The 163,688-nt window shown below is 42.2% G+C and carries 159 protein-coding genes, 1 tRNA gene, 1 other RNA gene, 1 pseudogene, 1 riboswitch and 1 other annotated feature (1 of these 164 running past the window's edge); of the genes and pseudogenes, 37 read left to right on the top strand and 125 right to left on the bottom strand.

Annotated features, from left to right (window positions below; translation table 11 throughout):
- Positions 1-23: 23 nt before the first annotated feature.
- The 10 genes from IEE86_RS06785 to IEE86_RS06740 all read right to left on the bottom strand — a co-directional run bounded on the left by IEE86_RS06785 (position 24) and on the right by IEE86_RS06740 (position 12,668).
- On the bottom strand, positions 24-1,415 hold the full coding sequence (locus IEE86_RS06785; RefSeq protein ID WP_191096518.1) for a glycoside hydrolase family 28 protein: 1,392 nt from the start codon (positions 1,413-1,415) through the stop codon (positions 24-26).
- A 21-nt stretch (positions 1,416-1,436) separates the two neighbouring features.
- Positions 1,437-2,930, bottom strand: a complete 1,494-nt coding sequence (locus IEE86_RS06780) for a UxaA family hydrolase (protein WP_191096517.1) — start codon at positions 2,928-2,930, stop codon at positions 1,437-1,439.
- Positions 2,927-4,384, bottom strand: a complete 1,458-nt coding sequence (locus IEE86_RS06775) for a tagaturonate reductase (RefSeq protein ID WP_191096516.1) — start codon at positions 4,382-4,384, stop codon at positions 2,927-2,929. Before IEE86_RS06775 ends, IEE86_RS06780 begins: the two co-directional genes overlap by 4 nt.
- Positions 4,385-4,444: 60 nt before the next feature.
- The gene (locus tag IEE86_RS06770; protein WP_191096515.1) at positions 4,445-5,455 is read right to left on the bottom strand and encodes a LacI family DNA-binding transcriptional regulator; all 1,011 of its coding nucleotides are present in this window, start codon (positions 5,453-5,455) and stop codon (positions 4,445-4,447) included.
- A 68-nt stretch (positions 5,456-5,523) separates the two neighbouring features.
- A complete protein-coding gene (uxaC, locus tag IEE86_RS06765) occupies positions 5,524-6,960 on the bottom strand; it encodes a glucuronate isomerase (protein ID WP_191096514.1) in 1,437 nt (478 codons plus the stop codon).
- A 149-nt stretch (positions 6,961-7,109) separates the two neighbouring features.
- On the bottom strand, positions 7,110-8,852 hold the full coding sequence (locus tag IEE86_RS06760; protein WP_191096513.1) for a HAMP domain-containing sensor histidine kinase: 1,743 nt from the start codon (positions 8,850-8,852) through the stop codon (positions 7,110-7,112).
- Positions 8,853-8,855: 3 nt separating this feature from the next.
- Positions 8,856-9,578, bottom strand: coding sequence for a response regulator transcription factor (locus IEE86_RS06755; RefSeq protein WP_191096512.1), 723 nt, complete (start codon positions 9,576-9,578; stop codon positions 8,856-8,858).
- 177 nt (positions 9,579-9,755) lie between these two features.
- Entirely contained in the window at positions 9,756-10,571 is an 816-nt protein-coding gene (locus tag IEE86_RS06750; protein WP_191096511.1) for an ABC transporter ATP-binding protein, read from the bottom strand.
- 21 nt (positions 10,572-10,592) lie between these two features.
- Entirely contained in the window at positions 10,593-11,615 is a 1,023-nt protein-coding gene (locus IEE86_RS06745; RefSeq protein WP_191096510.1) for a FecCD family ABC transporter permease, read from the bottom strand.
- Positions 11,616-12,668, bottom strand: coding sequence for a FecCD family ABC transporter permease (locus tag IEE86_RS06740; protein ID WP_191096509.1), 1,053 nt, complete (start codon positions 12,666-12,668; stop codon positions 11,616-11,618).
- Positions 12,669-12,928: 260 nt separating this feature from the next.
- Here IEE86_RS06740 and IEE86_RS06735 point away from each other — a divergent pair, with 260 nt between their 5' ends.
- Positions 12,929-13,867, top strand: a complete 939-nt coding sequence (locus IEE86_RS06735) for an iron-hydroxamate ABC transporter substrate-binding protein (RefSeq protein WP_191096508.1) — start codon at positions 12,929-12,931, stop codon at positions 13,865-13,867.
- A 35-nt stretch (positions 13,868-13,902) separates the two neighbouring features.
- Here IEE86_RS06735 and IEE86_RS06730 read toward each other — a convergent pair whose 3' ends face one another.
- The 3 genes from IEE86_RS06730 to IEE86_RS06720 all read right to left on the bottom strand — a co-directional run bounded on the left by IEE86_RS06730 (position 13,903) and on the right by IEE86_RS06720 (position 16,459).
- Positions 13,903-15,309 (bottom strand): amino acid permease, encoded by a 1,407-nt coding sequence (locus IEE86_RS06730; RefSeq protein ID WP_191096507.1) that lies wholly within the window; start codon positions 15,307-15,309, stop codon positions 13,903-13,905.
- Between the two features lie 196 nt (positions 15,310-15,505).
- Positions 15,506-15,683: riboswitch (Lysine riboswitch) on the bottom strand.
- Between the two features lie 121 nt (positions 15,684-15,804).
- Positions 15,805-15,948: a small acid-soluble spore protein SspJ gene (gene sspJ, locus IEE86_RS06725; RefSeq protein ID WP_191096506.1), complete on the bottom strand. Its 144-nt coding sequence runs from the start codon at positions 15,946-15,948 to the stop codon at positions 15,805-15,807.
- Positions 15,949-16,030: 82 nt separating this feature from the next.
- Positions 16,031-16,459 carry a MarR family winged helix-turn-helix transcriptional regulator gene (locus IEE86_RS06720; RefSeq protein WP_191096505.1) on the bottom strand — a complete coding sequence of 143 codons (429 nt, stop codon included), beginning with the start codon at positions 16,457-16,459 and terminating at the stop codon, positions 16,031-16,033.
- Positions 16,460-16,630: 171 nt separating this feature from the next.
- Here IEE86_RS06720 and IEE86_RS06715 point away from each other — a divergent pair, with 171 nt between their 5' ends.
- The 4 genes from IEE86_RS06715 (at position 16,631) to modB (ending at position 20,646) form a co-directional block, all read left to right on the top strand.
- Positions 16,631-17,122, top strand: coding sequence for a metal-dependent hydrolase (locus IEE86_RS06715; protein ID WP_191096504.1), 492 nt, complete (start codon positions 16,631-16,633; stop codon positions 17,120-17,122).
- 125 nt (positions 17,123-17,247) lie between these two features.
- Positions 17,248-19,098, top strand: a complete 1,851-nt coding sequence (locus tag IEE86_RS06710) for an LTA synthase family protein (protein WP_191096503.1) — start codon at positions 17,248-17,250, stop codon at positions 19,096-19,098.
- Positions 19,099-19,213: 115 nt separating this feature from the next.
- Entirely contained in the window at positions 19,214-19,981 is a 768-nt protein-coding gene (modA, locus tag IEE86_RS06705) for a molybdate ABC transporter substrate-binding protein (protein ID WP_191096502.1), read from the top strand.
- Positions 19,981-20,646, top strand: a complete 666-nt coding sequence (gene modB / locus IEE86_RS06700; RefSeq protein WP_191096501.1) for a molybdate ABC transporter permease subunit — start codon at positions 19,981-19,983, stop codon at positions 20,644-20,646. The genes modA and modB overlap by 1 nt, the downstream gene beginning before the upstream one ends.
- A gap of 30 nt (positions 20,647-20,676) precedes the next feature.
- On the opposite strand, the gene IEE86_RS06695 is transcribed toward modB, so the two are convergent.
- The 10 genes from IEE86_RS06695 to IEE86_RS06650 all read right to left on the bottom strand — a co-directional run bounded on the left by IEE86_RS06695 (position 20,677) and on the right by IEE86_RS06650 (position 31,404).
- Positions 20,677-21,639: an ABC-2 transporter permease gene (locus tag IEE86_RS06695; RefSeq protein WP_191096500.1), complete on the bottom strand. Its 963-nt coding sequence runs from the start codon at positions 21,637-21,639 to the stop codon at positions 20,677-20,679.
- Entirely contained in the window at positions 21,614-22,276 is a 663-nt protein-coding gene (locus IEE86_RS06690; protein WP_191096499.1) for an ATP-binding cassette domain-containing protein, read from the bottom strand. The genes IEE86_RS06695 and IEE86_RS06690 overlap by 26 nt, the downstream gene beginning before the upstream one ends.
- A gap of 108 nt (positions 22,277-22,384) precedes the next feature.
- Positions 22,385-22,888 (bottom strand): hypothetical protein, encoded by a 504-nt coding sequence (locus tag IEE86_RS06685; RefSeq protein WP_191096498.1) that lies wholly within the window; start codon positions 22,886-22,888, stop codon positions 22,385-22,387.
- A 223-nt stretch (positions 22,889-23,111) separates the two neighbouring features.
- Positions 23,112-23,957, bottom strand: coding sequence for an aldo/keto reductase (locus IEE86_RS06680; RefSeq protein ID WP_191096497.1), 846 nt, complete (start codon positions 23,955-23,957; stop codon positions 23,112-23,114).
- Positions 23,958-24,026: 69 nt separating this feature from the next.
- Positions 24,027-24,896 carry an ROK family protein gene (locus tag IEE86_RS06675; RefSeq protein WP_191096496.1) on the bottom strand — a complete coding sequence of 290 codons (870 nt, stop codon included), beginning with the start codon at positions 24,894-24,896 and terminating at the stop codon, positions 24,027-24,029.
- Positions 24,897-24,959: 63 nt separating this feature from the next.
- Entirely contained in the window at positions 24,960-26,975 is a 2,016-nt protein-coding gene (locus IEE86_RS06670) for a Na+/H+ antiporter (protein ID WP_191096495.1), read from the bottom strand.
- Positions 26,976-27,305: 330 nt separating this feature from the next.
- Positions 27,306-27,917 (bottom strand): trimeric intracellular cation channel family protein, encoded by a 612-nt coding sequence (locus IEE86_RS06665; RefSeq protein ID WP_191096494.1) that lies wholly within the window; start codon positions 27,915-27,917, stop codon positions 27,306-27,308.
- A gap of 148 nt (positions 27,918-28,065) precedes the next feature.
- The gene (locus IEE86_RS06660) at positions 28,066-28,479 is read right to left on the bottom strand and encodes a disulfide oxidoreductase (protein ID WP_099681985.1); all 414 of its coding nucleotides are present in this window, start codon (positions 28,477-28,479) and stop codon (positions 28,066-28,068) included.
- Positions 28,476-29,162 (bottom strand): DsbA family protein, encoded by a 687-nt coding sequence (locus tag IEE86_RS06655; RefSeq protein WP_191096493.1) that lies wholly within the window; start codon positions 29,160-29,162, stop codon positions 28,476-28,478. Before IEE86_RS06655 ends, IEE86_RS06660 begins: the two co-directional genes overlap by 4 nt.
- 142 nt (positions 29,163-29,304) lie before the next feature.
- A complete protein-coding gene (locus IEE86_RS06650) occupies positions 29,305-31,404 on the bottom strand; it encodes a heavy metal translocating P-type ATPase (RefSeq protein WP_191096492.1) in 2,100 nt (699 codons plus the stop codon).
- A 428-nt stretch (positions 31,405-31,832) separates the two neighbouring features.
- On the opposite strand from IEE86_RS06650, the gene IEE86_RS06645 reads away from it, so the two are divergent.
- Genes IEE86_RS06645 through IEE86_RS06635 form a run of 3 tightly spaced genes read left to right on the top strand, consistent with a single transcriptional unit; the run spans position 31,833 to position 34,400 of the window.
- Complete coding sequence (locus IEE86_RS06645; protein WP_191096491.1) at positions 31,833-32,576, top strand: metal ABC transporter ATP-binding protein; 744 nt, start codon at positions 31,833-31,835, stop codon at positions 32,574-32,576.
- The gene (locus IEE86_RS06640) at positions 32,576-33,448 is read left to right on the top strand and encodes a metal ABC transporter permease (RefSeq protein ID WP_099728513.1); all 873 of its coding nucleotides are present in this window, start codon (positions 32,576-32,578) and stop codon (positions 33,446-33,448) included. Before IEE86_RS06645 ends, IEE86_RS06640 begins: the two co-directional genes overlap by 1 nt.
- A 13-nt stretch (positions 33,449-33,461) precedes the next feature.
- Positions 33,462-34,400 carry a metal ABC transporter substrate-binding protein gene (locus IEE86_RS06635; protein ID WP_191096490.1) on the top strand — a complete coding sequence of 313 codons (939 nt, stop codon included), beginning with the start codon at positions 33,462-33,464 and terminating at the stop codon, positions 34,398-34,400.
- A gap of 35 nt (positions 34,401-34,435) precedes the next feature.
- Here the strand turns inward: IEE86_RS06635 and IEE86_RS06630 are convergent, their stop codons facing one another.
- The gene (locus tag IEE86_RS06630; RefSeq protein WP_191096489.1) at positions 34,436-34,984 is read right to left on the bottom strand and encodes a hypothetical protein; all 549 of its coding nucleotides are present in this window, start codon (positions 34,982-34,984) and stop codon (positions 34,436-34,438) included.
- 88 nt (positions 34,985-35,072) lie between these two features.
- Here IEE86_RS06630 and IEE86_RS06625 point away from each other — a divergent pair, with 88 nt between their 5' ends.
- Positions 35,073-35,678 carry a TetR/AcrR family transcriptional regulator gene (locus tag IEE86_RS06625; RefSeq protein WP_191096488.1) on the top strand — a complete coding sequence of 202 codons (606 nt, stop codon included), beginning with the start codon at positions 35,073-35,075 and terminating at the stop codon, positions 35,676-35,678.
- Positions 35,679-35,696: 18 nt separating this feature from the next.
- Here IEE86_RS06625 and IEE86_RS06620 read toward each other — a convergent pair whose 3' ends face one another.
- The 10 genes from IEE86_RS06620 to IEE86_RS06580 form a co-directional block, all read right to left on the bottom strand.
- On the bottom strand, positions 35,697-36,629 hold the full coding sequence (locus IEE86_RS06620) for a response regulator (RefSeq protein WP_191096487.1): 933 nt from the start codon (positions 36,627-36,629) through the stop codon (positions 35,697-35,699).
- On the bottom strand, positions 36,626-37,942 hold the full coding sequence (locus IEE86_RS06615) for a sensor histidine kinase (RefSeq protein WP_191096486.1): 1,317 nt from the start codon (positions 37,940-37,942) through the stop codon (positions 36,626-36,628). The genes IEE86_RS06620 and IEE86_RS06615 overlap by 4 nt, the downstream gene beginning before the upstream one ends.
- A gap of 117 nt (positions 37,943-38,059) precedes the next feature.
- A complete protein-coding gene (aspA, locus tag IEE86_RS06610) occupies positions 38,060-39,505 on the bottom strand; it encodes an aspartate ammonia-lyase (RefSeq protein WP_191096485.1) in 1,446 nt (481 codons plus the stop codon).
- A gap of 17 nt (positions 39,506-39,522) precedes the next feature.
- Positions 39,523-40,800, bottom strand: a complete 1,278-nt coding sequence (locus IEE86_RS06605) for a cation:dicarboxylate symporter family transporter (protein WP_191096484.1) — start codon at positions 40,798-40,800, stop codon at positions 39,523-39,525.
- A gap of 373 nt (positions 40,801-41,173) precedes the next feature.
- Complete coding sequence (locus tag IEE86_RS19535; protein WP_263479569.1) at positions 41,174-41,308, bottom strand: hypothetical protein; 135 nt, start codon at positions 41,306-41,308, stop codon at positions 41,174-41,176.
- A complete protein-coding gene (locus tag IEE86_RS06600; protein WP_191096483.1) occupies positions 41,305-43,740 on the bottom strand; it encodes a heavy metal translocating P-type ATPase in 2,436 nt (811 codons plus the stop codon). The genes IEE86_RS19535 and IEE86_RS06600 overlap by 4 nt, the downstream gene beginning before the upstream one ends.
- Before the next feature lie 82 nt (positions 43,741-43,822).
- Positions 43,823-44,029, bottom strand: a complete 207-nt coding sequence (gene copZ / locus IEE86_RS06595; protein WP_142156001.1) for a copper chaperone CopZ — start codon at positions 44,027-44,029, stop codon at positions 43,823-43,825.
- An 83-nt stretch (positions 44,030-44,112) separates the two neighbouring features.
- A complete protein-coding gene (locus tag IEE86_RS06590; RefSeq protein WP_191096482.1) occupies positions 44,113-44,418 on the bottom strand; it encodes a metal-sensing transcriptional repressor in 306 nt (101 codons plus the stop codon).
- Between the two features lie 106 nt (positions 44,419-44,524).
- Positions 44,525-44,980 (bottom strand): DUF6376 family protein, encoded by a 456-nt coding sequence (locus IEE86_RS06585; protein ID WP_191096481.1) that lies wholly within the window; start codon positions 44,978-44,980, stop codon positions 44,525-44,527.
- Positions 44,981-45,236: 256 nt separating this feature from the next.
- On the bottom strand, positions 45,237-46,847 hold the full coding sequence (locus IEE86_RS06580; protein ID WP_191096480.1) for a histidine kinase N-terminal 7TM domain-containing diguanylate cyclase: 1,611 nt from the start codon (positions 46,845-46,847) through the stop codon (positions 45,237-45,239).
- A gap of 240 nt (positions 46,848-47,087) precedes the next feature.
- On the opposite strand from IEE86_RS06580, the gene IEE86_RS06575 reads away from it, so the two are divergent.
- Complete coding sequence (locus tag IEE86_RS06575) at positions 47,088-47,327, top strand: hypothetical protein (protein WP_191096479.1); 240 nt, start codon at positions 47,088-47,090, stop codon at positions 47,325-47,327.
- 120 nt (positions 47,328-47,447) lie between these two features.
- Here the strand turns inward: IEE86_RS06575 and ssrA are convergent.
- The 7 genes from ssrA to IEE86_RS06540 form a co-directional block, all read right to left on the bottom strand.
- Positions 47,448-47,810: a transfer-messenger RNA gene (gene ssrA / locus IEE86_RS06570) on the bottom strand.
- A gap of 177 nt (positions 47,811-47,987) precedes the next feature.
- Positions 47,988-48,458 carry an SsrA-binding protein SmpB gene (gene smpB, locus IEE86_RS06565; RefSeq protein ID WP_041507778.1) on the bottom strand — a complete coding sequence of 157 codons (471 nt, stop codon included), beginning with the start codon at positions 48,456-48,458 and terminating at the stop codon, positions 47,988-47,990.
- Positions 48,459-48,598: 140 nt separating this feature from the next.
- Positions 48,599-50,938 (bottom strand): ribonuclease R, encoded by a 2,340-nt coding sequence (gene rnr / locus IEE86_RS06560; RefSeq protein ID WP_191096478.1) that lies wholly within the window; start codon positions 50,936-50,938, stop codon positions 48,599-48,601.
- A 19-nt stretch (positions 50,939-50,957) separates the two neighbouring features.
- Positions 50,958-51,704: an alpha/beta hydrolase gene (locus IEE86_RS06555; protein WP_191096477.1), complete on the bottom strand. Its 747-nt coding sequence runs from the start codon at positions 51,702-51,704 to the stop codon at positions 50,958-50,960.
- 125 nt (positions 51,705-51,829) lie between these two features.
- Complete coding sequence (secG, locus tag IEE86_RS06550) at positions 51,830-52,063, bottom strand: preprotein translocase subunit SecG (protein ID WP_003212746.1); 234 nt, start codon at positions 52,061-52,063, stop codon at positions 51,830-51,832.
- Positions 52,064-52,249: 186 nt separating this feature from the next.
- Entirely contained in the window at positions 52,250-52,540 is a 291-nt protein-coding gene (locus tag IEE86_RS06545) for an AbrB/MazE/SpoVT family DNA-binding domain-containing protein (protein WP_191096476.1), read from the bottom strand.
- A 37-nt stretch (positions 52,541-52,577) separates the two neighbouring features.
- Positions 52,578-52,811 carry a helix-turn-helix domain-containing protein gene (locus IEE86_RS06540; RefSeq protein WP_008347669.1) on the bottom strand — a complete coding sequence of 78 codons (234 nt, stop codon included), beginning with the start codon at positions 52,809-52,811 and terminating at the stop codon, positions 52,578-52,580.
- Between the two features lie 153 nt (positions 52,812-52,964).
- Between IEE86_RS06540 and IEE86_RS06535 the strand changes: the two genes are divergently transcribed.
- The 3 genes from IEE86_RS06535 (at position 52,965) to IEE86_RS06525 (ending at position 54,303) form a co-directional block, all read left to right on the top strand.
- Positions 52,965-53,369, top strand: a complete 405-nt coding sequence (locus tag IEE86_RS06535) for a helix-turn-helix domain-containing protein (protein ID WP_191096475.1) — start codon at positions 52,965-52,967, stop codon at positions 53,367-53,369.
- Positions 53,370-53,498: 129 nt separating this feature from the next.
- Positions 53,499-53,900: a helix-turn-helix domain-containing protein gene (locus tag IEE86_RS06530; protein ID WP_318010260.1), complete on the top strand. Its 402-nt coding sequence runs from the start codon at positions 53,499-53,501 to the stop codon at positions 53,898-53,900.
- Between the two features lie 82 nt (positions 53,901-53,982).
- Positions 53,983-54,303 carry a winged helix-turn-helix transcriptional regulator gene (locus tag IEE86_RS06525; RefSeq protein ID WP_024423485.1) on the top strand — a complete coding sequence of 107 codons (321 nt, stop codon included), beginning with the start codon at positions 53,983-53,985 and terminating at the stop codon, positions 54,301-54,303.
- An 80-nt stretch (positions 54,304-54,383) separates the two neighbouring features.
- On the opposite strand, the gene IEE86_RS06520 is transcribed toward IEE86_RS06525, so the two are convergent.
- From IEE86_RS06520 to IEE86_RS06505, 4 genes are read right to left on the bottom strand one after another with little or no spacing between them, the layout of a single operon-like run.
- On the bottom strand, positions 54,384-55,073 hold the full coding sequence (locus tag IEE86_RS06520; protein WP_191096473.1) for an ABC transporter permease: 690 nt from the start codon (positions 55,071-55,073) through the stop codon (positions 54,384-54,386).
- Positions 55,074-55,094: 21 nt separating this feature from the next.
- Entirely contained in the window at positions 55,095-56,012 is a 918-nt protein-coding gene (locus tag IEE86_RS06515; protein ID WP_318010259.1) for an osmoprotectant ABC transporter substrate-binding protein, read from the bottom strand.
- Between the two features lie 13 nt (positions 56,013-56,025).
- The gene (locus tag IEE86_RS06510) at positions 56,026-56,679 is read right to left on the bottom strand and encodes an ABC transporter permease (protein WP_191096472.1); all 654 of its coding nucleotides are present in this window, start codon (positions 56,677-56,679) and stop codon (positions 56,026-56,028) included.
- A gap of 13 nt (positions 56,680-56,692) precedes the next feature.
- A complete protein-coding gene (locus tag IEE86_RS06505) occupies positions 56,693-57,838 on the bottom strand; it encodes a betaine/proline/choline family ABC transporter ATP-binding protein (RefSeq protein WP_191096471.1) in 1,146 nt (381 codons plus the stop codon).
- 269 nt (positions 57,839-58,107) lie between these two features.
- Here IEE86_RS06505 and IEE86_RS06500 point away from each other — a divergent pair, with 269 nt between their 5' ends.
- A complete protein-coding gene (locus IEE86_RS06500; RefSeq protein WP_191096470.1) occupies positions 58,108-58,644 on the top strand; it encodes a GbsR/MarR family transcriptional regulator in 537 nt (178 codons plus the stop codon).
- Positions 58,645-58,704: 60 nt separating this feature from the next.
- On the opposite strand, the gene IEE86_RS06495 is transcribed toward IEE86_RS06500, so the two are convergent.
- Positions 58,705-59,337 carry a MarC family protein gene (locus IEE86_RS06495; protein WP_191096469.1) on the bottom strand — a complete coding sequence of 211 codons (633 nt, stop codon included), beginning with the start codon at positions 59,335-59,337 and terminating at the stop codon, positions 58,705-58,707.
- A 151-nt stretch (positions 59,338-59,488) separates the two neighbouring features.
- Between IEE86_RS06495 and IEE86_RS06490 the strand changes: the two genes are divergently transcribed.
- A complete protein-coding gene (locus IEE86_RS06490) occupies positions 59,489-59,953 on the top strand; it encodes a GNAT family N-acetyltransferase (protein WP_191096468.1) in 465 nt (154 codons plus the stop codon).
- 22 nt (positions 59,954-59,975) lie between these two features.
- Here IEE86_RS06490 and IEE86_RS06485 read toward each other — a convergent pair whose 3' ends face one another.
- The 13 genes from IEE86_RS06485 to IEE86_RS06425 form a co-directional block, all read right to left on the bottom strand.
- On the bottom strand, positions 59,976-60,257 hold the full coding sequence (locus tag IEE86_RS06485; RefSeq protein ID WP_191096467.1) for a hypothetical protein: 282 nt from the start codon (positions 60,255-60,257) through the stop codon (positions 59,976-59,978).
- Positions 60,258-60,623 carry a hypothetical protein gene (locus IEE86_RS06480; RefSeq protein WP_191096466.1) on the bottom strand — a complete coding sequence of 122 codons (366 nt, stop codon included), beginning with the start codon at positions 60,621-60,623 and terminating at the stop codon, positions 60,258-60,260.
- A complete protein-coding gene (locus tag IEE86_RS06475; protein WP_191096465.1) occupies positions 60,620-62,017 on the bottom strand; it encodes a hypothetical protein in 1,398 nt (465 codons plus the stop codon). The genes IEE86_RS06480 and IEE86_RS06475 overlap by 4 nt, the downstream gene beginning before the upstream one ends.
- Positions 61,989-62,756, bottom strand: a complete 768-nt coding sequence (locus tag IEE86_RS06470; RefSeq protein ID WP_191096464.1) for an ATP-binding cassette domain-containing protein — start codon at positions 62,754-62,756, stop codon at positions 61,989-61,991. Before IEE86_RS06470 ends, IEE86_RS06475 begins: the two co-directional genes overlap by 29 nt.
- Positions 62,757-62,838: 82 nt before the next feature.
- On the bottom strand, positions 62,839-63,105 hold the full coding sequence (locus IEE86_RS06465) for a hypothetical protein (RefSeq protein ID WP_191096463.1): 267 nt from the start codon (positions 63,103-63,105) through the stop codon (positions 62,839-62,841).
- Between the two features lie 250 nt (positions 63,106-63,355).
- Positions 63,356-64,648: a phosphopyruvate hydratase gene (gene eno / locus IEE86_RS06460; RefSeq protein ID WP_003212752.1), complete on the bottom strand. Its 1,293-nt coding sequence runs from the start codon at positions 64,646-64,648 to the stop codon at positions 63,356-63,358.
- 30 nt (positions 64,649-64,678) lie between these two features.
- On the bottom strand, positions 64,679-66,214 hold the full coding sequence (gene gpmI, locus IEE86_RS06455; RefSeq protein WP_191096462.1) for a 2,3-bisphosphoglycerate-independent phosphoglycerate mutase: 1,536 nt from the start codon (positions 66,212-66,214) through the stop codon (positions 64,679-64,681).
- Positions 66,207-66,968, bottom strand: a complete 762-nt coding sequence (gene tpiA, locus IEE86_RS06450; RefSeq protein WP_017359213.1) for a triose-phosphate isomerase — start codon at positions 66,966-66,968, stop codon at positions 66,207-66,209. Before tpiA ends, gpmI begins: the two co-directional genes overlap by 8 nt.
- A 30-nt stretch (positions 66,969-66,998) precedes the next feature.
- Positions 66,999-68,183, bottom strand: a complete 1,185-nt coding sequence (locus IEE86_RS06445; RefSeq protein WP_017359212.1) for a phosphoglycerate kinase — start codon at positions 68,181-68,183, stop codon at positions 66,999-67,001.
- Positions 68,184-68,396: 213 nt separating this feature from the next.
- A complete protein-coding gene (gene gap, locus IEE86_RS06440; protein WP_007500174.1) occupies positions 68,397-69,404 on the bottom strand; it encodes a type I glyceraldehyde-3-phosphate dehydrogenase in 1,008 nt (335 codons plus the stop codon).
- A 31-nt stretch (positions 69,405-69,435) separates the two neighbouring features.
- Positions 69,436-70,473: a sugar-binding transcriptional regulator gene (locus IEE86_RS06435; protein ID WP_008347711.1), complete on the bottom strand. Its 1,038-nt coding sequence runs from the start codon at positions 70,471-70,473 to the stop codon at positions 69,436-69,438.
- 345 nt (positions 70,474-70,818) lie between these two features.
- Positions 70,819-72,204 (bottom strand): amino acid permease, encoded by a 1,386-nt coding sequence (locus IEE86_RS06430; RefSeq protein ID WP_224740851.1) that lies wholly within the window; start codon positions 72,202-72,204, stop codon positions 70,819-70,821.
- Positions 72,205-72,341: 137 nt separating this feature from the next.
- The gene (locus IEE86_RS06425; RefSeq protein ID WP_191096460.1) at positions 72,342-73,535 is read right to left on the bottom strand and encodes an ornithine--oxo-acid transaminase; all 1,194 of its coding nucleotides are present in this window, start codon (positions 73,533-73,535) and stop codon (positions 72,342-72,344) included.
- Between the two features lie 208 nt (positions 73,536-73,743).
- Here IEE86_RS06425 and IEE86_RS06420 point away from each other — a divergent pair, with 208 nt between their 5' ends.
- A complete protein-coding gene (locus tag IEE86_RS06420; protein WP_318010258.1) occupies positions 73,744-75,180 on the top strand; it encodes a sigma-54 interaction domain-containing protein in 1,437 nt (478 codons plus the stop codon).
- Positions 75,181-75,421: 241 nt separating this feature from the next.
- Here IEE86_RS06420 and IEE86_RS06415 read toward each other — a convergent pair whose 3' ends face one another.
- Together IEE86_RS06415 and rpoN are read right to left on the bottom strand one after the other, a co-directional pair.
- Positions 75,422-76,144, bottom strand: a complete 723-nt coding sequence (locus IEE86_RS06415; RefSeq protein ID WP_191096459.1) for a FadR/GntR family transcriptional regulator — start codon at positions 76,142-76,144, stop codon at positions 75,422-75,424.
- Positions 76,145-76,314: 170 nt separating this feature from the next.
- Positions 76,315-77,613 carry an RNA polymerase factor sigma-54 gene (gene rpoN / locus IEE86_RS06410; protein ID WP_191096458.1) on the bottom strand — a complete coding sequence of 433 codons (1,299 nt, stop codon included), beginning with the start codon at positions 77,611-77,613 and terminating at the stop codon, positions 76,315-76,317.
- 70 nt (positions 77,614-77,683) lie between these two features.
- Between rpoN and yvfG the strand changes: the two genes are divergently transcribed.
- Positions 77,684-77,899 (top strand): protein YvfG, encoded by a 216-nt coding sequence (gene yvfG / locus IEE86_RS06405; protein WP_024423509.1) that lies wholly within the window; start codon positions 77,684-77,686, stop codon positions 77,897-77,899.
- 24 nt (positions 77,900-77,923) lie between these two features.
- Here yvfG and IEE86_RS19310 read toward each other — a convergent pair.
- The 14 genes and pseudogenes from IEE86_RS19310 to IEE86_RS06340 all read right to left on the bottom strand — a co-directional run.
- Positions 77,924-78,058 (bottom strand): annotated as a pseudogene (locus tag IEE86_RS19310) (MATE family efflux transporter); the annotation flags it as partial.
- Positions 78,059-78,161: 103 nt separating this feature from the next.
- Positions 78,162-79,340: a DegT/DnrJ/EryC1/StrS family aminotransferase gene (locus tag IEE86_RS06400; RefSeq protein WP_191096457.1), complete on the bottom strand. Its 1,179-nt coding sequence runs from the start codon at positions 79,338-79,340 to the stop codon at positions 78,162-78,164.
- Positions 79,337-80,026, bottom strand: coding sequence for an acetyltransferase (locus tag IEE86_RS06395; RefSeq protein ID WP_191096456.1), 690 nt, complete (start codon positions 80,024-80,026; stop codon positions 79,337-79,339). Before IEE86_RS06395 ends, IEE86_RS06400 begins: the two co-directional genes overlap by 4 nt.
- On the bottom strand, positions 79,989-80,582 hold the full coding sequence (locus tag IEE86_RS06390; protein ID WP_318010257.1) for a sugar transferase: 594 nt from the start codon (positions 80,580-80,582) through the stop codon (positions 79,989-79,991). The genes IEE86_RS06395 and IEE86_RS06390 overlap by 38 nt, the downstream gene beginning before the upstream one ends.
- A gap of 20 nt (positions 80,583-80,602) precedes the next feature.
- Positions 80,603-82,132 carry an MATE family efflux transporter gene (locus IEE86_RS06385; protein WP_191096454.1) on the bottom strand — a complete coding sequence of 510 codons (1,530 nt, stop codon included), beginning with the start codon at positions 82,130-82,132 and terminating at the stop codon, positions 80,603-80,605.
- Between the two features lie 28 nt (positions 82,133-82,160).
- Positions 82,161-83,189 (bottom strand): polysaccharide pyruvyl transferase family protein, encoded by a 1,029-nt coding sequence (locus IEE86_RS06380; RefSeq protein ID WP_191096453.1) that lies wholly within the window; start codon positions 83,187-83,189, stop codon positions 82,161-82,163.
- Positions 83,190-83,194: 5 nt separating this feature from the next.
- Positions 83,195-84,217: a glycosyltransferase family 2 protein gene (locus IEE86_RS06375; RefSeq protein ID WP_191096452.1), complete on the bottom strand. Its 1,023-nt coding sequence runs from the start codon at positions 84,215-84,217 to the stop codon at positions 83,195-83,197.
- 27 nt (positions 84,218-84,244) lie between these two features.
- Positions 84,245-85,348, bottom strand: coding sequence for an EpsG family protein (locus IEE86_RS06370; protein WP_191096451.1), 1,104 nt, complete (start codon positions 85,346-85,348; stop codon positions 84,245-84,247).
- Between the two features lie 14 nt (positions 85,349-85,362).
- Entirely contained in the window at positions 85,363-86,493 is a 1,131-nt protein-coding gene (locus tag IEE86_RS06365) for a glycosyltransferase family 1 protein (protein ID WP_191096450.1), read from the bottom strand.
- Positions 86,486-87,325 carry a glycosyltransferase EpsE gene (locus IEE86_RS06360; protein ID WP_191096449.1) on the bottom strand — a complete coding sequence of 280 codons (840 nt, stop codon included), beginning with the start codon at positions 87,323-87,325 and terminating at the stop codon, positions 86,486-86,488. Before IEE86_RS06360 ends, IEE86_RS06365 begins: the two co-directional genes overlap by 8 nt.
- Positions 87,326-87,327: 2 nt before the next feature.
- On the bottom strand, positions 87,328-88,467 hold the full coding sequence (locus IEE86_RS06355; RefSeq protein WP_191096448.1) for a glycosyltransferase family 4 protein: 1,140 nt from the start codon (positions 88,465-88,467) through the stop codon (positions 87,328-87,330).
- Complete coding sequence (locus tag IEE86_RS06350) at positions 88,433-90,307, bottom strand: polysaccharide biosynthesis protein (RefSeq protein ID WP_191096447.1); 1,875 nt, start codon at positions 90,305-90,307, stop codon at positions 88,433-88,435. The genes IEE86_RS06355 and IEE86_RS06350 overlap by 35 nt, the downstream gene beginning before the upstream one ends.
- Positions 90,308-90,471: 164 nt before the next feature.
- Entirely contained in the window at positions 90,472-91,155 is a 684-nt protein-coding gene (locus IEE86_RS06345; RefSeq protein ID WP_191096446.1) for a CpsD/CapB family tyrosine-protein kinase, read from the bottom strand.
- Positions 91,145-91,876 carry a YveK family protein gene (locus tag IEE86_RS06340; protein ID WP_191096445.1) on the bottom strand — a complete coding sequence of 244 codons (732 nt, stop codon included), beginning with the start codon at positions 91,874-91,876 and terminating at the stop codon, positions 91,145-91,147. Before IEE86_RS06340 ends, IEE86_RS06345 begins: the two co-directional genes overlap by 11 nt.
- A gap of 257 nt (positions 91,877-92,133) precedes the next feature.
- Between IEE86_RS06340 and slrR the strand changes: the two genes are divergently transcribed.
- Positions 92,134-92,601: an HTH-type transcriptional regulator SlrR gene (gene slrR / locus IEE86_RS06335; RefSeq protein WP_191096444.1), complete on the top strand. Its 468-nt coding sequence runs from the start codon at positions 92,134-92,136 to the stop codon at positions 92,599-92,601.
- An 84-nt stretch (positions 92,602-92,685) separates the two neighbouring features.
- Here the strand turns inward: slrR and IEE86_RS06330 are convergent, their stop codons facing one another.
- From IEE86_RS06330 to IEE86_RS06315, 4 genes are all read right to left on the bottom strand, one after another.
- Positions 92,686-92,910 carry a phage holin gene (locus IEE86_RS06330; RefSeq protein ID WP_191096443.1) on the bottom strand — a complete coding sequence of 75 codons (225 nt, stop codon included), beginning with the start codon at positions 92,908-92,910 and terminating at the stop codon, positions 92,686-92,688.
- 143 nt (positions 92,911-93,053) lie between these two features.
- The gene (locus tag IEE86_RS06325; RefSeq protein ID WP_411955683.1) at positions 93,054-93,953 is read right to left on the bottom strand and encodes an iron-hydroxamate ABC transporter substrate-binding protein; all 900 of its coding nucleotides are present in this window, start codon (positions 93,951-93,953) and stop codon (positions 93,054-93,056) included.
- An 18-nt stretch (positions 93,954-93,971) separates the two neighbouring features.
- Positions 93,972-94,973 (bottom strand): FecCD family ABC transporter permease, encoded by a 1,002-nt coding sequence (locus tag IEE86_RS06320; RefSeq protein ID WP_191096441.1) that lies wholly within the window; start codon positions 94,971-94,973, stop codon positions 93,972-93,974.
- A complete protein-coding gene (locus tag IEE86_RS06315; protein ID WP_411955682.1) occupies positions 94,970-96,022 on the bottom strand; it encodes a FecCD family ABC transporter permease in 1,053 nt (350 codons plus the stop codon). The genes IEE86_RS06320 and IEE86_RS06315 overlap by 4 nt, the downstream gene beginning before the upstream one ends.
- 310 nt (positions 96,023-96,332) lie before the next feature.
- Between IEE86_RS06315 and IEE86_RS06310 the strand changes: the two genes are divergently transcribed.
- On the top strand, positions 96,333-97,742 hold the full coding sequence (locus IEE86_RS06310; protein ID WP_318010256.1) for a polysaccharide deacetylase family protein: 1,410 nt from the start codon (positions 96,333-96,335) through the stop codon (positions 97,740-97,742).
- 15 nt (positions 97,743-97,757) lie between these two features.
- Here the strand turns inward: IEE86_RS06310 and abc-f are convergent, their stop codons facing one another.
- The 5 genes from abc-f to IEE86_RS06285 form a co-directional block, all read right to left on the bottom strand.
- Positions 97,758-99,320, bottom strand: a complete 1,563-nt coding sequence (gene abc-f / locus IEE86_RS06305; protein WP_224740850.1) for a ribosomal protection-like ABC-F family protein — start codon at positions 99,318-99,320, stop codon at positions 97,758-97,760.
- A 384-nt stretch (positions 99,321-99,704) separates the two neighbouring features.
- Complete coding sequence (locus tag IEE86_RS06300) at positions 99,705-100,871, bottom strand: macrolide family glycosyltransferase (protein ID WP_191096437.1); 1,167 nt, start codon at positions 100,869-100,871, stop codon at positions 99,705-99,707.
- 164 nt (positions 100,872-101,035) lie between these two features.
- Positions 101,036-101,275 carry a hypothetical protein gene (locus tag IEE86_RS06295; RefSeq protein ID WP_224740817.1) on the bottom strand — a complete coding sequence of 80 codons (240 nt, stop codon included), beginning with the start codon at positions 101,273-101,275 and terminating at the stop codon, positions 101,036-101,038.
- Between the two features lie 41 nt (positions 101,276-101,316).
- On the bottom strand, positions 101,317-101,868 hold the full coding sequence (locus IEE86_RS06290; protein ID WP_191096436.1) for a hypothetical protein: 552 nt from the start codon (positions 101,866-101,868) through the stop codon (positions 101,317-101,319).
- A gap of 498 nt (positions 101,869-102,366) precedes the next feature.
- Positions 102,367-102,442 (bottom strand) — tRNA-Arg (locus IEE86_RS06285).
- A 274-nt stretch (positions 102,443-102,716) separates the two neighbouring features.
- Here IEE86_RS06285 and clpP point away from each other — a divergent pair.
- Entirely contained in the window at positions 102,717-103,313 is a 597-nt protein-coding gene (gene clpP, locus IEE86_RS06280) for an ATP-dependent Clp endopeptidase proteolytic subunit ClpP (RefSeq protein ID WP_024719872.1), read from the top strand.
- Positions 103,314-103,372: 59 nt separating this feature from the next.
- On the opposite strand, the gene IEE86_RS06275 is transcribed toward clpP, so the two are convergent.
- Positions 103,373-103,951 (bottom strand): LOG family protein, encoded by a 579-nt coding sequence (locus IEE86_RS06275; protein WP_191096435.1) that lies wholly within the window; start codon positions 103,949-103,951, stop codon positions 103,373-103,375.
- Positions 103,952-104,087: 136 nt separating this feature from the next.
- Here IEE86_RS06275 and IEE86_RS06270 point away from each other — a divergent pair, with 136 nt between their 5' ends.
- On the top strand, positions 104,088-104,429 hold the full coding sequence (locus IEE86_RS06270; RefSeq protein ID WP_191096434.1) for a MazG nucleotide pyrophosphohydrolase domain-containing protein: 342 nt from the start codon (positions 104,088-104,090) through the stop codon (positions 104,427-104,429).
- A 30-nt stretch (positions 104,430-104,459) separates the two neighbouring features.
- Here IEE86_RS06270 and IEE86_RS06265 read toward each other — a convergent pair whose 3' ends face one another.
- Entirely contained in the window at positions 104,460-106,079 is a 1,620-nt protein-coding gene (locus tag IEE86_RS06265; protein ID WP_191096433.1) for a SulP family inorganic anion transporter, read from the bottom strand.
- Between the two features lie 37 nt (positions 106,080-106,116).
- Positions 106,117-106,698 (bottom strand): beta-class carbonic anhydrase, encoded by a 582-nt coding sequence (locus IEE86_RS06260; RefSeq protein ID WP_191096432.1) that lies wholly within the window; start codon positions 106,696-106,698, stop codon positions 106,117-106,119.
- A 551-nt stretch (positions 106,699-107,249) separates the two neighbouring features.
- On the opposite strand from IEE86_RS06260, the gene IEE86_RS06255 reads away from it, so the two are divergent.
- Both IEE86_RS06255 and IEE86_RS06250 read left to right on the top strand, forming a co-directional pair.
- Positions 107,250-108,227, top strand: coding sequence for a 2-hydroxyacid dehydrogenase (locus IEE86_RS06255; RefSeq protein WP_224740816.1), 978 nt, complete (start codon positions 107,250-107,252; stop codon positions 108,225-108,227).
- A 179-nt stretch (positions 108,228-108,406) separates the two neighbouring features.
- Positions 108,407-108,895: a ribonuclease gene (locus IEE86_RS06250; RefSeq protein ID WP_191096430.1), complete on the top strand. Its 489-nt coding sequence runs from the start codon at positions 108,407-108,409 to the stop codon at positions 108,893-108,895.
- Positions 108,896-108,946: 51 nt separating this feature from the next.
- On the opposite strand, the gene IEE86_RS06245 is transcribed toward IEE86_RS06250, so the two are convergent.
- The 17 genes from IEE86_RS06245 to IEE86_RS06165 all read right to left on the bottom strand — a co-directional run bounded on the left by IEE86_RS06245 (position 108,947) and on the right by IEE86_RS06165 (position 124,638).
- Positions 108,947-109,690 carry an arylamine N-acetyltransferase family protein gene (locus tag IEE86_RS06245; protein WP_191096429.1) on the bottom strand — a complete coding sequence of 248 codons (744 nt, stop codon included), beginning with the start codon at positions 109,688-109,690 and terminating at the stop codon, positions 108,947-108,949.
- 39 nt (positions 109,691-109,729) lie between these two features.
- Positions 109,730-109,987, bottom strand: a complete 258-nt coding sequence (locus IEE86_RS06240) for an HPr family phosphocarrier protein (protein WP_191096428.1) — start codon at positions 109,985-109,987, stop codon at positions 109,730-109,732.
- 26 nt (positions 109,988-110,013) lie between these two features.
- Positions 110,014-110,964: a DNA-binding protein WhiA gene (gene whiA, locus IEE86_RS06235; protein ID WP_191096427.1), complete on the bottom strand. Its 951-nt coding sequence runs from the start codon at positions 110,962-110,964 to the stop codon at positions 110,014-110,016.
- 17 nt (positions 110,965-110,981) lie between these two features.
- A complete protein-coding gene (locus tag IEE86_RS06230) occupies positions 110,982-111,941 on the bottom strand; it encodes a gluconeogenesis factor YvcK family protein (protein ID WP_191096426.1) in 960 nt (319 codons plus the stop codon).
- Positions 111,942-112,829: an RNase adapter RapZ gene (rapZ, locus tag IEE86_RS06225; protein ID WP_191096537.1), complete on the bottom strand. Its 888-nt coding sequence runs from the start codon at positions 112,827-112,829 to the stop codon at positions 111,942-111,944. It abuts the gene before it with no gap.
- A 39-nt stretch (positions 112,830-112,868) separates the two neighbouring features.
- Positions 112,869-113,333, bottom strand: a complete 465-nt coding sequence (locus IEE86_RS06220; RefSeq protein WP_191096425.1) for an 8-oxo-dGTP diphosphatase — start codon at positions 113,331-113,333, stop codon at positions 112,869-112,871.
- A gap of 357 nt (positions 113,334-113,690) precedes the next feature.
- Positions 113,691-114,641: a thioredoxin-disulfide reductase gene (gene trxB, locus IEE86_RS06215; RefSeq protein WP_191096424.1), complete on the bottom strand. Its 951-nt coding sequence runs from the start codon at positions 114,639-114,641 to the stop codon at positions 113,691-113,693.
- A gap of 234 nt (positions 114,642-114,875) precedes the next feature.
- Positions 114,876-116,249: a C40 family peptidase gene (locus tag IEE86_RS06210; RefSeq protein ID WP_318010255.1), complete on the bottom strand. Its 1,374-nt coding sequence runs from the start codon at positions 116,247-116,249 to the stop codon at positions 114,876-114,878.
- Positions 116,250-116,612: 363 nt separating this feature from the next.
- Positions 116,613-118,073 carry a tetratricopeptide repeat protein gene (locus IEE86_RS06205; protein ID WP_191096422.1) on the bottom strand — a complete coding sequence of 487 codons (1,461 nt, stop codon included), beginning with the start codon at positions 118,071-118,073 and terminating at the stop codon, positions 116,613-116,615.
- Between the two features lie 129 nt (positions 118,074-118,202).
- The gene (gene hisIE, locus IEE86_RS06200; protein ID WP_191096421.1) at positions 118,203-118,832 is read right to left on the bottom strand and encodes a bifunctional phosphoribosyl-AMP cyclohydrolase/phosphoribosyl-ATP diphosphatase HisIE; all 630 of its coding nucleotides are present in this window, start codon (positions 118,830-118,832) and stop codon (positions 118,203-118,205) included.
- Positions 118,829-119,587 carry an imidazole glycerol phosphate synthase subunit HisF gene (gene hisF, locus IEE86_RS06195; protein ID WP_191096420.1) on the bottom strand — a complete coding sequence of 253 codons (759 nt, stop codon included), beginning with the start codon at positions 119,585-119,587 and terminating at the stop codon, positions 118,829-118,831. Before hisF ends, hisIE begins: the two co-directional genes overlap by 4 nt.
- Positions 119,584-120,321 (bottom strand): 1-(5-phosphoribosyl)-5-[(5-phosphoribosylamino)methylideneamino]imidazole-4-carboxamide isomerase, encoded by a 738-nt coding sequence (gene hisA, locus IEE86_RS06190; RefSeq protein WP_191096419.1) that lies wholly within the window; start codon positions 120,319-120,321, stop codon positions 119,584-119,586. The genes hisF and hisA overlap by 4 nt, the downstream gene beginning before the upstream one ends.
- On the bottom strand, positions 120,318-120,956 hold the full coding sequence (gene hisH, locus IEE86_RS06185) for an imidazole glycerol phosphate synthase subunit HisH (protein ID WP_191096418.1): 639 nt from the start codon (positions 120,954-120,956) through the stop codon (positions 120,318-120,320). The genes hisA and hisH overlap by 4 nt, the downstream gene beginning before the upstream one ends.
- Positions 120,956-121,540 carry an imidazoleglycerol-phosphate dehydratase HisB gene (gene hisB, locus IEE86_RS06180; RefSeq protein ID WP_191096417.1) on the bottom strand — a complete coding sequence of 195 codons (585 nt, stop codon included), beginning with the start codon at positions 121,538-121,540 and terminating at the stop codon, positions 120,956-120,958. Before hisB ends, hisH begins: the two co-directional genes overlap by 1 nt.
- Positions 121,537-122,826 carry a histidinol dehydrogenase gene (gene hisD / locus IEE86_RS06175; RefSeq protein ID WP_191096416.1) on the bottom strand — a complete coding sequence of 430 codons (1,290 nt, stop codon included), beginning with the start codon at positions 122,824-122,826 and terminating at the stop codon, positions 121,537-121,539. The genes hisB and hisD overlap by 4 nt, the downstream gene beginning before the upstream one ends.
- On the bottom strand, positions 122,823-123,470 hold the full coding sequence (gene hisG, locus IEE86_RS06170; RefSeq protein ID WP_059376603.1) for an ATP phosphoribosyltransferase: 648 nt from the start codon (positions 123,468-123,470) through the stop codon (positions 122,823-122,825). Before hisG ends, hisD begins: the two co-directional genes overlap by 4 nt.
- Entirely contained in the window at positions 123,463-124,638 is a 1,176-nt protein-coding gene (locus IEE86_RS06165; RefSeq protein WP_191096415.1) for an ATP phosphoribosyltransferase regulatory subunit, read from the bottom strand. Before IEE86_RS06165 ends, hisG begins: the two co-directional genes overlap by 8 nt.
- A gap of 233 nt (positions 124,639-124,871) precedes the next feature.
- On the opposite strand from IEE86_RS06165, the gene IEE86_RS06160 reads away from it, so the two are divergent.
- The gene (locus tag IEE86_RS06160) at positions 124,872-125,660 is read left to right on the top strand and encodes a C39 family peptidase (RefSeq protein ID WP_191096414.1); all 789 of its coding nucleotides are present in this window, start codon (positions 124,872-124,874) and stop codon (positions 125,658-125,660) included.
- A gap of 76 nt (positions 125,661-125,736) precedes the next feature.
- Here IEE86_RS06160 and IEE86_RS06155 read toward each other — a convergent pair whose 3' ends face one another.
- The 8 genes from IEE86_RS06155 to hprK all read right to left on the bottom strand — a co-directional run bounded on the left by IEE86_RS06155 (position 125,737) and on the right by hprK (position 131,553).
- On the bottom strand, positions 125,737-126,369 hold the full coding sequence (locus IEE86_RS06155; protein WP_191096413.1) for a DsbA family protein: 633 nt from the start codon (positions 126,367-126,369) through the stop codon (positions 125,737-125,739).
- Positions 126,370-126,425: 56 nt separating this feature from the next.
- Positions 126,426-127,067: an NAD(P)-dependent oxidoreductase gene (locus IEE86_RS06150; protein ID WP_191096412.1), complete on the bottom strand. Its 642-nt coding sequence runs from the start codon at positions 127,065-127,067 to the stop codon at positions 126,426-126,428.
- Positions 127,068-127,155: 88 nt separating this feature from the next.
- Entirely contained in the window at positions 127,156-127,584 is a 429-nt protein-coding gene (locus IEE86_RS06145; protein WP_003213266.1) for an Rrf2 family transcriptional regulator, read from the bottom strand.
- A 68-nt stretch (positions 127,585-127,652) separates the two neighbouring features.
- Positions 127,653-128,171, bottom strand: coding sequence for an acyltransferase (locus IEE86_RS06140; RefSeq protein WP_191096411.1), 519 nt, complete (start codon positions 128,169-128,171; stop codon positions 127,653-127,655).
- Between the two features lies 1 nt (position 128,172).
- Complete coding sequence (gene ppaX / locus IEE86_RS06135; protein ID WP_191096410.1) at positions 128,173-128,823, bottom strand: pyrophosphatase PpaX; 651 nt, start codon at positions 128,821-128,823, stop codon at positions 128,173-128,175.
- Positions 128,820-129,764, bottom strand: coding sequence for a nucleoside recognition domain-containing protein (locus tag IEE86_RS06130; RefSeq protein ID WP_191096409.1), 945 nt, complete (start codon positions 129,762-129,764; stop codon positions 128,820-128,822). The genes ppaX and IEE86_RS06130 overlap by 4 nt, the downstream gene beginning before the upstream one ends.
- A 20-nt stretch (positions 129,765-129,784) precedes the next feature.
- Entirely contained in the window at positions 129,785-130,609 is an 825-nt protein-coding gene (lgt, locus tag IEE86_RS06125) for a prolipoprotein diacylglyceryl transferase (protein WP_191096408.1), read from the bottom strand.
- A gap of 11 nt (positions 130,610-130,620) precedes the next feature.
- Positions 130,621-131,553 (bottom strand): HPr(Ser) kinase/phosphatase, encoded by a 933-nt coding sequence (hprK, locus tag IEE86_RS06120; RefSeq protein ID WP_191096407.1) that lies wholly within the window; start codon positions 131,551-131,553, stop codon positions 130,621-130,623.
- 177 nt (positions 131,554-131,730) lie between these two features.
- On the opposite strand from hprK, the gene nagA reads away from it, so the two are divergent.
- Genes nagA through IEE86_RS06105 form a run of 3 tightly spaced genes read left to right on the top strand, consistent with a single transcriptional unit; the run spans position 131,731 to position 134,389 of the window.
- Entirely contained in the window at positions 131,731-132,939 is a 1,209-nt protein-coding gene (gene nagA / locus IEE86_RS06115; protein ID WP_191096406.1) for an N-acetylglucosamine-6-phosphate deacetylase, read from the top strand.
- Positions 132,920-133,645, top strand: a complete 726-nt coding sequence (gene nagB, locus IEE86_RS06110) for a glucosamine-6-phosphate deaminase (RefSeq protein ID WP_191096405.1) — start codon at positions 132,920-132,922, stop codon at positions 133,643-133,645. Before nagA ends, nagB begins: the two co-directional genes overlap by 20 nt.
- A gap of 18 nt (positions 133,646-133,663) precedes the next feature.
- Complete coding sequence (locus IEE86_RS06105; protein WP_191096404.1) at positions 133,664-134,389, top strand: GntR family transcriptional regulator; 726 nt, start codon at positions 133,664-133,666, stop codon at positions 134,387-134,389.
- A 30-nt stretch (positions 134,390-134,419) separates the two neighbouring features.
- On the opposite strand, the gene IEE86_RS06100 is transcribed toward IEE86_RS06105, so the two are convergent.
- The 5 genes from IEE86_RS06100 to IEE86_RS06080 all read right to left on the bottom strand — a co-directional run bounded on the left by IEE86_RS06100 (position 134,420) and on the right by IEE86_RS06080 (position 140,392).
- Positions 134,420-138,271 carry a lamin tail domain-containing metallophosphoesterase family protein gene (locus IEE86_RS06100; protein ID WP_191096403.1) on the bottom strand — a complete coding sequence of 1,284 codons (3,852 nt, stop codon included), beginning with the start codon at positions 138,269-138,271 and terminating at the stop codon, positions 134,420-134,422.
- Positions 138,272-138,365: 94 nt separating this feature from the next.
- Complete coding sequence (locus IEE86_RS06095; RefSeq protein WP_191096402.1) at positions 138,366-138,752, bottom strand: phage holin family protein; 387 nt, start codon at positions 138,750-138,752, stop codon at positions 138,366-138,368.
- Entirely contained in the window at positions 138,753-138,947 is a 195-nt protein-coding gene (locus tag IEE86_RS06090) for a PspC domain-containing protein (RefSeq protein ID WP_060698416.1), read from the bottom strand. It abuts the gene before it with no gap.
- A gap of 6 nt (positions 138,948-138,953) precedes the next feature.
- On the bottom strand, positions 138,954-140,045 hold the full coding sequence (locus tag IEE86_RS06085) for a DUF4097 family beta strand repeat-containing protein (protein ID WP_191096401.1): 1,092 nt from the start codon (positions 140,043-140,045) through the stop codon (positions 138,954-138,956).
- Between the two features lie 11 nt (positions 140,046-140,056).
- Entirely contained in the window at positions 140,057-140,392 is a 336-nt protein-coding gene (locus IEE86_RS06080; protein ID WP_191096400.1) for a magnetosome magnetite crystal formation protein family, read from the bottom strand.
- Between the two features lie 195 nt (positions 140,393-140,587).
- On the opposite strand from IEE86_RS06080, the gene IEE86_RS06075 reads away from it, so the two are divergent.
- Positions 140,588-140,818, top strand: coding sequence for a hypothetical protein (locus IEE86_RS06075; RefSeq protein WP_191096399.1), 231 nt, complete (start codon positions 140,588-140,590; stop codon positions 140,816-140,818).
- A gap of 201 nt (positions 140,819-141,019) precedes the next feature.
- On the opposite strand, the gene uvrA is transcribed toward IEE86_RS06075, so the two are convergent.
- The 3 genes from uvrA to IEE86_RS06060 form a co-directional block, all read right to left on the bottom strand.
- Entirely contained in the window at positions 141,020-143,896 is a 2,877-nt protein-coding gene (uvrA, locus tag IEE86_RS06070; RefSeq protein ID WP_191096398.1) for an excinuclease ABC subunit UvrA, read from the bottom strand.
- A gap of 7 nt (positions 143,897-143,903) precedes the next feature.
- The gene (uvrB, locus tag IEE86_RS06065) at positions 143,904-145,889 is read right to left on the bottom strand and encodes an excinuclease ABC subunit UvrB (protein ID WP_191096397.1); all 1,986 of its coding nucleotides are present in this window, start codon (positions 145,887-145,889) and stop codon (positions 143,904-143,906) included.
- 301 nt (positions 145,890-146,190) lie between these two features.
- Entirely contained in the window at positions 146,191-146,436 is a 246-nt protein-coding gene (locus tag IEE86_RS06060) for a CsbA family protein (RefSeq protein WP_008348197.1), read from the bottom strand.
- A 281-nt stretch (positions 146,437-146,717) separates the two neighbouring features.
- Here IEE86_RS06060 and IEE86_RS06055 point away from each other — a divergent pair, with 281 nt between their 5' ends.
- The 8 genes from IEE86_RS06055 to IEE86_RS06020 all read left to right on the top strand — a co-directional run bounded on the left by IEE86_RS06055 (position 146,718) and on the right by IEE86_RS06020 (position 157,995).
- The gene (locus IEE86_RS06055) at positions 146,718-149,249 is read left to right on the top strand and encodes a PEP/pyruvate-binding domain-containing protein (protein ID WP_191096396.1); all 2,532 of its coding nucleotides are present in this window, start codon (positions 146,718-146,720) and stop codon (positions 149,247-149,249) included.
- Positions 149,250-149,338: 89 nt separating this feature from the next.
- On the top strand, positions 149,339-149,911 hold the full coding sequence (locus tag IEE86_RS06050; protein ID WP_191096395.1) for a TetR/AcrR family transcriptional regulator: 573 nt from the start codon (positions 149,339-149,341) through the stop codon (positions 149,909-149,911).
- Positions 149,912-149,951: 40 nt separating this feature from the next.
- Complete coding sequence (locus tag IEE86_RS06045; protein WP_191096394.1) at positions 149,952-151,286, top strand: MFS transporter; 1,335 nt, start codon at positions 149,952-149,954, stop codon at positions 151,284-151,286.
- A gap of 272 nt (positions 151,287-151,558) precedes the next feature.
- Positions 151,559-152,542, top strand: coding sequence for a YncE family protein (locus IEE86_RS06040; protein WP_191096393.1), 984 nt, complete (start codon positions 151,559-151,561; stop codon positions 152,540-152,542).
- Complete coding sequence (locus tag IEE86_RS06035; RefSeq protein WP_191096392.1) at positions 152,539-153,228, top strand: response regulator transcription factor; 690 nt, start codon at positions 152,539-152,541, stop codon at positions 153,226-153,228. The genes IEE86_RS06040 and IEE86_RS06035 overlap by 4 nt, the downstream gene beginning before the upstream one ends.
- A complete protein-coding gene (locus IEE86_RS06030; RefSeq protein WP_191096391.1) occupies positions 153,225-154,640 on the top strand; it encodes a HAMP domain-containing sensor histidine kinase in 1,416 nt (471 codons plus the stop codon). The genes IEE86_RS06035 and IEE86_RS06030 overlap by 4 nt, the downstream gene beginning before the upstream one ends.
- Before the next feature lie 206 nt (positions 154,641-154,846).
- Positions 154,847-156,979 (top strand): ArnT family glycosyltransferase, encoded by a 2,133-nt coding sequence (locus tag IEE86_RS06025; RefSeq protein WP_191096390.1) that lies wholly within the window; start codon positions 154,847-154,849, stop codon positions 156,977-156,979.
- 23 nt (positions 156,980-157,002) lie between these two features.
- The gene (locus IEE86_RS06020; RefSeq protein WP_191096389.1) at positions 157,003-157,995 is read left to right on the top strand and encodes a glycosyltransferase family 2 protein; all 993 of its coding nucleotides are present in this window, start codon (positions 157,003-157,005) and stop codon (positions 157,993-157,995) included.
- Positions 157,996-158,042: 47 nt separating this feature from the next.
- Here the strand turns inward: IEE86_RS06020 and IEE86_RS06015 are convergent, their stop codons facing one another.
- On the bottom strand, positions 158,043-159,392 hold the full coding sequence (locus tag IEE86_RS06015; RefSeq protein WP_191096388.1) for an amino acid permease: 1,350 nt from the start codon (positions 159,390-159,392) through the stop codon (positions 158,043-158,045).
- A gap of 75 nt (positions 159,393-159,467) precedes the next feature.
- Positions 159,468-159,692: a binding site (T-box leader), on the bottom strand.
- 89 nt (positions 159,693-159,781) lie between these two features.
- Positions 159,782-160,456 (bottom strand): NAD(P)H-dependent oxidoreductase, encoded by a 675-nt coding sequence (locus IEE86_RS06010; RefSeq protein WP_191096387.1) that lies wholly within the window; start codon positions 160,454-160,456, stop codon positions 159,782-159,784.
- A 229-nt stretch (positions 160,457-160,685) separates the two neighbouring features.
- On the opposite strand from IEE86_RS06010, the gene IEE86_RS06005 reads away from it, so the two are divergent.
- Positions 160,686-161,051: a winged helix-turn-helix transcriptional regulator gene (locus tag IEE86_RS06005; RefSeq protein WP_041107978.1), complete on the top strand. Its 366-nt coding sequence runs from the start codon at positions 160,686-160,688 to the stop codon at positions 161,049-161,051.
- A gap of 8 nt (positions 161,052-161,059) precedes the next feature.
- Here the strand turns inward: IEE86_RS06005 and IEE86_RS06000 are convergent, their stop codons facing one another.
- The 3 genes from IEE86_RS06000 to ctpB all read right to left on the bottom strand — a co-directional run.
- Positions 161,060-162,247 (bottom strand): PDZ domain-containing protein, encoded by a 1,188-nt coding sequence (locus tag IEE86_RS06000; protein ID WP_224740814.1) that lies wholly within the window; start codon positions 162,245-162,247, stop codon positions 161,060-161,062.
- 68 nt (positions 162,248-162,315) lie between these two features.
- Positions 162,316-162,669 (bottom strand): swarming motility protein SwrAA, encoded by a 354-nt coding sequence (locus IEE86_RS05995; protein WP_003212923.1) that lies wholly within the window; start codon positions 162,667-162,669, stop codon positions 162,316-162,318.
- A gap of 344 nt (positions 162,670-163,013) precedes the next feature.
- Positions 163,014-163,688, bottom strand: the end of a protein-coding gene (ctpB, locus tag IEE86_RS05990) for a carboxy-terminal processing protease CtpB (RefSeq protein ID WP_191096386.1). 774 nt of this gene lie beyond the right edge of the window; the window shows 675 of its 1,449 coding nt (coding positions 775-1,449); the start codon falls outside the window, past its right edge; it ends in the stop codon at positions 163,014-163,016.

Below are 163,688 nucleotides of genomic sequence, written 5' to 3'. Positions count from 1 at the left end.
TGACGTGGCTGTTTTCACTTCCGCTATTGGTTCATATGTTCACCATTAATGACAACTTTCTGAAATGAAGGAGATACTGCATGTTCTAATGAAAGAGGGTACGTGACATCGTCAATGACACAGTCTTTCATTTTAAAGTGTGTGACTGGGGAATGTGAGTATGCGGCGATCTTGACTCCATATCGCCCTCCGCTGCTTTTGAGCCCTTCTACTTCAATATGACGGACTACAGGCCTATGCGGACCGGCATCTCCTTCCTCATACATCATGTCGATACAGACCACCTCATGCTTTAAGCTTTTCACTATATTGTTTTTAAAATAAATGTGTTCAATGGTACCACCCCTGACAGAGTTGGTCTTAATGCGCAATGCCCTGTCGAGGTTTGGACTGTCCATGATATTATCCTCTGCATATACATACTTGACGCCTCCAGAGATTTCACTCCCGATCGTTACTCCGCCATGACCATCACGCATGGTATTTCTACGAATGACGATGTTTTCAGATGGAACACCGATTCTCCGGCCGTCCTCATTTCTGCCCGATTTAATGGCAATACAATCATCGCCATTATCAAAATAACAATCTTCAATGAGCACATTTCGGCACGACTCTGGATTCACACCATCTGTATTTGGTCCATGACCGATGATATTCACCCCGCGAACGATGACATTTTCACTTAACACCGGATGAATTTGCCACATCGGTGAATCCTTTACTGTTACTCCTTCAATAAGAATGTTTTGGCAATTGTATGGCTGGATAAAGCTTGATCTTAAATAATGTCCTTCGCCAAACACTCTTTCTTCCACTGGTATTCTTTTTTCAGCCATCTCAAAAAGAAGCTGACGATCAAGGTCTTGAGAGGGCTGACCATTCGTCCCATATTTCCAAGGCCACCAGTGGTGTTCATCCCCTCTCCCATCAAGCGTTCCAGCTCCTGTAATGGCCATGTTTTCTGCATGGTGTGCATAAATGAGAGGTGAATAATTATAAAGCTCAATTCCTTCATATCTTGTTAGGACAAGCGGTAGATAATCTCGTGTATCTTGGCTGAAGGTCACATAGGCATTTTCATGAAGATGAAGCTCTACATTGCTTTTCATTTCAAGAGCTCCTGTCAAAAATGTCCCTTCAGGAATCAGCACACGTCCTCCTTTCAAACGATGTGCATCATCGATGGCAGACTGAATAGCATTTGTCGAAAGCTCTATCCCTTTGTTATCCGCACCATAATGAATCACATTAAATTCACGCCCTGGGAACTTTGGCGCTTTTATCTGTTTTAACACATGATCTATGCCATTTGTTTCTTTGTCTTTTCTCCCTTGCTTTGCTAAACGAGCGAGTCCGATTCCTGTTAGTACCGTTCCTGCTGTGATATACAGCAAATCCCGTTTTTTAGACACGTTTCTCATCCCCCAGTCGCCTTAAAGTGTGACACCTGTTTTAAAAATAGCCAGCTCTCTAAAATTGTTTTTTTCATGATTTAATAGCTTTCCACTCGCCACATCAATGACAGTTGAAATGAATTTTTCTAGCACAACATCTTCTGGTACATCCTCAAGCAGTTCTCCTGCATTGAAGTCAATCCAGTGTTTTTTTGTTTCATATAAAGCTGTATTGGTCGATACCTTCATTGTTGGGACAAACGTGCCGAATGGTGTCCCTCTTCCTGTTGTAAAGAGAACGAGCTGACACCCAGAGGCGGCAAGGGCAGAGGAAGCAACCAAATCATTACCAGGCGCACTTAATAAATTCAGGCCTTTTCGTTTCAGCAGCTCCCCGTATTTCAATACATCTTTGATGCAAGAAGTACCTGCTTTTTGTGTACAGCCTAGAGATTTATCCTCCAATGTCGAAATTCCTCCTGCTTTATTTCCCGGGGAAGGATTTTCATATACTGGCTGTTGATGATCCAGAAAATATTGTTTAAAATCATTGATCATTTGCACAATATTGTCGAAAGTCGCTTCCGATTCAGCTCTTTCCATTAAAATCGTTTCAGCTCCAAACATTTCAGGCACTTCTGTTAAGACGGTGGTCCCGCCTTGGGCCACAATAAAATCAGACAGCCTGCCCAAAAGCGGATTTGCCGTAATACCAGAGAATCCATCTGATCCTCCGCACTTCAATCCGATTTTCAGCTCAGATAACGGAATCTCTTCACGCTGATCTTCTTTCGCCGCATCATAAATTTCCTTGAGTAAAGCGACTCCCGTTTCAATTTCATCCCCTACTTCTTGGCTTCTTAAAAATTTCACCCGCGCACGGTCATACTCACCCAATGTCGATTGAAAATCTTCAATATCATTGTTTTCACAACCAAGACCAAGAACGAGTACCCCACCAGCGTTTGGATGCTTTACGGCATTTTGCAAAATGGTTTTTGTATTTTCATGATCGTCACCAAGCTGTGAGCACCCATAATTGTGCTTTAATACAAGAGCCGTTTCAAAAGGGTGAATGTTTCCGCCCATTTCAGCAGTGAATATTTGGATGATTTGATCAGCAATCCCATTCACACAGCCGACGGTTGGAACGATCCAAAGCTCATTGCGTATACCACTTTCTCCATTTTTTCGTTTATAGCCTTTAAATGTAAGATTCGTTTTTTCATAGGGATTTTCAGTGAATGAAGGCCTGTATTCGTAATCGAGCTTGCCTGATAGATTGGTTTTGATATTATGCGTATGCACCCATTCTCCGGCAGAAATTGCAGTCGTTGCATGACCAATGGGGTAACCATATTTGATGATATTCTCTCGTTGTTTGATATGAGCCAATGCAAATTTATGACCTTTGGCGACGGTTTCCTTTAAGACGACTGTATGTCCTTGATGCTGTAGCTCCTCACCTTGTTCAAGTACTTTTAAAGCGATACCTACATTATCTGAAGGGTGAATCACAATATAGTCTTTCATGCCTTCTCCCCCTGATTTTCATATTGATGATGCAGTATTCGGTGTAAAGCCGCTCTCATCCCGTGCTCCTGTATGAGGGTAAGCTGATCAGCTACTGCGTGGCACAATCCTTCTATATTGGTTAAATTTCTTCCCCATAATGACTCGCATGAAAGAATCCTAGCTGCCATCGCTTCATTGGAACGACCCTCTCCTTCCCAGGCTTCCTTCATCATTGTCATTACAGTCTCATCATCCTTTACCTTATCAGCATTTGCTCTGTAAAAATAAATGAGACTGCTAAGTGAAAAGACGAGTTTCGTTGGCAGCTGTTTCTTTCGCTCGACATAATCAAGCAAGGACGGGAGAATACGCGTTTGGAATTTGGATACACCATTCAAAGCAATATCTAGTAATTGATGCTTCACAAATGGATTGCAAAAGCGGTCCCAAACAGATTGTGTATAAACAAGCAGCTCCTCTTCAGGTAGCTTCAGTCCTGGCAGTACTTCCTTCTCCAGCATACGGCGAATAAACGGACCAACATGCTCATCATCCACAGCTTCTTTTACGGTTTCTATACCGCATGAGTAGGCAATCGGCACCATCGCTGTATGTGCTCCGTTTAGAATTCGCACCTTGCTCATGCGATAAGGCGCAATATCCTCTACAAAAAGGACATTTAATCCTGCTTTTTGAAAGGGAAGCTCTTTTTGAACAAAGGCTGGTGCTTCAATGACAAACAGATGATAATATTCTGCCGTAACAAGCAATTCGTCGATATAGCCTTCTTCCTTTTGTACGGCTTCAGCCGCTTCTTTAGAAAATCCAGGGACAATCCGGTCCACAAGCGTATTACAGAACGTGTTGGCTTCCTTTATCCAAGTGATAAACTGAGGCGGAAGATCCCACTCCTCTGCCATGCCAATCACATATTCCTTCAAGCGATCACCGTTGTGCTCGACCAATTCGCATGGCAGGATGATCAACCCCTTTTGTTCATCTCCAGAAAATGCTTTGAAACGGTGATATAGGAACGCCGCCAGCTTTCCTGGAAAACTTGCCTGCGGCCGATCCTCCAAGCGATCCTCTTTTCTGAGCACAAGTCCTGCCTCTGTCGTATTTGAGAAAACAAAACGCAGAACCGGACTTTCAGCAATGTGTAAAAACGCGTCGTAATCCGTATACGTACTAATTCCTCTGCTAATCGATTGGATGATCATGCGTTCATTCATTTCTTTTTGATCATGAAAGCCCTGAATACATAAGGTGTACATACCGTCTTGTTCATTTAAAGCCGCCACTGACCCTTTTCTCGGAGGAACAACAACGGCTCTTCCTTTAAAATCTGTACAGTCGTTCAGCTTCTGTATTTGCCAATTGATAAACCCTCGCATAAAATTCCCTTCACCGATCTGCAAAATGGTTTCCGGATACTCAGGCACCGGAAAAATGGTTTTGGATAATCGTTTCAAATGATTTCCCCTCCCTGCACGTTGTGCACACGTGAACATTTTTCTTTAAAAAGATGCTAATCACTGCATCTTTTTGACTGAATCTCTGATCATTAGCTCTGTGTGGACATACACTTTTTCCATATGATCTTCTTCTTGCTCTTCACCGTTTATGACTGAAAGGATGGCTTCTGCTCCAAGTGCACACATTTTTTCGATTGGCTTTTTCACCGTTGTCAGTGCGGGCGTGGTATAGGATGAAAATGCAATATCATCAAAGCCGATAATAGAGATATCACCTGGACACGTTTTGCCTTTTGCATATAACGCATTCATTGCACCAATAGCCATGTCATCATTTGAGCAAAAAAGCGCTGTTGGTGGATCCTCTAAAGTCAGCAGGGATTCCATTGATTCATAGCCGCTTTTCATGTGATAGTCACCTGTGATCATATATTCCTTCTTCATGGGTACATGATGATCAATTAACGCTTGCAAAAAACCAGCTTTTCTTTCCTGAGTCGATTTAAAGCCTTCTTTTCCTTCAATGATGGCGATTTGTTCATGACCTTGCTGAATGAAATAGTGTGCTGCCTGGTATGCCCCTTGACTATCATCTGCTAGTATATTCATCACTTCATTACTTTCCACACGGCGATTCAGCACAATGATCGGAATGCCCTGTTTTTTGACATGATGGATAAACGCTTCATCGTGCTCGCTTTGGCTCATAAGCAAAATGCCATCGTAGCGTTGTTTATGAATGGTTGTGTAATCGTGAAAGTCGTCAATACCTCTTACAAAGAGATTATAATGCTCTGTCATGACGCTATTGACACCTTTTAACGCATCGACAAAGAAGCTTGAGGATGTGCCTTCTGTTAAACTCGTAAAAAACAGACCGATTGTAAATGATTTCTGTGATACAAGGCCTCTGGCATGGACATTTGGTGAATAATTCAGCTGTTTTGCAATCGACAAAATCTTTTGTTTCGTTTTCTCTTTAATAAAAGGGCTGTTATTCAAAGCCCTTGATACCGTGGTATGAGAGACATTTGCCAATTTTGCTATGTCTTTAATTGTGACTGTCATGCGATTCCGCCTTTTATGATTTTTTTCCATCTTATCATAAAACCGCTCTCATTTTCTCGCCTTTTTCTTCATGTGATCTTGCTTTGATGCTGGGGCTGGTTTGCTCGCTCAAATTGAAAATACTGCTTGGCATTTTCATAGCTGATTCCTTTGACAATTCCTCCTAGCAGCTCGAGATCATATGGTGCTTCTCCTTTTTCTACCCAACCTCCAATGATATCACAAAGCAGTCTTCGGAAATATTCATGTCTTGTATACGACAAAAAGCTTCGTGAATCTGTCAGCATGCCAATAAAACGGCTGATCAGCCCAATACTGGAAAGAGCCATCATCTGCTCTGTCATTCCTTGCTTCGTATCATTAAACCACCAGGCTGTGCCGTGCTGGATCTTCCCAGGTGTCTTCCCATCTTGAAAGCTTCCAGCCAATGTTGAAATCACCACATTATCCCTCGGGTTCAAGGAATAGAGGATGGTTTTCGGCAGTGCCTGTTCCTGTTCTAATCGATCTAATATTCGGCAAAGCGGCTTTGCAATGTCTTCATCGTTCATCGCATCATACCCTGTATCTGGTCCGAGCCGCTCAAACATTTTTGTATTGTTGTTTCTAAGCGCATTAATATGAAGCTGCATCGCCCAGCCCCGCTCATAGTAAGCCTGACCTAGCATCATGAATGTGTGTGTTTTAAATTTAATTTTCTCTTCTTCCGTCAATAGATGCCCAGACAGCCTTTTACGAAAGATGGTTTCCACTTCTTCCTCTGTCGTTTCTTCATACGTCATTTCATTGATCGCATGATCTGAGATCAAACAGCCCTGTTCATGGAAGAAATCCATTCTCACACGAAGCGCTTTTAAAAAGTCTTGATAGGATTGTATGGTGATAGCTGAAGCCTCAGCCAGCTGATGAATATACTCGACAAACAGTTCATTCGTTATATCGAGTGCCTTATCAGGCCGAAAACCTGGCAGCACTTGCACAGAGAATCCTTCTTCCCGCAGCCTTTGGTGATAGTGAAGCGAATCGACTGGATCATCTGTTGTCACAACCGTTTCAACATTCGATTTCACAATGAAGTCTCTCGCACCAAAACCCTCTCCCTGAAGCTTTTCATTTACTTTCTGCCAGATGATGTCTGCGTTCTTCTCATTCAAAAGTTCCTCTACATCAAAATATCGCCTCAGCTCTAGGTGAGTCCAGTGATAGAGCGGATTTCCTATGGTCATTGGAACAGTCTTCGCCCACGCCAAAAATTTCTCGCGGTCTGATGCATCCCCCGTGACGTGCGTTTCAGGTATGCCATTTGCTCTCATGGCACGCCATTTGTAATGATCACCATAAAGCCATGCTTCGGTGATATTTTGGAAGGTTTTATTTTCATAGATTTCTTTTGGACTTAAATGACAATGGTAATCTATAATCGGAAGGTCTTTTGCAAACTCGTGGTATAGCTTTTCCGCCGTTTGACTGTTGAGTAAGAACTGCTCATCTAAAAATGCTTTCATGAAGCTCCCCCATCTCTTTTATAGAATGAAAATTAATTTGTTCACGTTAACAATTTTATTGTAATCGTTCACAAAGTTGATTTCAATCCTCAAACAGGAAAAAACGATCTTCTTTTGAAAAGAAAATCGTTTTTTGATTATTTTACAGATCATGATTTTTTTAGGATAATCGCAATAGTTGTTCCTGCTCCTAGTTCACTTTCAACTTGAATATCACCGTCATGAAGCAAGACGAGCTCTTTTGCAATCGCTAGCCCGAGTCCTGTCCCATTCGTTGGATCGTTCGTATTTGTCCCTCTGTAGTAGCGGTTAAATAAGTGATCCACTGTTTCTTGCGCCATCCCGCATCCGTTGTCTTTCAATTCGATCCGAACTTCTTCATTGGTTTCAGATAAAACAGCTGTAATATGAGTACCCTTTTGGTTATGCTTCACTGCATTCGCTAGCAGGTTTTCAATCACTCGTCTGAACCAGGCTTTGTCGATCTCAAACATGACACCATCCGTTCGATTTTCAAAGGAGGATGGATAATCCTCTGAAAACGAGCTTCTCGAAAACTCGTCCATAATGGATGCTAAGAATTCACCGAGCTCGACAGGTTTTCGGTTAATAGGCAATGCGCCATTTTTCAGTCGATATGTGAGGTTTAAATCTTCAATCAAGGTCGACATGTACTCTGATTTCTCACGGATGACCTGTCCCATTTCCATGACTTCTTCCTTAGACCATTGATATTGATCGGATTCAAGCATCAGTCCATAACCGTAAATCGTACTAAGGGGTGTTTTTAAATCATGAGACAATCCTGCAATCCATTCTTCCCTTGTCGTTTGAATTTTTTTGCGGTTTGCTTCATTCTCTTTTAAGGTATTCGTGAGCTGATCCATTGTTTTGAGGATATCCTCAAACAACCGGTATTCCCGCTTAATACGACCCTTTTTATTTTTACTAACTGGAATTCCTTTTCTATTTGTTGGTTCCTGCAATTTATTTCTTGATAAAAAAATCAGCCAGCGGATAATGTGATAGATTGGCAGCCCATAGCGATACGAGTACCATAATGTCATGACAATAATAATCGTAAGTGCAAGACCTGCAATCAGGATGGTTGTATATTGATTTAAAGCATCTGTCTCTTTATCATAAAGTTCGTCCGGGCTGTATACTTTGTTTGGTACCGAAACGATCAAATATAGTTTTTTATTCACTTTTATATAAGACAGGTCGCTTCTAAACTCCCAAGGCTTCGATTGGTACTTGAGCAATTCAACATCCGTTACGTTATGTTTCAAATCGTTTTTGGCTCGAATGCCTTTTAAATATTTTCCTTCTTCATTAAAAAGGTGTACCGATCCATTCATTCTTTTCAAGAATTCTTTCGTTTCAACCGAATATTGAGAAAGTGCAGCCAGATTTTTTTCATGCTGCTTAAGATAACTGGCTACCTTTGTGCTGTTCGTTTTGAACCCATACAACACGATAAAGCTTTCTTGGTCAATCTCAATTGGCCAGAAGTACATCTTGTAATCTTTGAATTGTCTTTTTTCAAAGATCTTGATCATTTCATCCTTTTCATAGGATGTTGGAATATTTTTAGGAAGGTGATAGCTATATACGTTATGTTTTTTTGAATCGATCACTTGCAGCCAGCCGTCACGTTTTTCCACTGCTTGTTTGAGCTGATCTTCGGCTTCCATTTTGCCATCTTCGTTAAAATAAAGCCAGCTCATGAGTGTATCTCCATCAGCTTTTGTTAAACCGGTTTCAGCCATATTCTCATAGTGTTTTTTAAAATATAAATTCTCAGAGAACGTATTTCCGATCATCAAAATGGCAATGACAATAAACATTTGCCCGACAAAGTGAAAGAAAAGTTTTGTTCGTAAATTCATGAATTAACTATGGACCTTTACAGGGTGCGGAATAAATTTATATCCCATACCACGGATCGTTACAATATATTCAGGCTGACTCGGATCTAATTCTATTTTTTCTCTCAGCTTACGAATATGAACCATGACGGTGTTGTTATCACCATATGACGGGACGCCCCATACTTTCTCGTAGATTTGATCTTTCGAAAGAACCACATTCGGATGATCACAAAAGTACTTCAGCAGAGACAGAAGCTGAGCTGAGCATGCCGTCACCTCTCCTCTCACTTTCAGTTCGGCTGCATGAGGATGATAGGAAAAATGGGCATATTCATATTGTCTTTGAGCCTCTTCTTGCTCCTCCTGTAAGGAGATATATGTTCGGTTTAAGTGGGCCTTAATTCTAGCCACTAGCTCTAACGGGTTAAATGGTTTTGTGATGTAATCGTCTGCACCTTGTGCAAAGCCTGTCAGCTTATCTACATCAGACGTTCTTGCAGTTAAATAGAAAATGGGTGCTTTCGTATATTTTCTCATTTCAGGAAGAACGTCAAAGCCAGACTTACCAGGCATCATCACATCTAGAAGTAAGAGGTGGATGTCCTCGTTTTTGACAACATCTAATGCTTCATCTGCATGGTAAGCTTTATAAATATGTTGAAATCCTTCTTTTTTTAATACGCGTTCAACCATTTTTACAATTGCTTCTTCGTCATCTGCAATCAATATTTTTGCTGTTTCCACGCATCTCTGTCCTTTCCAGCTATGATCTCTAACCGTATATTACCATTGTCTAAAGTAAAAAAGTACCTCTTTTGCGCATAAAAGCGAAAAAATATCAACTGGATAAACTGGAATTACTAGGTAATTTCAGAGAACGCAAAAAAACCCGGTGGCTACACCGAGTTCCTTTGACATCTATTATCCATTCACAGCTTCTAGCTTTCTTTCATGATTCATTAAGTCATATGTTAAACAGATCGGCTTATTCGTTCTAGGATCAAGAACAATTTCTGCATCAATGTGGAACACCTGACCAAGTACTTCTTTGGTCATGACCTCATGAGGCGTACCATCTTTTATGACTTTTCCTTGATTGAGGGCTATCATGTAATGTGAAAAGCGCGCTGCATGATTCAAATCATGGATGACCATCAGCACCGTTCGTCCCTGCTCTCTATTTAAGCGTTCTAATAGCTGAAGAATCTCAAGCTGATGCGCCAGATCTAGATACGTTGTAGGTTCATCTAATAGGAGCAGCTCAGTTTCCTGGGCAAGTGCCATCGCAATCCATACACGCTGACGCTGTCCACCTGAAAGTGCTTCAATTGGCCGGTCATGAAAAGCGATCATCCCAGTTTCCTCAAGCGCCCATCTAATGATTCGTTTATCTTCATTTGATAAGCGTCCAAATCCATTTTGATGTGGGAAACGTCCATATGAGACAAGCTCATACACTGTCAGCCCGCTTGGTGCTTCTGGCGTCTGCGGTAAGATCGCCATTTGTTTTGAAATTTCTTTTGTTGGCGTTTGATGGATCGCCTGTCCATTTAAGTAAACGGCTCCTTGATTAGACTTCATGATACGGGACATTGTTTTTAAAATCGTTGATTTCCCGCACCCATTCGGTCCAATCAGTGTCGTCACCTTACCTTTTGGGATACTGATATTTAAATCGTCTACAATCAAACGGTCTTGATAGCCTATACATAGCTTTTCTGTTTCGAGCGATTTCATATGTTTTACTCTCCTTCCTCATTAGTTCGTTTTCATCAATAAGTAAATGAAGTAAGGTGCGCCTAAAGCAGAAACGACAAGACCAACAGGCACCTCTGATGGTGCAAGTATGACGCGTCCAAGTGTATCTGCCAGTAATAATAACAGCGCGCCAATCAACGCGGAGGCTGGTATCATTCCTTGATGCTTTGGCCCAACAAGCTTTCTCGCCAAATGCGGTGCGGCTAATCCTAGGAAAGAGATACTACCTGCAACAGCGACACTCGCACCTGCTAATGCAACAGCAATCAGCATGAGAAAGCTTCTTTCTTTATGAACTGAAATTCCCAAGCCATAGGACAGCTGATCACCCAAATTCATGATATTTAAGTAGCGTGCTCTGACAAGCGCTAATACAAGGAAAATCAGCATCCATGGCAGGACAGAGAAGACGTACGTCCAGCTTGAGCCCCAAATGCTTCCGGACAGCCACACAATCGCTTGATTAAAATCATTTGGGCTCATTTTTAATTGAATCACAACAATCGCTGCTGAAAATGCAGCATTGACGCCAATACCAGTTAAGATTAAACGAACAGGTGTGATACCCTTTTTCCACGCTAACACATAGATAAGAAATGCAGCAAAGCCCGCACCTACAAAAGCAAAGAGCGGCAGTATAAAAATCGTAAAATCACCTAAGTTCGACATAGAGCCTTGGAATGCAAAGATAAACAAAACAACTGCAAAACCTGCGCCCGCATTGACACCAAGAATACCGGGGTCGGCTAAACCGTTTTGAGAAACACCTTGCCAAATCGCTCCTGATACAGCGATAGAAGCGCCAACAAGTAAAGCGATGATCATTCTTGGAAGTCTGAACTCGAATAACACAAGCTCATCCATTTCACTTCCGAATCCAAAAAATGTTTTCAATGTATCCATCGGAGAAATACGAATTTCTCCGGTATTTAAACTAATAAGAAACACAGCTATGATCGCTAAAAAGATCATGAGCATCGTTCGTTTGTATTTCTTTTTCTTTGCCTGCTGCACCATTTCCATTTAAATTCCGCTCCTTTCACGTCTAGCTAAATATAAGAAGAAAGGAACGCCTATAATTGCAGTAATGGCTCCAACTGGCGTTTCAAATGGGGCATTGACCAGCCTTGCAGCAATGTCTGCATAAATTAACAGAACTGCCCCTAAAATAGCTGAGCATGGGATAATCCATCGATAGTCAACTCCGACCAAGAAACGAGTGACATGAGGAATCACAAGCCCGATAAAACCAATAGAACCTGCCACCGACACAGCAGCGCCTGTTAAAAGAATGACGACCAATATTCCAAGTACCTTGACAGTTTTCGTGTACTGCCCAAGTCCTTTTGCCAGTTCATCACCTAAGCTGAGAACAGTGATTGAGCGGGCAAGAACCATCGCAATGATGAGCCCTGCAATGGCAACCGGAATGATGATGTGAATATTGTTCCAATTCACACCTGCCACGCCGCCAGCATACCAAAAGCTCATATCTTGAGCGACGTCAAACCGGATGGCAATTGCTGAGGAGATCGAACTTAATAGTGCCCCAACAGCAGTACCAGCTAATGCGAGCTTCACTGGCGTCAATCCACCTTTTGAAAGAGTACCGACACCAAACACAATAGAGGCTCCGAGTGCTGCTCCAACAAATGACCAAAGAATTAATGTAAAAGAAGATTGACCTGGGAAAAAAGCAAACGCAATGGCAATCGCAAATGCAGAGCCATTTGTCACACCCATAATTTCAGGTGACGCAAGCGCATTTCTTGTCATGCCTTGCATAATAGCCCCTGATACGGCTAAAAAGGCACCAACAAGTGCTGCTCCAACTGTTCGCGGCAACCTTAATTCCCGGATGATTTGATGTGAAGTTTGTTGTGGATCAAAATGAAAAACGGCTTGCCATACAGTGTGCAAATGAATGTTCGCCGCTCCTAATGATACCGATAAAAAAAGTCCAAATGCTAAAGCGATGATTCCTATGATGACAACAGCTGCTGTTCCAAGGGGCTTTGTGACAATATCAATCGCATCGTCCTTGGCTGGCAGCTGTTTATTCGATTGTGAGCCCAAAACCAGTCTCTTCCTTTCCGTTCATGTCTATTCCTCGTTAGTGATAATGATTATCAATCTCGAAGTCTAGTATATCACTTTCTTTTCTTTTTGAAATCACTGTTTTAGATAATTTTCTTTATTTTCATCAAAAATCCGGGAGAATTTCACCATTTTTATTTAGGTTCTAAAATAGCCGATGCATTTTTATTCCCGTCATGTTACGATATAAATGAAATTGAGAATCATTATCATATGTGGTCGAATAGGAGAGAACTTTATTGAATAAACGAATTGGATTTCTTTTGATTTCCTTTGTCATCCTTATGCTTTTTACAGCTGCTTGCGGCGGCAATTCAGATAAAGAATCCGGTGCCAAAAAGGCTGACACAATCACCTATCAAGATACAAAAGGTGAGGTCCAACTTCCAAAAGACCCGAAACGCATTGTGCTTCTTGCCGAAAGCTACTACGGTGATCTCGTGACACTTGGCAAGACTCCGATAGCTGCAACTGCGCCCATCTTCAAAAACCCTTTCTATCAAGGAAAAACGGATGGAGTTAAACATCTTGGAACGACTCCCTCTGTCGAAAAAGTAGCCGCTTTAAAGCCTGATCTGATTGTTGCTTGGGGAGAAGACGAGAAATTTGATCAATACAAAAAGATCGCTCCAACCGTTGCGATTCAATACAATCAATATTCTTTTAAAGATCAACTAAAAGAATTCGGTAAAATGACAGGCACATCGAAAAAAGCAGCAGATTGGATCACAAAATGGGATGCCAAAATCGCTGAAGTGAAACCAAAAGTAACAAAGGCTGTCGGCAACAAAACCGTCTCTATCGTATCACCATTTGATAAGGGCATTTATATTTTCGGAAACACCTTTGCACGTGGTGGAGAAATTATTTATGACGAGCTAAAATTAAAAGCACCAAAGGCAGTAAAAAAAGAAGCCATCGACAGCGGGGTCGGTTATGCCAACATTTCTCTTGAGAAACTTCCAGAGTATGCAGGCGACTATATTTTCACCAGCCCGTGGAGCGGCTCTAAAAGTAATGGAGAGCAAGTGTATCAAAGCAGCATCTGGACATCACTTCCTGCTGTTCAAAATAAACGTGTATTTGAAATAGACCGGGTCGGTTACTTCTTTAATGACCCAGTATCATTAGAAGGCCAGCTCGAGTTTATTGTGGATCGACTAACATCTGCATCATAAAAAAACGTTTCTCCATTTCTGGAGAAACGTCTTCCTTACACTGTTTCCTTAGCAAATCTTTTTGACATGAATGGATAAAGCAGAATGCCAACTAAGAACAGACCAATTCCAAGTCCAAATGTTTTTAAATCAGCTGTTCCTGAAATAATGACCCAAGCGGAATACCCCATCGCAACAAGCGCGATGATCCCGTCTCTTGTTCGGTTTCCTTTTTGAAGCTCATACGTGTCGCCTTGCATAATGACCTTAAAGCTGTAGATCGACGACACGATATATGGAATGAGATATGCAAGTGTCGCTGATGTGGTTAAAAAGGTAAAGGCTTCATTAATCGTACGAGACATGACTGAGAAAATAAACAGCTGTGACATGATATTTGTGACAGTCAAAGCGAAGGCAGGACTGCCCTTTTTATTTGTTTTTGCAAATACTGCTGGGAAATCACCAGCCTTTGCTGCTTGATAAGGCACTTCTGAACCGAGTAAGATCCAGCCAAGCATTGAACCAAATAAACAAATAATCGCAAGCAGTGCCATGACAATTCCGCCAGCTGGCCCAATAATGAGCTGAAGCACGTCTACGAATGGTTTGTCTGAGCCCTGCAATTGATCGTGCGGCAGAACGCCCATTGTAATCAGTGTGATAATCATGTAGATCGAAAGTGCGATTAAAAGACCTGTGATCGTCGCACGTTTCACATCGCGCTGTGAAGACGCTCTTCCTGATAAAATCACAGCAGATTCAATTCCAATGAATGCCCATAGTGTGGAAATGGCCGCATGATGAATTTGTCCGCCAAGTCCAAGCACTCCTTCGCCACCTGATGCAACTGGGAAGTAATAATGTTCAAATAATGCCGTTTGGAATGCAAATAATCCCGCGACAATAAACAGGACGAATCCGAGCACCTTTGAAAAGGTCGTAATAAAGTTTAATTTACTTGCAGCACTTAAGCTTGTGATTAAAATCGTATGTGTTCCCCATAAAAGGATGGTACATACGATAAAGGTCATGAGCTGACCAAGTGTGATCGTTTCTTTTCCAAAGGTAAAAATCACCGTCTTTACGGTTAAAATAGGGAAAAAGGTTGTTAAATAACCGGCAAGGCTCGTAATAATCGCGACATTACTGATCCAGCTTGCCACCCAATATCCCCAAACCATTGTAAAACCGGCTGCTTTTCCCTTTTTCGGATCTTTAAAAAGCGCCCTTGCATAACTTTGTGGTCCTGCCGTCAGCTGCGGCTTATGAATGGATAAATGCCCAAATACAAGCGCAATCATCAGCACACCGCCACCTGTGACGAGCCATGCCATCGTCACACCTAAAGGACTTGCGTGCTGGGCAAGCGTACTTGGCAGCATAAAGATGCCTGAACCTACCATGTTTCCGACGACAAAAGCCGTCAATAACCAAAAACCCCATTTTTTTGTCTGTTCCATTTCCGTACCTCCGTTATATTCACTTTGGACCAGACCCGGCAGTATCTTCATTGATATATTTGTGAAGCAATGATTTGCATTCTTTATGTTCATCATGGGTCATTTTCTTTCTTAACAGCATACCCTTATCTTTATCACTCAGAACATAAAAAAAAGCCTGAACAAAAGTCCATGCTTTTCAAAACATACACCTTGATCTCCGGATAGCCCTCCACGCTTCAAAGACGTGGCAGTCCTGCATTTATTCAATGCAGACCCAGCATAAAGAAAGGTGGAGCTCTCTTTACACTTCGGCGCTGATGCCTTTTTCCCATGATCAACGATTCCATCTCTCCCATGAGTGACTCATCATCCGCGCAACCTCTACCTCACTGAGACATAGCGTGAGGATTTCTATTCATTTTTACTACACGAAGGTTATCAAACATTCTCCTATCTGTCAAAGGGAAAAACATAGAAAAAGGACAGAGAACCGTTTCTCTGTCCTATACCTGTTTATTGATGATTGTTTTTTTTCTTTTGTACAGCTTCTTGAAGCGGATCGCCTGCTAGTTCTTTACTTGCTTCTTCTAACAGCTGATCTACCTGCTGATGGTCTTTTTCACTTTTCACCTTTTTATCCTTTTTGAAAAATGACATCGCTGCTTCCCCCCTTTTCATAAAATGCGGTTGCCTGTTTAATTTGTGCTACAGCGCTCCGCATTATACAAGGAGAAGGTGCTCATTCATCATGAAAGGTCTGTCTCATTTTTTGCAAATAAGTTAAAAAGGTCTTTAAATCTTCCTCTGTGAAGTCTGACATCATATGCTGAATCACCTTTCCAAAAAGGCGTGTGTGCTTTTCGTAAATCGCCAACCCTTTTTCCGTGGCTTCTAACCTGACAATTGAATGATCGTCCTTGTCCCGTTCTCTCTGAATATAACCCTGCTCACACAATTTATTGAGTGCAATTGAGGCAGCACCTGGGTTTAGAGAAAGTCTTTGTTTTAGCTCTTCGGCATGTGAGACTTTGCCTTGTATTAAAATAGAAAGAGCATATATCTGCGGAGGCGTGATGTCTTTTTCTAACTCAAGTAACTTGCGGTTTAATTTACGGCTGACTTCATAATGTACAAGAACAATTTCTTTTAAAATGTCTGCATTACTCATCCGAATCGCATCCTTATCGTTAGTATCAACATGACTTCCCTCTTATTATAGAATGTTTTTCCAATCAGCCAACCATTTTATTCTTTTTTTCTTTAGAAATAAGCCTTGCTGAATGAATTCACCCTTGATATAGTGAATACTTGAACTAAAGATAGAACAGGAGTACGCATCATGACAGGAAAAACACATATCATGGGCGGAATTGCCGCCTCCGCTGCCGTCGCCTACTACTATGGACTCGACCCAGTTACTATGGCTGCTGCTGGATCAGTAGGTGCCCTGATCCCTGATCTTTGTCATACGAAAAGTAAAATCGGCAGGAAATTTCCGCTTCTCTCAACACTGATTAGTAGCGTTTTCGGTCATCGCACCTTTACACACAGTTTATTATTTCTGCTGATCATTTATTTTATTGCGACCACATACATTCCAAATGACAGTCTAAGTATCGGTTTACTAGTTGGGATGGCAAGCCACCTCATCCTTGACGCAGGAACGGTGAACGGCATTAAATTTTTATTTCCAGCTACCATTAAAGTGCGTCTTCCCTTCTATGTCAAAACCGGTAGCACAGGAGAACAAGTTGTACTAGCTGCTCTCACCGTCGTGACCTGCTATTACATCGCCATCATTTGCGGAATACCCATCCCATTCCACTTCTAAGAGAATGAAAAAAGAGTTTTGCTAAAAAGACAGGATATGAATTGATCATTCTTCATTTTTTTAGTAGGTTTAAGATAAGTGTTTTTGCCTTACAGCTGAATACAGAATGGTGAGGAGCTACATAAATGAAAGCGTTTTTCAAAGATCACTGGTTTTTAGTGTACTCCATCCTCTTCATGTGGATGAAAACATACATCATTTATCAATTCGGATTTCATATACGAACGGCCAATCTGTTTCACGAATGGCTGCTTTTGATCAATCCACTTAGCTTTTTGCTCCCTTTGTTTGGGATTGCTCTTTTTTTAAATGAAACGAAACAAAAGGTTTTTTTATTGACCGCAAATTTGATCCTGACGGCGATTCTTATATCAAATACGATCTTTTACGGATTTTATATTGATTTCATTACGATTCCTGTGTTATTTCAAGCGAAGAACATGGGAGATATGGGCAGTAGTATGACTGAATTGTTCCACCCGCTGTTTGTGCTGATGCTCATTGATTTCATCGTGCTGGCATGGCTGTTAAAGCGTAAACCATTAGCACCAAAAGCGTCATTTAAGACGATCAAAACATATTATGCGGTCTGCTGCAGCTTTCTATTGTTTCATGTCAGCTCAGCCATGCTGGACCATCCTCGATTTCTGACAAGCTCTTATGATCGAGAAGTCATCGTACGAAACCTTGGTCTGTTTCAATTCCATCTGTATGACGGCGCTGCCCAAACGGCTCGTATTGGACAAAAAGCCTTTGCAGATGAAGATACACTTTCAACCGTAGCAAACTACACAAAGGCTGATTACAGTGCACCAAGCGAAGACTATTTTGGACTTGCTAAGGGGAAGAACGTCGTGTTCATTTCACTCGAATCAACGCAGCAATTTGTCATTGATCAAAAGGTGAATGGACAATACATCACCCCCTTTTTAAATCAACTGGCCAAAAAGAGTTTTTATTTTGATGAATTTTATCAGCAGACAGAGCAAGGAAAGACATCGGATTCAGAGTTTATTGTCGCCAATTCCCTTTACCCATCTAGCAGCGGCGCTGTCTTTTTCACAGCGAGTGACAACGAATATGACACGTTATACAAGCAATTGAAAAAAGAGAATTATCAATCCGTCCAATTTCATGCGAATAATAAAACGTTTTGGAATCGTGATGTGATGTATGAATCGCTTGGAATTGATCGTTTTTATGATGTCGATTCATACGATGTCAATGAACAAAATTCAACTGGCTGGGGCTTAAAGGATATCGACTTTTTTGATCAATCTATTGATTATTTAAAGAAGCTAAAGGCGCCTTATTACAGCACATTCATTACATTGACTAATCACTTTCCATTTGAAATCGAGCCAAAGGATCAGTTTATCGATGAATTTGATTCATCCAGCACCATTTTAAACCGCTATGTGACGACCGTCCGCTATCAAGACGAAGCCATTAAGACATTTTTTGACCGTATGAAAGAAGAAGGGCTGTATGACAATACGATGTTCGTCCTCATGGGTGATCACTATGGCATCTCAGAGGCACATCATGAGGCCATGGCGAAGCTTCTCAACAAGGATGAAATCACGCCGTTTGATGCTGTCAAATTACAGCGGGTACCATTTTTCATTTACATTCCTGGTGTCACGGATCAAGCACCTCAGACAATATCTGAAACAGCCGGTCAAATGGACGTGAAGCCAACACTTCTTCACTTACTCGGAATAGAATCAAGGGATTCCATTCAATTCGGAAATGACTTATTTTCAAACGAACGGACGCCTTTCGCTGTGCTAAGAAACGGGAACTTTATTACAGATGATTATCTCTATACAAAGAACACGTGCTATGATCAAAAAACAAAAGAGCCTGTTGAGCAGGATGAAGTATGTCAGCCTTATATAGAAAAAGCCAATAAGGAGCTCTCCTTATCCGACAAAGTCATCAATGGGAATTTACTTCGTTTTTATCAGCACTAAAAGTCGCCATCTGGCGGCTTTTTCTTTTCTACTTTTACTGAAAGTCTATGAATGGTCAAATAAATTTGCTTATAATAAAGGGTACACATGATATTGAATGATAAGAGGTGTGAACATGAAGTATACATTTTTAGCCTTCATCACCTTATGTTTGCTCCTGACTGGATGTCAAACAGAATCTGATGCGAGCAAAAAAACGGAGCTAGTGATTTCAGCAGCTGCAAGCCTTCAGGATGCGCTAAAGGAAATTGAATCCACCTTTAACGAGCAGTATCCGAATGTGACTTTAACGAATAACTTCGGGTCATCCGGCGCATTGAAGCAGCAAATCGCACAAGGAGCAAAGGCGGATCTCTTTTTCTCTGCAGCTGAAGAGCCCTTTCATGACCTTGTTCAATCAGGCGACATTGATCAGGATCACACAAAGGATGCCATACAAAATGAGCTTGTCCTCATCGTGCCAAAAGAGGGTTCATCTTCTATCAAAACCTTTCGCGACGTTCAGCACGTAAAAGGAACGATTGCTCTTGGTACACCTGAATCAGTTCCTGCCGGTACATATGCAAAAGAGGTTTTCACAAGGCTGAACATATGGGATCAAGTGAAAAAGAACGCTGTCTACGGCAAGGATGTGCGTCAAGTTCTAAGCTATGTAGAAACAGGGAATGTCGAAGCAGGCGTAGTGTATAAGACAGACGCCCTCGTTTCCAAAAAGGTAAAGATTGTGGATGAGGCAAATGAGGACATGCATTCGCCGATCATTTATCCAGTAGGGATTGTAAAAGGAACAGAACATGTAGAGGAAGCCAAAACTTTTTTTCAATTTCTTCAATCTGATACAGCCGCATCGATTTTTAAAAAGTACGGCTTTCAAGTGAAATAATGCCTATGCTGACTGAAGATTTTCTCTCTCCTATTTGGCTGTCGGTGCAAGTTGCTGTCGTCAGCGGGCTTTTGGCTACTGTTTTTGGAACAACGATTGGCTTTTGGATGGCGCGAACCTCTTTTAAGGGGAAAATGATCGTGGAAACGCTCCTCATGATGCCGCTTGTCCTTCCGCCAACAGTCGTAGGGTTTTTATTGCTTGTCCTATTCGGAAAGCATAGCGTGATTGGAAACACCATTGAATGGATTTTCCACCAGCCCGTCATCTTCACATGGTGGGCAGCGGTCATCGCATCGACGGTTGTGGCATTCCCGCTCATGTATCAATCAGCCAAAGCCGGGTTTTCTACAATTGAGTCAGACATTGAAGGTGCGGCAAAAGTAGATGGTGCTCATTCATTTCAAGTCTTTGCCTATATCACCGTACCGCTCGCCCTGCCTTCTCTGCTGTCAGGCAGCATCCTCAGCTTCGCCAGGGCCCTTGGAGAATTTGGGGCGACCTTAATGTTCGCCGGGAACATCCCTGGGAAAACCCAAACACTCCCAACTGCTATTTATGTGGCCATTGATTCTGGACGAATGGAGCTTGCTTGGGCCTGGACGATTTGTATTGTGATCTTATCTTTTATCATGCTGCTGGCTGTGCGTAGAAGTAGTACGTAAAAAATCCCCCCTATGTAAGAATGGGGGGATCTATACTACATATTTACTTTGTCGTTTTACCACAGTATAAGTCAGGAGAGAAAACAAGAGGATAAACAGTGAAATGCAGATCAGAATTGCGGTTACACTAATCGGAATAGGCACAAATAATTGGTAATTTCCTTTAAAAGAGAACAAATGCAAAGCTAAGTTGGCGATCATATTTTTCAAATCAAAAACACCTAAGTTTGGAATCAATAAAAAATAGACCATATAAATAACCACAGATAAAATAAAACTTCGACATAAACTACCTAAATAAAAAACAATTGTACTAAATAACCAGCTTGTACATACAACAAACAACAATTGAATCAATATAGAATATTCAGTACTGTCTTTATAAGTAAACAATTGAACAGATATATCATGTGAGATGACGGAATAAAAGATATGACTAGCCATATATGAAATGAGACAGACAATAGGAATAAAGAATAGAATGACCACATATAGAGACAGTTGCTTTGAAAATAAAACATCGTTCCACTGATATCGAACCGCTTTCAACTTCATCGTTTTATATTTCACATCATATGTCGTTAAATAAATCGCATATAAACCAAATATAAGTGGATAAAAGATAAAACCCATCCATTCTAAGTTAGTTGAAATGGCTTGAGTTGGTTCCATCAAATGAAGTGATTGAATAAACTGCTCATAATCATATTTCAATACATTTTCTACGACTTCTCCTTCAGCTCCGGCTAGTTCTCCTTCTTCTATATTAACTGGCATCGTCAAAGCCTTTTTGATATCAATGCCAAGCTCTTTATATTCGGTTTCTGTTTTCACATATTGAGCATAGTTTGATTTTGTCGTTTCATATTGAGCATACACATTCCATAATGAAATCAGCACTAACGGAATAAACAAGATGAGTAAAGTTTTAGCATAATATTGATATAAGAGCTCGTTTTTCGTTATCTTAAAGATATGCTTGATAAATGTCACCCAATTCCTCCCCTTTTTCCTGAAAGTCATGGATTTGAATCATCGATTTATCCTTTAAAATAAACAATTCATCGACAATAGATGAGTAAAATTCAAATTGATGACCTGTAGCAATAATGGTCATGTCTTCTGACCACTTCTTAATCATTGCTTTTAATTCCATCATTGTGCCATAATCTAAACCATTTGATATTTCATCTAAGAACAAATAAGTTGGTTTTGTTAATGCAATGAATATAAAACTTAGCTTCTTCTTTTGGCCATATGAGTAATGTTTGACCTTTTTCTTTAGAATCTCGTGTGGGAGATATTCACGTGCCAGCATCTCACACTTTTTTTGGTCAACGGGGGCATTTAATAATAAACGTATATTTTGGTAACCGTTTAAATTTAAATAGAGCGGTGTATCATCATACATCACTTGAATTTCATGTCTTACTTGATCAATTGGTTGATCGTTATACAAAATCTCCCCATCATATTGTTCTAACTGGAGTAGACATTTCATAAAAGTTGTTTTTCCAGATCCATTCTTTCCCATGATGAAATTTATCTTTTGATGTTTCATTTGAATATGTAAATTTTCAAAAATAGGCTGATGTCGATATGTTTTTGTCAGTCCCTTTATATGGATCATTTCCAAAACCTCTCTTGGTATTTATTGAGATTATCTATAATATTTAAACAGCGCCACTATCATTTGTAAATGGTTCATAAGTAGCGCCTTTTCAATTAAACTATGAAGTTAATCCCAACCATGTTTCCCTTTTCCGTTTACCCACACTCGATCTGTATAAGAGTTACTTACAAAAGTAACATCTCCCCATGGAGTAGGTGCCCCAAATTTAAGTGTCGTTTTATGTGCCCATTTATGAATTTTAGATCCCTTGTAGTATCTTTTCGAACCGTTTTTTTCAACTTTGTTAGGAAAGACATAGCCGGCATCTTGAGAACCTGAACTCGACTTGACTTTACCTGAGGAATATCTCCAATCAACATATGATTTAGACCAAGCTAGAAAGCTTCCTCGCGACGTGGTGAGCCTTTTTGCATAAACTTTCGAAGCACTTGTAGACATCTCACCTTTATCCGTTTCTTTAATTGTTTGTACATACATGGTACGACTAGAGTAATCCTCTTGAACTTCTTTTTGCTCCTTGCTGACATCAACATTTGTTGCTTCAGTAAATGTTGTAGGTATGATCGTAACACCTAAAGTTAACGACAAGCTAAGAATGACCTTTTTCATCTAATCCCCTCCTTTTATTTACAATCAATAAATTACCATAAAGTATTTTTATTTTCCAATAAATTCAATAAAATTAAGCTCGTTTTAAGAAATTGTTCATAATTTCCAAATAAGCTTGCATTTTAAGATGTATAGAAACAAAAAACACCTTTGCAATAGTCTTAGAAGTCTATCACTCCCAAGTCCTATCGAAAGGTGTTCTTAACATCACTCTATTTTGTTATTATTCAAACCCAACCGTCATCGTCTCTGGATTTGAGCCGACGCGCTCGTTATTGTTTAATGCATTGATTTTTTCCATGTGTTCTTGAGAAAGCTCGAAGTCAAAAATGTCTGCATTTTGTTTAATGCGTTCTTCATTGATTGATTTTGGAATCGTTACGACGCCGCTTTGCAGATCCCAGCGCAGGATGACCTGAGCAACAGATTTGTTGTAGCGTGTAGCAATGTCCTTCAATACGTCATGATCTAGCAGCTTCCCTTGCATAAGAGGCGACCACGCTTCAATTTGAATGCCTTTTTCCTTTGCGTATTGACGCAGTTCGACAAGCGTCAGTTTTGGATGAAACTCGACTTGGTTCACAGCTGGGACAACCTCGGCATCTTTTAACAGCTCTTCTAAATGCTGAATGTAGAAATTGCTGACACCAATCGCTCTGACCTTTCCATCTTTATAAAGCTTCTCAAGCGCACGCCATGTGTCTTTAAATGTATCTGCATTTGGACCAGGCCAATGAATTAAATAGAGGTCTAAGTAATCAAGACCTAGCCGATTTAAGCTTGCGTCGAATGCAGCGAGCGCCTTGTCATAGCCTTGATCTGTGTTCCATACTTTAGACGTAATGAACAATTCTTCTCGTTTCACACCAGATTCTTTAATGGCTTTCCCTACGCCTGTCTCATTTTTATAAACGGCAGCCGTATCAATACTGCGATATCCGTTACGTATGGCTGCTTTTACGGCATCTACGACTTGATTGCCGTCCTCCACTTTGAATACACCTAAACCAAACCAAGGCATTTCCACTCCGTTATTCAGTGTTACGGTATCATTCAAGCTTTTGACCATTTTAACAACCACCTTTTTTATAGATTCCATCTTTTTCATTATCTCATGTTGCGCTGCAAAACTCTATTATCAGGCGTTTCTCTTAACTTCGATGGCTAAAAATAAAGCGCCTGTCATGCCAGCCTTGTCCTCAAGTCCCGGGGAGACAATGTATGTATCAAGCGGCGGCAGGTCTACATAATCATTTACATAGGCAGCAAGCTTCTTTCGAATCAGCGGAAATAGCTGCTTTTGCTTCATGACGCCTCCGCCCATAATGATGCGCTCTGGGCTTAATATGAGCGTGTATTGCATCAATGCCTGTGCCAAATAATCCGCTTCAAGTGCCCAAACCGATTCTTCCTGGGTAAGCTCTTTGGCTGGTTTTCCCCATCGTTTCTCAATCGCTGGTCCAGCGGCCAGTCCTTCTAAACAAGAACCGTGCGCCGGGCAGACACCTGCAAACGGGTCTGATTCATGCTGCCTGACAAGAATATGTCCCATCTCTGGATGTGAATACCCATGAAGAAGCTCATTTTTCACAACAGCTCCGGCACCAATCCCCGTTCCGACCGTCATATACATACAGCTGCTGAGCCCTTTGGCTGCCCCTTTTGTTAATTCACCTAGTGCTGCCGCATTCACATCTGTTGTAAAGGGCACAGGGACACCTAATTGCTTTTCAAGTTCTGGGATGAACGGGTAATGCTTCCACTCCACTTTCGGCGTGTTCATGATATAACCGTAAGAAGGATCGTCCTTTTGGACACAAATCGGTCCAAAGGAGCCGACTCCTAATGCTTCAATTTCATGTTGTTGAAAAAAAGGAATGAGCTTTTGTAATGTTTTTTCCGGATGCTCTGTAGGAATCGTCCATTCCTCTACAATTTCCCCATGCTCATTGCCAATCGCACAACAAAACTTTGTACCACCAGCTTCAATTGCTCCATAATACGCCATCATTGATCTCCCCCTGCTCGTTCTCTTTCTTCATCATAAAACATGGGGGAGGAGATGACAACATCACGTATTGGTTAGCAAGACTGCTTCCATATCATTGATATACTCCCTTAAATGATGGGCAATATCACGATTGATTTCACCATTTTCATATAAGGTTTGAATTTCATTTCGAATCGTTTGTACAGCTTGGAAGTTGAGCTCCTTTTTCTTTCTGTCAAAGGCAATATCCTTTTGCTGAAAGAAAGATGGACTGTGCTCACAGCGGAAAATCACTTGATTGTAAAAACCAATGACTTGATGACAGGTCTGTTTATTTTCATCTGTCATATGCTGTTTGATCGAATCCACTGCAGCTTCGGCGGTTTTCTTACGGATTTGTTTGTACGATTCCTCGTTTCCTAAAATGCCCTTTGAACCGCGCTCATCCGGCCGCCATAATTGGAGCCATTGGAGCAAGCGCAGAAACTTCACTTTTGAAAAACGAATTTTGAAGGAGTTTGAATAGAGCATTTCCAGCTCATGAAATCTCTCTTGCAGCTCATACGCTTCTTCTTTGTCAATTTTCTCTTCCTCAATGAGCTGCTGAAGTTTCATCTGCTCGGCTTTAATGCCGTGCAGCCTGATTTTTCTCTCTTGTTTTCTCATCCCGAACTGGTACGGTTCACGCTGGATATTCCTTAGCTTCATTCGGTAATCATTGATGAGTGCAAGGGACACTTCCCTGTTCTCCTCATTCATTCCTTCTTTTAAGGTTTTAATGGCACTTCTCAGCAGCTTCCGTTTGGCATGCTGAATCTTTGTATCCAAGTCCACGTCGATCTGCTTGTCTTTTTTCTCAGATAAAATAGGGAGTAACACACTAGCTAAAATGAGTGTACATAAGATGACGCCTGCTGCCAGAAAAATAATCAAATGCCGCTCTGGAAAGGGTGAACCGTCCGCAAGTGTAAATGGGATGGAGAAGGCACCGGCTAATGTGACAGCCCCACGAACACCAGAGAATGTCATCAGCATCGAGGCGCGAAGCTTCGGTTTTTTCACATTCTGCTTTTTCGTCACACTCCAGTTACCTGCCCAGAACAGCCATACCCATAAGAACCTGAGCACCATCAGACACGACGTAATGATTAAGATATAACTGATGACCTGCATATTGTTAAATGCTTCATCCTGGAAAATGACTTTGGACACATCCGGAATCTGCAATCCAAGTAAAACGAATACAAGGCCGTTTAAAATAAATAAAATAATATTCCATGTGTTTGAAGAAGCAATTTGTAGTTTGGCTAAATTCGCTTCCATTCGATCTTGCTCAATGGCATGCGTCACACCACCAGCAACAACCGCTAAAATGCCGGAAACACCAATTTCTTCAGCTGCTAAATAGATGACAAATGGCGTGAGGATTTGCAGGATGATGTGCATCGTGACATCGTCCATTCCTAAACGGCGGAGAAAATAGCGAAAACGAATGATAAAAAAGGATAGAATAAATCCGGTCAATAAACCACCAGCGGCAATCAGAACAAAGCTAAAGGATGCCTCAGCAATCGAAAAGGCCCCAGTAACCGTTGCGGCAATGGCAAATTTAAAGGCGACAAGTCCTGACGCATCGTTCATCAGCCCTTCGCCTTCCAGCAGCCTCATGATGCCTTTTGGCATATTGACACGGCTGGATAAGGCACTCACTGCGACCACATCTGTCGGTGATAGTATCGCTGCAAGCGCAAATGCGGCTGGAAGCGGTATACTTGGAATCATCCAATGAATGGTATATCCCGCTACGATGACTGTCGCAAACACTAAGCCAAGCGCTAAAAGGAGAATCGGTGCTCTTAATTTCCATAGCTCATCCCTTGGGGTACGCTTCCCGTCATTAAATAATAACGGCGCAATGAATAACACGAAAAACAGCTCAGGATTTAAAGAAATATGTAAACCTGAAGGAAAAGCGGCCACCAAAATGCCTAAGCCCACTTGAATTAATGGGACCGGAATAAAGGGTACAAAACGATTGATAATATTAGATGATGCAATAAGTGCCAGTAATACGAGCACTGCCAAAAAAATCTCCACTAGTACATGTCCCTCCTAATTTCATTTTTTCGTCAAGTTTTGCTTACATGCAAAGATGTGTTCATTTCATATTGATTCATCCGTCCGATCATAAGTGCTTTTTTAGTATTCCGCAAAAAATAAAACCAAACACATAACAATCCATCTAGGCAAAAAAAGGCTGAATCTAGATATTCAGCCAGCTGACAAAATTTTCATCACATGTATTGTTCCAATGATGAACAAAAGACCCTGCTTTTATTTTACACGAAAACTCCATCATCTGCTGACATCCAGCTCGTAGCAAACAAAATGAGCGCAAAAAAAAGAGCGGAATCGCCCTTTTTCGCTTTACCCTTTATTTAAAAAATAAGACCTAGCGGGAAGCCGCCATTTGAATAAGTAGGAGCAAACCCTGCATACGACAAGGATGAGAAACAGCAGATACAAAGCAAGCTCTCCCTGGGCTAAACCAAGACCTACAAATAAGCCGCCAAGTGCTGCCCATACGGCGTAAATCTCTGCTTTTAGCACAAGTGGCTTTCGCCCTGCCAATAAATCACGCACAATTCCGCCGCCGCTTCCAGTCAAAATGGCTGCCACAATGACCGCACTGAGCGGAAGCTCTCTTTGCACAGCAAATAATGCGCCTTGAATCGCAAACGCTGCTAATCCGATCGCATCCGAGAAATTCCCCCATGTACTCCAATGCTTGAGCAAGAGCTTTGGAAATAGAAACACAATCGTAATGGACACGAGTGCAATCGTAAACATCTTCCCCTGTGACCATAAAGCAGACACCGGGAGACCGATTAATAGATTACGAATCGCTCCACCGCCAAATGCGGTCACAATCCCTAAAATGTACACACCAAGAATATCGTACTCTTCCTCCATTGCCACAATCGCACCACTAATGGCGAATGCGATAATGCCAATGATACTTAAGACTTCCCATGCCATTTTCCGCTTATCTCCTTACCATGATCTGATCATCTAACACTCTCCCCTTAATGTATATCTGACACAGGCGAAAAGCAATACAAATTTTCTTTAAATTTTATCTTTTTGCAAAAATAAAAAATAGCCCGCTTGAACGCAGGCTACCCTCTCAATCTTCTTTTGCATTTAACAGCAACATACTGATGATGATGAGAATAAATGCAATAAGTGCTAAGAGTGGAATGGTGATAAAACCAAACCAATTTAGATAATCAAAGGAACAAGGAATGCCGCTCAGGCAAGGGCGAATTGATGCAAAGCCTGGTATCTTTTGTTCCATATAATGATAGATGGAAAAACAAGCACCAATCACAGCCAAAGGCAGGACGTAATATTTCACTTTGACATCACCGCGGAATGTAGCGATTCCAAGTAAAAGCACGAGCGGGTACATGAAAATGCGCTGAAACCAGCACAGGTCGCATGGAATAAACTTCTTTACTTCACTTAAATACAGGCTGCTCATCGTCGCAACGATAGAGACAATCCAAGCACTGTATAAGTAAACTAACTTATTTTTCATGATTTTTTCCCTTTAAGCTCTTGATCAATTAATTCTTTGATTTCATCATAGTCATAGAAGTTTTGGACTTGTTTATTGTTAATGAAGATCGTTGGTGTTGCATTGACTTTGAATTCATTCACAAGCTGATCGTCTGTGTTCAGCTGAGATTGATACGTTTTCTTGGAAAGGTTGTCTTTCAGCTTGTCCGTATCAATTTTTGTTGTCTTCTTCGCTAGTTCCGTCAGCTTAGCAGGTGTCACCCATTCAGCTTCACTATCTGGCTGTGCTTGATAGACCGCTTCATGAAATGCCCAGAAGTTTTTTGGATCCTCTTTCCACACTTCTTCAGAAGCTAGTGCTGCTAACACTGCGCCATCTCCATGAACAGGCAGTGGTAAGTTAATAAATGAAAAGGATACATCGCCTTTATCTATGTAGTCTGCTTTCAGTTTTGGGAAAATGTCTGTTTCAAATGATTTACATGATGGACATTTGTAGTCCCCAAACTCGACGATTTGCACCGCTGCGTTTTTGTCTCCCATGACAGGCTGCCCTTTAATAGAAGGCTTACTGTCCACTGTTTGTGCTTCTTTGCTGTTATTGCCTCCAATCACAACGAAAATACCGATGAGAAGAGCTGCAATGATGGTTAAAATGACAGCAAATTTAATGGATGAAGATTGATTATTTTTTTTACTCACAAAAGCACCTACCTTATCTTTTTCATTCCTTAAAAAAGAAAAAGGATAATAGCTTAGAAAAATGCCATTATCCAACTTCTTCTATTTTAACAAGAGGGGGTCCATTATGAAAGATGGTATTCATGAATTTTTCCTTACAATTTTATTTCATGACCCTCATCGCATTTAAAACAGCGAGTACCGTTACACCGACATCCGAGAAAACGGCTTCCCACATGGTCGCAATACCGAAGGCACCAAGTAATAGGAACACGCCTTTGACCCCAAGAGCAAACGCAATATTTTGCCATACAATCCTTCTTGTTCGTTTAGCAACAGCAATGGCTTCTGCAACTTTTGACGGCTGGTCTGTCATGATGACGACATCAGCCGCTTCTACAGCTGCATCTGATCCAAGTCCGCCCATCGCAATCCCTATGTCTGCTCTTGCTAATACCGGTGTATCATTAATGCCGTCCCCAACAAACAATAATTTTTCGTGAGGGGCTTTTTTCTGATCAATGTCTTCTAATTTCGTTACTTTGTCCTGCGGCAATAATTCTGCATGCACTTCATCAATGCCAATTTGCTGTGCGACCGCTGTTCCAACTTGCTTAGAATCACCAGTGAGCATCACTGTTTGAATCCCAGATGCTTTTAAAGCAGAGATCGCTTCAATTGCATCATCCTTTAATTCATCTGCAATCAAAATAGATCCGGCAAACTCACCATTAATGGCCATGTATACAACGGTTCCGCTTCGTTTTTCTTTTTCATACGTAATGCCTTCTCGTTCCATCAGGCGATGATTTCCCGCTAAAACATGGGAACCGCTGATTGTGGCTTTAATGCCATGTCCTGCAATGTCCTCATATGCTTCAATCTGGCTCTCATCAAGCGGCGAGCCGTATGCAGCCTTAATCGATTCAGCAATAGGATGAGAGGAATGCGCTTCTGCTAAAGCCGCAAAAGAAAGCAGCTGCTCTTCTGACCATTTGTCGCTAGTTGTCACGATATTGGTCACCGTGAAATTCCCTTTTGTGAGGGTGCCTGTTTTATCAAACACAGCATAGCGTACAGAGTTCAGCGCTTCAAGATAGTTACTGCCTTTCACTAAGATGCCTCGTTTAGAAGCTGCACCGATTCCACCGAAGAAACCTAACGGGATAGAGACAACCAGTGCACAAGGACAAGAGATCACGAGAAAGACAAGCGCCCGGTACACCCAGTCAGACAATTGTGCTGATGGAATGAAAAGCGGCGGCACAAAAGCAAGCAATAATGCTAATACAACGACAGCCGGTGTGTAGTATTTTGCAAACTTTGTGATAAAGTTTTCTGTCTGTGCTTTTCGGCTACTCGCATTCTCAACCAAATCTAAAATCTTCGACACCGCTGATTCGCTTAGCTCTTTTTGTACTTCAATGTCAAGAATTCCATTTTGATTCACAAATCCTGCGAGAACCTCATTCCCTGCTTCTACATCTCGAGGAACAGATTCCCCTGTTAATGCAGAGGTATCCACAAGTGAATAACCTTCAATAACAAGTCCGTCCAGCGGAATTTTCTCACCTGGCTTAACAACGATGCGGTCACCCGCCTTTACTTCCTCCGGCTTCACTTTTTTCGTTTCATGTCCTACTTTGAGATTCGCATATTCAGGGCGAATATTCATTAATTCACTAATTGATCGTCTTGAACGGTTCACTGCCGCCCCTTGGAAAAGCTCTCCAATTTGGTAAAACAGCATGACAGCCAGTGCCTCTGGATATTGCTGAATAACAAATGCCCCAACCGTTGCAATGGTCATTAAGAAATTCTCATCAAATACTTGACCGCGTACAATATTTTTCAGCGCTTTAAAGACGACATCACCGCCGACTAGTAAATACGCTGCGAAAAACATGATGAATTTCAATAAACCATCTTCAGGTATAAAATAAGCTGCTGTTCCAATGACGGCACCGCCAATTAATTTCAGCACAATCGTTTTTAAATTCTTCGTCCCATGATCATGATCGTGGTGATGTCCTTCTTCTTTTGGTGATACACTCACATGAGGTTCAATGGATTGAACGGTTTTTTCAATACGCTTTGACATCGTTTCTTGCTTATCTGCATGTGTGACCGTCAATGTGCCTGTCGCAAAGTTAACGGAGCAAGCTTCAACGCCATCCATTTTACTGACACCTGTTTCGATTTTACGTGCACAGTTTCCACAATCAAGACCGCTTAATACGTATTCATCCTTCATCTTTTTCATGTTCTCACCTTTTTCTATATAAGTAGCCTTCCCTGATTCAATCAAACCTATCAGCCGCTGTAGATATTATATATGAGCATATATTCATATATTGAATTACCCTTATTATATGCGGAGTTCTGATCAACTGTCAATGATTTATAAACAAATGGTTTGTTTTTTTGTGCCTGTTCGGGTCACTTGGATTTTCAATAAACCAAGCTCATGTCCCCCGCTCCTTGCATAACATAAAAACAATCGTTTGTGCTTTGATGAGATGAGTTCATCATTTCTCTTTACAAATGAGGGACATACGCTTAAAATAAAATAAAATTTTCCCTAAGGAAACAAAATGGCATTAGCGAATCATTTCATCCTTTAGTCAAAATTATTTAGTTTATGCATATATCTTTAGGAAACGCAATGATGATTGAAAGGGGCCGCAAGAGATGTCAAATGCTTTAACAATCGACCGTCTTCATGTCTCATATCACGGACAGGATGCATTAGAGAACATCTCTCTTTCCATACAGAAAGGGACGATGACAGGAATCATTGGTCCAAATGGTGCCGGTAAATCGACTTTACTCAAGGCATGTTTGGATTTAATTGAAAAAGATCAAGGGGATATTCACTTTTTTGAACAGCCCTTTAAACAAGTCAGAAAACAGATTGCCTACGTACCGCAGAGAAATGACCTAGACTGGACATTTCCTATTCATGTGCTGGATACCGTTCTACTGGGAACATATCCGAAGCTCGGCCTAATGAAACGACCGAAAAAAGAAGACCGGGCCTATGCATACCATTGCTTAGAAAAGGTCGGGATGCAGGACTTTGCCAAAAGACAGATCGGTGAATTATCCGGCGGCCAGCAGCAGCGTGTCTTTCTTGCAAGAGCACTTGCGCAAAACGCACAGCTCTTTTGTTTAGATGAACCATTTGTCGGAATTGATATGGCAAGTGAAGAAACGATGATTCGCATTTTGAAGGAATTACGAGATGAAGGGAAAACCATTCTAGTCGTCCACCACGATTTAAGTAAAGCTGATGATTACTTCAGCCACCTCGTTCTTTTAAATAAAAAACTGATCAAAGCAGGACCTGTACACGACATCCTGCGTCCAGAGGTGATGCTAAAGGCGTATGAAACGCAGCTACCATTCTTAAAAACAGCAGGAGGAGACGTGTAATGGAATTCTTAACCGGACTCTTTGAGTATGCGTTTTTACAAAAAGCGTTATTTACATCCGTCATGGTAGGCATCATTTGCGGCGTCATCGGCTGCTTTATCATTTTACGCGGCATGGCTCTAATGGGAGATGCTATTTCACACGCCGTGCTGCCTGGTGTTGCCATCTCTTATATGCTAGGGATTAACTTTTTCTTCGGGGCCGTCTTAACGGGTGTGCTAACAGCGATAGGCATCGGATACGTGAGTCAAAACAGCCGCATTAAAAATGACTCTGCCATTGGCATTGTCTTCACCGCCTTTTTTTCAATCGGGATCATTTTAATTACATTTTTGAAAAGTTCCAGTGATTTATATCATATCTTGTTTGGAAACGTACTAGCTGTTCGTTCATCTGATATGTGGATTACGCTTGGAATCGGCATTTTTATTTTACTGGCCGTCATCGTGTTCTATAAAGAACTGCTCATTAGTTCATTTGATCCGGTCATTTCTTCTGTTTACGGTTTACCCAATCGAATGATCCATTATTTTCTCATGACCTTATTGACCCTTGTGACCGTTGCGTCGCTGCAAACCGTAGGGATTATTCTTGTCGTGGCCATGCTAATCACACCGGCTGCTACCGCTTATCTCTTGACAGACCGGCTATGGATCATGATTTATTTATCTGCTTTTTTCGGTGCTGTTTCTGCCATCGTGGGACTTGGGCTAAGTTTTACGTATAACTTGTCGTCTGGTGCTTCCATCGTGCTGGTTGCGACCATTTTATTCGGCAGTGCCTTTATCTTTTCACCAAAGCAAGGCATTTTATGGAGATCATTAAAATCAAAACGAAAACGAACGCAGTTAAAAAAGGAAGCGTCGATGTAAAAGGAGGACCTATATGAAGAAGGTATTTGCAATCCGTTTGACCGCAGTATTCATTGCCCTTATGGTGATCGCAGGCTGTTCTACTAAGCAAAATCATTCAGGCAAAGAGGATGGCAAATTGAAAGTTGTCACGACCTATTCCATTCTTTATGACATTGTGAAGGAAATAGGCAGGCAGCATGTCTCTATTCACAGCATTGTTCCTATTGGTACAGACCCACATGAATTTGACCCACTGCCAAAGGATGTTCAGCACACGACGGATGCAGACCTTGTTCTATATAATGGTTTAAATCTTGAAACAGGGAACGGCTGGTTTCAAAAGCTACTTGAATCAAGCGGCAAGGATGGAGATAAGGCACCGGTAGCTGAGCTGAGCAAGGGTGTGAAAGTGAAACATTTATCGTCTAAAGGGCTGGAAAGCCAGCAGGACCCCCACGCATGGCTGAATGTCGAAAATGGGATTCTTTATGCCCAAAATGCCCGAGATGCGCTCATTGAAGCAGACCCCGAGCATAAAGAAGATTACGAAAAAAATGCAGCCGCCTACATCAAGAAGCTTCAAGCTCTTCATGATGAGGCAAAAGACAAGTTTGATCAGCTTCCAAAGGACAAAAAGCTCCTTGTCACAAGTGAGGGGGCATTCAAGTATTTTGCAGATGCGTATGGACTGAAAGCGGGCTACATTTGGGAGATCAATACAGAAAGCGAAGGAACACCTGGGCAAATGAAGCGTATCATTCATTTTGTTAAAGATCATCAAGTGCCTGCTCTCTTCCTTGAAACAAGTGTAGATAAACGCAGCCTTGAAAGCCTTTCTGAAGAAACTGGGGTTCCGATTAAAGGAAAAGTATTCACTGACTCCATTGGAAAGAAAGGTGAAGATGGAGACAGCTACTATCAAATGATGAAGTGGAATATTGACACCATTTACAAGGGATTGTCATCATAAGAAAAGACAGGCGGAGTGAGCGCCTGTCTTTTCTGTTAGCCTGCTATATTTTGCGGATGTTTTTTCGGCCAAATCACATAGCTGATGCTAATGACAAAATCAATAGCTAAAACCATCCCCCACACACCGGCGAGCTGCATCAGTGATTCTGTTCGTTCTGGTGCTTGGATGAGATAGGTGAGCCCCACTAGTAAACCAGCTCCGATGACATAAGAGACGAAATGCCTCGCCCAGCCAACCATTTCATACACAGACCGCTCTTTCCCATACTTTGGTTTTCCCTTTGGCTTCGGTCCTCCTGCAAATCGATAAGCGAAGCGAGCATCTGCCCATTTCACCATTTGATGCCCAAAGGCGAGACTCACACCAATATAAACAGCCGCAAGTCCATGGATGACACTCGCCACCGCCCCTTGCCTTAAATCCATATAAGTAGCCGCAAGAAGGACTACATCCAAAATCGGCGTACAGATCAGGAAGAATGCTCCCCACTTTTTCTGTCTAAACACATAACGCAGCGTTAAACCCATTAGAATAAACAGCCAAAAGCCAATTTCACAAGCCACAATCAATAACCCGATCAATATTCCCACACCCTTTTTAGCACAATTGTATTAAATAAAACTTAACACAGTCGTATTAAAAAAACAATAGCTATGCTAAAATCAATGTATGCCAAAAATCGTCGATCACCAAAAACAAAAACAAAAGGTCGCTCAAGCTGCGATGAGAGTCATTAAACAAGAGGGATTAGAGAATGCGTCTGTACGGAAAATAGCGGTTGAAGCTGGGATTTCTGCCGGCTCTATGCGTCATTACTTTTCCACACAGCAGGAGTTATTTCTGTTCTCTATGAATCTGATTCAGGAAAGAGTGAAGGAGCGAATGACAGAACTTTCATTAAACGGTTCAACTAAAGAAAATGTCCTTACTTTATTGGAGCAGGTCCTTCCACTTGATGAAGAACGAAGATTTGAAATGGAGGTGTGGCAGGCTTTTACGGTCAAATCGCTGACTGAACCCGATTTACAGCAGCTCAATGCAGAAATGTATGACGAGCTTTTCCAAACGGTTCAATTTTGTTTAATGAAATTGAAAGAGGATGGGCTTCTGCTAGATCATATCGATCCTTCACTAGAAACTGAGCGGCTTTATGCGGTCATCAATGGGCTCGCGCTAAATGGCATCTTGCAGCCTCATCGCCTACCGCCTCAGCTCATCCGCTCCGTCCTGCAGATGCACCTGCAATCCATCACAAAAAAAGACATGTCTCCCTAATTGGAGAGCATGTCTTTTTTAATCTTCCATAAAAATACGTTTTGCTTCGTAGTAGAGCACCTGCACAAATTTCTTCACATTGATGCGGGTATGCTCCTCTCTTCCGCTTGACTCTTTTGTCAATTCACTCATTTTCTTTCGCACAATGGTGAAATCGAAAAATTTAGATGCATAGTTTTCAAAGGTTGGATGGGAATAATCTGTTAACCCGAGCGATGCAATGTGTTTCAATGATTGGTTGATCGCACGCCTTACCCGCTGTTCCGCTGCCTTCGCTTCTCTTGCGATGTCTGCTGATGTGTAAGGCTCATTTAATTTATCCTCCGTGATTCCAGTGAAAATAACCTTTAAAGATGGAAAGGAATCGTGCTGATCAGCATGTATCGCTAGATGCTGATCTGTAAAGAGAATCATATCTAATAAATCTTTAGACCCCTTCTCACCGACAATTCCAAGCTCCGCCAGTAAAAATTGACCTGCCTCAGCAAGACTTTTCCCCCGCTGCTTCGTTTTCGTCTGGCCTCGCTGCTGGAACTGCATCACCGATTTGAGCGAATGCTGAATATTTTCAATTGAATGCTCTAAATGAAGACGTTCAATCATAAGGTGGAGCACACTTAATACCTCTACACGATTGATCGGCTTTGTCACATAATACTCGACGCCAAGCGTATAGGCCTGTCCGATTAATTCCTTTGTTTCTACCTGTGACAGCATTAAGTATTTCCCATGAAATTCATCCTTAATGGCTCGAATCGTTTCAAGACCATCTCTTTCCGGCATCAGAAGGTCAATACATAAGATATCAATATGTAAATCGTTTAAGTAGCTGGCTGTTAATTCCGCGCCATCCTCTGCTTCCCCAGCCACAATGCCAAGCTCTTCATCTTCAATGAGCTGAGCCAGTGAAGAACGAACAGCTTCATCATCATCGACAATAAAAAATCTCATCTCCCAATCCCCTCTTTTCGACTGACTTGATCAACTGGTATCGTTAATGTAAACATCGTTTGTTGATTTGGAACACTCTTCATCTCAACATTTCCGCCAAGCTTCTCCGCTGTGTCCTTCACATAGGAAAGACCAATGCCGCTTGATGGATTCCCAGCCTGGTCGTATTTTAAAGTGAAACCTGGTTTAAAAATGACATGATGATTGCGCTCTTTAATGCCAGGCCCGTTGTCACTAATTTGAAAGATGACATCTTTCCCTTCCCGCGAAATGAATAGTGACACATCTCCATTAACTGGAATGGCTTCAACGGCATTGGATACAATGTTATTTAACAAAGATAGAATGGTATACACATGATAGGCGGGATGCTGCCCATCTTCATCATAATGAAAGACAATGTTTTTTTTAAGTGATTCTGCATAATTTTCATGGATGCGAATCACAAGCCCAGCGATATGGGCAGGACTGGCATAATCCTGAAAATTTTCCTCATGAATCAGCTTTGATAGAGCAGAAAAAATCCGCTGGTTATCCTTTTTGATTTCATGCACCTCTCCTGCAATTTGCAGGGCTGTTTTTCCGAGCTTTTTCAAATCTAATGTTTCTGCATCCTTTGCGTGGTGAAGGGATTGATACAATTGATAGGATGTCGCTGTAATGTGCTCAGCATGTGCAAGTGTCTTATGAAAGTATGTAGATTCCGTGTAGAGATTTGACAGCAGCATGAGCAGATGTTCCTTTTCCTTTTTCATCTGACGCTCTCTCGCCTGCTCTTCGTACAGCCGAATCATTGTATAACAAGCCAATACGAAAAAGCTTCTGAAAATCGCCAAAACAAATAGCTGAAATAGCGTCCGAATGGTTAAAATTTCATCAATGGTCCCCCGAAGCGCAACCATCTCAACAATGCTCGCACACAGTTCCATGATGATGCCTGTCGCTCCAATCAGCCAAGGCCTATCGCGGAAACGTCTGACCTGTAATAAATAAAAAAGTGTACCATAGACGATATAATAAAGCAGGGAAGGAAACCTTAATGAAACCGCCTCTTCCAGCGGCAGATGGCCTGTTACTGCTGTATCAAGCAGCACACGAAACGCAAAAACAGATCCCCCTGCAATAATGCCGCTTACCCATGCCGGGAACTTTTTCATTTGAAGCAGGATAAAGAAAAAGACAACGGTTCCAAAGCTGACGCGGAAGCTGTCCTCAAACGGATAAAATTTCAGCTCTCCGCCAATCGGTGTCAGTACAATGAGCATCACAATTAAATAAGGCTCTGTATTCAGCCATTTTTTCAGTAGATTCAAACGCAGTCACATCCCTAATAATTGACGATAGTATACTATGTGAGCTTGAGAAAAACAAACAGTCCATGAAAAAGCGCACACCGACAAAGTTTCGGTGTGCGCTTCTCATGATGCCGCTTAATCTTCTAAACGATCCTTTTCTAAAAGTGATGCGCCAGCAATACCTGGTTTCGTCATTTCAAAAGGATTTAAGATGATATCAAGCTCTTCCTCTGATAACACATCATTTTGCAGACAAAGCTCACGTACAGATACGCCTGTAAGAATCGCTTCTCTGGCAATTCGTGCAGCAGCTTCATAACCAATATGCGGATTGACCGCCGTCATGACACCAGCACTCTTTTCTACATATTCTTTTAATCTAGATTCATCTGCTTTTAGGTCACGCAAGCAGTTGTCTACGAAGGACTCAAATACATTCTTCATAATGCTGAGAGATTGAAGCAGGTTGAACACAAGGACTGGTTCCATCACGTTCAGCTCAAGCTGACCAGCCTCTGATGCAAGGCAGATCGTGTGATCATTCCCGATGACTTGGAACGCCACTTGGTTCATCACCTCCGGCATAACTGGGTTGACTTTCCCAGGCATGATGGAAGAACCTGGCTGTCTCGGCTGCAAATGAAGCTCACCAAAGCCTGCTCTTGGACCTGAAGCCATTAAACGAATATCGTTCGCCATTTTAGACATATTCATCATACATACTTTAAGGGCAGCTGACACTTCTGTATAAGCATCCGTGTTTTGCGTTGCATCAACTAAGTCTTCAGCTCCAACTAATGGCAATCCACTGATATCAGCTAGATAGCCGACCACCTGGCGAATGTATTTAGGATCTGCATTTAGTCCAGTTCCGACTGCTGTTGCACCCATATTGACTTCATATAAATGCTGTCTCGACTGCTTGATGCGTTTAATATCACGAGCAAGAACCTTTGCATAGGCACTAAACTCTTGACCAAGTCTGATTGGAACAGCGTCCTGCAGATGCGTACGTCCCATTTTGATGACGTGATCAAATTCCTGTGCTTTTTCAGTCATGACTTGATGCATGTTTTCCATCGTATAAAGTAACTTTTCAATCATATTCAATGTCGAAATATGAATCGCTGTTGGGAAAACGTCGTTTGTTGACTGCGACATGTTCACATGCGTATTTGGACTAAGCTCAGTATAAGCGCCTTTTTCCTTTCCTAGTAATTCAAGCGCTCTGTTTGCAATGACTTCATTGGCATTCATATTCATTGAAGTGCCAGCCCCGCCTTGAATTGGATCGACAATAAATTGGTTGTTCCATTTTCCTTCGATGACCTCATCTGCGGCTTGAACAATTTTTTCTCCAAGTCCAGCATAAAGTCGCTGTGTATCCATATTTGCAAGTGCGGCTGCCTTTTTGACAATCCCTAATGCTTTGATGAGTTCCTCATGAATACGGTAGCCTGTAATTGGAAAGTTCTCCACTGCACGTAATGTTTGAATTCCGTAATATGCTTGAGTGTCTACTTCCTTTTCACCTAGAAAGTCTCGTTCGATTCGAACTTGCTTATCCTGTAGCTTCGTCATTTGAAAAGATCTCCTTTTTACGCTGCTTTTGTTTGTTGCTTTAGTTCCTCAATATACTTTTTCGATTTCTCTTGATCAAATACTTTTTCCCACTTAGACATGACAATGGCTGCAAGTGAGTTACCAAATACGTTGACTGTTGTACGAACCATATCAAGAATACGGTCGATCCCAACGATGAAGGCAAGTCCTTCAAGTGGAAGTCCCATTGCACCAAGTGTTGTGATGACAACAACGATCGATGCACCTGGTACACCAGCCATTCCTTTTGAAGTGAGCATTAAGATGAATAGTAACGTAATTTGCTCATAAATGGAAAGCGGCATGCCGTACATTTGTGCAACAAATATGGCGGCAATGGATTGATAGATGGCACTTCCATCTAGGTTAAAGGTGTAGCCTGTTGGGATAACGAACGACGTGATCGCTTTCGGGCAGCCGAATTTCTCCATTTTGTCCATTAATCTAGGCAGTACAGCTTCTGAGCTTGCTGTTGAGAATGCAAGAATGATTTCTTCTTTTAGCACTCTAAATAGTGTAAAGACGCTTGTTCCAGCTAATTTTGCGATAATGCCAAGTACGACAATAACGAAGAATGCCATTGTACCGTAAACGACAAGTACCAGTTTACCTAGCGGGAGAAGCGCTCCGACCCCGAATTTGATCACCGTCACACTGATGAGTGCGAATACACCAAATGGTGCAAACTTCATCACTTTATTGGTCACCCAGAACATGGCTTCGAGTATGCCCTCAAAGAACCCTAACACTGGTTTTCCTTTGTCTCCTACTGCGGCAATTCCTAATCCGAATAAAACTGTAAAGAAGATGGTTGGTAATAGATCACCTTCTGCAATGGATTGGAAAACGTTTGTTGGCACAAGGTGCACAATGGTTTCAGAGAAACTAGCTTTTTCGGAAGAAGCCTTAGATGTCTCTTCATATTTAGAGATATCGCCTTTTTCCATGTTGCTCATATCAATTCCTGTACCAGGATGGAAGACGTTTGCTGCAAGCAGACCAACTGCTAAAGCAATCGTTGTGACAATCTCGAAGTAAAGAATCGTTTTCCCACCGAGTCTTCCGATGGTTTTCATATCGCCTACACCAGCTACTGCTACAATCAATGCAGCAATAACAATTGGAAGAACGATCATTTTAATTAAATGGATGAATATATCGCCAATCGGCGTTAACACATTAATAACGGTTTCATTTTGATAAAACAGCGCTCCTACGATAACACCCAGAACAAGTGCAATGAGTATTTGAGAAGCTAACCCTAACTTTTTCATACGTGAACCCCCTTTTTTTGATAACGCTTTCTTTGTTGCTTAATCGCATCTTAACGATGAACCTACAAAAAACGACAAAAAGGAACAAAAACAAATGAATTTTTTATGAAAAATGTTTAAAAAGGTGGGTTTATCCACAAAATTGTAAAAAAAAGACTTCGCTTTTGGCGAAGTCTTAGATTATTGACAAAGGGCTAAAATGTTGTTTATTTTAGCCCTTTGTCTTCTTTTCAGCGTGAATGAAAACCTTTGAAGTCTAGGAAGGACGAGCACCGGCGCGGAGCGAATTGGACATTCGTGAGCACCGGCGCGCAGACCTGACAAAGAATGCGAGGGTTTGTCTACACGCTGAGACTTCGCTTTTGGCGAAGTCTTAATGATGTTGCATCTGTTCACTTGGCGGATCTTGTTTTGCATAAAATTCATCATATATGACATATCCAATGAGTACGAAAGTAACATAGATTAATGCACTCAATGTCCAAATCCATTTAACATTCAGCTTCATTGTGCCACGCCCTCTCTTACAGGTTTTAACCGCTGCAATCTGAGTGCATTAAGCACAACCGACACGGAGCTAAAGGCCATTGCCGCTCCTGCAAGCCATGGCGCAAGGAATCCAAATGCGGCAACTGGTATCCCAATACAATTATAAGCAAGCGCCCAAAATAGATTTTGTTTAATGTTTCTCATCGTTTTTTTGCTAAACTCAAGTGCATCTGCAATGGCATGGAGGTCTCCTGTCATGAGCGTAATATCTGCCGCTTCCATGGCAACATCTGTCCCTGTTCCAACTGCCATCCCAATATGCGCTGTCGCAAGGGCCGGGGCATCATTGATGCCATCTCCGACCATGGCGACTTTCTTTCCTTGTTCCTGAAGCGCCGCAATGTGAGCCGCTTTTTCCTCAGGCAGAACTTCAGCGATGACATGATCAATGCCCGCCTGTTTCGCAATCGCCTCTGCTGTTAGCTTGTTATCACCCGTCATCATCACAACGTGAATCCCTTGATCTTTCAGTCGAGCGATAGCTTGAGGAGAGGATGATTTGATCGTATCTGCCACCGCAACAATGCCGGCGACTTCACCGTCAATAGCAACGAGCATAGCCGTTTTTCCTTGCTCCTCCAGCGTTGTTACGGATGCTTCAGCTTGATCATATTGGATATGGTGTTTCTGCAATAGCTTCCTCGTACCAATGAAAAGCCTGCGCCCAGCGGCTGTTGCTTCAATTCCATGACCAGGATCTGCTTGGAAGGATTCTACCTCAACCGCTTCAACTCCTCGCTCCTTCATTCCATCTGAGATCGCTCGGGCAAGCGGGTGTTCCGACTGCTGTTCTGCCGATCCTACTAGCTGCAGCAGCGCATCTTCCGTCCAATTAGCATATGCCACCACATCTGTCAGACTCGGCTCCCCTTTTGTCACGGTCCCTGTTTTATCTAATACCACCGTATCGAGTGATTGGGTCACTTCTAAATGCTCTCCGCCTTTAAACAGGATGCCTGATTCAGCCGCACGGCCGCTGCCAGCCATAATTGAGGTTGGCGTAGCAAGACCGAGCGCACACGGACACGCAATCACGATGACCGCTATAAAGGTTTCAAGTGCTGACGTCACATTTCCAGGATCAACAAAGAAGAACCATATGAAGAAGGTGAGTACAGCAATACCTACAACAATGGGAACAAATATCCCTGATATTTGATCTGCCATCCTTTGAATCGGTGCTTTTGAGCCCTGCGCTTGTTCTACGACTCGGATAATCTGTGACAGGGCCGTCTCTTTCCCGACTTTTGTCGCTTTCACTTTGATAAACCCATTTTTATTGATCGTTGCCCCGATGACCACATCTCCTGCGGTTTTATCAACTGGCAAACTTTCTCCTGTAATCATGGATTCGTCTATTGCAGTTGTTCCCTCCATGATCTCTCCATCTACCGGGACTTTCTCACCCGGTTTGACAAACACAAGGTCATTCACTTTTACTTCAGAAATAGGAACGGTCATCTGTTTGCCATCTCGCTCGATAACCGCTTCTTTCGCTTGTAAGCCCATCAGCTTTTGAATCGCTTCTGATGATCTTCCTTTTGCTCTTGCTTCCATTAATTTGCCGAGCACAATCAACGTAATCAGCACGGCACTCGTTTCATAATAGAGGGCCGCCTCATGTGTGCCTTGAACCGCTGACTGAATACTTTCATATAAACTATAGAAGAACGCCGCAGATGTCCCAAGTGCGACAAGAACATCCATATTGGCACTTTTATTTCTTAAAGCCTTATACGCGCCTACATAAAAGGGCCAGCCGACAATAAACTGTACCGGCGCTGCTAATGCGAGCTGAACCCATGGATTCATAAACGCTTCTGGCAGCCAAATAAAAGACGTGAAGGAAAAATGACTGACCATTGCCCAAAGAAGCGGGAGTGACAAGATCATTGAGAACAAAAAGCGTGCCGTTTGCTTCTCAATGGCTACTTGGCGATGGTCTTTTTTCCCTTCCTCTGCTAATTCCTCGGCTGGTTCAATTAATGAATACCCAATGGATTTCACAGCCTCTTTAATGTCACTTGTAGACGTTTGGCCCGGATGATATGTCACCTGAAGTGTCTCAAGCGCAAAGTTCACAGACCCGTGATCAACACCATCCATCCGGTTGATTTTTTTCTCGATTCGGTTTGCACAAGCCGCACACGTCATTCCCTCTATATCAAATTCCGCTTGCTCCATCACTACATCGTAGCCAAGAGATTGAATTTTTTGTTTTAGATCATCTGGTGATAGCTGTTCCGTTTCATATACAATATGAGAGGTTTCAAGCGCCAAATTCACATTGGCTTCATACACGCCATTTAGCCTGTTCAATCCCTTTTCAATGCGTCCTGCACAAGCAGCACAGGTCATCCCCGTCATTTGAAAGTCAATTTCCTTTTTCATTGATCTCACCTCTCCACATACTCCATGGGGGTATTGTTATTTTTTAAAAATACGTGCTGTCTTATACAGCACGTATGATCATTTATACGACATCATATCCCTGTTCTTCAATGACATCAGAGATCCGGTGTAACGTGATTTGATCTGGGTGAAAGGAAACCTCCACCTGACCCTTATCTAAATGGACTTTCACAGATTCAACACCTGCTAATTCTCCTACATTTCCTTCGACTGCTTTCACGCAATGTCCGCAAGACATGCCCTGCACTTGAAGTGTTGCTTGTTCCACTTCTCATCGCCTCCATCAATCATTTTCTATTTTTACTATACCCTAGTAGGGTATCATTGTAAACATAAATGATGCGCTGTGTGCTACGATTTTGTCAGCTTCGTGAAGACGTTCATTAACTCCTCAATGGCTTCATCCCCGTTACCACTCTTAATGGCATCCGCTACGCAGTGGTGTGTATGCTTTTCCATCAACTGAAGACTGACCTTTTTTAAAGCCGCATTCACAGCAGAAATTTGATTCACAACATCTATACAGTAACGATCGTTTTCAATCATTTGCTGAATCCCTCGCACTTGTCCTTCCACTCGTTTCAAGCGATTGATTAATTGATCTTTTTCCTTCTCGGCTCTAGGCGAAGCCATATGTCTTTCTTCATGCTCTGTCATGTGATCACCTTTTTTCTATTATGACTTGTCTTTAACTAAATTAAAGCATATCTCCACCGAAAAAGGCAAAGATATGCTGAATGCTCAACTTAACGCTTTGTTTGTCCTAGTTTGTTAATTGTTCAATATCCTGCAAAAGGCTGACGGACTGCTGGAGCTGCTTCATCAGTCCTTGCTGCTCCTCGAGCATGGCGGCAACGTCGATATCGCCTGCTTTCAATTGCTGTAAATACGTTTGAATGTCCTCTGACAGTACCTTATTTTTATCAATGATCTGCGCATGCAGGTCTTCTGCTATTTTTGGAGCTGTCAGTTCATTAAAATCTTGAATGTCTGTCTTCAATGATTCAAGCTGCTGCGTTAACTCTGCTTTTTTGGCGGCGTTTTGCACAGCTTCTTCAGCGAGCTTTGGAAAATCCTCTGTAAATTGCTGCATGTCCGTCACATAATCTTTTGCCTCTGTGACATATGTCGTTGTATCGCTTACTTGGTCAAGCAAGCCGGAACATCCGCTTAACACAAGCGTGCCGGAAAATAGGAAAGCCATCACATATTTTTTCAAAATCGATCATCCTTTCATCTATTGTGTTGAAAGCATTCATTTGTTCTGCTCCCCTATCACACTGATGCAAAAGGACTTCAAAAAAAGCCAGACCTTTGCCTCATGTGTCATAGGCAAAGGTCTGGCTAACATGTTCATGCCGGAATGGCCGAGAAACAACGTGTGTTTCTGTAATGACGACCAAACCGTAAAAGCTACTCCCCTTTAGGAAACCGTTCAAATGTTATGTTTATCATATCGAATGTCAGGCGAGCAGTCAATGAGAAGCTGGCGGCAGATCACGTTCTTGATACAGCATATAGTCCGCTCCAGTGGACGCATAAATCCGGTTCCGTCCTTGGCGTTTTGACATATACAAGGCTTGGTCCGCTTCATATAGAAGAGTTTCTAATACATTGGGATCATAAGCTGTATGAGCAATTCCAAAGCTCGCTGTCACTCGCACTTTTTCCTCATCATTCTCAAAGAAACTCATCTCAAACGAATGTCTCATTCGCTCCGCGATATGACATGCCTCTTCAAAAGAATGATGCGGCAGACAAATGGCAAACTCTTCTCCGCCATATCGGCCAAATAAATCATCCATCTTTAAATGCTGCTGACAAATGGAGACGACATGACGAAGCGCCTCGTCCCCGATATGATGTCCATGCGTATCATTAATGAGTTTAAAGAAATCAATATCAAATAGCAAAATGGCCGTATCCTGCTCATCCTCTTCCAAGATCATCTGCGTTCGTTCGATGAAAGAAGAACGATTAAAGATATTCGTCAGACCATCAATATACGCACGACGCTCCAGCTCTTCCTGCAGCAAGCGCTGCTCTGTTACATCACTGATCACAATTTGTCTGCCTTCGACCTCTCCTCTTCTATTAAATAGCGACGTAGCGGTCAGTTGATAATAGCAGGACTTGTCTTTTTCCTTTTTCCACATTAAATCATATTGCGAATGATCCTGCGGAGAACGCAGCCACTGAATGAACGCTGACTCTTTGATGATTTCTGAAAAAACATCGTCGATTTTATAGCCAATTCCCTTCTTATTCGCAAGTGCCGGAATGATCGATGCAGCAGCGGGGTTGTAATCAATGAGTGTCCGATATCGATCTAAAATGAGAACCCCTTCGGGCATATGCTCAAACACACGCTCCATCGCAATGGGAGAGAGCTTAAAGAGCTGGAACGACATAATCGCCCATAAGTAGAGCGCATTGGTTAAAAACATCACCACAGGGACCGGGTCAATATGAAGAGGTGTAACGCCTAACAAATAGATAAAAGATGTCGTGATTGGCAGTAACATCCCCACTAGCAAAATGAGGATCTGCTTTAAATATTCTTTTTTTGTAACACGTAAAAACCAAACCAGCATAAAAATAGCGAGCATCGAACAGCCAAATGTATAGACGCCATGAATGATATACCAATAGCCAATCGTAAAGTCAGCCAATAAAAATCCGTCTACTGTATTCATCGTGATGCTTCGGTAAAAGAGTGAATGAAAAGAGTTGGTGAATACCATTATGGTTGTAAGAATGGGAATCAGTAAGATGAGAAACACGCGGCGCTTTGTGAAATATTGATGGAAACCCGTAAATTGCAGCACAATCATGAGGCTGAATGGTGCGATAAACGGAAGACCTATGTATTGAAAACAAACCCAGAACATGACTTCTTCAGGGGTACGCGCCATTAATTCAAACGTATGCCCAAAAATATAAATCGCAGTTGCCCCAGACATGTACATAAACAATTGACAGCCAATATACCGATGGCGATTTGCATGAGCAATGATTGATAATATCACGGACAGAATGCCAGAAACACTCATGATCACAATAAAATGTAAAACAATCGAATCCATGTAAACGCCCCAATTTCAGTTATTTAGAACTAGTCTCATCTTACTATATATGAGGAAGTCAAAAATGGGAAGATGTGATTTTGAATTGGGTGGTGGTTTTTTGGAAGGTTTCGGGCGTTTTACTTGTGACGACGCGGGATATTTCCACTACTTTTTGCTTAATTTGATCGAAAAGCATGTTGCGGTAGAAGAAACACCTGTACAATGTGGGGATCAAAGAAGAGGAGGCTCGGAAGGAATATGACTTTTTTGATCATCATGGCGGGGCTGTTGATACTGATTCTGTTGGAGAAGCCATTTGAAAAGAGAAGATCTGGGTTGACCTTTTTAGTAAGTTATCTGCTGCTGATTGCCGTTTATGTGATTCAAACAACGTTTGTGGAGATCATGCCGGATGGACTTTTAATGATGGTTGCGGTGGTTGTGGTGTGTCCTTTGTTTGTTCGGTTGGTGCAGTCTTTCTCGAGGAAACATATATGAGAGATAAAAAAGAAACATTCCATTAAGTGTATTTAAATCTTAACTATAACAAATGTAACATAGTCATATTTTATGTATTAGAGCAAAATAAAAAACCCTTGGTAAACAAGGGCTTTAACTTTATGGAGACGGTGGGAGTCGAACCCACGTCCAGAGACATCGATTACTTAAGCGTCTACGAGCGTAGTCAACATATTTCGTGTTCACTCATCCGCATGCCTGCTGACGGGCGCTTGGAGAGCTAGTCTGATGGATCTCTTCTTACGTCCTCAGACGGGAACGTAAGCGTAGCCTACTTCATTGGGCTCCTCACAGACACATAGGCGATGTCAGGAAGAGCTCGCTGCGCTTATTAGGCAGCTAGTGCTAAGTTTTGGTTAAAACTTTTAGTTTTGCCAGTTACATTTAAGTGCGTGTTAACGAGATCGCCTCTCGGCTCGCAGCCTAAGCTCGAACCGCCCCTGTCGAATCCGTAACGTCCCCTTGTAAAAGGGATATACGGGATGGAAACGTTCAGCTTAACTGCTTCCGTATATAACTATTATAACAATCTCATCGCCTGAAACAACTGGTGGTTTCTGTAAAAACTGCGATGATTGTTGATTGTATATCATATTGTAGCATAGTGTTCATGCGATCAGCAAGCCATCTGCACAAACACTAAAATTGCTTTTGACGGTCACGGAAGGCACGTTCGATTTCACGTTTTGCATCTTTTTTCTTTAGATCTTCACGTTTATCATATTTCTTTTTCCCTTTACCGATTCCGATCAGCACTTTGGCAAAGCCATTTTTTAAATATAGTTTAATGGGAACAAGTGAGTAGCCCTCTTCCTTTGTTGCACCAATCAATTTGCTGATTTGCTTGCGATGAAGCAGCAGCTTTCTCGTTCTCAGCGGGTCATGATTATACCGGTTGCCCTGCTCGTATGGGCTCACGTGCATGTTGTGAAGAAACACTTCTCCACGTTCGATTTTAGCAAAGGAATCTTTTAAATTCACCTTCCCTGCACGAATCGATTTGATTTCAGTTCCTTGTAACACAAGGCCGGCTTCATACGTTTCTTCTATAAAATAATCATGATTTGCTTTTTTGTTTTGGGAAACAACCTTTCCCTCTCCCTTTGGCATTGGCGTACACCCTCCTTTTGACACAAACACGATCCAAATCGTACGGATTATTTTATCAAACAATCCAGCTTTCGACAATGCTGACGCCATGTGGTCAAAAAGCAAATAGAGCGTGCTGCCCTATTTGCTTTTTTGGCACGTTACTTTTTCTTTTTCCGCTTTTGTTTCGGTGCGTTATCAAATACGCGTTTTTTCTTTTTCTTCTTTTTCCGACCTGTGAACCAGTCGCCGCCTTTATCGTCTTTTGCCTTATCCCCAGACGAATTTTGACCTCCGCGTCCTTTTTTTGCTGGTGGATCTGTCCGTTTTTTGAACTTGAAGTCTTTTGGTGATTTACGGCGAGTGCCTTTCATCCCGACGATTTCAAAATCAATGGAATGCTCATCCTTATTTACACTAACCACTTTGACAGTGATTTCGTCACCGATGCGATATACATTCCCTGTCCGCTCACCGATCATGGCAAAATGCTGTTCATCAAAGCGATAGTAGTCGTCTGTCATGTAGCTGACATGGACGAGACCTTCTATCGTATTCGGCAGTTCAACAAATAGCCCAAAATTCGTCACAGAGCTGATCATGCCATCAAACTCTTCTCCGATTTTATCAAGCATGAACTCTGCCTTTTTCAGGTCATCTGTTTCTCGCTCTGCATCGACTGACCGGCGCTCCATTGAAGACGCATGATCTGCTATTTCTGGCAGTAGCTGTCCCCACTTTTCAAGGGTCGCTTCGTCTGTCTTTTTCTGAATCAAATAGGTTCTAATCAGTCTATGCACGATTAAGTCAGGATAACGGCGAATCGGTGATGTGAAATGCGTATAGAATTCCGTCGACAGCCCAAAATGACCGATACATTCTGGATCATACTTCGCCTGTTTCATCGAGCGAAGCATCACGGTTTGAATGACGACTTCTTCTGGCTGATCTCGGACGGCATCGAGTACACTTTGAAGTGCACGCGGGTGAATGTTCGTCGAGGTTCCTTTCACAATGTAACCAAACGTCGTGACGAACTCTAAAAAGCGCTGAAGCTTCTCAGGATTTGGTTCTTCGTGAATTCGGTAAATAAACGGTACATTCATCCAGTGGAAGTGCTCTGCTACCGTTTCGTTTGCGACAAGCATGAATTCTTCAATTAATTTCTCTGCGACGGAACGCTCACGAATGACAACGTCTTTCGCTGCTCCTTCATCATCAACAAGCACTTTCGCTTCCTTGAAGTCAAAGTCTACAGCCCCGCGCTCCATCCGCTTCTCACGAAGGATTTCAGCAAGCTTCTCCATCTCTTGGAACATTGGAACAAGTGGCTCGTATTTGTTTATGAGCTCTTCATCTTGGTCCACTAAAATCTTGTTCACATCTGAATATGTCATTCTCTCTGTCGTTTTGATCACACTTTGGAAAATCTCGTGTTTGACGACCTTTCCGTTTCGATCAATGACCATTTCACAAGATAATGTGAGACGATCAACCTTCGGATTTAATGAACAAATGCCGTTTGACAGGCGATGCGGAATCATCGGAATCACGCGGTCTACAAGATACACACTCGTCCCGCGCTCATAGGCTTCCTGATCAATCGGGGAATTTTCAGTCACGTAATGAGAGACGTCTGCAATATGCACTCCTAGCTTATATTTACCATCATCCAGCTTTTGCACAGTGACTGCGTCATCTAAGTCCTTCGCATCTGCACCATCAATCGTCACAATCGTTTCGTTGCGCAGATCACGTCTGCCTTCCAAATCCTTTTCATCGATTGTTTCAGGTGTGTCTACCGCCTGCTTTAGCGCTTCTTCTGGGAACTCACCTGGCAGACCATGTTTATGAATGATCGATAAAATATCAATGCCTGGGTCATTTTTATGACCTAAAATTTCAGTCACTTCGCCCTCTGCACTCATTCTTCCTTCCGGATAGCTTGTCAGCGTCACAACGACCTTATGCCCTTCTACTGCACCGTTTTTGGCGGATTTAGGAATAAAGATATCGTGTGTGATCTTTTTATCATCAGGAATGACAAAACCAAAGCTTTTTGTTTCTGTATAGGTACCGACGACCGACTGAATATTACGCTCCAGGATTCGGATGACTGTCCCTTCTTTTTTGGTGCCATTGGATTTATGGCTGACACGAACCATGACTGTATCACCATTCATCGCTGTTCCAAGCTCTGTTGGCGGAATGAAAATATCATCCTGTCCAAACTCTTCAGGTGTCACAAAGGCAAAGCCTTTCGCATGAGCGGACAGCTTTCCTTTCACCAAATTCATTTTTTCCGGTACACCGTAGCGATCACTGCGGGTACGGACGATAAGTCCCTGATCCTCTAATATCACAAGTGCTTTAATGAGCTCTTTATAATCATCCGGGTTGGTAATTTCCATCATGACTTCTAATTCTTGTACTGTTAACGGTTTGTACGCCTCTTCTTGCATAAACGCGAGTAATTCATCCATAAATTCTTCTTTTTGCACACTCTAACCCCCTATATATTTAAATTGACCAATCAAGTGATTCTAAGAATGCATATACATCCTGATGAACCTTCTCCCGCTCTTTATCAAGCGTGATAACATGGCCTGATTCTTCATACCATTTCAAATGCTTTTGGTCTGTCTCTACTTCGTTATAAATGATATTTGCACTGTCTGTATTAATCATATGATCATGACGTGCCTGAACAACAAAAGTAGGTGAATAAATCATGTCAACATTGTTTCTGACATCTGCAATCAGCTCTTGCAGGCCTTTGAGTGTACCCATTGGTGTTTTCTTGAACTCTTCCATTTCCTGTTCAATTTGAGCCTCTGACTTGCCCTCAAATTTTTTATAGTTACGGGCATAATCTAGTACACCCTGGTACATGACCTCTTCACTTTTTATGTACATAGGTGCACACATAGGTACAATTCCCTTTACAGGTACAGTGTAACCTAATTTTAATGAAAAAACTCCTCCGAGGGATAGTCCGCCAACTGCAATCTCCTCATAGCCTTCGTCTTTTAAAAATTGATAGCCTTCTTCTACATCTTTCCACCAGTCAGCCGGACCTGTATGGACAAGCTCTTCTGGCGGCACGCCATGTCCTTTGTATTGTGGGGCATGACATGTATAACCTCTTTCATTCAAATAACGTCCAAGCATTCGAACATCTGCTGTATTTCCAGTAAAACCGTGAAGAAGAAGCACCGCCCTTTCTCCACCTTTAAACGTAAATGGTTTTGGTGTAACAACTTTCATGATGTGACTTCCTTTCCTTCTGATATAGTGTATATTTTTCCACTTGTATGTATGAAACAAACACAAAAGAGTGCTGATAATAAAAAAAGGTCTGAAAAAAGATCAGACCTTCTGTTACTCGCGCCTTATACGCCTAAATATGCCAATGCAAGTGTTAAGATGAAGAAAAGCACTGACAAAATAACCGTTAATCGGTGAAGAATCAAGTCAAGGCCTCTCGCTTTTTGCTTACCGAAAAGCTGCTCGGCTCCACCTGAAATAGCGCCTGACAGTCCAGCACTTTTACTTGATTGTAATAATACAACGATGATAAGTGCGATACTGACAATTACGAGTAATGTGATAACAAATGCGTGCATGAAAACACCTCCAGACAAACTGGTACACATAACTTTATTTTACATGAAAACAAGGTGCATGTCACGAAACATCAAAATAAAGATTTCCTATATATTGTCGGCTTTATTTGTTATTTTGATTCAATTTCGTTTCAAAGAGTTGCGTGCCGCATTTTTTATATTCAATTTTGAGTTAAAAAAATCTTTTTAACGAGTTGCTTCTTCTTTTAATAGCTGTTTTAATTCTACTAACAATCGTTCTGCTCCTTCAGGACTCAGCATCACTTGGCCATTTCCATAGCCTTTGTTGTATTTCGTTACTTGTCCAGTTAACAGACAGCTCTTATCTGCATCATATTTTTTCAGCACAATGGTTTGATCTTCTATCAATATTTCTAAAAGCTGCTCTTCTTTGATATTGAGTACCTTTCGCATTTCTGAGGGCAGCACAATTCTGCCAAGAGAATCAATGTGTCTCACCATCCCAGTTCGTTTCAATGACATTGCCTCCTTTATGATGATATGATTACTTTATTCATTGACTTTTGTCAACATCTTCATAGTAAAATAGGTCTTCAAATTTTTTATCAAAGTAATGAATCATTTTACCAATGACAAGTTGTCCGGGTTTTCGGTGACCATTTAATACCCTGCTGAGTGTGGCAGGAGAGATGCCAATTTCATCTGCGAGCTGATTTAAAGACATATCGTTTTCGATCATATACTGCATCACAAAAGCTCGCCTGATCTGGATCTTTTCGACCATCATTACAACCTCCTATAGGATCAATATGTACAGAATGTAGAGCTCTCACAACAACAGCATCATTAACTTATGTCAATACTTTTACGTCTCTGCTATTTCCTTTGGTCAATGATCATACTAAAATAAGTCATATACTGAAATGTGAGGTTCGATGTCATGAATCACTTTGGTGAACAATTACGCATTTTAAGAGAAAATAGAAAAATGTCTGTCAATCAACTCGCCATGTATTCAGGTGTAAGCGCTGCTGGTATTTCTCGTATTGAAAATGGGAAGCGCGGTGTGCCCAAGCCTTTAACAATCAAAAAATTAGCACACGCCTTGAAGGTGCCTTATGAGGATTTAATGCTGCTTGCCGGTCATATTGAACAGGAAGAAGTTCATGAAATGAAACCTAAATATGAGTCCATATTAAAAATTTATCAAACGGCGCTTCAAAGGGATGTAGAACACCTCCCCATTTTTGATGGTGACCAATGGGAAACGCTCACTGCACAGGACATTAGCCAGCTGAATGAATACTTTCTCACGCTCATTAACCAAAAAAAGGCGAACAAATAGCAGGCATAAACTTAAGATACATCTACCATTAACTAATGTCAATATTTTCATGGTATACTTATTGCCAATAGTCAACAAATCAAGTAAAATAGAAAGATCCAATCTTTAACCATGTGAGGTTTTGAATTGATGAACTTTGGTGCATATTTAAGAGCATTGCGTGAGGAAAAGAAGCTATCAGTGAACCAATTAGCCATGTATTCAGAGGTCAGCGCTGCCGGTATTTCTCGAATTGAGAACGGGAAACGCGGCATCCCGAAACCTCCTACGATTAAGAAACTGGCAGGTGCTTTAAAGGTACCTTATGAGGAAATGATGCAGGCAGCTGGTTATATTGAAGAAGCATCTCCTGTCCATCTGATAAAGGAAGAGCAAATGGCTTTATCCAAAATAAAGGAAGCCGCAGAGCAATACGAACTTGGTGATCTCGAAATATTTGATGGAAACATATGGTCAACCCTATCTAAAAAAGAAATAGAGGATCTTAACCGCTATTTGTTGTTTATGTTAAACAGCCGTTCGTCCTCGTAAAATGTTTTGATCATTGACAAGCTTTTTGCGCTGATTTATAACAAAATTACGGTATAATGGGTTCAGATTGGAGTGAAGGAAGATGAATCAATCTGACATGTGCCCACGGTTTGAAAAAGCAGTTGAGTTATTAAGTAAACGATGGGTTGCACTGATTGTTTTTCAGCTTCTCTCAGGTCAGCAGCGCTTTAGTGAAATTGAGGCGGCTCTGACAAACTTAAGCGGAAGAGTATTATCTGAGAGATTAAAAGAGCTGGAAGCAGCAGGCATTGTAAAACGGGAGGTTTTTGCTGAAACACCCGTACGCATTGAGTATTCTTTAACTGATATGGGGCGTTCACTTGCACCCGTTTTTGAGGAAATTGCGAAGTGGTCCTCTGAATGGATCACACTTGAATCATAAAATGGCATCATGCGTACCGCCTGATCATCATAAAACAACCTCCCTTACAGATGTAGGGGAGGTTTTGTCTATTCAACCGCTTATGCTGATGTGATGTTTTTTTGAGCTAATGCTTTTCTCTCTTTTTTCTTGTTGGTCGGACTTAAATACCGTTCAAGCCAGCCCATGACAAGGTCGGCAATAATGGCCATGAGCGCAGTTGGAATAGCACCTGCTAAAATGATGGCTGTTCCGTTTGTTGCGTTTGATCCTCTGATGATGATATCACCAAGTCCTCCCGCACCAACGAATGTCCCAATCGCTGTAATGCCGATTGCGATGACCAGTGCGGTTCTTAAACCAGCCATAATCACCGATAAAGCAAGCGGTAATTCAACCATTCTCAGCACCTGCCATTTCGTCATGCCCATTGCTTTACCTGATTCTAAATAGGCGTGTTCAATGCTGACAATTCCTGTATACGTGTTTCGGATGATCGGCAAAAGCGAATACAGAAAGAGCGATAGGATCACTGTATTTGCGCCAAGTCCTAATACAAGCATCAACACTGAAAGCATCGCTAATGCCGGTATGGTTTGAATGACATTTGTAATGGCGAAGACCCAATTGCTCAGCTTACGGTAATGCGCGACAAAGATGCCTACTGGAATTCCGACAATCGCCGCAAACAACACCCCATACGCTGACATGAGAAAATGCCGATAAAACTCTTCTAACACATATGAACCGTTCTGCTGATAATACGTCCATAATTGCTGCAATGTGTCCATCAGCCATGACACCTCCCAATCTTACTCAAAGTAATTGTGTTTTTTCAGGAAATTTTTCGCAACGGTCGCTGGTTCCTGAAGCTCCCCGTCGACTTGATAGTTAAGCTCTTGCATTTGTTCTGTATCGATTTTTCCAATCAGCTTGTTGATGACCTTGTCCAGCCCTGGATTTTCTTTCAACACTTTTTCCGGTACTACAGGTGATGCATCATATGGCGGGAAGAATCGTTTATCATCTTTTAAGATTTTAAGGTTATAGGCTTTGATTCGTCCATCTGTTGAATAGGCGAGTACAATATCCATTTTTTCATTTTTCAATGCGTCATAGACTAAACCGATTTGCATCGGAAATGTGCTTCCAAATTCAATTCCGTATGTTTTCACAAACCCTTCATACCCGTCACCCTTCTTTTTCAGCCAAATATTATCCACACCGAACCGATAATTTTTGGCATTCTTTTTCAAGTCAGAGACTGTTTCTAGGTTGTTTTCCTTCGCCATCTTCTGCGTCACAGCAAAAGCATACGTATTATCAAATCCATAGGAATCAAACCATTTGTAATCGTAACGTTTTTTGAATTCCTTCTGAACGATCTCCATCGCACGCTTCGGGTCTTTTTCCGCATCCATTCCGAGTGTACTTGTCAAATCTGTCCCTGTATATCTTGTCGCAGAAATATCAACATCTCCGTTTTCCATCGCTTTCTGCTGCACGGTGTTTGAGCCTAGATTTTTCACAATGGTCGTCTTTTTGTCTGTGTAATGCTCAATAATATCCCCAACCATATAGGCCATAATTTCTGATTCGGTAAAGTTTTGTGCTCCAATTCGCAGCGTGCCCCCTGAGGAGCCGGCTAGTCCAGGAAGTGAACATCCACTCATCAATAGCAAGCATCCGGCAAGCAGTGCACTGATCCATTTTGTTTTTCGATTCTTCACATAAGCCAACTCCTTATGAAACTTCCTTCAATCCTTTTAAGCCTTCTGGTGTTACTTTTTTCTCAAGCCTCATCAATGTGAAATCGATGATAACTGCTAAAATGGTCACCGGGATGGCACCAGCAATAATGTATTCCGGCTGGTATAATTGGAGTCCAATTAAAATATAGTCACCAAGACCGCCTCCACCGATAAAAGCAGCAAGTGTTGTCCAGCCAATTAAATAAATCGTTGACGTTCTGACACCTGCCATAATGACTGGTACAGCCAGCGGGAGTTCAACAAGACGAATTTGTTCCCACGTCGTCATGCCAATCCCTTTACCGGATTCAAGCAAGTTTTTGTTCACACCTTGAACGCCGGCATACGTATTTCTTAAAATAGGCAAAACGGAATAGAAAAATAGAGCAACGATCGCAGGTATTTTCCCAACCCCCAAAATAGGAATAAAAAATGCAAGAATCGCTAAACTAGGGAGTGTTTGAAAGATATTCACGACACCGATGACAAAACCTGCGCCTCTTTTCATTCGTGTGAGAATCACGCCTAAAGGAACGGCGACAATAATGCCTAGTACGACGGCAATTAAAGAAATATATAAATGCTCCCACATTTTTGTGAGGAGTTCCCCACCATTTTTCTCTAGAAAATCGATGATTTGATCCATGTGTACACCTCCCTTAGTTCATTTCAGTGACAGCCGGTGTATCTTCTCCCCAAATGGAGTCGTACACAACATCAACAAGACTTGCACGTGTCACAATGCCCTTTAAATGCCCCTCTGCATCCACGACCGGTACATATTTAATGCCTCGTATTAAAATTTTTCGGACCGTGTCTCTTAGAAGTGCGCCTTCTTGTACGGTATAGAACTCTGTATTTAAAATATCGCCAACGAAGGCTGCTTTTCTGCGGTTCGCATCGATTGTTTCAATATCGATATAGCCTTTTAGCACATGATGTTCATCTACTACAAGCAAGGAATCGACCCGTTTTTCTCTCATGATGTAGATAGCATCTGTTAATGTTTTTTCAACTGTAATGGTGACTGGTGACGTGTTCATCATTTGTTCTACACGTTCCATGTTTGGATTTGATTGAAGCAGACGTTCTTTCCCAATGAACTCTTCTACAAACTCATTGGCAGGGTTACGCAGAATATCATCCGGCGTACCTACTTGGACAATCTCTCCATCCTTTAAAATCACAATTCGATCTGCAAGTTTGATCGCTTCATCCATGTCATGCGTGACGAATACGATGGTTTTATTTAACGTTTTTTGTAGTTTCTTAAATTCTTCTTGCAATGAATCTCGTGTAATTGGATCAAGTGCACCAAATGGTTCATCCATGAGGATCAGAGGGGGTTCTGCTGCTAGTGCGCGAAGAACGCCAATTCGCTGCTGCTGTCCTCCACTTAGTTCATGCGGGTAACGTTCGAGATACTCAGGCCCCATGTCGACGAGCTTGAGCAGTTCTCGCGCTCGTTCTTTTCGTTTTTCTTCCGGCCATTTTAACAGCTTCGGAACAAGTGAAATGTTTTGTGCAATGGTCATATGGGGGAAAAGCCCAATTTGCTGAATCACATAACCAATTTCTCTTCTTAACCGGACTGGGTCCTTCTTCATAATGTTTTCTCCCTCGATCAAAATGTTTCCTGAGGAAGGTTCAATGAGTCGATTGATCATCTTCATCGTTGTCGTTTTGCCACAGCCACTCGGTCCAATAAAACAAACAAATTCTCCTTTTGCTATTTCTAAATCAATATTTTTGACAGCTTTTTTTCCGCCTCTATACGTCTTTGATACATTCTCTAGTTTCAGCAAATGAGACACCTCCAATTAGTCGGATATATATTTTCAGAAAATTTACACCTTATTCATTATAGTGCAAACTTTATAAAATAAAAAGTTTACGATATGTTTGTATTGCATAACATTTATTAAAAATTTTCAGTTAACGGGCTGATATGTAGAGATCCCTCCTTTTTCCTTCAATTTACTAGCAAATACTCAATATTTATTGTTTTCATTCACAAACAGGTATATGATATATTGTGTTACAAATTGTCAGTCATGAAGGGATGAAGCGGGGAGTGGACAAGCTAGCGTTAGGTGCCATTCAAAAAGCACAGGATCATTATATTGAAAAAGCTGCCGAGAATATGAATGCCTTTGGTCTTTCTTCTACAGTGGGTAGAGTGCTTGGTATCATTCACATGAACCGTAAACCAATGACGCTAGGAGAGCTATCAGAGGCGACCGGCATGAGCAAAACGAGGATGAGTCAAGTCGTTCGAGAAATGCTCGATTTGAATATCGCGGAAAAGGTTTATGAAAAAGGAATACGTAAAGATCTGTATGATGTTGAACAAGATCATTACCAGACATTTATTTCATTGTTTGCAGCCAATTGGTCAAGAGTGGTCAGCAAAAATCGCAAAGCACATAAGAAAACGTGCAAGGAATTGCTGGAACTTCTTGAACAGGAAGACTTGCCAGAAGAGACAGAGGATAAAATCAACCTGCTTCTTTCAGAAATAAAGGAAAGTCTTGATTACTATGATTGGATTAGCCGCTTAATTGAATTCTTCGAAAGTGAAGAAGTGTTTAAGCATGTGCCGAAACCTTAAAAAAGCTGTTTTATTTTACATCCTTGTAGAAAAAAACAGCTTTTTTTCATATACTTATACTTATGACATAAACACGGGGAACATCCCTTTTAAGCCTGCGCCAATCATCTCAACTGCCACTACAGCAAGAATTAATCCCATTAATCGAGTGACGACATTCATCTCTGTTTTCCCCATTTTCCGCATGATGAAACTTGAATAATGAAAGGCATAATATGTCATCGCAAGAACGATGACAATGCCGATGAAAATCGCAAACATGTGAAGCATTCCTTCACTTCCTGGGGTTAAACTCATCACTGTGGCGATTGTACCAGGGCCTGCAATGATCGGAATCGCAAGCGGAGTCACAGAAACATCTGCCTTCTCTATGCTTTCTGCCTTTTCGTCCGAATGAGGGTTTTGGACATGGGACTCCTTTGCATTCAGCAGATTGTAAGCGATACCAAAAATGAAAATACCTCCGGCAATGCGGAGTGCATGAATATCGATCCCAAACAACTTGAAAATGAGTCTGCCTGCCAGTAGAAAGGCAATCAAAATAATAAAAGATACAACCGTGGCTTTTTTAGCCGTCTGGGAGCGCTCTTTCTCTGAATAGCCCTCTGTTAAGGTAATGAAAAGAGGCACATTTCCAATGGGGTTTGACACAGCAAATAATGACACAACGACATGAATCATAAAGGAAATCAACAGACACCCTCCTTTTTTCATAGTGTCTGCCAATCTGATGTGAATATTCCCTTGATATGTGAAAACCTGTTTGGCTTTAACCGATGTGAATAGAGGTTCCATGATAGGGTGTCAAACAAGAGGATATGAAAGAATAGAAAGGATGAAAAAAATGATACAAATTCGGCCATTGTCTCGTGATCAATCTGTCCCTATGGACCTTTTACTCTTAGCCGATCCTTCAAAGGAGAAGGTTCTTGCCTATGTGCAATCCGGCTCTTGTTATACCGCCTTTCATGAGCAGGAAGTGATTGGTGTCTATGTTCTTTCATCTCTGTCTCAGTATACAGTCGAAATCATGAATGTCGCCGTGAAGGAGTCATGGCAAGGAAAAGGCATTGGGAAGCAGCTGATTCGCCATGCCATTGCTGAAGCCAAAGCCGCCGGTTTTCATACGATTGAAATTGGCACAGGCAATTCTAGTATTCAGCAGCTCGCACTTTATCAAAAATGCGGCTTTCGCCTCACGTCCATTGATCATGATTTCTTCCTTAAGCATTATGATGAACCGATCTACGAAAACGGTATTCAATGCATGGACATGGTACGGCTATCGCTTGTTCTTCAAGCAGACTGACTTGTTGCTCAGCCTGCTTTTTTTATGATTTGCGCTTTTTGACGACGTGAATGACATATTGAATCAAGAAGTAGAGTAAGGCGCCAGCTAGAAAGCAGACCATGCAGCCAAAGAGAGTCGCCTCTGAACTGAATTGATACTGTTCAATTTTCATGATATAAAATGGCATGCCAAACACAGTCGGACTTGATTCAACATGATTGACCTCTAGCAGCAGTAAAAATACTGGGGTCATAAACACAGCGAATACATACAGCATCGCAAGTGTTAAGCCGCTAGAAAACGAATGAAATACTTTGATCATCTATTTCTCTCCTTTCATCTCTTTTAAGCTGGCAGTCACATTTTTTCCGTCTGGGCAAGCTGGATGCAGCATCACAGTGTTCAGTAAAGAAAAAAGCAGCAATGGATGACTCAATGGATGCTTCCACATCAAAAAAAGCATGCTAGAGCAGATCACTGGAAACAATGGACCTGCAAGTGCCACCAGCAGATTGAAGCTAGGCCGGGCAAATTTTTCATGGACGACCGACACGTGCTTCCAATCTACCATCACCACAAAATCAAAACATGGTCTATCTTCGATCTTGTTACACACCATGACCATCAGCATATGACCGAGTTCATGAATGAGCACAACCGCTATCAAACTGATGAAAAGCTCCATCATCGCAGCACTGGCCTCTTTAACATAGCAGCATATATACAGCTGAAGAATGCGAGTGATCCAATCAAATAGGCGATGGCGAGAAGATAGAAATCTGCTGAAAGCCACTCTAATAAAAGCATATCGATGAAGCTGAATACAGCAATCATCATCAGGATGACAAACAGCTTATTAAACTCATTGATTTTCACAACAAACCCTACACATGCAGCCATCACTGTGATCAATAAAATAGACAAGCTCGCCAGACCTTGACCTTCACTTTCAATACCTGTCACCAAATAAACGAGCCCAATATACACAAAGTATGTCAGCAAATTGATTGCGTAATAAAATAAAATTCTCGATGATAAATAAGTGCCCTTAGATGTATCGAACATAAAGATGGCTCGTTGATTCAAATGATATTCCCTGCCAATCATCAGCGGCAGCATCACCAATATCTCCTTTAGCGCAAACTGTACAAGAAAGGCATACAGCCAGCCAGTTTCTGCCGGAGAAAAAACAACTGGCAGCCCCGCCGTCAAACAAACAAGAAATAGAAACAAAATGCCCTGTTCTTTAAAAACAGCTGATCGGCTAAAATAAACAAATTCCTGCCGCAGATGAGTCAGAAATGAAGATTGCGTTCTGATTTTGTTGTAAGAAAACGACTTCACCTCTGCTTTCAGCTGCAAAAACATCCGGTTGACATAACAAGCCGCCAACCCCTTCAGCCATAGCCATCCCGCGCATAATAAGATCAGAAGAAGCACGAAATAGACAGACGGCCATATGCGAATCATCTCAATCGCTTTTTGAAAAAGGAGAAACACCAATACGTTAAGCAGCGCAAAACCGAGCGTTTGCAGCAGCAAATGCTCTTTTGTTTTCGATACAACACGGCTCACACCAATTCGCATCAGCATCCAAGAAGCGAGCGCATACAGCGCCAATACACAGCAAGTGATGCACACAACCATCATCCAATACAGAGATGGTGTAACGCCGCTGATCAAAAGTCCTAATACAATCGGTAAAAAAAGCAGTCCAAGCACAAGGAAGCAAAAGACCACTGGAAAGAAATACACACAAAGGACAAATGACACACTTTGCATCGCACTGTTCAAAAAGTAGAATTGATATTCCTGACGCTTCATTTTATGACGGGAAAAAACAATGCCTGCCCCCAAAAGGATGAGTGATATTTTGACAAACTGGAGGTATAAAGCAGTTGGCTCGCTATCTCCTGTCTGCATGAAAAAGCGCAAGCTCATGACGACATACATGGCATACATCAGCAAGAAAAAAACGGCTGCTGTGAGAAGCTGTAAAGGATACTTCTTTCCAAGCTGCTTTCCTCTTGTTGCCAGCATCCCCCATTCTATTTTATGAAGAACGTGTCGTGTCCAAATCATTGAGTAACCTCTCCACCTCAATATAGTAGTCTCGATTCACTTCTTTATAAATGTCCTCAAGTGCTTGTTGAGAAAATGTCTGACTTGTTTCTTGACGAGTCATATCTAGCTTTACATCACCATTTCTTAAGATCATGAGGTGATCATACAATGTCTCACCAAAGCTCAAATGATGGGTTGAAATGAGGATACCTGCACCTTGATCTCTCAGCTTCATGAGCACCTTTCTTAAGATGATCATCATATCTGGATCAAGCCCATTCGTTGGCTCGTCGAACACATAATAATCGCATGGCCTGAGGAGCTGTGAAATGATCTGCGTTTTCTTTTGATTGCCATGGGACAGTTGAGCGATTGGCTGATCCATATACGGGCTTAGCTCGAATAGATCGATAAAAGTCTCTTCTCGCGCGACATCTTGCTCATGTGGTAGCTGGAGTAATTGAAAATATTCTCTTGGCGTTAAATAATCGAACAACGCATGGTCATCAGGAATATAGGAAACATGTTCTTTCAAAAGGGAGATATGTGCTGAGGATTGAAAGTTCAGCTGTTGACCATTTAAGGATACGCACCCTGTAAATGGTGTCAGCCCAAACATGGATTGAATGATCGTCGTTTTTCCTGCACCATTATGCCCCAAAAGAAGCATCGTCCTTCCTTTCTCCACATTCATTTGAATATTGCGGAGAGAAAAGGTGCGGCTATACGTTTTTTCTTTTAATTGTAATGTCAGCATCATGCTTCCTCCGTTTGTTTCAGATAGAACAGATGACTCCACTTCATGATCTCGTCATCTGTTCCTTATATCTGCTAAAAACTCAACCGCATTTGATTTTAATGTACATGCCTAAAAACTTGAATTGCCCTGCAAATTTAGAGCCTTTTCCAAATGTTTTGCATGCCCAAACGAGTGCTGCAAATGTCACCACACCTAAAATAACTGCAAGAACATAAATCCAAAATGAATTTTTCTGTGCATTCTGAGAAGTTAGGATTCGTTGCTTCTTTTCATCATAGGCTGCCAATAAATGCAGTACATACATGTACACACTTACAGGGAAACGAAGACTAAAAGCATTCAGCATCTCAACACCTCCTAATATATGTAAAACAATAGCACCTTCATACATGAAACATAAGTTCAAAATGATTCATATTTTTAGAAATTTTTTCATGATTTCTTTCTTATATATTGGCATTTTTGCCAGCTTCTCAATGACAGAAGAATTACTTTTTACAAAAATAGGATATGACAAATGGAATACTTAATGAACACAAAAAAAAAAACGCTGCGTCCACTCTCATAAAAGAGCGGAACGCAGCGCGCTACTAACATTACTTATTCAAGTTATAGAATGTTGCAATGCCGTGATATTGTGCTGTTTCAGCCAATTGATCTTCGATGCGTAGTAATTGGTTGTATTTCGCCACACGGTCCGTACGAGACGGAGCACCTGTTTTGATTTGTCCAGCGTTTGTTGCAACGGCGATGTCTGCAATTGTGCTGTCTTCTGTTTCACCAGAACGGTGAGAGATGACTGCTGTGTATCCTGCGCGTTTTGCCATTTCGATTGCATCAAATGTTTCAGTTAATGTACCGATTTGGTTTACTTTGATCAGGATGGAGTTACCGACACCATTTTTAATCCCTTCAGAAAGCTTCTTCGTATTCGTTACGAATAAGTCGTCTCCTACTAGCTGAACCTTGCTGCCAAGGCGCTCAGTTAACAGTTTGTGACCTTCCCAGTCGTTTTCATCAAGGCCGTCTTCGATAGAGATGATTGGGTATTTCGATACCATATCTTCATACCAGTCAACCATTTCAGCAGATGTTTTTACAACACCTTCGCCTGATAAATGATATTTACCGTCTTCTTTGTTATAGAACTCAGAAGATGCAGCATCCATCGCAAGTTTCACTTCTTCACCTGGTTTGAAGCCAGCTTTTTCAATCGCTTCAACGATTGTTTGTAGGGCTTCTTCGTTAGAACCAAGGTTTGGAGCGAATCCACCTTCGTCACCTACAGCTGTGTTTAAGCCTTTTGCGCTTAATACAGATTTCAGGCTATGGAAGATTTGTGCGCCCATACGAAGTGCTTCACGGAAGTTCGGAGCACCTACAGGCATAATCATGAATTCTTGAATGTCTACGTTGTTATCCGCATGCTCTCCGCCATTGACGATGTTCATCATTGGCACTGGAAGCGTTTTGGAGTTGAAGCCACCAAGGTATTGATAAAGTGGAATTTGTAAGAAATCAGCAGCCGCACGTGCTACAGCGATAGATACACCAAGGATTGCGTTTGCGCCTAATTTCCCTTTGTTTTCTGTTCCATCAAGTTCAATTAACATTTTGTCAATCGCTACTTGTTCTGTTACGTCAAAGCCTAAAAGCTCTGGTGCAATGATTTCGTTTACGTTGTTTACAGCTGTAAGAACACCTTTTCCAAGGTAACGGTCTTTATCTCCATCACGTAGTTCTACTGCTTCATATTCACCAGTAGAAGCACCACTTGGAACTAATGCACGGCCAAAGCCGCCAGATTCTGTGTAAACTTCTACTTCAACTGTTGGATTACCGCGAGAGTCTAATACTTCGCGTGCATATACGTCAACAATGTATGGCATCGTTATTTCTCTCCTTTTGAATCAATTTTTTTATTTTTGAATCAATGATGTTCCTGTCATCTCTTTTGGTTTTTCAAGACCAAGTAAGTCTAAAAGCGTTGGAGATAGATCGGCTAAAATGCCGTCTTCTCTTAGCGTCACACCTTTTTTCGTTACGATCACTGGAACAGGGTTTGTCGTATGTGCAGTATGCGGCTTGCCTTCTTCGGTAATCAGCACGTCTGCGTTACCGTGGTCTGCCGTGATGATGGCATGTCCGCCTTTAGCTAGGATTGCGTCGACTACAGCTCCTAAGCACTCATCTACTGCTTCAATGGCTTTAATGGTTGGCTCCAGCATCCCTGAATGACCCACCATATCCGGGTTAGCAAAGTTTAGAATGATCGCATCATGCTTGTCGGCATTGATGTCTTCAACAAGTGCATCCTTTACCTCGTAAGCGCTCATTTCCGGTTTTAAGTCATAGGTTGCCACATTTGGTGAATTGATCAGGATGCGGTCTTCACCAGGAAATTCTTCTTCACGTCCACCGCTCATAAAGAACGTCACATGAGGATATTTCTCTGTTTCAGCAATCCGCAGCTGCTTCAATCCATTTTGAGAAATCACTTCACCTACTGTGTTATCCAAGTTCACTGGTTTGAAGGCGACATAGCCATCAACCGTTTCACTAAAGTGTGTGAAGCAGACGAAGTGTAAATTCTTCGGATGTGCTTCTCCGCGGTCAAACGAGCGGAAGTCTTCGTTTGTGAATGTGTTCGAAATTTGAATGGCACGGTCTGGACGGAAGTTGTAGAAAATCACAGAATCGCCATCGTTTACTTTTGCAACTGGCTCACCATTTTCTCTCGTTATGACAGATGGAATAACGAATTCATCGTAGATTCCATTTTCATAGGAGTCATCAACGACATCATAGATGTTTTGATAAGTTGGGCCTTCACCATACGCCATTGCGCGATACGCTTTTTCCACACGATCCCAGCGTTTGTCACGGTCCATTGAGTAATAGCGTCCAGAAAGTGTTGCAATTTCACCGACACCAATTTCTTTGATTTGTTCTTCAAGCTGTTTTAAGTATACTTTGGCTGTCTTTTGACCAACATCACGCCCGTCTAAAAAGCCATGAATGTACACCTTTGTTAAGCCTTCTTTTTTTGCTAGTTTCAGCAATGCAAATAGATGCTGGATGTGACTGTGCACACCGCCATCTGACAAGAGACCAAATAAATGAAGGGCTTTGTCATTCTCTTTTGCATAAGTCATTGCATCTAGGAACGTTTCGTTTTTCTCAAATTCCCCATCACGAATGGCCACATTCACTCTTGTTAAGCTTTGGTACACGATGCGTCCTGCACCGATGTTCAAATGCCCAACTTCAGAGTTCCCCATTTGACCTTGCGGGAGACCTACTGCCTCACCTGAAGCCGTTAAGGTTTGATGAGGGAATTCGTTCCAGTAGCGGTCAAAGTTCGGTTTCTTCGCTTGTGCAACAGCGTTTCCGACTGTTTCGCCTCTTAAACCGAACCCGTCTAAGATGATTAATGCAGCTGGTTTCTTACTCATATTGACCTTCCTCCAATAATTGAACGAAAGACTGAGGTTCTAGGCTTGCCCCGCCTACCAAAGCACCGTCAATATCGGATTCTGCCATATATTCTTTAATGTTCGCCGGCTTCACGCTTCCGCCATATTGAATGCGAAGACTGTCTGCCGCTTCTTGACCAAATTCGCTTGCAACCGTTTGGCGAATGTGCGCACAAACATCGTTTGCATCTTTTGCTGTAGAAGATTTACCTGTACCGATCGCCCAGATTGGCTCATAGGCAATCACAGATTCAGCGACTTGCTGCTTCGTTAAACCAGCTAGTGCTTTCTTCACTTGATCAGCGACAAGTTCGTTTGTTTTGCCTGCTTCACGCTCTTCAAGCGTTTCACCTACACAGATGATTGGAACGATGCCATGCTTGAATGCAGCATGTGCTTTTTTGTTCACTGTTTCATCTGTTTCAGCGAAGAATTCGCGGCGCTCTGAATGACCGATCACTGAGTAGCCGATGCCAAGATCTTTAAGCGCAGCAGGGCTGATTTCACCAGTGAATGCACCGTTTTCTTCAAAGTGCATGTTTTGTGCACCAATTTTAAGGTCTGTTCCGTTAGAAAGGCTGTTCAGCTTTTCAAGGAAAAGGGCTGGTGCACAGACAATAGATTCCACTTTGTCAGGAGATGGAATAGATGACTTGACTTCTTCAACGAAGCTTACAGCTTCACCAAGTGTTTTGTTCATCTTCCAGTTCCCAGCTATAATTGGTTTTCTCATGATTGACACTTCCTTATAGCAGTTTTGGTCTTATTTATCGTTTAATGCAGTCACACCTGGAAGTTCTTTGCCTTCCATAAATTCAAGTGAAGCGCCGCCGCCTGTAGAAATATGGCTCATCTGATCGGCAAGACCAAATTTCTCAACAGCTGCTGCTGAATCTCCACCGCCAATGACAGAATATGTATCTTTTGCTTCTGCCAGTGCTTCTGCGATTGCTTTTGTTCCTTTAGCGAATGCATCGATTTCAAATACACCCATTGGTCCGTTCCAGACAACAAGTTTGCTGTTTTTAATGACATCAGCATACTTCTCTCTTGTCTCTGTTCCAATATCAAGTGCTTCTAGATCACTTGGAATTTCAGAGATTGGCACAATGCTTGTATTCGCATCATTTGAAAAGTCGTCGGCTACCAGAACATCTGTTGGAATCAGGAAGTTCACGCCTTTTTCTTTTGCACGGTCCATAAAGGATTTCGCTAAATCTACTTTGTCTTCTTCTAATAGAGATTTCCCTACTTCGTGGCCGAGTGCTTTTACAAATGTATAAGCAAGTCCGCCGCCGATGATCAGGTTGTCCACTTTATCAAGAAGACTTTCAATCACACCGATTTTATCCTTTACTTTTGCCCCACCGATAATCGCTGTAAATGGGCGATCAGGGTTTGAAATGGCTTTTCCTAGAACCTCAAGCTCTTTTTGCATGAGGAAGCCTGAAACAGCCGGAAGATACGCTGCAATACCAGCTGTGGATGCATGTGCACGGTGTGCAGCACCGAACGCATCATTGACATACACATCGGCTAAATCAGCAAACGCTTTTGATAATTCAGGATCGTTCTTTTCTTCACCAGGATAGAAACGAACGTTTTCAAGCACTAGCACATCTCCTTCTTTTAAGTCAGAGATTTGCTTTTTCACGTTATCACCGTATGCTTCATCCGCTTTTTTCACTTCTTGTCCAAGAAGCTCTTGCAGACGTTTTGCTACAGGTGTCAGACGCAGTTCTTCAGTAACTTGACCTTTAGGACGACCCAAATGACTAGCTAGTAGTACCTTTGCGCCTTGTCCTGTTAAATACTCAATCGTTGGTAATGCTGCGCGAATACGAGTATCATCCGTCACTTTTCCGTCCTTCATTGGAACGTTAAAATCTACGCGGCAGAACACAACTTTACCTTTTACGTCAATGTCTTTTACTGATTTCTTATTCATGCTCGTCAAGAGATCCTCCTTTATTCTGGTTTCCTTACGCATTGGACAAGTCTCTCTTTATCCTTTTCCCATTTTGCCCTCATCAAAACGAGAAATCGTGCAGAACGGATAAATACAGAGAAAAAGGGAAAGGGATGCTTCCCCTTCCCTTGTCCGTCTTCATTATATCGTGTCTCTAGGAAAGAACCAAGTGAGTTCCTTCAGTGTGAGAAATTAAAGACCTTGTTTTGCAATGTAAGCTGCAAGGTCAACAACGCGGTGAGAATATCCACTCTCGTTATCGTACCAAGAAATGACTTTCACCATGCTGCCTTCCATTACCATTGTAGAAAGAGCATCGATTGTTGAAGAGTTTGCATTACCATTGTAGTCACCAGATACTAATGGCTCTTCGCTGTAGCCAAGGATTCCTTTAAGTTCTCCTTCAGCCGCTTCTTTAAGTGCTGCATTTACGTCTTCAGCTGTCACATCTTGATTTAATTCAGCAACAAGATCAACTAAAGAAACGTTAGGTGTTGGAACACGCATAGCGCCACCGTTTAATTTACCTTTAAGTTCAGGCAATACAAGTGAAACAGCTTTCGCAGCACCTGTAGAAGTTGGGATGATGTTTTCCGCAGCTGCACGAGCACGACGGTAGTCTTTGTGCGGAAGATCAAGAATTTGTTGGTCATTTGTGTATGAGTGAACAGTTGTCATCATACCGCGTTTGATACCAAATTTATCGTTAAGTACTTTTGCAAATGGAGCTAAGCAGTTTGTTGTACAAGATGCATTAGAGATGACATCGTGGCTAGCTGCATCGTATTTGTCTTCGTTTACACCCATAACAATTGTGATATCTTCTTCGTTAGCAGGAGCAGAGATGATGACTTTTTTAGCGCCAGCTTCTAAGTGTTTAGCAGCGTCTGCACGTTTTGTGAAGAATCCAGTAGATTCAACAACGATTTCTACGCCTTGTTTACCCCAGCTTAATTTCGCAGGGTCACGCTCAGCTGATACTTCGATTGTTTTACCGTTCACTACTAAGTTCGTACCGTCTACAGAAACCTCTGCATCTAGTTTTCCGTGAACAGAGTCATATTGTAAAAGGTGTGCAAGCATGTTAGCGTCTGTTAGATCGTTAACCGCTACTACCTCAACTTCAGGATTGTTTAATGCTGCACGAAATACGTTACGTCCAATACGTCCAAATCCGTTAATACCGACTTTTACTGCCATGATGTTTCCTCCTTTTATAGGTCACAATGTTTTATATTGAGGGATCTATTGACTCCCTTAATAACTCTTTTGCGGCTCCTTCGTCTGTGACGAGAACCGTTCGGCGGGGTTTTTTGAAATAAGCTTCAATGGCCCCAGCCTTTGATGATCCACCTGCAACAGCAATGATGTGTGGAATGCTTTCTAAATCATCTAGCTGCATGCCGACGGAGTGCACTTTGTGGACGACCTCGCCATCACGATTAAAGTAATAGCCAAAAGCCTCTGTCACTGCGTCATGCTCATCAATCTTTTTTAAATCTTCAGCGGGTGTGTTTCGTCTCATCGCCATTGTTTTTGCTTCACCGATTCCATGAATAAGCATCGTGGATGATTTAATTGTTTGAAGCACTTCTTTGACGGACGGCTCTTCAATAATGGAAGAGTAAGCACCTTCTGACAGCTGTCCTGGAACAAACAGCAGTTTGTAAGTACCGGAAGCTTTTTCAGCCATGTGGGCACAAATGGTGTTTGCCTGATTTTTTACATTCTCCCCAAGACCGCCTCTCGCAGGGACAAACATCATGTCGCGATTTTTGGCATCAGGGGTCATCATTTCGGCAACAGCTTCCATCGTCGTTCCGCCAGTGACGGCGACGATATTATTTCCAGTAAACCTTTTTTTCATACATTGGACAGCAGCTCTTCCCATTTCTTGCTTCACCCACGGGGATTCATCGCTGTCACCAGAAACAATGATGACTTCTTCCAGGCCTAATTTCCTCTTTAATGTATTTTCCAAAAAGGTTAAACCTAAAACGTCCTTCATCATTCCTTCAAGCATTTCAAGCAAAGCATGACCTTCAGTCGTCAGCATCATACCGCTCGTTTTGACATCCAGCAGATTTTGTTCCTTTAAGAACTGAACTTCAGCTCTTAAGATACGTTCACTGAGACCAAGACTTGTCGCAAGACTTCTGCGACCAATTGGTTCCGCTAATCTGATGTACTGCAAAATGTCGTAGCGCTTTTGCATAACTGTGAGAAGATCTGGTAATAATTTTTTTTGAGCTTCCAATAAACGATTCATGGCTAACGACCCTTTCTTTTCACGTTGGACTAAAAACGTCCCACTGTGACAAAAAACGTCCCGCCACAGCCAAAAAAAATCAATCCCTGCTTTCTTTAATTATTTTAACAGGATCATCTTGCATTTTCAACTCTTACAAACACATTTAGACAAAAAATAGACACATTTTCACCGATAACCTGCTTGTCATCAAGGTTTTTGCGATGATATTTCTTTCAAAATATTTATTTTCTTCTATATTATATGAATTCAGCTTTGAAAAGGTGCATGCTAGTGACCAGCATACACCTTTTGTTGATAAAGAAGACTTTTGTATTGTTTAGCGTGATGGAAGACGAAACCTGCTTATGTTTTTGTGATGGTTCCTTCCTCTTCAGCAAACCGTTTTGCATCTTCCTTCGGTTTGATTTTCAAATAATAAATCATGTAGCAAGCGGCCATGAATGGAATTCCGCAATAAAGACCAATTCGCTGATCCTCAATAAAGAATAAGCTGATGAGGACGATGCCAAAGGCGATAAAGCCTGCCAATGGCACAAATGGATATAGCGGTGTACGGAAGACGAGATCCTTTACATCTCCGCCCGCTTTCGTAAATTGTTTTCTAAAGAAATACTGAGACAAACAAATGGACATCCAGACAACAACAAGAACCATACCAGAAATCGAAATGAGCCAGACGTATACCGTTTTTGGTGCCACAACACTAGTGAGCAAAGATAGAGCCGATACGCCCATTGTCACCAATAGTGCATTGATCGGAATTTTACGCTTGGACAGCTTTTTCGTAAAAGCAGGCCCTTTTCCGTCTTTCGATAATGACCAGAGCATACGTGATGATGCATATAATCCAGAGTTCGCTACAGATAAGACGGCTGTGATGATTATAAAATTCATTATATCTGCGGCATATGGAATACCGACCTTGTCCAGTACCACAACAAACGGACTGTCGACAGTACCGGCTGTCTGCCATGGAAGAAGTGCGGCTAGAACTGCAATAGATAAGACGAAAAAGACCATCGTTCTCCAAATAATATTCCGTATGGATCGAGGCAATGTTTTTTCAGGGCTTTCACTCTCTCCTGCTGCGATCCCTACAAGCTCTGTTCCTTGAAAGGAGAAATTGACCGTGACCATGGTTAATAAAATGGCAAAAACACCATTAGGAAAAAGGCCGCCATGATCCGTCAAATGACGAAATAGAGGGGCTGGTTCTCCATCTTTCAAATGAATCATTCCGAAAATTGCGCCAATTCCAACGATAATAAACAACAGGATAGCAGCCACCTTGATGGCCGAAAACCAAAACTCTGTTTCAGCGAAGCTACGTGCTGAGATGGCATTCACGGCAAATAAAATCACGCTAAATGCAAGACACCAAAGCCAAACTGGGATATCTGGGAACCATCTTTGGAGTAAAATACCTGCCGATGTAAACTCAAGTCCAATCGTACACGCCCAGCTAAACCAATAAAGCCAGCCGATCATAAAGCCTGTGGACGGGCCGATATATTTGGTTGCATACTCTTGAAAGGAACCGGCTGTCGGCATAGCCACTGCTAATTCACCAAGACACAGCATGACCAAATACATTAACAGCCCGCCAATGATAAACGAAAGAATGGCTCCCCCGGGTCCTGCCTGGTGGATAATGAGTCCTGACCCAAGGAAAAGGCCCGTGCCGATGACGCCGCCTAAGGCAATCATAAAGAGATGTCTGCTTTTCATGGAACGCTCTAGTTCGTTATGCTGATCTTGCTTCAAATCCGCTTCCCCACTTTCACTCTTCTATTCATCATCCTTTGACAAAATTCGCCGCTCGTTGAAAGAGAAAGGGAGAATGTTAGACTTCTCCCTTTTTACATTTATGCTTGAAACAATGCTTCAATATGGCCAATCGCCCAATCTAAATCTTCTTTTGAAATGGTGAGCGGCGGAGCAAAGCGGATCACTGTTTCATGCGTTTCCTTGCATAACAGCCCTGCTTGCTTGAGCTTCTCACAATAGGGTCTAGCTGCCTCTGTCAGCTCCATGCCGATAAATAGTCCGCGTCCGCGCACTTCCTTAATCACAGGGCTTTGAATGCGTGATAGTTTGTCTTTGAAATATTCGCCAAGCTCCATTGAGCGCTCTGCAAGCTTCTCATCTAGTAAGACATCCAGTGCAGCAAGCGACACCGCACACGCTAGAGGGTTTCCGCCAAAGGTAGACCCATGAGACCCAGGGTTAAACACACCTAAAATATCCCGGTTTGCCACGACACACGAGATCGGGAATACTCCGCCGCCAAGTGCTTTACCGAGAATCAGCATATCTGGCTCAATTTCTTCCCAGTCGCAGGCAAACATCTTGCCTGTCCGCGCTAATCCCACTTGAATTTCATCTGCGATAAATAATACATTTTCCTTCTCACAAAGTGTCTTCGCTTCTTTCAAGAAGCCGTCTGGCGGCATCACAATGCCCGCTTCTCCTTGTATCGGCTCAATAAGAAAAGCCGCTGTTTGTGGCGTGATGGCTTCACGTAACGCTTCCATATCTCCGTAAGGAATTAATTTGATGCCGGGAAGCATCGGACCGAAACCTCTTTGATATTCTGCTTCAGAAGAAAGAGAAACAGCCGTCATCGTTCGGCCGTGAAAATTCCCGACACACGCAATGATTTCCGCTCGATTCTCTTCGATTCCTTTGACGTCATAGCCCCAGCGCCTTGCAGCTTTTACAGCGGTTTCTACAGCCTCAGCTCCTGTATTCATCGGCAGTGCCATGTCTTTATTCGTCAGTTTACAAATTTTCTCATACCAAGGACCGAGCTGATCATTATGAAAAGCTCTCGAGGTAAGCGTCACACGGTCTGCCTGTTTTTTGAGCGCTTCAATAATACGGGGATGGCGATGTCCTTGGTTGACTGCGGAATACGCACTCAGCATATCCATATATCGATTACCTTCAGGGTCCGTTACCCAAACCCCTTCAGCCTCTGAAATGACAATTGGCAGTGGATGATAGTTCGCCGCACCGTATTGCTCTGTTTGTTGAATCAATTCATTTGTCTGTGTCATCATATGTTCCTCCTTCTATAAGCTGGCTTCTTTCCAGTCGGTTCTTTTCTTCATTCATATATGCAAGGATCGTGCCAACTTTCTGATCGCCTCATGATGAGGTTTGCTTCAATTTTTCACGCAAAATATTTTTGCATACGCAAAATTTTTTAGAGGAAACCGCAAAATTTTTCGTGTAAAATAGAAGTAATGTCTGGAGGTGGCGCAAGTGAAAAAAGATCCGCATACTGCAAAGCTGGAAAATGAGATTGATCTGTATAAACAAATGCTCGATCTAATTGATGTCGGGGTTCATGCCATAGACGAGAATGGCAATACTGTTGTTTATAATAAAAAAATGATGGAAATTGAATCTTTAAAACGTTCAGATGTCCTCCATAAAAATGTACTCGACTTCTTCACATTTCAAGACGAGATGCACAGTACGCTTGTTCAAGCGCTGCGAACCGGGAAACAAACCGTTCATGCAAAACAGACGTATCATAATTACAACGGCAAAGAAATCACAACGATTAACCATACATACCCGCTCGTTCGAGACGGTCTCATTCAAGGAGCGGTTGAAATTTCAAATGATGTGACCAAGCTGGAACGGCTGATTCACCACAATATGAAGAAAAAAGGAAATACACGCTTTACCTTTGATTCGATCATTGGAAAAAGTCCTGCATTTTTAGAAGTGATTGAGCATGCAAAACGGGCGACACGCACCTCTTCTTATGTCCTCATTGTTGGGGAAACTGGGACAGGAAAAGAACTATTTGCTCAAAGCATCCATAACGGCAGCAGCCGTTCATCTGGACCATTTATCACCCAGAATTGTGCGGCACTGCCTGATAATCTGATTGAAAGTCTGCTTTTTGGTACGCAAAAAGGTGCTTTTACTGGGGCGACAGATCAGCCCGGTTTATTCGAACAAGCGCAGGGAGGGACTTTGCTTTTAGATGAGATCAACTCCTTAAATCCTGCCCTTCAAGCGAAACTTCTGCGCGTCTTGCAGGAGAAAAGTGTGAGAAGGTTAGGCAGTACAAAAGAAATTGCCGTTGATGTGAGGGTCATTGCTAATATGAATGAAGACCCTGTGGATGCGATTGCAGGTGGACGCATGCGAAAGGATTTATTTTATCGATTAGGCATTGTCACCTTATTTATCCCGCCACTTTCTGAGCGCAAGGAAGATATTCCTACGTTTGTCAGTCATTTTATTCAAAAATATAATGAGCTGTTTCAGATGAATGTGAAGGCGGCTGATGAAGAAGTGCTTGCCCTTTTTCAAGCCTATGATTGGCCAGGCAATGTAAGAGAGCTGGAGCATGTAATTGAGGCTGGGATGAACATGATGATGGATGAAGCATACTTAAGCATGCATCACCTTCCCTATCATTTCAGGTTCAAGCACGGGGCAGGTCGCCCGGCTACACAAATGCAGGCACAGCCATTGCAGCAAAAAGCTGACACCTTTATGTACACAAGCCCAGAGCATACGACTGATTTCCAAACCCAAATGGAACAATTCGAAAAACAATACATCGTCCATTATTTAGATCAAATGGACGATAATATTTCACAGACTGCAAAGATTTTGGGCATGAGCAGGCAAAGTCTGCAATATCGAATGAAAAAGCTACATATTTCTCGTCAATAATAGAGCTGTGCCCCTATTTAGCACAGCTTCAACTTGTTGACAAAGGGCTAAAATGATCTTTATTTTAGCTCTTTGACTTCTTTTTAACGTGGCATGAAAACCTTTTCATCCCTAGGAAGGACGAGTACCGGAGCGAATGTGACCATTCGTGAGTCGGCGCGCTGCCCTGACAAAGAATGCGAGGAGGTGTCTTATGCGCTGGAGCTGTTCCCTTATTTGGTACAGCCTATTGTGCACCTGACTACTCTGCTGGTTTTTGCAGTACATCACTCAACAGTCTTTCTACATTTTTCAAATGTGTGAGCATCGCTCTCTCCGCTTCCTCTGGCTGTCTTGCCTCGACGGCTTTGTAAATTTGTTCATGTTCTTTATAAAGCTGACGAATAGAGGCTTTCCTTGAAAACAAGACCACTTTTCTCGTTTCACGCATCGTTTCTACTAACAAGGCTGAGACCTGATTCATTAATGCCCTTAGCAAATCATTCTTTGAGGCTGTGGCTAAGGCGAGATGGAATGTGAGATCTGCCTTTTCACCAATTTCTTCATGCGCTTCTGCCAGCTTCATTTGTTCAAGAGCCTCACGCAGGTGATGAAGATCATCGTCCGTTCGAAGCAGCGCCGCCTTTTTGACAACACCTGTTTCAATGATTGACCTCACTTCAAGGAGCTGCGCAACGTCCTGCTGCTTCATCAAAAATGCGGAAGATACGCAAAGTGTGAGTTGATCAGGGTCGAACTGCTTTACATACGTGCCTTCTCCCTGCTTCATTTCGATTAATCCGATCGCCTTCAGAGCAGATAGCGCCTCTCTCACAGCCGAACGGCTGACTTGAAAGCTTTCAGAGAGCGCTTGAACCGAATCTAATTTTTCCCCAGGAAGAAGCTCACCTGTACGAATGGATTCAGCTAATGCATCTGCAATTTCTTCATATATTTTTTTTGGTTTAATTTGTTTATATTTCAATTGGTCTCACCTCATCACTGTTGTCTATCTCATCGACTCATGCCCTATCTTATACTTTACCCCAAAATTTCCGATCTCACGTGGCCCCTCCTCAATTTTCAAGAAATCTTCGGGCATCCTTCCTCTCAACAAAAAAAAGCACGTGCCATTTTTCTGGCATGTGCTTCTTTTTAATCATAGCGCTTCCGTAGCGTGGATGACGGAAGATTCATTTGTTCACGATACTTGGCAATGGTTCTGCGCGAAACGCGGATGCCGAAGATTTGCTGAAGCTGCGTCATGATTTGCTGATCCGAATACGGTTTTTTCTTATTTTCCGTTTGGATCAGCTCTGCGATGTGCGTCTTGACTGTGTAGCTGGACGCCTCTTCTAGCGAATGTCCTTCTAGTTTTGCTTGGAAAAATTGTTTCATTTCCATTAAACCATAAGGGGTTTGCACCATTTTCCCTTTGACCGTCCGGCTGACTGTCGACTCATGCACTTGCAATATATCTGCGATTCGCTTCATCGTAAGCGGTTTCATTTTATGTTTCCCTGTAAGGAAAAAATCAGTCTGATGTAAGATAATCTCACGAACGACATGGGTCATCGTTTGTTTTCTCTGCTTCAGCGCTTGGACTAGCCAGTTGTACTGCTGCTCTTTTTCCTTTAAATATGCATATGCTTCATGTCGCCTTTGGTCTTGAATCATAGCGAAATATCCTTCATTCATCTCAACGTCAGGAAAAGCACGCTGATTCAGCTCAAAGCTGATATGATCCTGCATCACCGTGATATACACATCAGGCTCAATATACACATGTTGATCTTCATCTGAGAAATGAAGACCTGGTCTTGGTTCAAGCAGTGAGACCTCATCTTGTATCGCTTGAAGTGTTTTCATTGAAACGCCTGTTTTCGCCGCAATCTCTTTCCAAGCCTTCCTTGCAAAAAGAAAAAAATGCTCTTCAATGATCAGCTCAGCTTCATACCAGCGCTCCTTTTTTCTTCTAAGCTGAAGCAGGATGCACTCTTGCAATGATCTTGCGCCAATACCGGCAGGCTCTAATGATTGAAGCTGATGAAGGACGGCTTCTACTTCCTCTGCCGAAACCTTTAAAACATCGGCCATTGCATCAACCGGTTCATTTAGATAGCCATTGGAATCAATGGACTCAATCATAAAGTGAAAAATCTTTTGATTCCTTTCACTTAAATTTAAATCAATAGCCTGTCTTTTTAAAACCATTTGCAGGCTTTCTTTTTGATGCGTACAATACGGCTCTGTCATTCGATCTTGTGATTTTTTATGATAAACTGGTTGGTAGCTGTCCGTGTCTTTCCGCTCAATCAGAGGGTTATCAAGCGCTAACTGGTCAAGATACTCGCCAAGCTCAGCGCAATTCAGCTGTAGCAGTGTAATGGCCTGCCTAAGTTCTTGTGTGAGCACTTGCTTTAATACTTGTTCTTGTTGCAGTTTAAGGCTCATAGTCTCCCCTCCCTCTCATCATTTTACATGAAGATTGACGGACCGTATATACGAAATAGGAGTGATTTCCATGTCTGAACTTTTTTCCGTTCCATACTTTGTCGACAACTTGAAACAGCACATCGCCATGAACCAAAATGAAGACAAGGTTCATGCTATGAATGCATACTACCGCTCAGTGGTGTCCACACTTGTTCAGGACCAGCTAACCAAAAACGCTGTTGTATTGAAGCGAATTCAGCATCTTGATGAGGCCTATCAAAAGGTGAAAAAAGAAAGCGAATGAATGGACGAAATGGAGCACCCTTTGTCACGATGACAAAGGGTGTTTGTCATGTGCGAAAAGCTTCTGATCCAGCTTTGATTGATACATCATCAAAAAGCCAGACCGTCCTACCGTATAGATGATAAAGGCAAACCATAGTCCGTGATTATGCCGTAAAGGAGGAAGGACGCCATTGTCAATATCATATTTGAAATGAAATCACAATACATATTACGTTATATTCAACAAAATGAAGAATTTGATCAAAAGAGAGGCAGGCTGCTTATGAACGAGCAGCCTGTGAAGAGGTGAATGTTTTTTCTTGCAGGACTTCATGCAGTGTATCAATGATACGATCCTGTTCTGCATCCGTCATGCTTGTTCCAGATGGAAGACACAGACCTGTTTGAAACAATAGCTCGGATTCAGGGGTCCCTTTGGCGGCTGTATAAAATGGATAATTACGAAAGAGCGGCTGCTGGTGCAGTGGTTTCCATACACGCCTTGCTTCAATCTGTTCTTTTTCTAACGCATCAATGATGTCCACCGGAGACATCTGCGCATCACGATCAATGGTCAATGTCGTCAGCCAGCGGTTGGACTTCGTTTCTTTATATTCTGGCATCAAATGAAGACCCCCTACTCCGGATAATGCGTCCTCATAACGCTGGAAAATACGGCGCTTTTGTTCCACCCGCTCGTCCAATACATCCATTTGTGCAATCCCTACACCTGCCAGCAGGTTACTCATTCGATAGTTGTATCCCATCTCTTGATGCTCATAGTGCATGGCACGCTCCCTTGCCTGTGAAGCGAGGAAGCGGCAGCGCTCGATTGCATCTTCATCATCACTCACAAGCATGCCGCCCCCTGACGTTGTAATGATTTTATTTCCATTAAAGGAATAGACGCCATACCTGCCCATTGAGCCACTTTTTCTTCCTTTATATAGAGCTCCTAACGATTCAGCCGCATCTTCAATGATCGGCACATCATACGCTTCGCAAAGCGCCATGATGTCGTCCATTTTCGCACTTTGTCCGTATAAATGAACGACAATGACCGCACGGGGCCTTTTCCCAAGACGTTTTGCTTCGATCAAGGCTTTCTCTAAAGCAAGCGGGCACATATTCCACGTGTCCCTTTCAGAATCAATAAAAACGGGCGTCGCTTGTTCATATAAAATAGGGTTTGCAGTTGCCACAAATGTGAGGCTGGAGCAAAAGACGACGTCTCCCTTTTGAACGCCAATGAGCTTTAAAGCGAGATGAATTGCAGCTGTTCCTGAAGACAAAGCCGCTCCCTTCTTCACCCCTGCATAGTCCGCGACCACTTGCTCAAATTGATTAACAAGAGGCCCTAGCGGCGCAATCCAATTGCTTTTGAAGGCCTCCTCTATTTTCATATACTCCCTTCCGCTCATATGAGGAGGAGATAAGTAGATTCGCTTTCTTTCTTTCATGATTTCCCGCCTTCTCTCCGATCTTTGATTTCCATTGCAGGAACGCCTACTGCGACCTTCTGATCGTGTATATCATGGATCACGGCAGCTCCTGCGCCAATGACTGTCCAGCTCCCAATAGAAGTACAAGGTGTCACCACGGCACCTGCCCCAATATGAGCACCCTCTCTGGCGGAAACACAGCCAGTCAGAACGGCTCCTGGTGATAGGTGCACAAACGATTCAAGTAAGCAATCGTGCTCCACAATAGACCCTGTGTTGATAATCGCATGTTCACCGATCACTGCATCGGCTTGAACAACAGCCCTTGCCATCACGACAGTTCCCCTTCCGATCTCAGCTGATGGGCTCATGATCGCCTCTGGATGAATGAGTGTGGCAAACGCCATACTTTCAAACTTGAGACGCTCCTTTACCATCTGCCTGATTTCGTTTTGTCCAATGGCAATCAGCCATTTGGTATGAGGCATGTTCTCTCTTAAATGCTGACTCATGGAGATCGGACCATACAAAATGCCGCTCTGAGTGACTGCCTCTTTAAATTGATCATCTAATACGGCACATAATGAGTAATCGGGGTGTGCAGCAATCAAATCCTGAATGACTTTGCTATGCCCGCCAGCCCCAATTACACCAATGGCTTGCTCATTACATATCGGTTCCTTTGAATTTTTCAGCTGTGGCATGATGCGGCTGCTGCACCCCCTCTGTTTTGATGACCTTGAGCAAGGTCATCCATAAAATTTTTATATCAAGCCAAAACGATTGATGCTCGACATACCAGAGGTCATAGGTGAATTTCTCCTCCCAGGAGAGGGTGTTCCTCCCATTCACCTGTGCCCATCCAGTCATGCCAGGCTTCACAAGATGACGCCTCGCTTGCTCTTCTGTATACATTGGCAAATACTCCATCAAAAGTGGTCTTGGACCAACGAGACTGAGCTCTCCTTTGAGTACATTCACTAGCTGCGGCAATTCATCAAGACTAAGCTTGCGAATCAAGGCGCCCGTTTTTGTTAATCGAAGATGATCTGGTAGCAGCACGCCGTGTTCATCGCGTTCATCGGTCATCGTCCGAAATTTATATAGCATAAATGGCTGTCCATACAGACCTGGCCGCTTCTGCCGAAACACCACAGGCGCACCAATTTTCCACCTAATGAGTCCATAGATGAGTAGAAAAAGAAGGCTGCCTGCGATGAGCAGAGTCAATGCCACGATCACATCTATCATTCTTTTCATCATTGTATCTCCTTTTCACACTAGCGGGTGACCGCTCGTTCAGCGGCAGCTTGTTTCATCTTGCGCATCAGCTGCACCCGCTCTTGTTTTGTTCCTGCAAATAGATACAAATAGCCCAAGTAGACAATGAAGCAAAGGCCAGCAATACAAAATAACTCCCACCATGAGGTCACGTGATACACAGCCTGAATTCCTGCGCAGATGCCCCAAATCAATAGGGCGCCTGCTAGCGGAACCATTGTATGTTTATAAAAGATGGTGCGTTTCTGCTTTGTGATCTGAGACGTATAAAATGGAAGAAATACGATATTTTTGATCAATAAAACAATGGCGCCTGCTGATGCAATGCCATATAAACCAAGCTTGAGCATATGAGTCAATCCATAGGCTAAAAGCACATTGGAAGCGCCTAATATGAGCGTGACCACCGCTGGTACTTTCAATCGGTTAAAGGCGGTTGGCACATATGTCAGTGGTAAAAACATTAACGTCAAACATAAATATGCCGCATGAATCATGAGGAGCCATTTTAGCTCTTCAAAGGCTGGTCCAAGCCACAGCAGCATGAGCGGGCCGGCGAGACCTCCTAGAAGTGCCGCCGGGAACGCAACAAATAAGCCGCTCCACTTAATGGCGCTGGCGGCATATTGAATGAGTCCCTCTTTGTCATGATTCGAATAAAATCTCGTAATCGTTGGCGCAAACACAACCGCTAATGTCCCTGCAAGTGTGCGCAGCAATAATGGGAATTGTAAAATAGCCGCATATTGGCCAGTCGCTTCCGCTCCAATGAGCACGTTGGTCATCAATAAATCAATTTGTAAAAACAATAAAATCCCCATTTGCTCAAATGAATGCCATACCCCTGATCGAACAAGAGTGAGACTAGAAGATAATGAGACGTGCCGCCACTTAAACGAAAACCAAGGGATGAGTTTCTTAAAATAATAGATACCGATCCCCATCGCTGCTAAGCTCCCAATGATGGCCGCAAGCGGTATATGCCAAATGGTTGGTGTCGTCCAGGTAAACAGCATCACAATGACAAGCGCTCTCACAAACGTCTGAATGGCCTGCAGGGCACTTGATACATATAATTTGTTCGCAAAAAACGGTGCAGCCCCAATACCGGACATGACGAAATTGAGCATAAATAAAAGACCCCCTAACATAAAGGCGATCTGTGTGTCTTTTGCGAGATGAACAGGGACATGAAGCCACTCCACCAGCTGCTGAGCCCATAAAACGACAAGCAAAAAGAGAATGATGGATAAACAAATCGAACTGACGAAATAGGAAGCGAGATAGCGCTGCGCCTTTTCCATCTCCCCTTTATGAGCCGCAACAGAAAAAAAACGCACAACAACAGCACTTAATGAAGCTGTAATGACCGATAAATAGTTGATCATATTTTGCGTCAGATGAATTAGGCCAAATGCTTCTACTCCAAGCGTATGAACAATGTAAGGTGTTAAACAAACAGACATGAGCATCATAAGGACAAAGGTCATTAAGTTCGCACTAACATTGTAAAGAAAGGCACGATTCATTGTGTTTTCACGCAGCGTCTAAGGAGCGTCATCCAGCTTCCTCTCCCTTTTGACCGCTTGTTTTCATTAGCTGATGAACCGCCTCTTTCACAGCTGCCTCATTTGGTTCTTTTAAAAGGGTTAAAAAAGGAAGATGCGCCACCCATTCAAACCCTTCCATCACCTTATGATCAAACGATCTTAGGACAACACATGGTGTATTTGTAATCGCACAGAAAATCATGCCATGCAGCCGATCTGTCACGACGACTTCTGCTTGTCTTAACTTGGTCCACAAGGCGGATAATTCCTCTAAGCGAGTCATTCGATCGACTCGTTTTCCAATTGTCGTTGTGATCAAACCAGCTTGATCATACGCCTCTTTGACATGCTGCTGTAGCTTCTGCCGCTCTTTTTCGGTGAGATACGCTTCCTTATCCTCTCGCAGACAAAGCAGTACCCCTTTACGCTCTTGCTCCTTTGATGATTCGTCTAATGTCAGCACCATATCAGGCTGTTTCCATACATCTTTATCAGGAAAATGCTGCTTCATCCATTCATAGGTTGTTTGATCTCTTGCCATCAGGAGAAGCCTCGGGTGTTGTTGATATGTTTGAATGGCGCGGCGTTCTTCCCTTTTCCCTCTTTTTGTTTCTGTGAAATGAACAGTAGCGGGTAGCTGAATCATGGGATAAGACTTGAACGTGTTCATGATAAATTGCCTTGTCCATTCTTCGTACCGGTATAAATCCCCCATATTGCCCCCACCAATGATACAGACGATGTCTTCTGGATGCCGCATGCGCTTTAGCGGACGAGCGAGGCGATACATCTCTTTCATATCCACTTCTATGATGTCATAGGTCGGAAAGTGTTTCTGAAAAAAACAATAGCTCGCATAGGCAATGGCATGATCACCTAAATTGTCATGTGCTGGCAGCAGCGTGAGAATGATTTTTTTCTGATGACTCAGCTGTGGCAGCTTGCGGCGGCTCAGCCTATACTCAAGCGGATATTTCACCTTTAAGAGTAGCCACTCTGCGGCGTGTGCCTTCAATTGCTGCAATGTCAATCTCATCACCCCTATTTCCTTGTTTGATATTCGATCCATTTTTGATAGCTTGAAGCGGCAGCAGAGAGCGGATAAACCCACTGACACCTTGCCAGGAATAAAATCATTCGCTTTTGAACGGTGAGCTTCGATGGCTCCACTCGTTTGACAGCACGCTGAAAGGCTTCGTGTGTCACCATTTCCCGCATGTGATCAAGCTTTTCATGAAAGGAGAGGGAATTCTGGCTCTTCCATTCATTGAGCATGCAATGAAGCGTATGATTGACCATAAAAAAATCTAAGGCCTTCTCATACGGAAGCAGCTCATTCCGTTCTTTTAAAAACAAACGCTGTGCATGATAAAAGGTTAATCCATGACGAAAATACTGCTTTTGATATCGCTGCACAATTGATGACAGATGAACCCGGTAATAATAAAGAGGCTCATGAACAAAGGCAATGACACGTGATAAAGAAAAGCAGCGCATCGTCACATACTGATCTTCAATGTTCTCAAGCTCACCTCTCAGCGGAAAACGGATGTGATGTTCTTCGATAAAAGCACGCCGATACAGCTTATTCCATGAGAATCCTGTGATATCTCCATGTAATAACGCTTCGATTAAACTCGCTTTATCGGCTGAACGATGGGCTAAAAGCGTCGCCGGTATGGTTCGGTTTGACTGTTCAAATTGAATCCAATACTCACTAACAACGAGATCTGCACCAGCCATTTCGGCTTTTTCATACAAGGCTTTGCAGTAATGAGGCGCGAGAATATCGTCCGAATCAACAAAAGCAATATACGTCCCCCTTGCTTCTTCAATGCCCCGATTTCTCACAGCTCCTAGCCCTTGATTGGTTTGATGAATGACCCGAAAGCGTTCATCACGCTTAGCAAACGCTTCAAGCAAGTCTCCGCTGTGATCTGTAGATCCATCATTGACGAGTATGACCTCTATATCTGAAAAGCTTTGCTCTGCAATCGATTGAAGGCATTGCTCCACGTATTGGCTCGTATTATAGACTGCGACCAATAGACTGATAGCTGGCATTACAGCATGCCCCACCTTTCTTCTAAACTACTTTGTAAAAATTGTTCTATACGGTAAAACAGAGGAATCAAACGGCATCAGCATGATGCTGTACAAAATATAGCAAACAGCAATTCCTACATACATAAAAACATTAGACCGCTGATCAAAAATGCGTGTAAAATATGGCAGTAAAATGAGCTGATATAAGCCAAAATAAATATGAAATCTTGCATAAATGACATCCTTTGTTGCAAGAATGCCAAACAAGAAACCAAGCAAGCAAAAATTCACAATGTAATCACTCTCTGGCGTCAGCTCACGAAGTCTTTTTCGATAAAAGAAAGCAAGCAGAAGCGGTAGAATCAAGACACCGATTTTTGTCACATTCATTCCATTTGTATTCGTTGTGAGCCATTCCTCGTAATGACCGTAAGAGCTCCCTTGCAGCATGACCACAAACACGGAGACAAAACGGTCATAAAGAGCGGTTAAGCCTAAGAAAATCAAGCATAAGACAAGCATCATCCATGACCAAGCCTTTGTTCTCACGATAAAATAAACTGGAATCATGATGAGAGCCGATGAATGAAACAACGAACACACAAGAACGAGCGGAAAATACCATTTCCATTCACCATTGATAACGAGCCGGATGGCATAAAAAAGAACCGCCGCCACCATATACTGCCGCATCCCATTAAACGAGGCGTAATAATGAAAGGTGCCGAGAAAAAGCAGCATACTAAGCTCAAAGGGCCGTCCATATCGCACCAGCGTCTTCATAATAAAGAAATAGGTAATGACTCCAACCGAGATATACATCATTTGTGGATCGTGTGATAGTTGATTGAGCATCCATAAGATGAGCGTAAAACCTGGATCGGTTGCGGCCTTGTCCACACCGAATCCGAATATATGCCAAGGCTTTTCATAGTTGACGGAGAACTCATACATCTGTCCATAGGTCACAAAATCGGTTCCCACTTTATACCGAATACCAGCTACGATACTAAGAAATACAAATGGAAAAAACACCAGAAGCTTGTTAGGCCGCCATCCGCTTTGAATGGTATCATCATGTCTGCCGTAAAATGCGGCAAAGCTCGACCATAAATAGACCATGACCATATTCACTAAATAAACCGCCATCTGCCAATCCTTCCTTACAATCCATATACATTCATCACACGTGTGATGTTCTGTTTCACGTCAAATCCTCTTTGCTCAAGCTGAGAGGTAATGGTCTGTTGAAGAGGTGGTTCTGCATGATATGCTTCAAGAATAGCCTTCATCCATTCATATGCTGAATCCCGCAGTGACTTTCGTTTCACGAGCCCGCAGCCTAGATCCACTTCCTCTGTAATATGATCTGAAATCACACAAGGCAATCCAGATGCCTGCGCTTCCACTAATACAAGCGGAAGGCCTTCAAACAAGGAAGGCATCACAAACACATCAAAGGCCTTCATATACTGCGGAACGTCCGATACAACCCCTGTAAAGACAATGTCCTCCATCAATCCTGCCTTCTTCACATACGATTCCATCACTTGTCTCAGCGGTCCATCTCCTACGAGGACAAGCTGAAATGAGACACCTTGTTTCTTTAAGGTCTGTGCCAGCTCAATGAAAAACACATGATTTTTTTGCTCATGAAATCGCCCAATATGGCCCATGACCAGTTTCTTTTCGTGTAGATGGAGCTGCCTTTTCAGCTCCACCTTTTCGTCTGGTCCAGGCTGAAAGAAAAGGGATAAATCAATCCCATTTGGCAACACCTCAACTCGTCCATTCTGCATTTTTTTCTGCCCGAATAAGAAGACACCGGCATCCTCTCCGCATGCAACAAGCTGTGTAGAAAAGGCAAAAATCAGCCAGCGGAACCCTTTGAGTATCAAGTGGTCAAGGGAGGTTGGCGACTGTTTCCAAGCCGTATTATGTGAATGACAAATACGCACCTTCACACTCGCCAGTTTCGCAGCAAGGGCGGAGAAGCCTGTTTGAAAATCCGTATGTGCATGCACTGCCTGATAAGGTCCTGTTTGCTTTATCGTTTTCGTCAAGGTTTTCACAAAAGCCAACGGAGAGGACGCGCCAATACTCGGGACATAAAAGATGCGTCCTCCGAGCTGGCGAATTTCCTCATCATAATCACAGACATCCTGCCGGTGGGTAATAAAATCAAATTGAAGGACACTCCTGTCGAGTGCACGATAGATATTCATGATCATCGTTTCAGCTCCGCCGCGGTTCATTCCGCCCACAATATGGAGTACGCGCTTTGGCTCACTCATCCCGAATCGTCCTCCTTTTCAGCATAGACGCCTCTAGTTTTCGCTGATGATAAACCCTCATCATCTTCGGTGACAAACAGGCGCGGACCACCGGCTTGAGAGCAAATAGATAATCAAACGGTGACAATTTTAATAGCCAGCATGCCTTTAAAACGAGCCAGGCATTATCCATGGAATACCGGAACTTCCGGCGCTGAAAGGCCGCTTCATCCTCTCTCACAAGGTACAGCGGCTCCTGCAAATTAAAGCCTTTTCTCCCAGCAGCAAAAAAACGAATCCAAAGATCAATATCTTCCATCCGTCTTGTGGCTCTCGCAGAACGATATCCATTTAAAGCCTTGTATGCAGAAGCTCTCATCATAATGGTCCCGTGACAAAAAGGAGTCCCTTTTGCCAGCACCTTTCGATCAGGCGCTGAGACAAGTGCTCGCACACCCTTTGTTCCCGACTCATCAAAAACCGTCATTGCCGTACCGACCACATCATATTCAGGATGTGTTTCAAGGAAATGAACCTGTTTTTCCAAACGAACTGGCACCGATACATCATCGCCGTCCTGCCTTGCAATCAAGTCTCCCCTCGCTTTTGCTAGACATCGATTCAGACTGGCGGCAAGTCTTTGGTTGTGTTGATTTCGGATAAGGCGGATTCGTTCAGGGTCACGCTTTGTATATGGCAGCACTTTCTCATAGGTGCCATCTGTTGATGCATCATCACATATGATGAGCTCCCAGTTTTCGTACGTTTGTTGAAGAATTGATTCAATGCTTTCTTCTACTGTCTCTTGGCAGTTGTAGACGCCCATGATGATAGATACTTTCGGCTTATGCATGCTCACATCACCTTCTCTGCTTGGTCCATATAGGCTGTATAAATTTCCTCCATAGCACTCACCGTCTGCTCCTGTGCAAATGCATGAGCGATGGAACGACCCGCTTTTCCCATGAGAGGTAGCTGATCTTTTTTGTAATAAAGCTGCTGCAAATAATCAGCTAAACCATTCACATCTTGCGGTTCGACTAAAAAGCCATTCACACCATGTTTGACAAGCTCACAGTGCCCTCTATTTTCCGTTGCAATGACTGGCTTCTCAGCAGACATCGCTTCAAGCAGATTCATGCCGAGCCCTTCTCTCAGACTGGTTGACACGCATACATCACTCACATGCATCCATTCCTCGATTTGTTTGCAAAAACCAGCAAAGTGAACATGCTGCTCAAGCTTCAACTGGCGTACCAGCTTTTCATAGCTTGGCCTCATCGTCCCTTCCCCGGCAAACACGATCTTCACATTCGGAATTTTCCTAGACAGCTGTGCACATGCTTTGATGAGCATCCCTTGGTTTTTATTTGCATTTAATTCGCCAGCACACAGCACAATAAAATCTTTCGGAGAAAAGCCATAGGCTGTGCGAAGGCGCTGTTTTTCCTTGTCATCGACGGGTGCAAACCGGTTCATATCCACGCCCATACCGGGCACATAATGCACAGATACCCGCTCTTTTGATAGACGATCTGCTCTTTCAAAATCTTCTCCATTAATGGTGATCAGAGCATCTGTATATTGGACGAGCCACCTCTCAATTGGATAATAGAGCAGCCAGTTTTGAAGCGGTGCTCCCTGCCAAAAGTGAAACCCATGTGCTGTGTAGAGAACCTTCGTCCCTTTTTTCCGCGTGCTTTTGGCTGCCAGCCTGCCAATGACACTTCCCATCGGTGTGTGACAATGGATAAAGTCGTAATGCTCTTTCGCTAACAGCTTCTTCAGCTCCACATACGCAAGCCGGTTGCGCAAATGAAAAGGTGAGCGCTGAATCGGAATCGAGTGAGCTTGATCCACATAGGGCAGCTCAAGTTGACCATTTGCCGCTGTATGCACTTCCCATCCTTGCCTCTGAAACCACCGGAAATATGGAAGATGGAATGCCTTAAAATGATAATCAACCGTTGCGCAAAACAAGACTTTTTTCTTCATTGGCAAGCGGTTCCTCCTCTCTTTTCAGCTGTTCAGACAACAAATCATGCGACTCAATGGCAGCAAATAATGCCTGTCTCATTTGATCGTCACTCATCATGTCAAATTCATGGATAAAGCGGTTCAGCACATATGGATCGCCATCCAGCGCATGACCGATATGAATTTTCGGAAAAATTTGCTCCTGTGCTTTTTCATGCTGGTTGAGTAACTCCTCGTACATTTTCTCTCCGGGACGAATGCCCGTGAAGGTGATCGGAATCTGGTCTGTGGTGTAGCCCGAGAGGTGAATGAGGTTTTCGGCGAGGTCAACAATTTTCACTGGCTCCCCCATATCTAACACAAAAATCTGTCTTCCTTCTGCCAGTGCGCCTGCCTGAATGACAAGCCTTGATGCCTCCGGAATGGTCATAAAATATCTTGTCATGGCGGGGTGCGTGACCGTCACAGGTCCACCTTTTTCGATTTGTTTTTTAAAGATTGGGATGACGCTCCCCCTGCTTCCGAGTACATTTCCAAATCGAACGGCTACAAATTTCGTTTCACTGCTTGCCCCCATTTGCATGATCAGCATTTCAGCAAAGCGCTTTGTGGCGCCCATCACATTGGCAGGGTTCACCGCTTTGTCAGATGATATGAGGACAAATGTTTCGATGCCGTGTTCATGTGCGGCTTCTGCGACATTTTTTGTCCCGATAATATTGTTTTTCACCGCTTCTTTCGGACTGATCTCCATGAGCGGGACATGCTTATGTGCGGCAGCATGATAAATCATGTCCGGCTGAAAATGACCAATGATTTCACTCATTTTTTGTTTATCTTGAATATCCGCAATTTGTGGATATAGGCTAATGCTATCTCCATACAATTCTTTCAGCTCTAGTAAAATAGAATGAATGCTAAATTCTCCATGTCCCACAAGCACAATCGCCCGGGGGGCAAATACACAAATTTGACGACAGATTTCTGACCCGATGGACCCGCCTGCCCCTGTCACCATAATCGTTTTTCCTTTTAGGTGAACGGATAGACGGCTTGTATCTAATTGAATCGGCTCTCTTCCAAGCAAATCCTCTGGCTGTACATCCCGTAATTGATTCAGCGCATGGGTTCCTTTTAAAATCTGCTCCATTTCCGGCATGATCTGCGTTTTGACCCCAGTCGCTACACATTCCTTATACAGCCCTTTTAAGGTGTGGCTGCTTTTGGACGGAATGGCGATAATGATCTTTTGAATATCCATCATCGCAACAGCTGTTTGAATATGTTCTTTTCCACCAAGGACGGGAAGACCCATGACTTCAAGCCTGTGCTTCGTTTTGTCATCATCAATGAAGGCGACTGGCTCAATATGTACGTCACTTGACTGCTGAAGCTGACGAACAATAATGGTCCCGGCAGATCCGGCACCAATGATTAATGCCCGCTCCTTTTCTACCTGTAGCCGCTTTGCGCCATCATGAAATAGTCTAGATGCCATACGAGATGCACCGATGAACAAAGTATGGAAAAGCCAAACAATGAATAAAAATCGAAATGGCCATGTCTGCACGAAAATGTACAGCATTGTCATCGAAAATAAAAAAGAACACACAAAGGTCTTCATTAAAGAAAATAGCTCTCTAACCCCTGTGTATGCCCATACTTGCTTGTACACATGAAACATATAGGCAAACACATGGTGTCCAATGAGCAGACTGAGTGAAGAAATGACGAGCATTTCAAATGTATAGACAGTTAACGCCGCTTCTTGGACAAATTGAAAACCAAAAAAGACAGCAACTAAAATGAGATATGAATCTAGTGCCACGATGATTGATAATCTTTGGGCGTAAGTCAACGCTCCTCCCCCTTTTTCAAGATCACTATTCTTACGTAAAATGGGCATCAAACCCGTCCTCACACCCCACTATTGATGACGCGCATCTAAGGCATCTATTATGCCCACAGCAGGGTCGAGTGCCTCCGTTGTTAAAGATTAGGAGACATCACCTATCAATCTTTTTAATACATATACAGCCTGCCTTTTTTCTCTTTCTTTCCATTTAGCATAGCCCCAAGCAATTTTCCTGTTGTTCCTTCTAACACTTCTTTTGACTTTTTCACGGCGGCAATCTTTGTTTTGCCGCTTAAGACAACAAGAATGCTTCCATCCGTCCGGTTCGCCAGGATCTTAGCATCTGCAACTGGCAGAAGCGGCGCAGAATCAACGATCACCATGTCATATTGCTGTTCGATCTCATAAAATAGCTGCTTCATCACAGAAGAGGAGAGCAGCTCAGCTGGATTTGGCGGAATGGTCCCGCTTGGAAGCAGCTCCAAATGCTCAATTGGTGTAGGTAAAATCGCTTCCTCCAAGCTGCAATTATTTAATAGCACATTGGTCAAACCGGTATGATGACTCAGGTCAAAGTATTCATGAACAGCCGGCTTTCGCAAATCAGCATCCATGAGCAGGACTCGCTTTTTCTGCTGTGCAAAAACAGCTGCTAAGTTTGCAGCCGTAAATGATTTCCCTTCCTTCGGCAAGGAGGATGTCACCAAAATGGATTTCAATCTTGTCTGGATCGATGTGAATTCGATATTCGTTCGGATCGTGCGGAATTGTTCCGCAATGACAGAATGAGGATGTAATACAGAAATACAGGATAAATCTCTCTTTTCTCTTTTTTTCCTCTTAAAGATCAATGTTCTGTCCTCCCGTTATGACGGACTGCTTGTCTTTTTTTGCCCTCCTGTCTGCTTGCATCTGATAGACACTGCCGAGCGACGGCAATCCGATCTCTTCTCTTATTTGATGTGTTCGTTTTACAGTATCGTCGAGTAGATTCATTAAGAAAATGAGTGTCATTCCCCCTAATAAAGAGGCGCCCAGTGCTAGTACAATATGAACGAATTTCCTTGAATTCATGAGAATCGTGTTGGACAGCTTGGCTTCAGACAAAACATTAATGCGATCCATATTCATGGTTTTTTTTATTTCTTCCTGTAGCACCGCTGTTGCCGTATTCGCAATCGCTACTGCCTTCGCACGGTCCTCATCTTGTACAGAAATATTTATGACCTCAGACTCATTTTCTGTACTTGTGGCAATTTTGTGTTTTAATCCTTCAGCTGATTCTGTGAGATTGAGCGTTTCTTTTACTTTTTCAATGACGATGGGACTTTTTAACAGGACTTGAAAGGTACGTGTATATTGAAGGTTCATCTGAATATCGTTTAAATTCGCTTGTGCGTCATTGCTACGTTTATGAACAAGAATTTGAGTGGTTGCCTGATATACAGGAGTCGAGACATAGAACTGATAGTAGGCTGAAATGCCCGTTATGATCAGGACAATCAGGATCAGAAGGGCCATTTTCTCTTTAATGACAGAAAACAGCTGCTTAAAACCTATATTCTCATTCATAGATACCTCCCGATTTCATCATAAAAAGGTTATATATGGTTTCTTTTTGTTAATGATTGGATTATAAAAGATAATACCCGCAAAGAAAAATGTCATAATAGGTCTTATAGTTCTTTTTAAAGAACAAAATCGTTCGTTTTCTTTTGTTTACTTCCTGTTTCTTACGTTTTTGAATTTTATAAAGAACAATTTATTTCTTATAATGAACGAAAAGGTCGCAGAACTAATCGCCAGGGAGAAGGGAGATCATATATCGAATGATAGGCAAGGTGATACGAATTTACCGCAAGAGGAAAGGACTCTCGATTCAGCAATTGGCTGAAGATGCTCATATCTCTAAGTCATATTTGAGTAAAATTGAGCGGGGCGTCCACCGGAATCCATCTGTCCAGTTTTTAAAAAAGGTATCCTCATCACTAGAAATTGATTTACAAGAGCTGTTTGATGCAGAGACAATGATGTTTCATTCATCTGAAGGTGAACAGGAATGGCGGGAGCATATAGTCAATGCCGTCCAATCTGGCATGCCTAAAGAAAAGCTCTATCAGCTGCTCCAAACGTACCGAAAGGAGCAGGAGGAAAAGACGTTACATGTCACCCATAGAAAGCTGACCGATTCGAATATGTCAGAGTGGAAGCGTCTTATGAGTGAAGCGAAAGCTATCGGCTTAAGCATTGAGGAAGTGAAAGCATTCCTTACTAACATGGGAGAACGCCGGGCGTAAGCCTTTCAGGAAGAATCAAATTGCGGGGAGAGGCGTTTGACGCTTCGTAAAAAAGAGCCTTTTATCACAAAAGGCTCTTTTCTCTCATTCTTCTTTTTTTGTTCGTGCTTTTTTCGTAATATCATTGTTTTTCCAATAGGCCCATAGTGATGTCATCCCAAGAAAAGCCAACGTGATGAATTGCTGAATGCCTTCTTCATCAATAGGAATTGGGCTTTTTCCCGCAGCGGTTAGAGCACTGTTCACAAGCGCGAGCAAAAGCAACACAAGCCTTGCAATCGTACCTGCACTAATTTTTTGAACCTCCAACTGTAACCCCTCCCTTTCCCCTACACACGGGTATGACTGCTCGTTCTCTCTCATATGTATGCCAAAAACGGCTAAGTAGAAGAACGAACCAAAAAAAGAGACATCATTCCTATGTGAGGAATAATGCCTTCATTCATGTGCCTTTATTTAGAAAACATCTCTTTTGCTTCATCCAATGCCATTTTATTGCCTAGTGCTGAGTAATCAAGCCATGGCTGATCAGCAATCGGATAGACTTGGTTTTTCTTCACGGCTTTTAAGCCTTTCCAGATCGGTGTCTGTTCTAATTGTTTGAATGCCTGCTGCGCTTTATCATCACGGTTGACGACGACAAAAATAGCATCTGCATCATAGTCAGGAAGAACCTCTTGAGAAATGACTTCGAATGGCCGTTTGCTATCCAGCTTTTTCACACCATCAACAGGTGTCAGCCCCAAATCCTCGTATAAAATAGGACCCATTGGACGCTTCATGCTAAATACTCGAAGCTCCTTTGCTGTTACACGAATCGCCATCACTTTTCCATTTCCAATCTTTTTCTGGATGAGTGATTTCACTTCTTTTGCTTCTTGATTGTAGTCCTTGATATATTGATCGGCTTCTTTTTCTTTATTGACGAGCTTGCCGATTTTTTTCAAATGGTCCCGCCACGTGCCATCATTTAAATTAAATACTTCGGTTTTGGTGATTTTCTTGAATTTCGATAAGTCTTGTCCAGCTAGTTCTTCATCGACATAAATGACATCTGGTTTTAAAGCAAGCAGTGACTCCATATCTGGATCTGCTGCAATGCCCAGCTTCTTCGTATTGCTCAGCTGCTTTTTCGCATGTGGAAGAAAATCTTTTAAGTCTCCTCCTACGACAGAGCCAGCAGGCTTGATACCGAGTGCTAATAAGTCATTTGTTAAGTGGATAGACAAGGAAGCAATCTTTGGTGTGCCATGTTCATTTTGATTGGTCGTATTTTTTGTTTCCTGTTGACCGCAAGCAGCAAGAATCAAGAAACAGATCGTTAAACCAAACACAAGTAATTTTTTCATGATGGATTCCTCTTTCATTTTTTATTTCGTTTTTGTTAATAAATAGAGAAAATACGGGGCGCCGATAAACGCTACAACCACACCCGCTGGGATGGCATTTGGAGCAAAGATGGAACGTCCGATTGTATCGGCACTGACCAAAATCAACACCCCAAGCAGTGCACTAACCGGTAAAAAGTGCTGATGCAGTGAGCCGACAAGCCGCCTAGCCAAATGCGGTGCGACGAGACCAATAAAGCCAATTCCGCCTGTCATCGACACACTCGCACTAGCCAGGCCAACCGCTAAGGTAAGTAAAAAGAGACGTTTAAGCTGCACACGTACACCTACACTTGAAGCGACAGCATCTCCTAACGTCAATGCATTGAGCGTGCTTGACTGCATCAGCGTAAGCGGCACAAGGCAGACAATCCAAGGCAGAAGTGCTAACACGTGAATCCAGTCTCTGCCCCATACATTGCCCACAAGCCACCTTGAAGCAAACGTGTATGTATCTTCATCCAGCTTCAATGACAAATATAAAGTCAATGCACTAAACCCCGCAGCAACCGCGATTCCTACTAGGATCAGCCGGATAGGAACAAGCCCTTCATGCCGGTCATACGCAAGGAGCACGATGACCGCTGCCGCAAGTAGTCCGCCGCCAAATGTAAAGAGCGGAATAAGAAGAGACGGATTGCCTTCAAGTGCGTGGAAATACGTCACAAACACAATTAAGCCAAATGCTGCCCCTGCATTCAGTCCAATAATCCCAGGATCGGCGAGTGGATTACGAGATAAACTCTGCAAAATGCCGCCTGCAATGCCAAGACCCATTCCCGCTAGAAGCGTCACGACAATTCGCGGGAGACGATAATCAAACAGCACTGTCTCACTTTGGAAATCTCCAAAGCCAAATAACGTTTTGACAACAACGATGGGACTGAGTTTCAGCGTGCCAGTATTTAAACTATACAGCACCACAGCAGCACTCAGGCAAAGCAAGACGACTGTCACGATAAGAGCACGCTGTTTCTCCTTCATGACAGGTTCCTCCCTTCTTTTCTGGCAATGTATAAGAAGAAAGGAACACCGACAAGTGCCACCATCACGCCAATGGCAAGCTCTCTTGGTGGATTCACTGTGCGGCTGGCAAGATCCGCAAAAACAAGCAGCATAGCGCCTAAAATCGCTGACATCGGTATGACGAAACGATAGTTCACACCAACCAGCTTTCGTGCGATATGCGGGATGACGAGCCCGACAAACCCAATGGACCCGACTGCTGATACAGAAACCCCGGCGAGCAAAACAGCTGCGGCCATTCCTAGTATTCGCACTTGCCGTGTTTTCACCCCTAAATTCGCCGCTACATCTTCACCGAGTGAAAGTAACGACAGTGACCGCCCTAATAACACCGCCCATACGATGACAATGAGAATGACCGGGGCAAGAATCATCAGCTGCGGCCATTTCACACCAGCCACACCGCCTGCATACCAAAAAGCCAGATCCTGACTCAAATCAAAATAAATGGCGATTCCAGAGCTCAGCGCATGAAGCAATGCGGCGACAACTGCTCCTGCAACGGTCAGCCGCAGCGGTGTCAATACACCACCGGCCGCCCCAATCGCAAAAATCAGCAGGGTACTCAGTACAGCACCGATAAAAGAAAAAAACATGAGTGCTGAATAAGGCATGCCTGGGAAAAAAGCAAAACAGAGAGCAACAACAAACATCGCACCGCCATTAATACCTAAAATCCCCGCATCTGCCAGCGGGTTTCTTGTGATGCCCTGCATGAGAGCGCCCGCTACAGCAAAGGCCGCTCCAACAAGGGCTGCCCCTAGAACACGCGGAAGCCTTAATTCGTGGATGATCTGCTGCTCTGTTACATCTGACTGGTAGTCAAATACAGCTGTCCAAACCGTTTGCAGAGACAATGTTTTTGCTCCATATGAAACAGCAAAAAACATGGCAGTAAGCAAACCAATGACCGCCAGAAAAAATATCAAAAAGAACCAAACATGTGATGATCGTTTTTGTTGAGGTGTTCGCTTATCCTGCAAAATCGGTGTCATCCTTTTCTTCATTAAAAGTCTGTTTGAAAATGAGAATCATAATCATCAAAATTATAGCCGCCAGCCTCCAAAAAATCAATGTACACCCCATTTTTTAATTATTGAAGGTATGTACTTGGCAACAAAAGGAGGTATTTCTTTTCTTCAGCTTTACTCGTTCTGAAAGACCTATCATTTTTTCCGATAGTTTAATAGGAAAATAGTTGACAGTCCGCATGAACATCACCTAAAATTACAAAAGTGAGTCAAATGTTATAAAAATATTACAAACAGATGTCAAACTGATAAAGAATGACCCGTCATGAGAGGAGATTTGAAAGTTGTGTCATTAAAGGGAAAATGGAGTATCATCCTATTTGCGCTTGCGATCGTCATTGGAGCAGTTGCTTTCTTTCAAAATCAACAAGCAAGCGGTACAGAGAAGAAAAATGTAAAGCAAGATACAAACTATAAAAACGTCGAAATTGTCACTCTCGTAAATGACGGGAAATTTATGAGATATGCAGTCAACTATCCTCTTTTTCACCAAAAAGAGCTAGATGACAAGATTCAAAGCTATGCAAATTCAGTATTAGAGCATTTCAAAAAGACATTCAGTGAAGCCAAAGACATTGATGAAAATAAACGCTTTGAACTGAATATTGATTATGACATGGTGCATTATGCGAAACAGTCTGCTGCCATTCATTTTACAACCTATACCTATACAGGTCAGCAAAATGGAACCACTCATCATCTCACGATCAACTTTGATTTTCAGAAAAAAACCTTTCTTGACACAAAGGATTTATTTCAGCCTAAAACCAATTATTTAAAGAAATTATCGTATATTACATACACGGAGCTTCGAAAGGACAAAACCTTGTCTAAGGATCAAGCGCTTCTTCAGAAAGGAACAGCCCCTACTGCTCAAAACTTCAGTCAATTTGCCTTGAAAGAGAAATATGTAGAGTTTTATTTCCCAGCTTCTCAAGTAGCCGCAGAGGATCTTGGTCCACAAACACTTGCCATCAAAAAGACGTTGCTGAAAGATATATTGAAGCCAGAATATATGAATAAAATCAAAAATAAAAATGAAATCAAAGAACCGAATCCAAAAAGAAAAGCCGTCAAGCTGCCGCAAAAATCAAAGCTTGATCCAAATAAAAAAGCCATCGCACTCACATTTGACGATGGTCCGAACCCAGCGACAACGACAAAAATTTTAGATGCGCTGAAGGAACATAAAGGACACGCCACCTTTTTCGTATTAGGCAGCAGGGTACAGTACTATCCTGGGATGCTTGCCGACATTCTAAAGGGCGGGAATGAGATCGGAAACCATTCTTATAACCATCCTTTATTAACAAGACTGCCCCTCAAGCAAGCGGTGAAACAGGTAAAGGACACGCAGCAGCTGATTCAAAAAGCGAGCGGATATACACCTACTCACTTTAGACCGCCATATGGTGGAACAAATCAAGACATCAATCAAGCGGTTGATATGAAAGTGTCTTTGTGGGATGTTGATCCTGAGGATTGGAAAATTCGCAACAGTCAGCAGATCACAAGCCATGTTCTCTCACATGCGGCAGATGGCAAAACGGTGTTAATGCACGATATTTATGACAGCTCTGCTCAAGCAGCAGTGAAGATCATCCATGAGCTCACCAAACAAGGCTACCAGCTTGTCACAGTCAGTGAACTAGAACAATTAAAAAAAGAACGGCATGAACAATCCCCTGTGCAGTAAACACAGGGGTTCTTTTTATGACTCCAAAGACTTCTTTTGCTTCAATAATGCTTGAAATGTCTCTTCCAGCTCCTTGGAAGGCTCAATACTTAAGCGGCTGAGCACTTCAGACAGCTGCATATCAATCAACAGAAGCTCCTCTTCTCTTTTTGTAACAGATGGTTTATCTTTCTTTTGTTTATACTCTTCATATGTCCCATCAAAGCTTTCAATGCGTTGTTTGTGAACATACAGAATACGGGTGGCAGCCTTCTCAATGAGTCTGCGGTCGTGTGAAACAAACACAACTGTACCTGGGTAATTCTTCAATAGACCTTCAAGCGCTTCGACTGCCGCAAGATCTAAAAAATTCGTCGGTTCATCCAGCATAAGGACATTGGCATCACTGACGAGTAACGACGCTAGCATGGTCTTCACCCGTTCTCCCCCGCTTAACACCCGAACAGGCTTATGCACATCATCTCCTCGAAACCCAAGTCTCGCTAAAACCGTTCGAACCACTGTCTCCTCTTGAACAGTCTCTTTCAGTGCATTTTGTAAAATGGATTCATCTACCTTTAATCCTGAAAGGTTCTGACGAAAATAACCTAGCTTGACAGCCTCTGAACGAGAAATTCCGGGATGTCCATTCACTAGCATTTGAAGAAATGTCGTTTTCCCGCTTCCGTTCTTTCCGATGATGGCGACTTTATCCCCGCCCCTTACTTCCACATTTGCCTGCTTCCAAAGCACTTTATTTCCTGCCTTGCCATCTACATCTTTCACACGCAAAATGGTTCGGCTTGCTATTTCCTTCATTGTCTGCTGAGTCATTTGAATGGGCTGAATGTCCTTTACTTTCTCAACCTTTTCTAATTTCTCCATTCTTGTTTCAATGGATTTGGCTGTTTTTTGCAGCTTTTTTTGTTTGTTTGCATAGTAGGGCTTTGCAATTTTTGGCCCAGAGGATTTCAGCTTCTGTGATGGCTTTGTCGCTTTGTCGGCTTTTTTCTTTTTCTTTTCCAGCGCATGCTCTAGCTGTTTTTTCTTTTGTGTATAAGCCTCGTATGCTTCCACCTGCTGGCGATGCGCCAGCTCTTTTTGCTGTGCAAAATGTGTGTAGTTGCCTTTGTATTGCGTGAGCACCCCAGCATCCAGCTCCCAAATCTCCGTACATAGTGCATCTAAAAAAGCACGATCATGTGAAACGACAATGAGGGCACCTTGATGATCACGTAGCTTCTCTTCCAGCCACTCAATGTGTTCTGTATCTAAATGAGTCGTCGGTTCATCTGCTAATAAAAGGGCAGACGGTCGGCTTAAAGCTCTTTCAATATAGGTTTGGGTCATCTCTCCACCACTCTGTCTGTCATCCGCTTGTTTCATCTGTGGAAGCAGCGTACAGGTCGTTGTGACAGCAAACGTTCCACTGTCTGGTTTCTCATGACCCGCAAGCACATGCAATAAAGTCGTTTTCCCGCTACCATTTACCCCCACTAGACCAATACGGTCACCTTGATGGATGGCAAGCTTCTCAATATCAAATAACAACCGATCCTTTCGAAATACCTTTAACTGATTGGCTTTTAGTAACATCAAGCCCTCTCCTTTCGTATCAGGAGACATAAAAAGCCTCCCATTCTCAGAATAGGAGGCAAAATGGTGTACAAAAATAAGCGGATCGATCCAGTAAGATGTGGCGTTCATCAAATGAACACACATCCCACGTATCAATCACCTCATTTTTTGATTCCCAAGCTGTACCATCCTATTCCGAAGCTAAAAAATGAAAACGCAGCAAACATGGCAAACCGATCGTTTGCTCACTGCCTTCGTTCATTTTGCTTACAGGCCATAGGATTAGTACTTCATTGCATTGGGTCACCCTTCCGTCGTTTGTTACGTATACGATAAGAGATGGGTTATTTTTTGTCAAGTGGGACTCTGTTTAAAACAAATCGGGCACTTTTGGAACACCTTCAACTATTGAGTCTGTTTCGCCTGTATAAATTGATCAATCACACGTAAGGCTTTTTCTGTTCCTCCTGCTGTTTGGAAGCTTTCTTCAATTTTTTCAATCCCGTCACGATACGTGTCATTTTCCAGAACCGTTTCTACAGTATCTCTGAGCTGCTTTGCCGTCAGTTGGTCTTTATCAAGTGCGCAGGCAGCAGATAATTCCGTCAGTCTTTGTGCCACCATCGGCTGATCTTTGTCGACCGGAATGACCACCATCGGAACATGATAATGAATCCCTTCATTGACACTATTCATCCCGCCGTGTGTTATAAACACATCTGTCAGTTCGAGCACTTCAAGCTGCGGTACATAAGGCTCAATCAGAAAATGAGAAGGCGCCTCTTTTAAGAGAGACCTATCCACTTTTTCACCTGTTGCAAGAACCACTTTTCCGTTAAAGTCTGCAAAGGCATCAATACACATATTAAAAAATGCTTCTGTATCCCCAAGAACTGTGCCCATCGAAACAAAAATGACTTTTTCTTGCTCAAGTGCTTCCAGCGGGAAATGGTGCTGATCCGCTCGTTTCAAAAAGCTCGGCCCAATGAAAACAAACGAATCGTTTAATGAATCGACGGACGGCTGAAAATATTCACTTGTATACACCATATTCAGCTCTCCGCGGTTTTTCATGAATTGCATCAAATGCGTTGGCTGAACGCCAAAACGTTCATGTATTTCTTCTAACAGATGAGCCGCCTTCTCATCCTTTCTGTATAGAGGTGTATCAAAATGCGCCTCTTGCAGCACAAAAGAAGGGTTCGAACCGATCCCTGGAATCTGTAAGTAATCCCGCACAAGCTCACCTGCTCCAAACATATCAAAATAGACCAAATCAAATGAATGCTGCTGCGAAAGTGTTTCTACTACCTCTAAAACATCGAATGACGTTTGCAGCATGGCATGAAAGAATGGCTGCATGGAATCTAAATTGTCCTCTTCCACATGTAATGTGCGAATATAGTCTGGGTGTATATGTACGTGAGCGCCTAAGCGTTCGATTCGTTCCTGATAATGTTCAGTTGTGACCGCATGAACTTCATCACCTCGATCTGTCCATGCTTTAATGATCCCTAACATTGGGTTCACATGTCCTTCAGCTGGGAACGTAATCAATAAAATTTTCGCCACAAGCAATCCCTCCTCATTGTCAATTCTCTTCCATGTTAATCATATACAGCCAGCAGGCTCAACAAATACGCCTGAAAAGGGGAGAAATGAGTCTTATGACCAGTATATGAAGAGGCTATAAGATAAAAAGACAAAGCCTCCTGTTAAGCGCTTTGTCTTTTTATCTAATGAGTTGAGCAGCATTTTTTGAATGCAGCAGACTGTTTTTCAACCGAAATCGGATCTGCATAGATAAATTCATTGATCGAGTAATAGAGGACATACCCTTGTTTCACCGCTTGATTCTTCTTCCACACACCGCTGCTCGTGATATCAAGATTTGGCGCTTTTCCATCCTTTGTTGGTACAAGTAAGTAGTAGTGCACTTGCTTTAGCTGTATTCCCAATATATAGCGGTATTTCACGCTGTTATTTTAATTATTCCTTTGTAACTGTGTTTCGATATTTATTCAAAGCACGCTGAATACACATTTCCTATATTGAAAAATTCAAGCAGTGCTCTTTTTGCTTCAGGACTAGCGTTTTTCGCTGCTTTATTTACAGCTGCTTTTACAGCATTCCCCTTACTTTTTCCCGCCTGTCTGGCGGCCTTATACGCTGGAATTAATGTTTTAACAAATTTTGTAGCACCTCCTGCAGCTTTTATTGCTGATTTGACTTTTGCGATTTTTGCTATTGGTATAACATTGGTTATAATGGCAGTTCCAACCGCGGAAATACAACCAACTACACCCATAGTAACAACCTCACCTTGTCGTTGAAGAGGGATATTAGAGTTCTCTTCCAACCATTTAAATACGGCTTCATCTCCTTTTGCAATAACGCTGTCAGGTAAAGCTTCAATCGCCAATAAAACCTCTAGCAACTCTTGATACTCTTCATCCACTTCTGAATTAGGACTAATTGCTGTTGCATCCGCAGTAAAAATCGTTGACAATAACATGAAAAGAGCTGTTATGAAGCATATTACACTCTTCTTATGAAAAATAGTTTTCATCCAATATACTCCTCCCTTGTTTATTTTTTGAATATGAGGTAAAAATATCATACTATAATAATTGTTTCAATTTTATAGATTCATATTGGAGGGATATTTTGTGAAAGTCTTGGAGAAATACAGTTATTTAATCATCATTCTTTGTCTGGCGGCAATGATATTGACAAACTTCACTGTGAATGACAACACAATAAAAAATACTGTATCTGTGATTGGATTTATCATTGTTCTTCTTACAATTATACCTGCGGCTATTTACAGGAAAGGTCAAAAAGGCAGGTAACCCCTTTATAGCAATAAACCCCATTCTTATGTTAAGAATGGGGTTTATTTTATTATACTCGGATAGATGTTGCTGGCTTGCAACCAAAACATTTTATCACTTGCTTATCCTAACTTTATTAGAAGAAAACGATCAATCCGATTAAACATAAAAACCCCTCTCCATATGAAGAGGGGTTCATGAAAGACCTTTATCATCGTAAGCAAGGTCAAGTACGCGCTCGGAGGGATTCGAACCCCCGGCAGACGTGGTACCGGAAACCACCGCTCTATCCAACTGAGCTACGAGCGCACGATATGTTTTTTGAACGTCAGCATATCAAATTATAAGGGAAATGCTGCAAGAAAGCAATCAAATTCTGATGACATGATAAAAAGAAGTCTGCACCAAAAACGGTGCACACTTTTCTATTTATGCCATTTTGACTTCGATGGTTTAAGAAAATGCTTTTTGGGAAAAATAACAGGTGGCTGTCGAATTTTTTGACAGCGTTTTGTTTGACCTTTATTGACCAAAAATGTATCATTGAATTACATACTTACCTAAAAGGTGAAGGAGGAACATTATGAATTTAATACCTACAGTCATTGAACAAACAAATCGTGGGGAAAGAGCTTACGACATTTATTCTCGTCTTTTAAAAGACCGTATTATCATGCTTGGTTCTGCGATCGATGACAATGTTGCCAACTCCATCGTGTCACAGCTTCTTTTCTTAGAAGCCGAAGATCCAGAGAAAGATATCTCTATCTACATTAACAGCCCCGGCGGTTCGATCACAGCTGGTATGGCCATTTACGATACGATGCAATTTATTAAACCAAAGGTATCAACTATTTGTATTGGTATGGCTGCATCAATGGGTGCGTTCCTGCTTGCTGCTGGTGAAAAAGGTAAGCGTTATGCCCTTCCAAACAGTGAAGTCATGATTCACCAACCATTAGGCGGTGCCCAAGGTCAAGCGACAGAAATTGAAATTGCGGCAAAACGAATCCTTTCTTTACGTGATAAACTGAACCAAGTACTTGCTGAACGTACTGGTCAGCCAATTGAAGTGATTGAGCGCGATACAGATCGTGACAACTTCAAAACAGCGGAAGAAGCACTTCAATACGGACTTATCGACAAAGTGTTAACCCGTAATTCAGAAGAACAAAAATAATCATGACAAAACAAACCGTCTGCTCCTTTGAACAGACGGTTTTTTGTTGCTCACCTGCTTTAAGACAGCTCCGTCCATTTCTGCTGAAGAGTTGGTGTTTGATAAGATGCCATCTGTGAAATCAGTTCTTCCGGCTCTCTTGAGGCATGTAGCAATTGTAGGTGTGATTCATTCGAAAAACCTTCCTGTACACTAAACGTCACCATGTCAATGAGTGGCTTGAAATAGTCATTGACTTGATACAAGCCAATTGGCTTTTGGTGAATCCCTATTTGTGCCCAGCATAGCACCTCAAATAATTCTTCATATGTACCAAAGCCACCTGGCATCGCAATAAATCCATCAGCCAGCTCGCTCATTTTCGCTTTTCGTTCATGCATTCCTTTGACCTCTATTAGCTCTGTCAGCTCTTGATGCACAACCTCTCCTCGAAATAGCCCCTTTGGCATAACCCCGATCACTTGCCCGCCATTTTTTAATACCTCATCTGCAATGGCACCCATTAGTCCAATTCGTGAACCGCCGTATACAAGACGAATGCCTTTCTCTGCCATATAAGCACCCAGCTCTACAGCCTTTTGTTTATAGATGTCATTCACACCTGGATTCGAACCAGCAAACACACAAATCGTTTTCATCAGAACAGCTCCATCTCTCTCTATGATATCTTCACCCACTTATTCTACTATAATTGATTGTAAAGAAACAGCCGCTTCGTCTATATATAGTGTAAAATCAAAAGGTGAATACCATATAAGGAGCTGTATAAAGAGAATGCAAACAACAGAGATGGAAAAATGGATCAAGTCGTTTTATGAAATGAGACATTGGACACAATACGGGCCGTTTATTCGGTTAGGCTTCCTTATGGAAGAAACGGGAGAGCTCGCTCGTGCCGTTAGAGCCGTAGAGATTGGGCGTGATCGGCCTGATGAGAAAATACAAGAGACACTAGAGTTAAAGAAAGATCTGATCGAAGAAATGGGGGACGTGTTAGGAAACCTACTCGTTTTAGCTGATCTCTATGATGTGACATTAGAAGAGGTCTTCTCCTCCCATCAACAGAAACTCACAAAACGTTTTTCTGGTGAAATAGAACAGGCAAAAAGCACGTGACCGTTTCGTGTCACGTGCTTTTTGACAACCTTATAGCTGCTGCGGGGAGATATCATCCGTTCGTTCAAAGAAATGCTGCTTTCCAATATGATGGAAAAGACCCGTACGATGCAAAAGCTCCTTTGGCTGTGATTGAAGCCCAACAATCATTAGTTTACCATTATGATGCTTTAAACGATTGGAGATGTTCATCAGGACTGCTTCTGCTGATGTATCCATATAATTGACTTTATTCATGAGCAGGATGAGCGTTTTCGGCTTTGTCTGAACATGGTCCAAAATGGAATTTTCCAATGAATCTGTTGTCCCGAAAAACAGTGGTCCTTCAATGGAATACATACTGATCCCTTTCTGATCGTGTTTTTCTAAAGTCGCTGCCGTTTCTATTTGGGAAACAGCGACATTTGTATGAATGCTGGTCGTCTGGCTCATTTTTTTAATAAAGGCGATAAATGCTAAAATGAGACCTGCGGTGACGCCAATAATCAAGTCACCAATGACTGTTAACAGGAAGGTCACGACTAGGACAAGTGAATCCGCATTTTTCACTTTCACAATATTGATAAATTCTTTTCTTTCACTCATATTCCATGCAACAAACATTAAGATCGGTGCCATAGCAGCAAGTGGAATCATCGACGCATATGGCGCAAATAGCATTAAGATAAGCAGTACAACGACGCCATGCACGACACCAGAAATCGGACTTGCTCCGCCATTTTTAATGTTCGTTGCCGTACGGGCAATCGCTCCAGTCGCCGGAATTCCTCCGAAAAGCGGTGCCGCCATATTGGCGATTCCTTGCCCGATGAGCTCCTTGTTGCTGTCATGTTTAGAGCCTTTCATATTGTCAGCGACCATGGCGGACAAGATCGATTCCACTCCGCCTAAAAGTGCAATGACAATCGCTGGAGGCAGCAAGTAAAGCATTTTTTCAATCGTCAATTCAGGAAAAGCAAAGCTTGGCAGCTGACGAGGGATTTCACCATATGCAGAGCCAATCGTTTCAACCTGTCCTTGGAAAAAGAGAACAGCTAGAAACGTTGAAACGAGTAGACCTAATAGAGCACCAGGTATTTTGGGAATGTATTTTTGTGCCGCCAAAATCACGATGAGCCCGATGACGGCTGTGATGACAGCGAGACGATTTGTGGTACCGAGATGGACCACGATTTCTCTCATATTGAGGAAAAAGCTTTCATGCTTTTCAACACCCTTTAATCCGAGGAAATTGGCAATCTGTCCTGAAAAAATAATGACAGCGATGCCAGCAGTAAAGCCGATGATAACCGGACGAGGAATAAATTTCATGAGCTTTCCTAGCTTGAATATGCCGAATAACACAAGTATACAGCCTGCCATAAAACCAGCAATGAGCAAATTTTCAACACCGTACTGGCTGACAATCCCGAATAAAATCGGAACAAATGCCCCTGTAGGCCCGCCAATCTGATACTTTGAACCACCAAACAATGAAATCAAAATGCCGGCAACGATGACTGTGTACAATCCATATTCTGGTCCGACACCAGATGCAATGGCAAATGCCATGCCTAAAGGAATTGCCACAACGCCCACGACAAGCCCAGCGATTAAATCACGTCTAAACTTTGATGTATCATAACCTTCAAATCTTCCATAAAAACGCATGGTATGTGTTGGCCTCCTTCAAGTATGTGTAGATGATTTAGGTATACTGCACGTCAATCTGTTGATCTTTCACAACGACATCTAGCTTTCCTGTTGCTGGATGAATGACAAGTCCATGAACAGCCACATCATTTGGCATCAGTGGATGATCTTTGACTAATTTCACACTTTGGGACACGCTTTCTTCTACTGAATCAAAGCCTGTCAGCCACCCCTTTAAATCAACCCCTGAGTTTTTCACAATGCTCAAACATTTCTCTTCGATTCCGCGTGCTTTTGCCTTTTCAAGTAAAGGATCTGCCGCAAGACCTGCCATTCCGCATTCATGATGTCCCACAATGCATACTTCCTCTGCTTTCAGCTCATATATGGCTAGTAATATACTTCGCATCACACTGCCGAAAGGGTGTGTGACGATAGCTCCGGCATTTTTAATGATCTTGGCATCACCGTTACGCAGCCCCATGGATTGCGGCAATAATTCCAAAAGACGTGTATCCATACAAGTTAATATGACGAGTTTCTTTTCAGGAAATTTCCCCGCTTTGTAAGGCTCATAATGTTTCTCTTTCACAAACTCTGAATTGTGCTGAAGAATCTGTTCTAATTTTGAACCCATCTTGCCATCTCCCATCTTTTTTTAAGTAGCGTAAGCCCCTGCCTGTCCTCCTTTTCTTTCGTGTGTTCTCAAGCATAGAGAAGAAAAATGATAGAAAAAAAAGAAAAAAATGAGAAAATGATGAGAGAATATGTAAGCATTTTCTCTATTTTGACTCGAGTTCCGCTTCAGTGTAAGGGATAGGCGGCCTGCTCCTTTAAGCGATTGTTTTCATTTCATCAAAAGACGATGAAATGGTTTAGTAGAAAATGGCCGTCCCGTTTAATACATTTCAAATATAATAAATTTTCTATCAAAAAGTCTCGTTCTATTTTCCGGTTTGTCAGATAATCTCTCAAAAAACCGGCGTTTTTCTAAGTCCCATCTACTAATCTCTCTTTTTTCTACATAGTGAAAATACATCAGATGGCTTATGAATTATCTTTTTCACTAAATTTCCGTTTATTTCAGTATATTAAATATTGAGCAGCTCATATTCAAACGTGTACTGCCAGAATGGTTGCTTTATAATGAAAGGAGAACGATGACCATGTGAAAGGAGCGAGTTGATGATGAAACCACATATTTTTGTCGCCAAACCCTTACCTGCCTCATTTGAAGACATGCTCAAGGAACATTGTACATACGAGGTATGGCAATCAAAGGACCCCATCCCAAGAGATATTTTATTTGAGAAGCTGCAGAAGGCTGATGGGCTTTTAACATCTGGAACAAAAATTGATCAGGAGCTATTAGATCACGCACCAAAACTCAAGGTGGTGAGCAATAACTCTGTCGGCTATGACAACTTCGATATAGAAGCGATGAGACAAAGAGGCGTGATCGGTACGCACACTCCTTATACGCTTGACCATACCGTTGCTGACCTTGCCTTTTCGCTCATTCTCTCGTCTGCAAGAAGAATTGCCGAGCTTGATCGTTTTATCCGCGAGGGAAAATGGACGAAATTTGTACAGGAAGAAGATATATTTGGCATTGATGTTCATCATCAAACGCTTGGCATTATTGGCATGGGTCGTATCGGAGAGCAGGTAGCCAAAAGGGCAGCACTTGGTTTTGATATGAACGTCCTCTATCATAACCGAAGCCGGAATGAAAAAGCCGAATCGGCATACGGCGCTGTATATTGCACACTTGATGACCTGCTAAAGCAAGCCGATATCATTGTGCTGATCACACCACTGACCGATGAAACGTATCATATGATTGGGGAACGAGAATTGAAGTTAATGAAGCAAACCGCTTTATTCGTGAACATTTCTCGCGGGAAAACAGTGGATGAAAAAAGCCTCATTCAAGCGCTTCAGGAGGGATGGATCAAAGGCGCAGGTCTTGATGTATATGAACAAGAGCCGCTTCAGGAAGATCATCCGTTCAAAGAGATGAACAATGTCACTCTTGCCCCTCACATCGGTTCCGCCACCGAAACAACAAGAGACCTCATGCTAAAACGAGCCATTCATAATGTGCTTCATGGAATTGACGGCAAGGCTTCTGTTGATGTTGTGAAGGAGCTAGCCTCATCTTAAATGGAAAAGGCGCAGCGGACTGCGTCTTTTTATTTATTTCATCAGAATGGAATCGGGAGAAAAGCCTCATTTTCGCCAATCTCCTGATTCTTTACATTCTCTTCATATGCGGGTGCTATAATATGAGGTAGACAAGCATCAAGAGGATGGCATCCAATTTCCTTACTAGGAGGATGAAGATGAAAAGATTTGGTTCGATTTTTACTACGCTCGCTCTGATCGCTGCTATTCTGTTTTCTGGATTTATCCCGCAGCAAGCTCATGCAGAAACACCCCTTACACCAACAGCCACAAGTGAAACAGCTTCTATTCAACTTGCATCAGATGTGCGTACCCTTGCCGTCATTAATACCTTTGATGGCGTAGCAGATTATTTAATTCGCTACAAACGACTGCCTGATAACTACATCACAAAATCACAAGCAAGTGCTCTCGGATGGGTAGCATCAAAGGGTAATCTAGCGGAGGTTGCACCAGGTAAAAGCATTGGTGGAGATGTTTTCTCTAACCGGGAGGGACGCCTTCCTTCAGCAAGCGGCCGAACATGGCGTGAGGCCGATATCAACTACGTCTCCGGCTTCCGTAATGCTGATCGCCTCGTGTATTCGAGTGACTGGCTCATTTATAAAACAACAGACCACTATGCGACATTTACACGTATTCGTTAATGAATGAAAAAAGACAGGCCGATTTCGAAGCGGGCTGTCTTTTCATATTGTTTACGAAAGCAATTTTTGTACGTACTCCTCAAACGGTTGTGAGAGTGGTTTCTTCAATACTTCTTCCTGTTCATGTATCGTGACATGATCCTCTGTCACGACCACACGCCCTGTTGGTGTCAGTTTGGATGCAAGCGGTCTTTTATTAAAAGGAGAGGCTTCATTTTCATAAATTTCCTGCCTCATTTGAACCAATATATGCTCATTGACTTCCTTCAATGTAAAAGCATAGCCTGTTTCAGTGCCTTCTCCCCTGTCCAATTGGATCAGATGTGTCCCTTTTTCGGTTTCCTCTGCTTTGACGCGAAAACGAATGGACGGTGCTTCCACCCATTCACCTGTAAAAGGGATGGGCTGAAGAGGTAAATTCACACCAAATCCTGCATCAATAAGGAAGCGCTCGTTGTGATGTGTAAGGACGATGGCTACATGCGTTCCATCAATCGCCCACTTCTCCGCTTCTTTGTTATACACGGTTCCTTGAACGAGCTGTACAGCAAGCCCTGCCTCTTTTAGCACATGATATAAGAGAGGATTGAGGTCATAACAAAGTCCCCCTCTTTTTCCTTCAAGAAGATGCTGTTTCAACCCTTCTTGATCCAAGCCGTAGGAGTGTTTGTTCAGCACAGATCGGTTTTCAAATGGAAACGTATACGCCATCTTTTTTAATAAAGCAGGCAAGTCATCAAATGTGATAGACTGACCTTCGTATCCAATCTTCTGTAAAAAGGCTGATTGAATCATGTACATTCCCTCCTAAAAAAACTGAGCCTGTAAAGAGACTCAGTTTTCTTGATTGATAAAATCTGTTAATGCCTTAATGGCTTCCTCTTCATCTGCACCATCTGCAATCAGCTTGATCGTGACTCCAGAGCTGATCGCAAGGCTCATGAGACCCATAATGCTCTTCGCATTGACCTTCTTTCCATCCTTCTCTAGAAAAATATCAGCACCAAAGCGATTGGCTTCTTGTACGAACAAAGCAGCTGGCCGTGCCTGCAAACCTGTTTTCAGCTGAATGGTGACCGTTTTTTCCACCATATGATCTGCCTCCCTTTTTTATTTCCCTATTTGAGTGTAACAGCTTGTCCGTTTCGTAATTGTTCTGCGATTTGATCTAGCTTTCTTAAACGGTGGTTAATGCCTGATTTGCTGATCTTTCCGCTTTCCACCATTTCGCCAAGTTCCTTTAGCGTGACCTCTTGATAGTCGACGCGCAGTTTAGCAATTTCACGCAGCTTATCCGGCAGCGCATCAAGTCCAATTTTTTCATCAATGAATTGAATGTTTTCGACCTGACGCAGTGAGGCACCAATCGTTTTATTCAAGTTTGCTGTTTCACAATTGACGAGCCGGTTTACGGAATTCCTCATATCGCGGACGATTCGCACGTCTTCAAAGCGAAGTAATGAGTTATGGGCACCGACAACACTTAGAAATTCCGTAATTTTTTCGGCTTCTTTCATGTACGTAATATATCCTTTTTTACGCTCAAGTGTTTTACTGTTCAGATGAAATTGATTCATCAGCTCACAAAGGGCATCGTTATGTTCTTTATATAATGAAAAAATCTCAAGGTGATAGGAAGACGTTTCAGGATTATTCACAGAACCGCCTGCTAAAAAAGCACCTCTCATATAGGAGCGCTTGCAGCATCTTTTCTTCACAAGCTCCTCTGAAATATTGCGCTCAAATACAAATTGTTCACCTAATATTTTCAAATCCTCTAAAATCGTTTTCGCTCGTTCTACCAGTCTGACAATATACACATTATTCTTTTTTAATCTCATTTTCTTACGGACGAGCAGCTCGACTGTCACATCATATTTCCTTTTGAGCAGCGTATAAATACGTCTTGCAATGGCTGCGTTCTCTGTCTGTATATCTAAAATCAATTTTCGATTAGAGAAAGATAATGAACCGTTCATACGGATGAGGGCAGAAAGCTCTGCTTTTGAGCAGCAGTCCTTCACGTCCAGATTAGTCAGCTCTTTTTTTGTTTCGGATGCAAATGACATCCTTGCCACCCCCATTCCTATTTTTTCTGATGCAGCAGGTCGACGAGCAGCGAGGCTACTTTGAGCGTGTCGTGACGAATCACATTCTGGTCATATGTAATGATTTCCCCAGGGATGACTTCCAGTCCCATTGCTTTAAGTGCACCTATGTCGAACTGTACAGGCTGCGCCTGTTCCTCTGCATACTTTGCTCTGATTTCTTCTGGAATTTCTTTATTGTTCACAAAAATGGTATCAATGAATGGTCGATCCATATGATCGTTTAAAGCCTGCACATGATCAGCTGCACTGTAGGAAAGCGTTTCCCCCGGCTGCGTCATGACATTGCAAATATACACTTTTTTCGCCTTAGCGCGAATCACTTCTTCTCCAATATGCGGTACAAGCAAGTTCGGCAAAATACTCGTATACAAGCTGCCAGGTCCAATGACGATCAAATCAGCCTCACGAATGACTTGAATGGATTCTTGAAGCGGCTCAATCGTATCGGGTGTGAGGAAGACTCGTTTAATCCTTTCCCCGTAAGTAGGGATTTTGGATTCTCCTGTTACCACTTGCCCATTTTCTAATTCTGCATGAAGAACAACACTTGAATTCGCTGCTGGCAATACTTTCCCTCTCACATTTAAGACCTTGCTCATTTCTGTGACGGCATGAAAAAAGTCACCGGTTATATTTGTCATCGCCGCAAGAATGAGATTGCCGAGAGAGTGGCCTGTTAAGTCATTCCCTTTGTTAAAACGGTGCTGAAATAAATCTTCCACAAGCGGTTCCACATCAGAGAGAGCCGCAAGGACGTTTCGAATATCGCCTGGAGGCGGGATATTCAAATCGTGGCGCAGTCTGCCTGAACTGCCTCCGTCATCAGCAACCGTAACAATGGCTGTAATATCTACTGGCTTTGTTTTTAGCCCTCTGAGCAAAACAGATAAGCCAGTACCACCGCCAAGAATGACCACCTTTGGTAATGTCGTCATCTATTTTTTGCTTCTCTTTTCAATGTCCCGGTGAGTGACATGTGTATAGTAATCGTTTTTAAAATACTCCGCTAAATAGTTAGCGAGCGTCACAGATCGATGCTGGCCGCCCGTACAGCCAATGGCGATCACAAGTTGACTTTTTCCTTCTCGTTTATAGGACGGAAGCATAAAGCTGAGAAGATCAATTAATTTCTCTGTGAACTTTTGCGTTTCACTCCATTTCATCACATAGGAGCGCACTTCTTCATCGTTTCCAGTCTGTGGACGCATGCTCTCAATATAGTAAGGGTTTGGCAAGAACCTTACATCAAATACAAGATCAGCATCAATCGGCAGGCCATATTTAAAGCCAAAGGACATGACATTCACTGTAAACACTTGCCCTTGATTGGTGGCAAAGTGCGTGACAATTTTTTCTCGAAGCTGTTTTGGTTTCAGATCCGACGTATCAAAAATCATTTGAGACCGGCCTTTCAACTCCTCTAGCAGCTCACGCTCCATTGCAATACCTTCGAGCGGCAGTCCTGTTGTCGCAAGAGGATGCGAACGTCTCGTTTCTTTGTATCTTGAGACAAGCACCTTATCGTTTGCGTCTAAAAATAGAATCCTTGGTGTAATCCAGCCGATATCACTCATATCATCTAAGGCAGCAACTAAGCTATCAAAGAATTCGCGGCCGCGCAAATCCATCACAAGGGCTACCTTGCTCATTTTTGAATTCGATTCCTTCATGAGCTCTAGAAACTTCGGTAAAAGTGATGGCGGTAAGTTATCCACACAGAAGTAACCTAAGTCTTCAAAGCTTTGAATGGCAACGGTTTTCCCCGCACCTGACATTCCTGTAATAATCACAAGCTGAATATCATCTTGTTTGTACGTATTCATGCCTGCTCCCTCTCCTTCTTTATGAAAACGGTTCATGTATTAGTCTCCTTGAGGATCTAACCGATAAGCAATGAGCTCAAAATCTGGTGTATACGTAAAAGTGCCGTGGAGAAGTCCTTTTCCCTTTAGCATGAAGTCAAGAATATGGGAATCTCCAGGAGCCATCGGCAAACGAGGCACATCCTGCACGTCATGCCATTTTAAAATGCCTTCCTCTGATTCTGTCACGTTTTTCCCGGTAAATGAATCTGCCATAAAGGTGAACATCATCCATTCTTGAACGATTTGATCGCCTTCTTTTATGATAAAGGTAAAAACACCCTTTAGCTGCGGATTTAAAATATAAATGCCTGTTTCTTCTCTATACTCTCGAACGACTGAATCCTTGACCGATTCTCCGCTTTCCATTTTGCCGCCCGGCGCTACCCACCAGCCGCGTCTTGGCTTTTGCAGCAAGAGAACTTGATCTTCGTGATGCAGCACACAATTGGTTACTCGTTGCATCAGCTGTCACCTACTCTTATATGTCTTTTTCTTATTATACAGGTTCATCCTGACTCCCACAATGAACATGCCCGTTCTTCACCGAAAACAGACAGGTTTTCGTGTGAATGATGTGACGTCCAATTTCTCTACTCTTTATTTTACAACATTTAACGGTTCTCCATGCGTCATTTGTGAACATCTCGTGAATTTCTGATTTTATGCAAAAAAAAGGACACGGATTCGCATCCGTGCCAAACATGTATTCCTTATAAAAGGGGGTCAATTACTAGTTTTATCATAACGGATCATTGTTTCACCCGTGTTACATTCCAGTTAAAAGCCCATGACGCAATATTAAGGATTTAAGACAGCCGTTTATTTCGTTGCTTTTAGCTTTTCAGCAAGCTCTTCTACATAATGCTGTGCGCTCTGTGCTGCAATACTTCCGTCACCTGTTGCTGTCACAATTTGACGAAGTGTTTTTTCACGAATGTCACCAGCTGCAAAAATGCCTTCAACTCTTGTTTCCATTCTTTCGTTTGTCTCGATATAGCCTTCTTTATTTGTAATGCCGAGATTTTCAAATGGTTTAGATAGTGGCAGCATTCCGATATAAATAAAGACGCCGTCTGTTTTAAAGTCTTCTTCTTCACCTGTCACGGTATCAATTAACGTCACGCTACCGACTTTTCCATTTTCTTCATTGATCTGCTTGACAGTTTTGTTCCACATGAAGTCGATTTTTTCATTATCAAAGGCACGTGCTTGTAAGATGCTTTGTGCACGAAGTTTGTCACGTCTATGGACGATCGTTACTTTTGAAGCAAAGCGTGTGAGATACACACCCTCTTCTACCGCAGAGTCTCCGCCACCAATGACCACAAGCTCTTTGTTTTTAAAGAAGGCACCATCACATACTGCACAGTATGATACGCCGCGGCCCCCAAGTTCTTTTTCACCTGGTGCACCGATTTTTTTATATTCAGCACCTGCCGCAATGATAACAGAACGGCCTTTGTATTCTTTTGAACCAGCTTTGACGATTTTGTACTCTTCACCGTCAACAATTTCTTTAATATCACCATATGCATACTCAGCACCGAATTTCTTCGCATGCTCAAACATTTTATTTGAAAGTTCCGGCCCTAAAATGCTTTCAAAGCCAGGATAGTTCTCAACATCTTCCGTATTCGCCATTTGTCCGCCTGGAATTCCTCTTTCAATCATGAGTGTTGAAAGATTTCCCCGTGATGTATAAACAGCGGCTGTCATTCCGGCAGGTCCCGCTCCAATGATGATCGTATCGTAGATTTTTTCTTCTGACACAACTGTCACTCCCTCTTCAATTGCTGCTAGCATTTCCTATTAGAATGCCCTTGGGTGATGCTTCCATTCATGACAGAAAGCATCCTTTCCACTCTTAGCTTTTATTCCTTACCCATATCCTATTAAATCTGCGGGGAATAAGCGAATCATTTGCTCATATCTTCAAAAAAAGAAAAAGCTTCCTTAAACTGCTGTTTAAGGAAGCCTGTTTACGGTTATATACAAAGTAGTGATTTATTCAACAACTCTTCTGACAACGCCATTGAATGCTTTTTTCCAGTATACGTTGCTCATTGAGTCAACTGAAACTCCGCGAGAGCTGTTATCGTTCAAGAATGTACCGTTTCCTAAGTAAATACCAACGTGCCCATTTACTTTATACGTATCAAAGAACACAAGGTCTCCGCGTTTCATGTCAGATGCACTTACAGCTCTTCCTTTACCTACAAGCGTATCTGTTGTTGTACCGCCAACTGGTCCAAGGTTGATGCCTGCTGATGCGAATGCCCAGCGAACGAATGAAGAACAGTCAAAACGGCGTGCGTCAATATCGGATTGTGATCTGCCGCCGCCCCATTTATATGGAGATTGACCAACAATGGTAGAACCTGTGCTGATCGCACCTTCAATTCCGCCTACGTTATTGCTGACAGGTGATCCACCGCCAGAAGATGGTTTCTTGCTTGGTGAACTGCTGTTGTTGTTATTAGATGATCCACCGTTATTTGAAGACGAGCTGCTATCGTTATTTGAGCTGTTGTCTTCTGTTTGAACACTAGCTTGACGTTGCTGCTGTCTTTGTGCTTGTTCTTCTTTTGCTTTTTGAGCTGCTTCTCTTGCTTCTTTTTCAGCTTGTTTTTGTGCAGCAACTGTTGCATCTTTTTCAGATGCAATGCTGTTAGCCTCACTGTTTAACTCGCTGATTTCAGAAGAAGCACTTCCTTTTTGCTTTTTCACTTGCTTGAATAGCTTGTCTTTTTCATCAAGCTGTTTATTCAAGTCTGTTTGGAGTGTTTCAAGCTTTGCAAGTGTCTTTTGAACATCTTCAAGCTTCGTATTTAGTTCATTTTCAGACTTTTGAAGCTCCGCTTTGTCTCTTTCTTGCTCTTTAATGATTTCACTGTCTGCGTTGATCAGTGTAGATACTGCACCTGCACGGCTGATGAAATCGCTAAAGCTTTTTGCTCCTAGTAATACATCTATGTATTTCGTAGAACCGCCGTTTTCTTGAAGCGCACGTACACGCTTTTTCAAGAATTCGTTTCTTTCTTCAATACGTTTTTCAGTATCAGCAATTTCTTTTTTCAGTGCTTTGATTTCTTTTTTTGTTTTTTCGTTTTCTGCTTGTTTTTCTTCGATCTGATCACTTGTTTTTAAAGCTTTCTCGTCAATTTCTTTCAGCTTTAGTGCAAGTGCCTCTTGTTTTGCTTCAAGCTTGGAAAGCTCTTCTTTTTTCTTTTGAAGGTTCTTGTTGACCTCAGATTGCTTGCTATCTAGTTCTTGTTTCTTTTGTTCAAAGTTCTGTGCATTTACTTCATGAGTAAATGGGATAAATAAACCGCTCGCTCCGATCACCGAAGCTAAACCGAAAGTGATAAACTTTTTCACGAATAGTTCCTCCTTTGACAATTTCCCAAGCGACATTAGAAAGCAGCAAATTCTCTGCGACCAATCTGTGCTCTCTATGTCTTTCTTCCTGATTGATCAGTCAGATGTTGACCAGATTGTTTCTATCACTAGGTGTTTCATTATGTATAGTAAAATATCTAAATATCTATCTTTGTTTTAATCCACGATTTTCATTATACATGAGACATCGACAAAATGAGCTAATATTTTTATTACAATTATGTTTCAAAAACATGTCGTGATTGTCATACTTCGCCAAATCCTTGCAAATCTCACCTTTTTATCCAAGAAAAAAGCACGACCTTTTGGGTCATGCTGCTATTCTCTGAATCTATTTACCTATTAGTCGATTAACGTACCAATAACAGCCTCATATTTAGACAGTGTCTGAACGCTGATCTGAAAAGAGGACGCTACCTCTTTTTTACTGATGGTTGATTCCTCTTGCTCATTCATCCATAGATAATAAGAAGCGGCTGCCCATGCAGGCGCATTTTTCTTGTCTACACCAGCAGCACGTGCCTGCTGAATAATATGGAACAACCAAAAGTATGGCATATGGTTATCAGGCTGCACGGCTTCTTCTAAAGTAGATGCCGCCTGTTTTGCAAAGAGTGCATCTTCTGAAAAAGACCGTTCTTCCATTTGATCTTCAAATAAAAGCAGCTCAATGAATTGCTGTTCAAAGGCTGTTTTCGCTGCTCGGGCATCAAGGACAGACTGCAGAACGTCATGTTCACCTTTTTGTTTACTGACATAATAAGCAGTTAGCCGTTCCTCAATGGAGACCACTGGTTCAGTCTCCTCTAGTTTATCCTGCCACGGCTTGATTTCATCTGCATCGATATCTTCTTCCACCATCTTATTCCAAACGGTTTGTGCCAGCGTTTTGTGGCCCGTTTGATAGGATGCACTGGCAAGCCAGTATAAAAATGTACTATCTCCCTGAAATCCTGTTTTATACAAAGAATAAAGCCATTTAAAGGCCCATTCAAATTCTCCCACGAGGGCAAATGTTGCGCCAAGCTTATAACGCTGTTCACTTAATATTGGATACACGTGCGTTAATTGCTTCGCCAACACGTTGACCTTCTCTTCTTCTTTTTCATAATGATAGAACACAAGCTGGTTACAAAGGGCATGCAGATTACCGGGATTTTCATGCAGGACCCGGTTCAACATCTCTTTCGCCTGTTGGATCTGACCAGAATAAAAATAGGCCAAAGCGAGATTATTATACGCTGACCAAAATTCTGGATACTCAACAATCATCTGTTCCAGCATCTCAATGGCTTCGTCAAGCCTCCCGCTTTCTAACAAATGATTCGCTTGATCCTGCTTCACAATCAGGTCATCCTGATCATAAGGAAAATCTTCGTCCTCTTCGTCACTCATATCAAGCAAGTCGAGGAGATCATCGTTTTCATCCGCAAATTCCCCATCCTCTTCCAAAGCAGCATAAGCAGTGGCTGACTTATACGCCTCTTGAAACAGTCCGAGATTGGCATAATTATTTGCTTTAAAATAGTGACACTCTGTCATGTTTTCATCTACGTGTTCAAGGATGAAATCAAGCAATTCATTTGATTGTTGGTAATGACCCATTTCAGTATAAATAATGGCAAGCTGTGATAGCATTTCTACATTTTCAGGCTCGAGTACAATGGCCCGCTGTATCAGCTTAACAGCCCTTGATAGATTTCTTTCTCTATATGCTTTTAAACCTTTATGAAAAAAGTAATGCCCATCTTGGAATAGCTGGACGACTTGTGTGTGATTATTTTGAGAAGTGTATTTACTCACCGATACCCTCCATTTCGAACAGTGTACCGTGTGTAGTATAACATACTTCACGAGTTGTCACATAGAACAAAAGAAAGGAAGGATTTGTTTTTCACTCAAAAGAAAAAAGCCAGGAATGCCCCCGGCTTTTCATTTACCTTGATGACGCTTATTTAATACCTTTAATACATCATCAAGCGGCAGTTGTTGCTCACGTAATAACACAAGAAGGTGATACAGGAGGTCGGCTGTTTCCCATTTCAACTCTTCCTGATCACGGTTTTTCGCTGCAATGATGACCTCGGACGCTTCTTCCCCCACCTTTTTTAGGATTTTATCGACCCCTTTTTCAAATAGATAGGTTGTATAAGCTCCCTCTGGCATTTCTGCCTGACGCTTTGCAATGACCTGTTCAAGTTCATTTAAAATCGCAAAACGATCCTGCTCTTTGCTTTGCGGCTTCATGCCTTCTTCAGAAAAACAGCTATAGCTGCCAGTATGGCAGGCTGGGCCGCTTGTTGTCACGAGCACAAGCAGAGCGTCCTTGTCACAGTCATAACGAATGGAAGTCACTTGCTGGGTATGTCCAGATGTGGCACCTTTGTGCCAAAGCTCGTTTCTCGAACGGCTAAAAAACCATGTTTCGCCTGTTTCCAGCGTTTTTTCATAGGATTCTTGATTCATATATGCCAGCGTCAAGACCTCCTTACTCTGAGCATCCTGCACAATTGCAGGAATCAAACCTGCCTCATTGAAGGTTAATTCGTTTGCCTGTTTCATCTTACCTTCACCCCATGTTCTCTCAAGTATGTCTTCACCTCTTGAATTGAGGTTTCTTTATAATGGAAAATAGAGGCTGCGAGTGCGGCATCAGCTTCTCCTTTTGTAAAAGCCTCCAGCATATGCTGCGCATTGCCAGCGCCTCCAGAGGCAATGACTGGTACTGTGACTGCTTCTGATACAAGCTTTGTCAGACGATGATCAAAGCCTGTTTTCTCACCATCGGCATCCATGCTTGTCAGCAAGATCTCCCCTGCTCCTCTCAGCACCGCTTCCTTCGCCCAGTCACTTACCTCTATATCCGTTTTACGGCGTCCTCCGTGTGTATAGACCATGTATGCTTGTTTCTCTTCATCGTATTTTGCATCAATTGCGACAACAATACACTGGGAGCCAAAAAAATCAGCACCTTCTGAAATTAGTTCCGGCCTTAACACAGCCGCTGTGTTCACAGATACTTTGTCTGCACCCGCTCTTAATATACGCTTCATGTCATCAAGATGGTTAATCCCGCCGCCCACCGTAAACGGTATGGCAAGAGTGGATGCGACTTGCTTGACCACATCCACCATCGTTTTTCGTCCTTCATGCGAGGCCGATATATCGAGAAAGACAAGTTCATCCGCCCCTTCCTCATCATAGATCTGCGCTAATTCTACCGGGTCACCTGCATCCTTTAATCCTAGAAATTGGACTCCCTTGACGACACGCCCTTCCTTCACATCAAGACATGGGATGATTCGTTTTGTCATCATACGCGCTCAAGCCCTTCAATTGCTTCAGCTAAAGTAAACCGCTCCGTATAAAGTGCCTTTCCAATAATCGCACCAGAAACGCCTGACTGTGTTTGTGCTGACAGCTTTTGAAGATCGAGTACCGAACTGATACCGCCTGAAGCAATCACTTGTTTGCCAGTAGCTTCTGCTAAGCGAACTGTACTTTCCACATTGGGACCCGCCAGCATGCCATCCATTTGAATATCTGTGAAAATAAAGACCTCTGCGCCTTCCTTTGCCAATTCTTTGCCGAGATCCTCTGCCTTCACTTTCGATGTTTCAAGCCAGCCTTCAGTCGATACAAAGCCATTTCGCGCATCAATGCCAATCGCTATTTTCTCCCCATATTGCGCAAGCATTTTTTTCACAAAGGCAGGGTTAGAAACAGCAGAGCTACCAAGGATGACTCTAGCTACGCCATTGTTTATATAAAAAGCAACATCTTCTTCTGTCCGAATGCCACCGCCAATTTGTACCTTCACATCTAAGGTGGAAGCAATCGCCAGCACATGCTCATGATTGACACGTTTCCCTGCTTTCGCACCATCTAGGTCAACGAGATGAATCCACTTTGCTCCTTCATTTGCAAATCGCGTCGCCATATCGAGAGGTGAATCTCCATAAATGGTTTCTTGATCATAGTCTCCTTGCACGAGTCGTACACATTTGCCATTTCTCATATCAATTGCTGGATATAGTGTAAATTCACTCATTTGTTCACCCTCTGTTCGTTTGCTAATTGAATAAATTGTTTGAGCAGTGCCATTCCCGTTGTACTGCTTTTTTCAGGGTGAAACTGCGTTCCAAACACATTCCCCTTTCCGACAACTGCTGGTACTTGTACGCCATAGGCCGCACTTGCCAATTGCTCCTCTGGATTCATATCACTCACATAATAGGAGTGAACAAAGTATGCAAATCCTTCCGGTACACCGTCAAATAACGGGGACGGCTGATGAAATGTGAGCTCGTTCCACCCCATATGAGGTACCTTCAGCCGTTGCCCGTCCTGATCGCGATCCTTTAAAAGAACAACACGTCCTTTCAACAAGCCCAATCCTTTTGTCAGTCCTGCCTCTTCGCTTTCTTCAAACAACAGCTGCATGCCAAGACAAATGCCAAATAACAGCTTTCCCTCCTGCACAACTTGGTGAATAAATGCCTCAAGTCCTGTCTGTTTTAACAGCTGCATCGCATCACGAAACGACCCTACCCCCGGCAAAATATAAGCATCTGCCTTTTTGAGCTCCTCCACTTCAGAGGACACGATATAGGAGGCGCCAGCTCGTTCCAGCGCTTTTGATACGCTGAACAAATTTCCCATTCCGTAATCAATGACTCCGATCATTAGAGCATCCCCTTTGTCGAAGGAATCCCTTTCACACGTGGGTCAATGGTTGTTGCTTCATCTAAGGCACGTGCCATCGCTTTAAAAATCGCTTCAATCATATGGTGCGTATTGGTCCCGTAGTGAACAATGACATGAAGGTTTATACGGGCTTCAAGGGCAAATTTCCAAAGAAATTCATGCACTAGCTCTGTATCAAAGGTACCGACCTTTTGACTTGGAAAGGCCGCTCTCATTTCTAAATGAGGACGATTGCTTAAGTCAACTACCACCTGGGCAAGCGTTTCATCCATCGGAACAAAGCTAGATCCATAACGCTTGATTCCTTTTTTATCACCTAACGCTTCCTTAAACATTTGCCCAAGCACGATGCCGATATCTTCTGTTGTGTGGTGGTCATCAACATCCGTATCTCCTTTCGCATCAACGGTCAAATTAAAGTGTCCATGCTTTGTAAATAAATCAAGCATGTGCGTCATAAAAGGCACATCTGTCTGAATATCTGCTTTTCCTTCTCCATCAATGTCTAACGCTAATGAAATATTCGTTTCATTTGTTTGTCTCGCTGTTTCCGCCTGTCTCATGACGATCCCTCCCGTTTTCTCGCTTCAATTGACCTTGCATGTGCTTCAAGACCTTCTAATCTTGCAAAAGCCGCAATGCTTTCCCTGTGTGCCTCAAAGGCTTCTTGACTATATGAAATAATGCTCGTTTTCTTTTGAAAATCGGTGACGCCAAGTGGGCTTGAGAATCTAGCTGTTCCGTTTGTTGGCAGCACGTGATTCGGTCCTGCGAAATAATCTCCTACCGGCTCAGGGCTATAACGCCCTAAGAAAATCGCGCCTGCATGCTTGATTTGACCTAGAAACGATTCTGGATATGCTGTCAGCACCTCTAAGTGCTCTGGCGCTAATTGGTTGACGACGTCTACCGCACGCTCCATTGATTCTGTCACGTAAATACGGCCATGATCTTGAATGGATTGTGCTGCGATTGATTTTCTTGGCAACGTATCTAGCTGCTTTCGCACTTCAGCCTGCACGCTTTCAGCAAGTGCCTTAGACGGTGTCACCAAAATACTGGATGCTAATGCATCATGCTCTGCCTGCGAAAGCAAATCGGCCGCCACCTCATGTGCTAGTGCTGTTTCATCTGCTAGGACAGCAATTTCACTTGGCCCCGCAATCATATCGATGTCTACTTGACCAAATACTTCCCGCTTGGCAAGTGCTACATAAATGTTTCCAGGACCTGTGATTTTATCAACAGGCTGGATGCTGTCAGTTCCATATGCAAGTGCCGCAATCGCCTGCGCGCCACCCATTTTGTACATTTCTGAAATGCCCAGCTCCTTCGCGGCAGCCAGTACAGCGTCAGAGAGACGCCCGTCTTCCCCTGGTGGTGTCACAAGAACAATTCGTTCAACGCCAGCGACAAGTGCCGGAATCACATTCATTAAAACAGATGATGGATAGGCGGCTGTTCCGCCTGGGACATACACACCGACCGCATCGAGCGGCGTCACCTTTTGACCGAGCATGGAGCCGTCCTTTTGGTGATAAAACCAAGAGGATGTCAGCTGACGCTCGTGGTATGTTCGAATATGGCGTATAGCTGTTTGGATGATCTGGATGATCGCTGGGTCCAAGCGTTCAAAGGCTTTTGCCATTTCATCCTCTGTGACAAGCGGATCTTCAATCAGCACCCCATCAAATTGCTTTGTAAAAGAGCGTACAGCTTCATCACCATTTGTTCTCACTTCTTGTATAATGCGCTGAACCGCCTGACGCTGTTCTTTTGTTCCTGTATCTAAAGACCGCTTGAGTGAGAGAGTGTCTGTCTCACCTTTTTGTAAGTAGGTGATATTCATGATGATTCCTCTCCTTCTCCTTCAATGATTCTTGCCAGACGCTGCGCCATTTCATCTATTACCGTATCCTTCATTCGGTAGCTCACAGGATTGACAATAAAACGTGACGTAATATCACAAATATGCTCCGTTTCGACAAGTCCATTTTCCTTTAGTGTTTGACCTGTAGAGACAATGTCAACAATGCGATCAGCGAGTCCGATGAGCGGTGCTAATTCAATGGAACCATTCAGCTTAATAATCTCCACCTGCTCACCCTGCTCTCTAAAATAGGACGATGCCACATTTGGGTACTTCGTTGCCACACGCGGCGCGACACCACCCCAACTGGCTCCTGGTAATCCAGCAACCGCTAAATGGCATTTGCTGATATTTAAATCGAGCACCTCGTATACATCACGAGCTTCTTCGAGCATGACATCCTTTCCTGCAATCCCCACATCCGCTACACCGTGCTCTACGTAGGTCGTCACATCCATTGGCTTGGCTAAAATAAAGCGGAGGTTTTCTTCTGGAACATCAATGATTAATTTTCTTGAATCCTCGAATTCCTCCGGCAGCTGATACCCCGCCTGTCTTAACAGCCCTGCTGCTTCTTCAAATATCCGGCCCTTCGGCATCGCCATTGTCAACACTTTACCCATTTTGCTCTCCCTTTCTAGCGCCGATAAAATAAGTCACCTGCTCAAATGCCTTTGTCATCGCGTCAATATTTTCAATACCCGCTAAGTCTTGCAGAACGATCTTTTTCCCCTTTGACCGCTCCTTTTCTGCAAAAGCAAAGGCTTCCAGTCTTTGCTCCTTACTAAAAATCACAGCCTCCTGCGGCTCATTGATTTCTTTTGCATCAAGCGCTTCAAGCAGGCGGTCTAATCGAAGTCCAAACCCTGTAGCTGGGGCGGGTGCATCAAAGTGAGCAAGCAATTGATCATATCTACCGCCACTTCCGATGACAGACCCAACATGATCTGCAAATACTTCAAACAAAATGCCCGTGTAATAGCTCATATGACTTACCATGCTTAAATCTAAACGGATATATTCTGTACAGCCGTAGTCTTCAAGTGTCTCCCAAAGTGCCTTTAACTCTGCGAGTACCTCTTTTCCCTCTTGTGAAACGACGATTTCCTCTGCCCGCTCTGTAACTTCCTCGCCGCCGCGTAAATCTAAAAGCTGTAGCAGCCTCATTTTATCAATGGAGGAGAGCGGTAATTGCTTCACATGCTGACGGTATCCAACATAATTCTTTTCATATAAGAATCGGCGAAGGACGTTTGCACGCTCTGTATTTCCTAGTACATCGACAAATAACGTCTCTGCTAAAGCGACATGACCGATCGCTATCTTGAAGGATTGAAGACCAGCATTTTTTAATGCAAACACGACAAGTGCGATCACTTCAGCGTCTGCACTAATTGAGCCATCACCAATCAATTCAATGCCGACCTGCTCAAATTCAGAGGGTCTCCCGCCTTCTCTTTCCTGCGCCCGGAACACACTCGCTGCATAACCAACTCGAAGGGGGTACGCCTGCTCATGAAGCTTTGAAGCCGCCACTCTCGCAATCGGCCCCGTCATATCAGGCCGAAGTACAAGGGTTTGACCGTTTTGATCAAGAAGCTTAAACAGCTGTGTATCTGTAATCGCCGATTGAACACCGACTGTATCGTAAAATTCAAGCGTTGGTGTCTCCATCAAACGGTAACCCCAACCATTCATGACCTCTGTTAATGAATGTCTCACTTTTTTCTTCGTCTCATACAACCCTGGTAATGAATCCCGCATACCATATGGTTTCTCAAACATAAACATGTTCTTTTGCACCTCCAGCACATTAAAACGAAAAATTCCGAATCCTTTAGTTCGCTAATATGATAATATGCTAACAAAATAAAGTGATTAAATCAATCCTTTTTATTTCCCCCATTTTCTCGTTAATATTTTGTTCATATATTACATTAAAATGACACCTGATCCTTTTCCGTCTCTTTGCTTTAGGAACATGCTATAATACTTAAAAATATTGAATAACACAGGAGATTACAGTGAAGTTCATCCAGACATTAACCTTAACTTTGTTGTGCGCATGTCTTGTCTATTTCGGCTTTATTTACGTTTCACAAATTGACCAAGTCAAAAAAACAGCCTCACCACGCGAAGCAGCAAAAGAAAACGATACCGCACTTGCGGCTGAAGAGACACGTTCGACGAAAAAAATAGAGTCCTCACACCAGTCTTTAAAAGGAAGCAAAAAAGCCATGGATGTCATCCTTTACAATCAAATGGATGCACCAAAGCTTTATAACGGTTGCGAAGTCACAAGCTTAGCAATGCTGCTTCATTACAGCGGCTATGAGCAAGTAACAAAAAACACATTAGCAAATGACATCAAACGTGTTCCGCTCAATTATGAAAATGGCTTAAAGGGAGATCCTCATGACGGATTTGTAGGGGATATGGAGAATGGACCAGGTCTTGGTGTTTACCATGAACCTATTTATCAGCTTGCGAAAAAATATGCGGGCGATCAAGTCGTTGACTTAACTGGGAAGCCTGTCAAAAAGGCTATCTATCAATCACTTGAAAAGGGCTACCCTGTATGGGTCATTACGACATCCACCTTTGACAAAACAGATAACATCGAAACATGGAATACACCAAATGGCAAAATAGATGTGAGCTTTAATATGCATAGCGTGGTCATCACAGGCTATGACAAGGAGCATGTCTACTTGAATAACCCATACGGAGAAAAGAATCAAAAAGTCGATCGCGAGCAGTTTGAGGATTCTTGGGAACAGATGGGCAGTCAGGCGATTATCATTCAAACATAGACCACATGTCTCATTGAATAGAATTACTCATGCATAAAAACATCCTCCATCGGTATGGAGGATGTTTTTGAATGATTCATTTTTTTAGTATTTCCTTCAGGCGGTCTTCAAGCTTTTCAGCCGTCATCGCACCCCCGCCTAGACTGAAGTATTCATCCCCTTTTTTTAGTAAAAGTGTAGGATAACCATTCACGTTTAATTGCTGAACCTTCGCAAAATCGGCATACGCATCATTGATCGTTTCTGTCTCCTTCATCCGTTCAACCAATACGTCAGGATCAAGTTGGTGATTCATAGCGATTTCTCTATAAGTTTGTTCATCACTTAAGCTTTTTCCGTCTTGATAAAAGGCTTTTTGCATGGATGAAGCCAAGGACAATGCGCGCTCTGGCGCGATGGACCTTAATGCAGAAAACCCAATGGCCGCAGTCTCAGAGTCTAAAAGAAATGTGCCGTTTCCTAGCAGCTCCTCGTAACGTTCTCCAAATTCGACACCAGTCAGCTGACTGATACGCTCATTTGCTTCTGGAATGTGCGGATAATTCTTTATCGGTAGACTCCTATCTCCTACAAATAAACCGCCCGATACAAGTGTCAGTGGTATCTCAGGGTGATTTTCGTGTAAAGTACGGATGCTGTTGGAAAATCCATAACACCAGCCACAATACGCATCCCATACATAGATAAAAGACCTTTCTTGATCATTCATCAGACAGACTCCTTACTCATCGTTTTTTAGCGACAATGAAACGCATGTTTTTCTACTTATTCTGCTTCAGACACAACAGTAAAACGTTCTCCAACATGGGCAGCCTGCTCAATTTCATCCACCAGTGCAATGGCGTAGTCGGCATAGCTCACATAACTGTCACCTTTAGAATTGACAATGAGATTGTCTTTTCCTTTCACATAAGAGCCTGTACGTTTGCCTGCTGGATCAAAGAATGCAGCTGGGCTGAGGAAGGTCCATTTTAACCCTTCAGTCTTTTGAAGATCCTTTAGGTTTTCTCCTTGCTGTGAAGCTGTTGCAATATATTCCTTTGGAAATTCTGGTGTATCCACAAGTCTTGTTGTTTTGGCCTCATCTACAAATAGACTGCCTGCTCCACCCACAACGATTAAACGAGTCTCCGGCGTCTCTTTTAAAAGATCAATGAGCTTTTTCCCAGCTTCTACGTGAAGATGCTCTTGCCCAGCTGGTGCACCGAATGCATTCACGATGACATCAAAACCTTTGATGTCTTCTACTTGCAAATGAAACACATCCTTCTCGAGAACAGCTACAGATGAATCTGTCACTTTTTGTGCATTTCGGACGATGGCCGTCACTTCATGCCCTCTTGATTGTGCCTCTTTTACAATTTCTTGTCCTGCTTTACCTGTTGCGCCAATGATTCCAATTTTCATGTTAACTCCTCCTAGAAATATGGGTTTATTTTTATAACGCAAGGTGTAACCATATCGGTTACAACAGAGGTAAAAAAAATTGAATAGATCATCCAATTTTTTTGATTAACACCTGCGTTAGTTCACTTAATTTGATCTCAGCAAGCACCTGCTCCATCGCACTTTGAGCGCGGCACAAAATCAATTCGAGCACCGCTTGAATATTTGCACCGATCGGACAGTCAGGATTTGGGCTTTCATGGATTTGAAACAATTCCCCCTCGTCCACGACTTCAACCGCTTTATACACATCAAGCAGTGTGATGTCATCTTCACTGCGGTTCAACTGAGAACCACCTTTGCCAAGACTCGTTGAGATCAGGCCTGCTTTTTTTAATTTACTCATAATGCGGCGGATGACCACTGGGTTTGTATTCACACTTCCTGCGATATCCTCCGATGTCTGTAATGATCCTTTTTCAAGTGATAGCAAGGCCAGAATATGGACAGCGACAGTAAATCTGCTGCTGATTTTCATGTTTTCTCACCTCTGTTGTAATCATTATAGTTACACCAAGTCAGATTGTCAACAAAAAGTCTGCCGAGCTACTCAGCAGACATAGATGGACGTGCTTCCATTTGTTCTTTCGTATAAATCATACGCATTGGATTGCCACCAACAAAGGAGCCTGCCGGAACATCTTTGTTCACAAGAGTCCCCGCCGATACAATCGCACCATCACCAATTGTCACTCCAGGTAGAATGGTTGAATTTGCTCCAATTAAGACTTCATCCCCAATATAGACTTCCCCAAGTCTGTACTCTTTAATTAAATACTCATGGGACAAAATGGTCGTATTATAACCGATCACACTATTTCGACCGACAGTGATTTTCTCTGGAAACATCAGATCGACCATCACCATTAAGGCAAACGCCGTATCCTCCCCAACTTTCATCCGAAGAAAGGTGCGATAAATCCAGTTTTTCATTCCCATAAAGGGCGTGTACCGTGCCAATTGAATAAAGATAAAGTTTTTCACAACCTTGAGAAAGGGGACCGTCCGATAGACTTGTCTAAGCGAATTGACCCCTTGTACAGGATAACGATCTGTTTTTCTCAACTTAATCAGCTCCAACAATCGCCAGAAGATCACTCATTTTCTTCAGCATGAAATCAGGGCGATGCTTTAAAAGGGCCTCTTCTCCCTTAATGGACCAAGCGACACCTGCCGTTTTTGTCCCTGCTGCTTGACCAGACAAAATGTCGTGATAATTATCGCCGACCATTATCGCTTCATGTGGATCACTGCCAAGCTTGGATAATGCTAGTTGGACTGGTTCCGGATGCGGCTTCTCATTTTGTACATCATCAAGCGTCACAATGACCTCAAAGAACGGCTCTAAACCTGTCAGCTTCAATCCCATTAAAACCGTATCTCGTATCTTCGTAGTGACAATCCCAAGCTTAAATCCTCGATCCTGCAAGACTTTCAATGTATCTAAAACGGCCTCATACTCAGTCACAAGCAGATCATGCTGTTCATGATTAAACGTTCGGTACATCTGAATCATCTCATCCGTCAGGTCTGGGTCCATCGCAGAAAATGTATCAAACAATGATGGACCAATGAATGGAAGGATATCCTCACGGCTGTACTGGCCAGGGTAATAATGATCCAGCGTATGCTGAAATGAAGCAATAATTAATTCGTTTGTATTGATTAACGTGCCATCTAAATCAAATAGCACTGTATTGATCGTTGAGTCGTTCATATGGCTTCCTTTCTAACAGCTGCATGTTCCCGCTTCCGCCAAATATAGCTAATGGCAGCTGTCAATAAAATCGCAGAAATAAGGCGGATGACAAGAAGTGGCCACACTGGAATCCCAAGCGGAATAAAAATCAGTGTATCTTCGACCACCGCATGACAAGCAACAAGGAAAATGAAGGAAAGGGTTAAATCCTTTTTACTCACACCGTCCTCTTCCACCGCCTTCATCATCACGCCTGCTCCATAAGCCAGACCAATGGTTAATCCAGCCACCATCGTCATAGACGTATTTTCTTTCATTCCAAGCATTCTCGTAAATGGGGACAGCCATTTAGACAGCGTATGGAGCCACCCTAAATCTCTCATGAATTGAATAATGATCATAAGAGGGATGACGATACAGGCAAGCTGAAGTACACCGAGAACGGCTTTCTGTAAAGCAAGAAGGATCATCATGTACCAGCTTGAAGGCACATCAGCCGTCTGAGCAGCTGTAAGCAAACCATATTGTGCCGTTTCTTCTCCTCCCTGCCAAACGAGATGAATGACAATAGCGGAAACAACAGCAAGACTGATTCTGACTAGCAAAATCACAGACACCCTCAGCCCAACCTTTGCCGCCACTGTCGATTCGATAATCAGGTTATGACAAAAGGATAGCATCACCGCTAAAATGAACACTTCCTTCACAGGAAGCTCTAATGTCAAGATAGCAGCAATACCCGCATACAAGTTCAACATATTTCCTAATACAAGCGGAATCGCCGCTTCTCCTGAAAGACCAAACAACCCCATAAAAGGACGAATGAATTGTATGATCCAATCCATTACAGGCGTATGCTGCAAGATACTGACCAGAATGGTAACCGGAAAGATGACTTTTCCAAGTGTCCAAGTTGTCGATAGCCCGGCTTTTAAGCCGTTTTTCCATGTCTCTCCCATCTCTTCTGGCTCCCCCCTGCTTAATTCGATGAGTTGTTCTCTTTATACGGAATCGATGCGTACCCTTTCATTCTTCTATAGGTAATCAGTAGAATAGCCACCGCGAATATCACAATTGAAATCATCTGGGCAATTCGAAGATGCTCTGTCAGCATTAAGCTGTCTGTTCTCATGCCTTCAATGAAGAAACGACCGATTGAATACCAAATTAAATAAGACAAGAAGATTTCGCCTCTGCGCAGCGATGTTCTACGTAATAAAATCAATATCACAACGCCAGCAAGATTCCATAATGATTCGTATAAGAACGTTGGGTGATAATAGGTCCCATCAATATACATTTGGTTAATGATAAACTCAGGCAGATGCAAATTTTCTAAAAAAGCTCTCGAAACAGCTTCACCATGCGCTTCCTGATTGATAAAGTTCCCCCAACGCCCAATCGCCTGCCCTAGTAAAATACTAGGTGCTGCTACATCGGCTATTTTCCAAAAGGACACCTTTCTCACTTTTGTAAAGACGATGGCTGTCAGCACTGCACCGATCAGCCCGCCGTGTATGGCAATTCCGCCATTCCAAATCTTAATGATTTCATTTGGATGCTGCTGATAGTAGTCCCATTCAAAGGACACATAATAAATTCGTGCACAAATAATGGCGATCGGAATCGCAAATAAAATTAAGTCAATAAATGTATCTTTATTGATCCCTCTTTTTTCACATTCTCTCAGTGCGAGCCAGAGTCCAAGCAAGGCTCCGACCCCTATAATCACACCATACCAATGAACCGATATAGGACCGAGCTGAAAAGCAATCGGATCAATTGGTTGAATCGCTTCGTTCATATAGACAACTCCTATTCATCCTGGCCATTGTCTTCAATGACATCGGCAAGTTTACTTGTAAATTGTTCCGCTGCATTATGTCCCATTCGTTTCAATCTGAAGTTCATCGCAGCCACCTCAATGATGACAGCTAAATTTCGTCCTGGACGTACAGGGATGGTCAGCTTCGGTACATCTGTATCAATGATCCGCATCTTTTCTTCTTCAAGCCCTAAACGATCATACTGCTTGCCTTGTTCCCAAAGCTCGAGGTTCATCACAATTGTAATTCTCTTATAGCTTCTGACGGCGCCTGCTCCAAATAAGGTCATCACATTAATAATGCCTAAACCACGGATTTCCAGAAGGTGTTCAATCAGCTCTGGTGCACTCCCAACTAACGTGTCCTGATCCTCTTGACGGATTTCCACGCAATCGTCTGCGACCAGTCTATGTCCCCTCTTCACAAGTTCTAAGGCTGTTTCACTTTTTCCTACTCCGCTTTTCCCAATTAACAAAACACCTACACCATATACATCTACAAGCACGCCATGAATGGCAGTCGTTGGTGCAAGCTTACTTTCTAAAAAGTTGGTCAACCGACTCGAAAGTCTTGTCGTTTTTAAGCTTGATCGTAAAACTGGCACCCCATTTTCATTTGATGCTTCAATTAATTCCTTTGGCACTTCACGATCGCGTGACAAAATAATAGCAGGGGTAATATCTGTACAAAGAGATCTCATTCTCTGCTTTCGTTCGCGTTCTGGGAGTTGTTCAAAAAAGGAAAGCTCTGTTTTCCCTAAAAGTTGAACTCTTTCTTTTGGATAATATGTAAAATATCCAGCCATTTCAATACCTGGTCTGGAAAGATCACTGATTGTAATAGGACGATTAATCCCTTCTTCCCCACTTACCAGTTCAAGATGAAATTGTTCCATTATGTCCTTCGTACGAACTTTCGGCACGCTTCTTCCTCCTTTTATCACAGGCGTTTCAGAAATACAGCTCTATTTTATCACTTTCAATGATGAACCCAAAACAGTATTTTATCCTGATCCTGTTTCACTCTCTCAACTGGTATAGACAACTATACTTAAAAAGGGTAAACTAAAGCTAAAGACAACGAATAAGGGGGCACAATCATGAGCAGCTCTTTATTGCTCTCCAATATTCATATTGTGACAAAGACACAGATCATTGAACACGGGTTTGTCGGTTTACGCGATGGCAAGATCGACTATATTTCAACATCACCACCGACAGGAAATTATGAAAAAAGATATATTTCCCGGGAAAACTTTTATTTACTTCCCGGAATGATTGATATTCACATCCATGGCGGATATGGTGCTGACATGATGGATGCAACACCAGAAGCCATGAATACACTTGCTGACAACTTACCGTCAGAAGGAACGACAAGCTTTTTAGCAACAACCATTACACAAAGCCATCAAGAGATTGAGAAAGCACTTAAAAATGTCGCTCAGTGGAAACCATATAATGAGGCACAAGCAGGAAGACAGGCACAATGTTTAGGTATCCACCTCGAAGGTCCATTTATTTCTAAGGATAAAGCGGGTGCACAACCTGCTCAATGGATTAAGCAGCCTGACCTCCCGCTTTTTGAGAAATGGTTAGACGCATCTGAACAGCTCATTCAAGTTGTCACTTTTGCACCAGAGGAAGATCCTGAATTTGCTTTTCTTTCCCTTTTGCAAGAAAAAAACATCATCCCTTCTATTGGACATACGAACGCACCTCATGACATGATTGAATTAGCATCAAGGCATGGTGCGCGCCATGTAACGCATCTTTATAATGCAATGAGTTCGTTTCAGCATCGCGAGCCAAACGCTGTAGGTGCTGCTCTTACAAATGAGAGCCTTCATACTGAGCTGATCACAGATGGCATTCATTCACACCCTCTTTCTATCAAGCTTACGTATTTGGCAAAAGGAAGTGATCGTTTGATGATGATCACAGACTCAATGCGTGCAAAAGGTCTAGGGGATGGAACATACGAGTTTGGCGGCCAGACTGTCACCGTCAGCGGTGAAAGGGCATTGCTGTCAGATGGTACACTTGCAGGGTCAATTTTACGAATGAAAGATGGCGTCAAACGGATGAAACAGATCACTCATTGTGAGTGGACCGAGATTGCGAAGATGACCTCAACCAACGCAGCCGCTCAGCTAGGGCTTGATCATCAGCTCGGTTCTATTGAAGTTGGAAAACTGGCAGACTTGGTCATTTGGAATCAATCTGGCGAACTGATGATGACCATCTGCCGCGGACAAATCGTCTTTGAAAAAGGGAGGACACACACGGATGAACATCATCGAATTTGAAGATAAAGATCAATTAGGAAAAGAAGCAGCTGCCCTCATTTCGCGTACAATCGCATCTAAACCAGATGCAGTGCTCGGCCTAGCAACTGGCGGTACGCCTATCGATACTTATAAAGAATTAATCCGCCTTCATCAAGCGAAACAATTGTCTTTCAAACAAACACGTACAGTTAATTTGGATGAGTATGCAGGACTTCATCCAAATCATGAAAATAGTTATATGACCTACATGAAACGTCATTTATTTGATCATATTGATCTCCCTCAGGATCAGTATTTCCTACCAAACGGCGGTGCATCTCATTTGGAAGAAGAATGCTTAAGATATGATCAGCTCATTCAAGATGTAGGGGGCATCGACTTGCAGCTTCTTGGAATCGGACAAAATGGACATATTGGTTTTAACGAGCCAGGTACCCCTTTCGACTCAAAGACTCATGTTGTTCAATTAGATGAAAACACCCGTCAAGCCAATGCAAGACACTTTTCTTCTATGGATGAGGTACCTACACATGCCATCACAATGGGAATTGCGAGCATTCTTTCAAGTAAAAAAATTCTCCTTCTTGCATCAGGAAAATCAAAAGCGAAAGTGATACAATATTTAGAACAGACGGAAATTCACCCAGACTTCCCTGCATCTGCCCTAAAACTTCATCAAGATGTGACGATATTCATTGATCGAGAAGCTGGTTCACTACGCTAAACACGAGAGGATTTTCACATGTTTATTGATAAGCAGTCACCTATTCCGATGTACCATCAGATTATGGAGAACCTGAAAAAACAGATTGAGGATGGAACATTAGCACCTGATACACTCATTCCTTCTGAAAGAGAATATGCCGAACGCTTTGGTATTAGTCGAATGACTGTCAGACAAGCCTTATCGAACCTTGTGAACGAAGGATATCTATATCGCCAAAAAGGAAAAGGCACCTTTGTTAGCCGAAAAAAGTTTGAACAACCGCTTCAAGGCTTAACAAGCTTTACAGAAGATATGCGCCAACGCGGGCTAAAGGCTTCAAGCCAGCTGATTGACTTCAAAAAAACCGCATGCCCAGAGCACTTGCTACCAGTTTTACAACTGTCAAATAGCGATGCTGTATATGAACTAAAACGGATACGTCTTGCAAATGGGGAACCGATGGCGATTGAAACGAGCTTTATACCCGAAACATTTGCAGGAGATTTAACAAGGGAACATTTAACAGGCTCGTTATATGAATATATCGAAAATAGCACCGGCCTTGCAATTGCCCATGCAAAACAGGAGCTTGAAGCCAATATTGCCTCAAAGGAAGAAGCACACGTGCTGTCTATCTCAACAGGCGATCCTGTGCTGTCCATTGCAAGAACGACTTATTTCCAAAATAACATTCCATTTGAATATGTTCTTTCCGTTTATAGAGGGGATCGTTACAAGCTCATTCATACTATGGAAAGATAAACTGTGCTCCTAAAGCGAAGCACAGTTTTTTTATTTCCGGAGAAATGTTGGTTCGTTCTCATTTTTTGTATGGATTTTCCATATAGGTGAAACAGCTTTCCCTTGAAAACGATCTTTTGCAACAGTATACCAATAATAGTCTTGATTTGGCTTTAAGCCTTTCCATTCAAAGCTTGCTTTTTTGCCGCTTTTCACGCCTCGGGCTTCTCCTAGAAGAACGTTTGTATATACATTGAGTTCAAAATAATTGGTTTTGACAGATTTCATTTTCGGTGTCAAATCCACATCAATTGAAAACTCATCCTGATCTCCATACGTTTTAGGATCATAGAAATGCTCTTGGTTCAAGTAAGGTGAATATGTCGTAAAATGAAGCTGATTTTTTTCTTGATCAGCTGTTATCACCCTCATAAACCCTTGACCACCTTCAGGGCCTGACTGATAATCAGCAAGTATTTGATATACTTTCCTGTCCACTTTGCCATCATGGTCATCATCAAGCTCATCTACTTTCCTGCTCGCTCCGTGATAGTGGCCGCTAAATACTGCCACAATGTTCGGATGACGTTTCACCACTTGGTGGAAGATGAGGTCCCCAATCGGGCTTCGGTTTCCACTGACTAACAAATACTCGTGAAAGTTTAAAATGACGATACGATCTGGATGCTCAGAAATCACTCGGTTTAACCAATCGATTTCATTTTGCTTAATTCCCCAGCCCATGTACACCATCATATAATCATTGCCACCGGCAGAGATAAGATCGTAATGACCTCGGTTGTTTAGATAGGATTCACCATAGTAGGGCTTTTCTGCAAAGCGTTTCGCTCCGAAAAATCTCCCATATTCCGCATAAAAACCGTCCTTGTGTCTGACATCATGGTTTCCTGCTAAAACACCATAAGGGATTTGATGATTGTCTAACACACGCATAAATGTATCGGCACGATTCCATTGCTTATCCTTTGAATCATCCACAATATCCCCTGTATGGAACACATATTGAATGTTTAACTGATCTCTCTCGTCTCTGATCCATTCGACCATTTGTTTAAAGATATGCGGATAGCTCCTTGCATAATATTGTGTGTCAGACATCCATACCATTTTATATGGCTTTCGCGTTTTGCTGATTTCATCCTGTATAAGCAAATCAAATGTTTGATTCTTCATGTACTGTCTTACTGACAGCAGTCCTTTCAGGTAAAATTCTTTTTGATCCTTTGCAAAATGATGAGTGATTTTATCCCACTTTTCCTGCTGATGATTCCATGCGTACATGGTCACCTTTCTCCCTGTCAAAGAACTTCCTTTCCACACAGCTTCAACGACATCCTTTTCACGTACTTCATGATGAACCTTGATTTGAAAACGGTGATAGGGGAAGCGCTGTAAATCCTTCGTTTCAACTGCCTTACCATCAGCAAATGCAATGCGATTCCTTTCTTGATCAGAAAAGATTGTTTCCCCTGTCTGGTTAAAACTCTTTGGTGGTTCAGTCTCAGCTGCATATTTAAAAATCTTCATTGATGGATGCAGCGATGTATATTGATAGGCACGATAAAAGGAGTAATCTAACTTATCATTTGTTGGGTCCTTCGTTAACACAGTTTGCTTAGACGATTGCACCTTTGTCTTATCTGACACTCGTTCTGGTGTCTCAGGGTGTTCATGTACTGTCTTGAATTCTTTTTTCAAAGTAGACATGTTCCCAGCGGCATCTTTTGCTTTAATCGTAAACGTGTGCTTCCCAGGGTCTATTTCACTAGAAGATGTCTGATAAGGCAAAGAAATCGGTTTGCCATCTAAAAATGCCTTTACGTCCTCTATGTTACTCCATCGATCCGTTACCTTTGCCTTTAACGTAAAGGCTCCTTTATATTGTTCATTTGCTTGTATGTTGGTCTTGATTTTCGGACCTGTGTTATCGACTTTCACACGTACAGATGCATGCTCTTCTGCTGTTTTCGCCTCGATAAGATGTGTTCCTTCTTTCAGCCTTCTAGTATCCCACTGAATATAGGTTGAAACATACGCCTCTTTTGGGATTTCAAACTGAAACGTTCTGACCTTTTTGGCATTGCCACCGTCTCCCATCTTCCATTCTTTTTGCGGACTAAAATCAACTGGAAAAATTTGTGTTCCGTTCGATAAAATCATCCGGACATTTTTCAATTCAAAATCATCATGATTCTCCCCAGGTAGGCGGTCTACCGGAGAAGACTTCGTTCCAGCATGAATAGAAATCGTTTGTGGACCTGTTTGATTCATCTCTGCTTCTGATATTGGCATTGTATAGGTACGATACACTTTTGTCGAATCATCAAAAGTAGAAAGTAAGTGCTTACCTATGAACACTCCATTTTTAAAATATAAATTTGTCCCTTTGACATCAAATGCGATGTATGGATCTGCTTCAAGGGAAGAAAATACTTGCCGATTCCGCTTTCCATCTATCATCAATTCAATTCTTTTTTGCTGATCAGCCGTTGCCTTTAATGAGAATATCCCTGAAACCGTAGCCCCCTCTTCTACATTGAATCGAAGGCCGTGGGCTTTACTGATCTGCTCCACATCAATCGTTTTTTTCATTGTCTTTGCTACATTTTCGCCGTCTGATGCTTCAAGCTGATATTCCAACTGTTCTTTACCAATCAGCTCAGGCGAATAAATAATGTGATGAAAAAGCCGATCATTATGATCTTTTTGAAGCAGTATTTCCTTGAAATGATCTTTCCGATTCGTTCGATAGAGAAGCTTGACGGTTTTGACGACCTGATCATCCTGTACATCCGCTTTAATCTCTATGCCTTCAGTTGGTTTTACCGGTTTCCTCACCGTCATATCTTCAATGACAGGTTTATGAATATCTTGAGAAATTTCTTTTTTCTCAGATGGAATTTGTGCTTTTAGTACTTTTCCAGGTGTAGGTTCTTCCTCAATTTTCGAGATCAGCTTCATTTGCGGCGTCCCATCCATCGGATACTTGAACAGTAAGGATTTGTGCTCGCTCAACAATGATGACTTTAAACGAAATGCTGCTGAAGAAATCTCTTCACCTATATTTGTTGTGATTGAAACAAGTCGAGATTTAGAGTTGGACAGCCCTTTGCTTTCGATGACGGATAGATGCTCGCCCTCTTTTAAGTGACTTTTGTACATCTCATTAAAGTCCGCTACTGTTAAATGCTCCTGCCCTTTTTTTCTTAACCAGAAAACATAAGGCTTTCCAGGTGAAATGGTGACTCGGTTTGTGTGAAAGGAATACACATCATCCATCTCTGTGCCATGCGCAGGATTGCGGTAGCGCAGCTGATAATGCTGAAGAGAGATAGGCGCATGTGTCGTGTTATAAACTTCTATAAATTCAAATGCATCCTGGCCTTTTCGGTTTTTAGAATTGACGACAATCTCCGTGATGAGTAAGTCCGGTATATGTGAAAGGTCTTCTTCAAATCCGTTTAAGTGAACAGATTGTTGCGCCGTTTTGATCACAGATTTCTGCGTAAGGAACTCTGTATAGTAATGAACTGTTGAATTCCATAATTGATCAGGCGGAATTTTCGCAGTGAATTCTGGCTTCATTCCTGGTAACCGTTCCATTGGAATCAAGCGGTAGCCCAGTTCATCACTTTGTTTATAGTACAAGTTTGCAGACAAAATGTGCTCTGACTGACTAATAGATGCCCGAAACTGAAGATCACGGCTTTTTCCTTGAACTGGACGAACGTCCACATGAAATTGGTCAAAAATAAAAGGCGAAAACGGCTTGTTCGGTATATTCACTTGTGTTTGCATGGACCCTGCTGAAGCAGGCTGATTGAAACCAAAAAGAATGATAAAAAAACATAAAAGCATGATTTGTCTGCTCACGTTCACCATCGTGCACCACCTCCCTTCGGATATTGTGTCTCCTGAAGGTGGTTTTTATGACAGATGGAACGAGGAAACGATTCTATTTTGCACAAAAAAACCGTTAGCTTTTTTTCGCTAACGGCTCCACGATTCCTTTTTGTATCAGTAGATGGAAAATGGATAAAATGACAGCCATCCAAATGGCCGTTCCAAACCCATCAATGTTAAAACTATCTCCCATAAAGCTCGATGTCATCATCAGTGTGATGGCATTAATGACAAATAAGAACAATCCTAGTGAAAGTACGGTTACTGGCAGTGTTAAAATGATCAAAAACGGCTTCACTAAAATATTGAGCAAGGACAAAATGATACTTGCCACAACGGCTGCGCCAAACCCTTCAATATACACACTTCCGAGTCCTGGCAAAATACCCGAATCAAAATATCCAGCAATGACGATTAAAAGTAATGCATTTACTAAAATACTGACGATCCATCTAAACATTTAGTTGGTGCCTTCTTCCGGAACAACAAAATACCAGATGAAGTAAATCAGGAAGATCGGCATAAATGCTGTCAAAAACCCGATAATCACCGTTAAAATGCGAAGCAGGGATGCATCCACACTTAAGTATTCGGCAAGTCCACCAACAACTCCCGCTATTTTTTTATCTGTTGCTGAACGATAAAGCTTCTTCATGTAGAATCACTCCTTGTCTGATTGGTGCTTTACTTGTATTGAACCCGTTTTTGTTTCTGCAAAAATAGATATACTGTGCACTGCCTGTTGATTGGCTTTGATCATTTTCTCTTTTTGTAACGTTTCATTTTTCTCTTTAACCATATCTGCATCAAGCAAATCGTGAGAAATAGACCCGAGATTGCTTTTTAGCTCAGCGGTCACTGCACATGCACGCGGGATCTGAACGTCTACACTGCCTGTTGTCGTTTTCGCATAGATTGAACGGCACTTCTCATCCGACAGCTGAACAGCAATGTTCCCATTAAAGCTCTGGGCATCAATTGATTCACTTTTCCCGCGCAGGTCTATGAGCCCATTGATGGTTTCTACTTCAATCATACCACACTCGTGATCAGCCAGTTTTATTTGTCCGTTTGCTGTTTCAATTCCGACTTTGTCTGCCTGTAACGACGCAAAAGAGACAACGCCATTTGTGGTCTTCGCAGCAAGTTCTTTTGTCATTAGCTTTTCCCCGCGAATCGGTCCATTAAACAGCTTCACCTTGATCTTATCGTATTGGATACGCGGTACATATAAAGTGACATTGACTTTCATCGTTTTCTTTTCCGTTCGAATAAAAAATTTATCACCTTCAAGCCCGCAATCCAATTGATTGAGAAATTGCTGTCTTGCCTGCTCTCCGTCCTCTGCCCGATAAATTTTCGCATGACACTCTGCTCGAATATCCCCATCATCCCAAGGCATCACATTGAGACTGCCGTTGGCCAATTGAATATCTAAATGAGAGAGTGAGGCGTCATTGAACTGAAAAATATGCTCAACATCGACTGACTGTCCAAAGTTCAAATCAAGATCCACATCTTTTACCTTTTTCACCGCAGAATCTAACCAGCCAAACAGCTTTGCACCAAGATTCTCGGTGGTGTTTTCTTTGCTTTCTGCTCCAGCCTTTTCTTCATGAAAGGTATGATCAGCTGTCGACTTTTCTAATGAGACAGACTGGCTTTCCTCTAGCTTTTCTAAAAGCGTAATTGCTTCTTTTGCTGATAATGTCCCGTCTTCTACTAATTTTAAAATTCGTTCTTTCTCATTCATACAAAGCCCTCCTAAGATTTGATAGATTGAAGTACTTTAATGCCTTGAATGATATTCCAAATGACTGAGATCAAAAAGCCAATGGCCACTAAAAAGGACAGGATGAACACCGTCATGACTGGAATGACCGAGTCGCTCGCCTGCGTCGCTAATAAAAATGGGATGGACCCAAAAACCAATATAACGGACGCTGCAACTGGCAGCAGATGTGACCATAATGCCCGCATTGCATGCCGTTTTGTTTCCTTTTGGTCTACTACAAAATACGCCACAATCGGTACAATAAACGGCATAAAAAATACACTAAAATAACAAATAGATGCAATGATCGACTGATCTCTATTCATATATTCGCTCCTTCATGACGAAAATTCCTTTCTAACTCATACGTTTATTGCGTATAAAAAGTTTCAAAATCATCCGATTTACATATGACCTTAGACACAAATTATTTCTTTTTCCACCTAAGTGTAGATTCTTCACGCATTACCCTTTAAAATATGTTGAAAAGATGGTGATTATCATTATAGGGGGTAATTATTTTGACAGATCATCATAATTCAAACCAGACGGCCCAAACGCTTTTAGACCTGATACAGAAACAGAAAAGCATGAACAGCGATATGATCAAAGAGCTTGAGTCGATTCATCCGTCTCATCCGAAATATGGTGATATCCGTTATTTAAAAGTACTACTGGACAGCAGCAGCACCCATATTTTAAAGGATTTAACGCAACTCAGTCATTTAATGCCAAAGGAAGATGTGCAATAAAAGGAAAACCCCTCGATCAAGAGGGGTTTCAGCGTGTAGGCAAACCCTCGCATTCTTTGTCAGGACTGTGCTCCGGTGCTCGCCCTTCCTAGACTTCAAAGGTTTTCTATCACGCTGAGCTGAAAAGAAGACAAAGGGCTAAAATAAACATCATTTTAGCCCTTTGTCAATATTCTGAACCCCTCTTAAAAGAGGGTTTTTTTATGATGAAGTCACACTTTCCGTTTCTTTGACCAACTGCTTCATTCGTTCACGGTCACGTTCTAAAATAGGCTTCAAGTATTGGCCTGTGTAAGAAGCTTCTTCTTTGGCAATTTGCTCAGGTGTTCCAGAGGCAATAATCGTTCCGCCGCCTGCACCACCCTCTGGTCCGAGATCAACAAGATAATCAGCAGCCTTGATGATATCAAGGTTATGTTCAATCACCAATACCGTATCCCCGTTTTCAACCAAACGCTGAAGCACTTTTAATAAACGGGCAATGTCATCGACATGCAGACCAGTTGTCGGCTCGTCTAAAATATAAAGAGACCTTCCGTTTGAACGGCGGTGAAGCTCAGATGCCAATTTCACACGCTGCGCCTCTCCCCCAGACAACGTCGTCGCAGGCTGTCCAAGTGTAATGTATCCTAGCCCAACATCATAAATCGTTTGAAGCTTACGCTTAATTTTCGGGATGTTCTCGAAAAATTGCAGTGCGTCCTCCACAGTCATTTCAAGAACATCAGCAATGTTTTTTCCTTTATACGTAACCTCTAGTGTCTCGCGGTTATAACGTTTCCCGTGACATATTTCACAAGGTACATACACATCAGGCAAAAAGTGCATTTCAATTTTAATAATCCCATCTCCACGACACGCCTCACAGCGTCCGCCTTTGACGTTAAAGCTGAATCTGCCTTTTTTATAGCCTCGTACCTTTGCTTCATTGGTTTGTGCAAAGACATCACGCACGTCATCAAATACACCTGTATATGTGGCAGGGTTTGATCTTGGTGTACGGCCAATTGGAGATTGATCAATATCAATGACCTTATCTAAATGATCCATTCCTTTGATTTCTTTGTGCTGCCCTGGCTTCGTCTTCGCCCTATGCAGTTTTTGCGCAAGTGATTTCAATAGAATTTCATTCACAAGCGTACTTTTCCCTGAGCCAGACACACCGGTCACAGCTGTAAAGACGCCTAGAGGAAACTTCGCATTGACGTTTTTCAGATTGTTTTCTTTTGCACCTTTTATTTCAATGTAGCGACCGTCAGGCTTTCTTCTCTCAATCGGAAGAGGGATAAATTTCTCTCCAGATAAATATTGGCCTGTCAAAGATGCCGAGTCCTTCATGACTTCTTCTGGCGTTCCAGCCGAAATCACTTCTCCCCCATGAACCCCTGCTCCCGGTCCAATATCAATCAAATAATCAGCGGCAAGCATTGTATCTTCATCATGCTCCACGACAATCAGTGTGTTTCCGATGTCACGCATGTTTTTCAATGTTCCGATCAAACGGTCATTATCGCGCTGATGCAGACCAATGGATGGTTCATCTAATATATAAAGCACACCTGTCAGTCTTGATCCAATTTGAGTCGCAAGACGAATCCGCTGCGCCTCACCACCTGATAGTGTACCAGCCGATCGGCTTAATGTCAGATAATCTAATCCCACATTATTCAAGAAGGACAAGCGCTCTTTGATTTCACGTAAAATGAGCTGGGCAATCTGCATATCTTTCTCAGATAACTCGATTTTTTCATAGAGATCTAGTGCATCAGAGACAGACAAATCGGTAATTTCTCCGATGTGCTGGCCATTGATGAGAACGGCAAGCGTCTCTTTTTTCAAACGATATCCTTTACATGTCGGACAAGGCTGATTGGCCATATATTTTTCCATTTGCTCACGAATATAATCAGAGCTTGTCTCCTTATAACGTCTTTCAATGTTACGCAGGACACCTTCGAACTCAATTTCATTTTCACGCACCTGACCAAAATCATTTTCATATTTAAAATAAATCAGTTCAGAGCCGCTGCCATATAAAATTTTATCGAATAAATGCGACGGTATATCTTTGACTGGAATGTCCATGTCGATGCCATAGTGTGTACATACAGCCTCAAGAAGCTGCGGATAATATTGTGAACTCTGCGGCTCCCATGGTGCAATGGCATGCTGTCGTAAAGTCAAATCCTTATTAGGGATGACAAGCTCAGGGTCGACTTCTAGTTTAGAACCAAGTCCATCACAGCTCGGGCAGGCGCCGAAAGGACTGTTAAACGAGAACATTCTCGGCTCAAGTTCACCAATCGAAAACCCGCAGTGCGGACAAGCATGATGCTCACTAAATAATAGCTCCTCTTGTCCAATCACATCAATCATGACCCGGCCTTCACCTAGACGGAGAGCTGTTTCAAGTGAATCAGACAGCCTTGCCGCCACACCTTCCTTCACCACAATCCGGTCAATGACGACTTCAATGGAATGCTTTTTATTCTTTTCGAGCTCAATATCTTCTGAAAGGTCCTCCATCTCTCCATCGACCCTCACGCGAACATAGCCCTGCTTCCGAATTTGTTCAAGAACTTTGACATGTGTTCCTTTGCGGCCAGATACGACCGGAGCAAGCACTTGCAGTTTCGTTCTTTCTGGATATTCTAAAATACGATCTGTCATTTGCTCAATCGTTTGTGACGTAATTTCAATTCCGTGTATAGGACAAATAGGTTTTCCGACTCTAGCATACAATAGACGTAAGTAATCATAGATTTCAGTGACCGTTCCAACCGTTGATCTAGGGTTTCGGCTTGTTGTTTTCTGGTCAATACTAATCGCCGGAGAAAGACCTTCAATGGCATCCACATCCGGTTTATCCATTTGACCGAGAAACTGGCGCGCATATGCTGACAGAGATTCAACGTACCTACGCTGACCTTCTGCATAAATGGTATCAAAGGCAAGCGACGATTTGCCCGAACCAGATAAACCCGTAATGACCACTAGCTGGTCACGCGGGATATTGACATCAATATTTTTAAGGTTGTGGGCTCTAGCACCTTTCACCTCTATTCGTTCCATAGCCATCAGGCAATCATCCTTCCGCTTTTAGCTCTAGCAATAGATCTCTTAATTCTGCTGCTTTTTCAAAATCAAGCGCTTTTGCTGCATCTTTCATTTCCATCTCGACTTTTTCAATCACTTTTTCTCGTTCTTTTTTGCTCATTTTCGACAGCTTTGGTGCTGCATTTGTTTCATATTCTTCCGATTCCTCATGTATCTTCGTTGCCTTAATGGCATCTCGAATTTTCTTATGAATCGTTTGCGGGGTAATCCCAAATTTCTCGTTATATGCCTCTTGCTGTTCTCGTCTCCGCTTCGTTTCTTGAATCGCAATGTCCATTGATTTCGTCATTTTGTCTGCATACATAATGACCCTGCCCTCTGAATTTCTTGCTGCACGGCCAATCGTCTGAATGAGGGATCTTTCAGAGCGTAAAAAGCCTTCCTTATCCGCATCTAAAATCGCCACGAGCGACACCTCTGGAATATCCAGCCCTTCACGAAGCAGGTTAATTCCAACAAGTACATCATATTTACCGAGACGTAAATCACGAATAATCTCAATCCGCTCAAGGGTCTTAATTTCTGAATGCAGATAATTGACCTTAATCCCGATTTCTTTTAAGTAATCAGTCAGATCCTCAGACATTTTCTTCGTCAAAGTGGTCACAAGCACACGCTCATTTTTCTCAACTCTTGCATGAATTTCTCCAATTAAGTCATCAATTTGACCTTCAATTGGACGAACCTCAATGATCGGATCAAGCAAACCTGTTGGACGAATAATTTGTTCCACGACCTCTGGCGTTTTCTCAAGCTCGTACGGCCCTGGCGTTGCGGATACATGCACAATATGATTGATATGCTTTTCAAACTCATCAAAGGTGAGCGGTCTATTATCAAGTGCTGATGGCAGGCGGAATCCGTGATCAACGAGCACTTGCTTTCTCGCTTGGTCCCCATTGTACATGGCGCGGATTTGCGGGATGGTCACGTGTGACTCATCGACAACAATCATAAAATCATCCGGGAAATAATCCAGCAGTGTGTAAGGTGTTGAACCAGGAGGACGCAAGGTCAGATGCCTTGAATAGTTCTCGATTCCTGAACAAAAGCCCATTTCTCTCATCATCTCAAGGTCATATCTTGTCCGTTGCTCAAGACGCTGTGCTTCAAGCAATTTTCCGTTTTCACGAAGCTTTTCCAGCTGTTCCTCAAGCTCTTGTTCAATATTGATAATCGCTTTTTCCATCTTTTCTTCTCTTGTGACGAAGTGAGATGCTGGAAAAATAGCAACATGCTCACGATCACCGAGAATTTCCCCAGTCAGTGCATCCACTTCACGAATACGTTCAATTTCATCACCGAAAAACTCCACCCTGATACAATGCTCATCTCGTGAAGCAGGAAAAATTTCAACGACGTCGCCTCGTACTCGAAAGGTTCCGCGCTGAAAATCTATATCATTACGAGAATACTGAATATCCACCAGCTTACGAAGAAGCTGATTGCGCTCAATCTCCATTTCAGTGCGCAAAGACAGCACAAGCTCTCGATATTCCTCAGGCGAACCTAAGCCATAAATACAGGACACACTAGCAATGATAATGACATCTCTCCGCTCAAATAACGACGATGTGGCGGAGTGTCTCAGCTTATCAATCTCATCGTTGATGCTGGCGTCCTTTTCAATAAATGTATCAGTTTGAGGCACATATGCCTCAGGCTGGTAATAATCATAGTAACTCACAAAATATTCAACAGCATTATTCGGAAAGAATTCCTTAAACTCGCTGTATAACTGACCGGCAAGTGTCTTGTTATGCGCAATGACAAGTGTCGGTTTGTTCACTTCTTTAATCAGGTTGGATACAGTAAAGGTCTTTCCCGTACCTGTAGCACCTAACAGCGTTTGATGCTGTTTCCCCTGATGGATCCCCTCCACGAGCTTTTCAATCGCCTTTGGCTGATCTCCTTGGGGCTGATAGTTAGAAACTAATTCAAAGCGGTCACTCACATCAAAGCCTCCGTTTCGTTACGAAATCTATCTAATGAATATATTATCATAAAAGAACACAAAAATACGAACTAAAGTTCGTGTCTCACTTGATTTTTATTTCCAATACAGTCATACCCTCTCTCCCGTGGCAAATAACCCTCTTATGAAAACCTTCCTTTCAGTATGGAACATTTTAGAGCGAGATATTCGATGAGCAGAAAAGATCACAAAAAGAAAGCTGCACTTACTTGAAATCGTAAGTACAGCTCATGATAAAAAATGTCAGCTTTCAGCCATCATGCTCTTGATGACGAGGACATCAATGATGTTTTTCAGCTTTTTCTCTTTTTTCGACTTCTTTCTTAGCCATAAACAACGCCCCAGCTACTAAAGAAATAATATCTAATCCTACGATAAAGTAGGTTTCTGTATAGCCTTTCATATACGAGGCAAATAAAAGCGCTGCTGTTAATGCAATGCCCACGTAATGATTGTAAGTCACCTTTGAAAATAAAATTACGAGCAGGAAAGGAAAAACAAGTGCAAATATGGCTTTTGTAATCACAAAAACCCTCCCTCTTCATGGTCTACTCCCTTGATTATAGTAAAGATTGGCATATTGAACAATTCACAGTTTTGAATTTCATCTATTTTTCTTTTTGTTCGGAGACTTTTGTTATAGACATAGAAGGAAATAGTGAGATTGTCCCCTTTGTAAAGATAGGTCTTTACGTCTTTGACAGTAACATCCAATAAATCCTATGATTAAAATGATAGTGCGCACTATCATTTTGAAAAATAGAGAGACAGACAAACCATTGGCTATTTGGATAAGGGGGCATTCCCATGTATTCAGTTTTATTTCATGCGGCTGAAGAGTCCGCAGCACTCGCAGGGGCAAAAGGCGTGAATTTAATCAAATTAAACAATCACGGTCTGCCAGTACCAGATGGATTTATTATCAAAACCAACAGCTTTGCAAGCTTTCTTTCATATCACAATCTGCAGCCTGCAGAACAAAACCTTGCACAAAAAATCAAAGAAGCATCGTTTCCTTCACAAATGGAAGCAGAGCTACTTTCGTCCTTTCAATCATTGCGGAAGACGTATCCCTCAGTTGCAGTTCGATCCTCTTCTGTTGCTGAAGATCTCGAAGGCGCCTCATTTGCAGGACAGTACGAGACCTATTTAAATATCAAAACAAATGAAGAATTTTTACTTGCTGTCAAAGAATGCTGGTCTTCTTATTTTGCAGCGAGAGTCACACAATATAAAGAAGAGATGGATGAAAACAAGGAAGAGATTCCGCTCATGGCTGTGGTCGTTCAAGGATTAATCCAGTCTGACGTTTCCGGTGTCATTTTTAGTGAGAATCCAGTATCGGGAAAAACAAACGAAATGATGCTGACAGCAAGCTATGGTTTAGGTGAAGCCATCGTCTCCGGACTTGTGACACCAGACACGTTTATTGTAGACAAAGAAACGTTTTCTATTGAAAAATCATTAGGGACGAAAGAACTACAAATTGTTCCTTACCAAGAGGGTGTCATTGAACAGCCGGTATCTGAGGAAAAGGCTGGCCAGTTCTGCCTGCATCATGATCAATTGAAAGAAATCACGCAAATCACCAAACAAGTAGAGGCCCTTTACGGACATGGGGTAGATATTGAATTCGGCATATCAAAAGGTACTTTTTATTTGCTTCAAGCAAGACCGATTACCGCTTCTCTACCAAAAACAGCAAATGAAGCAGCCGGTGCTTCTTTTCAAATACAGCCAGAAGAGCTGCAGGATTTCTGGATTTCAATGGACGATCATATGCCAGGCCCAACGAGCCCTCTTTTCTCAAGCCTAATCATTCCTGCTTTAAAAAGCGGGATGAAAAAAAATGGAGAAAAATATCAAGTACCTGACCTCAATATTAAAGATATCAAACTTTATAGAGGTCATCTGTACTCTGCACCGTCTAAACCTGAAGCAGGAACAGGGACTGAACAAGCTTTTGATGAGAGCATATTTGAGTTATTTCCCCATTTAAGTGAACGTATGTATGAAATTCTAGAGCAAAACTTCTTTCCATTTTACGAAAAACTCGATCGTCAAATAGAAGAGCCTATCACCATTGAAGAAGCGATCATTGGGTTCGAAGAATTAAAGGCTTTTTATATACAAGCGTACGAGGATCATTTTGATATCGTCATACCACAAGTTATACTCTCTGCTATGATCGAAGACATGCTTGTAACCTATACTGGTGATCAAAAACAAGTCGTCCTGTTACATGAGATGATGATAGGTGTGATGAACAAATCTCTTGAAACAGACCAGAAGCTATCTGATCTAGCAAATGATGTCCTTCAAGATGCAGAACTTCTTCATGCATTTACGAATCATGAAGCGAATCCAGAACTGTTATATGCACTTAATCACACAGAGAAAGGAAAACAATTCATTTCAAAAGTGGAGGAATTTCTCCAAATCTACGGCTGGCGGTCTGTAAAAAGTCATGACCTTACAGAAGAAACATGGGTAGAGAACCCTGAATTTGTCTTAGACATCATCAGAAACCATATTCACCACCCATCTGATTTTAATGAAGAATTTGCTCAAGCAGTGAGCAAAAGACGTGAGACTTATGAGCAATTTATGAGTCAAGTGAAGGATGAGGCGTTTAAAGCAAAATTTGAGGCCCTTTATCACTTTGCCCTTCAGGCAGCCAATATTCGTGATGATCATCACTTTTACATTGATGCGATGCTAGATGCAAAAGCTAGACTATACCTATTAAAAATTGGTGAACTTCTTGCACAAAAAGGAGCCATTCCTCACCAAGAAGATCTTTGGTATCTCTACGATGAAGAAGTACACAAAGCACTCTCAACCTCTATCTCATTTGATTCGGTCATCAAGCAAAGGAAAATTGAAATGAAAGAAAATGAAGCCATTCAACCACCAGCTTATACTGGCTCTCCAACTGAGGCTGAATTGGAGCAAGTGGAAAGAACGCTCGGTTCATTAAGAGAAAATGACAACAATACAGACGATGTGATCCATGGAATTGGAGCGTCAAGCGGCATTGTTTCCGGAAGAGTAAAAGTCATTACATGCGCAGATGAGTTTTCACAATTTCAAAAGGATGACATTTTAGTTTGCAAAACAACCACACCTTTATGGACGAGCTTATTTAGAGACGCAAAAGCAGTGATCACCGATTCTGGCGGCATTTTGTCACATTCCGCTATTATCGCTAGAGAATATATGATACCTGCAGTCCTAGGAACCCGAATAGCAACTGAAAAACTCCAATCAGGTGACCTTGTGACAGTAGATGGTGCCAATGGACGTATTCAATTATTAAAGCAGCATTCAAGGGCATAACCTTATCGTTTGGATCATATTGGCGGTCATAGATTTTATCGGTATACTTACTTTGTTGCAAACACATTCATAACCTGAGGTGAGTATGCTTGTTAAAATCGACAAATCAACGAATCATTCGCGCAACAATGGATCTATTATCTGAAAAGGGCTATCAAAAAACGACAACCAAAGAAATAGCGACAAAAGCGAATGTGAGTGAAGCGACCATTTTCCGCAACTTTAAAAACAAACGCGGCGTGATTGCTGCCATTATGAAAATGAAATCAACACCAACAAAAACCTTAGAAGCAGAATTTAAAGGAGATTTATACACCGATTTAAAGTTTCTCGGCAACTATTTCCTTGAAGATTTGACTTCTAATAAAGAATTTATTTACATCAGCATGCGAGAACCAGCTATGTTTAAGGATTTGACAAGTCATGAAAAAATTTATCCTCAAGAACTGAGGGAAATGCTGATACAATATTTCAAAACGATGAGTAAACAGCATCATGTATTAAAAGGAAATGAAGCCATCTACGCAGATATTTTCATTAGTACGTATTTCGGATTTTTTATTCAACAGCTAGAGCAGGACTTCCAACTCGTTTTAACACAGAAAGAAGATTTTATTGAGACATGCACACACATTTTCATGAGAGGAATTTCTCCCACTTAAAGGGTGAAATTCTTCTTTTTTACAAAAGGTGGTATAGACATTGAGATTAAAAAAAGAGAGCTTGATCATCTATTCTTTGTTACTTGGAGCAATATTAGTTCCAGTCAATTCAACCATGATCGCAGTCGCTCTATCATCCATATCAACTTATTATGAACAATCCCTTTCAAACATTACTTGGGTTGTCACGATTTATCTTATTGTTATGGCGGTCGCTCAGCCTATCGCTGGTAAGCTAGGAGATATATACGGCCACCGCAACATGTATTTAGTCGGTGTGATGCTCTTTTTGATTGGCTCGATTGGATGTGCTTTAGCACCTAATCTTGCTTTTCTCATCACCTTTCGATCCATTCAAGCAGCCGGCGGAGCTATTTTAACACCGAACAGCATTGCGTTGATTCGTGCAACGGTATCACCTGAAAAACTGTCTAAAACAATGGGATACTTTGGTTTTGGAGCAGGTATTGGTGCTGCACTTGGGCCTTTTATTGGCTCGATTCTCATTCAGAGCTTTGATTGGCATTCTATTTTCTTAGTAAATATCCCATTTTTATTCCTTACACTTGTCACAGGCGTTTTACTCATTCCAAAAATAAAGCATACACGCTTACAAGCAAGTGTAGACATCATGGGTTCATTGTACTTAACCATCGGGATTGCCACACTCATTCTGTGCACAAAAAGCCATGTATTAAATGAATACTTAGTCTATGGGATTCTAGCATTGATCGTGATTCCTTTATTCTTCAAACATGTACGGAAGGTAAAGAATCCGATCATTGATTTGTCACTATTTAATAACAGTGCTTTTACAAACGCCAACCTTTCTATCATGCTAAGCAATTTTGTCATGTACGCCATCCTTCTCATTATGCCGCTGTTTATGGAACAACAACTTTCACTTTCTCATACACAAAGCGGTATTATTCTATCGGTTTTTTCACTTTGTATGTCTATTAGTGGCTTGCTCGGGGCAAAGCTTCATCCGATAAAAGGCGCAAAAAAGATGATTCGATTTTCATTTCTTTGTCTTACTTTATCAGGCATCATGCTTATCACACTAAGCAGTTACCCAAGTTTGCCACTTCTCATTATCACATTAATCGCAGGTGGAATTTCATCAGGAATTGGCATGACCAGTATGCAGATGGCTTCTTTAACATCTGTTGATCAAAGTCTGTCTGGTTCAGCATCGGGTATCTTCTCTACCTTTCGATATTTTGGCAGTATCATATCATCTACATTGATTGGGATTATGAGTGGTTTTCAAGCTCTATTTATTGTATTAATGGGCGCGGGTATCCTTGGCTTCCTTTTATCTCAACGCGTAAAAACAACATCCACCTCTCCATCATCAGGACATTCTACCTAATGACTCCCTTCGCTCTATGTTTTTTTAGGGCGGGGAGTTTTGATATTTGTATCACTGTAATCTATAAAGATCACGATAATCAAACCATGAAAATCACCTTTTATAGATAGAAAAATGTCATATGATTAGACGAAAATGGGATTTCAGCTAAAAATTGTCCCACTTCCCCACCTAAAAGCTTTTTTCATATCTTTCAGCAATGATAACTTCGATTTTTTTTCACAATTTTTGTGGTATGCTTTTGAAAATAAAGGACGCAAAGGAGCGAAAGGATGGAACGTGTGAAATATTATTTGCTCTGCTTATCAGCTCTACTGATCTTGCTATCAGGATGCGGAAAGGAACAGCAATTTACGCCACCTGGCAGCGCACAATCGGTCGCTGTGGTTTCTCAATTAAAAAAGGCCTCCTTTTCAATTGTTGATTTATCAAAGAATAAAATTGTCTCTTCCGTTGATTTAAAACATCCACTTACTGATCTCATTCAAATCAACAAAGACGTCATCATTGCCACAAGTAAAGAAGGGCAATCCCTTATAGAAATCAATTTAAAAAAAGGAACAGCAACAGATTATATGGACGTGAATAAAGGGCTGACTTCACTTACATATGATGCAGCTTCTCACACTTTACTTGTAGCGGATTCAAAGAAGAATGTCGTTTATTTGATTGATACACAGAGGAAAAAAATAAAAGCATCTGTGAAAACTGGAAAATCACCCTCTTCTATGGCGCTTTCTTCTGCAGGAACTTTGTTTGTTTTAAATGCAGAAAGTCATACAGTTTCAGTCATAGATATTAAAAAAGAAAAAAATATACGTACGATTTCTGTACTAGAACGTCCTTCTGGCATTCATTTTGATGGACATTCCATTTGGATTGGCGGACATGGTAAACCAGGAACCTTAAATAAAAGTATTTTTGCTTACGACCCTAAAACAGGTAAAAAGCAGCGAGAAATCAAACTAGGCGTCATGCCAGTTGCTTTTTTCTCAGAGAAAGATTCCTCTACTTTATATGTTCTATGTCATGGAGACCATACGCTATACAAAGTAAATACAGAGACGAATAAGCAGCTTGCTTCTGTTGAAACTGGTCAAAATCCGAATTATATCACCGCTGATACCGCATCAATATATGTGAGTAACTTAGATGACAATTCAGTTTCAGTCATTGATAAACATACATTCATGATGAAAAAACGACTGAATGTCCCATCAGGGCCCTATGCTATCGTTTTGGAGGAAAAGAAATGAAGAAAGAACAGATGCATATTTTAATAGTAGATGATGAATTAGATATGCTTGAGTTAATCGGCTCCTTTTTGCAAAAACAAGGCTTTCACATCATCACTGCAAGTAATGGAATGGATGCCTTACATCAGCTTGAAAGGGAACCCGTGGACCTTGTTGTATTGGATATCATGATGCCTGATATGGATGGATTCGAAGTCTGCCAGCGTATCAGGCAAACATCCCAAATTCCCATTTTATTTTTAACAGCTAGAAGCTATGAAGAGGATCGAATTAAAGGGCTTGAAATTGGAGCAGATGACTACATCATGAAGCCCTTCAGTCTGCGTGAGCTTGCTGCAAGAATTGAAACGACCTTAAGACGAATTAGGGGTCTTTCGCTAAAGCGCAGCCGAATGCAGATCGGCGACTTGGAAATAGATCAAGATGGCAGACAAGTCTACCTCCATCAAGAGCCCATTAATTTAACAAGAAGAGAATTTGATTTGCTCATGTTTCTTCTGCTTAATCAAGGCCAAGTATTTTCCCGTGAACAACTTTATCAAAAATTGTGGGAATCACACTCGACCAGTGGTTCTTTAAGAACAGTCGATACACATATTAAAACGCTACGACTGAAATTAAAGGAAGCGGAACGGCATATCAAAACCGTTTGGGGTGTCGGCTATAAGTTTGAGGAGGACGAATGAAGCCATTATCCATTAAAAAGAAAGTACTTTTCTTAATTCTTGCAGTGACCGGAATTGTTGCAGCCTCAGCTCTCGCACTAACCTATTACTTATACCAGCACTTGTATATTGATAAACAAATCGACTCCTTAAGTTTACAAGGAAAAAAGCTGGCAGAAATATACCACAAACACGGTAAAGACACGTATTTTACCAATAGAATTGAATGGGCAAATGACTCGAGTGAGGCGAACGTTATTTTCACAGATGACCCAATGGAGCTTTCAAGCGGTATCCCTTTTGATACGAACACAAACGATAACCTCATCACGTTCAAGGAACGCCAAAAGCTTCTTCAAGGAGAAACCGTCGTGTTAATTAGAGAACACCCACAGTTTCACCAAGATATTCTCGGTATCGCCATCCCTGTTTTCTCAAACAAAGCTGACCTATCAGGGACCATTTTTCTCTCGATGCCCTTATCCGATGTTTATGAGCCTTTTGTCCAAATCAGATTGACACTTGGCGTATCTATTTTATTTATCCTTCTGCTGATTTTCTTTATCGGATATAAGAGTTCCAATCAAGTGGTGCGAACGATTAATAAAATGAAAGAAATTGCAATGGAAATGGAATCTGGTGATTTTTCAAAACGCATGGCTGTGACTAAAAAAGGGGATGAGTTAAATCAGCTTAGCCGTTCCTTTAATAAACTGTCTTCTACCCTTGAAAAGGCGGAACAGCACCGCAGAGAATTTCTTGCGAATGTCTCTCATGAACTTAGAACTCCTTTAAGTTATATGAAAGGATATGCAGAAGGAATTGAAGAGGGCGTCATTGATCAAAAAAAAGGAATGCAAATCATCCAAGATGAAGCCACACGTTTAAGCAGGCTTGTTCACGATCTTTTAGACCTTGCGCACTTAGAGGGGGATTCTTATCCACTGACAAGGGAACCAATCGTTCTTGCACAGCTTATTCATGATGTTCTTGATCAAATGGCATTCATCACTAATCAAAAAGGCATTTCTCTTAAACGGACACTTGAAGAGGATTGTATTGTTTATGGTGATAGCGATCGCCTACAACAAGTGGTTCGTAATTTACTAGACAATGCCATTCACTACACCCCATCTGGGAAGTCCATTTCAGTTGAATTACATGTTCAGCAAGACACTGCTGAATTGAGAGTGACAGACGAAGGCAATGGCATTCCAAAAGAAGATCTCCCGCATGTTTCTGAGCGGTTTTATCGAGTCAATAAGGCACGCACGAGAAAGGATGGCGGCTCTGGGCTTGGACTAGCTATTGTCTATCAAATTATCAAAAAACATCATGGCACATTCACTATTCAATCTGAGCAGGGACTCGGTACAACAGCCATCATTCAACTTCCCAATGCTTCATTCAATGAGAGCTTACCTACTCAATAACAACTCACATATCTACTCTCATTGGAACCTCTTCTTTATCTGATAGATTCAGTATCCATAGCATTTCTCTACAACTTGAACAGCTCTTTTCCACAAGAGCTGTTTTTATTCCCTAAAAAATAAAAAAATGGTCTTTTTTTATTAACATTTTATTCATATTTGCTTGTTACACTTTTTTCAAGTTAAGAAAAAGGAGTGACGTGCTTTTGATCAGACGTTTTCAGAAATTTGATATTTATTTATTTTTCATATTGATCTTATCTGCCATCTTAAACATTTATAACATTTGGAAAGATGATACGGTGAATGCGTATTATACTGCGGCTGTCACAAGTATGATGCAAAGCTGGCATAATTTCTTCTTTGCTTCATTTGATCCAGCAGGGTATGTCACGGTGGATAAACCACCGCTCACCTTCTGGCTACAAACGATCAGTGCCAAAATTTTTGGTCTCCATGGATGGAGCGTGATCATGCCTCAAGCTTTAGCTGGCATTGGATCTGTTTATCTGATCTACCGTCTTGTCAAACCAACATTTGGTCAAGCAGCGGCAAGATTAGCAGCACTTATCATGGCGTGTACACCGATTGCGGTTGCTGTATCTCGCACAAATAATATTGACAGCTTACTTGTCTTTATACTTTTACTAGCAACAGGAATGATGTTCAAGGCTGTAAAACAGCAAAAGGTGCTTTGGGCGATCGCTTCATTTGCGATGATTGGCGTCGGCTTTAATACAAAAATGCTACAAGCCTATATGATCGTGCCAGCACTCATTCTCTTTTACATCATTGCTTACCGAACGACATGGAAGAAAAAATTACTCTCGTTGATGGTTTCAATGATTGTCCTTTTAGGTGTATCTGCTTCATGGTCCATAGCGGTTGATCTCATTTCCAAAGACAATCGTCCTTATATGGGATCAAGTCAATCAAATTCTGCATTAGAACTAGCCTTTGGTTACAACGGTCTCCAGCGGCTGACTGGTCAGCAGTCTGGCGGTGGTGGCGGAATGGGCGGCGGCTCAGAAGGTCAACCCCCTTCTCAGCAGGGAGATCAGCAAAATAATGATGATTCATCCGCCATGCCTCAGCCGCCATCTAATGGGAATCAAAGCAGCTCAGACAGCTCAAATCAATCTTCCGGTCAGGAACAACCATCTATGCAAGGACCGCCGAGTAATGCAAATGGCACGACACCACCTGACATGCCTTCTGGAGGAGAGGGAGGAAACGGCGATGGTCCACCTAGTGGCGGAGGAGGCAAGATGGGAAGTGGCTCCGGCATGTTTGGTACAGGAACCAAGGGTCCATTACGTCTGTTCCAATCTGAATTATCCGATCAAATCAGCTGGTTGCTTCCATTTGCTATCTTTGGCACGATTGGGATCTTCTTATCGACAGTATTTGAAAGAAGACGTCTCAATACAAAACAAAAAGAAACGCTATTTTGGTTAGCTTGGCTTATACCAGTTGCAGCATTTTTCAGTATAGCAGGATTTTTCCATCATTATTATTTGATCATGCTGGCACCGCCAATTGCCGTATTAGCAGGGGCAGGCTGGGTCGCCATGACTCAATTGTTCCAAACAGAAACTGGCTTTAAAAAATGGCTGCTTCCGATTGCCATTTTGGCGACAACAGCATTTGAAATCTTTATCTTATCTACCTTTACAAGCACGATTGGTTTTGGCTTAAGCATTGCGGTCGGTCTCATTGGTGTTGGCTCTGTCCTTGCCCTTTTCTTCACAAAAGGAAAGGCAAAGCTAAAACAACTGATTTCTCTCATAGCCATTCTTGGTATGTTGATCACACCGCTCTATTGGGCAAGCACACCGCTTCTCTACGGAGGAAATAGCATGCTCCCAGAAGCTGGTCCTCAGCTTGCGACTTCAAGCGGCAGCATGAGTTCACAGGTAAATGAAAAGCTGATCAGCTACCTTGAGAAAAACAATACAGGTGAAGAATTCCTGTTTGGTACAACAGATGCAACTACTGCCGCTCCTTATATTATCAAGACAGGAAATGCGGTGATGGCGCTAGGTGGTTTTAGTGGCTCCGATGACATTTTAACGCTTAGTGAATTTAAACAGCTCGTCAAAGACGGGAAAATCAAATACTTCTATCTCTCCGGCATGAGAGGCGGAAGCTCAGATATTCTAACTTGGATTCAGAAAAATGGTAAGGAAGTAGCCGCTTCTAAATGGCAGAATACTTCTTCAACCGAAACGAAGACAACAGAGAGCTCGAACAGCCAGTCATCTAAACAATCTAATTCGACCAACGGACAAAGGGGCGGAATGGAAAGCGGTACCCTTTACGAACTATCTGTCGACTAAATCTATTAAGGAGGGAATGGCTGATGGACAAAAGTATACAATATTCTATTGTGGTTCCAGTCTATAATGAAGAACTTGTGATCCATGAATCCTATCAGCGACTGAAAACTGTCATGGATTCGACGGGAGAAGCATACGAGCTTCTCTTCGTCAATGACGGTAGTATGGATCGAACAGCTGAACTAATTAAAGGGTACTGTCAAAACGACCCTAATGTGAGACTCATTGATTTTTCTCGTAACTTTGGACACCAAATCGCAATTACTGCTGGGATGGATTATGCAAAGGGAGAAGCTGTCATCGTGATAGATGCAGACCTACAAGATCCGCCTGAATTGATATTAGAGATGATCGCAAAGTGGAAGGAAGGCTATGAAGTCGTCTACGCCGTCCGCACCAAACGAAAAGGCGAAACCTTTTTCAAAAAGCAAACTGCATCCCTTTTCTATCGCGTTTTACGTCAAATTACCGAAGTCGATATCCCCATCGACACCGGTGACTTCAGGTTAATGGATCGTAGAGTGTGCCATGAGATGAGAAAAATAAGAGAGAAAAACCCATTTGTTCGCGGCTTAGTCAGTTGGGTAGGCTTCAAACAAATTGCCGTAGAGTATGTTCGAGATGAACGTCTAGCAGGGGAAACAAAGTACCCGCTCAAAAAGATGCTCAAGCTCTCGATGGACGGAATCACTTCCTTTTCCTATAAACCTTTGAAGCTAGCGAGCGTAGCAGGCATTACCCTTTCTGCTATCGGATTCATTTCAATGTTTCTTGTACTATACTTAAAGCTATTTACAAACAGCACCATTACAGGATGGAGTTCATTAATTGTCATACAGCTATTCTTTAGCGGCATTATCCTCTTTATGCTAGGAATGATCGGGGAATACATCGGCCGAATTTACGATGAGGCAAAAGATCGTCCGCTTTACATTGTAAGAGAGAGTTACGGGCTTCAGTCAAAGCCACAGCCTGTTCAATCCCCTGTTCATTTCAAGCAATACAAACAGCATTAAAAAAAGCGTGTGAGACCTCTTTAAAAGGTCCAGCACGCTTTTTTGTATTAAGCGGCTGTTTCAAACCGCTTTCGGTTGATGAAGAAAGAAAGTGTAATGATGAGATAAATGCCCATTGTGACCATCGTTTGTACAAGTGGCGTTGTTGACACAACCCCGATAAAAATGGCAATGATCGCCATCACAGAAAACCATGTTGTGAAAGGATACAGTTTGACGCGATATCCCCCTGGCTCTGCTACGCTGCGAGATTTCAAATGGCCGACAGCTATAATAAACCAGATGAATAAGACCGTATAACTTAAAGAGCCCATCAAATAATTAAAGGTTTGGCTCCCCACAAAAAGAGAAATCAATACAGCTGCATACAAAGTGGATGTACACACAAGGATTGCTCTGACAGGCACCTGTTGTTTGGATAGCTTGGAGAAGCCTTTCCATATACGTCCATCCATCGCCTGCGTATACAGGACCCTTGATGACGCATACAGTCCAGAGTTCATAGAAGACAAGATCGCTAGTAAAATGATACCGTTCATGATGTCACTTGCATACGGGACGCCAATTGTTGCAAACACTGTGACGAATGGACTGACTTGCTCATTGTTTACTTGATTCCAAGGGATTAAGCTGACAATGATAAAGAACGGCAGTACATAGAAACCAATGATTCGTACAAACGTACTTTGAATCGCCTTTGGGATGACTTTTTCAGGGTTTTTGGTTTCCGCTAAGGTGACCCCGATCATCTCTGTTCCGCCATATGAATACACCACAACCAGCATAGCCGCAATTAAGCCGCCCGTTCCATTAGGGAAAAACCCTCCGTGGCCGGTTAAGTTGGATAATCCCGGTGCCGCATGCTGCCCAAACGAGACAAACAGCATTGTAAGCCCAATGATAATAAATAATATAATGACAGCGATTTTAATAGAAGCTAGCCAGTACTCTGTTTCAGCAAACATTTTGACTGAACAAACATTGATCAATGTCACAACAAGTGAAATGATTAACACAAGCGTCCAAATCGGCACTTGCGGGAACCAGTACTGAATAAAGATCGCAGACACAATCGCTTCTGCAGCAATATTCAGCACCCACATTTTCCAATAGATCCAGTCTAAGAAATAGGCTGGATATTTTCCTAACACAGGTTCAATTAAATCACGGAATGTTCTTGCGCCAGGTCTTGAAACGGTCATTTCGGCAAGTCCTTGCATAATAAATAATAAGATAAGACCACCAATCATATATGCCAAAATGACAGCAGGGCCTGCAATATCAATGGCAGAACTGCTTCCTTTAAACAGACCAGCACCGATTGCACCGCCAAGCGCAAGCATCATAATATGCCTTGACGTCATTGTTCGTTTTAAATGCACATGTTCCTTTTCCATTTTCTATAGCTCCTTTAAATTTGAATCTTCAGACAAATATAGGATAAAAGCATATAAAAAGGCCAGCCATCTCCTTGAAGAGACGACTGACCTTGCAACCGCGTTACCACTCTTATTGATCCAGCTACAGCTGAATCCAACTTGAAACCCGATAACGGAGGTCACACGTAAAGACTTACGATTCATTCAGTCTTACCGCTCTTTGAGCGAGTTCAATGATTCGTTTTACTGCGTTGCACCAACCCGCAGCTCTCTTAAAAAACGGATGTTCATCTACTATTCTCAAGTCAAAGCGTTTATAGTCAATTTGTATATTCATCAAAGATTTTATTTTTTAAATATACTGACTAACCACGCAATTGTCAACATCCTTTTTCAGACAACCTCTCTTAACGAATCCAAACAGCTACTTCATCCATTGGGCGGCGCGTTTTGCCGCGCTTTGGCTCAGTGACACGATAACCAAAGGCTGCCATGACAGAAACGTCGTACTGACCATCCTCAAGGAACCCTTCTTCCTCTAGAATACGATGAATCTCCTTGTAGCTAAATCCTTCAACCGGGCATGAATCAATGCCGATTTGTGCAGCAGCTGTCATCATGTTTCCAAGGGCAATATACGTTTGTTTTGAAGCCCAGTCAAAAAGCGTCCGGTCATTTTCAAGCAAATGGAGATCGTTCTCTTGGAATTCTTTATAGCGTTCCTTTACCATTTCAAACGTCTCGTCTGTCATTCCTTTGATTTGCTTGTTGATGTATTCTGCGTATGCTGAGTCATAGCGTGCATCGGTTCTTGCCAAGATGATCACAAAATGGCTGGCTGTTGGTAGCTGTTTTTGTGCCCCCCATGTATACTCTTTTAATTTTTCTCTAAAGGCTTCATTTTGAACGACGAGGAACTTCCAAGGCTCAAATCCTACAGAGCTTGGAGAAAGTCTTCCTGTTTCTAAAATAAACGCAAAATCATCTTCTGGAATCTTTTTCGTCGGGTCAAACTCTTTTGTCGCATGACGGAATTCATACGCCTCTATGATTTCTTTTTTTAATTGCTCTTTGTCTCGCATTTTATTCATCCTTTCTATTGATCAAATAGGGTGTATGTTTCATCAATCCAATTTCTTTCCATTCTCATATAGAAATTGTTATGATAAGAAAACAAACAGCCCGAATGTGTGATGTGATATCTCTATGGTAAAAGAAAAGCTTCCATCGATTCAAGTACGCACATTTTTGTTCGTTAGGCACAATCATGTTCGTATATCACCATTTTCGTCTTAGAAAGGAGTGTAAAAGATGAGCGCACCATCCAATCCAGTCAGCATTGTGAATCACGGCTGTCCTGTTTCGGTCACAACGAGTGTCATTGGAGGGAAATGGAAGGGAGTCATCCTTTATCATTTGACTTGCGGCCCGAAACGATACAACGAATTACGCCGGCTTCTGCCAAGAATTTCTCAGCGTGTTCTCACGCTGCAATTACGTGAGCTTGAACAAGACGGCGTGGTTCACAGAGAAGTGTATGAGGAGGTTCCCCCTCGTGTCGAATATTCACTGACTTCTCTTGGAAATACATTAAAGCCGATCATCTTCGCTATGCGTGAATGGGGCGAATCCTATGGAAAAGAAGTACGTCCAAAAGAAAAAAGCTGCCATCTCTAGCAGCTTTTTTAAGATGAAATTGCCGTTGGTTCCTGCTGCGGGTCATCCTTCACAAACAGGATGCCAAGCTGATGATGCTCTCCTTCGTAAGAAGCTCGTTTCTCAAACCTTGTCTGACCATTGAGGCCAATGATCTCAAGCTTTGCCAAAGCTCGGTTGGTTTGAAGAGCTTCATAAAATTCCGAAACCGTTTTGACTTCAATTCCATTCACCTTTGTAATAACTTCTCCGATCTCAAGCTTTAAATCGGCCGCAGGTGTATTCGGAATGATCCCTAGCACCATCAGCCCTTGATTACGCTTAGAGAAGTAGAACGGGGCAGCATTATCATTCATCCTCTGCTTCCATGAAAGAAAGGCTCTTCCTACAATTGCTATCAATACAGCACCCCAGGCGATAGGTTCAAACCAAATACTTGCAGCACCTAGTAAGGCAACAGCAAGTCCGAGCATGAGAATACGCCGGGCTGTAATTTGAATACTAACAATTGGCAGTGATCCTTGAATCCGCTGACCGAAGCCGATGATATATGGAATCAAAATAAATGAGAAGCTTTGGTCATGCACTTGAAGCACCGGCCACCATGGTAGAGAAGAAGTCAATTCACCTGCCGGCATCAGCAAAACAAGCGGTAAAAGCCACAGACGGTTTGCCCGCTGCTGGCCAATCAAAAGTCCTCTCGCACTCATCACCATTGCAGGCGATGTACGTAAATGCGCCGTTCGGTATGCTAGAATTCCCTCGGTCATTAATAGGAGCCCTAGCAAAATAACAACGGCTGATGTATTCATCATTGAGAGCTGCGGTAGCCAAGAATGACTCACTTGGAAATTCATCAGCCCAAGTGCCGCAATCAAACTGAAACCGAGTGTGTATGCAGACGAAAGCGCACTCGCCTTAAAGAATAAAGAAAATACGATGGTCATTGCTGCAATCAGTACGATGAATCCAGGCGGGAGGGCAATCCCTAAGCCCACCGAAATGACAGATAGACAAATTCCTGGAATCCATCCCTTTGAATATGTAAATTTGAGTTCATCGTAAACATCTTCTATTCTTGTTTGAAACGCTTTTCTCTCCCGCTTTACGCGGATGTAGCCATACAATAGACTGATTAATATCATGAAATAAAAAAGAGGATGGATTAAAAACAGACCGACCGCTTTTAATCCGGCTCCCATCCACTCCGAGCTCATTATCGTTCACCGCCCAAGTCAAGCATTTTCTCTTATTCTATCAAATAAATCGATGCTTGACATCAGGTTTATTTCTCCTGATTCATCCAAAGTGTGACATTCGACAGTGAAAAATCTTTTAAATAGTGATTTACATCTACATCTAGTATGCCGCCGAGAAGCTGCATCGACCTCTTGATGTCGGTTAAGTTTATACCAAGTCTCTTATGATTATCCATTAAATAATTGAAGTATATCTCAGCACAGTCCTCATCGATTTCGTCGACTGATTCTACAGTTGTGTAATTGACCAAGTATCTGCTTAACAGCATGAGCAGACTTAATGCCTTTGTAGCGGAAAACGTCACATCTTTCGAACGACTCTTAAGCTCCTCTACCAACTCGTAATATTTTTTCTCTCTCACAATACTTGCCCTTTTCAATTGTGTACCCCCATTTACTAGTTCTTTTAAGAAAAGCGCAAACCTCGGTACAGCTTTAAGCTCAAGCTGAATATCCGCAAAAAATAAAATATTTAAAATGAGTGCTACTTTTTATTGTAAGAATTATTTATGTAACATACAACTTTCAAAAGTTTCATTTTCATGACATGTTTAAATCAACAGAAAGTCTCTTATATAAATATGTTATCGGGTAAATTCGATGGAATGTTATGTTTTTTGTAAAATAAATGAATATATTTCTCGATATAATATATTTTTAAGAATAAATTTTTACATGTTCATGACACTAATGAACCAAAAAAAAGAGGCTTTTCTTCGCCTCTTTACTTTTTGAGATATAGTGCTTTTAGTGCAGTCTGCAGCTGAAGATCATTTTTTTCGTAGGATTTGACTTCATCTACCATTTTGTTCATCATTTTTGCTGTCTTTAAATCAATGACACCTGACTTTTCAAGATTATATGTGCTTTGGAATGCAAGTACGGCTTTTTTCGTTTCTTCATCAAAATATCCATCTACTCTGCCGGGATCAAATGACAGCCCTTTTAACAGTGTCTGCGCTTGTCTGACCTCTTCATTGTTCATATCAAGCTGAAGCGGTTCCTTTAGCTGAAGCGGACCGGCAGTAAAGTAATCTGGCTGATGAATGGCAATGGTGGGAACAACACCTTTTTTGTGAATCCAATTCCCTTTTGGGGTGAGCCATTTATAAAGCGTTAATTTAATGTTACTTCCATCTCCCATTGGGACCGCCTGCTGCACAGTTCCTTTCCCGAAGGAGACATCGCCTACCACTTCATACTTTCCGGCTTCTTTCATTGCACCCGCAAGAATCTCAGAAGCGGATGCACTGCCTTTATCAATTAAGACGTTGACTGGGTAAGGCTTCTGTTCTTTCCGTTTGGAAAAATATCGTTTTCGATCGCCGTTCCGTTCTGCGATTTGAATATAGGGCTGATCCTTCGTAATAAAATGCTTCAAAATATCTTCCACACTTTG

It is taken from the genome of Bacillus crepusculi, from assembly GCF_014764715.1.
Lineage (GTDB): Bacteria > Bacillota > Bacilli > Bacillales > Bacillaceae > Bacillus.
The sequence above is the reverse complement of the archived record's forward strand: the minus strand, read 5'-3'. Positions and strand labels throughout refer to the sequence as shown.

Bases quoted from the DNA above. Each gene is read 5' to 3' on its own strand.
- IEE86_RS06650 (WP_191096492.1), bottom strand. From the start codon at position 31,404: ATGAAAAAGATGAAGGATGAATACGTATTAAGCGGTCTTGATTGTGGA.
- hisD (WP_191096416.1), bottom strand. From the start codon at position 122,826: ATGAATATCACCTACTTACAAAAAGGTGAGACAGACACTCTCTCACTC.
- IEE86_RS06780 (WP_191096517.1), bottom strand. From the start codon at position 2,930: ATGAAAGACTATATTGTGATTCACCCTTCAGATAATGTAGGTATCGCT.
- IEE86_RS06530 (WP_318010260.1), top strand. From the start codon at position 53,499: ATGAACTTTGGTGCATATTTAAGAGCATTGCGTGAGGAAAAGAAGCTA.
- hisG (WP_059376603.1), bottom strand. From the start codon at position 123,470: ATGGGTAAAGTGTTGACAATGGCGATGCCGAAGGGCCGGATATTTGAA.
- IEE86_RS06370 (WP_191096451.1), bottom strand. From the start codon at position 85,348: ATGGCGGTTTATTTAGTGAATATGGTCATGGTCTATTTATGGTCGAGC.
- hisF (WP_191096420.1), bottom strand. From the start codon at position 119,587: ATGATGACAAAACGAATCATCCCATGTCTTGATGTGAAGGAAGGGCGT.
- IEE86_RS06390 (WP_318010257.1), bottom strand. From the start codon at position 80,582: ATGAAAAGAATGATAGATGTGATCGTGGCATTGACTCTGCTCATCGCA.
- secG (WP_003212746.1), bottom strand. From the start codon at position 52,063: ATGCACGCATTTGTTATCACATTACTCGTAATTGTCAGTATCGCACTT.
- IEE86_RS06750 (WP_191096511.1), bottom strand. From the start codon at position 10,571: ATGAAATCGCTCGAAACAGAAAAGCTATGTATAGGCTATCAAGACCGT.
- IEE86_RS06660 (WP_099681985.1), bottom strand. From the start codon at position 28,479: ATGAAAAATAAGTTAGTTTACTTATACAGTGCTTGGATTGTCTCTATC.
- gap (WP_007500174.1), bottom strand. From the start codon at position 69,404: ATGGCAGTAAAAGTCGGTATTAACGGATTTGGACGTATTGGACGTAAC.
- IEE86_RS06625 (WP_191096488.1), top strand. From the start codon at position 35,073: ATGCCAAAAATCGTCGATCACCAAAAACAAAAACAAAAGGTCGCTCAA.
- smpB (WP_041507778.1), bottom strand. From the start codon at position 48,458: ATGCCAAAGGGAGAGGGAAAGGTTGTTTCCCAAAACAAAAAAGCAAAT.
- IEE86_RS06485 (WP_191096467.1), bottom strand. From the start codon at position 60,257: ATGATCAAAGTATTTCATTCGTTTTCTAGCGGCTTAACACTTGCGATG.
- IEE86_RS06525 (WP_024423485.1), top strand. From the start codon at position 53,983: ATGAATCAATCTGACATGTGCCCACGGTTTGAAAAAGCAGTTGAGTTA.
- IEE86_RS06445 (WP_017359212.1), bottom strand. From the start codon at position 68,183: ATGAATAAGAAATCAGTAAAAGACATTGACGTAAAAGGTAAAGTTGTG.
- IEE86_RS06255 (WP_224740816.1), top strand. From the start codon at position 107,250: ATGAAACCACATATTTTTGTCGCCAAACCCTTACCTGCCTCATTTGAA.
- IEE86_RS06540 (WP_008347669.1), bottom strand. From the start codon at position 52,811: ATGATGGTCGAAAAGATCCAGATCAGGCGAGCTTTTGTGATGCAGTAT.
- IEE86_RS06480 (WP_191096466.1), bottom strand. From the start codon at position 60,623: ATGATGGAGCTTTTCATCAGTTTGATAGCGGTTGTGCTCATTCATGAA.
- IEE86_RS06080 (WP_191096400.1), bottom strand. From the start codon at position 140,392: ATGAATAGAGATCAGTCGATCATTGCATCTATTTGTTATTTTAGTGTA.
- IEE86_RS06275 (WP_191096435.1), bottom strand. From the start codon at position 103,951: ATGAAAACGATTTGTGTGTTTGCTGGTTCGAATCCAGGTGTGAATGAC.
- IEE86_RS06465 (WP_191096463.1), bottom strand. From the start codon at position 63,105: ATGCTGAATGCTTTTAGTCTTCGTTTCCCTGTAAGTGTGTACATGTAT.
- IEE86_RS06730 (WP_191096507.1), bottom strand. From the start codon at position 15,309: ATGGAACAGACAAAAAAATGGGGTTTTTGGTTATTGACGGCTTTTGTC.
- IEE86_RS06620 (WP_191096487.1), bottom strand. From the start codon at position 36,629: ATGAGATTTTTTATTGTCGATGATGATGAAGCTGTTCGTTCTTCACTG.
- IEE86_RS06240 (WP_191096428.1), bottom strand. From the start codon at position 109,987: ATGGTGGAAAAAACGGTCACCATTCAGCTGAAAACAGGTTTGCAGGCA.
- IEE86_RS06645 (WP_191096491.1), top strand. From the start codon at position 31,833: ATGTCAAATGCTTTAACAATCGACCGTCTTCATGTCTCATATCACGGA.
- IEE86_RS06760 (WP_191096513.1), bottom strand. From the start codon at position 8,852: ATGAATTTACGAACAAAACTTTTCTTTCACTTTGTCGGGCAAATGTTT.
- rapZ (WP_191096537.1), bottom strand. From the start codon at position 112,829: ATGAATACGTACAAACAAGATGATATTCAGCTTGTGATTATTACAGGA.
- IEE86_RS06685 (WP_191096498.1), bottom strand. From the start codon at position 22,888: ATGAAAAAGGTCATTCTTAGCTTGTCGTTAACTTTAGGTGTTACGATC.
- IEE86_RS06020 (WP_191096389.1), top strand. From the start codon at position 157,003: ATGGACAAAAGTATACAATATTCTATTGTGGTTCCAGTCTATAATGAA.
- IEE86_RS06260 (WP_191096432.1), bottom strand. From the start codon at position 106,698: ATGGGTTCAAAATTAGAACAGATTCTTCAGCACAATTCAGAGTTTGTG.
- IEE86_RS06230 (WP_191096426.1), bottom strand. From the start codon at position 111,941: ATGACGACATTACCAAAGGTGGTCATTCTTGGCGGTGGTACTGGCTTA.
- IEE86_RS06105 (WP_191096404.1), top strand. From the start codon at position 133,664: ATGTTTATTGATAAGCAGTCACCTATTCCGATGTACCATCAGATTATG.
- modB (WP_191096501.1), top strand. From the start codon at position 19,981: ATGCCTATGCTGACTGAAGATTTTCTCTCTCCTATTTGGCTGTCGGTG.
- IEE86_RS06100 (WP_191096403.1), bottom strand. From the start codon at position 138,271: ATGGTGAACGTGAGCAGACAAATCATGCTTTTATGTTTTTTTATCATT.
- IEE86_RS06470 (WP_191096464.1), bottom strand. From the start codon at position 62,756: ATGCTGACATTACAATTAAAAGAAAAAACGTATAGCCGCACCTTTTCT.
- IEE86_RS06520 (WP_191096473.1), bottom strand. From the start codon at position 55,073: ATGGACACATTGCAGCAATTATGGACGTATTATCAGCAGAACGGTTCA.
- IEE86_RS06340 (WP_191096445.1), bottom strand. From the start codon at position 91,876: ATGAATGAGAATATAGGTTTTAAGCAGCTGTTTTCTGTCATTAAAGAG.
- IEE86_RS06270 (WP_191096434.1), top strand. From the start codon at position 104,088: ATGCAAACAACAGAGATGGAAAAATGGATCAAGTCGTTTTATGAAATG.
- IEE86_RS06575 (WP_191096479.1), top strand. From the start codon at position 47,088: ATGACTTTTTTGATCATCATGGCGGGGCTGTTGATACTGATTCTGTTG.
- tpiA (WP_017359213.1), bottom strand. From the start codon at position 66,968: ATGAGAAAACCAATTATAGCTGGGAACTGGAAGATGAACAAAACACTT.
- IEE86_RS06355 (WP_191096448.1), bottom strand. From the start codon at position 88,467: ATGAAGAAAAAAGTCTTGTTTTGCGCAACGGTTGATTATCATTTTAAG.
- IEE86_RS06035 (WP_191096392.1), top strand. From the start codon at position 152,539: ATGAAGAAAGAACAGATGCATATTTTAATAGTAGATGATGAATTAGAT.
- IEE86_RS06015 (WP_191096388.1), bottom strand. From the start codon at position 159,392: ATGGAAAAGGAACATGTGCATTTAAAACGAACAATGACGTCAAGGCAT.
- IEE86_RS06640 (WP_099728513.1), top strand. From the start codon at position 32,576: ATGGAATTCTTAACCGGACTCTTTGAGTATGCGTTTTTACAAAAAGCG.
- IEE86_RS06745 (WP_191096510.1), bottom strand. From the start codon at position 11,615: ATGGAAATGGTGCAGCAGGCAAAGAAAAAGAAATACAAACGAACGATG.
- nagB (WP_191096405.1), top strand. From the start codon at position 132,920: ATGAACATCATCGAATTTGAAGATAAAGATCAATTAGGAAAAGAAGCA.
- slrR (WP_191096444.1), top strand. From the start codon at position 92,134: ATGATAGGCAAGGTGATACGAATTTACCGCAAGAGGAAAGGACTCTCG.
- IEE86_RS06715 (WP_191096504.1), top strand. From the start codon at position 16,631: ATGACAGGAAAAACACATATCATGGGCGGAATTGCCGCCTCCGCTGCC.
- IEE86_RS06600 (WP_191096483.1), bottom strand. From the start codon at position 43,740: ATGAAAAAGGAAATTGACTTTCAAATGACGGGGATGACCTGTGCTGCT.
- IEE86_RS06435 (WP_008347711.1), bottom strand. From the start codon at position 70,473: ATGAATCGTTTATTGGAAGCTCAAAAAAAATTATTACCAGATCTTCTC.
- IEE86_RS06130 (WP_191096409.1), bottom strand. From the start codon at position 129,764: ATGGGAGAGACATGGAAAAACGGCTTAAAAGCCGGGCTATCGACAACT.
- IEE86_RS06090 (WP_060698416.1), bottom strand. From the start codon at position 138,947: ATGAAGAAGCTTTATCGTTCAGCAACAGATAAAAAAATAGCGGGAGTT.
- IEE86_RS06665 (WP_191096494.1), bottom strand. From the start codon at position 27,917: ATGGCATGGGAAGTCTTAAGTATCATTGGCATTATCGCATTCGCCATT.
- IEE86_RS06005 (WP_041107978.1), top strand. From the start codon at position 160,686: ATGAGCGCACCATCCAATCCAGTCAGCATTGTGAATCACGGCTGTCCT.
- IEE86_RS06490 (WP_191096468.1), top strand. From the start codon at position 59,489: ATGATACAAATTCGGCCATTGTCTCGTGATCAATCTGTCCCTATGGAC.
- IEE86_RS06365 (WP_191096450.1), bottom strand. From the start codon at position 86,493: ATGAGTGAGCCAAAGCGCGTACTCCATATTGTGGGCGGAATGAACCGC.
- aspA (WP_191096485.1), bottom strand. From the start codon at position 39,505: ATGACGAAGCTACAGGATAAGCAAGTTCGAATCGAACGAGACTTTCTA.
- IEE86_RS06320 (WP_191096441.1), bottom strand. From the start codon at position 94,973: ATGAAGGAGAAACAGCGTGCTCTTATCGTGACAGTCGTCTTGCTTTGC.
- IEE86_RS06315 (WP_411955682.1), bottom strand. From the start codon at position 96,022: ATGAAGAAAAGGATGACACCGATTTTGCAGGATAAGCGAACACCTCAA.
- IEE86_RS06010 (WP_191096387.1), bottom strand. From the start codon at position 160,456: ATGCGAGACAAAGAGCAATTAAAAAAAGAAATCATAGAGGCGTATGAA.
- IEE86_RS06375 (WP_191096452.1), bottom strand. From the start codon at position 84,217: ATGCCAGCTATCAGTCTATTGGTCGCAGTCTATAATACGAGCCAATAC.
- IEE86_RS06380 (WP_191096453.1), bottom strand. From the start codon at position 83,189: ATGAGATTGACATTGCAGCAATTGAAGGCACACGCCGCAGAGTGGCTA.
- IEE86_RS06385 (WP_191096454.1), bottom strand. From the start codon at position 82,132: ATGAATCGTGCCTTTCTTTACAATGTTAGTGCGAACTTAATGACCTTT.
- uvrA (WP_191096398.1), bottom strand. From the start codon at position 143,896: ATGGCTATGGAACGAATAGAGGTGAAAGGTGCTAGAGCCCACAACCTT.
- IEE86_RS06085 (WP_191096401.1), bottom strand. From the start codon at position 140,045: ATGAATGAGAAAGAACGAATTTTAAAATTAGTAGAAGACGGGACATTA.
- IEE86_RS06770 (WP_191096515.1), bottom strand. From the start codon at position 5,455: ATGACAGTCACAATTAAAGACATAGCAAAATTGGCAAATGTCTCTCAT.
- IEE86_RS06030 (WP_191096391.1), top strand. From the start codon at position 153,225: ATGAAGCCATTATCCATTAAAAAGAAAGTACTTTTCTTAATTCTTGCA.
- IEE86_RS06040 (WP_191096393.1), top strand. From the start codon at position 151,559: ATGGAACGTGTGAAATATTATTTGCTCTGCTTATCAGCTCTACTGATC.
- clpP (WP_024719872.1), top strand. From the start codon at position 102,717: ATGAATTTAATACCTACAGTCATTGAACAAACAAATCGTGGGGAAAGA.
- eno (WP_003212752.1), bottom strand. From the start codon at position 64,648: ATGCCATACATTGTTGACGTATATGCACGCGAAGTATTAGACTCTCGC.
- hisH (WP_191096418.1), bottom strand. From the start codon at position 120,956: ATGATCGGAGTCATTGATTACGGAATGGGAAATTTGTTCAGCGTATCA.
- IEE86_RS06055 (WP_191096396.1), top strand. From the start codon at position 146,718: ATGTATTCAGTTTTATTTCATGCGGCTGAAGAGTCCGCAGCACTCGCA.
- IEE86_RS06165 (WP_191096415.1), bottom strand. From the start codon at position 124,638: ATGTTTATGTTTGAGAAACCATATGGTATGCGGGATTCATTACCAGGG.
- IEE86_RS06535 (WP_191096475.1), top strand. From the start codon at position 52,965: ATGAATCACTTTGGTGAACAATTACGCATTTTAAGAGAAAATAGAAAA.
- IEE86_RS06290 (WP_191096436.1), bottom strand. From the start codon at position 101,868: ATGAAAACTATTTTTCATAAGAAGAGTGTAATATGCTTCATAACAGCT.
- IEE86_RS19535 (WP_263479569.1), bottom strand. From the start codon at position 41,308: ATGAAGCTGAATGTTAAATGGATTTGGACATTGAGTGCATTAATCTAT.
- IEE86_RS06430 (WP_224740851.1), bottom strand. From the start codon at position 72,204: ATGAAAAGCAGACATCTCTTTATGATTGCCTTAGGCGGCGTCATCGGC.
- hisB (WP_191096417.1), bottom strand. From the start codon at position 121,540: ATGAGACAGGCGGAAACAGCGAGACAAACAAATGAAACGAATATTTCA.
- IEE86_RS06155 (WP_191096413.1), bottom strand. From the start codon at position 126,369: ATGAATGATCAAGAAAGGTCTTTTATCTATGTATGGGATGCGTATTGT.
- IEE86_RS06675 (WP_191096496.1), bottom strand. From the start codon at position 24,896: ATGGCGTATTATGGAGCAATTGAAGCTGGTGGTACAAAGTTTTGTTGT.
- IEE86_RS06425 (WP_191096460.1), bottom strand. From the start codon at position 73,535: ATGACACAGACAAATGAATTGATTCAACAAACAGAGCAATACGGTGCG.
- IEE86_RS06580 (WP_191096480.1), bottom strand. From the start codon at position 46,847: ATGGATTCGATTGTTTTACATTTTATTGTGATCATGAGTGTTTCTGGC.
- IEE86_RS06145 (WP_003213266.1), bottom strand. From the start codon at position 127,584: ATGAAAATCAGCAGCAGATTTACTGTCGCTGTCCATATTCTGGCCTTG.
- IEE86_RS06395 (WP_191096456.1), bottom strand. From the start codon at position 80,026: ATGCCACAGCTGAAAAATTCAAAGGAACCGATATGTAATGAGCAAGCC.
- uxaC (WP_191096514.1), bottom strand. From the start codon at position 6,960: ATGAAAGCATTTTTAGATGAGCAGTTCTTACTCAACAGTCAAACGGCG.
- whiA (WP_191096427.1), bottom strand. From the start codon at position 110,964: ATGTCATTTGCATCCGAAACAAAAAAAGAGCTGACTAATCTGGACGTG.
- IEE86_RS06690 (WP_191096499.1), bottom strand. From the start codon at position 22,276: ATGATCCATATAAAGGGACTGACAAAAACATATCGACATCAGCCTATT.
- IEE86_RS06555 (WP_191096477.1), bottom strand. From the start codon at position 51,704: ATGAAAGTTGTTACACCAAAACCATTTACGTTTAAAGGTGGAGAAAGG.
- hisIE (WP_191096421.1), bottom strand. From the start codon at position 118,832: ATGAAACAGGCAAACGAATTAACCTTCAATGAGGCAGGTTTGATTCCT.
- IEE86_RS06000 (WP_224740814.1), bottom strand. From the start codon at position 162,247: ATGAGCTCGGAGTGGATGGGAGCCGGATTAAAAGCGGTCGGTCTGTTT.
- IEE86_RS06220 (WP_191096425.1), bottom strand. From the start codon at position 113,333: ATGCAACGAGTAACCAATTGTGTGCTGCATCACGAAGATCAAGTTCTC.
- IEE86_RS06710 (WP_191096503.1), top strand. From the start codon at position 17,248: ATGAAAGCGTTTTTCAAAGATCACTGGTTTTTAGTGTACTCCATCCTC.
- lgt (WP_191096408.1), bottom strand. From the start codon at position 130,609: ATGAACGAAGCGATTCAACCAATTGATCCGATTGCTTTTCAGCTCGGT.
- IEE86_RS06245 (WP_191096429.1), bottom strand. From the start codon at position 109,690: ATGATTCAATCAGCCTTTTTACAGAAGATTGGATACGAAGGTCAGTCT.
- IEE86_RS06510 (WP_191096472.1), bottom strand. From the start codon at position 56,679: ATGGATCAAATCATCGATTTTCTAGAGAAAAATGGTGGGGAACTCCTC.
- IEE86_RS06265 (WP_191096433.1), bottom strand. From the start codon at position 106,079: ATGCGTTTTTATGGAAGATTTGAAGGTTATGATACATCAAAGTTTAGA.
- IEE86_RS06475 (WP_191096465.1), bottom strand. From the start codon at position 62,017: ATGATTTGGACACGACACGTTCTTCATAAAATAGAATGGGGGATGCTG.
- hisA (WP_191096419.1), bottom strand. From the start codon at position 120,321: ATGAGTGAATTTACACTATATCCAGCAATTGATATGAGAAATGGCAAA.
- IEE86_RS06360 (WP_191096449.1), bottom strand. From the start codon at position 87,325: ATGCATAAGCCGAAAGTATCTATCATCATGGGCGTCTACAACTGCCAA.
- IEE86_RS06590 (WP_191096482.1), bottom strand. From the start codon at position 44,418: ATGACAGAGCATGAAGAAAGACATATGGCTTCGCCTAGAGCCGAGAAG.
- ppaX (WP_191096410.1), bottom strand. From the start codon at position 128,823: ATGAACGACTCAACGATCAATACAGTGCTATTTGATTTAGATGGCACG.
- IEE86_RS06605 (WP_191096484.1), bottom strand. From the start codon at position 40,800: ATGAAAAAGTTAGGGTTAGCTTCTCAAATACTCATTGCACTTGTTCTG.
- nagA (WP_191096406.1), top strand. From the start codon at position 131,731: ATGAGCAGCTCTTTATTGCTCTCCAATATTCATATTGTGACAAAGACA.
- yvfG (WP_024423509.1), top strand. From the start codon at position 77,684: ATGTCTGAACTTTTTTCCGTTCCATACTTTGTCGACAACTTGAAACAG.
- modA (WP_191096502.1), top strand. From the start codon at position 19,214: ATGAAGTATACATTTTTAGCCTTCATCACCTTATGTTTGCTCCTGACT.
- sspJ (WP_191096506.1), bottom strand. From the start codon at position 15,948: ATGTCATTTTTCAAAAAGGATAAAAAGGTGAAAAGTGAAAAAGACCAT.
- gpmI (WP_191096462.1), bottom strand. From the start codon at position 66,214: ATGAGTAAGAAACCAGCTGCATTAATCATCTTAGACGGGTTCGGTTTA.
- IEE86_RS06720 (WP_191096505.1), bottom strand. From the start codon at position 16,459: ATGAGTAATGCAGACATTTTAAAAGAAATTGTTCTTGTACATTATGAA.
- IEE86_RS06400 (WP_191096457.1), bottom strand. From the start codon at position 79,340: ATGAAAGAAAGAAAGCGAATCTACTTATCTCCTCCTCATATGAGCGGA.
- IEE86_RS06250 (WP_191096430.1), top strand. From the start codon at position 108,407: ATGAAAAGATTTGGTTCGATTTTTACTACGCTCGCTCTGATCGCTGCT.
- IEE86_RS06095 (WP_191096402.1), bottom strand. From the start codon at position 138,752: ATGTTTAGATGGATCGTCAGTATTTTAGTAAATGCATTACTTTTAATC.
- IEE86_RS06150 (WP_191096412.1), bottom strand. From the start codon at position 127,067: ATGAAAATTGGAATCATTGGCGCAACAGGTAAAGCAGGACAAGAAATT.
- IEE86_RS06680 (WP_191096497.1), bottom strand. From the start codon at position 23,957: ATGGTCAAAAGCTTGAATGATACCGTAACACTGAATAACGGAGTGGAA.
- rpoN (WP_191096458.1), bottom strand. From the start codon at position 77,613: ATGAGCCTTAAACTGCAACAAGAACAAGTATTAAAGCAAGTGCTCACA.
- IEE86_RS06635 (WP_191096490.1), top strand. From the start codon at position 33,462: ATGAAGAAGGTATTTGCAATCCGTTTGACCGCAGTATTCATTGCCCTT.